182 protein-coding genes, 11 tRNA genes, 3 rRNA genes and 5 pseudogenes (1 of these 201 running past the window's edge) are annotated in these 230686 nt (G+C 61.6%); 92 read left to right on the top strand and 109 right to left on the bottom strand.

Annotated features, from left to right (window positions below; genetic code table 11):
- From J3P95_RS09775 to J3P95_RS09765, 3 genes are all read right to left on the bottom strand, one after another.
- On the bottom strand, nt 1-987 hold the 5' portion of the coding sequence (locus tag J3P95_RS09775) for a translocation/assembly module TamB domain-containing protein (RefSeq protein ID WP_434562514.1). 2688 nt of this gene lie to the left of the window's left edge; only the first 987 of its 3675 coding nucleotides appear in the window; the start codon lies at nt 985-987; the stop codon falls past the left edge of the window.
- Complete coding sequence (locus tag J3P95_RS09770) at nt 984-2711, bottom strand: autotransporter assembly complex protein TamA (protein ID WP_434562512.1); 1728 nt, start codon at nt 2709-2711, stop codon at nt 984-986. Before J3P95_RS09770 ends, J3P95_RS09775 begins: the two co-directional genes overlap by 4 nt.
- A 65-nt stretch (nt 2712-2776) precedes the next feature.
- Entirely contained in the window at nt 2777-3421 is a 645-nt protein-coding gene (locus tag J3P95_RS09765; RefSeq protein ID WP_434562510.1) for a GNAT family N-acetyltransferase, read from the bottom strand.
- A gap of 176 nt (nt 3422-3597) precedes the next feature.
- Here J3P95_RS09765 and xthA point away from each other — a divergent pair, with 176 nt between their 5' ends.
- From xthA to J3P95_RS09750, 3 genes are all read left to right on the top strand, one after another.
- On the top strand, nt 3598-4410 hold the full coding sequence (gene xthA, locus J3P95_RS09760) for an exodeoxyribonuclease III (RefSeq protein WP_434562508.1): 813 nt from the start codon (nt 3598-3600) through the stop codon (nt 4408-4410).
- A gap of 85 nt (nt 4411-4495) precedes the next feature.
- Nucleotides 4496-5830 (top strand): substrate-binding domain-containing protein, encoded by a 1335-nt coding sequence (locus J3P95_RS09755; RefSeq protein ID WP_434562506.1) that lies wholly within the window; start codon nt 4496-4498, stop codon nt 5828-5830.
- A 423-nt stretch (nt 5831-6253) separates the two neighbouring features.
- On the top strand, nt 6254-6559 hold the full coding sequence (locus tag J3P95_RS09750; protein ID WP_434563760.1) for a DUF6124 family protein: 306 nt from the start codon (nt 6254-6256) through the stop codon (nt 6557-6559).
- Between the two features lie 145 nt (nt 6560-6704).
- On the opposite strand, the gene J3P95_RS09745 is transcribed toward J3P95_RS09750, so the two are convergent.
- Together J3P95_RS09745 and J3P95_RS09740 are read right to left on the bottom strand one after the other, a co-directional pair.
- Entirely contained in the window at nt 6705-7943 is a 1239-nt protein-coding gene (locus J3P95_RS09745; RefSeq protein ID WP_434562504.1) for a M20/M25/M40 family metallo-hydrolase, read from the bottom strand.
- A 62-nt stretch (nt 7944-8005) separates the two neighbouring features.
- Entirely contained in the window at nt 8006-9082 is a 1077-nt protein-coding gene (locus J3P95_RS09740) for a diguanylate cyclase (protein WP_434562502.1), read from the bottom strand.
- Nucleotides 9083-9386: 304 nt separating this feature from the next.
- Here J3P95_RS09740 and J3P95_RS09735 point away from each other — a divergent pair, with 304 nt between their 5' ends.
- The 6 genes from J3P95_RS09735 (at nt 9387) to J3P95_RS09710 (ending at nt 16406) form a co-directional block, all read left to right on the top strand.
- Nucleotides 9387-10316 (top strand): alpha/beta fold hydrolase, encoded by a 930-nt coding sequence (locus J3P95_RS09735; protein WP_434562500.1) that lies wholly within the window; start codon nt 9387-9389, stop codon nt 10314-10316.
- A gap of 31 nt (nt 10317-10347) precedes the next feature.
- Nucleotides 10348-11847, top strand: coding sequence for a glycolate oxidase subunit GlcD (gene glcD / locus J3P95_RS09730; protein ID WP_434562498.1), 1500 nt, complete (start codon nt 10348-10350; stop codon nt 11845-11847).
- The gene (gene glcE / locus J3P95_RS09725; protein ID WP_434577655.1) at nt 11847-12905 is read left to right on the top strand and encodes a glycolate oxidase subunit GlcE; all 1059 of its coding nucleotides are present in this window, start codon (nt 11847-11849) and stop codon (nt 12903-12905) included. The genes glcD and glcE overlap by 1 nt, the downstream gene beginning before the upstream one ends.
- Nucleotides 12906-14126 (top strand): glycolate oxidase subunit GlcF, encoded by a 1221-nt coding sequence (gene glcF, locus J3P95_RS09720; RefSeq protein ID WP_434562494.1) that lies wholly within the window; start codon nt 12906-12908, stop codon nt 14124-14126.
- 88 nt (nt 14127-14214) lie between these two features.
- On the top strand, nt 14215-15591 hold the full coding sequence (hglS, locus tag J3P95_RS09715; RefSeq protein ID WP_434562492.1) for a 2-oxoadipate dioxygenase/decarboxylase HglS: 1377 nt from the start codon (nt 14215-14217) through the stop codon (nt 15589-15591).
- A gap of 296 nt (nt 15592-15887) precedes the next feature.
- Entirely contained in the window at nt 15888-16406 is a 519-nt protein-coding gene (locus J3P95_RS09710) for an Hcp family type VI secretion system effector (RefSeq protein WP_434562490.1), read from the top strand.
- Nucleotides 16407-16581: 175 nt separating this feature from the next.
- On the opposite strand, the gene J3P95_RS09705 is transcribed toward J3P95_RS09710, so the two are convergent.
- The 5 genes from J3P95_RS09705 to J3P95_RS09685 form a co-directional block, all read right to left on the bottom strand.
- Nucleotides 16582-16755: a hypothetical protein gene (locus tag J3P95_RS09705; RefSeq protein ID WP_434562488.1), complete on the bottom strand. Its 174-nt coding sequence runs from the start codon at nt 16753-16755 to the stop codon at nt 16582-16584.
- A 30-nt stretch (nt 16756-16785) separates the two neighbouring features.
- Nucleotides 16786-17028, bottom strand: a complete 243-nt coding sequence (locus J3P95_RS09700; protein ID WP_434562486.1) for a hypothetical protein — start codon at nt 17026-17028, stop codon at nt 16786-16788.
- Nucleotides 17029-17093: 65 nt separating this feature from the next.
- Nucleotides 17094-18164, bottom strand: a complete 1071-nt coding sequence (locus J3P95_RS09695) for a lipocalin-like domain-containing protein (RefSeq protein ID WP_434562484.1) — start codon at nt 18162-18164, stop codon at nt 17094-17096.
- Nucleotides 18154-20625, bottom strand: coding sequence for an ABC transporter permease (locus J3P95_RS09690; protein ID WP_434562482.1), 2472 nt, complete (start codon nt 20623-20625; stop codon nt 18154-18156). The genes J3P95_RS09695 and J3P95_RS09690 overlap by 11 nt, the downstream gene beginning before the upstream one ends.
- The gene (locus tag J3P95_RS09685) at nt 20622-21290 is read right to left on the bottom strand and encodes an ABC transporter ATP-binding protein (RefSeq protein ID WP_434562480.1); all 669 of its coding nucleotides are present in this window, start codon (nt 21288-21290) and stop codon (nt 20622-20624) included. The genes J3P95_RS09690 and J3P95_RS09685 overlap by 4 nt, the downstream gene beginning before the upstream one ends.
- A gap of 244 nt (nt 21291-21534) precedes the next feature.
- Between J3P95_RS09685 and J3P95_RS09680 the strand changes: the two genes are divergently transcribed.
- Nucleotides 21535-23454 carry an acyltransferase family protein gene (locus J3P95_RS09680; RefSeq protein ID WP_434577658.1) on the top strand — a complete coding sequence of 640 codons (1920 nt, stop codon included), beginning with the start codon at nt 21535-21537 and terminating at the stop codon, nt 23452-23454.
- An 8-nt stretch (nt 23455-23462) separates the two neighbouring features.
- On the opposite strand, the gene J3P95_RS09675 is transcribed toward J3P95_RS09680, so the two are convergent.
- Nucleotides 23463-25160: a sulfatase-like hydrolase/transferase gene (locus J3P95_RS09675; protein ID WP_434577659.1), complete on the bottom strand. Its 1698-nt coding sequence runs from the start codon at nt 25158-25160 to the stop codon at nt 23463-23465.
- Between the two features lie 377 nt (nt 25161-25537).
- Here J3P95_RS09675 and J3P95_RS09670 point away from each other — a divergent pair, with 377 nt between their 5' ends.
- The 16 genes from J3P95_RS09670 (at nt 25538) to J3P95_RS09595 (ending at nt 43513) form a co-directional block, all read left to right on the top strand.
- Entirely contained in the window at nt 25538-26902 is a 1365-nt protein-coding gene (locus tag J3P95_RS09670) for a UDP-glucose dehydrogenase family protein (RefSeq protein ID WP_434562474.1), read from the top strand.
- Nucleotides 26899-27954 (top strand): NAD-dependent epimerase, encoded by a 1056-nt coding sequence (locus tag J3P95_RS09665; RefSeq protein ID WP_434562472.1) that lies wholly within the window; start codon nt 26899-26901, stop codon nt 27952-27954. Before J3P95_RS09670 ends, J3P95_RS09665 begins: the two co-directional genes overlap by 4 nt.
- The gene (locus J3P95_RS09660; RefSeq protein ID WP_434562470.1) at nt 27951-28697 is read left to right on the top strand and encodes a sugar transferase; all 747 of its coding nucleotides are present in this window, start codon (nt 27951-27953) and stop codon (nt 28695-28697) included. Before J3P95_RS09665 ends, J3P95_RS09660 begins: the two co-directional genes overlap by 4 nt.
- On the top strand, nt 28698-29342 hold the full coding sequence (locus J3P95_RS09655; protein WP_186609517.1) for a CpsD/CapB family tyrosine-protein kinase: 645 nt from the start codon (nt 28698-28700) through the stop codon (nt 29340-29342). It begins immediately after the preceding gene.
- A 20-nt stretch (nt 29343-29362) separates the two neighbouring features.
- Nucleotides 29363-30385, top strand: a complete 1023-nt coding sequence (locus tag J3P95_RS09650) for a polysaccharide biosynthesis/export family protein (RefSeq protein ID WP_434562468.1) — start codon at nt 29363-29365, stop codon at nt 30383-30385.
- Nucleotides 30386-30402: 17 nt separating this feature from the next.
- Nucleotides 30403-31995 (top strand): GumC family protein, encoded by a 1593-nt coding sequence (locus J3P95_RS09645; RefSeq protein WP_434577662.1) that lies wholly within the window; start codon nt 30403-30405, stop codon nt 31993-31995.
- Nucleotides 31992-33095, top strand: a complete 1104-nt coding sequence (locus tag J3P95_RS09640; protein ID WP_434577664.1) for a glycosyltransferase family 4 protein — start codon at nt 31992-31994, stop codon at nt 33093-33095. Before J3P95_RS09645 ends, J3P95_RS09640 begins: the two co-directional genes overlap by 4 nt.
- Complete coding sequence (locus tag J3P95_RS09635) at nt 33092-34462, top strand: O-antigen ligase family protein (protein WP_434562462.1); 1371 nt, start codon at nt 33092-33094, stop codon at nt 34460-34462. Before J3P95_RS09640 ends, J3P95_RS09635 begins: the two co-directional genes overlap by 4 nt.
- Nucleotides 34459-35418, top strand: a complete 960-nt coding sequence (locus J3P95_RS09630; protein ID WP_434562460.1) for a glycosyltransferase — start codon at nt 34459-34461, stop codon at nt 35416-35418. Before J3P95_RS09635 ends, J3P95_RS09630 begins: the two co-directional genes overlap by 4 nt.
- On the top strand, nt 35411-36547 hold the full coding sequence (locus J3P95_RS09625) for a glycosyltransferase family 2 protein (RefSeq protein ID WP_434562458.1): 1137 nt from the start codon (nt 35411-35413) through the stop codon (nt 36545-36547). The genes J3P95_RS09630 and J3P95_RS09625 overlap by 8 nt, the downstream gene beginning before the upstream one ends.
- 12 nt (nt 36548-36559) lie before the next feature.
- A complete protein-coding gene (locus J3P95_RS09620) occupies nt 36560-37564 on the top strand; it encodes a polysaccharide deacetylase family protein (RefSeq protein ID WP_434577667.1) in 1005 nt (334 codons plus the stop codon).
- A complete protein-coding gene (locus J3P95_RS09615) occupies nt 37561-38865 on the top strand; it encodes an oligosaccharide flippase family protein (protein WP_434562454.1) in 1305 nt (434 codons plus the stop codon). The genes J3P95_RS09620 and J3P95_RS09615 overlap by 4 nt, the downstream gene beginning before the upstream one ends.
- Nucleotides 38866-38984: 119 nt before the next feature.
- Complete coding sequence (locus tag J3P95_RS09610; RefSeq protein ID WP_434577669.1) at nt 38985-40880, top strand: hypothetical protein; 1896 nt, start codon at nt 38985-38987, stop codon at nt 40878-40880.
- The gene (locus J3P95_RS09605; RefSeq protein ID WP_434562450.1) at nt 40877-41566 is read left to right on the top strand and encodes an N-acetyltransferase; all 690 of its coding nucleotides are present in this window, start codon (nt 40877-40879) and stop codon (nt 41564-41566) included. Before J3P95_RS09610 ends, J3P95_RS09605 begins: the two co-directional genes overlap by 4 nt.
- Nucleotides 41567-41571: 5 nt before the next feature.
- Entirely contained in the window at nt 41572-42747 is a 1176-nt protein-coding gene (locus J3P95_RS09600) for a GNAT family N-acetyltransferase (RefSeq protein WP_434577671.1), read from the top strand.
- Entirely contained in the window at nt 42719-43513 is a 795-nt protein-coding gene (locus tag J3P95_RS09595; RefSeq protein WP_434577673.1) for a ChbG/HpnK family deacetylase, read from the top strand. Before J3P95_RS09600 ends, J3P95_RS09595 begins: the two co-directional genes overlap by 29 nt.
- Nucleotides 43514-43661: 148 nt before the next feature.
- Here the strand turns inward: J3P95_RS09595 and J3P95_RS09590 are convergent, their stop codons facing one another.
- Nucleotides 43662-43889, bottom strand: a complete 228-nt coding sequence (locus tag J3P95_RS09590; RefSeq protein ID WP_434562444.1) for a hypothetical protein — start codon at nt 43887-43889, stop codon at nt 43662-43664.
- A 225-nt stretch (nt 43890-44114) separates the two neighbouring features.
- Between J3P95_RS09590 and J3P95_RS09585 the strand changes: the two genes are divergently transcribed.
- A complete protein-coding gene (locus tag J3P95_RS09585) occupies nt 44115-45056 on the top strand; it encodes an alpha/beta hydrolase (RefSeq protein WP_434577675.1) in 942 nt (313 codons plus the stop codon).
- 114 nt (nt 45057-45170) lie between these two features.
- Here J3P95_RS09585 and J3P95_RS09580 read toward each other — a convergent pair whose 3' ends face one another.
- The 6 genes from J3P95_RS09580 to J3P95_RS09555 are packed head-to-tail and all read right to left on the bottom strand — an operon-like array spanning nt 45171 to nt 51120.
- Nucleotides 45171-46913, bottom strand: coding sequence for an ABC transporter substrate-binding protein (locus tag J3P95_RS09580; protein WP_434562440.1), 1743 nt, complete (start codon nt 46911-46913; stop codon nt 45171-45173).
- A gap of 46 nt (nt 46914-46959) precedes the next feature.
- On the bottom strand, nt 46960-47232 hold the full coding sequence (locus J3P95_RS09575; protein WP_025212861.1) for a DUF2160 domain-containing protein: 273 nt from the start codon (nt 47230-47232) through the stop codon (nt 46960-46962).
- Between the two features lie 10 nt (nt 47233-47242).
- On the bottom strand, nt 47243-48043 hold the full coding sequence (locus tag J3P95_RS09570; protein ID WP_434562438.1) for a carbohydrate ABC transporter permease: 801 nt from the start codon (nt 48041-48043) through the stop codon (nt 47243-47245).
- 10 nt (nt 48044-48053) lie between these two features.
- On the bottom strand, nt 48054-48920 hold the full coding sequence (locus J3P95_RS09565; protein ID WP_186639844.1) for a carbohydrate ABC transporter permease: 867 nt from the start codon (nt 48918-48920) through the stop codon (nt 48054-48056).
- Nucleotides 48917-50026, bottom strand: coding sequence for an ABC transporter ATP-binding protein (locus J3P95_RS09560; protein WP_434562436.1), 1110 nt, complete (start codon nt 50024-50026; stop codon nt 48917-48919). Before J3P95_RS09560 ends, J3P95_RS09565 begins: the two co-directional genes overlap by 4 nt.
- Complete coding sequence (locus tag J3P95_RS09555; protein WP_434562434.1) at nt 50026-51120, bottom strand: ABC transporter ATP-binding protein; 1095 nt, start codon at nt 51118-51120, stop codon at nt 50026-50028. Before J3P95_RS09555 ends, J3P95_RS09560 begins: the two co-directional genes overlap by 1 nt.
- Nucleotides 51121-51437: 317 nt before the next feature.
- Here J3P95_RS09555 and J3P95_RS09550 point away from each other — a divergent pair, with 317 nt between their 5' ends.
- Nucleotides 51438-53288 (top strand): sigma-54-dependent Fis family transcriptional regulator, encoded by a 1851-nt coding sequence (locus J3P95_RS09550; protein ID WP_434577679.1) that lies wholly within the window; start codon nt 51438-51440, stop codon nt 53286-53288.
- A 46-nt stretch (nt 53289-53334) separates the two neighbouring features.
- Here J3P95_RS09550 and J3P95_RS09545 read toward each other — a convergent pair whose 3' ends face one another.
- Complete coding sequence (locus tag J3P95_RS09545) at nt 53335-53838, bottom strand: anti-virulence regulator CigR family protein (protein WP_434577680.1); 504 nt, start codon at nt 53836-53838, stop codon at nt 53335-53337.
- A 338-nt stretch (nt 53839-54176) separates the two neighbouring features.
- Here J3P95_RS09545 and J3P95_RS09540 point away from each other — a divergent pair, with 338 nt between their 5' ends.
- The 4 genes from J3P95_RS09540 to J3P95_RS09525 all read left to right on the top strand — a co-directional run bounded on the left by J3P95_RS09540 (nt 54177) and on the right by J3P95_RS09525 (nt 55648).
- Nucleotides 54177-54374, top strand: a complete 198-nt coding sequence (locus J3P95_RS09540) for a hypothetical protein (protein WP_434562428.1) — start codon at nt 54177-54179, stop codon at nt 54372-54374.
- A gap of 286 nt (nt 54375-54660) precedes the next feature.
- The gene (locus tag J3P95_RS09535; protein ID WP_186639854.1) at nt 54661-55089 is read left to right on the top strand and encodes a DUF2628 domain-containing protein; all 429 of its coding nucleotides are present in this window, start codon (nt 54661-54663) and stop codon (nt 55087-55089) included.
- Nucleotides 55090-55179: 90 nt separating this feature from the next.
- The gene (locus tag J3P95_RS09530) at nt 55180-55356 is read left to right on the top strand and encodes a DUF3606 domain-containing protein (protein ID WP_434562424.1); all 177 of its coding nucleotides are present in this window, start codon (nt 55180-55182) and stop codon (nt 55354-55356) included.
- Between the two features lie 157 nt (nt 55357-55513).
- Nucleotides 55514-55648 carry a hypothetical protein gene (locus tag J3P95_RS09525; RefSeq protein ID WP_434562422.1) on the top strand — a complete coding sequence of 45 codons (135 nt, stop codon included), beginning with the start codon at nt 55514-55516 and terminating at the stop codon, nt 55646-55648.
- Nucleotides 55649-55896: 248 nt separating this feature from the next.
- Here the strand turns inward: J3P95_RS09525 and J3P95_RS09520 are convergent, their stop codons facing one another.
- Complete coding sequence (locus J3P95_RS09520; RefSeq protein ID WP_434562420.1) at nt 55897-56100, bottom strand: hypothetical protein; 204 nt, start codon at nt 56098-56100, stop codon at nt 55897-55899.
- A gap of 90 nt (nt 56101-56190) precedes the next feature.
- Nucleotides 56191-57195 carry an NAD(P)/FAD-dependent oxidoreductase gene (locus J3P95_RS09515; RefSeq protein ID WP_434577683.1) on the bottom strand — a complete coding sequence of 335 codons (1005 nt, stop codon included), beginning with the start codon at nt 57193-57195 and terminating at the stop codon, nt 56191-56193.
- A gap of 218 nt (nt 57196-57413) precedes the next feature.
- On the opposite strand from J3P95_RS09515, the gene pip reads away from it, so the two are divergent.
- On the top strand, nt 57414-58394 hold the full coding sequence (gene pip / locus J3P95_RS09510) for a prolyl aminopeptidase (RefSeq protein WP_434577685.1): 981 nt from the start codon (nt 57414-57416) through the stop codon (nt 58392-58394).
- A gap of 40 nt (nt 58395-58434) precedes the next feature.
- Here pip and J3P95_RS09505 read toward each other — a convergent pair whose 3' ends face one another.
- Nucleotides 58435-58638 carry a hypothetical protein gene (locus J3P95_RS09505; protein WP_434562414.1) on the bottom strand — a complete coding sequence of 68 codons (204 nt, stop codon included), beginning with the start codon at nt 58636-58638 and terminating at the stop codon, nt 58435-58437.
- A gap of 143 nt (nt 58639-58781) precedes the next feature.
- A complete protein-coding gene (locus J3P95_RS09500; RefSeq protein WP_434562412.1) occupies nt 58782-59012 on the bottom strand; it encodes a hypothetical protein in 231 nt (76 codons plus the stop codon).
- 319 nt (nt 59013-59331) lie between these two features.
- Between J3P95_RS09500 and J3P95_RS09495 the strand changes: the two are divergent.
- The 3 genes and pseudogenes from J3P95_RS09495 to J3P95_RS09485 all read left to right on the top strand — a co-directional run.
- Nucleotides 59332-59511 (top strand): annotated as a pseudogene (locus tag J3P95_RS09495) (DJ-1/PfpI family protein); the annotation flags it as partial.
- Nucleotides 59512-59592: 81 nt separating this feature from the next.
- A complete protein-coding gene (locus J3P95_RS09490; RefSeq protein WP_434577687.1) occupies nt 59593-60117 on the top strand; it encodes a DUF2867 domain-containing protein in 525 nt (174 codons plus the stop codon).
- Between the two features lie 166 nt (nt 60118-60283).
- The gene (locus tag J3P95_RS09485; protein WP_434577689.1) at nt 60284-60592 is read left to right on the top strand and encodes an addiction module antidote protein; all 309 of its coding nucleotides are present in this window, start codon (nt 60284-60286) and stop codon (nt 60590-60592) included.
- A gap of 598 nt (nt 60593-61190) precedes the next feature.
- Here the strand turns inward: J3P95_RS09485 and J3P95_RS09480 are convergent.
- Nucleotides 61191-61568: a hypothetical protein gene (locus J3P95_RS09480; protein WP_434577691.1), complete on the bottom strand. Its 378-nt coding sequence runs from the start codon at nt 61566-61568 to the stop codon at nt 61191-61193.
- Nucleotides 61569-62016: 448 nt separating this feature from the next.
- Nucleotides 62017-62093, bottom strand: a tRNA-Val gene (locus J3P95_RS09475).
- Between the two features lie 185 nt (nt 62094-62278).
- Between J3P95_RS09475 and J3P95_RS09470 the strand changes: the two genes are divergently transcribed.
- Nucleotides 62279-63562, top strand: coding sequence for an NAD(P)/FAD-dependent oxidoreductase (locus J3P95_RS09470; protein ID WP_434562406.1), 1284 nt, complete (start codon nt 62279-62281; stop codon nt 63560-63562).
- Between the two features lie 192 nt (nt 63563-63754).
- Here the strand turns inward: J3P95_RS09470 and J3P95_RS09465 are convergent.
- From J3P95_RS09465 to leuC, 19 genes are all read right to left on the bottom strand, one after another.
- Nucleotides 63755-63831 (bottom strand) — tRNA-Asp (locus J3P95_RS09465).
- 89 nt (nt 63832-63920) lie between these two features.
- Nucleotides 63921-63997: transfer RNA gene (locus J3P95_RS09460), tRNA-Asp, on the bottom strand.
- A 58-nt stretch (nt 63998-64055) separates the two neighbouring features.
- Nucleotides 64056-64131 (bottom strand) — tRNA-Val (locus J3P95_RS09455).
- Nucleotides 64132-64301: 170 nt separating this feature from the next.
- Entirely contained in the window at nt 64302-65075 is a 774-nt protein-coding gene (locus J3P95_RS09450) for an SDR family oxidoreductase (RefSeq protein ID WP_434562404.1), read from the bottom strand.
- Nucleotides 65072-66283 carry an O-succinylhomoserine sulfhydrylase gene (locus J3P95_RS09445; protein ID WP_434562402.1) on the bottom strand — a complete coding sequence of 404 codons (1212 nt, stop codon included), beginning with the start codon at nt 66281-66283 and terminating at the stop codon, nt 65072-65074. The genes J3P95_RS09450 and J3P95_RS09445 overlap by 4 nt, the downstream gene beginning before the upstream one ends.
- 56 nt (nt 66284-66339) lie before the next feature.
- Nucleotides 66340-67845, bottom strand: a complete 1506-nt coding sequence (gene purF / locus J3P95_RS09440; protein WP_030142021.1) for an amidophosphoribosyltransferase — start codon at nt 67843-67845, stop codon at nt 66340-66342.
- Between the two features lie 41 nt (nt 67846-67886).
- Nucleotides 67887-68447 (bottom strand): CvpA family protein, encoded by a 561-nt coding sequence (locus tag J3P95_RS09435; RefSeq protein WP_003179770.1) that lies wholly within the window; start codon nt 68445-68447, stop codon nt 67887-67889.
- 90 nt (nt 68448-68537) lie between these two features.
- Entirely contained in the window at nt 68538-69212 is a 675-nt protein-coding gene (locus J3P95_RS09430; protein ID WP_434577694.1) for an SPOR domain-containing protein, read from the bottom strand.
- Nucleotides 69196-70503, bottom strand: a complete 1308-nt coding sequence (gene folC, locus J3P95_RS09425) for a bifunctional tetrahydrofolate synthase/dihydrofolate synthase (RefSeq protein ID WP_434562396.1) — start codon at nt 70501-70503, stop codon at nt 69196-69198. Before folC ends, J3P95_RS09430 begins: the two co-directional genes overlap by 17 nt.
- Nucleotides 70500-71420, bottom strand: coding sequence for an acetyl-CoA carboxylase, carboxyltransferase subunit beta (gene accD / locus J3P95_RS09420; RefSeq protein ID WP_186615503.1), 921 nt, complete (start codon nt 71418-71420; stop codon nt 70500-70502). Before accD ends, folC begins: the two co-directional genes overlap by 4 nt.
- A gap of 267 nt (nt 71421-71687) precedes the next feature.
- The gene (locus J3P95_RS09415; RefSeq protein WP_434577696.1) at nt 71688-72311 is read right to left on the bottom strand and encodes a phosphoribosylanthranilate isomerase; all 624 of its coding nucleotides are present in this window, start codon (nt 72309-72311) and stop codon (nt 71688-71690) included.
- A gap of 63 nt (nt 72312-72374) precedes the next feature.
- Nucleotides 72375-73199: a tRNA pseudouridine(38-40) synthase TruA gene (gene truA, locus J3P95_RS09410; RefSeq protein WP_434563758.1), complete on the bottom strand. Its 825-nt coding sequence runs from the start codon at nt 73197-73199 to the stop codon at nt 72375-72377.
- A gap of 180 nt (nt 73200-73379) precedes the next feature.
- Nucleotides 73380-75974: a FimV/HubP family polar landmark protein gene (locus J3P95_RS09405; RefSeq protein ID WP_434562390.1), complete on the bottom strand. Its 2595-nt coding sequence runs from the start codon at nt 75972-75974 to the stop codon at nt 73380-73382.
- A 210-nt stretch (nt 75975-76184) separates the two neighbouring features.
- Complete coding sequence (locus J3P95_RS09400) at nt 76185-77195, bottom strand: aspartate-semialdehyde dehydrogenase (protein WP_434562388.1); 1011 nt, start codon at nt 77193-77195, stop codon at nt 76185-76187.
- 143 nt (nt 77196-77338) lie between these two features.
- Nucleotides 77339-78451 carry an aspartate-semialdehyde dehydrogenase gene (gene asd / locus J3P95_RS09395; RefSeq protein WP_434562386.1) on the bottom strand — a complete coding sequence of 371 codons (1113 nt, stop codon included), beginning with the start codon at nt 78449-78451 and terminating at the stop codon, nt 77339-77341.
- A 54-nt stretch (nt 78452-78505) separates the two neighbouring features.
- Nucleotides 78506-79588 carry a 3-isopropylmalate dehydrogenase gene (gene leuB, locus J3P95_RS09390; protein ID WP_434562384.1) on the bottom strand — a complete coding sequence of 361 codons (1083 nt, stop codon included), beginning with the start codon at nt 79586-79588 and terminating at the stop codon, nt 78506-78508.
- Between the two features lie 54 nt (nt 79589-79642).
- A complete protein-coding gene (locus tag J3P95_RS09385) occupies nt 79643-80407 on the bottom strand; it encodes a class I SAM-dependent methyltransferase (RefSeq protein WP_434562382.1) in 765 nt (254 codons plus the stop codon).
- A 51-nt stretch (nt 80408-80458) separates the two neighbouring features.
- Entirely contained in the window at nt 80459-81103 is a 645-nt protein-coding gene (gene leuD / locus J3P95_RS09380; protein ID WP_212799752.1) for a 3-isopropylmalate dehydratase small subunit, read from the bottom strand.
- Between the two features lie 11 nt (nt 81104-81114).
- The gene (leuC, locus tag J3P95_RS09375; protein WP_434562380.1) at nt 81115-82533 is read right to left on the bottom strand and encodes a 3-isopropylmalate dehydratase large subunit; all 1419 of its coding nucleotides are present in this window, start codon (nt 82531-82533) and stop codon (nt 81115-81117) included.
- 157 nt (nt 82534-82690) lie between these two features.
- Between leuC and J3P95_RS09370 the strand changes: the two genes are divergently transcribed.
- Entirely contained in the window at nt 82691-83581 is an 891-nt protein-coding gene (locus J3P95_RS09370) for a LysR family transcriptional regulator (protein WP_434577699.1), read from the top strand.
- A 67-nt stretch (nt 83582-83648) separates the two neighbouring features.
- Complete coding sequence (locus J3P95_RS09365) at nt 83649-86927, top strand: PAS domain S-box protein (protein WP_434562376.1); 3279 nt, start codon at nt 83649-83651, stop codon at nt 86925-86927.
- A gap of 74 nt (nt 86928-87001) precedes the next feature.
- Here the strand turns inward: J3P95_RS09365 and J3P95_RS09360 are convergent, their stop codons facing one another.
- From J3P95_RS09360 to uvrB, 11 genes are all read right to left on the bottom strand, one after another.
- Nucleotides 87002-87454, bottom strand: a complete 453-nt coding sequence (locus J3P95_RS09360) for an Hsp20 family protein (protein WP_434577701.1) — start codon at nt 87452-87454, stop codon at nt 87002-87004.
- A gap of 119 nt (nt 87455-87573) precedes the next feature.
- Nucleotides 87574-88533 (bottom strand): tRNA dihydrouridine synthase, encoded by a 960-nt coding sequence (locus J3P95_RS09355; protein ID WP_434577702.1) that lies wholly within the window; start codon nt 88531-88533, stop codon nt 87574-87576.
- A 64-nt stretch (nt 88534-88597) separates the two neighbouring features.
- On the bottom strand, nt 88598-89032 hold the full coding sequence (locus tag J3P95_RS09350; RefSeq protein ID WP_434577704.1) for an acyl-CoA thioesterase: 435 nt from the start codon (nt 89030-89032) through the stop codon (nt 88598-88600).
- A 44-nt stretch (nt 89033-89076) separates the two neighbouring features.
- Entirely contained in the window at nt 89077-89910 is an 834-nt protein-coding gene (locus tag J3P95_RS09345; protein WP_434577706.1) for an alpha/beta fold hydrolase, read from the bottom strand.
- A gap of 27 nt (nt 89911-89937) precedes the next feature.
- A complete protein-coding gene (locus J3P95_RS09340; RefSeq protein WP_434562366.1) occupies nt 89938-90477 on the bottom strand; it encodes a TetR/AcrR family transcriptional regulator in 540 nt (179 codons plus the stop codon).
- A 179-nt stretch (nt 90478-90656) separates the two neighbouring features.
- A tRNA-Glu gene (locus J3P95_RS09335) sits at nt 90657-90732 on the bottom strand.
- A 76-nt stretch (nt 90733-90808) separates the two neighbouring features.
- Nucleotides 90809-90884, bottom strand: a tRNA-Ala gene (locus J3P95_RS09330).
- Between the two features lie 52 nt (nt 90885-90936).
- A tRNA-Glu gene (locus tag J3P95_RS09325) sits at nt 90937-91012 on the bottom strand.
- Nucleotides 91013-91091: 79 nt separating this feature from the next.
- Nucleotides 91092-91167, bottom strand: a tRNA-Ala gene (locus J3P95_RS09320).
- 146 nt (nt 91168-91313) lie between these two features.
- Nucleotides 91314-92795 carry a glutamate--tRNA ligase gene (gltX, locus tag J3P95_RS09315; RefSeq protein ID WP_434577708.1) on the bottom strand — a complete coding sequence of 494 codons (1482 nt, stop codon included), beginning with the start codon at nt 92793-92795 and terminating at the stop codon, nt 91314-91316.
- A 165-nt stretch (nt 92796-92960) separates the two neighbouring features.
- On the bottom strand, nt 92961-94976 hold the full coding sequence (gene uvrB, locus J3P95_RS09310; protein WP_434577710.1) for an excinuclease ABC subunit UvrB: 2016 nt from the start codon (nt 94974-94976) through the stop codon (nt 92961-92963).
- 331 nt (nt 94977-95307) lie between these two features.
- Between uvrB and J3P95_RS09305 the strand changes: the two genes are divergently transcribed.
- Nucleotides 95308-96504 (top strand): amino acid aminotransferase, encoded by a 1197-nt coding sequence (locus tag J3P95_RS09305; protein WP_434562360.1) that lies wholly within the window; start codon nt 95308-95310, stop codon nt 96502-96504.
- Between the two features lie 85 nt (nt 96505-96589).
- Here the strand turns inward: J3P95_RS09305 and J3P95_RS09300 are convergent, their stop codons facing one another.
- Nucleotides 96590-96817 carry a hypothetical protein gene (locus J3P95_RS09300; protein WP_434562358.1) on the bottom strand — a complete coding sequence of 76 codons (228 nt, stop codon included), beginning with the start codon at nt 96815-96817 and terminating at the stop codon, nt 96590-96592.
- A 236-nt stretch (nt 96818-97053) separates the two neighbouring features.
- Here J3P95_RS09300 and J3P95_RS09295 point away from each other — a divergent pair.
- The 3 genes from J3P95_RS09295 (at nt 97054) to J3P95_RS09285 (ending at nt 97842) form a co-directional block, all read left to right on the top strand.
- A tRNA-Asn gene (locus tag J3P95_RS09295) sits at nt 97054-97129 on the top strand.
- A gap of 247 nt (nt 97130-97376) precedes the next feature.
- A complete protein-coding gene (locus J3P95_RS09290; RefSeq protein WP_186614871.1) occupies nt 97377-97571 on the top strand; it encodes a hypothetical protein in 195 nt (64 codons plus the stop codon).
- A gap of 88 nt (nt 97572-97659) precedes the next feature.
- On the top strand, nt 97660-97842 hold the full coding sequence (locus tag J3P95_RS09285) for a hypothetical protein (RefSeq protein WP_434562356.1): 183 nt from the start codon (nt 97660-97662) through the stop codon (nt 97840-97842).
- Here the strand turns inward: J3P95_RS09285 and J3P95_RS09280 are convergent.
- Nucleotides 97839-98900, bottom strand: a complete 1062-nt coding sequence (locus J3P95_RS09280) for an AI-2E family transporter (RefSeq protein ID WP_434562354.1) — start codon at nt 98898-98900, stop codon at nt 97839-97841. The two genes, J3P95_RS09285 and J3P95_RS09280, sit on opposite strands and share 4 nt — an antisense overlap.
- A 145-nt stretch (nt 98901-99045) precedes the next feature.
- Here J3P95_RS09280 and J3P95_RS09275 point away from each other — a divergent pair.
- Nucleotides 99046-99216 (top strand): annotated as a pseudogene (locus J3P95_RS09275) (U32 family peptidase); the annotation flags it as partial.
- Nucleotides 99217-99449: 233 nt separating this feature from the next.
- Here the strand turns inward: J3P95_RS09275 and J3P95_RS09270 are convergent.
- The 7 genes and pseudogenes from J3P95_RS09270 to J3P95_RS09240 form a co-directional block, all read right to left on the bottom strand.
- A complete protein-coding gene (locus tag J3P95_RS09270; RefSeq protein WP_434626666.1) occupies nt 99450-100205 on the bottom strand; it encodes a methyl-accepting chemotaxis protein in 756 nt (251 codons plus the stop codon).
- A 102-nt stretch (nt 100206-100307) separates the two neighbouring features.
- Nucleotides 100308-101129, bottom strand: a pseudogene (locus J3P95_RS09265) (cache domain-containing protein); the annotation flags it as partial.
- A 168-nt stretch (nt 101130-101297) separates the two neighbouring features.
- Nucleotides 101298-102614 carry a Na+/H+ antiporter family protein gene (locus tag J3P95_RS09260; protein ID WP_434563756.1) on the bottom strand — a complete coding sequence of 439 codons (1317 nt, stop codon included), beginning with the start codon at nt 102612-102614 and terminating at the stop codon, nt 101298-101300.
- Between the two features lie 164 nt (nt 102615-102778).
- Nucleotides 102779-104092, bottom strand: a complete 1314-nt coding sequence (locus J3P95_RS09255) for an ATP-binding protein (protein WP_434562350.1) — start codon at nt 104090-104092, stop codon at nt 102779-102781.
- Nucleotides 104089-104757, bottom strand: a complete 669-nt coding sequence (locus J3P95_RS09250; protein WP_434562348.1) for a response regulator transcription factor — start codon at nt 104755-104757, stop codon at nt 104089-104091. Before J3P95_RS09250 ends, J3P95_RS09255 begins: the two co-directional genes overlap by 4 nt.
- Nucleotides 104757-105068: a PepSY domain-containing protein gene (locus J3P95_RS09245; protein WP_186614850.1), complete on the bottom strand. Its 312-nt coding sequence runs from the start codon at nt 105066-105068 to the stop codon at nt 104757-104759. The genes J3P95_RS09250 and J3P95_RS09245 overlap by 1 nt, the downstream gene beginning before the upstream one ends.
- Nucleotides 105068-105376, bottom strand: a complete 309-nt coding sequence (locus J3P95_RS09240) for a PepSY domain-containing protein (RefSeq protein WP_434562344.1) — start codon at nt 105374-105376, stop codon at nt 105068-105070. Before J3P95_RS09240 ends, J3P95_RS09245 begins: the two co-directional genes overlap by 1 nt.
- A 141-nt stretch (nt 105377-105517) precedes the next feature.
- On the opposite strand from J3P95_RS09240, the gene J3P95_RS09235 reads away from it, so the two are divergent.
- The 7 genes from J3P95_RS09235 to codA all read left to right on the top strand — a co-directional run bounded on the left by J3P95_RS09235 (nt 105518) and on the right by codA (nt 111385).
- Nucleotides 105518-106597, top strand: coding sequence for a patatin-like phospholipase family protein (locus J3P95_RS09235; protein WP_434562342.1), 1080 nt, complete (start codon nt 105518-105520; stop codon nt 106595-106597).
- Nucleotides 106598-106716: 119 nt separating this feature from the next.
- Entirely contained in the window at nt 106717-107004 is a 288-nt protein-coding gene (locus J3P95_RS09230) for a type II toxin-antitoxin system Phd/YefM family antitoxin (protein ID WP_434562340.1), read from the top strand.
- Nucleotides 106994-107281, top strand: coding sequence for a type II toxin-antitoxin system RelE family toxin (locus J3P95_RS09225; RefSeq protein ID WP_434562338.1), 288 nt, complete (start codon nt 106994-106996; stop codon nt 107279-107281). Before J3P95_RS09230 ends, J3P95_RS09225 begins: the two co-directional genes overlap by 11 nt.
- 108 nt (nt 107282-107389) lie before the next feature.
- On the top strand, nt 107390-107746 hold the full coding sequence (gene queD, locus J3P95_RS09220; protein ID WP_003203918.1) for a 6-carboxytetrahydropterin synthase QueD: 357 nt from the start codon (nt 107390-107392) through the stop codon (nt 107744-107746).
- Between the two features lie 92 nt (nt 107747-107838).
- Nucleotides 107839-108669 carry an alpha/beta fold hydrolase gene (locus J3P95_RS09215; RefSeq protein WP_434562336.1) on the top strand — a complete coding sequence of 277 codons (831 nt, stop codon included), beginning with the start codon at nt 107839-107841 and terminating at the stop codon, nt 108667-108669.
- Nucleotides 108670-108855: 186 nt separating this feature from the next.
- Nucleotides 108856-110127: a cytosine permease gene (gene codB / locus J3P95_RS09210; RefSeq protein WP_434577716.1), complete on the top strand. Its 1272-nt coding sequence runs from the start codon at nt 108856-108858 to the stop codon at nt 110125-110127.
- 10 nt (nt 110128-110137) lie between these two features.
- A complete protein-coding gene (gene codA / locus J3P95_RS09205) occupies nt 110138-111385 on the top strand; it encodes a cytosine deaminase (protein ID WP_434577718.1) in 1248 nt (415 codons plus the stop codon).
- A 58-nt stretch (nt 111386-111443) separates the two neighbouring features.
- Here codA and J3P95_RS09200 read toward each other — a convergent pair whose 3' ends face one another.
- Nucleotides 111444-112436, bottom strand: coding sequence for a diaminopimelate epimerase (locus J3P95_RS09200; RefSeq protein ID WP_434577719.1), 993 nt, complete (start codon nt 112434-112436; stop codon nt 111444-111446).
- Between the two features lie 181 nt (nt 112437-112617).
- On the opposite strand from J3P95_RS09200, the gene J3P95_RS09195 reads away from it, so the two are divergent.
- A complete protein-coding gene (locus tag J3P95_RS09195) occupies nt 112618-113769 on the top strand; it encodes an MFS transporter (RefSeq protein WP_434577721.1) in 1152 nt (383 codons plus the stop codon).
- 71 nt (nt 113770-113840) lie between these two features.
- On the opposite strand, the gene J3P95_RS09190 is transcribed toward J3P95_RS09195, so the two are convergent.
- The 10 genes from J3P95_RS09190 to J3P95_RS09145 all read right to left on the bottom strand — a co-directional run bounded on the left by J3P95_RS09190 (nt 113841) and on the right by J3P95_RS09145 (nt 125484).
- Entirely contained in the window at nt 113841-115016 is a 1176-nt protein-coding gene (locus J3P95_RS09190; RefSeq protein ID WP_434577723.1) for a hypothetical protein, read from the bottom strand.
- 10 nt (nt 115017-115026) lie between these two features.
- Complete coding sequence (locus J3P95_RS09185; protein ID WP_434562325.1) at nt 115027-115449, bottom strand: HPF/RaiA family ribosome-associated protein; 423 nt, start codon at nt 115447-115449, stop codon at nt 115027-115029.
- A gap of 180 nt (nt 115450-115629) precedes the next feature.
- Nucleotides 115630-116070, bottom strand: coding sequence for a carboxymuconolactone decarboxylase family protein (locus J3P95_RS09180; RefSeq protein WP_434562323.1), 441 nt, complete (start codon nt 116068-116070; stop codon nt 115630-115632).
- Nucleotides 116071-116206: 136 nt separating this feature from the next.
- Nucleotides 116207-117649, bottom strand: coding sequence for a mechanosensitive ion channel domain-containing protein (locus J3P95_RS09175; protein WP_434577725.1), 1443 nt, complete (start codon nt 117647-117649; stop codon nt 116207-116209).
- Nucleotides 117650-117745: 96 nt separating this feature from the next.
- A complete protein-coding gene (locus J3P95_RS09170) occupies nt 117746-118612 on the bottom strand; it encodes a pirin family protein (protein WP_434562319.1) in 867 nt (288 codons plus the stop codon).
- Nucleotides 118613-118726: 114 nt separating this feature from the next.
- Nucleotides 118727-119341: a response regulator gene (locus J3P95_RS09165; protein WP_434577727.1), complete on the bottom strand. Its 615-nt coding sequence runs from the start codon at nt 119339-119341 to the stop codon at nt 118727-118729.
- Between the two features lie 101 nt (nt 119342-119442).
- Nucleotides 119443-119889 (bottom strand): response regulator, encoded by a 447-nt coding sequence (locus J3P95_RS09160; RefSeq protein WP_434577729.1) that lies wholly within the window; start codon nt 119887-119889, stop codon nt 119443-119445.
- 154 nt (nt 119890-120043) lie between these two features.
- On the bottom strand, nt 120044-123322 hold the full coding sequence (locus J3P95_RS09155) for a transporter substrate-binding domain-containing protein (protein WP_434626497.1): 3279 nt from the start codon (nt 123320-123322) through the stop codon (nt 120044-120046).
- A 200-nt stretch (nt 123323-123522) separates the two neighbouring features.
- Entirely contained in the window at nt 123523-124857 is a 1335-nt protein-coding gene (locus tag J3P95_RS09150) for a lysine N(6)-hydroxylase/L-ornithine N(5)-oxygenase family protein (RefSeq protein ID WP_434562311.1), read from the bottom strand.
- Between the two features lie 144 nt (nt 124858-125001).
- Nucleotides 125002-125484: a sigma-70 family RNA polymerase sigma factor gene (locus J3P95_RS09145; RefSeq protein ID WP_434562309.1), complete on the bottom strand. Its 483-nt coding sequence runs from the start codon at nt 125482-125484 to the stop codon at nt 125002-125004.
- A 422-nt stretch (nt 125485-125906) separates the two neighbouring features.
- On the opposite strand from J3P95_RS09145, the gene J3P95_RS09140 reads away from it, so the two are divergent.
- The 4 genes and pseudogenes from J3P95_RS09140 to J3P95_RS09125 form a co-directional block, all read left to right on the top strand.
- Nucleotides 125907-127055, top strand: a complete 1149-nt coding sequence (locus J3P95_RS09140; RefSeq protein WP_434577734.1) for an efflux RND transporter periplasmic adaptor subunit — start codon at nt 125907-125909, stop codon at nt 127053-127055.
- Nucleotide 127056: 1 nt separating this feature from the next.
- Nucleotides 127057-129027, top strand: coding sequence for a MacB family efflux pump subunit (locus tag J3P95_RS09135; RefSeq protein ID WP_434577736.1), 1971 nt, complete (start codon nt 127057-127059; stop codon nt 129025-129027).
- A gap of 10 nt (nt 129028-129037) precedes the next feature.
- Entirely contained in the window at nt 129038-130438 is a 1401-nt protein-coding gene (locus J3P95_RS09130; RefSeq protein WP_434577738.1) for an efflux transporter outer membrane subunit, read from the top strand.
- A gap of 11 nt (nt 130439-130449) precedes the next feature.
- Nucleotides 130450-130647: pseudogene (locus J3P95_RS09125) on the top strand (DUF6124 family protein); the annotation flags it as partial.
- A gap of 165 nt (nt 130648-130812) precedes the next feature.
- Here J3P95_RS09125 and pvdP read toward each other — a convergent pair.
- Nucleotides 130813-132429 (bottom strand): pyoverdine maturation tyrosinase PvdP, encoded by a 1617-nt coding sequence (gene pvdP / locus J3P95_RS09120; RefSeq protein ID WP_434562301.1) that lies wholly within the window; start codon nt 132427-132429, stop codon nt 130813-130815.
- 204 nt (nt 132430-132633) lie between these two features.
- Here pvdP and pvdM point away from each other — a divergent pair, with 204 nt between their 5' ends.
- From pvdM to J3P95_RS09095, 5 genes are all read left to right on the top strand, one after another.
- Entirely contained in the window at nt 132634-134004 is a 1371-nt protein-coding gene (gene pvdM, locus J3P95_RS09115) for a pyoverdine-tailoring dipeptidase-like protein PvdM (RefSeq protein WP_434562299.1), read from the top strand.
- On the top strand, nt 134001-135281 hold the full coding sequence (pvdN, locus tag J3P95_RS09110; RefSeq protein WP_434577741.1) for a pyoverdine-tailoring periplasmic protein PvdN: 1281 nt from the start codon (nt 134001-134003) through the stop codon (nt 135279-135281). The genes pvdM and pvdN overlap by 4 nt, the downstream gene beginning before the upstream one ends.
- A 23-nt stretch (nt 135282-135304) precedes the next feature.
- Nucleotides 135305-136180: a dihydropyoverdine dehydrogenase gene (gene pvdO / locus J3P95_RS09105; protein WP_434577743.1), complete on the top strand. Its 876-nt coding sequence runs from the start codon at nt 135305-135307 to the stop codon at nt 136178-136180.
- Nucleotides 136181-136257: 77 nt separating this feature from the next.
- Entirely contained in the window at nt 136258-137916 is a 1659-nt protein-coding gene (locus J3P95_RS09100; protein ID WP_434562293.1) for a cyclic peptide export ABC transporter, read from the top strand.
- A gap of 37 nt (nt 137917-137953) precedes the next feature.
- Nucleotides 137954-142111, top strand: coding sequence for an amino acid adenylation domain-containing protein (locus J3P95_RS09095; RefSeq protein WP_434562291.1), 4158 nt, complete (start codon nt 137954-137956; stop codon nt 142109-142111).
- A 216-nt stretch (nt 142112-142327) separates the two neighbouring features.
- Here J3P95_RS09095 and J3P95_RS09090 read toward each other — a convergent pair whose 3' ends face one another.
- The 5 genes from J3P95_RS09090 to J3P95_RS09070 form a co-directional block, all read right to left on the bottom strand.
- Complete coding sequence (locus tag J3P95_RS09090) at nt 142328-144799, bottom strand: TonB-dependent siderophore receptor (RefSeq protein ID WP_434577745.1); 2472 nt, start codon at nt 144797-144799, stop codon at nt 142328-142330.
- Between the two features lie 359 nt (nt 144800-145158).
- The gene (locus tag J3P95_RS09085) at nt 145159-148377 is read right to left on the bottom strand and encodes a non-ribosomal peptide synthetase (protein ID WP_434577747.1); all 3219 of its coding nucleotides are present in this window, start codon (nt 148375-148377) and stop codon (nt 145159-145161) included.
- On the bottom strand, nt 148374-161861 hold the full coding sequence (locus J3P95_RS09080; protein WP_434577749.1) for a non-ribosomal peptide synthase/polyketide synthase: 13488 nt from the start codon (nt 161859-161861) through the stop codon (nt 148374-148376). Before J3P95_RS09080 ends, J3P95_RS09085 begins: the two co-directional genes overlap by 4 nt.
- Nucleotides 161861-174190, bottom strand: coding sequence for a non-ribosomal peptide synthase/polyketide synthase (locus J3P95_RS09075; RefSeq protein ID WP_434577751.1), 12330 nt, complete (start codon nt 174188-174190; stop codon nt 161861-161863). The genes J3P95_RS09080 and J3P95_RS09075 overlap by 1 nt, the downstream gene beginning before the upstream one ends.
- Before the next feature lie 151 nt (nt 174191-174341).
- Nucleotides 174342-175076, bottom strand: coding sequence for a thioesterase II family protein (locus J3P95_RS09070; RefSeq protein WP_434562281.1), 735 nt, complete (start codon nt 175074-175076; stop codon nt 174342-174344).
- A 134-nt stretch (nt 175077-175210) separates the two neighbouring features.
- On the opposite strand from J3P95_RS09070, the gene tam reads away from it, so the two are divergent.
- Both tam and J3P95_RS09060 read left to right on the top strand, forming a co-directional pair.
- Nucleotides 175211-175981, top strand: coding sequence for a trans-aconitate 2-methyltransferase (gene tam / locus J3P95_RS09065; RefSeq protein ID WP_434562279.1), 771 nt, complete (start codon nt 175211-175213; stop codon nt 175979-175981).
- 82 nt (nt 175982-176063) lie between these two features.
- The gene (locus tag J3P95_RS09060; protein WP_434562277.1) at nt 176064-177197 is read left to right on the top strand and encodes a cupin-like domain-containing protein; all 1134 of its coding nucleotides are present in this window, start codon (nt 176064-176066) and stop codon (nt 177195-177197) included.
- 30 nt (nt 177198-177227) lie between these two features.
- Here the strand turns inward: J3P95_RS09060 and J3P95_RS09055 are convergent, their stop codons facing one another.
- A complete protein-coding gene (locus J3P95_RS09055) occupies nt 177228-178400 on the bottom strand; it encodes an MFS transporter (RefSeq protein ID WP_434577753.1) in 1173 nt (390 codons plus the stop codon).
- Between the two features lie 157 nt (nt 178401-178557).
- On the opposite strand from J3P95_RS09055, the gene J3P95_RS09050 reads away from it, so the two are divergent.
- Nucleotides 178558-179358 carry an SDR family oxidoreductase gene (locus J3P95_RS09050; RefSeq protein WP_434577755.1) on the top strand — a complete coding sequence of 267 codons (801 nt, stop codon included), beginning with the start codon at nt 178558-178560 and terminating at the stop codon, nt 179356-179358.
- The gene (locus J3P95_RS09045) at nt 179351-181174 is read left to right on the top strand and encodes a glycoside hydrolase family 15 protein (protein WP_434577757.1); all 1824 of its coding nucleotides are present in this window, start codon (nt 179351-179353) and stop codon (nt 181172-181174) included. The genes J3P95_RS09050 and J3P95_RS09045 overlap by 8 nt, the downstream gene beginning before the upstream one ends.
- Before the next feature lie 149 nt (nt 181175-181323).
- Here J3P95_RS09045 and J3P95_RS09040 read toward each other — a convergent pair whose 3' ends face one another.
- The gene (locus J3P95_RS09040) at nt 181324-181695 is read right to left on the bottom strand and encodes a DUF6124 family protein (RefSeq protein ID WP_434577758.1); all 372 of its coding nucleotides are present in this window, start codon (nt 181693-181695) and stop codon (nt 181324-181326) included.
- A 575-nt stretch (nt 181696-182270) separates the two neighbouring features.
- Here J3P95_RS09040 and J3P95_RS09035 point away from each other — a divergent pair.
- Together J3P95_RS09035 and J3P95_RS09030 are read left to right on the top strand one after the other, a co-directional pair.
- Nucleotides 182271-182648, top strand: a pseudogene (locus J3P95_RS09035) (hypothetical protein).
- 28 nt (nt 182649-182676) lie between these two features.
- Nucleotides 182677-183579, top strand: coding sequence for an alpha/beta fold hydrolase (locus tag J3P95_RS09030; RefSeq protein WP_434577760.1), 903 nt, complete (start codon nt 182677-182679; stop codon nt 183577-183579).
- On the opposite strand, the gene J3P95_RS09025 is transcribed toward J3P95_RS09030, so the two are convergent.
- A complete protein-coding gene (locus J3P95_RS09025; RefSeq protein WP_434577761.1) occupies nt 183548-184540 on the bottom strand; it encodes a GlxA family transcriptional regulator in 993 nt (330 codons plus the stop codon). The two genes, J3P95_RS09030 and J3P95_RS09025, sit on opposite strands and share 32 nt — an antisense overlap.
- Nucleotides 184541-184639: 99 nt before the next feature.
- On the opposite strand from J3P95_RS09025, the gene inhA reads away from it, so the two are divergent.
- Nucleotides 184640-185332: an isonitrile hydratase gene (gene inhA / locus J3P95_RS09020; RefSeq protein ID WP_434577763.1), complete on the top strand. Its 693-nt coding sequence runs from the start codon at nt 184640-184642 to the stop codon at nt 185330-185332.
- Between the two features lie 26 nt (nt 185333-185358).
- Here inhA and J3P95_RS09015 read toward each other — a convergent pair whose 3' ends face one another.
- Nucleotides 185359-186096 carry an SDR family oxidoreductase gene (locus J3P95_RS09015; protein WP_434577765.1) on the bottom strand — a complete coding sequence of 246 codons (738 nt, stop codon included), beginning with the start codon at nt 186094-186096 and terminating at the stop codon, nt 185359-185361.
- A 198-nt stretch (nt 186097-186294) separates the two neighbouring features.
- On the opposite strand from J3P95_RS09015, the gene J3P95_RS09010 reads away from it, so the two are divergent.
- Nucleotides 186295-187242: an AraC family transcriptional regulator N-terminal domain-containing protein gene (locus tag J3P95_RS09010; RefSeq protein ID WP_434562257.1), complete on the top strand. Its 948-nt coding sequence runs from the start codon at nt 186295-186297 to the stop codon at nt 187240-187242.
- A 571-nt stretch (nt 187243-187813) separates the two neighbouring features.
- On the opposite strand, the gene J3P95_RS09005 is transcribed toward J3P95_RS09010, so the two are convergent.
- Entirely contained in the window at nt 187814-188272 is a 459-nt protein-coding gene (locus tag J3P95_RS09005; RefSeq protein ID WP_434577766.1) for an SRPBCC family protein, read from the bottom strand.
- Nucleotides 188273-188392: 120 nt separating this feature from the next.
- On the opposite strand from J3P95_RS09005, the gene J3P95_RS09000 reads away from it, so the two are divergent.
- Nucleotides 188393-188794 (top strand): lysozyme inhibitor LprI family protein, encoded by a 402-nt coding sequence (locus J3P95_RS09000; protein ID WP_434577768.1) that lies wholly within the window; start codon nt 188393-188395, stop codon nt 188792-188794.
- Between the two features lie 100 nt (nt 188795-188894).
- Here the strand turns inward: J3P95_RS09000 and rrf are convergent.
- From rrf to J3P95_RS08975, 5 genes are all read right to left on the bottom strand, one after another.
- Nucleotides 188895-189010 (bottom strand): 5S ribosomal RNA (rrf, locus tag J3P95_RS08995).
- A 161-nt stretch (nt 189011-189171) separates the two neighbouring features.
- Nucleotides 189172-192063: ribosomal RNA gene (locus tag J3P95_RS08990) — 23S ribosomal RNA — on the bottom strand.
- A 242-nt stretch (nt 192064-192305) separates the two neighbouring features.
- Nucleotides 192306-192381, bottom strand: a tRNA-Ala gene (locus J3P95_RS08985).
- A gap of 10 nt (nt 192382-192391) precedes the next feature.
- Nucleotides 192392-192468: transfer RNA gene (locus J3P95_RS08980), tRNA-Ile, on the bottom strand.
- Between the two features lie 123 nt (nt 192469-192591).
- Nucleotides 192592-194128: ribosomal RNA gene (locus tag J3P95_RS08975) — 16S ribosomal RNA — on the bottom strand.
- The 16S, 23S and 5S rRNA genes sit together here with 2 tRNA genes alongside, the layout of an rRNA operon.
- A 670-nt stretch (nt 194129-194798) precedes the next feature.
- Between J3P95_RS08975 and rhtA the strand changes: the two genes are divergently transcribed.
- Nucleotides 194799-195686 (top strand): threonine/homoserine exporter RhtA, encoded by an 888-nt coding sequence (rhtA, locus tag J3P95_RS08970; protein WP_434562251.1) that lies wholly within the window; start codon nt 194799-194801, stop codon nt 195684-195686.
- A 165-nt stretch (nt 195687-195851) separates the two neighbouring features.
- Nucleotides 195852-196133 (top strand): hypothetical protein, encoded by a 282-nt coding sequence (locus J3P95_RS08965; protein ID WP_186611432.1) that lies wholly within the window; start codon nt 195852-195854, stop codon nt 196131-196133.
- Between the two features lie 7 nt (nt 196134-196140).
- Here the strand turns inward: J3P95_RS08965 and J3P95_RS08960 are convergent, their stop codons facing one another.
- Nucleotides 196141-196710, bottom strand: coding sequence for a TetR/AcrR family transcriptional regulator (locus J3P95_RS08960; protein WP_434562249.1), 570 nt, complete (start codon nt 196708-196710; stop codon nt 196141-196143).
- A gap of 89 nt (nt 196711-196799) precedes the next feature.
- Here J3P95_RS08960 and J3P95_RS08955 point away from each other — a divergent pair, with 89 nt between their 5' ends.
- Together J3P95_RS08955 and J3P95_RS08950 are read left to right on the top strand one after the other, a co-directional pair.
- Entirely contained in the window at nt 196800-197528 is a 729-nt protein-coding gene (locus J3P95_RS08955; protein ID WP_434562247.1) for an SDR family oxidoreductase, read from the top strand.
- 34 nt (nt 197529-197562) lie between these two features.
- Nucleotides 197563-198153: a 2-hydroxychromene-2-carboxylate isomerase gene (locus tag J3P95_RS08950; protein WP_434562245.1), complete on the top strand. Its 591-nt coding sequence runs from the start codon at nt 197563-197565 to the stop codon at nt 198151-198153.
- A 10-nt stretch (nt 198154-198163) separates the two neighbouring features.
- Here the strand turns inward: J3P95_RS08950 and J3P95_RS08945 are convergent, their stop codons facing one another.
- The 5 genes from J3P95_RS08945 to J3P95_RS08925 all read right to left on the bottom strand — a co-directional run bounded on the left by J3P95_RS08945 (nt 198164) and on the right by J3P95_RS08925 (nt 202810).
- The gene (locus J3P95_RS08945) at nt 198164-199972 is read right to left on the bottom strand and encodes an aminopeptidase P family protein (protein WP_434577771.1); all 1809 of its coding nucleotides are present in this window, start codon (nt 199970-199972) and stop codon (nt 198164-198166) included.
- 49 nt (nt 199973-200021) lie between these two features.
- The gene (locus J3P95_RS08940; RefSeq protein ID WP_434577772.1) at nt 200022-201188 is read right to left on the bottom strand and encodes an aminotransferase class V-fold PLP-dependent enzyme; all 1167 of its coding nucleotides are present in this window, start codon (nt 201186-201188) and stop codon (nt 200022-200024) included.
- 160 nt (nt 201189-201348) lie between these two features.
- The gene (locus J3P95_RS08935) at nt 201349-201963 is read right to left on the bottom strand and encodes a LysE family translocator (RefSeq protein ID WP_434562239.1); all 615 of its coding nucleotides are present in this window, start codon (nt 201961-201963) and stop codon (nt 201349-201351) included.
- 98 nt (nt 201964-202061) lie between these two features.
- Nucleotides 202062-202328, bottom strand: a complete 267-nt coding sequence (locus tag J3P95_RS08930; protein WP_434562237.1) for a hypothetical protein — start codon at nt 202326-202328, stop codon at nt 202062-202064.
- A 68-nt stretch (nt 202329-202396) separates the two neighbouring features.
- On the bottom strand, nt 202397-202810 hold the full coding sequence (locus J3P95_RS08925; RefSeq protein ID WP_434562235.1) for an antibiotic biosynthesis monooxygenase: 414 nt from the start codon (nt 202808-202810) through the stop codon (nt 202397-202399).
- Nucleotides 202811-202902: 92 nt separating this feature from the next.
- On the opposite strand from J3P95_RS08925, the gene soxR reads away from it, so the two are divergent.
- The 10 genes from soxR (at nt 202903) to J3P95_RS08875 (ending at nt 210308) form a co-directional block, all read left to right on the top strand.
- Nucleotides 202903-203358, top strand: a complete 456-nt coding sequence (soxR, locus tag J3P95_RS08920; RefSeq protein WP_434581253.1) for a redox-sensitive transcriptional activator SoxR — start codon at nt 202903-202905, stop codon at nt 203356-203358.
- A 106-nt stretch (nt 203359-203464) separates the two neighbouring features.
- Nucleotides 203465-203926, top strand: coding sequence for a VOC family protein (locus J3P95_RS08915; RefSeq protein WP_434577774.1), 462 nt, complete (start codon nt 203465-203467; stop codon nt 203924-203926).
- 227 nt (nt 203927-204153) lie between these two features.
- Nucleotides 204154-205368 (top strand): PepSY-associated TM helix domain-containing protein, encoded by a 1215-nt coding sequence (locus J3P95_RS08910; RefSeq protein WP_434562231.1) that lies wholly within the window; start codon nt 204154-204156, stop codon nt 205366-205368.
- A complete protein-coding gene (locus tag J3P95_RS08905; RefSeq protein ID WP_434562229.1) occupies nt 205365-205907 on the top strand; it encodes a thiamine pyrophosphate-binding protein in 543 nt (180 codons plus the stop codon). The genes J3P95_RS08910 and J3P95_RS08905 overlap by 4 nt, the downstream gene beginning before the upstream one ends.
- A complete protein-coding gene (locus J3P95_RS08900; RefSeq protein ID WP_434577776.1) occupies nt 205904-206230 on the top strand; it encodes a hypothetical protein in 327 nt (108 codons plus the stop codon). The genes J3P95_RS08905 and J3P95_RS08900 overlap by 4 nt, the downstream gene beginning before the upstream one ends.
- The gene (locus tag J3P95_RS08895) at nt 206227-206802 is read left to right on the top strand and encodes a DUF6162 family protein (protein ID WP_434577778.1); all 576 of its coding nucleotides are present in this window, start codon (nt 206227-206229) and stop codon (nt 206800-206802) included. Before J3P95_RS08900 ends, J3P95_RS08895 begins: the two co-directional genes overlap by 4 nt.
- 34 nt (nt 206803-206836) lie before the next feature.
- Nucleotides 206837-207766 carry a metal ABC transporter substrate-binding protein gene (locus J3P95_RS08890; RefSeq protein ID WP_434562223.1) on the top strand — a complete coding sequence of 310 codons (930 nt, stop codon included), beginning with the start codon at nt 206837-206839 and terminating at the stop codon, nt 207764-207766.
- Nucleotides 207763-208518 (top strand): metal ABC transporter ATP-binding protein, encoded by a 756-nt coding sequence (locus tag J3P95_RS08885; RefSeq protein WP_434577780.1) that lies wholly within the window; start codon nt 207763-207765, stop codon nt 208516-208518. The genes J3P95_RS08890 and J3P95_RS08885 overlap by 4 nt, the downstream gene beginning before the upstream one ends.
- Entirely contained in the window at nt 208515-209414 is a 900-nt protein-coding gene (locus tag J3P95_RS08880) for a metal ABC transporter permease (protein WP_434562219.1), read from the top strand. The genes J3P95_RS08885 and J3P95_RS08880 overlap by 4 nt, the downstream gene beginning before the upstream one ends.
- Nucleotides 209415-210308, top strand: a complete 894-nt coding sequence (locus tag J3P95_RS08875; RefSeq protein ID WP_434562217.1) for a metal ABC transporter solute-binding protein, Zn/Mn family — start codon at nt 209415-209417, stop codon at nt 210306-210308.
- A 48-nt stretch (nt 210309-210356) separates the two neighbouring features.
- On the opposite strand, the gene prpF is transcribed toward J3P95_RS08875, so the two are convergent.
- The 5 genes from prpF to J3P95_RS08850 all read right to left on the bottom strand — a co-directional run bounded on the left by prpF (nt 210357) and on the right by J3P95_RS08850 (nt 217070).
- Complete coding sequence (prpF, locus tag J3P95_RS08870) at nt 210357-211550, bottom strand: 2-methylaconitate cis-trans isomerase PrpF (protein WP_434577782.1); 1194 nt, start codon at nt 211548-211550, stop codon at nt 210357-210359.
- A gap of 50 nt (nt 211551-211600) precedes the next feature.
- Nucleotides 211601-214192, bottom strand: coding sequence for a Fe/S-dependent 2-methylisocitrate dehydratase AcnD (gene acnD / locus J3P95_RS08865; protein WP_434577783.1), 2592 nt, complete (start codon nt 214190-214192; stop codon nt 211601-211603).
- 106 nt (nt 214193-214298) lie between these two features.
- On the bottom strand, nt 214299-215426 hold the full coding sequence (prpC, locus tag J3P95_RS08860; protein WP_434577785.1) for a bifunctional 2-methylcitrate synthase/citrate synthase: 1128 nt from the start codon (nt 215424-215426) through the stop codon (nt 214299-214301).
- A gap of 43 nt (nt 215427-215469) precedes the next feature.
- Nucleotides 215470-216360, bottom strand: a complete 891-nt coding sequence (prpB, locus tag J3P95_RS08855; RefSeq protein WP_434562209.1) for a methylisocitrate lyase — start codon at nt 216358-216360, stop codon at nt 215470-215472.
- A complete protein-coding gene (locus tag J3P95_RS08850) occupies nt 216357-217070 on the bottom strand; it encodes a GntR family transcriptional regulator (protein WP_434577787.1) in 714 nt (237 codons plus the stop codon). Before J3P95_RS08850 ends, prpB begins: the two co-directional genes overlap by 4 nt.
- Before the next feature lie 280 nt (nt 217071-217350).
- Between J3P95_RS08850 and J3P95_RS08845 the strand changes: the two genes are divergently transcribed.
- From J3P95_RS08845 to pabB, 4 genes are all read left to right on the top strand, one after another.
- Nucleotides 217351-217887 (top strand): ATP-dependent zinc protease family protein, encoded by a 537-nt coding sequence (locus J3P95_RS08845; RefSeq protein ID WP_186641643.1) that lies wholly within the window; start codon nt 217351-217353, stop codon nt 217885-217887.
- Nucleotides 217888-217892: 5 nt separating this feature from the next.
- A complete protein-coding gene (locus J3P95_RS08840) occupies nt 217893-219425 on the top strand; it encodes an inactive transglutaminase family protein (RefSeq protein ID WP_434577790.1) in 1533 nt (510 codons plus the stop codon).
- Nucleotides 219425-220411: an alpha-L-glutamate ligase-like protein gene (locus J3P95_RS08835; protein WP_434562203.1), complete on the top strand. Its 987-nt coding sequence runs from the start codon at nt 219425-219427 to the stop codon at nt 220409-220411. The genes J3P95_RS08840 and J3P95_RS08835 overlap by 1 nt, the downstream gene beginning before the upstream one ends.
- A 272-nt stretch (nt 220412-220683) precedes the next feature.
- Complete coding sequence (gene pabB, locus J3P95_RS08830; protein WP_434577792.1) at nt 220684-222027, top strand: aminodeoxychorismate synthase component I; 1344 nt, start codon at nt 220684-220686, stop codon at nt 222025-222027.
- A 52-nt stretch (nt 222028-222079) separates the two neighbouring features.
- On the opposite strand, the gene thrH is transcribed toward pabB, so the two are convergent.
- Nucleotides 222080-222697: a bifunctional phosphoserine phosphatase/homoserine phosphotransferase ThrH gene (gene thrH, locus J3P95_RS08825; RefSeq protein ID WP_434577794.1), complete on the bottom strand. Its 618-nt coding sequence runs from the start codon at nt 222695-222697 to the stop codon at nt 222080-222082.
- Between the two features lie 173 nt (nt 222698-222870).
- Here thrH and J3P95_RS08820 point away from each other — a divergent pair, with 173 nt between their 5' ends.
- From J3P95_RS08820 to J3P95_RS08810, 3 genes are all read left to right on the top strand, one after another.
- On the top strand, nt 222871-223614 hold the full coding sequence (locus J3P95_RS08820) for a phosphoadenylyl-sulfate reductase (protein ID WP_434562197.1): 744 nt from the start codon (nt 222871-222873) through the stop codon (nt 223612-223614).
- A 456-nt stretch (nt 223615-224070) separates the two neighbouring features.
- A complete protein-coding gene (locus J3P95_RS08815) occupies nt 224071-225600 on the top strand; it encodes an NCS1 family nucleobase:cation symporter-1 (protein ID WP_434577796.1) in 1530 nt (509 codons plus the stop codon).
- Between the two features lie 61 nt (nt 225601-225661).
- Nucleotides 225662-226390, top strand: a complete 729-nt coding sequence (locus J3P95_RS08810) for an aspartate/glutamate racemase family protein (protein WP_434562193.1) — start codon at nt 225662-225664, stop codon at nt 226388-226390.
- 9 nt (nt 226391-226399) lie between these two features.
- On the opposite strand, the gene J3P95_RS08805 is transcribed toward J3P95_RS08810, so the two are convergent.
- Complete coding sequence (locus tag J3P95_RS08805; protein ID WP_434577799.1) at nt 226400-227323, bottom strand: LysR family transcriptional regulator; 924 nt, start codon at nt 227321-227323, stop codon at nt 226400-226402.
- A gap of 125 nt (nt 227324-227448) precedes the next feature.
- Between J3P95_RS08805 and J3P95_RS08800 the strand changes: the two genes are divergently transcribed.
- Nucleotides 227449-228195 (top strand): 3-oxoacyl-ACP reductase family protein, encoded by a 747-nt coding sequence (locus J3P95_RS08800; protein ID WP_434562189.1) that lies wholly within the window; start codon nt 227449-227451, stop codon nt 228193-228195.
- Nucleotides 228196-228269: 74 nt separating this feature from the next.
- Here J3P95_RS08800 and J3P95_RS08795 read toward each other — a convergent pair whose 3' ends face one another.
- The 5 genes from J3P95_RS08795 to J3P95_RS08775 all read right to left on the bottom strand — a co-directional run bounded on the left by J3P95_RS08795 (nt 228270) and on the right by J3P95_RS08775 (nt 230611).
- Complete coding sequence (locus tag J3P95_RS08795; RefSeq protein WP_434562187.1) at nt 228270-228965, bottom strand: HAD-IA family hydrolase; 696 nt, start codon at nt 228963-228965, stop codon at nt 228270-228272.
- 218 nt (nt 228966-229183) lie between these two features.
- Complete coding sequence (locus tag J3P95_RS08790) at nt 229184-229552, bottom strand: hypothetical protein (RefSeq protein ID WP_434562185.1); 369 nt, start codon at nt 229550-229552, stop codon at nt 229184-229186.
- An 86-nt stretch (nt 229553-229638) separates the two neighbouring features.
- Nucleotides 229639-229845, bottom strand: a complete 207-nt coding sequence (locus J3P95_RS08785; protein ID WP_434562183.1) for a hypothetical protein — start codon at nt 229843-229845, stop codon at nt 229639-229641.
- 56 nt (nt 229846-229901) lie between these two features.
- Nucleotides 229902-230075, bottom strand: a complete 174-nt coding sequence (locus J3P95_RS08780) for a hypothetical protein (protein WP_186641627.1) — start codon at nt 230073-230075, stop codon at nt 229902-229904.
- Nucleotides 230076-230194: 119 nt separating this feature from the next.
- Nucleotides 230195-230611, bottom strand: a complete 417-nt coding sequence (locus J3P95_RS08775; protein WP_434577802.1) for a glycine zipper domain-containing protein — start codon at nt 230609-230611, stop codon at nt 230195-230197.
- Nucleotides 230612-230686 lie beyond the last annotated feature (75 nt).

Below are 230686 nucleotides of genomic sequence, written 5' to 3'. Positions count from 1 at the left end.
GTCCAATTGCCCGGAGAGCTTGACGCTTTGCTGCTCGCCGGCATCAAGATCCAGGCCGGCGATTTGTGCACCGTTGGCGTCCACCTTGCCTTGCAGCAGCAACGCCACCGGACCTTTCTCGGCCGGCAGGGTCGCTTTGCCGAGCAGTTGGTAGCCGTCTTCAAGATTGCCTTCGCCGGTCAGCTCCAGCTGATTGAGCACCAGCGTGTCTGGCAGATCGGCGCTGGCCTTGAATCCGTCGGCGGTGATGCGCACCTTCGCCGGCAGGTTGTCCGCCAGTGGTTGCAGCTCGCCGGCCAGATGGCCTTGCAGATAACCAAGGCTGTCGGCGCTGAGGACGAGGGTCTTGAGCAAATCGCCACTGACTTTCAGCTCCAGCGACCACGGCGTCGCGCCCGGTGCCGGCAAGGTCAACCGGCCAGCAGCGCTCAACGGCCAATCGCCACGCGGCTGCAACAGGCCGGACAGATTCAGGCTCAGTTCGTCGCGCTGCAATTGCAGCGAATCGATCTGCAAACCCTCGGCGGTCCAATGAGCCGCCAGATGCAGGCCCTTGAGCTGCTCGCTGCCGTTGAACGACAGACTGCCGATCTGCACGTCACCCAGTTCGATGGCGAGCGGCAAGTCCAAGTCCGGCAAGCTGATCGGACCACTGCTCGGCTCATCGGTGGAGGTAGGCAATTGCAAGGCGACCTGATCGGCCTTGAGCTGTTCGATGCACAGCGTCATGCGCAGCAGGCACAACGGCGACCAGGCCAATACCGGCCGATCCACCTCTACCCGGCTGGCGTCCTGCTGCCACAGCACGTGGTCGGCGCCCCACTGTCCGCCCAACCGCCCTTGGAAATTCTCCACCGTCAGCCCGGGTACCAGGCTGATAGCCCAGCGACTGCCGAACGCAGTGCCAAGCAAGATGCCCAGGGCCAGTACGACCGTCGCCAGCAACCCGGCCAGTGCCAGCAGCGTTATCTTCAAACCGCGCTTCACAGCTCAGGCCCCATGGAAAAGTGCAATCGAATGCCACCGTCGTCGTCCAGCGCATGGGCCAGGTCGAGGCGGATCGGGCCGACCGGTGACACCCAGCGCACGCCAATGCCCACGCCGGTCTTGAGGCTGGGCAGATCGAGACTGTTAAAAGAGTTGCCCTGGTCGACAAACGTTGCCACCCGCCATTTTTCCGCAACGGAATACTGATACTCGAGGCTGCCCGCCACCATGTAGCGGCCACCGATGCGATCACCCTCGGAGTTTTCCGGCGACAGGCTCTGGTAGTCGTAGCCCCGCACGCTCTGGTCGCCACCGGCGAAAAAGCGCAGCGACGGCGGAATGGACTTGTAGCCATTGGTGGCGCTGCCGCCGATCTGGGCCCGCGCCAGCAGGCGGTGCCTGTCGAACACAGTGGTCAGGCCCTTGACCATGGCGGTGCCATACAAAAGGTTATTGTCCGAGCCCAGCCCTTCCTTGGCGACCTTGGTGTCCAATTGCAGGCGGTAGCCGTTATGGGGGTCGATGCGGTTATCACTGCGCAGGTACGAATAGCTGACGCCTGGCATCAGCAGCGTGCTCAGGCCCGAATCGTCGCCAAGGCGATATTCCTCGCGCTGCCACTTGAGCGACACCACCCGCTGCCAACCGCTGGGCAACTTGCTGTGCCATTCCGGCCCCACGGTCAGTAATTTGCTGAGGGTGTCGGTGCCGGACAATTCTTCATATTGATAGCCGCCGGCGTAGCGCAGCTTGTCGGTCAGCGGCGGGTCCAGCGGCACGTCATACCACAGGCCGATATTCTGCCGGGGCGCCGACACTTCCGCTTCCCAGCCGTAGCTGTGGCCCTGGGGGTTGACCCAGTGCCGCGTCCAGTTGGCCTTGGCCCGAGGGCCGACGTCGGTGGAAAAACCCAAGCCCAGACCCATGGTCCGCGGCTTGCGAGTCTCGAGCTTGACCGCCACCGGGATCACGTTATCGGTCGCGGCGGTGGGCGCCGCATCCACGCGCACGCCCTCGAAATAACCGCTCGACTGCAGCGCCTGGTTGAGTTCGGCAATGAGTTCGGAATCGTAAGGCGCGCCGGCCTTGAACGGCACCATGCGCCGCAGCAGGTCTTCATCGAACGGCGTGTCGCCCTCGAAGCTGACCGGGCCGAGGGCATAACGCGGGCCGCTGTCGTAGATCAATTCGATATCGGCAATGCCGGCTTGTGGGTCCACGCGCAATGCCTGGCTGACGAATCGTCCACTGAAAAAACCATACCGCGAAGCCTGGTTCTGGATCGTCCGCTTGGCGTCTTCATAGCGTCCGTGATCGAGCACCGCGCCCGACTTCAGGCCCGCGTTGTCGGGCACGCGAAAAGCCTTGAGGGACGCCGCCGGGCCGTCGATGCGGATCGTGACGTTGCGCAGATGCACCGGCTCGCCGGGGTCGATGGTGAGGATCAGGCGCGGGGCCTTGCCAGCCTGCACCTCGCTGTCGATTTGCGGTTGGTAGTAGCCCAGCGCCTGGGCCGCTTTGCGCGCCTGCTCCTCGGCGCCGCGACTGAAGCGCAGCAATGCATCTTCGTCACGATCGCCCAGGCCACCGATATAACCTTCTATGTTGGCCTTGAGTGCGTCATTGGACGGATTGACCCGTACGTCCAATTCACTTTGGGCCAGCGCCGCGCAGCTGAGGGACAGCAACAGCGCGCCACTGGTCATTCGTCCTGGGAAATTCATGGCGCGGATGCTAACACGAGGTGGGGAGCCTGATAGAGCCGGACGATTCCCAAAAGTTCGTCCGATTATGCCGTCGCGCTCTGCAGAACCTGCGGGTTGGCATGAAAGAACACATGCTCGCGGATCGGTCCTACCGCCACTTCGCCGATTTCTTCATAACCCTGGCGTTTATAAAATTCCAGGTAGCGCTGGTTGCCGGTGTCCAGCACCACGCCTTGGGAATGCTCGTCCACCGCGCACCAGTTATGAACCGCCTCAAGCAACTGTTCGCCGTAGTGTTTGCCTTGGAACTGCGGATGAACCCCCAGCAGCGGCAAGACATGAACCGAGTCCGACGGCAGGCAGGCCAGCACGGCCGCGTGATATTCCAGGTAACGCCGAGTGCAGCGAAACCCCGTGCTCAAGACCATGCGCAGGCGCCAGGCCCAACTTTCGGTGATGCCCAGGCGCCGCTGTGGCGGGGCAATCAACGCGATGCCGATCAGGCGGTCATCGACCAACAGGCCGATCGCTGGAAGATCCTGGAGGAAATGCTGCTTGACCAGCTCACGCACGGTCGCCCTTACCCGCTGTTCGTAACCGGGGCGTTCGGATTCGAACAGGTAGCTGAAGGTTGGCTCATGGCGATAGGCCTGGTACAGCAAGGAACGCGCTTCGCGGGAATAGCCGCTGTCGAGCATGTGAATATCAGCGGTGGCGGTGTCAGGCATGGCGTTGGATCTCCTGGGCGGGGCTCGGTGAGGCCCAGCTCTTATTGAGTACGAACCCGATAGGGTTGCGATCGTTCCTACAAGCCAAGGACATTAGCAGCGCATTTGCCCTACTGCCACGCTGGCTCCGCTCCCACATGTCAGCTAGCATCGCAGTTTTGCCAGGACAGCCGACCATGAAGATCGTCTCCTTCAACATCAACGGCCTGCGCGCCCGCCCACATCAGCTGGCGGCACTGATCGACAAACACCAGCCGGACGTGATCGGGTTGCAGGAAACCAAGGTCCACGACGAACAATTTCCTTTGGCCGAGGTGCAGGCCCTCGGTTATCACGTGCACTACCACGGGCAAAAGGGCCATTACGGTGTTGCCCTGCTCTCGCGCCAGGCGCCGCTGACCTTGCACAAAGGCTTCGAGAACGACGATGAAGACGCCCAACGACGTTTCATCTGGGGCACCTTCGCCGACGCCAACGGCGTGCCGGTGACCATCATGAACGGTTATTTCCCACAAGGTGAAAGCCGCGACCATCCCACCAAATTCCCGGCCAAGGAGCGTTTCTACAACGATCTGCAGCAACTGCTGGAAACGCGCTTCAGCAACGACCAGCCGCTGGTGGTGATGGGCGACGTGAACATTTCCCCGGAAGACTGCGACATCGGCATCGGCCCGGACAACATGAAGCGCTGGCTGAAGACTGGCAAATGCAGCTTCCTGCCTGAAGAGCGCGAATGGATGGCCCGCCTGAAGAACTGGGGCCTGGTGGACAGCTTCCGCCATCTCAACCCGGACGTCACCGACCGCTTCAGCTGGTTCGACTACCGCAGCCGCGGTTTTGAAGACGAGCCCAAGCGCGGCCTGCGCATCGACCTGATCCTCGCCTCCCAAGGCCTGCTGCCACGGGTCAAGGATGCTGGCGTGGATTACGAGCTGCGGGGCATGGAAAAACCCTCGGACCATGCGCCGATCTGGTTGCAGTTGAGCTGAGCCGGGCGCGTCGCAACCCTGTCATGTTTCAGTCATCTGACTGACTTAATCTTCCGGCACTTCCCTCGCTTCAGAAGGTGCCGGCATGCGGCTGCACGTTGTGTTTTTCATGGGGCTCTGGCTGCCGTTGCTGGCATGGGCCGATCAGTTGCCCATTCCCCAACACGGCCCCGCCCTGCGCCTCCAGGGCTCCAATACCATCGGCGCGGCGCTGGGGCCAGCGCTGGTCAAGGGGCTAATGGAAACCCAAGGGCTGCTCAAGGTCAGTACCGAAATAACCGGCCGCGACAACGAGCAGCGAGTCGTTGGGCAAACCACCGATGGCCGGCGCGTGGAGATCGACATTGCGGCCCACGGCTCAAGTACCGGGTTCGCCGCGCTCAAGCAGGACAGCGCCGACCTGGCGGCCTCCTCAAGACCGATCAAGGACAGCGAGCTGAAAGACCTGGCGGCCCTCGGTGATCTGAAAAGTCCGATGGCCGAGCAGGTCATCGCCATAGACGGACTGGCGATTATTCTTCATCCCCAGAATCTGCTGCGTCAGCTCGACACCGTTCAACTGGCGCGTATTTTCAGCGGCGAGGCGAAGACCTGGGAAGCCGTGGGCGGCGTCGGCGGGCCGATTCATTTGTATGCGCGGGACGAGCAGTCCGGCACCTATGACACCTTCAAGGAGCTGGTGCTTAGCCGACAAGGCAAGAGGCTGGATCCTACGACCCAGCGCTTCGAGTCCAGCGAGCAGTTGTCGGACGCTGTCAGCCAGGACCCGCAAGGTATCGGTTTCATCGGTTTGCCCTACGTGCGCCAAGCCAAGCCTCTGGCGATCGTCGACGGCGACTCCCAGCCCATGTTGCCACTGAACAACCTGATCGCCACCGAGGACTACCCCTTGTCCCGACGCTTGTTCTTTTACATGCCGCCGCTACAAGCCAATCCATGGGCCGAGGCCCTGGTCGATTTCACCCAAAGTGAACAAGGCCAGGCCATCGTCGCGGCCAACGGCTTCATTGCCCAGACCGTCCACGCCATGTCCGTCACCCCGAATGCACTGATGCCGGAGGGTTACCAGGCCCTCAGCCGCCATGCCCAACGCCTGACGGTGAATTTTCGCTTCGAAGAAGGCAGCGCCAGCCTGGACAACAAGGCCCACCAAGACCTGGGGCGCGTGCTCGACTATATAAAGCAGCACGGCAAAGCCGACCGGCGCGTGACCCTGGTCGGTTTTGGCGACGCCAAGGACGATCCGGCGCGAGCGGACCTGCTGTCGAAACTGCGCGCCATGGCAGTGCGCCGGGAACTGGTCAAATATGGCGTGGCCCTGCGCGAGGTCCGCGGGTTCGGCGCGTTGATGCCGGTGGCGGCCAACAATGAAGACGAAGGACGGGTTCGCAATCGGCGGGTGGAGGTTTGGGTTTACTGAACGCCGTCCAAGGCGCGCAACGCAAATCCTGTGGCGAGGGAGCTTGCTCCCGCTGGGTGGCGCAGCCGCCCCAAGAATTTGGGTCAAGGCCAGAAACTTGGGCCTGCTGCGCAGTCCAGCGGGAGCAAGCTCCCTCGCCACAAAAGCCTGGATGTTTATCGCATCAACCACCGCGTAAGACCTAACCACCGCGTCTTGCGCCATTGCCTACAACTACGCCAGAATCCGCCGGCTTGTGCGCCTTGAGGGCGGGCTTTACTGTTGCTCGGTCGCTGAAGAATCAGCGATCGGGTTTGGTAGCCCGGGTAAAACTAAGGCGCACAGCTCCGCATGTTTTTTATGGCGGCTGTGCGTGGGGCGCCTTATGGCGCGCTGGGTTTGCCTTGGTACCCGGTCTACCAACCTGCGTATAGCCGCTACCCAATGTTTGGTAGCAAAGGGTTGCAGCTCCAATTACCAAGGAGTTCATCTATGTTCAAAGCGACCCCAAACCCACCGGGCGCCAATCCAAGCGCACTCTTCACCATCATCAACGGTGTCGACACCGAAGCCCTGCTCGCCAACCTCAGCGAAACCCTCGCTTCGGCCAACGCCATGGTCAGCGACCTGGCGTTCGACCTGGATGGTTCAAGGCGCCACATCGCCCTCGGCATCCTGCAACTGATCGAACTAAGCGCAATGCTGGCGAATCGAGCGCTGGATAACGTCGAAGCACGTCCGTCGGCATAAACGCTTACATCGTGGCGAGGGAGCTTGCTCCCGCTGGGTGGCGCAGCCGCCCCAAGAATTTGGTTCAAAACCAGAAACTTGGGCCTGCTACGCAGTCCAGCGGGAGCAAGCTCCCTCGCCACAAGAGCAACTGCGTCATGGCGTACTACCGCCCCGCCAACTCCATGATCATCCGCGACAACAAATAGATCCGCGGCACCACGCTCTCGACTTCGGCGTACTCCTCCGGTGTGTGGATGTTGCCGCCAACGATGCCAAAGCCATCCAGCGTCGGCGTGCCCACACCGGCGGAAAGGCTGGCGTCCGCCGCCCCGCCACTGCCTTCCTCGGTAAGTTTGCGCCCCAGTTCGCCATAGATGCCCTGGGCCATCGCCATCAACCGATCCGATTCCTTCGTCTGCGGCATCGGTGGCAAGCCGCGTTGCAGGCTGGTGGTCACTTCGGTGTCGGCGATCAGCTTGTCCTTGGAAACACGTGCCAGGTCTTTTTCGATACGGTCGAATTCTTCCGGCACCGCTGCCCGCACGTCGGCCTTGGCGGTGGCCTGGTCAGGAATCACGTTGGTCCGGTCGCCAGCCTTGAGCACAGTGAAGTTGATGGTGGTCTTCTTTTCCGCGTCGCCGAGCTTGCCCAGTTGCAGAATCTGGTGCGCCGCTTCCATCGCCGCATTGCGCCCCAGTTCCGGCGCGACTCCGGCGTGGGCCGCCTTGCCCTTGACCTCCACCAGCGCCGTCGCGCTGCCCTTGCGCCATACCACGAGGCCGTCAGCCGGACGACCCGGTTCAAGGTTGAGGGTCACATCATGGGCCTTGGCGGTTTTCTTGATCAGGTCGGTGGCGACGTCCGAGCCGGTCTCTTCGCTGGCGTCGAGCAGGAAGGTAATTTGCGCGTAGTTATTGAAGTCAAGGTTCTTCAGCACCTTCAAGGCATAAATCCCGGCGACGATGCCGCCCTTGTCGTCCATCACCCCCGGCCCGTAGGCCCTGCCATCCTTGATATGGAACGGGCGTTCGGCGGCGGAGCCCTCCTTGAACACCGTGTCCATGTGAGCCATCAGCAGGATCCTGGCCTTGCCGGTGCCCTTGAAGGTCGCCAGGACATGCTGGGTGCCATCCGAATTCGGCACCTTTTCGATAGTCGCGCCGAGCTTCTGCAACTCATCGATCGCAATGTCGCCGACTTGGGTCAAACCCGGCACATAGCCGGAACCGGAGTCGATATTGACCAGCCGTTCCAACAGTTTCAGGGCCTCGCCCTTGTACTGCTCGGCATCGGCCAGCACTTGCTGATGGGGCTGCGCGAAGGCAGCGGGGGCCAAGGCGCCAAGGGCCAGGCTCAGGCCGAGATTGATGGCCAGACGGGAGCAAAGAGCGGTAACGGTCATGAGTTCATCCTTGTTTCATCGGGGAAGTCATTTGGCACCCTACCCGAGAATATCCAAGGGCTCTAGACCGCCGACGCCTCCAACACCAGCCGATGCCGCTGAAAGACAACCCGGTTGCGCCCACCTGTCTTGGCCTCATAAAGCATCTGGTCAGCGTCGTTGAGCCACGCGGTCGCGTCGCCATACGCCGGGTTGAATGCCGCCAGGCCAATACTCAGGCTGACTTTTAACGTCGGATCCTGGTCGTAGCCAAGCGTTGCAAAACGTTCGCGCAAACCGTCCATGGCCTGAACGGCGTTGTGCAGGGTCAGGTCCGGCAGGATCACGCAAAATTCGTCGCCACCGTAACGCCCGATCACATCTGTGGCCCGCAGGTTTTGCCTGAGCAACTTGCCGAGCTGGCGCAGCACCACGTCGCCGGCGCCGTGGCCGTAGGTGTCGTTGATGGCTTTGAAATGATCGATGTCGATCAGCGCAATCGCGCCGTGGGTTGCGTCCGATGGATGACGCAGGTGCCGCTGGAACTCTTCGTTGAGTCGGTCCTTCCAGGCGCCATGGTTGAGCAAGCCGGTCAGGCTGTCGGTACGGCTCAGGGCCAATAGCTCACGCTTTTGCCGGCCCAGGGTGTGGGCCTGGCGAAAGCAGATCCAGCCCAGCGCCAGCGGATAAAGGCACAGCAGCGGCAGACAGGCGTAGAGCTGCGCCGGGCTGGTCATGGGCACGCTGGCCAACGGGAATATCAAGACGCCCAGCGCGATGCCGCTCACTTGGGCTGCGGCGCCGACCAGCAGGAAACGCAGGCCACCGATGGCGACATTGTTCATCGCCATCATCGCCAGCGTGACAGCCGTGGGCAGCGGATTGAATTGCATTGCGGCGACCCAGAAGCCGCCAAGGAAGGCGTCGATCAACAGATTGCGGTGTTCGGCGTGGTACGGCACCGCCGCACGGCGGGCCCACTGATAGGACACGTGTGGCCAGAGCAAGCCATTGAACAGCATGAAACCCCAAACCCAAGGCGCCGGATCGAGGGGATAAACGGCGGCGCTCACTACCAACAACCCGAGCGCCAGGCCGAGGATGCGCGACGTGTAAAGCCTCCTGGCCAGCGAGAGTCCCTTTCTTCCCGTTTTTTGCATAGAGGCCTCTGCACCGCAGGACTCCCGGGGCGCCGGGATGGGATAACCGGAGTCTATCAGGATGACGTCAAATAGCCATCACTGGATGAAGGGGTATTTATTCTTACGGACAAACGTGGCTCGCCGCGGATTTTGGCTATACATGAGAAAGGGAATTCACTGGCCGACACAGCGGGTATCAAAGCAGACGCGTCCCTGTCGTCGCTATATCCCAGGTTTCAGCTTCACTTATTTCACTTATATAGGCTGATCGGTCGCCGAGGCTGGCTGGTCAAACGCTAACGTGACCCATGGAGGGCAAGAGATGCTGGTGTTGTGTGTAGTCCTCGCCGTGTTTATCGCCTGGAGCTGGCTGACGTATCCAGGCATCGGCCACGTGCTGTATGACTTGGGCATGGCCCTGGAAGCACGCCTCTATCGATTGCGCAAGATCACCGTGCCCATCAGTGAAATGACGGTATCGACCTGGCAGGGTGGTCCCTATGAAGCGTCCGGCAGCATCCTGATGCTGCACGGCTACAGCGCTGACAAAAATCTCTGGCTGCGCTTTGCCCGGCATTTTGTCAGCCAATACCGGGTGGTGATTCCCGACCTGGCCGGCCATGGCGAAACCGGCTTCAAGGCCGGCGGAGGCTACGACATCCCCACCCAGGCCCGACGCGTGATCGAATTGCTCGACGCTTGTGGCCTGGACAAGGTCCACGTGATCGGCAATTCCATGGGGGGCTACCTCGCGGCATGGCTGGCGGCGACTTCGCCGGAACGGGTGTTGACCCTGGCGTTGATCGATCCGTCCGGCGTCACCGCTCCCGAGCCCAGCGACATGGAGCGTCACCTGGCGGCCGGGCACAATCCGTTCCTGGTCTATTCGCGGGATGATTTCGCGCCGTTCTACGCCATGACCATGGCCTCGCCCCCCTGGTTGCCCAGCGTGGTGCTGGCAGCGATCGCCCAGCGTTACGAACAGCGCCGGGAGGAACTGGCGGAAATCTTCGTTGACCTTCGCGCCAGCCCGCCGATGGAGCCACACCTGGCTGGCATCCGCGCGCCGTCGTTGCTGCTCTGGGGACGCAAGGACCGACTGATCGACGTCAGCAGCGTACCGGTCTGGAGCAAGGGCATTGCCGACCTTCGCGTGGAGATCTGGGACGGGGTCGGCCACATGCCGATGGTTGAACGACCAGGCAAAACCGCGGCGTTGTACCGGGATTTCTTGAAGGGATTGGGGCAGTGAGCACAACGCAAGATCTGAGGTATCGATCCAGATGAACATCCTCTACGACGAACACCTCGACGGCCCATTGCCCAAAGTGGACAAACAGGCCCTGCTGCACACCTTGCAGTCACGGATCCCGGACCTGGAAATCCTCCACCGCGACGAAGATCTCAGGCCCTACGAATGCGACGGACTGTCGGCCTATCGCGCCACGCCGATGCTGGTGGTATTGCCACGGCGAGTCGAGCAAGTACAGGCCCTGCTCAAGGTGTGCCACGTACAAAACGTCCCGGTGGTCGCCCGAGGGGCCGGAACCGGCTTGTCCGGTGGCGCCCTGCCCCTGGAAAGCGGCGTGCTGCTGGTGATGGCGCGCTTCAATCAGATCCTGCATATCGACCCCGATGCGCGCACCGCGCGACTTCAGCCAGGCGTACGCAACCTGGCGATTTCCCAGGCGGCGGCACCGTTCGGTCTGTACTACGCGCCGGATCCCTCGTCACAGATCGCCTGCTCCATCGGTGGCAATGTCGCGGAAAACGCCGGCGGCGTGCATTGCCTGAAGTACGGCCTGACGGTGCACAACCTCTTGAAGCTGGAAATCCTCACCATCGAAGGCGAACACCTGACCTTGGGCAGCGAAGCCCTGGACTCGCCGGGCCTGGACCTGCTGGCGTTGTTCACCGGTTCCGAAGGACTGCTGGGAATCATCACCGAGGTGACCGTCAAGTTGCTGCCCCGGCCCCAGGTCGCCAGGGTGTTAATGGCCAGTTTCGATTCGGTGGACAAGGCCGGGCGGGCAGTGGCGGATATCATCGGCGCCGGCATTATTCCCGGCGGCCTGGAGATGATGGACAACCTGGCGATCCGCGCCGCCGAGGATTTCATCCACGCCGGCTACCCGGTGGATGCCGACGCGATCCTGCTGTGCGAACTGGACGGGGTCGAGGCCGATGTCCAGGATGATTGCGAACGGGTGCGCCATGTCCTGCAACAGGCCGGGGCGACCGAGGTGCGCCAGGCTCGGGACGAAGCCGAGCGCCTGCGGTTCTGGGCCGGACGCAAGAATGCTTTTCCGGCGGTGGGCCGTCTGGCACCGGACTATTACTGCATGGACGGCACGATTCCCCGGCGTGCCCTGCCCGAAGTGCTACAGCGCATCGCCAGCCTGGGCGTCGAGTATGGTTTGCGGGTCGCCAACGTCTTCCATGCCGGCGATGGCAACATGCACCCGCTGATTCTTTTCGACGCCAACCAGCCGGGCGAACTGGAGCGCGCCGAAGCCTTGGGCGGGAAAATTCTCGAACTGTGCGTCCAGGTTGGCGGCAGCATCACGGGTGAGCACGGCGTCGGCCGGGAAAAAATCAACCAGATGTGCGCGCAGTTCAACAGCGACGAACTGAACCTGTTCCATGCCGTGAAAGCGGCGTTTGATCCCCTCGGCCTGCTCAACCCTGGCAAGAACATCCCCACCCTGCACCGCTGCGCTGAATTCGGCGCCATGCACATCCACGGCGGGCAGTTGCCGTTCCCTGAACTGGAGCGTTTCTGATGATCGGCGAAGTCGACCGTGACGCCAGCGACCTGCTCCTGGAGCAGGTCAACCGCGCCCGTTCCAATGCCACGCCGCTGCGCATCCAGGGCTCGAACAGCAAGGCTTTCCTGGGACACGACGTGGCTGGCGAAGTGCTCGATACCCGAGCGCATCGCGGTATTGTTGACTATGACCCCACCGAACTGGTCGTCACCGCCCGGGCCGGAACCCCGCTGCGCGAACTGCTCGCCGCCCTGGACGCAGCCGGGCAACGGCTGCCGTGCGAACCACCGGCATTCGGCGAGGATGCCACGGTGGGTGGCATGGTCGCCGCCGGGCTGTCGGGACCGCGCCGCCCCTGGGCCGGTTCGGTGCGCGACTATGTGCTGGGCACGCGCCTGATCAGCGGCCATGGCACGTTGTTGCGTTTTGGCGGTGAGGTGATGAAAAACGTCGCCGGCTACGATCTGTCGCGTCTGCTGACCGCCAGTTTCGGCTGCCTGGGGGTGATCACCGAAGTCTCGCTGAAAGTACTGCCAAAACCTCGCCACCACCTGAGCATTCGCCTGGAAATGGACAGCGCCGAAGCCCTGGAAAAATTCGCCGAGTGGGGCCGACAACCTTTGCCCCTCAGCGCGGCCAGCCACGAGGGCGGTTGTCTGAATTTGCGCCTGGAGGGCGGCGAAGGTTCAGTCAGCGCGGCGCATCAGCGCCTGGGCGGTGAAGTCGTTGACGATCAATACTGGACAGCGCTGAACGAACATCGCCTGCCGTTCTTCGATGAAGGTTTGCCGCTGTGGCGCCTGTCGTTGCCCAACCCTATCGGTCCCCTCGCCCTGCCCGGCGCGCAGCTGATCGATTGGGCGGGTGCGCAGCGCTGGCTGAAAACCGATGCCGACACGGTACAGACACTGGCGCGAGAGTTGGGCGGGCATGCCACCTGTTATTGTCCAGGTATCACCGACACGCCGTTCCAGCCGCTGGCCCCGGCGCTGCTGCGCTATCACCGTCAACTCAAGGCACAACTCGATCCCCAGGGTTTGTTCAATCCTGGCCGGATGTACGCGGAGTTCTAGATGCAGACTCGGTTCAGTGACGAAAGCAAGCGCCTGCCCCGTGCCGAGGAAGCCGAGCGGATCCTGCGCAGTTGCGTGCATTGCGGTTTCTGCAACGCCACCTGCCCGACCTATCAGTTGCTGGGGGATGAGCTGGACGGCCCGCGCGGACGCATCTACCTGATCAAACAGGTGCTCGAAGGCCAGCCTGCTACGGCGAGCACCCAACTGCACCTGGATCGTTGCCTGTCGTGCCGCAACTGCGAAACCACTTGCCCGTCCGGCGTCGATTATCACAATTTGCTGGACATCGGCCGCGCCGTGGTCGATGCGGCCGTGCCTCGTCCGCCCAGCCAACGCGCACTGCGCCTCGGCCTGCGGGGGTTGGCCGCCAGCCCCGAGCGGTTCAAGACGCTGCTGCGCCTGGGCGCAGTGTTCCGTGCGGTGTTGCCGGCAAACCTGGCCACCAAGTTGCCCCGGGCCTCGGCGCCGCATGGCGAACGCCCGGCGGTGCGCCACGCTCGCACTGTGCTGATGCTTGAAGGCTGCGTGCAGCCGGGCTTGTCACCCAACACCAACGCGGCCGCCGCACGGGTGCTGGATCGCCTCGGCATCAGCGTCATTGCCAGCGCAGAAGCCGGCTGCTGCGGCGCGCTGGACTATCATCTGGACGCCCAATCAACCGGACTGGACCGCGCCCGCCGCAACATCGACGCCTGGTGGCCGCACCTGCAAAACGGTGCCGAAGCGATCGTCCAGACCGCCAGCGGCTGTGGGGCATTCATCAAGGACTACGGGCATTTGCTGGAACACGATCACGCCTATGCCGCCAAAGCCCGTCAGGTCAGCGAGCGGGCATTGGACCTGGTGCAAGTGCTCGGCAACGAACCGCTGGAAGAAATCTGCGCCGCCAGGAGCCAGCGCATCGCCGTTCATTGTCCCTGTACCTTGCAGCACGCGCAGAAACTCGGCGGCACCGTTGAAGCCCTGCTCGCACGGCTGGGGTTCAACCTGACCGAGGTGCCCGACGGGCATTTGTGTTGCGGTTCGGCCGGCACCTATTCGCTGACCCAACCGACCCTGGCCCGACAGCTGCGGGACAACCGCCTGAACGCGCTGGAAAGCGGCCGTCCGGAGCTGATCGTCACCGCCAACGTCGGTTGCCAGAGTCACCTCGACAGCGCCGGTCGCACGCCGGTGCGGCATTGGATCGAGCTGGTGGATCAGTCCCTGGCAGAATGAAGTCCTGAAGATTCTTCGTTTGTCGGCGCTGGCGAAGGCTGCGATCTTTCGTCCAACTTTCCCACAGCCTTCGCCAGGAATTCTTACGATGAGCTTCGTCAGCCCCGACTTGATCCGCCAACGCTTCTCCAGGGCGATGTCCGACATGTACCGCGACGAGGTGCCGCTGTACGGCGCATTGATGAACCTGGTGGAGCACACCAACGCCCGGGTACTGGCAAACGACCCGTCACTGGCCGAACACCTGCGCAACACCGGCGAACTGCAGCGCCTGGACTTGGAACGCCACGGCGCCATTCGCGTTGGCACCGCCGCCGAACTGGCGACCCTGGGCCGCCTGTTCGCGGTCATGGGCATGCAACCGGTGGGCTATTACGATCTCACGCCCGCCGGCGTACCGGTGCATTCCACGGCGTTTCGCGCCGTGCATGAAACATCGCTGCAGATCAGCCCCTTCCGGGTGTTTACCTCGCTGTTGCGCCTGGAGCTGATCGAGAACACCGAGCTTCGAGCCTTTGCCGAGTCGGTGCTGGCTAAACGGCAAATCTTCACCCCCAGCGCCCTGCAGCTCATCGACCTCGCCGAACGCCAGGGTGGCCTGACCGAACCCCAGGCTGAGGACTTCGTCCTACAGGCCTTGGAAACCTTTCGTTGGCACCACAGCGCCACCGTCACCGCCGAACAGTATCGACAACTCAGCGCCCAGCACCGCCTGATCGCCGACGTGGTGGCGTTCAAGGGGCCCCATATCAATCATCTGACGCCGCGCACCCTGGACATCGACATTGTCCAGGAGCAGATGCCGGTGCATGGCATCACGCCCAAAGCCGTGGTCGAAGGACCGCCCCGTCGCCAGTGCCCGATCCTGCTGCGCCAGACCAGTTTCAAGGCGCTCGACGAGCCCGTCGCGTTCACCGACCAGCCTGCGTCCCAAGGCAGCCACAGCGCACGTTTTGGCGAGATCGAACAACGTGGCGCCGCCCTTACCCCCAAGGGCCGCGCGCTCTACGACCAATTGCTGAACGCCGCGCGCGACGCCCTCGGGGCGTTTCCCAACGAAGCCAATGCCGCACGCTACAACACGCTGATGGCTGAACACTTCATCCAGTTCCCGGATACCCACGATGAGCTGCGCCGGCAGGCACTGGCCTACTTTCGCTATTTCGTGACGCCGCTGGGGCTCGCCGCCAGAGGCACTATCGATCAGCCGGCCTCGCTGGAGCACCTGTTGGAGCAGCAATACCTGCGTGCCGAACCCTTGGTCTACGAGGATTTCTTGCCGGTCAGTGCCGCCGGCATTTTCCAGTCGAACCTGGGTGACACAGCCCAGAGCCACTACGCCGGACAATCCAATCGACACGCGTTCGAAGCCGCGCTGGGACAAGCGACTATCGACGAGTTGGGGTTGTATGCCGAGACGCAACAGCGTTCCATCGACGAATGCATGCTTGCCCTGAAAGCGTAGGAAACGGCCGAAGGACAAAGGCGTAAGAACTTGCGCATCGGGTTATCAAAACCCCTCGGATTTTGCCGTTTTGCCCAGGCAATAAGGCACCCGGTGCTGCGTGGGCAATGAATCGTCCCGCACGGCGCAGTCCGTTACGTATATTTTCAGGTTTTGGCTTGATGCCTGAACCATAAATTTACGTAGGCTTTTGATTTTCAGAACATTTTTATAAATGGCATAGCTCTTGATAACGCTCAGCCGCCTCGAGGCGATTCGCGCCCCGGGCTTCAGTTATCCAGGAAGGAGAGCATCCATTGGCTACCCCCGCTTACATGTCCATCGAAGGTACCAAACAAGGCCTGATCACCGCCGGCGCATTTACCGCCGACTCGGTGGGTAACACCTACCAGGAAGGCCATGAAGACCAAGTCATGGTGCAGGGTTTCCAGCACCAGGTCACCATCCCGCGCGACCCTCAGTCCGGCCAGCCAACCGGCCAGCGCATGCACAAGCCGTTGGTGATCACCAAGGTCTACGACAAAGCCTCGCCGCTGCTGCTCGCAGCCCTGACCAGCGGTGAGCGCCTGACCAAGGTTGAAATCCAGTGGTACCGCACCTCGGCGTCGGGCACCCAGGAACACTACTACACCACCACCCTGGAGGACGCGATCATCGTCGACATGAAAGACTACATGCTCAACTGCCAGGATCCGGGCAACAGCCACTTCACCCATCTGGAGGACGTCCACTTCACCTACCGCAAGATCACCTGGACCCACGAAGTCAGTGGCACCTCAGGCTCCGATGACTGGCGTTCCCCGGTCGCGGGCTAAGCCATGCAGGTGTTCGCCCAGTGCGACGGCCTCGGCATTCCATGCGCTGGTAAAGAGCCAGGCACTGGGCGAACGGGGACAATGATAGTGGAGCTTCCACGGTATTTCCCCGAGCGCCGCTTAAATAATTATTCACAATACGTGGCGAGCCAGCTTACTCGCTCACTGTAAAAACTTAATCGCGCCGCGCCGTTTTCTGCGCATCGGTTTCCTGCGCTTCGGCGTCACCTTGCTGCTGTTTGCGCTTGGCCGGGTCGTTGGGCCGCAGCGCGTCGTTGTCACGTTCCACTTCGCCGGGCAAGCCCGGGGCGTCGGGGTTGTGTTGCGTTTGATCGGGGCTGGACTTCATCGTGAACTCCTTGGGTTGTCAGCCTTGGAATCAGGCATCAGGGTCTGCCACTTCCTGCGCGACGTTGGCATCTGGCGAGCGTTGGTGGAGTTCCTCGGCTTTGATCTTGAGAGTTTGCCAACCTTCCAGATCTATCGCCCCTTGGCCAAACAGATCATCGGCCAGGCGCACCAGCTCGGTGAAATGAGCATCCGGCGACTGCTGGAAGTAAGCCTTGTCGTCGAACAGCCGCTGCCAGTCGGCCAGTGACGGAGGTTTGAGGTCATCGCTCATGACGGGCTCCCGCGAGGCATTCATAAGCTATGAGGGGCGACCTGCGCGGGGAGTTCCGGCGATTGTCAGTAGCCGGTCATTTCCAGATAGCCGTTGCCGCCATGGCTGCCGCTCAGTTGCACCGGCCCTTCCCAATAGGGAATGCGCAGGTCCATCCAGGCGTTGGGGTTCAGCGCCTGGGTGGTGATGTCGAGCTGTTTTCCGGGAATGCTGATGGACCAGCGCACCGGCATTGAACGGCCGGCGACCTCGACGGTGCCTTGTGGCGTGAGGCTGATTTCACCAGCGTTGAGGGTTGTCGCCTGGCCTTGGGCGTCAATCCACGTACCCGTGAGGTATGGCGCACCGTCCTTGTGCCGCATGCGGTAGAGCATGACGTGTTCGCCGGTGTCCAGGTGCAGGGAAAACCAGTCCCAGCCGGTCTGGTTCGCGGTCAGCGGCTGGCTGCTCCACTCACGGTCAAGCCAGGCCGGGCCGCTGACCGTATAGCGCTGGCCGTCGATTTCAAGTTCGCCGCTGGCCTGGAAAAACGGCTGGCTGTAGTAGTACGAAGCCTGGCCCTGCTCGGATTTCTGGCTGAAACCCTGCTCGCCCTGTAACACCAGCGTGCGGCTTGAGGTCAGCCGCAGGTCGTAGCGAAAGCGCGCGTCACCGGCCTTCAGTCGCATGTCCGCCAGCGGATCGGCCCCTGCGGCTTTCGTGCTGAACTGCCAGTCGTCGATCCAGGCATCGAAAGGCGTCGCCTGCACGCCGGCCTGCCCCACTCCGCCCCGGGCATAGCGCTCGGCGGCGTGATGCGTGGTGGCGGAAGTGACCGCGGCATGACCGAGCCAGATCGTCTGGTTGCGCCAGCCGCTGGCGGCGGGCGCGGCGTCCAGGGCGCTGCGAAACAGCGTCCATTGCACGCCAAAATCCCGACCCTGGGCGTCCTTCAGGTTGGCGGTCACGTACCACCACTCGATGCGAAACCCCTCATGAACGCCGTGGTCAGCCGGAAAACTGAAGACCCGCCCCGGCACCACCGGCGCGTAGGCGATGGCCGTATCCCCCAGCCCGGCGAAGCCTTTTTGTGTGGTTTGGGAGTCATCGCAGCCACTGAGCAGCGCCAACAGCAGCAGACCGACTCTAATTTTCATGAGCGAAGGTCCTCAACAAATCCGCCGGTTGCGTGCGGTACAGCGCATACAACGGCCAAGCCGACGCCAGCAGCGTGGCGAGCATGGCCAGGCCCAGCAGTTGCGCCAGTTGCAGCGGGAATATCCGCAAAGGCAGTCGCCAGCCAAACGCCTGGACGTTGATGACGGCGTCCAGGCACCAGGCCAGGGCGATGCCCAGCGGCAAGGCCAATACCAAGGTCAGCAATGCCAGCAGCCAGGTCTGGCCGAGGTTGAGCAGCATCAGTTGCCGCCGCGTTATGCCCAGCGCCCAGAGGGGCGCCAACTGGCTGAGACGGCTCTGGCTCTGGGTCAGCAGGCTGATGAACAGCGCCACCCCAGCCACCGCCAGGGTCAGGCTGTTCAGCGCGGCGGTGGCGGCAAAGGTGCGTTCGAATACCTGGGTCGACCAGCCCTTGAGCCGCGCCTGTTCGACAATGTGACTGTCGTCCAGATGGAATCGGGCCTGCAACGCTGCCAGTAACGAGGGGATCGCCGAGGGCTCGACGCGCAGGTTGAAACGATTCGGTGATAGCTCGGGCCAATGCGCCAACAGGTGTTCGGCGTTGACCAGCACATGTCCCTTGGGGTTGCCGTAGTCGGCGTAGATCCCCACGACGCGCGGCGACCAAGGCCCTTTCGGGGTCGGCAACGTTACGGCATCGCCGACCCGCACATTCAGGCGCCGGGCCAGCTGTTCACTGAGCATCAGCGTGTCGCCCCCGGCCAGTTGCGACCAAGGCTGATCGCCAACCGATTCGAGCAACGGCCAGTGCTGGCGATAGGTCGGATGATCAACCACCCCATACACATCGGTGGGCCAGCCCTGCAAAGCAATCGAGACCTGCCAGTTGGGCAACACGGCGCCAATGGCGGGCTGTTGCTTGAGCCAGGCGTGCAGCTCGCCCGCCTGGGCCGGGGTTTGCGGATTGATGTAAAGCTCGGCGCTCAAGCGTTGTTCGAGCCAATCGCTGAAGGTCTGCCGGAACCCCGAGGTCATGCTGCCCGCGCCGATGTTGGCGGCCAGCGCCAGCAGCAGCGCCATCAACGCCAGGCTCAATGTCGGCAACTGTTGGCGGCAATCAGCAAGAAACCATTGGCCCAGCACCGAACGGCTGCGGCGCAATAAAAGGTCCAGCGCACCATTGAGCAACACCGGTAGCGCCAGCGCCGCGCCGAGCAACAAAGCCGTCATCAGGACAAAACCGCTGCTGAGGCTGTCGCCCCAGAGCAGCGCCGAAAGCGCAATTAGCGCCGCCAACATTGCCACCCAACCCTGGCGCCGCAGCCAACGTGCATGGGCCTGGTGCCAGGCCTGGGGGTTGGCCAGGGCCAACAAGGGCAGGCGCGCCGCACGCAACAAACTGTCGGCGCCGGCCAGCAACGCACCGAACAGGCTCAGGCCAACGCCACTGAGCCACCACCCTAGGCTGAGACTCAATTGCCCGGCCACTTCGGCGCCGTACAAACCGCGCAGGCTGGCCGCGACATCCGGCAATAGCAGGCTCGCCAGCCAATAACCACTGAGCACTCCGGCGATCCCGCCGAGCAAGGCCAGCATGCCCAGCTCGAAGGCCAGGCCAGTGACCAGCATGCGTGCGCTGACGCCACAGGCGCGCAGGGTTCGCAGCAAACCGCGACGCTGTTCCAGGGCCAGGCCGACGGCGGCATGAACGATGAACAACCCCACCACGAACGACAGGAAACCGAGGGCGTCGAGATTGAGGTGAAAGCTTTCGGTCAGGCGCGACAGGTTGTTTTCTTCATCGGCGCGCTTGAACTGCAACCGCCCGTCGAACGCCTCAGGCAAGACCGCGTTGAAAGTGGCGGGCAGCAACAACCGTGATAATTGGTCCGTGAGCCCCAAGGCCTGTTGGGCATAACCGATGTCCATCAGCAGCATTCCCGGGGCCATGTCCGCCTGGACATGCAGCGGCGGCAGCAGTCGGCCCTCGACCGTCCGCGGGCGTTCGCCCTCGCTCAATCCCAACGCCCGCGAGGTTTGCGGCGCGATCCAGGTACGACCGGGGTCGTTGAAAAACGCCACCACGTCGCTCATCTCGCGTGCCTGCCCCGCCACCGCCGTACCGGGAGGCAGCGACACCGGGTCGATGCCCATCAGTTGCAAGCGCTGGTCCTCGTGGCCCTGGAGCGTCACTCGGGCCTGCAACACCGGCGACACCGGCCAGCCGTGGCGCCGCAGGTCGATAAACCATTGCTGGGTAAACGTACCGCCGCCGGGTGCGGTGAGGCTGGCCTGGGGTTCGCCGCCGATGAGCTGGCTGGCCCGGGCGTAGCTGTCGCGGGCCTGACTGTTCAGCGCCTGCACGCCGGTGAGCAGACTGGTGGCGAGCCAAAGCCCGGTCAAGACACTGAAAAATTGCACCGGGTGCCGGCGCCAATGGCTGAGCAAGGCCTTGAGGGTCTGGCGAAAGATCATCACTCCTGGGCCACCTGCGCCAGGCGTCCGCCTTGCAACACCACGCGATGGGCCAGGCGCGCGGCCACCCGCTGACTGTGCGTGACCATCAACAGACTGGTGGGAGTGCCGTCCAGCAGTTCCAACAACAGATGCAGCACCTCGTCGCTGGTGGCTTCGTCGAGGCTGCCGGTGGGCTCGTCGGCCAGCAGCAACGGCGGTCGGGAAGCCAGCGCCCGGCCCAACGCCACCCGCTGCTGCTGTCCGCCGGAAAGCTGCTCGGGATAGCGCCGCAACAGGTCTGCAAGGCCGAGCCGTTGCACCAGATGCGTTTGCCAGTCGGCATCGAAACGGCCGCAAAGACGCGCCTGGAATGCGAGGTTGTCCTCCACTGACAAACTGCTGATCAGGTTGAACTGCTGGAACACCAGGCCGATTTCCGTACGGCGCCAATTCGCCAATTGGTTTTCACTCATGCCATCGAGCTGATAATCGCCGCTGCGGATGCTGCCCCTATCCACTTTGTCCAGCCCGGCGACCAAATGCAGCAAGGTGCTTTTGCCGCTACCTGATTCGCCCATCAGCGCCAGGCTGCTGCCGGGCGCCAGCGTCAGGTCGACGCCTTGCAGCACGGGCAGGGAGCCTTGGGGTGTGGCGTAGCTTTTGAACACTTCGCGAACTTCAAGCATGGAAAGGCTCGTCGGATAAACGTAGGGCTCAGGATAGCGAATTTGCATGTCGTCAACACCGGAGCGTGACCCGCGCCCTTGCGCAACCGTTTGTCGCAGCCCAACCCATCTGCCCCGTCTCGCCTTGCAGTTCATCAGCTTTCTGCTATTGATCAATGACTAACACACGCCGTTTTTTAGCTGTCGGCGCAATCGTCATAAATATGACGACCTTGGATTGCCTCCTTCATGGACGATCGCCGACATGCCCCCTATCCAGTATCGCCTCGATATCGATGGTCTTCGCGCTGTTGCGGTGATCGCCGTGTTTGCCCACCACCTAAACGCCACCCTGCTGCCGGGCGGGTTCGTCGGGGTCGACATCTTTTTTGTCATTTCCGGATTTCTCATCACCTCCCAGGTGTTTGGCGAGATCAAGCAGAACATCTTTTCCATGAAGCGTTTTTATCAGCGGCGCATCAACCGCATCGTGCCTGCGTTGGCAACGGTACTGTTGGCAAGCGTGATTGCAGGGGGGTTCATTCTTTCCCCAGCCGACCTGACCCGGCTCAATATCAGCGCACTGTTCTCGCTGTTGGGCGCTTCGAATATCTATATCTGGATGAAGTATGGAAATTATTTCGCGGCGGACGCCGCAGAAGCCCCGCTGCTGCATACCTGGTCGCTGGGTATCGAAGAACAGTTCTACCTGCTCTGGCCGCTGCTGCTGCTGACGCTTTATCGATTGGCACCACGTTACCTGCTACCGATCCTCGGCATCGGCATTGTCGTAACGCTGGGCGTTTCGGAGTACGCCACGAAGCTCGTTCCCTCCGCCGCTTACTATTTGTTGCCCACACGATTTTTCGAGCTGCTGTTGGGTGCGGCGCTGGGCATTTATCTCTCTCAGCCTCGCTCGCTGGGCAGCACGGTGAGTCGAGCTTATGCCCTGGCGGGAGCTGGGCTGATTGTCTATTCCTTGCTGGCACTGAGCCCGGACGCGTCCTTTCCCGGCCTGAACGCCTTGATACCCTGCCTGGGCACGGCGCTGCTGATCCTGGCTGGCAGCGGCGATACCCGCTCCCGCCTGCTGACCAACCGACCCATGGTATTCATCGGCCTGATTTCATACTCGCTTTATCTATGGCATTGGCCGTTGATTGCTTACTTGAAGTACTTGGGCATCGACATGTCGCTACCGCTGGGCCTGAGTGTGGTGGCCACCGCGATTTTACTGTCCTGGTGCTCCTGGCGATTTGTCGAGATCCCGTTTCGGCGAACCGGAGCGCTGATGACATTTTCCCGCGTGCTCGCCCGCCGCTTCGTGATTCCGGCGCTGGGACTCACCGCGCTGGCAATCATGAGCCTGCAATGGCAAGGCTTCCCGCAGCGTTTCGTGCCGCAGGTGCGAACGCTTGAGGCAATGTCCCTGGCCGAACCGAACAAACTTCGTCACGGTTGCCATATGCCTAATGCGCGGTACAGCGCCGAGCCCGATCCACGTTGCCTGCTCGGTGCACGCAAGGCTCGGATCGACGGGGTGATGGTGGGTGATTCGTTCGCCAATCACTTCACCGGCATGGTCGACGTCCTGGCCGAACCTAACGGCATCGCACTGATGGACTACACGCTGGACGCCTGTCCGCCGATCTTCGGCCACGGCGCCAGGATGGCGCAAGCCTATGGGGCCCGTTGCGTGGCACGCAATGAGCGGGTGTTCGAACTGATCGAGCAGAACCGATACGCCTATGTCGTACTGGCCGGGGCCTGGCCCAGGGACGCGACGGTAGGCGACGTTATCGAAGCGAGCATCAGGCAAGTGGCGCATCACACAGGCCAGGTCATCGTCATCCTCAGCAACCAGAAGATCGACAAGGCTGCCACCTGCCCGGTACGGCGCTTGATGTTCCACCCCGCTCGCCAGTGCTCGGCCCCGCTGGAGACGATGACGGCCTATTGGACAGAAATACGCGCCAAGCTGCCCAACGTGCGCTTTATCGATCCCAATCAAGTGATATGCCCAGCCGGGTTGTGCAGCCCGATCGTCGACGGGCAACTGCTCTACCGGGATGACGCGCACTTGAACGATGTGGGCTCGCGCTTCATTGGCCGCGTGCTACGCGACCGGGGCTTTACGCTGCTGTACGACCCGTTGCCACCCAGGCCGATTGCCACGACACGGTAGGCTTCTCCTCAATGTCCCACTGCCACTTCGGCTGGGGCCGGCTTCGCGGTGACGATGTTGCTCAGGTCGATGTGCTTCCACGCAGGCTTGGCCCCCAGCCGTGCGTTGAAGCGGTAGTTGAAGGTGAAGTCGTCTTCAGTCGGTTGGCTGAGGGATTTTCCATAGCGGGCGACTATCCCCGCAGCGTCGTAGCCCATCAACTGCAGCAACGTCGGGAAAATGTTGTAGTGACTGGAGCGGTCCTTGTTCTGCGCCAAGGCGCCGGACCAATCCAGGCTGCGCAGTTGGCTGCCCTGGATCACTACCAGCGGCACCAACCCCTCCTCGTCCACCGGATCGCCACCGCAATGCGTATTGAGCCCGGGGTTGCCACGCTCATGAAGGTCCTGGCCATGGTCGGAGGTGTAGATCAACACAGCGCGGCTCAAATCGGCCTGTTGGAAGACTCGCCGGAAAAACTCGCCGACGTTCCACAGCAAGGTGTTCTGATAGGCGTTGCGATACAGCACCCAATCATCCTCCTCGCCGTTGAAACCGTCCCGTTTGCCGGTGTCGGCGACGTCCTCGAATTGTCCGCGCGGCAACGCTGGGCGGTAGCTCATGAAGTCATCAGGGTATTTGTCGTGAACCGGAAAATGCGCCCCGACCTTATTGACCACCACCAGTTCGGCGCGGTCATTGCCCAGCAGTTCCACCAGTTTGGCGGCAGCCACCATGTCACGGTCGCGCACCCGCGCCGCATCGAATTGGACAAACTCATCGATGTCCTGTTTTTCCAGCTCCGTCATCAAGTTCTGCAAGTGGCCACCGGTGCGCTGTGCATCGATATAGACGGTGCGCAACCCGGCATGGCGGGCGTACTGCCAGATTGACGGCTGGGTGCTGTTGATGCGCATGTAGTCGGCGCGCGTGCCGCCATAACGTAGGGTAACGTTGGTGTCGGCGCTGCAATTGGCGACGGACGCCGCATAGCCATAACTGAAAATATCCACGCCGGGCGGCGGCGTCTTGAGCCCGCTGGGCACACCAGACGGCGTGTTGATATCGAGGTAATTGCCGCCGATGCTTTCGTCGATGATCAGCACGATATCGTGGTTGATCAAAGAGGGTTGCCGGTCAAGGCTGACCGGCTCCCGAGGCCCCACGGTGTCGTGCAAGGCTTCGTAGACAAACAGGTTCAGGTAGGCCAGCGGCGTGTACATCACCGGCAAGCCGCGCGCGCCCTCGCCCGCCCTGGCGAACAGCACGCCACTGAGCAACAGCACCCCCAGCAAGGGCGCGGCGACCGGTACGAAAGCGGGTAACGGCAAACGACGCCGGGGCTTCAGGGCGACCCCCAGCAGCAGCAACAGACCACCGGCCACTGCGCTGACAATGACCTCGCGATATTGATAGGCCGCTTCCTCGATGAAGCCGCCCGAGTACACCAGCGAGACGAACTGGCTATAGGTCAGGTAGCTGTCGGTGACCCGGGTATACACCTCGAAGAACACCGCCGAGACAAACATCGCCATGGCAAACAGATGCCTCAACAATGCCTGGCGAATGTAAGCGGTCAACCACAGCGCAAGCACCAGCGCAACGAACATCGCACCAAACAGCACTGTCGCAAAGCCAAAACCCAACGCCGCCAGACGCTCAAGGTAATAGTCATGGCCCCTGAACAAGTACAGCACCAGCAGCAGTTCCTTGAGGTATCGGGTCATGTCTTTCTCGGCGCAATCGCGGCGTGAAACGAGGTTTGTTTTCTGCACACTAGCAGCGGGTTTCCAAAGCGCAAGAAAGACGATGAACGGTCGATACGTCAAAAAAAAGTTAGCCCAAAAGTGACAACTTTGACGCCCTTAAAATATGAAAATCTATGGATCTATACCGTTCATCGCTTACTTAAACGTCGACACAGCCCTTTAAAATCGGCGCTTTTCCAAGTCTGTCAATGACTTGATATCAAAAAGCCCCACGCCGTCGAGTTTGCCAACACTGACAACTGTCATTTTGCTGACACGCTTTTCTGAAGCTGCGCTATACCCCTCTAAACAGTTTCATCCGAGTTACATCAACCGGTTTACGAGGCGCGCCGAAAATGGACGTGAGCGTATTTGGTACGGGGTATGTTGGGCTGATCCAGGCGGCGGCACTGGCCGATGTCGGACACCGTGTTCTGTGCGTCGACATCGACCCGAACAAAATCCGGCAACTGCAGCAAGCCGTACCGCCGATCAGCGAGCCGGGGTTGTCCGGGTTGCTTGAAGACAACATCAAGGCCGGTCGGTTGTCGTTCAGCTGCCAGGCCAGCGATGCGGTCAATCATGGCGAGCTGATTTTCATCGCCGTCGGTACCCCCGCCGATGAAGACGGCTCGGCGGACCTGAGCCATGTGCTGGCCGTCACGCGGCAAATCGCCGACTTCATGGACAGCGACCGCACCTTGATCATCAAGTCGACGGTACCGGTGGGCACGGCCGATAAAGTCGCCGAATGCGCCCGCCAGGCGCTGGCCCGCCGAGGCCTGAAGCAGCTGAACGTGCGTGTGGTGTCCAACCCCGAGTTTCTCAAGGAAGGCAGCGCCCTGGCCGATTGCATGCGCCCGGACCGGATCATCGTCGGCACCGCCGATCCGCTGGCACGGGATCAGATGAGCGAGCTCTACGCGCCGTTCTGCCGCAACCACGAAAAACTGATGTTCATGGACAACCGCAGCGCGGAGCTGACCAAGTACGCTGCCAACGCCATGCTCGCCACGCGCATCAGTTTCATGAACGAACTGGCCAACCTCACCGAGCGCCTGGGCGCCGACATCGAAGCGGTGCGCAAGGGCATCGGCTCGGACCCACGCATCGGCTACCACTTCATTTATCCCGGCTGCGGCTTCGGCGGCTCGTGCTTCCCCAAGGACCTGCGCGCCTTGCTGCACACTGCCGAGCAAAGCGGCATGCCGTTGCGCCTGCTGCGCAGCGTCACCGAAGTGAACGACAGCCAGCGGCACATCCTCTTCGAGAAACTCGCCCAGCAGTTCCCGGACGGCTTGGCCGGCAAATCGATCGCCGTCTGGGGCCTGGCCTTCAAACCCAACACCGACGACATGCGCGAAGCTCCCAGCCGCTATCTGATGGAAGCGCTGTGGCGCGAAGGCGCACGTGTCCACGCCTACGATCCGGAGGCCATGTCCGAATGCCGGCGTCTCTATGGCTATCGCAAAGACCTGAACCTGTGCGCCACTCGCGACGACACACTGGAGGATGCCGACGCGCTGGTGATCTGCACCGAGTGGAAGAATTTTCGCGTGGTGGATTTCGACCTGCTCGCCAGCAAGCTGCGCGCGCGGGTGATCATCGACGGGCGCAACCTGTACAACCCGGAACACCTGGCTGCCGCCGGTTTGTTGTATCGCGGCATCGGCTTGCTGCACACGGTGCCCAGCGCCCCCGCCCAAGGGCCACGGGCATGAACATCCTGGTGACCGGCGCGGCCGGCTTCATCGGAGCCCATTGCGTGCTGCGACTGCTGCGCGACGGCCATGACGTGTGCGGCCTGGACAATTTCAACGATTACTACGACCCGCAGCTCAAACACGACCGCGTGGCGTGGGTAAAAGCCCAGGCCGGCGAGTTTCCCTTGGCGTGCATTGACCTTACCGACGCGGCGGCAATCGACGAATTGTTCCAATCCCATCGCCCGGACGTGGTGATTCACCTCGCCGCCCAGGCCGGCGTGCGCTATTCGCTGCAGAACCCCCACGCCTATGTCGACAGCAATCTCACCGGGTTCCTGAACATTCTGGAAAGTTGCCGCCGTCATCCGGTCAAGCACCTGATCTACGCCTCTTCCAGTTCGGTGTACGGCGCCAACCCGCGCACACCGTATTCGGTCCAGGACGGCGTGGATCATCCGCTGTCGCTGTACGCTGCGACCAAAAAAGCCAATGAGCTGATGGCCCACAGCTACAGCCACCTGTTCGGCATCCCGTGCACCGGCCTGCGTTTTTTCACCGTATACGGCCCCTGGGGCCGGCCGGACATGTCGCCGATCCAGTTCGCCAAAGCCATCGCCGAAGAACAGCTGCTGCAACTGTTCAATCATGGCGAGCACGAACGCGACTTCACCTACATCGACGACATCATCGAAAGCATCGCCCGGCTGCTCGAACGCGCGCCCTACCCGACCGTGCACTGGGATCGCGAACAACCGGACCCGGCCAGCAGCCTGGCGCCATGGCGCATCTACAACATCGGCGGGCAGCACCCGGTGGCGCTGCGCACCTACGTGGCGTTGCTGGAAAAGCACCTGGGTCGCGCCGCCCGGATCGAGCTGCTGCCCCTGCAACCGGGGGACGTGCTCAACACCTGCGCCGATGCCAGCGACCTGGCCCGGGCCACCGGCTTCCAGCCTTGTGTCGAACTGGAAGATGGGCTGGGACGCTTCGTTGACTGGTTCCTCGATTACTACCCACAACCCGCCCGCACGCTGGGTGCGGCAGAACTTCAGCGGAGGCGTCTATGACCCGACATGAGCAACAGATACCTATCAGCGGCTCCGGACGCGACAAGCGTGTCGACCCCGAGCATCGCAGACGCTTGGACGCGGCCATCCATCGCCAAGGGCGTGGCTGGTTGACCGGTCGCGATAGCGGTCGGCCCTGGACCGTCTCGCGCACCAACCGCGTGGTGGCGTGCCTGGGCGCATTGGCGATCCTGATGCTGCTCTGCCCGCTGTTGCTGGGCCTGGCACTGCTGGTGAAGTTTTCCAGCCCCGGGCCGGTGCTGTTCGTGCAAAAACGCACCGGTTACCGCGGTCGCGTCTTCGGCATGTACAAGTTCCGCACCATGGTCGCCGAAGCCGAGGCGTTGAAAGAGTCGCTGCGCCATCTCAACAAACACGGCGCCGATGCCATCGACTTCAAGATCGATAACGACCCGCGCATTACCCCCATCGGCCGGTTCCTGCGACGCAGCAGTCTCGACGAACTGCCGAACCTGATCAACGTGGTCACCGGCGACATGCGCCTGGTGGGCCCCCGGCCGACCTCGTTCAACGCCTACCGTTACAAGGACAGCCATCTCGTGCGCCTGAGCATCTACCCCGGCATGACCGGCCTGTGGCAGATCTCCGGGCGCAGCAATATCGACTTCGATCAGCGCGTGGAACTGGACCTCAGCTATATCGCCGAGCAGAGCCTGTTGCTGGATTTGAAGATCCTGATGATCACCCCCTTCAAAGTTTTCAGCGGCCACGGAGCGAGTTAAATGGACGGTTCGACGAATATCCTGACCATAGCCAGCCCGAGCGAGACCAACCTGACCTCGACCGTGCTCGACCCGGATCTGCGGATCCTTCTTCTGACAGCCGCCAATACCGGCACCGGCACCAGCACCAGCGCCATGGCACTGGCCGCGCAACTGGCGCAAATGAGCAGCGGGCGCGTGCTGCTGGTCGACGCCAGCCAATCGCCGCGCAACCTCACCCAGCAACTGTCGCTGCAAAAAGAGCGCGGCTTCAGCGACCTGCTCTTCAACAGCCTTACCCCGCCGTTGTTGCAAGACTGCGTGGTGCGGGTTTCCAGCCTGCCCTTCGACGTGCTGCCCAACGGCCGCCTGGGCCACAACGCCGAACGCCTGACACCCGAGCGACTGCGCCCACTGTTCAGGCAACTGGCGACGCAGTACCGCTTCGTGGTGATCGACGCCGACGCCGTGTATTCGGCCACCGACACCCTGGTCATCAGCACTCAGGCGGACGGCGTGGTGTTGGTGGTGCGCGGCGAGGACACCCGCTGGGAAGTGGCCCAGGCCGCGCGACAACGACTGGCCCAGGCCGGCGCGAAAGTGGTCGGCAGCGTGTTCAATCGCCGCAAGTACTTCATGCCCAAATGGCTCTACAACAACCTGTAAGCCTGCAAAAGGATGACGAGATGAACGCCAGAATGCTTGTCCTGCTGTTGCTGCCGCTTGCCGGTTGCTCCAGCACAACCGATACCCGCTCGATGCCGGTGCAGATCCTCACCGCCGCGCCGGCCAACGCCCAGGCCACCGACATGCCGAAGGTCGAACAGACCCTGCGGCCGCAAGATGTGCTGGATGTGATTTTTCACATCAGCACCACTTCCTCCCAGGCCTATCGCGTGCAGCCGGGCGACCAGGTGGCCTTGAACTTCACCGCCGCCAGCCAGCTCAACGGCACGCAGCAGGTGATGCCCGACGGCAGCATTGAACTGCCGGGCGCCAACACCTCGGTAAAGGTCGCCGGCCTGACCACCGACGAAGCCCGCCTGGCGGTGCAGCGGGCCTATGACCAGAAAATGCTGTTCCAGCCCAATCGCAACCAGTTGACCGTATTGGTGACCAGCCCGCTGGCCGGCGAAACGACACTCAGGAACACCTTGACCCACCCGAGCACCGGTATGAGCCGGGAAATCATCGTGGGCCGGGATGGCTACGCCAGCTTCCCGGAAATCGGCGCCGTGCCGTTGCAAGGCATGACCGTCACCCAGTTGGAAACCTTCCTCAACGAGCGCTATGCCCAACTGCCCGGCCACATGACCGTGGACGTGTTGCTCAAGTCCACCGCCGGCAACGAGATCTATGTCCTCGGTGAAGTGGCCCAACCTGGTTCCTACCCGATCCGCCGGCCGATCTCGGTCCTTGAAGCGCTGACCCTGGCCCGTGGCACCAACGTCAAGGCCAGGCTCGACTCGGTGGTGATCATGCGCCGCAACGGCAACCAGGTCGAAGCCCGTCACTACGACGTGGAAAAAGCCCTGAGCGGCGACGCCTCGCAGATCGCCTACCTGCAACCGGAGGACATGCTCTTCGTTCCCAAGACCAAGCTTGCCAGTGCCGGCGAATTGGCCAGGCAACTGGCTGACGTAGTGCTGTTCCAGGGCGTGGGGTTCAGCTTCGGCTACCGCGTCGACAACAAAGGCAGCGACAACTGAAACCCAGGTGACCGACCATGAACCCCAAGGAAAATTATCTGCATGAGTTTTTCAGGATCTTCTTCGCCAACAAGCAGTGGGTGAAGCGCGTCTTCCTGATTTTCGCGGTGATCGCCCTGGTATTGCCGTTGATGCTCAAGCAGAGCTTCGACATCACTGCCCAAGTGATCGTCCAATCGAAAAAACTCTCACAGGGCGACGCCACCACGTCGCTGAACCAGGAAAACGCCACCTTCATTCCACCGTCCCTGGCGGACATGGAAACCGAAAGCAATATCCTCCGCTCGCCGGCGTTGATTCGCGAGACCATCAAGACCCTGCGCGACCAAGGCGAATACACCCCAAGCCCTGGCGTCCTCGACAAATGGGTGAGCGAACCGCTCAAGCGCTACGTCACCCAGCCCTTGCGCGAATACGTGATCAACCCGCTGCGCGACGGCCTGGGGCTGGAGGTCGATCCGGTACGCGACACCCTGCTGGATACGCTGACCGACGAGGCCATCGAAAATCTCAAGATCGAGACCCTGCCCGGCTCCAACGTCATCTCCATCGTCTATAGCTTCGGCGACCCGGCCCAGGGCACCCGGTTCGTGGCACAACTGTTGGAGAACTACCTCACCGGCCGCCAGGCACTGCAATCGATCGAATTGCCCCAGGCCTTTTACGAACAGAAAAAAGTCCAATACCAGACGCGCCTTGACGGCCTGGAGGGCAACCGCCTGGGGCTGCTTGAAGGCGTCGGTTCCTCTGACCCCAAGGAAGAAATCACCTTCCGCCTGAACGCCATCAACACCGAAGAGCAGGCCTTGAACCTGTATCAGGATCGCCTGTTGCAAAGCCAACGTTGGCTCGACTACCTCAAGACCAGCCTGGCGGCGGCGAACAGCTCGCGGTTCAACGACTACACCTTCCCGTTCACCTTCACCACCACCGTGGACAACATCGCCTTCGAAGACCGTGAAATCAAACAACTGGGCGAGCAACTGACCAGCCAGGTCAGCCGTTACATGAACGACTTGGCGATCTTCCAGCCCAGCAGCGAACCGATGCTGCTGGCTCGCGAGCAGATCATGCGCACTCGCCAGCAATTTTTGAAAGTGGTGAGCAACCGCATCCAGGAACGCACCACCGACCTGGCGGTGGTCAGTTCAGTGATCAATCAGAAAGTCGAACGAATCGCCGCCTTCAAGGAGCGCATCCACCAGTTGCAGGAAACCCAGAGCAAGCTGCGGCAGATGGACACCGAGATCAACGCGCTGCATGCGGCGTTCTCCACCTATGCCCAGCGGTTCGCCGAAGCCAGCTCTGCTCGTTCGCTGGACAACGACCTGTCCAACGCGCGAGTACTGAGCCCGCCGTTCGAACCCACCGCCGCAGCGTTTCCCAAGCCGATGTTGATCATTGCATTCGGCCTGTTCAGCGGCTTGCTGCTGGCGATCGCCCTGGTCTATGTGCGCGAGTTCTTCGACCATCGCTTCAAGCATCCAGCGCAGATTGGCCAACAACTGGACCTGCCGGTGTTGCTGGTGATCAACGAGCAGTCGCCCGAGCAGCTCAACCCGCATCGCAACTGGAGCCTGCCCAGCCTTGTCCATTGGGTGAAAAATTGAACGCGCCGTTCGGCCCGTCCCACCGCAGCAGCCCCCTGTCGATCATTCATCTGCTCGACAGCGGTGGCTTCTACGGGGCCGAGCGGATGTTGCTCGATCATTGCCTGGCCACGCCCGGACAACACCAAGTGTTGTTCCTGGCGGCGCCGCCGACCTTGATCACGCGTTTCCGCCAGGCCGGGGTCGATTGCCGCCACTGCGCCAGTTGGGGCGAGCTGTTGCAGCACCTGCGGCAACGGCGCGCAGATCGGCCGCTGATCAATACGCACAACTTCAAGGGCCTGTTGTTCGGCTGGGCCGCGGCCACGTTGCTGCGCCTGCCGCTGGTGATTACCCAGCACGGCTTCACACCGCGCAGTCCCAAGCAGCGTTTCTACACCTGGCTGAGCCTGCAGCTGTGCCGCACCGCGCCGGTCAAGCGCGTAGTTTGCGTGGCCGAAAGCATTGCGGCACTGCATCGCCAGGCCAGCGTGAGGGCGGAAAAACTCGACGTGATTCCCAACGGCCTGCCAGCCAAGACGACGCCGCTGCCCCACCGCGACGACCGGCAGCGCTGGCGGGTCGGCTATGTGGGGCGCTTGAGCAGCGAGAAAGGTCCGGACTTGTTCCTGGACGCGATGATCCCGCTGTGCCAGCAGCATGCGGCGCTGCACGCGGTGATGCTCGGCGACGGCCCGGAACGCCAGCCCTTGCTCAAGCGCATCGCCGAGGCCGGGCTGCCCACGCGCATCGAATTGCCCGGTTACCAGACCGACATGAATGAATGGTGGAGCCGCCTCGATGTGCTGGTAATCAGCTCACGCACCGAAGGCACGCCGATGATCCTGCTCGAAGCCATGCAAGCCGGAGTGCCGGTGGTGGCGTTCGGCGTCGGCGGCATTCCCGATGTCTTGCAGGACCGCCACAACGGCCTGCTCGCCACGCCGGCCGACAGCGCGCAGCTGGCGCAGCAGATCGAAACGCTGTTCAGCGAACCGCCCCTGGCGCGGATCCTGGCCGATAACGCGCGCCGCACCCAAAGCGACCGCTACGACCTGCGTACGCTGGCCGAACGCTGGTCGCAGCTCTACATCCGCACGGCACGGGAGGCTCAGCCATGATTGTCCCGCTCTCGATCGTCAGTCTGCTGGGGCTGGTGTGCCTGGCATTGCTGGCCAGTCCATATCCGTTTCTCGCACCGGGTGCGGTGCTGGGGCTGGTCGGCGTCGCCGTGTTGTACCGCAAGCCCGGCTGGGGTTTGCTGGGCATAGCGGCGTTGGTACCGTTCGAAGGCCTGTTCAAGGACAACGCGTTTTCCGGCAGCAAGTTTTTTGGCGTGGCGCTGATCCTGATCCTGATGTTGCAACTGGCCTTGCACCAGATTCCAGCGGCTCGCCTGCGCAGCAATATCTGGAAGCCGCTGATCGGCTTCATGATGCTGTATGGCCTGAGCCTGTTGATCTCAGAAAACATGGACTTGTCCATGACCCATCTGCGAGAGCTGACGGTGGGGCTGATTCTTTTCGTGATCACCTTGCTGATCGGTCGCGAACTGAACCTGGACCTGTTCGCCCGAATGATGACCGTCAGCGTCGCTACCACCTGCGTGCTCGCGATGTTTTCGGCTAAATACCAGGACCAGGGCCGCGCCTCCGGCCTGCTGGAAGACCCTAACTCGTTTGCGCTGTTGATCGCTTTCACCGTGCCGCTGGCCCTGTTGCTGGTCCTGCGCAGCCCGAACCTGTTGCACCGGTTGTTCTGGGGAGGGGGTTTCATCCTCTTGCTCGGCGGCATGACCAAGACCGAATCGCGGTCCGGGCTGGTGGTTCTGTTGCTCAGTCTGGTGATCGGGTTGTATCACTATCGGGCGCAATTGCCGCGTATCCGTCCTCGGCACCTGGGGTTCGCCATGCTCGGGCTGGCGCTCCTGGTCCCGGCGACCATCGCCGTGATGCCCGCCGGTTACGTGGCGCGCATCCAATCGTTGAGCATCCTCAGTGCCGGCGCCAGCGCTCACAAGGACGAATCCCTGGGCCGCCGCGCCTCGTACATTCTCGTGGGCAGCCAGATGATCCGCGAGAACCCGATACTTGGTTCGGGCCCCGGGACGTTTCCCCTGCACTACGCCCCCACTGGCTACGCCAAGGCCTTCTCGGCCAATCGCAAATTGGGCGACCTGTATCGCCGGGCGCATAACACCTACCTGGAAATTTTCAGCGAGATCGGCGTTCCAGGCGGGTTGATGTTTGTCGGCATGATCGGCCTGGGCCTCTACAACCTGATGCGCGCGCGCCAACTCTGGCTCCAGCGCCGGGACTGGGCGCAAGCGGACTTGTTGACGCACCTGGGCATGAGTTTCCTGTCGCTGGCGTTGTTCCTGATGTTCCTCAGCGCACCGAATCACAAGTTGCTGTGGATCATGCTCGCCTTGACCAGCGTGTTGCGCTACGACGCCGAACAGGCCGCGCCAGCGGAGGCCCGCTCATGAGCCGCGTCAGTATCGTCATCCCGATGTACAACGAGGCCCGGCACATCGGCCGCACGCTGCTGGCAGCGCGGGAGGCCGCGTGCCAGGCGCAACTGGAATGCGAACTGATCGTGGTCGACAACGGCTCCGATGACCATGGCCCGCGCATCGCCAACGAGCTCGGCGCGCGGGTGCTGATCGTGCCCGGCGTACACATCGGCACCCTGCGCAACCGTGGCGCGGCGATCGCCAGCGGTGACTGGCTGGCGTTCATCGACGCCGACATGGAAATGCCCGCCGACTGGCTCAAGCTGTTGGTCGAAATGGAAGGCCGCCAGGGCGATGTGCTGGGCCTTGATTTGGACACGCCCGGACACGCGCCGTGGTTCGCGCGAGCCTGGCAGCGCCGCAGCCAGCGTCCCGGTTCACGCCCCTTGCATCGGGTGCAGTGGTTGCCCAGTGCCAACCTGCTGATGCGCCGCGCCTGGTTCGATCAGGTCGCAGGCTTCGACGAAACCCTGCGCACCGGCGAAGACAAGGATTTTTCCCTGCGCTTGCGCGAAGCCGGCGCGCAGTTGCTGTTGGTCAACGAAAGCGTGGCCCTGCACTGGGGCTACGAAGGCAGTTGGCGTGAATGGATGAGCAAGGAACTGTGGCGCCAGGGCAGTCACTGGCAGTTGCTGCGCAGCCACGGGCCGAGCCTGCGCCTGTTGCGTTTCCCCGCGTTGTCCATTGGCGCCTGGGGCCTGGATTTCCTGGCGCTGGTTGCCCTGCTCCAGGGCCAGGCGCGCCTGGGGTTGATGTTGCTGCTTATCGCCGCTTTGCCGGCCTTGGTCCTCAGCCTGCGCCAGAGCCAACGCGACCCGCGCCTGGCCTTGCAACTGTGGATCCTGCATGGGATGCGCCTGCACCTGACCGGCGCTGCGTTGCTGCTCAATCTATGTCAATGGAACGTCAGGAGACCTGCCCGTGGCTGAATTCATTTATTGGTCTTGCCTGTTGCTGCCCGTCTACGCCTACCTCGGCTATCCGCTGATGCTGAGCCTGCTGGCCCCGCTGTTCCCGATCCGGCGCTACGGCACGGCCTTGCCGATGAACGTCAGCATTGTCATCGCCGCCCACAACGAGGCGCGTCATATCGAAGAGAAACTGCGCACCTTGCTGGCCCAGGACTATCCGGCGCGCTCGCTACAAATCATCCTCGCCAGCGATGGCTCGACCGACGACACGGTGGCCTGCGCGCGCAAGGTCATCGACTCGCGCGTCACCGTGCTTGACCTGCCACGCCAAGGCAAGGCCGCCGCCCTTAATGCCGGTGTGGCCCACAGCAATGGCGAGATCCTGGTGTTTACCGATGCCGATAACCGGTGGGCCCACGACACCCTCGGTCATTTGTTGGCGCCGCTGGGCGATCCGGAAGTCGGCGCCTGCGCCGGGCATATGGAAATCCCCGTGCCGGGCAAGGGCCTGAGCCTGGGCGACAGCCTGTACCGCCATTACGAAGGCTGGCTGCGGCGGGTGGAAAGCCGCACCGGCTGCATGGTCTCGGCCGACGGCGCCCTGCTGGCGCTGCGCCGGACGCTGTACCAAGCGATTCCGGCGCAGGTCAACGATGACTTCTTTCTCAGCACCTGTGCGCCGGCGCTGGGCAAGTCCATCGTCTACGCGCCACGGGCCCGGGTGACCGATCAAGGCGTGGACGAAGCCGACAAGCAGTTTCGCCGTCGCCAACGGGTCACCGTCGGCGGGTTGCAGAGCCTGGCCCAGCGCCGGGAGCTGCTCAATCCGCTGCGCCATGGGCTCTACGCCATTGGGTTGATCAGCCACAAGTTGATCCGCCGCCTGGCGCCGGTGTTGCTCTTGCCGCTGCTGCTGAGCAATGCCTGGCTGTGGAACGAGCATGGGTTCTATCGCCTGAGCCTGGTGGCGCAACTGCTGGGCTACGCGATGGCGCTGATCGGCTTGATGGACGCGGGCCACCGATTGCCCCGGCCCTTTCGCCTGGCTGCGTTCGTGCTGGTCACGCTGGCGGGCATGAGCATCGGCCTGTGGCAGTTCCTGCGCGGCCAACGCTACAGCCAATGGAACCCCGAGCAGAATCGCTAAGGAGTACGGCCGATGTCGATCAAACACGTCTTCAAGCGCACCGGCGGCTGGCTATACCTGAACACTTCCCTGGGCCGCCACCCGTTGCGTGGCGCCGGCGTCATCCTGATGCTGCATCGAGTGCTGAACAACGACCGCGCCGCCGAGCTGCCCCATCGCAACGAGCTGTGCGTGGGACCTGATGCGTTCGAGCATTTGTTGATCTGGCTGCAACGGCATTTTGAATGCGTGCCCTTGATGAGCTTGTTGCTGGCCGACCCGGAAAGCGTCCCGAACCGCCCACGGGTGGCTCTGACGTTTGACGACGGCTGGCGCGATAACGCTATGAACGCCTTTCCCCTGCTGCGCCAGTACCAGGTGCCGGCGAGCATTTTTTTGTCCACTGATTTCGTCGGCAGCCGCCAGCACTTCTGGTGGGAAAGCATCGGCGAAACCCTCTGGGGCAGCCACGGCCAGGTGGCGCGGAACGCTCTGATCGAGCATTTGCACGACGTCGGCCGGCCGTTGCCGGTGCTGCTCGATGACATTGATGACGAGCGCCGCAGCCTGGCGCTGCTGCATTATCTGCAAAGCCTCAAGAGCCTCGACCCACGCCTCTTGAGCGACCTCACCGACGCTTGCCCACAAGGTTCCCAACCCCAGGCGCTGGACTGGACCCAAGTACGCATGCTCGAAGATTCCGGGCTGGTGCGCTTTGGCCCCCATGGCGCCAGCCACGCGATTCTGACCGGGCTGGATGACCAGCGCCTGCACGAAGAACTGACCCGCAGTTGGACGGCTCTGGAAAACGGCTGCGCTCAACCCTTGCCGGTGTATTGCTACCCCAACGGTGACAATGACGCTCGTGTGCGCGAGCAGGTGGCGGCCCATGGTTTTCCTTTTGCCCTGGGCACCGAGGCCGGACTGTATCGCCACGACGGCGATCCCTTGAACCTGCCGCGCTTCGGCGTCAGCCAGCGCAACGCCTGTCACCCGGAACTGCTGGCCTGGCGCATTCGTCGAGGGGCACGCCCATGAGCCGCGCTCATTACCTCAGGCACTTGGCGCTGAGCATGGGCACGCGCCTGGCGATGATCGGCCTGCGCCTGCTGCGCAACGTGCTGCTGGCGCGGATCCTCGGGCCCAGCGAACGCGGGCTGTTCGCGCTGCTCAGCACCCTGCCGGACCTGATCAGCGCCGCCACCAGCGGCGGGCTGAACAGTGCCGTCGGTTACCAGGCCGCGCAGCAACGGTCGATGGGTTTGCTGCTCAGTCAGGTGCTGGTCTTCGGCTGCCTGCTGGCCGGGTTGCTGACGTTGCTGGTGGTGGCGCTGGTACGCGAATTCGGCGGCGAACTGGATATCACCACGCAGCTGGGCCTGCTGGCATGGCTGCTGTTGTTGGCCGTACCGTTGACGGTGCTCAAGAGCGGCCTGCTGACCCTGCACAATGCCTCGGGCGGCGTGGGCGCGTTCAATGCCTTGCGGCTGATGGAATCCCTGGCGCCGCTGTTGCTGTTCGTGGCGTTGTTCTGGATGTGGAAAGACACCGCGCTGGAAGCGGCGCTGATCAGTTGGCTGGCAGGCCTGAGCCTGGTGGTGCTGGCCGGTTGGATGTGGTTGCGCCGCGATCACGCGTTCACCCTGCACTGGGATCGCGCCAGTCAGAACGAACTGCTGCGCTACGGCGCACGCAGCCATCCGGATTTGCTGTTCCAGCAAGTGATGCTGCGTTCGGACTTCCTGTTCATCGGTGCACTGTTGGGCAGCACCGCGTTGGGACATTACGCCATGGCCAGCGCCGCCGCCGAGCTGCTGCTGATCGTGCCGGAAGCGGTCACCACTCCGCTGATGAAACGCCTGCTGCAGCAAGACAGAGACATGCAGCGCCTGACCCCGCTGGCCTTGCGCCTGACCGCAACGGTGATGCTCGGCGCCTGCCTGGGCATGGCGTTGGTGGGCGAATGGCTGATCGTCACGCTGTTCGGCGCGGTCTATCAACCGGCCTATCCCGCCCTGCTGGCCTTGCTGCCGGGGCTGTTCGGACTCTGCTACGCAAGCATCCTGCGCCTCGACTTGCTAGGCAAGGATCGTCCCGGCAGCGTATCGCTGCTGATGGGCGCCGGGGCGCTGGCGAACCTGGCACTCAACCTGGTGTTCATTCCCCGCTATGGCATCGTCGGCGCTGCCGCCGCTTCGTCCATCGCCTATCTGGGTGTGACCGTTGCCATGCTGATGATGTATTGCCGTCTCAGCGGCGTGTTGCTGTGGCAGACGTTGATCATCCTGCCAAGCGATCTGCTGCCGATGCGTCAGATGCTCCTGGGGAAATCGGCATGAGTGCGGTTATCCGTCAAACCGCCATCGTGAGCAGGCTTGCGAGGGTGTCAGTCCACGGGTGGAAAACCGGCTTGTGCTTGTGCCTATGCAGCTTGGGCTGCCTGGCCCACGGCGCGTCCATGCAATGGACCGGTATCCGCGACGGCAGCCTGTACCTGCAAACCGACCGTGCGGATCGGGTGACCGTGCGCTGGGTGCCGGCCTGGCAGGCCGAGGCCAACACCGAACACTTGTACCTGCTCGACGGCCAAGGGCAACTCGTCGGTGAACGCCTGGTCGAGGCCGCTCAGGTGCGTGGCGAGCAGCAGTGGCCCTTGTTGCCGGGCGTCGCCAGTTATCGCCTGGAAATTCCCGGCTACAGTTTCCGTCGCTATGGGGTCGAACACGATGCCCGCACCCACGCCCTGTTCGCCCCGGCCAAAGTGCATTTCAGCGCCGAAGTCCACGACGGCGACGAGTTGTATTTCAAAGTGGCTGCTGGCGAGCAGGCAGTGCTGGCGGGCAAATTCCATAACGGCGTGCGCGCGTTGCAAGCCCGGCGCGTCGCCGATGGCAAACAGCTGCAACTGAACCTCAAGCCGTACCGCGCCTATTGGCATTTCGATCAAGTGGCGCTGCCGGCAGCCGACGTCGAACAGACCTGGCGCTTGCAGGTGCAAGGCAATGGCAAGCTGGCGTTCTGGCTGGACGGCACGGCCAACCTGTTCGCCCAAGACCCGGCGCACCTGCAACCGTTGCGCGAGGATCCCGGGCAAACCCACTTGAAGGTCCACGACGAGGTACTCGGCACGACCCCAAGATTGGGCATGTCCCTGCCCTACGTATTGCCGCCGCCGTCCAGCTACGCCGTGCTCGATGCACTCAAGCCCCGAGCCGCCACCTACTACAGCCTCGTCGATGTCACCGCGGCCAGGGCCGATCATGAAGATGCTTTCCGGCGCTTGTATCAGGACCGCTTCGGCATCGACCGGGACATCACCTTGTTGGCCGGCAGCCAGCGCCAGGCCGATCTGCGGGCCGATCGAACCAGCAACAGCGGCTTGCAAGCCTGGCTCAAATCGACTCGGGCCCTGGGTGGCAAAGGCATCCACTACCTCAGTTTCGCCGATGAACCGAACCTCAACTACCCGGACTTCGCCAGTTACCAGCAAGTGTTCGACAGCATGGTCGAGCAGGTCCGCGCCGACGACGCCAACGCACGCGCCGGGGTACGCATCGCCATACCGGCCAGTTCGCGGTTCACCAACGGTCCGCTGGCGGAAAACGCCGTGCAAAAACGCGGGATCGACTGGGCGCGGCGCCTGCTGGAAACGTCCGGCGATCAGATCGACGCCCTGGCCTGGCATGAATGGATGGTCCGCGACTTACTGGCCACCCGGACGTATCGCGACAGCGTCCGGCAGGCCGCCGATCTGGTGGGATTGGACCGCCAGGGCCGGCCGCGCAAGGCCTTGCTGCTGGACCAGACCAACATGTCCAGCGGCTCGAGCCTGAGCCCCTACGACCAGGAAACCCACTACGCCGCCCTGTGGTGGACGTCGGTGGCGATCAACGCCTCCGCCGACGGCTGGCTGGACATGCTCAACTGGTTCATGTCCGCCGACGAGCCGCAATACCCCAAGGGCATGGTGCGGATCCTGGGAACCCAGCGCTTCGAGATCAAGCCGGTGGGCCTGGCCCAGCAATTCATCCAGCAACACTGGCTCGACCAGGTTCTGCGCCTGGACAACGATGCGTTTGAAGTCGATGCGCTGGCCATGGCCACCGGGCCACAGCGCAGTCTGCTGGGCGTGAACAAAAGCACCCGCGCCCATCAAGTCAGCCTGGAGGGCGCGGCCTGCCCGCAACCCGGCGCGAGCCTGGTGTATTTCGGCCCCGACAACATCAGCCGCAACGTCCCGTTCGACTGCAAGGCCGGCCAAGTCGGTTTCCTGCTGCCAGGGGAAACCGTGTTCGCCCTGAGTTGGACTGCTTCCCTTCTCCCACAACCTGCCACCCGTCAGGAGGCTCCATGAACGTTCTGCAAAAATTGCGTGATCGCATTCAGAAAAAAGGCCTGCGCTCCCTCTTAAAGCTGCTGGTACGCCGCTTCGTGTTTTTCCATTCGCAACTGGTGTGGCTGGAACACGATGTGAAGATTCCATTGAGGTCGCATAACCTGAGGCCTTACCCACCGCTGCGCCGAGAGTTCATCACAGTCGCCAATGCCGACGCTTTTACCCGGCATTTCGGCGACCGTGTCGAAACCATGCGCGAGCTGGCGGCCGAGGGCTACACCGGCCTGATGTACCTGGACGACAAGGGCGACACCGTGGGTTTCGTCTGGGCCAGCATGCGGGACTATTTCGATCATCACTTCTATGGCTGCTGGTTCCCGATCAAGCCCGGCGAGTACTTTCAGTTCGGTGGCGAGATGATCCGCGCGTACTGGGGAACCCAACTGTCGGCGGATGTACAGATGGACATGTGGAAAATCATGGAAGACAAGGGTTGCAGCAAAATGGTCGATGTCTGCGACTTGCAGAACACCCCAGCGATCAAAATGCATATACGCATGGACTGCCAGGAACGCGGCCAGATCACCCACGTGTATTGCTTGTTCGGGCGCTGGCGGTTTTTCCGCGACACATTCTACAGCGGCTCGGTACTGGACGGCTTTCGTAAACCGGCCCCGCCGGTTGCATCGACTGCAACGGCCTGATGGCCATGGCGATCCGGTTCCAATGGTGTCGCTCCCTGGGCGCAGCGGATTTTCCTGCCACAGCTTATGAACAGCTGCGTACCCAAGTGACCGACGCGACACCCTTCAATACCCTGGCCTGGCTGCAAGCAGCGGAATTTGCCCTGCTACCCGACCAGCAACTGCACCTGCTGCTGGGTTGGCAAGAGCAGACCTTGTGCCTTTGCCTGCCGCTGGTATCGGGGCGCGAGCGGATCGGCGGGTTGCCGTTCCGGGTGCTGCGTCACTTGGGTTATCCGCTGGCCGACCGCATTGCTTTGCTGGCGCAATTGGACGCCGAAGGCATGGGCCAGGCATTGATGCAGATTCGTCAGCATTTGCCCCACGCCCTGCTGCAATTGAATGAAGTGACTGAGCCGGTCGGTGAGCAAAGCGTCCTCAGTGCCTGGATGGCGCTCAGTTCCACTGGGGAGCGGCGGCTCAGTTGTCGGGTGCCGGTGCACTTGATCAGCGACAGCGACCGCGAGGAAATTTCTGGCGATCCGCGCTACAAGTTACGCCGCGCACGCAAGCGGATCGCCGCCTGCGGTGCCGAGATTCGCCGGGTGACACCGGACGCCATCAGCATGGGGCAATTGTTGCGAGCCCTCGCCGATGTCGAGGCGGCCAGCTGGAAAGGCGAGGAAGGCGTTGGCATCTTCGCCGACCCGAGGCGCCGGCAATGGATGAACCACGCCTTTACCGCCCTCGCCGCCCAAGGCCAAGTGCGGGTGGTGATGCTGGAGCTCAACGGCGAGTGCATCAGCTATCGCCTCGGCCTGCTGGACCAAGGGCGCCTGTACGACTACAACCTGGCGTTCCTGCCGCAGCATGCCGACCTGGGCAGCGGCCGGGTACTGCTCGAAGAGTGGATTCGCTGGGGACTGGACGAGAACTGGCGCTGGATCGATGCATCACGGGTCAGCCTGGAGAATTCAAGTCATCAACTGCACGAACGCATGACCGGACAGCTGGAGCACTGGCGCTGGAGTTTCTATTCCTGGCAGCCCGACGGCTTGTTCCTTGGACTTGCCTTGCGGCTATGGAAAAGCCTGAAGCCTTGGCTGGGAAAGCGCCGGGCCAGACCGACCGCGACGACGGCATCGTCTCCCAACAAGCCTTCGGAGAATACGCATGCCTCGCCAAGTGATCGTCAACGCTGACGACTTCGGGCTTAGCTTCAGCGAAAACGAACTGATCCTGCGAGCCTTCGAAGCAGGCGTGATCAGCTCCGCTACGGCGATGGCCAACATGCCCGCTTTCGACCAGGCATGCGAGCTGGCCCTGCACCCTCTGCTTGAAGGGCGTATCGGCCTGCATTTCAACCTCAGCTATGGGTCGCCGCTAAGCCATTCAATCACCTCACGGGCGGCGTTCTGCGACGTCAGCGGCGAGTTCGACCTCAACTTGTCGCGTTATTGCTTGCGTCTGAGATCAAAAGATCTGGCGGCGGTGGAAGAAGAACTCCAGGCGCAGTGGCAACATTGCCTGGACCGCGGCCTGCGCCCCAGCCACCTGGATTCGCACCAGCACGTCCACAACATCTGGCCCATCGGAGAAGCAGTCGCACGCTTCGCCGCGCGTCAAGGCGTGCCAATGCGATTGGCCCGCAACCTCGGGCCGAACCTGACCACGCCCAAACGGATTTTCAAGACACTGCTCAACCGTCGCCTGCGTCGACTTTGCGGCGCAACAGCGGACTTCGTCTGCACCCCCGCCGACTTGCACCACGCGGCGCCACCGGGTCATGGCTCGCTTGAGGTGATCGTTCACCCACTGCATCTGGACGGCGATTTTGGCGACGCCAGCCTGGCTCCCGGTAAATCCCTGACCCACGTGCTGCACAGGCGTCTGGCGGGAGTGCCGAAGGTCGGGTATGGCGAGAGTGGGCGCGGGATCGAGCTGCTCGACCTGAGGGATATGCCGTGACAAGAGGCCGCTATGCGGCCCAGCGGGAGCAAGCTCCCTCGCCACGAGTTCACCTCAGCTCCCAGGGCATATCCTGGTCAGCGCGAACGCCGACCTCCTTGGCATTGACGTGCTCGTTCCAGCGTATCTGACGAATGGCGGCCGCCCTTTATCGGTCGAGCTTTTTCTCAACTTGCCGGACCTTGTCCTGCAGTTTTTCAGCGTCCTGCTCGTGGCTCTTGATCGACTTCGGCGTGATCGTTTTATCCACCTTGTCGGTCGCCGGATCGGGGCGCTGCACGTCGCGTTCCACCACCGGCACCGGCTCGCCGACGGCGTCCTTCGCGGGTGCAGCGTTGCCGACGGGTGTTTGCCCTTTGGAATGCTCAGGCGTCATGGCTTCGTCCTCGATATTGATACGTGTCGAGTTTTCGAGTCGGGCGAAACGGTGAGAGTTCGATCGGGTTACCTACCGTCTGGAGGCACAACGAGGCCCTCGTGGCGAGGGGATTAGTCCCCGCTGGGCTGCGCAGCAGTCGTAAGCACACCGTCCGAAATTCCAGCGTACCCTGGAAGGAATCTGCTAAAACGCAGCTTCTGCCCCAAGTAGCGAATCGCGTCGATGTCCTCATCTTTTCTCTCTCGCCTCAAGCAACGTTGGCTGGCCTGGTTTTTCATGGCTGCGCTGGTGGTCGGCCTGCCGGTGGGCTGCGCCGTGTTGCAGCACAAGGAGCGCGAATTGGTGTTTCGCATCGAGCCGGGGACCGCAAGCTGGTTCAGCGGGCTCCCCAGCGGGGTGCAGGAGTTCGATCTCAAGCCGAAAAGCTTCAAGGCCGGGGAAAATATCCATGGCTGGTGGTGGCCGGCCGAACGCAAGAATGCCCCGGCCATCCTGTACCTGCATGGTGTGCGGTGGAACCTGACCGGCCAGTTGTTTCGCATCCAGCAACTGAGGGCGCTGGGCTATTCGGTGCTGGCCATCGATTACCGCGGTTTCGGCAAGAGCCAGGGCGACCTGCCGTCGGAAGCCAGCGTCTATGAGGACGCGCGAATCGCTTGGGAGCGTCTCGAAGTGCTGCAACCGGACCCGGCGCTTCGGCTGATCTACGGCCACTCCCTGGGCGGCGCGGTCGCCGTCGACCTCGCGGCGCAACTGGGCCAGGAAGCCGCCAGCAATGGCAGCGTCGTGCCGGCCCGGGGCTTGGTCATCGAATCCACCTTCACGTCCCTTGGCGATGTCGCCACCGCGATGGCCAACACCTCCTTGCCGGTGCGCTGGTTGCTGTCGCAGAAGTTCGATTCCATCGACAAGATCGGCGAGATCAACATGCCGTTGCTGGTCGTCCACGGCGCCGCCGACCGCTATGTACCGCCGCGCTTCAGCGAGCAGTTGTTCAATGCCGCCCGCGAGCCCAAGCACCTGTTGCTGGTGCCGGGGGCCACCCACAACAACAGCATGAGCCTGGCGGGCCGGACTTATCGGCAGGCACTGGATACATTGATGAAAACCACAACGTCGCCTGTCGCAGGACGCGCTGGCGCCAGTCCGGCCAAGGCCGGTTGACGCCTGCTGCTCGTTCAAACATTTGTAGGAAAAAGCATCAGCTCCCCTGATATTCCGCTCGCGGGCAAAAAAAACGGCACCTTTCGGTGCCGTTCGTTTGTCACGCTTGAAGCATTACTTGCGTGCCGCCTCCCACGATTTCAACAGCTCGGTGTAGCTCACGGTTTCGCCTTTAGGCTTCTCGTTCGCCAGTTTCGGCTTCGGTGCACCCGGTTGGTCGAACCAGTATTGCGCGTCGCGCTCAGGGTTCATCTTAGGTGCGCAGGTGGCCTGGGCCTTGGAGCGTTCCAGACGGGTCATGATCGCGTCCTGATCCTTGGCCAGGCCGTCGAGGGCCTGTTGCGGAGTCTTCTCGCCGCTGGCAGCTTCGGCGATGTGGCTCCACCACAGTTGTGCCAGGCGTGGATAGTCCGGCACGTTGGTCCCGGTCGGCGACCATTGCACGCGGGCCGGGCTGCGATAGAACTCCACCAGGCCACCGAGTTTCGGCGCCAGGTCGGTCATCGCCTGGGAGTTGATGTCCGACTCACGAATCGGCGTCAGGCCAACGATGGTCTTCTTCAACGATACGGTCTTGGACGTCACGAACTGCGCATAGAGCCAGGCCGCGAGTTTCTGTTTCTCAGGCGTGGACTTCATGAACGTCCAGGACCCCACGTCCTGATAGCCCAGCTTCATGCCCTCTTCCCAATACGGACCGCGCGGCGAAGGCGCCATGCGCCATTTCGGCGTGCCATCGGCGTTCACCACCGGCAGGCCGGGCTTGGTCATGTCGGCGGTGAATGCGGTGTACCAGAAAATCTGCTGGGCAATGTTGCCCTGGGCCGGCACCGGTCCGGATTCGGAGAACGTCATGCCCGCCGCTTCCGGTGGCGCGTACTTCTTCATCCAGTCCACGTATTTGGTGGTGGCGAACACGGCCGCAGGGCCGTTGGTGTCGCCGCCGCGGGTCACGCTGGAACCGACCGGATGACAGTCTTCGACGCGAATGCCCCACTCGTCCACCGGCAAACCGTTGGGCAGGCCCTTGTCGCCACCGCCGGCCATGGAGAACCAGGCGTCGGTGAAGCGCCAGCCCAGGGATGGGTCTTTCTTGCCGTAGTCCATGTGGCCGTAGACGCGCTTGCCGTCGATCTCCTTGACGTCCTCGGAGAAGAACTTGGCGATGTCTTCATAAGCCGACCAGTTCACCGGTACACCCAGCTCGTAGCCGTATTTTTCCTTGAACTTGGCCTTCAGGTCCGCACGTTCGAACCAGTCGGCGCGGAACCAGTACAGGTTGGCGAACTGCTGGTCGGGCAGTTGATAGACCTTGCCGTCCGGCGCGGTGGTGAAGGAAATGCCGATGAAGTCCTTGAGATCCAGTGTCGGCGAGGTGAAATTCTTGCCTTCGTTGGCCATCAGGTCGGTGATCGACTCGGTCTTGCCGTAGCGAAAGTGCGTACCGATCAGGTCCGAGTCGTTGACCCAGCCGTCATAGATATTCTTGTCCGACTGCATCTGGGTCTGCAGCTTCTCCACCACGTCGCCTTCCTGGAGCAGGTCGTGGGTCAGCTGGATCCCGGTGATTTCGTTAAACGCCTTGGCCAGTACCTTGGATTCATATTCGTGAGTGGCGATGGTTTCCGACACCACGTTGATTTTCATCCCGCGAAACGGTTCGGCAGCCTTGATGAACCACTTGAGTTCTTCGAGCTGCTGCTCGGCTGTCAGGGTCGACGGCTTGAATTCACTCCCGATCCATTTTTTAGCGGCGTCTTCATAGGCGTCGGCCCAGGCCGCAGCGCTCAGCCCGCTGAGTGCCAGCATGGCTGCCAATGAAACGCTATGTCGCAGCTTATTGTTTTTATCGAACATAGAGACCTCCTGTTTGGGTTTAAGAGCTTTCGTCGAACCTTTGCGACTAGCCCCACCGCATCACTGCCAACAGCCACACCAAAGACAACGCGAACGCTATCCAGATGCTCCAGTCGGTAACGCCGATTACCAGCAGATGCAGGTAGGCGCTACCGAGAAGACCGATAAACAACCGATCACCACGGGTCGTGGCAATCGGCAGGAAACCACGTCGAGGGATACTCGGCGAACGCAGTTCCCACGTTGTCATGCCTGCCAGCAGCAAGGCGATGACCCCAAAGAATGCCGCCGTCGGGGCGGTCCAGTTCATCCATTCCATCATCGACTCCTCAGACCCGGCCCAGGGCAAAGCCCTTGGCCACGTGGTTGCGAACGAACCAGATCACCAGCATGCCCGGCAGGATGGTCAACACCCCCGCCGCCGCCAGCACACCCCAGTCGATACCGGACGCCGACACCGTGCGGGTCATGACCGCCGCGATCGGCTTGGCATTCACCGAGGTCAATGTCCGGGCCAGCAACAGCTCGACCCAGGAGAACATGAAGCAGAAAAATGCCGTGACACCAATGCCGGACCCGATCAACGGAATGAATATCTTGGTGAAGAACTTGGGGAAACTGTAGCCGTCAATGTAGGCGGTCTCGTCAATTTCTTTTGGCACCCCGGACATGAAGCCTTCGAGGATCCACACCGCCAGCGGCACGTTGAACAGGCAATGAGCCAGGGCCACGGCGATGTGGGTGTCGAACAGCCCAATTGATGAATACAGCTGGAAGAACGGCAGCAGGAACACCGCCGGTGGCGCCATGCGGTTGGTCAGCAGCCAGAAGAACAGGTGCTTGTCGCCAAGAAAGCGGTAGCGCGAGAACGCATAGGCCGCCGGCAGCGCGACCGCCAGGGAAATCACCGTGTTCAGGCTGACGTAGTACAGCGAGTTGAGGTAGCCGGTGTACCAGCTCGGGTCGGTGAAGATCACCTTGTAGTTTTGGAAGGTGAAATCCTGCGGCCACAGCGTCAGGCCGCCGAGGATTTCGGTGTTGCTCTTGAACGACATGTTCAGCAGCCAGTAGATGGGCACCAGCAGGAACAGGATGTAGATCAAAAGCGGAATCAGCTTTCTCTTGCTCATTGTGCGGGCCTCAACGGTTGGCGTCGGAGTGCGTCATGGCGGTATAGAACAGCCAGGACACCAACAGAATGATCAGGAAGTACACCAGGGAAAACGCCGCCGCCGGGCCCAGGTCGAATTGACCGATGGCCATCTGCGTCAGGGTCTGGCTGAGGAACGTCGTGGCGTTGCCCGGCCCGCCGCCGGTGAGTACGAACGGCTCGGTATAGATCATGAAGCTGTCCATGAATCGCAGCATCACGGCGATCAGCAGCACGCTTTTCATCTTCGGCAACTGAATGTGGCGGAACACCGCCCAGCTGGATGCACGATCGATCCGCGCCGCTTGATAGTAGACGTCTGGAATCGCCCGCAACCCCGAATAGCACAGCAGCGCCACCAGCGAAGTCCAGTGCCAGACGTCCATCACCAGCACCGTGACCCAGGCGTCCATGGTGTTGGCTGCGTAGTTGTAGTTGATGCCCATGGCGTTGAGCGTCGAACCCAGCAGGCCGATGTCAGCGCGGCCGAAAATCTGCCAGATGGTGCCCACCACGTTCCACGGGATCAGCAGCGGAATCGCCAGGATGATCAACACCAGGGACGACCATTTGCCCTTGGTCGGCATGGTCAGGGCGATGGCGATCCCCAGCGGGATCTCAATCAGCAGCACGCACGCCGAGTAGATGAACTGGCGCAGCAGTGAATCGTGCAGGCGTGGATCGAGCAGCACCTGCCGGTACCAGTCGGCGCCGACGAAGTAGCGGCTGGACTGGTCAAAAATGTCCTGCACCGAATAGTTGACCACGGTCATCATCGGGATCACGGCGCTGAAGGCCACCAGCAGAAATACCGGCAGCACCAGCCACCAGGCCTTGTTGTTCTGCACCTTGTTCATGGCTGCACCTCGCCTGCGGACTCAAGCAGATATTCATCGGCATAGACCATCAGCCATTGGGCCGGGAAACTGATGTACGCCGTACCTTCCGGCACCGGCTTGTCTTCGGCCAGGCGCACTTTCAGCGGTGCGCCATCGAGGTTCAGGGTCAGGATCTTGTAGGTACCCAGGTCTTCGACGTGCACGACCTCGGCTCGCATCGCGTCGTCGTAAGGACCGTCCCAGACATGGATGAATTCCGGACGGATACCGACCTTCAGGCTTTTGCCCTCGGCTTCGGCGACACGCCGTTGCAAAGTGTCCGAGAGCGGCAAGTGGGTCGAGGCAAAACCGACGCCGCCGGACTGCGCCGTGACCTCGATCAGGTTCATGCCGGGGCTGCCGATGAAATAGCCGACAAAGGTGTGGCTCGGGCGCTCGAACAAATCCCGGGGCGTGCCGAACTGGACGATCTGGCCGCCGTACATCACCGCGATCTTGTCGGCGAACGTCGAGGCTTCCAGCTGGTCGTGGGTGACGTAGACCATGGTGATGTTGAACTGCTCGTGGATCTGCTTGAGCTTGCGCCGCAATTTCCATTTCAGGTGCGGGTCGATCACCGTCAGCGGCTCGTCGAACAGGATCGCGGACACATCGTCACGCACCAGCCCGCGGCCCATGGAGACTTTCTGTTTTTCGTCGGCGGTGAGGTTGCGAGCCTTTTTATCCAGCAGACTCTGCAGGTCGAGGACCTCGGCGATTTCCTGCACCTTGGTGTGGATTCGCGCCTCGGCCATGCCCTGGTTGCGCAGCGGGAACGCCAAGTTGTCGAACACCGTCATGGTGTCGTACACCACGGGGAACTGGAACACCTGGGCGATGTTGCGGCGCTCCGGGGTCAGGTCGTTGACCACTTTACTGTCGAACATCACCTGCCCTTCGGAGGGGCTGAGCAAACCGGAGATGATGTTGAGCAAGGTCGACTTGCCGCAGCCAGAAGGCCCGAGCAGCGCGTAGGCACCGCCCTGTTCCCAGATATGGTTCATCTCGCGAATCGCGTAGTCTTCGGGGCCCGCCGGGGTGCTGGTGTAGCTGTGGGCGAGGTTCTGCAAACGAATTTCGGCCATCAGGCAACCCTCGCAATGCGCTGCCCGGGGGCTTGGACGAGCTTGCCCTGGGCATCGAAGACAAACAGTTTGTGGGTCGGAATATAGATGCGGATCGGTGCGTCGACGTCGTATTCGTGCACGCCGGGCAAATGCAGGACGAGCAGGAAGTGTTCGTTGCGCACGTGCAGGAACGTCTCCGAACCGCTGATCTCGGCCACCTCGACGGTCACCGCCAGCTCCAGGTCGTCATCGTTGCTCGGCACCAGGGAGATATGGCTGGGGCGCACGCCGAAACGGAACTCGCCCTCGCCCACCGGACGCAGGTCGACGTTCAGCGGGAAGTGCACGAAGTTGGCGAAGCTGACCTCATTGCCGGCAATGCGTCCCGGCATGAGGTTGATCGGTGGCTCGGAAAACAATTCGGCGGCCAGCACGGTTTGCGGCTGGTGATACACCGAGGACGACTTGCCGCTCTGGATCACCCGGCCTTCATGCAGGATCGTCGTGGTACCGCCCAGGGCCAACGCTTCGTTCGGCTCGGTGGTGGCGTAGACGGCGATGGTGTGGCGAGCCTGGAACAGCTCGCGCATTTCCTGGCGCAGTTCTTCACGCAGCTTGTAATCGAGGTTCACCAGCGGCTCGTCGAACAGGATCAGTTCGGCGTCCTTGACCAGCGCACGGGCCATGGCCGTGCGTTGCTGCTGGCCGCCGGACAGCTCCAGCGGATGACGCTTGAGGAATTTTTCGATCCGCAGCATCTTCGCGGTTTCCAGGACCTTGCCCTGGATAATCTCCTCGGACACACCGGCCTGGCGCAACGGCGAGGCGATGTTTTCGAAAACGGTCATGGTCGGGTAGTTGATGAACTGCTGATAGACCATCGATACATTGCGCAGCCGCACCGGCCGCTTGGTGACATCGACGCCGTTCATCAGGATGCGACCGCTGTCGGGCTTGTCCAGCCCAGCCATCAAGCGCATGAGGCTGGTCTTGCCGGACAGCGTGCGGCCCAGCAGGACGTTGAAGGATCCGGGTTCGAAACTCAGATTGGCATCGTCGATCCAGGTCTGGCCTTCGACGGTGCGACAGATGTGCTCAAGCTGTAATGACATGGCTCGGCCTTTTTATTATTTGGAGTCAAGCGACCCAGGTGCAAAAGCGAAAGCCGTGCCAGAAATCGCAAGCCCATGATTTTATTAGAATAGGTTTCTGTTAAACGGAAAATGGCATTCGCGGATGAACACAAGTGAACAATGAGGAATGAACAACTGAACAATGGGCAGGTTGACAATGAACAATTTTGAACAACACTGAATGAACGCTTTCGGTTAGCCTGGCCTCCAGTCGATGGAGGCGCGATTGCCCCAGCACATGGAGTCTGTGCGAGACTTGCCACAACAATAAAAAATCGCACCTACGAGAGTGCCCCATGGCCGCACCTGCTCCTGCCTTGACCCACGAGGCCATCATCCAAGCCTCCTGGTCCCGCTGCCGCGCCTTTGGCCTGAATCACCAGAGCGTGCCCGCGTTCGACCAACTGCCCGCCGAGGGCATCGCCCAGTTGCTGGAAAGCCAGCATTCATTGGTGCAGACCACGCACCAGGAAGTCCTGCCGTATTACGAGAACATCCTGAGCAATTCCAATTGCCTGATCATGCTGGCCGACAATCAGGGCCAGGTGCTGACGTCCTGGGGCACCCAGCGTTTCATCGAGCCGAAACTGGCCCATGGCTTCAGCGCCGGGGCGAGCTGGATGGAACGCTGCACGGGCACCAACGCCATCGGCACCGCATTGGCTTGCGAACAGGCTGTGCACATCGAACACGATGAACACTTCCTCAAGGCCAACCGCTTCATGACCGGCTCCGCGGCGCCGATCTTCGACGCCGAGCGCAAGGTCATCGCGGTGCTGGACGTCTCCAGCGACAGCTACCTGCCGCCATCCCACACCCTGGGCATGGTCAAGATGATGAGCCAGACCGTGGAGAACCGGCTGATCCTCAACCTGTTTCGCGGTGAGCACTTCCAACTGACCTTCAACACTGGACTGAACAACCTCGACAGCCAATGGGCCGGGTTGCTGATTTTCGATGAGAGCGGCCAGGTGCTTTCGGCCAACCGCCGCGCCGACAACCTGTTGGGCCTCAGCCTGTCGCGGGTGAGCATCGAAAGCCTGTTCAAGGTCTCGCTGATGGAATTGCTCAACCAGCCCGACGGCCTGCCGTTCGCCTTGCAGGCGTCCGGACGCAATCGATTCCAGTGCCTGCTCAGGCGGCCGAAGCAGGTTTTGATCAAGCCGCGCATCTTCACCGACCCGACGCCCTCGCCTACACACGCCCCTGCCAATACCGCCATCAGCCTCAACACCCTGCACTTGGGCGACAGCCGGGTAGAAAAAGCCGTGCGCCAGGCCGAGCGCTTGCTGGAAAAAGACATTCCGCTGTTGATCCACGGCGAGACCGGCGTCGGCAAGGAAGTCTTCGTCAAAGCCTTGCACCAGGCCAGTTCGCGCTGCAAGCAGGCGTTTATCGCGGTCAACTGCGCGGCGATTCCCGCCGAGCTGGTGGAATCGGAATTGTTCGGTTATGAAAAAGGCGCCTTCACCGGCGCCAACCAGAAGGGCAGCATCGGCCTGATCCGCAAGGCCGATCGTGGCACGCTGTTTCTCGACGAAATCGGCGACATGCCCCTGCCAACCCAGGCCCGCCTGTTGCGAGTATTGCAGGAGCGTTGCGTGCAACCGGTGGGCAGCGCCGAGCTGTTCCCGGTGGACATCCGCATCATTTCCGCCACCAACCGCTCGCTGCGTGAACAGGTGCAACTGGGGCGATTTCGCGAAGATTTGTACTACCGCATCGGCGGCCTGACCCTGGAACTGCCGCCGCTGCGCGAGCGCAGCGACAAGCAAGCACTGTTCCAACGCTTGTGGGAACACCACCGCGAACCGACCCAATGGGCCGGCCTGAGCCGCGAAGTCCTCGATCTGTTCGAGCGCCATCCTTGGCCGGGCAACCTGCGGCAAGTCAGCAGCGTGCTGCAAGTGGCCCTGGCGATGGCCGAGGAACAGCCGATCCGGCCGGAGCATCTGCCCGACGATTTCTTCGTTGACCTGGAAATGGAGCCGGTGGAAACACCGGAACCGCTGACCGTGGACCTGAACGATGCCGAGGACTTGAACCGCCAGTTGCAGGCAGTGGGCGGCAATATTTCACACCTGGCGCGACGGCTCGGGGTCAGCCGCAATACGCTGTACAAACGCCTGCGACAGCTTGAAAGCTGAGACGAAAGCAGCCTCCGAAGAGGCTGCGATTCGTTGGAACACCAAGTTAATCGAACGCACCGTTGAGCACTTCATAGATGATGCCGCTGGCGATCGCCACCAGGATCAAGTCGGTGCCGACCTGTTGCCACTCATAACCGTCATAGTGCGGCAAGCGTCCCAATAAACGTCCGTCGAGCTTCTTCGCGATGCCCGGTGGCAACGGCTTGCCGCGGGCGAGGTTTTTCTGGATGCCCGGCGGCAACGCCGGAGCAGGGTTCCAGTAATCCCGATAACCACCAATCACGCCAAGAATGCCGCCACGGTCGACGCTTGGACCGTTATGCCAATCGCCGCCACCGCCCTGGTTGCCCTTGCCTCCCTGGTTGCCCTTGTTGCCGGCATTACCTTGGCCACCCTTGTTGCCCTGCCCGCCCTTGCCTCCTTGCCCCTGACCTTGATCGAACTGAGCGTTTCCCTTGCCGTTACCCGGGTCCGCAACAACGATTCCGGGACCTGCGACCAAGGCAAAACAGGTCACTGCAGCAATCAACGAGCGTGATTTGAACATGGCAGTTCTCTCGAAAAGGGGATGTCCCCTGTAAAGATATGGAGACTCACAGTGATATTAGTTCCATATCACGCTGCGCGTCGGTTGCCTGCATCGTCAACGTACTTCATGCCCAAGGATGGGTTTGTATTATCAGTGACTTATTTCTGAGGCAAAGTTGAAACGTTGCCGGCCTGAACACCATCGTTTCATGCCGCTGGTCGTTTGGGGAAAGAGGCTTGCATAACGCCGCTGCCTCTGGCGCAAGGTTTGCACCGGAACGTCGTAGCAGCCCCAGGACGACGTCTTTCTGGCGCGGCAGCAAATTCTCATGCTTGGTCAGCCACTGGAGATGTACCGTGTCAACTCTCAATGAAATCGCAGCGAACCACGCGAGAATGGCAAAACTAAAGGAAGAGGAGTCGATGCGGCTGAACGCACTTGAAAGCCAGGTAGTTGGCAGTTTTGAAATGCCGTGCCCGCAAGCAAAGCAGGACATGCCGCTGCACTTTCTGACGATGACCCAAGACCATGTTTTTGCGGAGGCCATGCTCTGAGTGTTGACCTGAGTGCTGGATGAACCTGTCGCCCGTTGATGAACGGGCGATTCAGGATGAGCTGCCTTTTCCCGTTTCCGCCGTCTTCCTGAGCATTCCTTGCTCGCGCGCAGGACTATCGTGATGTCCATCACAGATCAGCTAGCCATTTAAACGACCGGTGCGGTATTTCTGTGCGCAAACGCTTATAAAGCGGGCAGCGCAACGCTTCGGGTTCAAGGCTAAAGACAGAAGCGCAGGACTCTCGGAAGAAATCCACTTTTCATGGAACATAAGGAACGGGAAAATGAGCAGCACTGAACAAGTACAAGGCACCGACAAATACAGCGCCAAATGGCAGGAACGCTTCGCCTTCTTTGACACCTATGGCGCGCCAAACGACCCGCGCTACAAGGAAGCCGTCAAGACGCTGCCAGACTTCAAGAAAAAGATACTGATCAATGCCAACGTCATTGCATTTTTCTTCGGGCCTATCTACCTGTTCGTTCTGGGCCTGTGGAAGAAAAACCTGGCCCTGCTCGGTATTTTCCTGGCAATCAACATCGTATTGAGCGTGATTTTCGCCATCGTCGGCATGGATTTCCCTCGACCTTTGAGCATGGGCCTGAACATTGCCATGTCGATGATGTACGCGCTCATGACCAACTACGCCTATTACTTGAAAGAAGTAAAAGGTGAGCAAGGCTGGAATCCGCTTAAAGGCATGCGCCTCTGACATCAGCCATAAAAATTGCGCAAACAGCCCCGCTTGATTGTCCATTGAGAGTCGCCTGGCGTTACCAGGCCTTCTCAAAGGAACTCGACAATGGCTGACAACTTGAGCAATCGCGGGCCCCAAGACCGGAGCCGCATCAGCACTTCCGAAGATTGGGAAATGAAATACTGGACAAAAGAGTTCGGCGTAACCGAAGACGAACTCAAGGCCGCGGTAAAAACCGTTGGACCGATGGCCGATGATGTTCGCCGTCACCTGAAGAAGTAATGAATAAGCCCCACGTGGCTGTGGGGCTTATTCTCGAAAAAAACAATCCCTGCCCCATCGGCTTAGTGCCTTAGATAAGCTCGTTAGAAAAAATGAATTACCCGTTGCGGCGTTCGGTCAACAATTATGAACGCAGTAATCTGACGAGGTAACAGCAATGACTATCGAAGCAGAGACACTCGTACAACTCACCGAAGCCCTTCAGGATCGCGGCATGGTACTGGTATCCGACGTGGCATTTATCCGCGCCCCGTACCGGCATGACCATCACTGGATCTGCGTGGTCCGGTAAAGGGCTTTGGTTGCTTGCATAAAGTGCATCAGCGGACGGCGCCGCTGCAGTCAGGAAGAACCCGGCGGTATCCCGTCCTTGTTGAAGTCTTTCAAACGCTCACGCTCCTGCTCCGTGGAATGGGCGGGGGTGTCGTCCTTGGGCGGTTCTTTTTTCTGTTCGTCAGTCATGGGCATATCCTCTTGGTGATAGGCATTCGGCAGGCCATGGCGTCGGCAGTTCAAACTCTTCACGTCTTCAACAGCCCGTTACAGTCCGTCCTCTTGAATGTCACCCACCCGCAGCTCGCGCACACCGCCTTCTGCAGTGAACCGGACGACGGCGCCCTTTCCTTGCGTCAAGGCAAGTACGTGATCAATCAACGCGTCATGACTGTCGGCCTGCAGGATCGGTTTGTAGCCATGGGACTTGTAGAGGGTCCAACGGTCGTTCTCGAATTCAATCCTGTACACGTCCACTGCCGAGCACTCCGATGATGTTGCCGATAGATACGCTAAGGCGATTGAGTGTTCCGGTTTGAAAGTGATCCTACCGATTGAGGTTCAAATCGAATCCAAAGGCGTTCTCTTGTCACGCGCGCGATCCCACAACCGCACTTCCAGGCTGTTATGCACCGCCGTTGCACAGACTGCCGCCTGGCCGGTAGCGACACTGATTTGCTTGAGCGAATCAACGACGTCTCCAACCGCGTACAAACCTTCGACGCAAGTCGCCTGATGCGCGTCGACGCATAGCGCACCCTGCTCGTCGGTTTCGGCGCCGAGCTGCACCGCCAGTTCGGAGCACACCTGCGAACCCAGTGAGGGGTACACAATGTCGAAGCAGAGGCTCTGGCCCTTGCAGGTTTTTACTTGGACCTGATCGTCGCTGGCCTCGATGTGCTCGACCCTATCGCCAATGAGGCGAATGCCGGCATGCTTCGCCACCGCAACGGCTTCTTCGCAGGCTTGGCTCTCGCCATAAACCAACACCGTCACCCGGTCGGTGAAGTTGCGCAAAAACAATCCGTGGCTGATTGCGCAGCTCGCTTCGCCATATACCGCGACGTTGTCGCCGTTGACTTCGTAGCCATCGCAAATCGCGCAGAGGCGGATCACCGATTGCGCAACCGCATCGTAGGGGCGCTCCATGTGGGGCAGCGTGTCGACGATTCCGGTCGCCAATACGACGCGGCGCGCAATCAGTTCCCGGCCGTTCAGTTGCGCGACAAAACCTGCGCGGTGCTTGATCAGGCGCTTCACCCTTCCCGATTCGATGATCGCGCCGTAGCGCAAGGCCTGCTCTCGCAGCCGGGTGAGCAAGTCCCTTCCAGAGATGCCCGGTGGGAATCCCGGATAATTATGGGACCGTGGAATGAGACTCGCGCGGCTGCGACCACCGTCGGCCACCAAGACCTGCCGATGGAAGCGACTCAAATACACGGCGGTGGTCAACCCGGCGGGGCCAGCGCCGATGATCAGACAATCAAGGTCGACGTGCCCAGCCTCGGTGGAGGCTGATTCTGGCCGAGCGAACAGCTCGTCATAGTCGTCGGGGGCTAAGGGCATCACCTGTTCCTCGTGCTTGCGGTGTCATTAGCAGTGACTCGAACTGAACGACAAAAGATTGCCTGGGCCGACAGACGGCCGTTTATGCCGTTTTATCAATGACTTGGCGCCCTTCCGTTTGTCCTGTGCGGCAGATCCGCGCGTGAACTTGCGGCTCGCGGCTCTTTTCGAAACTGAAAGAAACCTTGTCGAACAACGCGCACAGAAGGAGCCGCCCAATGGACGCCCCCCGAGAAATCACTTACAGCCAATTCCCACCCATCGAGCATCCTCGGCGCAGCGGCATGCTGCCCGTCGACGACCTGCATACGCTTTATTGGGAAGAGAGCGGCAACCCCGACGGTGTGCCGGTCGTGTACCTTCATGGGGGACCCGGAGAAGGTGCTCCGCCGACCAAACGGCAATTTTGGGACCCGGATCATTACCGCATCGTATTGTTCGATCAGCGCGGTTCCCTTCGCTCGACGCCCTTGGCGGAACTGCGCAACAACACCACCCAGGCACTCGTCAACGACATCGAGGCGTTACGGGAGCACCTGGGAATCGATCGATGGTTGATCACCGGTGGCTCGTGGGGCACCACCTTGGCATTGGCCTATGGCGAGGCGCATCCGCAACGCTGCCTTGGCTTCCTTCTGCGAGGGGTTTTCCTGGGCACGGGCGACGAAATCGACTGGTTCATCCTCGGCATGCGACGCTTTTTCCCCCGTGCCCACGAAGACTTCGTGAACTTCATTCCCGAAGCCGAACGGCACGACCTCTTGGAGGCCTACCTGGACCGCATGACCGGCGACGACGAGCAGCTCCGCATGGAAGCGATCCGCGGCTGGGTGCGCTATTCCGCCAGCTGTTCGTTATTACGCCACGACCCTGACGGCGTGGAAGAACAAGCTTCGGACGATCAGACCAGCATCGGCATGGGGTGCCTGGATGCCTGGTACTTCAAGAACAAACTGTTCCTGGAGGAAGATCAACTCATTCGCGACATCGAGGTCATCGCCCATCTGCCCTGTAGAATCATTCAGGGCGGGCACGACATGATCGCGACGCCGAACTCGGCCTTTCGCCTGCACAAGGCGTGGCCAGGCTCGGTACTGACGGTGGTCAACGATGCCGGGCACTCGCCTTCCGAGACGGGGATCATCAGTGCGCTGATTGAAGCGACGGAGCAGTTCAAGCAACGTGGGGAATTCAGTTAGGCGCTGACGGGACGCTATGAAGCCTGCACCAAGCCGGTCTTCAATGAAGCACTCTGCGACTTTCCCCGATCCTTATACGATCAAGCGCACGGTTCAACGCATCCAGCGCCTTTAAAAGCGCCTGCGCTTCAACTTCTCGGCCATCCCCCCACAGGCGCTCAGCCATTTTGTTGAGCGCCAGGATTGAACGCTCGATTTCGGCGGCAGTCGCTGCCGGTTTTTCATCGGGCTGTTTTTTTGGCATTGGGTGATCCTTCCTGAGGCATTGCCCGTCGCTCGGACAATACAAACCGGCATCTGAGTGATGATACTGGAGGGAGGGTCCGCATAGGCAATCTACGAAGCCTTGGCGATGGCATCGGGCGCGCTCGCTGCGAAGCGCCACGCTCAAGACCAGATGGCCGTCTCGGTATTGATCTCGGCAACAGATGTAGCGTTGAACTGCCGCTGGCGATGCAAATCATCGCGCATTTTCGGGTAATTGAAGTTCTTGGTTCCCAGCTCTTTCAAAACCAGACTAGAAATTTTGTACGTGCCGCAATCCGCGCAGTCGACGCGTTCACCGCCTTGATCTTCTTCGCACTGCTGCGCTTCCAGCCCGCATAGATAGCACTTCATACCCGATCTCCTGTTAGCCAATACTTAGGAGATCGCCTCGTCAGAGTAGAAGTTTCAATTTGTGGAACGACGGGCAGGGGGAGTTTACGGCGCTATATCATTGGCCCATCTCACAACCGTGCCCTGCTTCGTTTTTCCGCTTAGGGAAAAGGCGGATCCGCCGCGAAATCCGTAGGGATATTAAGAAAGGAATGCCAAGCATCCACAGCGTCATGATGACGCTGGGCGGCATCCTCCCAAAAAGGACCGGATACCTCTTTCATCGGCACTGGAATTGACCCATGCATTTCCCACCCTGACCCCTGCTCCGTGGATCAACCCCCTTGTTTGCCAGGGCAACGTTGCAACTGCTGGCGGATGCCTTTCGGCGCTTTATCTGGTGGGATGGTTGGTTGAATCCTGGTTCGATGCCGACAAGCGCCGTGCGACGTTGCTCCCTGTCCTGCCCGCTGGGCAGCAGGCGCTGTATGATGCGCTGATCGGGCTCAGTATCCGATAAGGAGAAGTTGCCGCCTCCCGACAAAAAACGCGACATGGCATGTCATCTAATTGGTAGTTAGAACTCAGGAAGAGATCCCCGATGCCCCGAGAAGTTGAGCTCATCAAGTCCGTGCCGGTCCCCTTGAGGTCCGGCGTCACTCACCTTTACACGTCGACGAACCTGGCAGACGCTTTTGCGATTCAGCTCCCTGCGGGCACCTCCAGCGACCCAGACTTGCTCGCGCGATTCATCCTTTCCCACCAGCCATCCTGGATCGGATGGCTCATGAAAGTCCGAGACACTGTCGTTGCCTGTTTTGGGCTCAAGACAGCCAGACATCTGGCGACACTTGCTCATCGGATTCAAATCTTCAAGGTCTACAGCACGAACCAGACTGAAATCGTGTTGGGAGAGGACGACAAGCACCTCGACTTCCGGATATCGATCCTCTGCTCTGAAGAGGCAGAGCCGGAAGGTACTCGCCAACTGGTTTTTTCAACCGTGGTCAAGTGCCACAACCGTCTGGGCCGGGCCTACATTTTCGTCATTGCCCCGTTTCACCGCTTGGTTGTTAAGGCGAGTCTGCGCCGTGCAGCACGCATTGGTTGGCCTTTGGCCGCCTGAGCCGCGACGCCGCAACCCCCGTAGCGAGGGAGCTCGCTCCCGCTGGGTGGCGAAGCCGCCCTAAAAAGGATGGCGCGGTTATACAGACAAACCGCAAAGACTGAGGACAAAAGACTGGGGACAGACCAAGGTTCTGAGCTAAGAAATTGGCAAAGGAGATTTGAACATGAGCCAACACCTGACGACATTTGACATGGCGGCACTGCTCGATAGCGACGAAGCAATCAATGAGTACCTTTCTCAGGTGCTGGCTGATGGTGATAGCGAGGAGTTTCTCCGAGCGATCGGCTATGTAGCCAAGGCCCGAGGCATGGCGCAGATCGCTAAGGACTCTGGCATGGGGCGAGAAAGTTTATATAAGGCGTTCGCACCCGGATCAAAACCGAGATTCGATACCGTACTCAAGGTTATTCATGCGCTAGGCATTGATCTTCATGCGCAGCCTGGGCATGCGGCTAATCATTCACCTGCCTGACGAACGGATTGCACAGCGGGGACAACCACGATTGTGAGCTCACTTATAATCGGACCGTCTCACAATCGTAGTCTGTCCCCGTTCTCCTTATGATCGAATCCGTTCGATGGAAGCTCTCAGCGAAGCAAAGCAAGATAAATCTGTCCCTTTTTCCTCCGCAGCTCGATTAACGCGAGCGCTGCTCCTTCATGTAAATTGAAAGGCAACGAAAAACCCGGCACGATGGCCGGGTTATCCGACGTCATGCTGTTCAGCAATCTACTTAGCACCACCATTCTCACGATTCGTCTGGGCGTCTTGGTCAGAACCCGGGTTGCCAGGAGGCGGGCTCCAGTCCTCCGGTCTCTCGCCAGTGCCCTGCTTCGGCTCAGACTTAGCTTGCTCCAGCCTGGATCCATGGCCTTCGCCTGCGTCGGGCGTCTTTTCATCTGGCCCGGAGTACGGCGCTTCGGGGCCGTTATTGTCATCCACCATGCTATGTCTCCTCTAATGCGCGGAATCTGCGCTATATAGCTGAGAGGCAGCGCTCTGAATGAAAGTGCTATGGCGTCGACGAGCGGACAATAAAAAGCCCGGCTTGATGGCCGGGCTGCTCTTGTTAGTTTTTGCAGACTTCCTGCGGAGGCGCAGCAGGCGTCAGCTTCTTGGGAATCACAATTGAAGTGCCAGGAAAAGCGGCGAGTTCAAAAACCGCGAACATGCAAACAAGCGGCTGCTGACCATCTTTGTTTGGTCTGCTACTCACCCCTGCCAAAACTTCGTAGTCCTTCCCTGGTCCCAGCGTGTAAACAAGCGCCTGGTCAGCGCAGGCCCAGTAAGAGTTGCCATTGCCACCAACGGTCGCGCCTAGGGTCGCCATTTGGAATGGCAGATCAGTCCTAACGCGATACTCGGTTACGACTTCTTTGTAAGCCCCTTCGCCCATCCGAATGGCAGGGACGTACTGAGCGAGAGTAGGGAAAACTCGTTGCGGCATGCCAAGGCTCGCCGACTTCTGGGGTACTGCGGATAGTTGATGTTCGCCGTCCCGTCCCGCCCGAAACGTCCGGCTTCAGCCATTTTATGCCGGGTAGCAGGAGCACAACTGCCGGTGATGCTATCGCCGAACACGTCGGAGTTCGTAATAACGCGAACACGCGCCATTCCCTCCGATTGAGCAGGCTCTTCGTATGGAACCGAAGGTATTCCAGAGCAACCAGCAAGTGCTAGAAAAGTTACGAAAGTGACGACTCGCATGACCATTTCCTTATGTACTCGACAACTCAACATCCGACACTACGGCGATTGGATACGTTGGGTTGGACGTCGAATGAGCGTTGTGAGGTGGGATGTAAAAGCTTTGGGAAAGCTTGGAACGCATCCAACAAAAAAGGGCCCACCTTTCGGTGAGCCCTTCTAGACCGCCCAGCAGAGCGGATTTTGTTTGGTAGGCGCGATTGGACTCGAACCAACGACCCCCACCATGTCAAGGTGGTGCTCTAACCAACTGAGCTACGTGCCTGCTGTGAGGCGGCATTCTACGGAATTCCGGAGGGGTGTCAATACCTTTTTTTTCACCTAACCCTATGAATATGCAAAATATTTAATTTCGGTAATCCACCGAAGATTCGGGGGGTGGCTGGCGGCAGATTTTTAACTCGGGTAGGATCGCTGCATTCGTAAAAAATATAAAACAGAGGTTCCAGAATGGCGAACACAGCCTACCCAGCGTCATATTACGCCGCTTCGGCCAATCCGGCGCCTTCGCGCCCTGCCCTGCAGGATGACGTCGAAACCGATGTGTGCGTGATCGGCGCCGGTTATACCGGCCTGTCGTCTGCACTGTTTTTGCTGGAGAACGGTTTCAAGGTCACCGTGCTTGAGGCGGCCAAGGTGGGCTTTGGCGCGTCGGGTCGCAACGGCGGGCAGATCGTTAACAGTTACAGCCGCGACATTGATGTGATCGAGCGCAGCGTCGGTCCGCAGCAGGCGCAGTTGCTGGGCGACATGGCGTTCGAGGGCGGGCGGATCATTCGCGAGCGGGTAGCGAAGTATCAGATTCAGTGTGATCTGAAGAACGGTGGTGTATTCGCCGCCCTCACCGCTAAACAGATGGGCCATCTGGAGTCGCAGAAGCGTTTATGGGAGCGTTTCGGTCATACCCAATTGGAACTGATGGATCAGCGACGTATTCGCGAGGTGGTGGCTTGCGATGAGTATGTGGGCGGCATGCTCGACATGAGCGGCGGGCATATTCATCCGCTCAACCTGGCCTTGGGCGAAGCAGCGGCGGTGGAGTCGCTGGGTGGGATCATTTATGAGCAGTCGCCGGCGGTGCGCATTGAGCGCGGCGCCAGTCCGGTGGTGCATACCCCGCAGGGCAAGGTCAGGGCCAAGTTCATTATCGTGGCGGGCAACGCTTACTTGGGCAACCTGGTGCCGGAGCTGGCGGCCAAGTCCATGCCGTGCGGCACGCAGGTAATCGCCACCGAGCCGCTGGGCGATGAACTGGCTCGCAGCCTATTGCCCCAGGATTATTGCGTGGAGGACTGCAACTACTTGCTCGATTACTACCGGCTGACCGGCGACAAGCGCCTTATCTTCGGTGGCGGCGTGGTGTATGGCGCGAGGGATCCGGCGAACATTGAGGCGATCATTCGGCCGAAGATGCTCAAGGCGTTCCCGCAGCTCAAGGATGTGAAGATCGACTACGCCTGGACCGGAAATTTCCTGCTGACGCTGTCGCGTCTTCCGCAGGTCGGGCGGCTGGGGGATAACATTTATTATTCCCAGGGCTGCAGCGGCCATGGCGTGACGTATACGCACTTGGCGGGCAAGGTCTTGGCCGAGGCGCTGCGTGGTCAGGCTGAGCGTTTTGATGCGTTTGCGGACCTGCCCCACTACCCTTTCCCAGGCGGTCAGTTGTTGCGTACGCCTTTTGCGGCGTTGGGGGCTTGGTATTACGGGTTGCGGGATAAGTTGGGGTTCTGAAGCGGCCAACAACAAGGGCTGCTTCGCAGCCCAGCGGGAGCAAGCTCCCTCGCCACGGGGCCTGTTCCAATCTTTCAAATTCCGAAAACAAAAAACCCCGGTCTTTCGACCAGGGTCCTTGCTATCGACTAGAAGATAACTTTGCAGCTTTCTTCTTAGCTTCAAGGCGTTCAGTGGGCCTCGAAGCAGATATGGCGCAGCGGACGGGACTCGAACCCGCGACCCCCGGCGTGACAGGCCGGTATTCTAACCGACTGAACTACCGCTGCGTATCGCTATGGACTTGCGTCCAGTTAACTCGTCTGATCTAAACCCTTGGGCTTAAATCTCGAACCAGGCGAACCTGCTTCGGAAAATATGGCGCAGCGGACGGGACTCGAACCCGCGACCCCCGGCGTGACAGGCCGGTATTCTAACCGACTGAACTACCGCTGCGCGTCGGTGGAGGCTTTTGACAGCTTCCATCTTGCTTTCGCAAGACTCTCAAGAAACATGGTGGGTGATGACGGGATCGAACCGCCGACATTCTGCTTGTAAGGCAGACGCTCTCCCGGCTGAGCTAATCACCCTTTGCTGCGTTGAGGCCGCGAAATTTACGCAGGTACCGAAGCTAAGTCAATAGCAGCGTTGGATTTTTTTCAAAAACAGTTTCAAGCGGCGAGCTTCAAGCGACAGGTCAAAAGCAGTGGAGCCGCACCACCCTGCTTGCAGCTCAAAACTTGCCGCTTGTAGCTGCTCTTCATTGATAAATCATCTTCTTGGACATGCCGCCGTCAACGATGAATTCTTGGCCCGTGACGAAACTGGCGTTGCGCGACAACAACCACGCCACCATCGCCGCCACGTCTTCTACCGTGCCTACCCTGCCCGCCGGATGCTGGGCATGATCGGCGTCGGTCAATGGCTCTGCGCGACGTTGTGATGGGTCCCGCGCATCGATCCAGCCAGGGCTGACCGCGTTGACGCGGATCTCCGGGCCCAGGCTGATCGCCAGGGCGTGGGTCAGCGCCAACAGACCGCCCTTGCTTGCGGCATAGGCCTCGGTGTCGGGCTCCGATTGCGCGGCGCGGGTCGAGGCCAGGTTGACGATGGCGCCGTTGTGGGCACGCAGGTAAGGCGCGCAATGCTTGGCCAGCAGCATCGGCCCGCCGAGGTTCACCGCCAGGACCCGGTTCCAGTGAGCCAGGTCCAGGCTTTCCAGGATGATGTTGTGCGGGTCGGCGATGGCCGCGTTGCACACCAGCGCGTCGAGCCGCCCGAACTGTCCGAGCACCTCGGCAATACCGGTGGCGACCTGCGCCTCGTCCGCCACATCCATCGTGACGAACCAGGCGTTGTCGCCCAGGGTTTTCGCTACCTTGGAACCACGCTCGCGGTCCAGATCGGTCAGCACCACTTGCCAGCCTTCACAGATCAGCCAAGCGGCAATGCCCAGGCCGATCCCCCGCGCGGCGCCCGTCACCAGGGCAACCCGGCCGTGAATACCGCTCGGCGGCGTTGCCAGCTCGATCACAGGGCCGCCAACCCGCGGGCCAGGTCGGCTTGCAGGTCCGCTACGTCTTCCAGGCCGACCGCAACGCGGATCAGGCTATCGCGAATGCCCGCCGCTTCACGCTCCTGTGGCGACAGGCGGCCATGGGACGTGGTGCTCGGGTGCGTGATGGTGGTCTTGCTGTCACCCAGGTTGGCGGTGATGGAAATCAATCGAGTGGCATCGATGAAGCGCCAGGCGCCCTCCTTGCCTCCCTTGACCTCGAAACTCACCACCGCGCCGAAACCGCGTTGCTGGCGCGCCGCCAAATCGTGTTGCGGATGGCTCTTGAGCCCGGCGTAATGGACTTTCTCGATGCCGTCCTGCTGCTCCAGCCACTCGGCCAGGAGCTGGGCGTTGGCGCAATGGGCTTTCATGCGCAGGCCGAGGGTTTCCAGGCCTTTGAGGAAGATCCAGGCGTTGAACGGGCTGAGGGTCGGCCCGGCAGTGCGCAGGAAACCCACCACTTCTTTCATCTGCTCGCCACGACCGGCGACAACGCCGCCCATGCAACGGCCCTGGCCGTCGATGAACTTGGTGGCCGAATGCACCACCACGTCCGCGCCCAATTTGAGCGGCTGTTGCAGCGCCGGGGTGCAGAAGCAATTGTCGACCACCAGCATGGCGCCCTTGGCGTGGGCGATTTCCGCCAGCGCGGCGATGTCGACCAGTTCGGCGAGCGGATTGGATGGCGATTCAACAAACAGCAGCTTGGTATTGGCCTTGACCGCGGCATCCCAAGCGGACAGGTCCGCCAGGGGTACGTAATCGACCTCCACGCCAAAGCGCTTGAAGTACTTCTCGAACAGGCTGATGGTCGAGCCAAAGACGCTGCGCGACACCAGTACATGATCGCCGGCGCTGCACAGGCTCATCACGACCGCCATGATCGCGGCCATGCCGGTGGCGGTGGCGACGGCTTGCTCGGCACCTTCCAGGGCGGCGATGCGCTCCTCGAAAGCCCGGACGGTGGGATTGGTATAACGCGAATAGACGTTGCCCGGCACCTCGCCAGCAAAGCGCGCCGCAGCATCGGCGGCGGTGCGGAAGACGTAGCTGGAGGTGAAGAACATCGGATCGCCATGCTCGGCTTCCGGTGTACGGTGTTGACCCGCGCGAACCGCCAGGGTATCGAACGCTACGCCTTCAAGGTCGCTGTCCAGCCGACCGGCATCCCAATCCTGACTCATGCTGTCACTCCTTAATCGGTTAAACGCAAACCGGCCCCTCAGGGCCGGTTCGTTAATCAGTTGTTGTACAGATCGATGATCGCGCTGACCGCCTGAGTCTTGGCCTTGGACGCATCGTTACGCGCGTTCTCGATCCGGTTCAGGTAGGCCTCGTCGATGTCGCCGGTGACGTACTTGCCGTCGAATACCGCGCAATCGAACTGCTCGATCTTGATCTTGCCGCCGCCGACCGCTTCGATCAGGTCCGGCAGGTCCTGGTAGATCAGCCAGTCGGCGCCGATCAGGTCGGCGACTTCCTGGGTCGTGCGGTTATGAGCGATCAGCTCATGGGCACTCGGCATGTCGATGCCGTAGACGTTCGGGTAGCGCACGGCCGGGGCCGCCGAGCAGAAATATACGTTCTTGGCACCCGCTTCGCGGGCCATCTGGATGATCTGCTTGCAGGTGGTGCCGCGCACGATGGAGTCGTCCACCAGCATCACGTTCTTGCCGCGGAATTCCAACTCGATCGCGTTGAGCTTCTGGCGTACGGATTTTTTCCGCGCAGCCTGGCCCGGCATGATGAAGGTACGGCCGATGTAGCGGTTCTTCACGAAGCCTTCGCGGAACTTCACGCCCAGGTGGTTCGCCAGCTCCAGGGCGGCGGTTCGGCTGGTGTCCGGGATCGGGATGACCACGTCGATGTCGTGGTCCGGACGCTCGCGCAGGATCTTGTCGGCCAGCTTCTCGCCCATGCGCAGGCGCGCCTTGTAGACCGAGATACCGTCGATGATCGAGTCCGGGCGCGCCAGGTAGACGTGCTCGAAGATGCACGGGGTCAGGCTCGGGTTGGTCGCGCACTGGCGGGTATACAGCTTGCCGTCTTCAGTGATGTAGACCGCTTCGCCCGGGGCCAGGTCGCGAATCAGGGTAAAGCCCAGCACGTCCAGGGACACGCTTTCGGAGGCGATCATGTACTCGACACCCTCGTCGGTATGACGCTGGCCGAATACGATCGGACGAATGCCGTGAGGGTCACGGAAACCGACAATGCCGTAGCCGGTGATCATCGCCACCACCGAGTAGCCACCGACACAACGGTTGTGCACGTCGGTCACGGCGGCGAACACGTCCTCTTCGGTCGGCTGCAGCTTGCCGCGCTGGGCCAGCTCGTGGGCGAACACGTTGAGCATCACTTCCGAGTCGGAACTGGTGTTGACGTGGCGCAAGTCAGATTCGTAGATCTCCTTGGCCAGTTGCTCGACATTGGTCAGGTTGCCGTTGTGCGCCAGGGTGATGCCGTACGGCGAGTTGACGTAGAACGGCTGGGCCTCGGCCGACGTCGAGCTGCCTGCTGTCGGATAACGCACATGCCCAATGCCCATGTGGCCAACCAGGCGCTGCATGTGGCGCTGATGGAACACGTCGCGCACCAGGCCATTGTCCTTGCGCAGGAACAACCGGCCGTCATGGCTGGTCACGATACCGGCAGCGTCCTGGCCGCGGTGCTGGAGCACGGTTAGCGCGTCATACAGCGCCTGATTGACGTTCGACTTACCGACGATACCGACGATGCCACACATGCGACGCAACCCCTACTTAATGGATCTGAACTGAACAACACTCACTGCGGCGTTTTGGCCATCGGCAAGAGGTGTTCCTTGAACGGTATTTCAGCGGGTACGCTGATACCGCTGGCAAGCCACTGACTGCTCCAACCCAGGATCAGGTTCTTGGACCAGTCTGCGACCAATAGAAATTGTGGCACGAGCCGGGACTCCTGCCACCACGTATCCTGTTGTACCGGCCCCAGGCTCAGCAGCCCGACGGCCACGACCACCAGCAACGCGCCACGCGCCGCGCCGAAGGCCATGCCCAGGAACCGGTCCGTCCCGGAAAGCCCGGTGACGCGAATCAGTTCGCCGATCAGATAATTGATCATTGCGCCCACCAGCAAGGTGGCGATAAACAAGATGGCACAGCCCGCGATCACGCGAGCCGATGGGGTTTCGATGTATCCGGCGAGGTACTGGGACAGCGAGCCACCAAACATCCAGGCTACGACTCCCGCGATGATCCAAGTCAGTAGCGAGAGGGCTTCCTTGACGAAGCCGCGGCTCAGACTGATCAATGCGGAGATGGCGACGATTGCAACGATCGCCCAGTCAACCCAGGTAAATGGCACGGTGCAGCCTACAGACGGATAAGGCGGCGCATTTTAGCAGAGCGCAGGGCTGTCGGTAAGCTGCATGGCTCAAATCAGCTAAATGGCCGTTCAACCGCGCTCTGGCTGGAAACGCACCACGAAACCCTTGAGGTTCTGCTGGCGATTGAGCAGGTCACGCAGGCGGTCGGCTTCGGCACGCTCGATCAGCGGGCCGACAAACACCCGGTTCTTGCCATCGGCGGAACGGATATACGCGTTATAGCCTTGGCTGCGCAGGTTTTTCTGCAGTTTTTCAGCGCTTTCGCGGCTGGTGAGGCTCGCCAGTTGCACTGACCAACTGACCGACAGGCCGTTGGCATCGACGCGACTTTGCGTGGTGTCCGGCTTGGTGGCGGGGGTGATCGGCTGGCTTGGCGGCGGCTTGACTGATGGTGTGGCCGGAACAGGTGTTGGCGCAACGACCGGCTTGCTCGGCGCCGACGGATCAGGCGCTACAGCAGCGGGGGCGGAGGCAGTCGGCGCGGAAGGCTCAGCGGATTGCCCGGCCAGTTCCTCGTCACTCGGAACAGGCTCTTGAGGCAATGCCTGCGGCTCGGGCACCGCCACCGGCTCGACCTGTACCGGCGGCACGGCGGGCGCCTGGGGCGCGGCGGGCGCATCAACCGTGACCTGGCGCTGCTCGTCCTGACGGGAAAACAGCATCGGCAGGAAAATCACTGCCAGGGCCACCAATACCAAGGCCCCGACCATGCGCTGCTTGTACGCTTTATCCAGCAATGCCATCTGCAGCTTCCTCCGTGGAGCGCCGGGCTAGCCATTGAAGGGCCTCGGCAACGCAAAAAAATGATCCGAACAGCAGGATCTCATCAGCGGCCGTCGCCAGGGCGCACTGCCCTTCCAACGCGTCAGCCACGCTGCCATGGGCATCAACCGAAGCGCCACGACGCTGCAGCGCTGCCTGCAACTCGCTTGCCGGACGCGAGCGCGGTGAATCCAGCGGCGCCACGGCCCAATGCTGGACACTAGCATTCAACGCGTCGACAACGCCATCCAAGTCCTTGTCCGACAGCAGCCCGAACACCGCCAAACGCTTGCCTGCCACCGACCGTCGCGCCAGGCGCTCGGCCAGGTACTGGGCCGCATGGGGGTTATGGCCGACATCCAGCAGCAGGTTGATGCGCTTGCCTTGCCAATCGAACGAGCGGCGGTCGAGACGACCGACGACGCGGGTTGCCTGCAACGCCTGCACAATCTGCCCGGCGTCCCAAGGCAAGCCCAACAACGAGTAAGCCTGGAGCGCCAGCGCGGCGTTTTCCATCGGCAGGTCGAGCAGCGGCAGATCGTGCAGCTCCACCGGGTTGCCCTTGGCATCGGTGCCGCGCCACTGCCAATGCTGCTCGGTCATCGCCAGGTCGAAATCCCGTCCGCGCAGGAAGAATGGGCAGCACAGCTCGCGAACCTTGTCCAGCAAAGGCTGCGGCGGATCGAGGTCGCCACAGAGCGCGGGCGCGCCCTGGCGGAAGATGCCGGCTTTTTCGAACGCCACGGATTCGCGGGTATCGCCCAGGTAATCGGCATGGTCCACGCCGATGCTGGTAACCAGCGCGACGTCCGCATTGACAAGGTTGACCGCGTCCAGCCGTCCGCCCAGGCCGACTTCCAGCACGACGGCATCCAGGCCGGCACGGGCGAACAACCAGAACGCTGCGAGGGTGCCCATCTCAAAATAGGTCAGGGAAATCTCGCCTCGCCCGGCTTCCACCGCCGCGAAGGCTTCGCACAGCTCGGCATCAGTGGCTTCGACGCCATTGACCATGACCCGTTCGTTATAGCGCAGCAGGTGCGGCGAGCTGTAGACCCCGACGCTCAGCCCCTGGGTACGCAGCAACGAAGCCACGAAGGCGCAGGTCGAGCCTTTGCCATTGGTGCCGGTGACCGTGATGACCCGGGGCGCCGGCTTGGCCAGTCCCATGCGGGACGCTACCGTTTGCGAGCGCTCCAGCCCCATGTCAATGGCCGATGGATGCAACTGCTCGAGGTAGGCAAGCCAGTCGCCCAGGGTACGTTGGGTCATAGGCCAGCAGGCGCCGGTGGAACCACAATCGGCTCGATCGGTGCGGCGACGAAGGTCGGCGTCGGCAGACCCATCAGTTGCGCCAGCAGGTTGCCCAGGCGCGGACGCAGCTCCTGGCGGTGGATGATCATGTCGATGGCGCCGTGTTCCAGCAGGAACTCACTGCGCTGGAAGCCTTCCGGCAGCTTCTCGCGCACGGTCTGCTCGATCACACGCGGGCCGGCAAAGCCGATCAGCGCCTTCGGCTCGCCGACGATGACATCGCCGAGCATAGCCAGGCTGGCAGAAACGCCGCCGTAGACCGGGTCGGTCAGCACCGAGATGAACGGAATGCCTTCTTCACGCAGACGCGCCAGCACCGCCGAGGTCTTGGCCATTTGCATCAGGGAAATCAGCGCTTCCTGCATCCGCGCACCGCCGGAAGCGGCGAAGCAGATCATTGGGCAGCGATTTTCCAGGGCATGGTTGGCAGCACGCACGAAGCGCTCGCCGACGATGGCACCCATCGAGCCGCCCATGAAGGAAAATTCGAAAGCCGAGACCACCACCGGCATGCCCAGCAGGGTGCCGCTCATGGATACCAAGGCGTCCTTTTCACCGGTCTGCTTCTGGGCAGCGGTCAGGCGATCCTTGTATTTCTTGCCGTCGCGGAATTTCAGGCGGTCGACTGGCTCCAGCTCGGCGCCCAGCTCCACGCGGCCTTCTGCGTCGAGGAAAATATCGATACGGGCACGCGCGCCAATGCGCATGTGGTGGTTGCACTTGGGGCAAACGTCCAGGGTCTTTTCCAGCTCGGGACGGTACAGCACCGCCTCGCAGGAAGGACATTTGTGCCACAGACCTTCAGGCACCGAGCTTTTCTTCACCTCGGAACGCATGATCGAAGGGATCAGTTTGTCTACCAACCAGTTGCTCATGCTTTCTTTCTCCAGTACCGGCGGCCCGAACGCTTTGGTTCGCGGCCCCGCGTATGCCCTTGAGCTCAAATTCATTGTGCGGCGAGGATTGAGAAACCACCGCGGTCAGCGCGAAACATGACCTGCGTCCAGCCCAACCATCCCCTGCCATCCCGGCAACCGCTCCACGGCGATTGCCCCTACGCTATCGGCCCACCCGGAGGCGGCGCCTGCCTGCTTTGTACAGTGCAGGTATGGACGGCGGCAGTCTGCCAGCCGTCACATTGACTACTGGCTGCCGCGAACTGCCGCCATGAATGCACGAATCTTCGCCGGATCCTTGATGCCCTTGGCCTGCTCCACCCCGCCACTGACGTCCACCGCATAGGGGCGAACCTGGGCGATGGCTGCGGCGACGTTCTCCGCCGTCAGGCCGCCGGCGAGGATGATCGGCTTGTCCAGGCCTTGCGGCACCAGCGACCAATCGAACGCTTCGCCGGTGCCGCCAGGAACGCCCTCCACATAGGTGTCCAGCAAGATACCGCTGGCACCAGCAAAAGCCGCGCAACTGCCCGCGATGTCGTCACCGGCCTTGACCCGCAACGCCTTGATATACGGGCGATGCCAACCTTCGCAATCGGCGGGTGTCTCGTCACCGTGAAACTGCAGCAGGGCCAGCGGCACCGCATCGAGTATCTCGCCCAGCTCGCAACGGCTGGCGTTGACGAACAGGCCAACCGGCGTGACGAACGGCGGCAGCGCCCGGATGATCGCCCTCGCCTGTTGCACCGTCACCGCTCGCGGGCTCTTGGCGTAGAACACCAGCCCGATGGCGTCCGCACCGGCCTCGACCGCTGCCAGCGCATCTTCGACGCGGGTTATTCCGCATATCTTGCTGCGAACGACCGGCATGGTGGGTAAAACCTCAGGCAAATCCGTGAAAGTCCCGGATGGTAACAAATGCAACGAAGGCCGTCAGCCGTCGAGTTCCGAGAACCCCGTGAGGAAATGTGGCCCGATGTAACGCTCCGGCAGCTCGAACTCATCGTGGTATTGCACCTGCACCAGATACAAGCCAAACGGGTGCGCGGTGACGCCACCGGAACGGCGGATGCGGCTTTCAAGCACTTCCTTGATCCATTCCACCGGCCGCTCACCCGCGCCAATGGTCATCAGCACCCCGGCGATATTGCGCACCATGTGGTGCAGGAAGGCGCTGGCACGGATGTCGAGCACGATCATTTTGCCGTGACGGGTCACGCGCAAATGATGCAGCTCCTTGATCGGCGACTTGGCCTGGCACTGGCCGGCGCGAAAGGCGCTGAAATCATGGACACCGACCAGGCACTGCGCGGCCTCGGCCATGCGCTCGACGTCCAGCGGACGGTGGTTCCAAGTGATCTCTTCGTTCAGGTGCGCCGGGCGGATCTGGTCGTTGTAGATCACATAGCGATAACGCCGGGCGATGGCCTTGAAGCGCGCATGGAAGTGTGCAGGCATGGCCTTGGCCCAACTGACGCTGACGTCGTGGGGCAAGTTGATGTTAGCGCCCATCACCCAGGCTTTCATCGAACGCTCGACCTGAGTGTCGAAATGCACCACCTGGCCGCAGGCATGCACGCCGGCATCGGTCCGGCCGGCGCAATGCAGCGACACGGGCGAGTCGGCGACTTTGGACAGCGCGTTTTCGAGGGTTTCCTGCACCGTCAGTACCCCGGAGGCCTGACGTTGCCAGCCGCGATAGCGCGAGCCTTTGTATTCAACGCCCAGGGCGATCCGGAAAAAGCCGTCGGCCGCCATTTCGGCGGCCGGGTTGTCTATGTTTGCCAAGGAATTACAGCCTGCTGAGATACGCAAAGGCGGGCATTATAAGCCCGGAGCGACGGGATGCCAGTGCAACCGCTGGTCCTTCGCCACGATGAATCGCACGCAAACAAAAACGGCAGCCTCATCGGCTGCCGTTGCTGGTCTACCGCTGGCTCACGCCAGGCGCGAGAGCATTTCCTGCGCTTCACTCTTCTGCGTGGCATCGCCTTCGTTGAGGACTTCGCCAAGGATATCCCGGGCGCCATCGTCGTCGCCCATGTCGATATAAGCCTGGGCCAGGTCGAGCTTGGTTGCCACTTCGTTGGTGCCGCTGAGGAAGTCGAAGTCTTCCGGTTCATCGCCAGCACTCGCCAAGGCGTCTTCGGCGGTGAAGGTTGGCTGGCTCAGGCTGTCGGACAGGCGATCCAACTCGGCGTTGACATCATCCAACTCCGACTCGAAAGCATCTTTCGGCCGGTCCTGGGCGTCCATTTCGTCGGCCAGGGACAGATCGAAATCCGCTGGCAGCTCAAGATCGTCGGACGGGGTGTCATCCAGGGCAGGCGTGTCGGCAACTGGCGTGTCCAAGCCCTTGAGATCGTCGTCCAGGTCCAGCAGGAAGTCTTCATCAGCCAAGGCTGGCGCCGGAGCATCGGCGCCCAGGTCCAGGTCGAAGTCCGACAGATCGTCGAGGCTTTCGTTAGCCTGATTGGCTTCGGTCTGCTGCTTGAGCAGCGCCTCGAAGTCCAAGTCGTCGTCGGCTGGAAATGCGTCCAGCTCGACAGCAGGCTCCGACACCGCAGGTGTCGGTGTCTCCAGATCGTCCAGGCTCAAGTCAAAGGCACTGTCGAGTTCTTCATTGGTCGCTGGCGTGTCTTCCAGCAGCGACTTGACGTATTGAGCATCCAGCTCGGCGGCGACTGCCGCAGCGGCCAAGCCTGCGCCGGCGGCAACCGCCATGGCCGGGAAACGGCTCTTGAGCTGTTCAACCTGGGCGTAGTTCTCGCCGTTGGCAACCAGTTGGCGCTCCTGGGCGACAAAGGCATCGCGGTCGCCTTGCTGGCCATAGACTTCCATCAATTTCAGCCGCAGGTCGCTGCGCTGGGGCTCGGCCTTGATGCCTTGCTCCAGCAGGTCAGCGGCCTGGTTCAAGCGACCGCGGTCGATGTGAGACTGGGCTTGGGGCAACACATCGTCATCGGAAGGCTCCGCGGCCGGTGCCACCAACGGTGCGGCGATTGGTGGCGTGACGATTACCGGCGCAACCAACGGAGCGGGCTTGGGTACGGGCGCCGGGGCTGGCTTGGGCTCGAGCTTTACGCTTGGCGGTGGAACGTCAATGCCCTCGAAGCTGCTCGGGGGCAGATCGAGCTCCGGGGAGAAGTCGGCCTCCTCCTCGAGGGCTCGGGCCATGCGCAGATGTTTCTCTGCTTCCTGCTGGGCCTTGCGGCGACGGGCGAGCAACAACAGCAGGAGCAAGAGGACCAACGCGCCACCGCCGATCAGCCCCAACAGGATCGGATTGGTCAGCAGGTCGTTGTACTTTTTCTCATCGGAAGCAGCAGGTGTCGGCTCGACCGGAGTGGCCGGCGGAGTCGCCTCTGGGGCGGCTTCGGGTGCTGGCGTTGCTGTCGGCGCTTGTGCCGACGGCCCAGGGGTCAACTCTGCCGACATCGTCGGAGTCGACTCGCCGGCCGGAGGAACCGCGACGCCCTCGCCCTGCATCTTGGCCAGTTGATTGTTCTTCAGCTCGATCAGGCGCTGCAGCTTGTCCAGCTGGCTTTGCAGATCGGCCATGCGGCTTTTCAGTTCTTCATTGTCGCGGCGGGCCGAATCGAGGCTCTCCTGCGTCACCGCAAGCTTGTCGCTCAGAACCTGGGCATCGCCAGCGGCCCCTTTGCCCTTGTTGCCGGCCTTCGCCGACTCGGCGGAAACCAGGCTCAGGTTATCGCGATCGGCCGCCTGGGCTGGGGCGCCTTCATTAGCGCCACGCTTGGTGGCATCCAACTGCTGTCGACCGTTACCTGCCACGCCCCGACGCCCTTGGCGCCAGGCGGCATTCTGCGCGGCCACTTCAGCGATGGCCTGGGGTTGTGGCAACGCGGTGCTTTGCACTGGGTCCGGCAGGCGCAGGACTTGGCCGGTCTTGAGCAGATTGATGTTGCCGTTGATGAATGCGTTCGGATTCAGCGCTTGAATCGCCAGCATGGTCTGCTGCACGGACCCGCCATTGCGCACCTTGGCGGCGATTTCCCACAGGGTGTCGCGCGGCGTGGTGGTGTATTGGGAGGGCTTGGTGGCGCCGGTGACTGGCGAAGAGACCACTTGGGACGGCTTGGCCCGGGCGGCATCGGCGGCCTGCGGCGAGAATTTGGACGGATCGATCAGCACACTGTAGTCGCGCAGCAAACGGCCATTGGGCCACATTACTTGAACGAGGAACTTGACCATGGGCTCGGTCATTGGCCGGCTGGACGTCACCCGCAGGACGCTCTTGCCGTTGGCGTTGATCACCGGGGTGAAGCTCAGGTCATTGAGAAACGCCTGGCGATCGATGCCGGCCTTGGCGAATTCTTCGGCCGGAGCCAGGCTTGGCACGACTTCGGCGGCCGTCAGCTGCTGGACATCGAGCAACTCGATCTCAGCCACAAGAGGTTGGTTCGGCGGCGACTTCAGGGTCAATTCCCCGAGCCCGAGCGCTTGCGCCATACCGGAGGACAGCGCCGAGGCGGCCGCTATTGCTAACACCAGTTTGCGAACTTGAACCATAGCCTCTTCCTTTGTTTGAACATTCCTCGGCCAGCGAGAAGGTGTTGATGCCGCTGCCGTAAGGCATTGCGCGCAGCCCCGAAGCGACGGCGCGCGCGATCGTTTCACTCATGCCCAGGAGAAGTCCCTGGGAGGGAGGTTCGCCTTCAGCATTCTGACCAAGCATAGCGCCCAGCTAGAACCATTCGACAAATTGTTGCCAAGTATCTTTTACAGCAGGTCTTTTATCAACAACTCAGCCACCTGCACCGCATTGAGCGCCGCCCCCTTGCGCACGTTATCTGACGTCAGCCACATATTTAGTTCCGCCGGGTCGTCGATACCGGCGCGCACGCGTCCGATATAAACCACGTCCTGCCCCACCGCATCCCCCACCGGGGTCGGGTAATCGCCTGCGTCTACCAGCTCGACGCCAGGGGCCGCTTCCAGAGCTGCGTTGATCTTCGCCAGGTCAACGGCACGGGCAGACTGCACGGTCACGCTAAAGCTATCGCCAAAAAACACCGGGGCTTGAATGCAAGTGACGGAAATCTTTAGCAAAGGTTGCTCCAACACCTGGCGCAACTCGCCCACCAGGCGCTTTTCCAGCGATGTGTGACCCTGTTCGTCGGGAGCACCGACCTGGGCCAGCAGGTTGAATGCCATCTGCCGGTCGAAAAATTTCGGCTCAAGTGGGCGAGCGTTGAGTAACTCGGCGGTCTGGCGCGCCAGCTCGCTCACCGCCGCGCGCCCTTGGGCGGACACGGCGAGGCTGGCGGTCAGGCTGATGCGTTCCATCTTCAGGCATTCGCGCAGCGGCGCCAATGCAACGGCCAACACCGTCGCCGAGGCGCTGGGGCTGCTGACCTGGATCGGCTTGCGCAGGCCAGCCAGCTTCTTCGGGTTGGCCTCCGGCACAATCTGCGGCGCCTGTTCTGGCGGCAACGCGCCGGACAGGTCTATCAGGGCACAACCGGCAGCCGTGGCACGCGGGGCAAAACTCAGGGTGACCGCCGGTCCGGCCGCGAAGAACGCCAGCTGGACTTTGCTGAAATCAAATTCATCGACCTCACGTACCCGCACGTTTTTGCCGCGAAACATCACCGAGCTTCCCGCCGATTCGCTGCTGGCCAGCAGGTGCAGGGTGCCAACCGGGAAATCCCGCTCTTCGAGAATCTGGACTAGGGTTTCGCCGACAGTACCGGTGGCGCCGATCACGGCAATATCAAAGGACTGGCTCATGGGTCTACCTCAGGTAACACGTGGGGAGCGGCACTTTACCGGGTGGCTGGCGGGCAAGCAATTGAGCGCAGGAAAACCGCTGCCGGCCCATAAAAAAACCCGCACCTCTCACAAGGCGCGGGTTCTTTCACGGCAGCAACCGATCAACGTTCGAGCAGGATCCGCAACATGCGACGCAACGGCTCGGCCGCGCCCCACAACAGTTGATCGCCAACGGTGAAGGCACCGACGAATTGCGACCCCATGTTCAGTTTGCGCAGACGCCCCACCGGCACGTTCAGGGTGCCGGTGACCTTGGTCGGGCTCAGCTCCTGCATGCTGGTTTCGCGATTGTTCGGCACCAGCTTGACCCAAGGGTTGTGCTGGCTGATCAGGCCTTCGATGTCGGCAATCGGCACGTCTTTGTTCAGCTTGATGGTCAGCGCCTGGCTGTGGCAACGCATGGCGCCGATGCGCACGCAGATGCCGTCCACCGGGATCGGGCTCTTGAAGCGACCGAGGATCTTGTTGGTTTCGGCCTGGGCCTTCCACTCTTCACGGCTCTGGCCGTTAGGCAGTTCCTTGTCGATCCAGGGGATCAGGCTGCCGGCCAGCGGTACGCCGAAATTCTCGGTCGGGTAGGCATCGCTGCGCATCGCCTCGGCGACCTTGCGGTCGATATCGAGGATGGCGCTGGCCGGGTTCGCCAGCTCATCGGCAACGGCGCCGTGAGTCACGCCCATTTGCTTGATCAGCTCTCGCATGTGCTGCGCGCCGCCACCGGACGCCGCTTGGTAGGTCATGGCGCTCATCCATTCCACCAGGCCGGCTTCGAACAGGCCGCCGAGGCCCATCAGCATCAGGCTGACGGTGCAGTTGCCGCCGATGTAGTTCCTGGTGCCCGCATCCAGCTGCTGGTCGATGACCTTGCGGTTGACCGGGTCGAGGATGATCACCGCGTCGTCCTGCATGCGCAGGCTGGAAGCGGCGTCGATCCAGTAACCCTGCCAGCCGGCTTCACGCAGCTTGGGGAACACTTCGCTGGTGTAGTCGCCGCCCTGGCAGGTCAGGATCACGTCGAGGGTCTTGAGCTCTTCGATGCTGTAGGCATCCTTGAGCACACCGGTGTCCTTGCCCACGGACGGGCCCTGGCCACCAACGTTGGAGGTGGTGAAAAACACCGGCTCAATGAGATCGAAATCCTGCTCTTCCAGCATTCGCTGCATGAGCACGGAACCGACCATGCCGCGCCAACCGATCAGACCTACACGTTTCATCGCAACTACACCTATACAAAAGTGGGCCACCGTCGAAGCGGTGGGCCCGAAAGATTACAGATTCCGCAGCGCGGCGACTACTGCATCGCCCATTTGCTGCGTACCGACTTTGGTACAACCCTGCGACCAGATATCACCTGTGCGCAAGCCCTGGTCCAGGACCACGCTGACGGCTTTTTCGATCGCGTCGGCGGCATCGTTCAAACTGAAGCTGTAGCGCAGCATCATCGACACCGACAGGATGGTCGCCAACGGGTTGGCGATGCCCTGCCCGGCGATGTCCGGCGCCGAACCATGGCACGGCTCGTACATGCCCTTGTTGTTGGCGTCCAGGGAGGCCGACGGCAGCATGCCGATGGAACCGGTAAGCATCGACGCTTCGTCGGACAGGATGTCGCCGAACAGGTTGTCGGTGACGATCACATCGAACTGCTTCGGCGCGCGCACCAGTTGCATGGCGGCGTTGTCGACGTACATGTGGCTCAGTTCGACATCCGGGTAATCCTTGGCCACCTGCTCGACCACTTCGCGCCACAGTTGGCTGGAAGCCAGCACATTGGCCTTGTCCACCGAGCAGAGCTTCTTGCCACGCACGCGAGCCATGTCGAAGCCAACCCGGGCGATGCGGCGGATTTCGCTTTCGCTGTACGGGAGGGTGTCGTAGGCCTGGCGCTCGCCGTTGTCCAGCTCACGGGTGCCACGCGGGGCGCCGAAGTAGATACCGCCGGTCAGCTCGCGGACGATTAGGATGTCCAGGCCCGAGACGATTTCCGGCTTCAGGCTCGAGGCATCGGCCAGTTGCGGGTAAAGGATCGCCGGCCGCAAATTGCCGAACAGGCCCAGTTGCGCACGAATCTTCAGCAGGCCGCGCTCAGGGCGGATGTCACGTTCGATCTTGTCCCATTTCGGGCCGCCCACGGCGCCCAGCAGCACGGCATCGGCAGCACGGGCACGGTCCAGGGTTTCGTCGGCCAGCGGCACACCGTGCTTGTCGATGGCCGCGCCGCCGATCACGTCGTGGCTGAGTTCGAAGCCCAGGCCGTACTTATCGTTCGCCAGCTCCAGGACCTTGACCGCCTCGGCCATGATTTCCGGGCCAATGCCATCACCTGGGAGAATCAGAATCTGCTTGCTCATGCTTTCCTCATTTGCTCTGTCGGGACACGCCTCTGGGCATGGCCGGAAAAAATGTTATCGCTCGGCCCACAGCACCAGCACATCCGTACTGAACGAACCATCGGCCTCAATCTGAAAATATTCACGCACTTCATCGCCCATCGAGCGCTGCAACTCAAGAATCGCCGCTCGCATCACTTCCGGAGTGCGCATGCGCTCGACCCACGATGGGTACTCCAGGCGCAAGCGCTGACGGGAGGTGCTACGGGTGTGCAGCCCCGCCTCGCTGACCTGGCGCAACCACTCGGCGGCCGAATAGTCGCGCACATGGCTGGTGTCGCGCAGCACTTCGACGCTTTGCAAGTAGGTATCGAACAGCGGCGTGCCCGGCGACAGGATGTCGATGAACGCCATCACCCCACCCGGCTTGAGCACCCGACGAACTTCCCGCAGCGCCAGGCCCAGGTCGCTCCAATGATGCGCTGAATAGCGGCTGAAGACGAAATCGAACTCGCCGGCGGCAAACGGCAAGCGCTCGGCGGCGCCACGTACCGTGCTGATATTGCCCAGGTCACGCTCCGCTGCCGCCGTGGCGACTACGTCGAGCATTTGCTGGGACAAATCATAAGCCACCACTTCACCGGCCAGCGGCGCCACGTGGAAACTCACATGGCCGGCGCCGCAGCCCAGATCCAGCACGCGGGCATCGCCGCGACCGGCCAACGCCGCCTGTAGCAGTGCGAATTCAGCACCCTGGGCGTGCACGGCACTGCTCAGATAGGCCGAGGCCTGTTCACCGAATTGCTTTTGTACAACCTGACTGTGGGCGGCGCTGGTCATGGGATGTCCTTATGGTTTCGTGTCGCTGGCGTCTTTACTCGTTACGCAAGATCAAGCATCGCGAAACAACCAAGGTTGGCTCGCCCGGTGCTTGGCCTCGAACGTGGCAATCGCCTCGCCGTCCTGCAAGGTCAGGCCGATGTCATCCAGGCCGTTGAGCAGGCAATGCTTGCGGAACGCGTCGATCTCGAAACCCAGCACCTTGCCGTCGGGACGGGTCACGGTCTGGGCGGCCAGGTCGACCTGTAGTTGATAGCCCGGATTGGCCTCGACCTGCTGGAACAGTTCATCCACGTCAGCGTCGCTGAGGATGATCGGCAGCAAGCCGTTCTTGAAGCTGTTGTTGAAGAAAATGTCGGCATAGCTCGGCGCGATGATGCTGCGAAAACCGTATTCTTCCAGGGCCCATGGCGCGTGCTCGCGGCTCGAACCGCAGCCGAAATTCTCGCGAGCCAGCAACACGCTGGCGCCTTGATAACGCTCGGCGTTGAGCACGAAATCCTTGTTCAACGGCCGCTTGGAGTTGTCCTGGTACGGCTGGCCGACATCCAGGTAGCGCCATTCGTCAAACAGGTTCGGACCGAAGCCGGTGCGCTTGATCGACTTCAGGAATTGCTTGGGGATGATCTGGTCGGTGTCGACGTTGGCACGATCCAAAGGCGCGACAAGACCGGTGTGCTGGGTAAAAGCTTTCATGCTGCGCTCCTTCAGATCAATTCGCGGACGTCGACGAAACGGCCGTTGACGGCCGCCGCCGCGGCCATCGCCGGGCTCACCAGGTGCGTGCGGCCACCGGCGCCTTGACGGCCTTCGAAGTTTCGGTTGGACGTCGAGGCGCAATGCTCGCCCGACTCCAGGCGATCCGGGTTCATCGCCAGGCACATCGAGCATCCCGGCTCGCGCCATTCGAAACCGGCCTCGAGGAAAATCTTGTCCAGCCCTTCCGCTTCGGCCTGGGCTTTCACCAGGCCGGAGCCCGGCACGACGATGGCCTGCTTGATGGTCGAGGCGACCTTGCGGCCCTTGGCGATCACCGCAGCGGCGCGCAGGTCTTCGATCCGCGAGTTGGTGCAAGAGCCGATGAACACGCGGTCCAGCTGAATGTCGGTGATCGCCTGGTTGGCGCTCAACCCCATGTATTTCAACGCACGGACGATGGAGTCACGCTTGACCAGGTCCATTTCCTTGGCCGGATCCGGTACGTTCTGGTCCACCGCCAAGACCATTTCCGGCGAAGTGCCCCAGCTGACTTGTGGCTTGATCTGCGTGGCGTCGAGCTCGACCACGGTATCGAACTGGGCATCGGCATCGGAGACCAAGTCTTTCCAGGCCTTGACAGCCATATCCCATTCCGCGCCTTTTGGCGAGAACGGACGGCCCTTGACGTATTCCACGGTTTTTTCATCGGCGGCCACCAGGCCCACGCGAGCACCGGCCTCGATGGACATGTTGCAGATGGTCATCCGGCCTTCCACCGACAAGTCACGGATCGCGCTGCCGGCGAACTCGATGGCGTGGCCATTGCCGCCGGCGGTGCCGATCTTGCCGATCACGGCCAGGACGATGTCCTTGGCGGTCACGCCGAACGGCAGCTTGCCCTCGACGCGCACCAGCATGTTTTTCATTTTCTTGGCGACCAGGCACTGGGTGGCGAGCACGTGCTCGACTTCGGAAGTACCGATGCCATGGGCCAGCGCACCGAAGGCACCGTGAGTCGAGGTATGCGAGTCGCCGCAGACCACGGTCATGCCCGGCAAGGTCGCGCCCTGCTCCGGGCCGATCACGTGGACGATGCCCTGGCGCACGTCGTTCATCTTGAATTCGACAATGCCGTATTCGTCGCAGTTGTCGTCGAGGGTCTGGACCTGCAGGCGCGAGACCTGGTCGGCAATGGCCTCGATGCCGCCCTTGCGCTCCGGGGTGGTCGGTACGTTGTGGTCCGGGGTGGCGATGTTGGCATCGATACGCCAAGGCTTGCGCCCGGCCAGGCGCAGGCCTTCGAAAGCTTGCGGCGAGGTCACTTCGTGAATGATGTGACGATCGATGTAGATCAGCGCCGAGCCATCGTCGCGCTGCTTGACCAAATGCGAATCCCAGAGCTTGTCGTAGAGCGTTTTGCCGGCCATCAGACGGTTTCCTCATCAGCTTGTTTCTATGCCCTGGGTCCTGAGCGGATCAATAACCCCTTGGCTTGTGAGGCTGATGGTAAGAGGCTACATTAAATAACTCAAATTCATATTTTTCATGCTTTGCATAACTAACTGGAATCCGACCAGAAACGCCATGGACCTTGCCAATCTCAATGCCTTTATTGCCATCGCCGAAACCGGCAGTTTCTCCGGCGCTGGCGAGCGCCTGCACCTGACCCAGCCGGCCATCAGCAAGCGCATCGCCGGGCTGGAACAGCAACTCAAGGTGCGCCTGTTCGACCGGCTGGGTCGGGAAGTCGGCCTGACCGAAGCCGGTCGGGCCCTGCTGCCACGGGCCTATCAGATCCTCAACGTGCTGGACGACACCCGCCGGGCCCTGACCAACCTGACCGGCGAAGTGACCGGCCGCCTGACGCTCGCCACCAGCCACCACATCGGCTTGCATCGACTGCCGCCGTTATTAAGGGAGTTCACCCGACGCTACCCACAGGTCGCGCTGGATATTCAGTTCCTGGACTCGGAAGTGGCCTACGAGGAAATCCTCCATGGTCGGGCGGAGCTGGCGGTCATCACCCTCGCCCCCGAACCTCACTCATTGGTGCGAGCGACGACGGTGTGGGACGACCCGCTGGATTTCGTGGTGGCGCCGGAACACGCATTGCTGGAAAACCGCGCGGTGAGCCTGGCGGACATCGCCCTGCATCCGGCGGTTTTCCCGGGCGGCAACACGTTCACCCATCACATTGTGCAACGACTGTTCGAAGCCCAGGGCCTGACACCGAACATCGCGATGAGCACGAATTACCTGGAAACCATAAAAATGATGGTCTCCATCGGCCTGGCCTGGAGCGTTTTGCCGCGCACCATGCTCGATGAACAGGTGGCGCGCGTGCCTTTGCCGGGCATACAGCTCAGTCGCCAGCTAGGCTATATCTTGCACACCGAACGGACGCTGTCGAACGCTGCACGGGCTTTCATGGCTCTATTGGATGCACAAGTCGATCTGCCAGGGACAAGGGCATAAGTTGTGCTACTCCTATAGGGCCGCGCCGCCTGTGCCTAACGCCCCACCTGCCAAGGCCCGCTAGAGAATGCCCAAACCCGCCGACCACCTCCCGCCCCTGCCACGCATCCAGGCCCTGGACCCGAAACGGTCCGAGCAAAGCTGGGACAGCGCGCCACAACTGCTGGCGGCCTTGAACGGTGCGCGCCTGGGGGCCTGGTCTTGGGACATCGATACCGGACAGATCAGTTGGTCGCGAGGCACCCAGGCGCTGTTCGGCTTCGATCCGCGCCAACCGTTACCAGCGGACGTTGACTACCTCGATCTGCTCTTGCCCGAAGACCGCGCCAAGGCCATGCGCGCCTTTCACGCGGCGGTGGCCGGTGCGCCACTGGAACAGGCGATGCATCACCGCATCGTCTGGCCCGATGGCAGCCTGCACTGGCTGGAAATCAGTGGCAGCGTGCTGCCCGACAAGCACGGCCGCCCGCGCATGATCGGCGTGATCCGTGAAATCACCCACCAGCGCGAACGAGAACAGGCGTTGCGCAGCTCGGAAAAACGCTTCGCCACGCTGTTTCATCTTTGCCCGAACATGGTCCTGCTGACCCGCCAGGAAGACGGGCTGATCAGCGAAGCCAACCAGTATTTCGAAAGCCTGTTCGGCTGGCCGGTGCATGATGTGATTGGCCGTACGACCCTGGAACTGGGCTTGTGGGTCGACCCCAGGCAACGGGCGAAGCTGGTGGAAGCGACCAAGGCCAAGGGCGAACTGGTGAGCATGGAGGTGGAGTTTCGGGCCAGCAACGGCCAGGTTCACAACGGCATTCTCAGCGCCCAGAAAGTCGAGCTCGAAGGCCAGCCATATCTGCTGAGCACCTTTCTCGACACCACCGAACGCAAGCTCGCCGAACAGGCCCTGAAGGACAGCCAGGAACGCCTGGACCTGGCCCTTGACTCGGCGCAATTGGGCACCTGGGACTGGCACATCCCCAGCGGCATGCTCTACGGCTCGGCGCGGGCCGCGCAGCTTCATGGCCTGGAGCCCATGGCATTTCATGAATCGTTCGATGCGTTTTTCGAGGGCGTGCCCACCGAAGAACGCAACAACATGCGCAACGCCTACCGCAGCCTGCGGGAAGGCCCGGCGGGCAACTATCAATTGACCTACCGCGTGCAGTTGCCGGACGGCAGCTCCCGCTATCTGGAGAGCCGCGCCCGCCTCTACCGCAACGACGACGGCAGCCCCTTGCGCATGGCCGGCACCCTGCTGGACATCACCGACCAGGTAGAGCGCGAACAGAGCCTGGCGGCCTCGGAGGAGAAGTTCGCCACCCTGTTCCAGGTCAGTCCCGACCCGATCTGCGTCACGCACCAGGACGACGGCAGGTTCCTGGAAATCAACTCCAGTTTCACCCAGACCTTTGGTTGGGCGGCCAATGATGTGCTCGGCCGTAGCGCCGAGGAGATCGGCCTGTGGGACGCCTCGGGCAGCAGCCTGCAACGCATCGAACGGGTGATCCGCGAGCAGTCGCTGAGCAACGTCGCCATGGTGGTCCATCACAAGAATGGGCAGCCGTTGACCTGTGTCATTTCCAGCCGACAGATCAACGTCGGCAACCAGCCCTGCATTGTCACCACCCTTCGGGACATTACCCAACAGCAACGCTCCGAAGCGGCGCTCAAGGCCAGCGAAGAGAAGTTCGCCAAGGCGTTCCACTCCAGCCCCGACGCCATCACCATCACCGAACTCGAAAGCGGCCGGTACCTGGAGGTCAACGACGGCTTCTGTCGCCTGACCGGCTACCGCGCCGACGAGGTGATTGGCCACACGGTCTATGAAGTCGGCATCTGGGCCGAGGAAAAACAGCGCGCGGCGTTGCTGGCTGAATTGCAGCTCAAGGGCCGCGTCCTGCATCAGGAAATGCTTGGACGCAACAAACGCGGGGAAACCCTTACGGTGGAAGTGTCGGTCGAGCCCATCACGCTCAACGAGACCGCATGCCTGTTGCTGACTGCCCGGGACGTAAGCCTGCTGCGTAACGCCGAAGCGCAGATCCGCCACCTGGCCTACCACGATCCGCTGACCAATCTGCCCAACCGGGCGCTGCTGCTGGATCGGTTGAGCCAGCAGATCGCCTTGCTCAAGCGCCATAACTTGCGCGGGGCCCTGCTGTTCCTCGACCTGGATCACTTCAAGCACATTAACGATTCGCTCGGTCATCCGGTCGGCGACACGGTGTTGAAAATCATCACCGCGCGCCTCGAAGCCAGCGTCCGCCTCGAGGACACCGTGGCGCGGCTGGGCGGTGATGAATTCGTCGTGCTGCTCAGCGGCCTGGAAGGTACGCGCGGCGCGGTCACCCAGCAGGTCCAGACCCTCGCCGATACCCTGCGTGAATTGCTCTCGGAACCCATGTTTCTCGACGGCCAACGGCTGCAAGTGACCCCGAGCATCGGCATGGCGTTGATTCCGGACCACGGCTCCACGCCTACCGACCTGCTCAAGCGCGCCGACATTGCCCTGTACCGCGCCAAGGACTCGGGCCGCAACACCTCGCAGATGTTCCACGCCACGATGCAAAAAGCCGCCAGCGAGCGGCTGCGCATGGAAACCGACCTGCGCCAGGCCCTGGCCCGTAACGAGTTCAGCGTGCATTTCCAACCGCAGGTCGACGCCCGCGACAACCGCATCGTTGGCGCCGAGGCCCTGGTGCGCTGGCATCACCCAGACCTGGGCGCGCAATCGCCCAACGAATTCATCAAGGTATTGGAGGACAGCGGCTTGATCCTGGAGGTAGGGACCTGGATCCTCGACGAAGCCTGCGACGGTTTCAAACAGCTGATCGCCAAGGGCAAGGTCGACCCGCAACGGTTCAAGCTGTGCGTGAACATCAGCCCTCGTCAGTTCCGCCAGAGCGACTTTGTCGAACGCATCGAAAACAGCCTCACCAGCCACGGCCTGCCCTATTGCATGCTGAAACTGGAAATCACCGAAGGCATCGTGATCCAAAACCTGGACGACACCATCGGCAAGATGCGCCGCCTCAAGAAAATGGGCGTGAGCTTCGCCATGGACGATTTCGGCACCGGTTATTCATCGTTGACCTATCTCAAGCGGCTGCCGGTGGACACGCTAAAAATCGACCAGTCCTTTGTACGCGATGCCACCAGCGACCCCAACGACGCCGAAATCATCCGCGCCATCGTCGCCATGGCCCGCAGCCTGAACCTGGAAATGATCGCCGAAGGGGTGGAGACGCTGGAGCAATTGCAGTTTTTGCAGGGGCTTGAATGCCATTTGTACCAAGGTTACCTGCACAGCCGACCGTTGCCGCTGGAGGCGTTCGAGCGGTTGTTGCCGTAGGTGTTGTCGCAAGCTTTTGTGGCATCCACAACAAAGAAGGGCGCCATTCGGCGCCCTTCTTCAACTGCGATGCATCAGTTTTCCAGTGCAGGTTTCTGCTGCGCACCGTTGATAGGAATGCGCTTGGCTTTCGCCTCTTCCGGTACCACGCGCAACAGGTCGATGCTCAACAGGCCGTTGCTCAAACCCGCAGACTTGATCTCGATATGATCCGCCAACCGGAAGGACAGCTTGAACGCACGCTGGGCGATGCCCTGGTGCAGGAAGGTCACGCTGTCGTTGCTGGCCTCGCGCTTGCCGCCGCTGATGGTCAGCACACCTTTTTCCACTTGCAGCTCGAGGTCCTCTTCGCGGAACCCGGCGGCGGCGACCACGATGCGGTATTCGTCATCGCCATGTTTTTCCACGTTGTAGGGTGGATAGCTGCTGCCTGGTTCGTTACGCAGCGCGGTTTCGAACAGGTCGTTGAAACGGTCGAAGCCCACCGAGGAACGGAACAGAGGGGCCAAGGAAAATGCAGTACTCATGATTCAAATCTCCTGAAAGTTCAGCAAGTTTTTTTGTCTCCGCGACCCGAATTCGGCATCGCGTAACCCTTATCTAGGGACCGCCAAAAACTTTTCAAGAGCTTTTTCTGAAATTTTTTTCAGGCCGCTTCGGTGCGTTTCACACCCAGCAAATGCCCCACTGCGTCCAGATCGGTTTCCCGGCGCAGGGCGGTAAATAGCTCAACCGCCTCGGGGTAATTGCGGGTCAGCATCGCCAGCCATTGCTTCAATCGACCGGGCGCCTGGCGTGGCGTCAGTTGTTCGACCACTTGCATCCAGAAGTCCTGGAGCATCGGTTGCAGTTCGGCCCAGGACATCTCGACCACTTCCTCACCGGCCCGGGCAGCGGCGATCTGCCGGGCCAGGTCGGGACGGGAAACGAGGCCGCGTCCGAGCATGATGTCTTCCACGCCACTGATTTCGCGGCAACGGCGCCAGTCTTCCACGCTCCAGATATCACCATTGGCGAACACCGGTACCTTGACCACTTCCTGGACGCGGGGGATCCACTCCCAATGCGCCGGGGGCTTGTAGCCATCGATCTTGGTCCGCGCATGCACGACGATGTGTGCCGCACCGCCTTCGGCCAGCGCCGTGGCGCAGACCAGCGCGCCGTCCGGGCTGTCGAAACCCAGGCGCATCTTGGCGGTGACGGGGATATGCCCGGGGACGGCACGACGTACATGCTCGACGATTTGGTTGAGCAGCTCCGGCTCCTTGAGCAGCACCGCACCGCCTCGGGATTTATTCACGGTCTTGGCCGGACAGCCAAAATTCAAGTCGATTACTTCAGAGCCCAGCTCGCAGGCCAGGGCGGCATTTTCCGCCAGGCACACCGGGTCGGAACCCAATAGCTGCACCCGCAGCGGTACGCCTGCCGCCGTTCGAGCGCCGGTCAACAATTCCGGGGCGAGCTTATGAAAGTAATCCGGTGTGAGCAGGCGGTCGTTGATACGGATGAACTCGGTGACGCACCAATCGATTCCGCCAACACGGGTCAGGACGTCCCGCAGGATGTTGTCGACCAACCCCTCCATGGGCGCCAGGGCAATTTGCATGAAAAACACACTCAACGAAAAAACGTGCGGCAGTTTAGCGGATTTCGCTTACCAAATCGGTAATTCAACAAGGGACAAGCGCGGGGCCATAGCCTTCGATGAACTCCGGCGGCATGCGCTTGGGGCGGCCGGTAGAGAGTTCGATGCAAACAAAAGTAGTCTGGGCGCGCAACAACGTCGCGTTATCACTGGGGCGGACCAGCTGGAAACGCCGAGACATTTTCAGCCGCTGGTCCCAATCGACGATCCAGGTCGCCAACTGCAACTCGTCGCCCTCGTAGGCCGCCGCCAGGTAATCGATTTCATGCCGCACCACCGCCATGGCCCGGTCCAGCCGCCGGTATTCCACCAAATCCAGGCCCAGGCGCTGGGAATGGCGCCAGGCGCAGCGTTCCAGCCAAGTGACGTACACCGCGTTATTGGCGTGGCCCAGCCCATCGATGTCTTCGGCACTCACTTGAAGATCAATGATGAACGGCGTTGCCCGATCCCAGCCCATGCCCGTCTCCTGTCAAATATGGATCGGGGCAGTGTAACGGAAGCTCAGGCCGATTGCCGCGCCTGCAGGCTGCGCCCGGCCAACAGTGATAACACACCATCAATGACACGGGGATCGGCCAGCACTCGCTGATGCCCACCCTGGGGCAAGCGCAGCAAGCGACTGTCGAACCAGGCTTCATGGATCAATTGCGACTCCTTGACCGAGACTGAGTTGTCGTCTTCGGCGTGGACAATCAACCCTGGAATATCCAGCTGGTATAGCGCCACATCCATCCTCGACGCCTGCATGCCCACGTCCTGTTCCACCTGGCGAATGAAGGCAGAACGTGCCCGGGGCGGCAAGCCCATCATCCGCGCGAATCCACGCAGGACGCCAAGAATACGCGCCGGCGCGGCGATGCTGACCAGCGTCTCGGTACGCAAGCCCAACTGCACTGCAAGCATGGCACTGGCGCCGCCCATGGAATGGCCGATCACCGCCTGCAACGGCGGCAGCTCGGCGGCGGCCTCAAGCATCGCCCTGGCGAACAGCAGGACATTGGCCTCGCGCCCCGGCGAACGTCCATGGGCCGGTCCATCCAGCGCCACCACGGTGTAGCCGGCGTCTACCAGCGCGGTGATCAGCGTCGCGAATTGAGTGGGCCGCCCTTCCCAGCCGTGCATCAGCAACACCGCCGGACCTTTGCCCCAGCGCAACGCAGACAGGCCGAAGCGCAAAGTGATGCGCTCGGACGAGGCCAGCAATGGCAGTTCCCAGTCCCGCGGTGGCAGGGCCCGAGGACTCATGAACACCTTGCGCATTTTTTTCGCTACCAGGCGCGGGGCTATCCGGCCAAGCGTGCCATTGACACCACGAATCCAGCTCAACCTGTCCATGCTCATCTCCAGGGCTTGCGCCTTAGCTCAGCGCACCGCCGACTTGGCAGCGCGCAGCAAACGATCCGATAACTCGCCCGGGCCCAACGCCCGGGCCAGGGCCAGGCCGCCGACCATCAAGGCGATGTCGGACAAAGCTTTGTCGGCTTCTTCCGGGCTGGCAGCCAATTGCGCGACCATCAGCTCGATGTGTTCATTGAGGACTTCACGAAACGCATCCGGCAGCCGCCCGAGCTCGCCGACCGACGCCGGGATCGGGCACGCTTGCTCGGTGGAATCGCGGTGCTTGCGCGACAGGTAGAACGCTGCAACCAACGCGCGCCGTTCCTCACCGGTCAGCTCGGCATCCATATCGGCGATCAAGCCACGGCGGCGACTGAGCAATTGCTTGAACGCCTCCAGCATCAAGGCATCCTTGCTTTCGAAATGGGCATAGAAACCACCCACCGTCAGCCCTGCCGCGCCCATCACCTCGCCCACGCTCGGCTCGGCCGGCCCGCGCTGGATCAGCGCATCGCTGGCGGCCTTGAGAATGCGTTCACGGGTTTGTGCCTTTTTATCGTTCATCGTTGCCTCCGAATATTACGATTGAAATATTATCCATGTAATAAATTTCTGCAAGCGGAATCTTTGACCGCTGGTCAGACATATTCGTTGAGGATGGGAAATTGGCTGAACGCCAGACAAACAAAAGGGCCATTCAAGAATTGAATGACCCTTATAAAATCCCGCAGAGCGGGTAATCGTGGCGTCCCCTAGGGGACTCGAACCCCTGTTACCGCCGTGAAAGGGCGGTGTCCTAGGCCACTAGACGAAGGGGACACAAACCTTCTGAACATGATCAGCGCTGAGGACTGATCGCTTCAAGGCCGGTGTGGCCAGACCTTGAAGTGTAAATTGGTGGAGCTAGACGGGATCGAACCGTCGACCTCTTGCATGCCATGCAAGCGCTCTCCCAGCTGAGCTATAGCCCCGGATTTTCGCCTCGCGGCGGAGCGACATCTTGCAACATCACTTCTGTAAAACTGGCGTCCCCTAGGGGACTCGAACCCCTGTTACCGCCGTGAAAGGGCGGTGTCCTAGGCCACTAGACGAAGGGGACGCAAACCCTTCTATACAACTGATCAACACTGAGTGCTGATCGCTTCAAGGCCGGTGTGGCCAGGCCTTGAAGTGTAAATTGGTGGAGCTAGACGGGATCGAACCGTCGACCTCTTGCATGCCATGCAAGCGCTCTCCCAGCTGAGCTATAGCCCCTCATCGCTGAGGACGGGGCGAATCTTAAGGGCGTATCGGAGAGCTGTCAAATTTATTTTCAAAGAAATTGAAAGTTTTTTGCCGGGATAACAATCACTTACCGACATACCCCGCAAAACCGGGGCATGTCCAGCCTCACCGACCGCTTAGGCGATCGCACCCAGCAGTTTTTCCCACTCCTTGTTCTCCTTCTTCGACACGCCACCGAGCAGATCGATGGCCTGGCGCAGGCGGAAACGCGTCAGGTCTGGCCCGAGGATTTCCATCGCGTCGAGCACCGAGACCGAGCTGGCCTGGCCGGTGATCGCAGCGAACATCAGCGGCATGGCATCGCGCAATTTCAATTCCAACGATTCGACCACGGCCTGGATGGTCGCGGTGATGCTGTCTTTCTCCCACTGCCGCAGGCTTTCGAGTTTCCACAGGATCAGTTGCATCAACTGGCGGACCTGATCGCCCGAGAGCTTCTTGGACTCGAACAGCTTCGCGTCCGGGGTCACGCCACCGGCGAAGAAAAAGCCGGCCAATGGCGCAATCTGGCTGAACGTCTCAACCCTGCCCTGCACATGAGGAGCGATCTTCATCATGTATTCAGGGTTGAACGCCCATTTCTGCACGCGAGCGGCGAACTCTTCCACCGGCAGGTCGCGCAGCCATTGGCCATTGAGCCAGGACAACTTCTCGACGTCGAAAATCGGCCCGCCCAGGGAGACGCGCGACAGGTCGAAATGTTCGACCATTTCCTGCAGCGAGAACTTCTCGCGCTCGTCCGGCATCGACCAGCCCATGCGCCCCAGGTAGTTGAGCATCGCCTCGGGCATGAAGCCCATGCGCTCGTAGAACGTCACCGAGGTCGGGTTCTTGCGCTTGGACAGCTTGCTCTTGTCCGGGTTACGCAGCAGCGGCATGTAGCACAGCTGCGGTTGCTCCCAGCCAAAGTACTCATAAAGCAGGATCAGTTTCGGCGCCGACGGCAGCCACTCTTCACCGCGCAAGACGTGGGTGATGCCCATCAGGTGATCGTCGACCACGTTGGCCAGGAAGTACGTCGGCAGGCCGTCGGTCTTCATCAGTACCTGCATGTCCATGCGATCCCATGGGATCTCGACATCGCCACGCAGCATGTCCGGCACCACGCAGACGCCTTCGCTCGGCACCTTCATGCGGATCACGTGAGGCTCGCCAGCGGCCAGGCGACGGTCGACTTCTTCCTTCGACAGCAGCAGCGCACGGCCGTCGTAGCGCGGGGTTTCACCGCGAGCCATTTGCTCGGCGCGCATCTGGTCCAGTTCTTCAGCGGTGCAGAAGCACGGGAAGGCGTGCCCCATGTCCACGAGTTGCTGGCAGTACTGCTGGTAGATCTCGCCACGTTCGCTCTGGCGATATGGACCGTGTGGACCGCCGACGTCCGGGCCTTCACTCCAGTCGATGCCGAGCCAGCGCAGGGCGTCGAAAATCTGCTTTTCGGACTCGCGGGTCGAACGCAACTGATCGGTGTCCTCGATCCGCAGGATGAACTCACCGCCGTGCTGCTTGGCAAAGCAATAGTTGAACAAGGCGATATAGGCGGTGCCGACATGGGGATCGCCAGTGGGCGACGGCGCGATGCGGGTACGGACGGTGGTCATGGCATGTCTCGGAAAGAATATAAAAGCGAAGATGAAACAGGGGGCGAATGGTAACAGGCGATGGCGGGCGGGCTCCAGTGAGAGCGGATATGAGTCGGTAACCGTCAAACCGGATGGCCCTGCCGCAAGCACGCTTGCGGCAGGGCCATCGAAGCCGTCGCCAACTCAGACAGTCAGCAAGCGCTCACGCAACTTGCCAATCTCATCGCGCAACTGCGCCGCCGCCTCGAACTCCAGGTCCCGGGCCAGTTGGTACATTTTTTCTTCCAGCTGCCGGATACGCTTGGCGATTTCGCCCGGTGAGCGCAGTTCGGCCTCGTAGCGCGCGCTTTCTTCGGCGGCCTTGGCCATGCCCTTGCGCTTCTTGCTGCGCGAGCCGGGCACGGTGGCGCCTTCCATGATATCGGCGACGTCCTTGAACACGCCCTTGGGCGTAATGCCGTTCGCGAGGTTGAAGGCGATCTGCTTGTCGCGGCGACGCTCGGTCTCGCCGATGGCCCGCTCCATGGAGCCGGTGATGCGATCGGCGTACAGAATTGCGCGACCGTTGAGGTTACGCGCGGCGCGACCGATGGTCTGGATCAACGAGCGCTCGGAACGCAGGAAACCCTCCTTGTCGGCATCGAGGATCGCCACCAGCGACACTTCCGGCATGTCCAAGCCTTCACGCAGCAGGTTGATGCCGACCAGCACGTCGAAAGTGCCCAGGCGCAGGTCGCGAATGATTTCGACCCGCTCCACCGTGTCGATGTCCGAGTGCAGGTAACGCACCCGCACGCCATGGTCGGCCAAGTAATCGGTGAGATCTTCGGACATGCGCTTGGTCAGCGTAGTAACCAGCACTCGCTCTTCCAGTGCCACGCGCTTGGTAATTTCCGAGAGCAGATCGTCGACCTGGGTCAGCGCCGGGCGCACTTCAATCTGCGGGTCGACCAGCCCGGTCGGCCGGACCAATTGCTCGATGACGCGGCCGGCATGCTCGGCTTCGTAGTTGCCGGGGGTGGCCGAGACGAAAATGGTCTGCGGGCTGACGCTTTCCCATTCGTCGAAGCGCATCGGCCGGTTATCCAGCGCCGACGGCAGGCGGAAACCGTATTCCACTAGGGTTTCCTTTCGCGAACGGTCGCCTTTGTACATCGCGCCGACCTGCGGCACGCTGACGTGGGATTCGTCGATGACCAACAAGGCATCGGCCGGCAGGTAGTCATACAACGTGGGCGGCGGCGCGCCCGCAGGACGGCCCGACAGGTAGCGCGAGTAGTTTTCGATACCGTTGCAGTAACCCAGTTCGAGGATCATTTCCAAGTCAAACCGGGTCCGCTGCTCCAGGCGCTGGGCTTCCACCAGCTTGTTGTTCGAACGCAGGTACTCCAGGCGCTCCTGCAACTCGACCTTGATCCCTTCGATAGCGTCCAGCAGGGTTTCGCGCGGTGTCACATAGTGGCTCTTGGGATAGAACGTGAAACGCGGCAGCTTGCGGATGACCTCGCCGGTCAGCGGGTCGAAGGCCGAGATGCTTTCCACCTCGTCATCGAACAGCTCGATGCGGATCGCTTCCAGGTCAGATTCCGCCGGGTAAATGTCGATCACGTCGCCGCGCACCCGAAACGTCGCCCGCGCGAAGTCCATGTCGTTGCGCGTGTATTGCAAGTCCGCCAGGCGACGCAGCAAGGCGCGCTGGTCGAGTTTGTCGCCGCGGTCCACGTGCAACACCATCTTCAGGTACGTTTCTGGACTGCCCAAGCCATAGATACACGACACCGTGGTGACAATGATCGCGTCCTTGCGCTCAAGCAACGCCTTGGTCGCCGATAGCCGCATCTGTTCGATGTGGTCGTTGATCGAGGCATCCTTCTCGATGAAGGTGTCCGAGGACGGCACGTAGGCCTCGGGCTGGTAGTAGTCGTAGTAGGAGACGAAATACTCCACCGCGTTATTCGGGAAAAATGCCTTGAACTCGCCATACAACTGCGCCGCCAGGGTCTTGTTCGGAGCGAGCACCAGGGTCGGGCGCTGCACCTGGGCGATCACGTTGGCAATACTGAACGTTTTGCCCGAGCCGGTCACACCCAGCAGCGTCTGGTGCGCCAGGCCGGCCTCGATGCCTTCGACCATCAGGCGGATGGCTTCCGGCTGATCGCCGGCCGGCTGGAATCGGGTAACTAGCTGGAATTCAGACATGACATAACCCCTGGGTTCACTCCTGTCGCCAGGCGACAGGAACGAGAAAGACCGAAACGACTGACGTCGATCGAGGAAAAAGCTGGAATGCATACAATGTGGAGGTGAATGCCTTCGCTTTCAAGACGAACGTCCTACACGCTTTGAAGACTTTGATGCGCAGAAGGGACTAACGGTCGAAAATAATCGAAAATACTTACGGTAAAGACCGAATAGCCTGTCGCCCTGCCCCGTGATGGCCTCTATACTAGCTCCCCGTTTGTGCACCGCTCTAGTGCATTCGGCTGGAGCGCGACACGTCCCCTCACTCTCCATTCAGAGCCGAGCAATAATGAGCCTGTTTTCTGCTGTCGAATTGGCACCACGCGACCCCATCCTGGGCCTCAACGAAGCTTTCAACGCCGACCCTCGTACCAATAAGGTCAACCTGGGCGTGGGTGTTTATTGCAACGAAGAGGGGCGTATTCCATTGCTGCGCGCCGTGGTTGAAGCCGAGACGACTCGCGTGGCTCAACACCTTGCCCGGGGTTACCTGCCGATCGATGGCATCGCCGCCTACGACCAGGCCGTCCAGACCCTGCTGTTTGGCAAGGACTCCCCGCTCATCGCTTCCGGTCGCATCATCACCACCCAAGCCGTGGGCGGCACCGGCGCATTGAAGATCGGTGCCGACTTTCTCAAGCAATTGCTGCCTGACGCAGTCGTGGCCATCAGCGATCCAAGTTGGGAAAACCACCGCGCACTCTTCGAAACCGCCGGCTTCGCGGTGCAGAACTACCGTTATTACGATGCCGCCACTCACGACGTGAATCGCAGCGGCCTGCTAGAAGACCTCACCGCCCTGCCCGATCGCTCGATCGTTGTGCTGCACGCCTGCTGCCACAACCCGACTGGCGTGGACCTGAGCCCGGAAGACTGGAAAAACGTGCTGGCCGTGGTCAAGGCCAAGAACCACGTGCCGTTCCTGGACATGGCCTACCAGGGCTTTGGCGAAGGCATCGACGAAGACGCCGCGGCCGTGCGCCTGTTTGCCGAGTCGGGACTGACCTTCTTTGCTTCCAGCTCGTTCTCCAAGTCGTTCTCGCTGTACGGCGAGCGCGTCGGCGCCCTGTCGATCGTCAGCGAATCGAAGGAAGAAAGTGCCCGCGTGCTGTCCCAGGTCAAGCGCGTGATCCGCACCAACTACTCCAACCCGCCGACCCACGGCGCCAGCATCGTCGCCGCCGTGCTCAATAGCCCTGATCTGCGGGCGCAGTGGGAAGCTGAACTGGCCGAAATGCGCCTGCGCATTCGCGGCATGCGTGACCAGATGGTCGACATGCTGGCCAAGGCCGCACCGCATCACGATTTCAGCTTCGTCGCACGCCAGAGCGGGATGTTCTCCTACTCCGGCCTGACCGTTGAACAAGTGACGCGCCTGCGCAGCGAGTTCGGCATCTATGCCTTGGACACCGGCCGCATCTGCGTGGCCGCGCTGAACCAGAACAACATCGATGCGGTGACCAAGGCCATCGTCCAGGTGATCTGACAGTTTCGGGCTGGATGAAAAAACGGGAAGCCATGGGCTTCCCTTTTTTTGGCCTGATGCTTTTGTGACCTGCTTCTCGCTGAGGCTACAGCTCCGTTGCCCGCTGGCTCGCCGCATCGTCGTAGATGACATACAACGACTCGGCCACCTGGCTCTTGATAGCCTTGGTGCTTTCCAGCCCCAGGACGAAACCCTCGGCCTTGCCACCGGCACGGTTCAGTTCCTCGGCGGTGCTGGCCTGGGTGATGGCGTCGTAGAGTTTCTCGGCGTGAGGTCCCACGCCCTTGGGCAAACTGATCTGGGCGATGCTCACAGGCACACCTCGGCGCGGTGGGCTGGGTGAGAGGGTAACAGGTGGTTCATGGTGCGTACCTTAAAGTCGGCGAATGGCCGGCAGCGCATCCTGCCACTTCCGGGCAACCATGGTAGCCCTCTCTCGCCATTGCAGTAACTGCCAATCGTTGATGGGTCCTTCGATAGGCGAAAGGAATGTGCCGCCGGGCAATAGATGCTTGACTTCTCTTTTCCAATCAGTAACATACGCGCCATTCCGCGATAGCTCAGTTGGTAGAGCAAGTGACTGTTAATCACTGGGTCCCTGGTTCGAGTCCAGGTCGTGGAGCCAGATAGCAACACAAAAAGCCCCTGGATCGAAAGGTCCAGGGGCTTTTTTGTGGGCGTTGTCTCGATGGAGTGGCCGCATACCGCCTGCCTGGGGTCGCTACCGGAACAATAGTTTGGCGCCAACAAGGCACTATGGTCTGAATCCTGCTTTCTTTTTCCAGAAAACCGAGCTGTCACCTGAGCGTCATGGCAGTGCCGCAAACTGCCGCTGTCCGCCGAACAGCTTTCATAACAACAAGGACGAAGCCATGCCAACCCAAAATCCCCATCGCATCGTTGGAATCTGCACCTCCAGCAAGGTGTACAACGCGCTGACCGAACTCAAGCACCTGGAAGGCCACCGCAGCGCCAAGTTCCTTTCCCTGCTAGCGGAAAACCTGGTCCGCAAGGGCGTGCTCAATGAGCAGGAAGTGGTGCACATGCTCGATCTGGTCGTCGATTGAGCGGCATCGATTCCTACTATTGAAGCGGTTGATTTTCTGTCATCCCGGTTGAGTCGTAAGGTAACCCCATCGATTGATGGAGGTTCCCATGCCCAAGGTTCAAATCATGTCTGTGATTGGCAGTGCCGTCCCCGCCCGGCTCAGGGAGCGTGGTCTGTTGGCTTGCTGGTATCTGGTGCAGGACGGCGTGACGATCAGCGGCCCGCTGACTTCGCTACCCGCCGCCCAGGCTTTGTCGCAACGTATCGGTCCTTATGTGCTGAATGCCTAAGGCAGCTGCACCCGCGGCTTGCCTTCGACGAACAAGGCCCAGCAGGACATGAACAATGCCGCAATCAGCGGCCCGATGACGAAGCCGTTCAACCCGAACACCGCCAAGCCGCCCAGGGTCGAGACCAGAACCATGTAGTCCGGCATCTTGGTGTCCTTGCCCACGAGGATCGGGCGCAGGAAATTGTCCACCAGGCCGATCACGAATACGCCGAACAACGTCAGCACCACGCCCTGCCAGATCGAACCCGCCAACAGGAAATACACCGCAACCGGAGCCCAGACGATGCCCGCCCCCACGGCCGGTAACAGCGACAGGAATGCCATCAGCACCGCCCAGGGCAGGACCGTCGGAATGCCGAGGATCCAGAAAATCAAGCCGCCCAAAGCGCCTTGGGTGATTGCTACCAGCAGGTTGCCCTTCACGGTCGCCCGGACGACCCGGTTGAATTTCAGCTGAAGACGGCGCTTCTGGTGCTCCGCCAGGGGAATGGCCGAACGGACCTTGCGCACCAGTTCAGGACCGTCGCGCAGGAAAAAGAACAACAGATAGAGCATGACGAAGAAGCTCACCAGGAACTGGAACGTGCCCTGGCCGAAACTGAACGCCTGGGTGGCGAAGAATTCACTGCCCTGCATCGCGCTCTTGACGATTTTGTCGCGCAGCCCACTCAAGTTGCCCAGGCCAAAACGGTCCAGCAAATGTTGAAAATAAGGCGGCAGCGCATCCTTGAAGCGGGCCAGATAATCGGCGACGTCCAGCTCGCCACTTTCCAGGCTCTTGTAGAGTGCCGCACCCTCCTGAACCAGCAAGGTACTGATGACGATCACCGGCAAGATAGCGATGAGCATGCAAAGGGTCAGGGTAACCAGCGTGGTGAGGTTACGCGGCCAATTGAGTTTCAGTTGCAGGCGCCGCTGCAGCGGCGCGAAGACGATGCCCAGGATCACCGCCCAGAAAACTGCACCATAGAACGGCAGCAGGATCCAGACGAAGGCGATGCTGACCAGGATCAGCAACAGCATCTGGGATTTGTCTTGGAGATTCTTGCGGTTCATTTGCTTTCCATGTCCTTGGCAGATAAACGTTAGTCAGCCAGGACTCGCCGGAGTGCCGTCGCGTCTGTTGCGCCGCACTGATCCAGATCAATACCGTCCGGCAGGCCTCGGCGTACCCTCGGCGCTTTTGCGATTCGACGCCACCATGCCCCTCGTAGCCTCCGAACTCCTCGCCCCTGCCGGCACCCTGAAAAACATGCGCTACGCCTTTGCCTACGGCGCCGACGCGGTATACGCCGGCCAGCCCCGCTATAGCCTGCGGGTGCGCAACAATGAATTCGACCATGCCAACCTGGCCCTGGGGATTGAAGAGGCCATCGACGTGGCGCCGGGGGATGGCCACGTGGTGTACGTGCCGATCCCGGATGCGGTGGATTTGCGGTTTGGGTTGTTGATGCGCGATGTGCGCCTCGGTGATGCAAGGTAATTGCGGCAGAAACTGCCGAAGGCTGCGATCCTTCTTTCCCGATAGGACCCGGTTGCCCGGGTGAAAACATCTGGATCGAGATCGAAAGATCGCAGCCTTCGGCAGCTCCCGCCGCACCGATGTCAGATCCGGAACTGCCCCACCAGTTTGCCCAAGCGCTGGCCCAGGTCGGCCAGGCTGCGGGAGGTCTGGGCGCTGAGTTGGGTTTCGTCGGCGACGCTGTCCACGGCCACGGCGATCTGATGCACGCTGCGGTTGATTTCCTCGGCCACCGCGGTCTGTTCTTCGGCGGCGCTGGCGATCTGGGCGTTCATCGAGTTGATGGTGCCGATCAGCTGCGCCATGGTGTCGAGGGAGGCGCCCGCCTCGTTGGCCCGCTCCGAGGTGCCATCGCCGGCCTCACTGGAACGACGCATCGCTTCCACCGCCGCATGCGTACCCGATTGCAGGCGGTCAATCATGCCCTGGATTTCCTGGGTGCTTTGCTGGGTTCGGCTGGCCAGGGCGCGGACTTCGTCGGCGACCACCGCAAAACCCCGGCCCGCCTCGCCGGCACGCGCGGCCTCGATAGCAGCGTTGAGCGCCAGCAGGTTGGTCTGCTCGGCGATCGAACGAATCACGCCAAGCACACTGACGATCGACGCCACGTCCTGCTGCAGGCTGTCCAAAGACACGCCGCTGCTGCGGATATCGTTCACCAGCGCATGAATTTGCTGGATGCTGCCGGCGACCACGCGTTTGGCAGACTGGCCTTCTTCGTCGGTCTGCTGGGCCGCGACGGCGGCGCCCTGGGCACTGCGGGCGACTTCCTGGGCAGCGGACGACATCTCGTTGATCGCCGTGGCGACCTGGTCGGTTTCGTGGCGCTGGCGCTCCATGGCCTGCTCGGAACGCTGGGCCTGCTCGGACACTTGCGTCACCAGCCCGGTCAGTTGCGAGGTCATGTCGGTAATCTGCCTTACCAGGCCGTGGATCTTGTCGACGAAGCGGTTGAACGAGCCGGCCAGTTGGCCCAGTTCGTCCTGGCTGGTGATGGTCAACCTCCGGGTCAGGTCGCCCTCGCCCGCTGCGATGTCATCGAGGTTGGCTTTCATCAAGTGCAGAGGACGCAGGATCGTATTGGCGAGCACCAGGCCCACCACCGCGATCACCAGCAACACCACGGCGGCGATCCCGACGATACTCAGGATCACGCCTTGCAGGCGATCGTGGACCTTGGCTTCCACCAGCGCCACCTGGGCTTCGATGCCGTCCAGGTTGACCGAACTGCCGACCGCCATGTCCCATTTGGACAGGTAGTCGGTGTAGCCGAGCTTGGGCACCAGGTCCTTGCTGCCGGGCAGCGGCGAGCTGTATTCCAGGTAATGCGTCCCGTCCTTGGCGACCTTCACCAGGTCACGGTTGACATAGACACCGTTCGGGTCGCGGTTGTCCTTGAAACTCTTGCCCACGCCATCGGGGCTGTTGGCCTTGAACAGGCGAATGGTCTCGGAGTCGTAGCCGAAGAAGTAGCCGTCCTTGCCATAGCTGATATTCGACAGCAGCTTGATTGCCTGGGCGCGCGCTTCGTTATCACCGGGTGCGGCGGCGTCGTAGAGCGGCTTGATGGCGGTAAGGCCGACCGCGACATAATTCTGCAGCGTAGCCTTGGCCTCGCTGAGGAGGCGTTCGCGGGTCTGCTGGACTTCTTTGCTGGCCTGTTCCTTCAAGATGAACGCAGTGGTTAGACTGATGATCACCGCGGACAGCAATACCGGCAGTATTGCCAGGGACAGGACTTTAGCCTTCAAGCTCAGGCGCATGCTGTTCACTCTTGTAAGTTTTATGGCGTGGTTAGACCTGTTAACGGCACTACGCGGGAAAACTGTAGGACAAGGTGAGACGGTACGCCGAGCGGGCGAGAAACCGGGACGCTGGGTTTGGAGGCTCCTTCGCGAGCCTGCTGGCGAAGGAGCGGACTGCGACGTGAGTTACAACACCATCGCCGCCACCCAACCGAACGCCAGCAGCGGCAGGTTGTAGTGGATGAAAGTCGGGACCACGGTGTCCCAGATGTGGTGATGCTGGCCGTCGATGTTCAGGCCGGAGGTCGGGCCGAGGGTCGAGTCCGACGCAGGCGAGCCGGCATCGCCCAAGGCACCGGCGGTGCCGACGATGCAGACGATCGCCAATGGGCTGAAGCCCAGCTGCAGGCACAACGGCACGAAAATCGTCGCCAGGATCGGCACGGTGGAGAACGATGAGCCGATGCCCATGGTCACCAGCAAGCCCACCAACAGCATCAGCAATGCCCCGACGCCCTTGTTGTGGCCGATCCAGGCCGCGGAGGTTTCCACCAGGCTCTGCACTTCGCCGGTGGCCTTCATCACTTCGGCGAACCCCGAGGCGGCGATCATGATGAAGCCGATCATCGCCATCATTTTCATGCCTTCGGTAAACAGGTCGTCCGTCTCGCGCCAGCGCACCACGCCCGATACCGAGAAAATCAGGAAGCCAGCCAAGGCGCCGATGATCATCGAGTCCAACAACAATTGAATGGCGAACGCCGCCGCAATTGCCAGACCCGCCACCATCAGGCTCAGCGGGTTGTAGCGCACGGCCACTTGCTCGGCCTTGGCAATTTTCTTCAGGTCGTAGACGCGTTTCTTCCGATACGTGATAAACGACAGCACCAGGCCAAACACCATGCCCAGCGCCGGGATGCCCATGGCGTGGGTGACGTTGATGCCACTGACGTCCACACCGCTGCGGGCGATATTGGCCAAGAGGATTTCGTTGAGGAAGATGTTGCCGAAGCCCACCGGCAGGAACATGTAGGGCGTGATCAGGCCGAAGGTCATGACGCAGGCCATCAATCGACGATCCAGTTGCAGCTTGGTCAGCACATAAAGCAGTGGCGGCACCAGCAGCGGAATGAAGGCGATGTGGATCGGCAGGATGTTCTGGGAAGCGACCGCAACGGTGCCCAGCAGGCCAATCAATACCCACTTGACGCCCGAACCGCCCGCGGCGTCCTGACGATCGACCATAGCCAGGGCTTTGTCGGCCAGGGCATGGGCCATGCCTGACTTGGCGATTGCCACCGCGAAAGCGCCGAGCAAGGCGTAGGACAACGCCACCGTCGCGCCGCCGCCAAGGCCGGCATTGAACGCCTTGAGTGTCGCCTCGATGCCCAGGCCGCCCATCAAGCCGCCCACCAGTGCGCCCACGATCAGCGCGATCACCACATGCACGCGGGACAGGCTGAGCACCAGCATGACGCCAACCGCGGCAATTACTGCATTTATCATCGTTACCTCAGAGCACAGCGATGGAAAGCCACCGGACAAAAAGGTCGCGACTTTGCAGCAAGCGGCGGCAAGCTGCAAGGGTCATGCGGCGGGTTTTGCATTCATTCCAGATGTCCCGTGTGCGGGCTTGCTTGTTCACACAAAGGCGCCCTGCACCCGGATCAACGCCGAGGCAGTTGGATCACGACCTTCAACCCGCCCCACTCGCTGTCGCCCAACGCCAGCGTGCCGCCCCAGGTATCAACGATGTCGCGCACGATGCCCAGTCCCAGGCCATGGCCGTCGGTCTGCTCATCCAGGCGCGTGCCGCGGCTGAAGACCTGGTCGCGGCGATCCTCGGGGATACCGGGACCGTCGTCTTCCACCAGCAGGCTAAAGCCCTCGGCCGTTTCGATCACGCTCAGGCGCACTTCGGCGTCGGCCCATTTGCAGGCGTTGTCCAGCAGATTGCCCAACAACTCCAGCAGGTCTTCGCGATCCCAAGGCAGGTGCAAGCCGGGCGGTGCGATGTAAGCCAGGTGCAGATGCTCGCCATGGATCATGTTCAGGGTCGCCAGCAGCCCCGGCAGTTCGGCGTCGCAATCCAGGTGCGCGCCGGGCAAGGCATCGCCGGACAGCCGGGCGCGGTTGAGTTCGCGGTTCAGGCGCTGGCGAACCTGCTCAAGTTGTTCCAGCAGCAGCTTGCGCAACTCGGGATACGGATCGAGCTTCTCGTTCGACGCCAGGCTTTGCAGCACCGCCAACGGCGTCTTCAAGGCATGGCCCAGGTTACCGAGGGCGTTGCGTGAACGCTTGAGGCTGTCCTCGGTATGGGCCAGCAAATGGTTGATCTGCGCCACCAGCGGCTCCAGTTCCCTGGGCACTTGTTCGTCGAGTTGCGAGCGCTGCCCGCGCTGCAATTGGGCAATCTGTTCCCGGGCCTTCTCTAAAGGACGCAGGGCGCGGTGCACGGTGAAGCGCTGCAACAACAGGATCAGCAGCAAACCCGCCAAGCCGAGGCCAACGCCAATCTGCTGCATCCGCAGGAAGCTGTCACGGACCGGCGTGTAGTCCTGGGCCACGCTGATGGAAATCGCCTGGCCCAGGCGCCGATAGTCGGTGCGCAGCACCAGCAGTTTCTGGCCCTCGGGCCCCAGCTGCAGATTGCTGTGCAGCCCCGGATGATCGAGCCGCGGCAGCTCCTGGTCCCATAGGGAGCGGGAGCGCCAATGCGTGTCGGCAAAATCGATGCGGAAGTAATGCCCGGAAAAGGGCCGAAGATAAGCCGGAGACAAACGTCGCTCGTCCAGTTGCAAACCTTGCGGACCCCGGACCAGCGCCACCAGCAGATTCTCGCTGTCGTTACGTAATCCCGCTTCCAGGTAGCGCTGCAAACCCAGTTCGAACAGCCACAGGCTGGTCTGCGCCAGGACCAGGCCGACCACGACCATCACGCCGATCAAGCCCAGGCTCAAGCGCCGCTGGATGGATCTCACTGCGCCTGCCCGCCGAACAGGTACCCCTGGCCGCGACGGGTTTCGATCACGCTGCGCCCCAATTTGCGCCGCAGGTGATTGACGTGGACCTCCAGCACATTGGAATCTCGCTCGGTCTCACCGTCGTACAAGTGCTCGGCGAGATGGCTTTTGGAAAGGATCTGCTCGGGGTGGAGCATGAAATAGCGCAACAAGCGAAACTCGGCGGCGGTCAGCTGGATTTCCGCGCCGTCACGAATCACGCACTGCCGGCCTTCGTCCAGGTGCAGCCCCGCCGCCTGGAGCGTCGGTTGGTTCGCCTGGCCGTGGGATCGACGCAACAGCGCCTGGATCCGCAGGTGCAGCTCCTCGGGATGGAACGGCTTGGTCAAGTAGTCATCGGCGCCGGCCTTGAGCCCTTCGATACGCTCCGCCCAGGATCCGCGGGCGGTGAGAATCAACACCGGGGCGGTCAAGCCTGCGGCACGCCATTGGGCCAGGACCTCAAGCCCGGGCACCCCTGGCAGGCCAAGGTCGAGGATAATCAGGTCATAGGGCTCGCTACTGCCCTGGTAAATCGCGTCGCGACCATCGGCGAGCCAATCGACGGCGTAGCCCTGTCGGGCAAGCCCGGCCATCAGTTCGTCGGCCAGGGGAACGTGATCCTCCACCAAAAGCAGGCGCATCAGTCTTCCTTATCTTTGAGTAAACGGCCGGTCGCGGCCTCCAGGTCCAATTCGCGCACAACGCCATCGGTGTCCAGCAACTCGACTTCATAAATGTAGACGCCGTTTTTTTCTTCCAGCTCGGCCTCCAACAGTTTCGCGCCCGGATGCCGGTCCAGCGCCTGCTGCAGCAGTTGCTCAAGCGGCAAGATCACGCCCTGCTGGCGCAATTGCAAGGCCTCGTCCTGATCCAGGTCCCGCGCCACGGCCAGCGAACAGAATGTCAGCAGCACCAGCGCCCAGCGGCCCCGGGTGCGTTGATTAAACTTCATTACGTATCCTGATGATTCTTGAGCACCTTGCCGGTGACGGCGTCGAGTTCCAGGTCCCACTCGATGCCCTTGGCATCCCGCAGGTCCACCTTGTAACGATACTTGCCATACTCTTCCTCCAGCTCGGTATCGGTCAGGGTGGCGCCAGGGTGTTCGGCCAGGGCGGCGGCGTTGAGTTTTTCGAAAGGCTGGATGGTACCAGCGTCCAACAGGTTTTGGGCTTCGGCGGCGCTGAGGTCTCGCGCTTGAGCCAGCCCGGTACTGATCACCAGAAGCGTCACGATGGAAAAGGCAGTCAGACGGTTCACGGGTTATCTCCTTCTTATAATCTTCACCGGACAACTGTATCGGCAGGAACTTAACTGAAACTGAATTGCCATCATTGGACCCAAGCCAAATCTGCGAGGTGTGTCGTTATAATCACCCGCTTGCCTGTATTCGAGATCGGTATGACCGCCATTCACATCAAGTACCCTGCCCTCACGCTCAAGGCCGGCCCTCGCGCCTTCCTGCGCATCCGTCAGGCCGGCCTCAAGCCCGCCGACGTCGGCATCCTTCCGGGCGCCGCCGGTGGTCCGAAGGCCTTGGGTATCCAGGGGCTTGACTTGGCATTGTTCGGCGAATGGCTGCCCGCCGCCCCGCGAGAGCGTTCGTTGATCGGCGCTTCGGTGGGTTCATGGCGCTTTGCTAGCGCCTGCCTGCCGGACGCTGCAGAAGGAATCCGTCGCCTGGGTAGCTTGTACAACGAACAGAGCTTTGCCAAAGGCGTGACCATGGCTGGGGTCAGCCAGAGTTCGCAACGCATGCTCGATGACTTGCTTGACGGTCGCGACCTGAGCATTCTCGACAACCCGCATTACCGGCTCAACATCATGGTGGTCAAGAGCCACGGCAGCCTGGCACTGGATCACCGCGCACGGCTGGGTCTGGGCCTGTCGTCGGTGATTGCCGACAACCTGCGCGGCCGGGCGCGGCTGTCCCGGCATTTCGAACGGCTGATCGTGCACGATCCCCGCCTGGCGCCACCGCTGCATCCGCTGACCGACTTCCCGTCGCGCTTCGTGCCGCTGGTGGCCGGCAACCTGCGCCAGGCGTTGCTGGCGTCGGGCTCGATCCCGATGGTGATGGAAGGCGTGCGCGACTTGCCTGGCGCCGGTGCCGGGACCTACCGCGATGGCGGGTTGTTGGATTACCACCTTGACCTGCCCTACAGCGGCGAGGACATCGTCCTGTATCCGCACTTTACCGATCGGGTCATCCCCGGCTGGTTCGACAAGGGCCTGCCGTGGCGTCGCGGCAACATCGAGCGCCTGCAGGACGTGTTGCTGCTGGCGCCGTCGCGCGAATACCTGTCCCGCCTGCCGTTCGGCAAACTGCCGGACCGCAACGACTTCAAGCGTTTCATGGGCGATGACGCGAGCCGCCGCAAATACTGGAGCACAGCGATGGACGAAAGCCGCCGGCTGGGCGACGAGTTCCTCGAGCTGACCGCCAATGGTGGATTGGGCGAACGTTTGCTGACCCTTTAGTCAGCACGCTCGCGCAACACAGAGGTACGTGGGCGCCTAGAGTCGGATGTTGCGATGAGCTGCGCTTGCCTGGACGACCCAAAAAAGACCAGAATAAAGTCCATTATAGGAGCCTACCCATGCAAATCGTCTTGGCTGATGTGGCCGTCAGCGTATCGGAACTGAAAAAAAATCCGTCCGCCGTCCTCAACGGTGCTAACGGTTCGCCAGTGGCCGTGTTGAACCATAATCGCGTGATGGGCTACATGGTGCCGGCAAGCGTCTACGAAGCAATGATCGAGCGCCTGGATGAGTTGGAGCTGGCCCAGGTGGTGAAGGCCCGGCTTGAGGCCAACGACACGCCCGTGCGCGTGTCGATGGACGATCTCATTGGCGAGGCTGAGGCTGCTATCGCCAATGGGCACTGATTATGCTGTCGAATGGAACCCGAAGGCACTCAAAGAGCTTAAGAAACTGGACGGTGTCGTCCGTTTACAGTTTTTGAAAAAACTTCAGGAACGGCAAGGGCACCCCCGCGTGCCGGGCGACGCCCTTCATGGAATGAAAGACTGCTACAAGATCAAATTGCGCGGCGCTGGCTATCGACTGGTATATCGCATCGAAGATGAGCGAATTGTCATTCTGGTCATAGCAGTCGGTAAGCGCGAGCGCAGCAGCGTCTACGATTCGGCCAAGACACGCTAAGACAGGTGCGTTTGCTGACCCTTTAGTCAGCACGCTCGCGCAACACCTGGATCAAACTGATAAACTGCGCCGCCTGCCTCGCGCCCGCCCATTCAAAGAGCCAAATCTGTGGAAATCTTCAAGGAATTTACATTCGAATCCGCCCACCGCCTGCCTCACGTGCCGGATGGCCACAAGTGCGGTCGCCTTCATGGTCACTCGTTCAAGGTGGCGATCCACCTCAGTGGCGACATCGATCCGCACACCGGCTGGATTCGCGACTTCTCGGAAATCAAGGCGATCTTCAAGCCGCTCTACGAGCGCCTGGACCACAACTACCTTAATGACATCCCAGGCCTGGAAAACCCCACCAGCGAAGTCTTGGCCAAGTGGATCTGGAACGAGTTGAAGCCGTTGCTGCCGGAACTCAGCGCCATTCGTATCCACGAGACCTGCACCAGCGGTTGCATCTATCACGGCGAGTAGACAAGTCCCCTCACACAGGTTGTTGTTGGCAGACTCACGTCAGGGTTTTGTGTCTATGCTTTCTGGCTCGAACATGCCAAGAGGACACAATCATGACCCACTGGCCGCTGGATCAAGTCTACAACTTCGACGGACATCCCATCCGCTACGCCGTCCAAGGCGACGGCCCGCCGCTGGTGTTTGTCCACGGCACACCATTCTCTTCTTATGTATGGCACCGGATCGCCCCGTTGTTCTTTGCCTCGCATAAAGTCCATTACTTCGACCTGCTGGGTTACGGCCAGTCCGCGCAACCTGACGCCGATGTGTCTCTCGGCGTGCAAAACCGCTTGTTCGAAAGGCTGCTTGAGCATTGGGACCTGGACTGTCCAGACGTAGTGGCCCATGACTTCGGTGGTGCCACCGCCCTGCGGGCGCATCTGCTCGATGGCAAGGACTACCGAAGCCTTACGCTGATCGACCCGGTGGCCTTATCGCCCTGGGGTTCACCTTTTGTCCAGCATGTGCGCCAACATGAAGCGGCGTTCAGCGGCTTGCCCGATTATATCCAGCGAGCCATCGTGCCGACGTATATCCGCGGCGCAATAAAACGAGACATCCCGGACGAAGAACTGGCGCCCTATGTACAGCCATGGCTCGGCGAGACCGGCCAGGCCGCGCTCTATCGGCAGATTGCGCAGATGGACGAGTGCTACACCGATCAGGTCCAGGACTTGTACCCGCAAGTGCGCTGCCCGACGCAAATACTCTGGGGCGAGGACGACCAATGGATCCCCATCGAGCGCGGCAGGGCGCTGCACACCATGATTCCGGGCGCGCAGTTTCACCCGGTGCCGAACGCCGGGCACTTGGTTCAGGAAGACGCGCCGGAAGCCATCGTCGCGGCGCTGTTGCGATTCTTATTGGTGCACGTTCAGACCTGAACGCATCGTTTCGTGGAAGCGGGCCTCTGAGCCGGACGGTCCGTGTTCCAACTTGAATCATCCCTGCTCCGCTTTTGCTCCTTGAACCCCACCGGATCCACAACTTGGCTATACATAACCGGCGATCGCTGGTTTGGCACGGCCGCTGCACGCTTGCGTTTTTCCTTTTTCCGCAAGGACCGCCACATGACTCAGAACGATCCGGGCAACGACTATCCTTTGAGCGAAGTGCCGATGCATGCGCGCAAGGGTTTGGCCTCCACGGCCATGGTGCTGTTGGGCTTCACCTTTTTCACCGCGACCATGTTTGCCGGAGGCAAGCTGGGCGTGGCGTTCGGTTTCGCCGAGATGCTCAGCGTCATCGTCATTGGCAACCTGCTGCTGGGCCTGTATGCCGCAGGCCTGGGTTACATCGCCTTCAGGAGCGGGCTCAATTCGGTGTTGATGGGGCGGTTCTGTTTCGGCGAGGTGGGCAGCAAGCTCAGCGACTTGATCCTGGGTTTCACTCAAATCGGCTGGTACGCCTGGGGCACGGCCACCGCGGCGGTGGTGCTGGGCAAGTATTTCGAACTGAGCCAGGGGACCGTGCTGGGGCTGATGGTGCTGTTCGGGCTGGGGTTCTGCGCCACGGCCTACATTGGCTATCGCGGGCTGGAAATACTGTCCTACATCGCCGTGCCGGCGATGATGTTGCTGCTGATGCTGTCCATGTGGGTAGCGACGGTTACGGTCGGCGGCCTTGATGGCCTGCTGGCGGTGGTACCCACGGGCAGCCTGGACTGGTCGACCGCGATCACGCTGGTGTTTGGCACCTTTGTCAGCGGTGCCACCCAGGCGACCAACTGGACACGTTTTTCCCGTTCGGCGAAGGCCGCGGTCCTGGCCAGCCTGATTGGCTTCTTTATCGGCAATGGCCTGATGGTCCTGATCGGTGCCTACGGAGCCATCGTCTATCAGCAGCCGGACGTGGTCGAAGTCCTGTTGTTGCAGGGTTTCGCCATGGCCGCAATGGCCATGTTGCTGCTCAACATCTGGAGCACCCAGGACAACACCATCTACAACTTCGCCGTGGCCGGCTGCAACCTGCTGCGCACCCGTCGCCGCAGGACGGTCACACTGGCCGGCGCGGTGATCGGCACGCTGCTCGCGCTACTGGGCATGTACGACATGCTGGTGCCTTATCTGATTCTGCTCGGCACGGTCATCCCGCCCATTGGCGGCGTGATCATGGCCGATTTCTTCTTCCGCTGGCGTGGTCGCTATCCTCGATTGGCCGAGGCGCAACTGCCGGCGTTCAATTGGCCAGGCTTATGTGCCTACGGCGTCGGCACCCTCGCGGCATTCAACTCGCCATGGATCGCGCCACTGGTAGGAATCGCCACCGGCGCGCTAACGTATGTGCTATTGATCGGCGTACTGGGTAGCCGCACCGCCACCGCGCCACTCCAAGACCTATAAGGATTGTCCGATGCACATCATCAACGCCCGCCTGCGCAACCGCGAAGGCTTGCATGAACTGCACCTGGAAAACGGCCTGATCGCCAACATCGCCCGCCAGACCGAGGCCCCCACCCTGGCGGCCGAAGACCTCGACGCGGGCGGCAACCTGGTGGTGCCGCCTTTCGTCGAACCCCACATCCACCTGGACGCCACCCTAACCGCCGGTGAACCGCGCTGGAACATGAGCGGCACGCTGTTCGAGGGCATCGAGTGCTGGGGCGAACGCAAGGCCACCATCACCGAGGAAGACACCAAGACCCGCGCCAAGAAAACCCTGCAGGCCCTCGCCGCCCATGGCATCCAGCATGTGCGCACCCACGTCGACGTGACCGATCCGGCGCTTACCGCGCTCAAGGCGATGTTGCAAGTGCGCGAGGAAAGTCGTCATCTGGTCGACATGCAGATCGTGGCTTTCCCCCAGGAAGGCATCGAGTCCTACCGCAACGGCCGCGAGCTGATGGAAGAAGCGATCCGCATGGGCGCCGACGTGGTGGGCGGCATTCCGCATTTCGAATACACCCGCGACCAGGGCGTCAGCTCGGTGAAATTCCTGATGGACCTGGCCGAGCGCACCGGCTGCCTGGTGGATGTGCATTGCGACGAAACCGACGACCCGCATTCGCGCTTCCTGGAAGTGCTCGCCGAAGAAGCCCGCAGCCGCGACATGGGCGCCAGGGTGACCGCCAGCCACACCACGGCCATGGGTTCCTACGACAATGCGTACTGCGCCAAACTGTTCCGCCTGCTGGGACATTCGGGCATCAGCTTCGTATCCTGCCCCACCGAAAGCATTCACCTGCAAGGGCGCTTCGACAACTTCCCCAAACGCCGCGGTGTCACCCGCGTCAATGAGCTGCTCGAAGCCGGGATGAACGTGTGCTTCGGCCAGGACTCCATCGTCGATCCGTGGTATCCACTGGGCAACGGCAATATCCTGCGAGTGCTCGAAGCCGGCCTGCATATCTGTCATATGCTCGGCTACCGCAACCTGCAAAGCGCGCTAGACCTGGTCACTGACAACAGCGCCAAGGCCATGGCCCTGGGCGAACGCTACGGGCTGGAACCCGGACGCCCGGCGAACCTGCTGATCCTCTCGGCTGACAGCGACTACGAAGTGATCCGCAGCCAAGGCCTGCCGATCTACTCGATCCGCAACGGCGAAGTGCTGATGAAACGGCAGATGCCGGTGGTGGAATTTGGCCCGCAGTTGGGCTGAAGGGTAAAATCGGCGAGCGGGAGCTCGCCAGTGAAAACGTCATTGGCGCGCTGATACGCTATGGCAGAAGCCGCGCCGTGCCGAACAGGCTGACCCGGACCAATTCACCCGCCTGTTCCTCCAGCAGGATGGGCGCAGTGCCGCCGGGCATCACGACGCGTACCGGCCCGGCCTTCACCCAGCCCACCCGCCAAGCAGCACTGGCCACGGCGCTGACGCTGGTGCCAGACGACGCGGTGGGACCTTCGCCCCGCTCGAACACCCGAGCGTCGATCCGTCCCTCGGCCGCGGGCGATGCCCACTGCAGGTTTACCCCCGCCCAACAAGGCATCCCCGTCCCGCCGGGCGCCGCATAGGCAATACGAGTCAGGTTTTGCGACAGCGGCTCGGCGCGCATCTGTGCAAGGCTTGGCAGCGCGGCCGCGTCATCCACCAAGGTCACGCAATGAGGATTGCCGATGCGCACGAACTGGCTGTAGCGCCAGGCCAGGTTCAATGCATGGAGCGATGGCACGCGACTCACGTCGCACTGGTTGAACGTCACGTTTTCCGTGCCGTCGGCATCGACGGCCAGGGGACCGAACGACGGTGCGCCCAAGTCCAGCCAGAAGCCTTGGACACCTTCGAACTCAGCGACACGAACCGATGTTTGCAGGGGTGAGCCACCGTCGTGTTTGTCGTGATGAACCTGTAGCACGCAGCCATCATCCTCCGGCAGCAACCCTCGTTCTTGCAGGGACAGGGAGAAAATCGTCAGGCCATTGCCGCTGCGCTCGGCCAGTGTGCCGTCGGTATTGACGATCAGCAGATCAAAGGGCGGCGCGTCCTGGAACGGGCCGACCAGCAGGCCGTCGCTACGATGGGCCTTGGCGTCCGGCGGCGCCTTTCCCGCTGCCCAACCGCAGAAGGCCTGCACGGCGGTGGTGCTCCAGGCTTCACGCGTTTGCGCGGCCTGGGCGGCAGACAGCGGCAAGTCAATGCCATGGGCACGGACCTGCCGCGGTGAAACCACGCCATAAATATTGCCGCGCGCATCATAAAATCGTGTCATGCACCTGATCCGGTCAATCAGCGAAAGGATCGCCACTTTATGCCGGCTGGGCCCACAGGGGCAAAGCTTGTGGTGGGTGCGAACATCGCGTCGGCACCTTGGGGTCGCAGCGAGGTCAGTGGATATGCAAGCATAGGCCCCCGCCTGCATCACCGCACCGCACGAAAGCCAAGGACGTTTCATGACCGCAATTACACCTCCTCCCACTTTTGTTCCCGGACGCCTGGAACAGATGTCCACCCGCATCGCCTATCTCATCGCCGGTATCGGCATCGCCGCCTGGGCGCCGTTGGTGCCTTACGCCAAGGTGCGGGCGAATCTGGATGAAGGCACCCTCGGGTTGCTGCTGCTGTGCCTTGGGGTCGGGTCGATCCTGGCGATGCCGATTTCCGGCGCGCTGGCGACGCGGTTCGGCTGCCGTCGGGTGCTCAGCGGCGGCACGATCCTGATCTGCCTGGCCTTGCCGTTGCTGGCAACGATGACCTCCCTGCCCTGGTTGGTGGCCGCGTTGTTCCTGTTTGGCGCCGGGCTCGGCACCGTGGACTCGACCGTGAACCTGCAGGCGGTGATCGTCGAGCGGGCCAGCGGCAAGACCATGATGTCGGGTTTCCACGGCATGTTCAGCCTCGGCGGGATCATCGGCGCGGCGGGTGTGAGCGCCTTGCTCGGCCTGGGTCTTTCGCCATTAGGGGCGACGCTGGTGGTCAACGCAGTGCTGCTGGTGGCGCTGTTCAAGGCTGCGCCGCACCTGTTGCCCTACGGCAGTGAAAGCTCGGGACCGGCGTTTGCCATCCCCCATGGCGTGGTGCTGTTTATCGGTATCCTGTGTTTCATCGTGTTCCTGGCCGAAGGCGCGGTGCTGGACTGGAGCGCGGTGTTCCTGACCGCCGAGCGCGGCGTGGACAGCGCCTACGCCGGGCTGGGTTATGCCGCATTCGCCTTGACCATGACGGTCGGCCGGCTGACGGGCGATTCGGTGGTGCATCGCCTGGGTGCCAAGCGCGTGATTATCTTCGGCGGGGCGATCGCAGCAGCGGGTTTCTTGTTGGCGACCGTCGCACCGATGTGGCAAGCAGCGCTATTGGGCTACGCATTGGTCGGTGCCGGATGCTCGAACATCGTGCCGGTGCTGTACACCGCCGTCGGCAAACAGACACTGATGCCCGAAGCCATCGCGGTGCCGGCCATTACCACCATCGGCTATGCCGGCATCCTCGCAGGGCCGGCACTGATCGGTTTTGTCGCCCATGCCAGCAGCCTGAGCATTGCGTTCGGTTTGATTGCGATGTCGCTGGTGGCGGTGGCGGTCAGCGGGAAAGTGTTGAAGGTCTGAAGCCTTGTAGATTCACCCGTGGCGAGGGAGCTTGCTCCCTCGCCACGGGATACATTGCAACGCCAGGGCGGCTAGAACCGACACACCGCCGCCGCTCCGCTATCGGTCGGCATGACATGCTCGGGCGGGACTACCACCACTTCGCCGCCTTGCCGGGTCACGGCCAGGATCAGTTCATCGAGCACATCCGGGGCTTGTTCGTCGCCGGTTTCGTCGATGATGAGCCTGCCCTTGTCCGGGTCGAGCTGACCGGGAACCTGCCGTTCGGCCTCTACCAGCAGCAACGCGACACGACTTTCCCAAGCGGCCTTGGCGATGTTGGCCAGGTTGTCCATCGCCCGTCCCTGCCCCACCGCGACGCCGTAACGATTCAGGCTGTCGACCACCCGGTCAGCGTGGCTGTGTGCCATGAGTTTCGAGCACTGGACCCGCAACTCTTCCAGGCCCAAGCGCGAAGGATCCCCTTCGATGCCCTGCGCCAGCACGTTCGAGTTATGGCTGACGGCACGGAACACCGCCTGGTTTTCCGGCAGGGCCACGACAATCATCGGCAGCCCCGAAGGTTGCGAATGGTATTGCAGGATGGCTTTGTCCACAGCGCGCAAGAACCGCTCGCGGTCCAGGTTGATTTCATCTTGCTTACCGCCACCGGCGGACTCATGCATCATCGGATCGCCGCGCTCGCTGCTGCGGCTGAAACCGTTGGGAAAGCCTTGCTGGTCTCCCGAGGTCAGGTCGTCGCCCAAGGCCTCGTTCTGATTACGCGGAACCTGTTCGGCCAACTCGACTTTTTCCAGCTGCTCGCTAGAGCCTTCGTACAACCAGACTTCATTACGGGTCAGGCACAGCACTTGATATCGCTCGGTTGACTGGACCAGCCGCAGCAGCGGCTTGAGGTAAGGATGGCTATTGGCGAAGGCGCATTGCGGCAAACGCTGGTTCACAGCGATGACTTTGAAATAGTCACGGGCGCCGAACACCGCGATGCCGTCGCGATTGGAGTTCCAGAACGCCTGGTCGTCCACCAGCGCATGAAAAGGCTCGAGCAACGGCGTGCAATCGAGGCCAGGGTGCTGGTTTTCCAGTTGGGTTTGCAGTTCGCGCACCAGGTTCTTGTAGCGAATCGGGTCCTGGCTGCGCTCCGGGAATGTGCGGTGTGTGGGCATATACAACGAAAGGCTCGGCTGTTCGTCGAACGCCAGGAGCTCGGCCAGCACTTGTCGGCTGAAGGGTTGATGAGCGGTCATGATTGTCTCCTTATTCTTTGCCACGAGCCTCTTGGTTTTCGAGGAAATCCTCCTCCAACATGGCGTCTACCATTTCCGGCGGAGCTTCATCCACAGGGGCAGTCACGCGCCCCATGGATTCGACGGCAGGGTTGAGTTTGCCGACCTGATGATCGAGCGCATGCAGCATTTTCTCGGCGGCGCCCTCCACCGCCAGCTCCAGGCTATCGGCCTTGTGGCTAACGGAGATGGCCGCAACGCCTTGCAGGCGCGCCTCGATCTGGCAGCGTTTGTCCGCGGCGCCGCCCTTCTGGGCGTTCTCGTCGCTGACGTGGATTTCGACGCGGGCCAGTTGATCTTCGAAACGCTGCAGCGCGTCCACCACCGTGCTGCCGACCCACTCCTGCAATCGGGCACTGCCTTCGATATGGTTGCTGTTGACTTGAACTTGCATGATCGACTCCTTTGCAAAAGACGGCTGACGCCGCCTGTTGTAGGTAGAAGAAGATCAAACGGGTGAAGTTCCCGGCGCGGGATGACTGGCCAATGCCTTGGCCAAACGCAGCGGCGATGGATAAAAAAAAGGGAGCGCTCCAGAGCGCTCCCGCAATTTTCCAGTGAACAATTGGGCGCCTTACATCTCGGGCATTTTCCGGAAGCCCACCGCCAGCCGGTTCCAGCCATTGATGGCGTTGATTGCCACGGTCAGGTCGACCATTTCCTTGGGCGTAAAGTGCTCGCTCAGCAATCCGTAGTCTGCGTCGGGAGCATGGGTGTCGCTCAAACGGGTCAGGGCTTCGGTCCAGGCCAGGGCGGCGCGTTCGCGGCCGGTAAAGAATGGCGCCTCGCGCCAGGCCGTCACGGCATACAGCCGACGTTCGGTCTCGCCGCTCTCGCGCGCGTCGGCGGTGTGCATGTCGATGCAGAAGGCGCAGCCGTTGATTTGCGAGGAACGCAGCCTGACCAGCTCCAGCAGCGACTTTTCCAGGCCCAGTTTCGAGACCGCGGTTTCCAGGGCCAGCATGGCTTTGTAGGCATCAGGGGAAGCGGCGTAGAAATCGATACGTGGTTGCATCTTGAACTCCTGGACAATTGAGGTGTGGCGCTACGTTAGTCCTGCACAGGCGCGGGACAAATAGCCAATTGTTGGGAAGTTCGGGTGGCCAATGGAGACCGGGATTTACCTATGGAATTGACCGCAAGCTTTTTTGTCAGACCCGACTGCGCAGCCATTGCAAAAAACGCTTCTTGGCGATCGGCTTGGGCACGTCGCGGGTCAGGTTCTGGGCGAGGTGGATGCGCACGTCCAGCAGGTTTTTCATCGCGTCGTTGATGTCGCGACGGGCATCCAGGCAGGGTCTGAGGTAACTGTTCTCGATGCGATAAAGTGTACAGAAGGTCTTGGCCGAGAAACTTGCCAGGGTGGCCTGGTCGGAGACAATTCCGGCTTCGCCAATCACCTCGCCCGGCCCCATGCGCGCGGCTTCGAATGGCTGGCCGTTGCGAATCAGGGTGACGCTGATCACGCCGGTTTCGATGATGAACAAATGGTCGCTGACCTCACCGGCGGGCAGGATCATGTCACCGGCGCGAAAGGTCTGCAACGTCATGTTCTGGCTGAAGGTATCCTTTTCATCCGGGCGCAGCGTAGAGAAAATGCTTGAGCTTTCCAACAGCGCCCGGGGACGCGATGCGCCCATCGAAGCGGTGCTTTCGCCGGTGGACAACAGGCTGACGCCCGACGCCTGCAAATGCCGAAACGCCAAGTCGAACAATTGATTGCGTACCTCGCGCTTCTGCCCCATTGAAGCCACGAACCCGCTGATCTCGTATTCCGCGCCAGCGCTTCCCGTGCTTTTCAGCGTCACGCAAGGCGCCGGGCTGGCGAGCAGCGCGCGGCAGCCGATCATTGCGCGCTCCAGCGCGTCGATGACCTTTTGCGGACGCGCGTGAGGACTGACCTGCAGGCTCACGGCCAAGCCATGCATATCGCTGGGCCGGCTGAAGTTGACGATCTTGGCCTTCGCCGCGAGTGAGTTGGGAATCACCGCCATACTGCCCTGGGAAGTCTGCAACCGTGTCGCCCGCCAATCGATGTCGGTGACCCGGCCTTCGGTGCCATCGATGGAAATCCAGTCATCGACTTGATAGGGCTTGGTGGTGTTGAGCACGATCCCGGAGAACACGTCGCTGAGCGTGCTCTGCAAGGCCAGGCCGACGATGATCGCCATCGCACCGGACGTCGCCAACACGCCCTTGACCGGCAAATCCAGCACGTAGGCCAGCGCCGCGATGACCGCGACCAGGAAGATCACCGCGCCGAGCAGATCCTGCAGCAATCGCCCGGTATGGCCGACCCGTTGCATCATGACCGCGCCGATCATGACCGTCAGGGTCCGCGCGGCGAACAGCCACCAGGCAATCTGCAAACCGGTCGCGGCCAAGTGCCGCGGCACATCGTCGACCCACTGCGCGGGTTCCATGGGATTGAGCCCTTCGCTGAACAGCAACATGCTGAACAACGAAAAAATCACCAGCCGCCCGCCGATTTTCCAATAGGTCCGATCAACACTGACCAGCCGCCACAACAGCAAGTCGAGCATAAGCAACGCCAGGGCGCTGAGCAGCGGGTGATCGGTGATCAGGGACAGCATCAGGGGACAGCTCCAGAAGGTCGTTGGCGGGAAGATTGGCACAGAATCAGCCGGCTGTAGAGATCGCCGAAAAACCTTGTAGGAGCGCGCGCTGCCTCAGCCGTCCATACCCCCGAAGCGCCCGGAATGAAAATCCTCGAAGGCTTGGTGGATTTCCTGCTCGCTGTTCATCACGAACGGACCATGACCGACGATGGGTTCATCGATCGGTTCGCCGCTGAGCAGCAGCAATACCGCGTCTGTGTCGGCGTGCAGGTTCAATTGATCACCAGCGTGCTCGAACAGGGCTAATTGCCCCGCCTCCACCCGCTCGCGGTCATTGGCCTGGACCGAGCCACGCAGCACGACCAGCGCGGTGCTGCGGCCTTCATGCAGGTCGAGCGTCAGGTCCTTGCCGGCATTCAGGCGGATATCCCAGACGTCGATGGGGGTGAAGGTTTTCGCCGGGCCTTGATGGCCCTGGAACGTACCAGCAATCAGCCGCAGGCTGCCGGCGGCGTCCTCCAGGACGATGTTCGGGATGTCCCCCTTGAGAAGGGTCTGGTAGCCGGCCGGGGCCATTTTGTCCTTGGCTGGCAGGTTGACCCACAACTGGACCATTTCCATGAAGCCGCCCTGCCGGGCAAACGCTTCGGAATGAAACTCTTCGTGAATGATCCCAGAGGCGGCGGTCATCCACTGCACATCTCCGGGGCCGATCTTGCCGCCGCTGCCGGTGGAGTCACGGTGTTCCAGCTCGCCCTGGTAGACAATGGTCACGGTCTCGAAACCGCGATGAGGATGCTGACCGACGCCACGACGTTCACGGGTGGGCGCAAACTCGGTGGGGGCCGCATGGTCCAGCAGGAGAAATGGGCTGATGTGCTTGCCCAGGTTGTCGTACGAAAATAGCGTGCGCACCGGGAAGCCGTCGCCGACCCAGTGCGGCCTTGGACTGGTGTAGAGGCCAATGATCTGTTTCAAGCTGCGTCTCCAAATCAGGTGTTGTGATTCGATGGACACAGCTTAAAACCCATACCGCTGGTGCACCAGACTGCAAAAATCGGTCTTAGCGTTCTATCTACAGAACAGTGATTTTCAAAGCTGATTGCGCTTGGCAAACTCCGACAGGCCCACCAGGGAATTCAACCCAAGCTTTTCCAACAGGCGGGTCTTGTAGGTGCTGACTGTCTTGGGGCTCAGGAACAACGCCTCGGCGATGTCCTTGCCTCGCATGCCCATCGCCAGCATCCGTAAAATGGAAAGCTCGCGCGTGGACAGCCTCTCCAGCGCTTGCTGCTCGGTTTGTTGTTGGAAATCCAGCCTGACGGCCATCTGGGGAAAATAGGAATAGCCGGACTTGATGGCGTGAATGGCCTTGATCAGCTCTTTCAGATCGCTTTTCTTGGTCACAAACCCCCTGGCCCCGGCCGAGGTACAGCGATTGCAGAAATGCGGGGCATCCTGGGAGGTGAACGCCAGCGCGGCACACTCCGGATACTGGCCAGTGATCCAGGCCAGCAAGTCCAGGCCATCGAAACCGTTCATCACCAGGTCCAGGATCACCAGGTCCGGAACGTTGTCCTTGATGCGCGTCCTGGCATCGGTCGTGCTGCTGACATCCGTAACCTCAGTGAATCCTTCGTTCTGGCAGACAAGCCGCAGCGCCCCTCGGATGACAGGGTGGTCATCAACAATCAGTACTTTTTTCAATACAGCTCCCCGAGTCAATGCAAACGGCGCCGACGCCATGACTGCACCGGACTGTTACACAGGTGATTGGTCGCGCCACCTGTCAGATCTGACAGTGCCGACTAACGGCGCACATCAGCCGCCGTGCCCCTGCCTGACGGCGCCTCCCAGGGTTGGGCCGACTCGCTGGCCTCGGGATCGACGCCCTTCATCAGGCGCCGCAGCGAAACAGCATCGGGTAACTGGGCGGTCATCATCTGCAAACAGGCTCGCCGACCGGCGGGCAACGTCCCCAGCGCAGGTTCCTGAGCGTTATAGATCAGCCCATGACGGACTTGCAGGTTATCGAGGCAGAACCCAGGCAGGTCCAGCGCGCGCTTTGCCAAACTGGCGTTGACGACAACCAGGTCGAACGGCTCGCAGCCATAGTCCACCAACGTCAGGAACTCGTGCACGTCACTCACCGGCGCAATGCGGAAATAGCCCAGATGATTGAAAAGGCGTTCCAGCTGCATTCGATGAAAATGCAATGGGTCGGCAATCATGATACGTAGTGCTTTATTTGGCATGGCAGGCATTCCAATGGCAACGCGACAGTTACGAACCGGCTTGGGAACGTTAAGTCGCGTCAGGCTAGAGGAAGGTTTTTAGCGACGCTGTAGGACGAATCCTAAAAACAGGCGGAAAAATCGCCAAACGACCTGCGGTTCCGGGAGCCACGGATCAGTCCTGATTGCCCGAAGAAGGATCAAACGCACCACTTTGCGCCCCGGTGACAAGGCCTGTGCTCGCCATGTGAGTTTCCAGCCGTTCGGCCAGGCGCTCCATCGCCTGGCGCAATAGGTCCACCGCGTCGCCGAGTGACGAGACGTCGCCCGCCCGACAGGCGCTTTCCAATGCCTCACAAGCCAAGATCAGGCGCTGTGCCTGGATGAGCCGGGCCCCGCCCTGGATCCGATGCGCCAGGTCGGACAACCCGGGCAAGTCGTGATGCGAAAACAATCGCTGCAACCGATCCTTGTCCAACGCAGTGCTATCGATCAGCGCTTGCATCAACTTGCTGAGTGAAATCCTGTCGCCGCCAGTCAGTTGTTCCAGGCTGGTCAAATCGAAGTCGTCAGTGGCCGCGGCCGGCTCCGCGGCGGAACCGGCCGTGATCGATACCAGGCAGGCATCCAGTTGCTTGAGGCTGATGGGTTTGAACAGGCAATCATCCATGCCCGCCGCAAGGCACCGGTCTCTTTCCTCGGGCTGGGCATTGGCCGTGAACCCGAGGATTTTCGTTGGCGACAAGCCTTGGACCCGCTCCTCGTTGCGAATGGCGCGCGCCAGTTCGTAGCCGCTCATCAGCGGCATGTTGCAGTCAGTGATGACCACATCGAAGTGCCCGGCGCGCCACACACGCAAACCTTGGGCGCCGTCTTCAGCTTCATGCGCAACATGACCCAGGTAATTGATCTGCTGGGACAACAACAAGCGGTTGGCCGGGTAGTCGTCAATCACCAGGACGTTGAGCACCTGGGCCGGCGCCACCGTCTCGTCCTTGACCGCAGGCGCTTGGGTCACGGCTTCGAGCAACGGCAACTCCAGCAGGATCTCGACCTGCGTGCCCTGCCCCGGCACGCTACTGAGCCGCAGGCTGCCTCCCATCATTTCGCACAAGGTGCGACTGATGACCAACCCCAACCCGGAACCGCCGCGAGCGGCTTCGGTATTGTCGCCAACTTGGGTAAACGGATTGAACAGGCGTCGCTGGTCCTGGGCGGATACTCCGGCGCCGGTGTCTTCGACCCGCAGGTGAATGTCCAGACGCTTGCCGTCACGCGTCGGTTCGGTTTTCAAGCTCAGGCGCACGCAGCCTTGATCGGTGAACTTGATGGCATTGCTCAGAACGTTCGAGACAATCTGCTTGAAGCGCAGCGGGTCAATCGACACGTCATGATTGCCTGCCGCATCCAGGTCCAGTTGCAGACGCAGCTGTTTCTGCCGGGCCAGGCCTTCGAACATTCTCGCTACCGACTCGGTCAGGGCCCGCAGGTTGGCCCGCTCGGGCACCAGCGACAGCCGTCCCGATTCGATGCGAGCGATGTCGAGGATGTCGCCGATCAAATCCAACAAGCCTTGGGCAGCACTCGACGCAACTTCGAGGGCGGGCCGGTCCATGACGCCCTGGTCGGCTTTTTTCAACGCCAGTTCCAACATGCCGATCACGGCGTTCATCGGCGTGCGGATTTCATGGCTCATGATCGCCAGGAACGTGGTCTTGGCCCGGTTGGCATCGTCGGCACTGGCCTTGGCCACGCGCAGTTGCTCCAGCAGCCGCCGCAGGTAGACAACCCAGCCCAACGTCAACAACAACAGCAGCGCGGCGATGGCAAACCCTTGGACGATGGTGGTGCGGTTGCGCAGCCAGTAGCTGTCGTCGATCACCACTTCACTGCGCCAACGGTTGGTCAGCTCATCCATCTCCTCAGGGGAAATACTCAGCAGCGCCTTGTCCAGGATTGAATACAGCTCCAGCGCGTCCCGGTTCGTTGCCAGGGCAACGCGCGCGGGCACCGTGCCCACGGTGCTGGTGACTTGCAGCGAGTCGCGATACTGGCGAGAAATCATATAGCGGGCGCTGATCAACGAATTGATCGCGCCATCCGCCGTGCCCGCAGCGACCATGGCCATGGCGTCGGCCGCGTTTTGCGCCAACACCAGTTGCACGCCGGGGAACTGCTCCAGCAGGTACTCACGCAGTACGTTGCCACGCACCAGTGCCAGTCGCTTGCCGGCCATCCGATCCACCGTCAGCGCGTCCCTGGCCTTGATGGGCACCACCAGCACGAACGGGTTCGTCAGGTACGGTCGGGTAAAACGCAACTCATCCTCAAGTTCGGCGCTGGGTATGGCGGTCGCCAGCACGTCGGCCTTGCCGCTGGCGATCAGGCCAATCAGTGCGTCCACCGAGTCGCCACGCTGGATGTCGAATTTCAGGCCGGTACGCAGGCTGATCCTGGCCAGCACATCGGCACCGATACCGCGCAGATGGCCCTGCTCGTCAAAAAAAGTCAGCGGCAGGAAATGTTCGCTGACCGCCACCTTGATCCGCGGATGTGCGTCGAGCCAGCGCTGTTCGTTGACACTGAAATGTACCGCTGGCTGACCCGCCACGCTCGCCCCGCCGGCGCTCCAGCGCCGCAGGATCCCCATGCGCTCGCCAACGGGAATGGCTTGCAAGCCGGCGTTGACGATGCGCAACAGCCGCGCATTGTCGCGACTGACCGCGAAGGCGAAGGGTTGCACTTCCATACGGGAAAAATCCACCAACTGGACGTTGTTCAGGTAGTTCTTGCTGATCAGGTAATGGGCGCTGATCGAATCTCCCAGGTAAACATCGGCCTGGCCAAACGCTACGGCGCCAATGGCGCTCAAGGTCGAGGGGAACAACTGCAAAGTGGCGTCCGGATAGAACGCCTCGACCTGGTCCGGTGGCAAGTAGTGATAAAGCATCGCTACCCGCTTGCCTGCCAGGTCCGTGGGCACATCCTCGCTGTCGTCGACGCGGGCCACCAGGGTGGGCAGGTCATCGGCGTAGGCTTGGGACATGACTAGCGCGGGATCGCTGGCCTCGAAGCCGTTGGCGGTGCCGAGTAGATCGATCTCCCCATCGCGCAACGCCTGGAGCGATGCGTCCCGTGACGCGTAACGCCGCACTTGGATCTCGACATGCAGCAGCTGCCCCAGCAACTCGGCGTAATCGGCCGTCAATCCCTCATAATCCCGGCCATTTGCGGTGAGACTGAACGGCGGATAATCCGGCGCCGAGGCCCCCAGCACCAATCTGCCCTTTTGCCGCAGCCAGCGCCGATCAGCCTCGTCCAGGGAGGCGGAATAGTCGCTCACGGTGGAACGCCCGAGCACGCGCAGCGACTCGGGTTCGGCACCCACCTGCGGCGCCACACATGCTAAGCCCAGCCATATCGCCGCCAGGCCTGTGCGCAGGAACAGCATCATTGGATCAGGGTTTCGCTTGGCGAAATCGGCCCGGAGCGCTACAGGCTAGCGACCGGCTGATAGGTTCGAACTGCCAAAGCGAGGGAACAGCGAACCGTCAACGTACCCGCTAGCCGAAACCAGTAGGCACGTTGAGAGTGTAGGAAATTTCTGAGGAATTTCCCGGCGAGCGTGGGATTGGGCTATTTCGTTGCCGAGCCCTACGCCGTGGCCAGCTTCAGGTCGCCCACCGAATGCCTCTGCCCGCGATGGTTGCCGTGTTCATAGAGAGAGCCGGCGATTTCATCGGCACGCACCGGCAGGATCGACAACAAGGTGTCGCTCAGGCCATGGCTGGCCTGGCAGAAACCCTGCATATAGATCGCGGCCTTGCAGCGCTCGTCGGTGATCAACTTGTAGTTGCGATCCACCTCGAAATCTCCCAGGTACGACGCCAGCGGCTCCAGCAAGGTGCGGTGCATCTGCCGCTCGTAACCGGTGGCGAGCACCACGGCGTCATAGCGGCGCACCGTCAGTTCACCGGTGGCGTTGTTGCGCACCGCCAGTTCCACGCCCGCGTCAGTGGCCGTGGCTTTCTCCACCGTAGTGAGGGTGCGGAACGCGTGGCGCGCCACGCCCGATACTTTCTGCCGGTAGAAAATCCCGTAGATGCGTTCGATCAGGTCGATGTCCACCACCGAATAATTGGTGTTGTGGTACTCGTTGACCAGGCGCTCGCGCTCGCTGTGGGGTTGCTGGAACACCAGGTCGGTGAATTCCGGCGAGAACACTTCGTTGACGAACGGGCTGTCGTCCGCCGGCTTGAGGGCCGAGCCGCGCAGGATCATGTCGACCTGCACCGACGGGAAGCTGTCGTTGAGGTCGATGAAGGCCTCCGCCGCGCTCTGCCCGCCGCCGATGATGGCGATGCTCATTGGCTGGCCGCTCACGCACGGTTGGGTCGCCATGCGCTCCAGGTATTGAGAATGGTGGAAGACCCGGGCGTCATTCTTGAAGCCTTTGAACGCTTCGGGAATACGCGGCGTGCCACCGGCACTGACCACCACCGAACGGGTGATGCGTACGAATTCCTCACCCTGGCCACTACGGGAAATCACCCGCAGCGCTTCGACTTGCTGGTTGTGCAGCACCGGTTCGATGCGCAGCACTTCTTCGCCGTAGCGGCTTTGCCCGGCAAACTGCGCCGCGACCCAACGCAGGTAGTCGTTGTACTCCATGCGGCACGGATAGAAGGTTCCCAGGTTGATGAAATCAACCAGGCGGCCATGGTGCTTGAGGTAATTGACGAACGAATACGGGCTGGTGGGATTGCGCAGGGTCACCAGGTCCTTGAGGAACGAGATCTGCAGCTCGCTCTGGGTCACCAGGGTGTTGCCATGCCAGCGATAGTCGGCCTGTTTGTCGAGGAACAGCACATCCAGCTCGCCCTGGACCGGGCCGCGCTCCTGGAGCGCAATGGCCAACGCCAGGTTCGAGGGGCCGAAGCCGATGCCGATCAAGTCGTGAACGTTGGGCGCAGCAATTGCCTGAGTCATGTCCAGTGTCCTCTGGAGAAGCCCCTCAACAGGGCGCGAAAGCCTGGGTGACTCGCCCGGCCCGCGTAAGGCCGTCAAGTCGTCTGTTGAGAGGAACGAGGACGGTGTGGGGAAATTTACCGCTGCGCGATCAGTGAAGGTGAATCAAGGCGCGTCCCACTGCCGCACGCGCACCCGACAGTGCTTCATCGCGTTGACGATGTGCTTCTCCACCAACGCCCGGGAAATGCCCAGGCGCTCGGCGATCTGCGCATGGGACAAGCCTTCGAGCTTGCGCAGCAGGAAGCTCTCGCGACACAGCAGTGGCAACTCGGCCAGGGCCCGTTGCAGCATGCCCAGGCGCTGGCCGTGGTCGAGGCTGGTATGCGGCGATGGGGTGAAGAAGCGTTCCTCGCTGTCCAGCACATCCAGGGATTCGACTTGGCGCAGGGTGTTGCGCCGATGCCCGTCGATCACCAGGTTCAACGCCGTGCGGTAGAGAAACGCCCGGGGTTGCTCGATGGGCGTATCACTGGCGCGCTCCAGTACCCGCACGTAGGCGTCATGCACCACATCCTCGGCCGCCTGGCGGTTGCCTAGCCTGGCGTTCAGGAAACACACCAGTTCGCGATAGTAGTTTTCCAACATGACTCCCGTGCGCAATGGCTGCGACAGCTATCCCTGTGCCACCCGACATGCCGGAAAAGGGCATGGCACGATAATGGCAAATTCAATCGCGTAATTTATAGTAATTCTCATATAGATTTAAAGCTTTGGTTTGTATCAAGGCGGGTTCGTTCATCTGATTGGGCGTCTAAAACCGCTTCTGTGGCGAGGGAGCTTGCTCCCGCTGGGGCGCGAAGCGGCCCCAAAACCTGAGTGCACAATTTTTAGGTGTTGCCTGCCTTGGGCCTGCTTCGCGGCCCAGCGGGAGCAAGCTCCCTCGCCACGGGGTTAGTGTCGTTCAACTGGCACCCGCTAAATTCCCGCCCGTAACGCTCGTCTACCAGAACAGCCCCCCGTCCCTGCTGCTCCTGCGACGGGCCCGATATCATTGGCCGGAACCCTGCATGAACCGTCCCCGCCTCACCCGACCCGCCTGGCTCCTGACCTTCGCCCTCTTGCCGGCCGTGGCTTTCGCTGCGTGGCAAGCGGTTGCGCCGAACCGTGCCCCCGTGGCCACCGCCTCCGTCACCCGTGGCGATATCGAAAACAGCGTCACTGCCCTGGGCACCTTGCAACCGCGGCGTTATGTCGACGTCGGCGCCCAGGCGTCCGGGCAGATCCAGAGGATTCACGTGGAAGCCGGCGACGAAGTGCGCGAAGGCCAACTGCTGGTAGAAATCGACCCGTCCACGCAAAAAGCCAAGCTCGACGCCGGGCGCTTTTCCATTGAGAACCTCAAGGCCCAGCTCCAGGAACAGCGCGCCCAGCACGACCTGGCGCAGCAGAAATTCCGCCGCCAGCAGCAACTCAAGGCCGGCGGCGCCACCCGCGAAGAAGACGTGCAGACCGCCTTGGCGCAAGTGCGGGCGACCCAGGCGCGCATCGACATGTTCCAGGCCCAGATCCGCCAGGCCCAGGCCAGCCTGCGCAGCGACGAGGCCGAGCTGGGCTACACGCGCATCTATGCGCCGATGAGCGGCACCGTCGTCGCCATCGGTGCCCGGGAAGGCCAGACCCTCAACGCCCAGCAGCAAACCCCATTGATCCTGCGCATCGCCCGGCTGTCGCCGATGACGGTCTGGGCCGAAGTCTCGGAAGCCGACATCGGCCACGTCAAGCCAGGCATGACCGCCTACTTCACCACCCTGTCCGGCGGCAGCCGCCGCTGGAGCAGCACCGTTCGCCAGGTCCTACCGGTGCCGCCACGCCCGCTGGAAGCCAGCCAGGGCGGCGGCCCTACCGGTGGCCGCAGCGGCAGCGAACGGGTGGTTCTCTACACCGTGTTGCTGGACGTCGACAACGCCGACCGCGCGCTGATGACCGACATGACCGCCCAGGTATTTTTCGTCGCCGCCCAAGCCAAGGACGTGCTGACCGTGCCCATCGCCGCCTTGCAGGACGCCGGTCAGGTACGGGTGCTGGCCGACAATGGCGACGTCCAGCCGCGCACTGTTCGCACCGGCGTCAGCGACCGCCTGCGCACGCAAATTATCGAGGGTCTGAACGAAGGCGACCGGGTGCTGATCGGACCGGCCAGCGGCAGCGGGGGCTGAAATGGATACGCCCCTGATCGAACTGCGGGACATTTGCAAGGCCTACGGCGGCGGCGACAGCCCACGGGTGGAAGTCTTGCGTGGCATCGACTTGTCGATCCATGCGGGGGAGTTCCTGGCGATTGTCGGGGCGTCCGGCTCCGGTAAATCGACGCTGATGAATATCCTCGGCTGCCTCGACCGTCCCACCCGTGGCGAGTATCTTTTCGCCGGCGAAGACGTCGCCGGCCTGGGCAGCGACGAACTCGCCTGGCTGCGGCGCGAAGCGTTTGGCTTTGTGTTCCAGGGCTACCACCTGATCCCCTCCGGCAGCGCCCAGGAGAACGTCGAGATGCCGGCCATCTACGCCGGCACCTCGGCCGCCGAGCGCCACGCCCGGGCCAGCGCCCTGCTCGAACGCCTCGGCTTGGCGAGCCGCACCGGCAACCGTCCCCACCAGCTGTCCGGCGGGCAGCAACAGCGGGTATCGATTGCCCGGGCCTTGATGAACGGCGGGCACATCATCCTCGCCGACGAACCCACCGGCGCGCTCGACAGCCAGAGCGGCATCGAGGTCATGGCGTTGCTCGACGAACTGGCGAGCCAGGGCCACGTGGTGATCCTGATCACCCACGATCGCGACGTGGCCGCGCGGGCCAAACGCATCATCGAAATCCGCGATGGGCTGATCATCAGCGACAGCGCCACCGCTTCGCCGAGCGTCCCACAAGCCAATCCGAACGCATTGCAAGCGGTGGACCTGCGCCAGCGCCTGAGCGCCGGCAGCGAGCACAACGGTGCCTGGAAAGGTGAGCTGATCGACGCGGTACAAGCGGCGTGGCGAGTGATGTGGATCAACCGCTTTCGCACCGCCCTGACCTTGCTCGGCATCGTCATCGGCGTGGCCTCGGTGGTGGTGATGCTGGCCGTGGGCGAAGGCAGCAAGCGCCAGGTCATGGCCCAGATGGGCGCCTTCGGCTCGAACATTATCTACCTCAACGGCACGGCACCCAATCCGCGCGCCACCAAGGGCATCATCAGCGAACACGACATTGCCGCCCTCGCCGCCCTGCCCGAAGTGCAGCGCATCATGCCGGTCAACGGCAACAACGCCAACGTGCGTTTCGGCAACCTCGACCACACCAGCTATGTGGGCGGCAACGACACCAACTTCCCGACCATTTTCAATTGGCCGGTGGCCCAGGGCAGTTACTTCAGCGAAGCCGACGAACGCAGCGCAGCAGCGGTAGCCGTGATCGGCTACAAGGTCCGGCAGAAGTTGCTCAAGGATGTCGTCGATCCCATCGGCCGTTACATCCTGATCGAAAACGTACCGTTCCAGGTCGTCGGCGTGCTGGCCGAAAAAGGCGCCAGCTCCGGCGACTCGGACGCCGACAATCGCATCGCGGTGCCCTATTCCGCCGCCAGCGTGCGCTTGTTCGGCACACGTCATCCGGAATACGTAGTGATCGCGGCGCGGGACGCCGGCAAGGTCAAGGAAGCCGAGGACGCCGTTTCCCGCACCCTGTTGCGCCTGCATGACGGCAAGCAGGATTTCGAGCTGACCAACAACGCCGCGATGATCCAGGCCGAGGCCCGCACCCAAGGCACGCTGTCGCTGATGCTCGGGGCCATTGCGGCGATTTCACTGCTGGTGGGCGGCATCGGCGTGATGAACATCATGCTCATGACGGTGCGCGAACGGACTCGGGAGATCGGCATCCGCATGGCCACCGGCGCCCGCCAGCGCGACATCCTGCGCCAGTTCCTGACTGAAGCGGTGATGCTCTCCGTGGTCGGTGGACTGGCTGGCATCGGCCTGGCCTTGCTGGTGGGCGGCGCATTGCTGCTGGGCAAGATCGCCGTGGCCTTCGAATGGCTGGCGGTGTTCGGCGCCTTCGGTTGCGCGCTGATCACTGGCGTCGTCTTCGGTTTCATGCCCGCCCGCAAGGCGGCTCGCCTCGACCCGGTCGCGGCCCTCACCAGTGAATGAACCCCACCCTATGAAAGCGCACCTGACCCTTCTGGCCGCCAGCCTGTTGCTGGCCGCCTGCGCCACTCCTGCGTCGGCACCGGACAGTGGCATCCAGCCGCCCCAGGCCTGGCAGAGCCTCGACACCCCTGGCAGCCGAGCGGATAACCAACAATGGTGGACGCATTTCGGCAGTCCGCAACTCGATCAATTGATCGAACAGGCACGCTTGGGTAGCTTCGACTTGGCCGCGGCCATGGCCCGGGTGCGCCAGGCCCAGGCGAGCGCGGTGATCGCCGGCGCGCCGTTGCTGCCCGCGGTCACGGCCGGGCTCAACGGCAATCGCCAGGAATTGTTGCGCGGCAAAGGCTACAGCCAACTGGACGTCGACCGGGACAACCGCACCATCGACTACTACGACGCCAACCTCAGCGCCAGCTATGAGCTGGATTTCTGGGGCGGCAAGCGGGCGGCCCGGGACAGTGCGCTGAGCACGCTGGCGGCCAGCCAGTTCGACCGCGCGACCGTGGAGTTGACCTTGCTCAGCGGCGTCGCCAACAGTTACACCCAAGCCTTATCGCTGCGCGAACAACAGCGGATCGCCGAACTGAACCTGACCAACGCACAAAACGTCTTGAAGCTGGTGCAAACCCGCTACGACGCCGGCAGCGCCACGGCCCTGGAGCTGTCCCAGCAAAAAAGCCTGGTGGCGACCCAACAACGCCGCGTGCCGCAAGTGCAACAACAAGCCCGCGAAGCGTTGATCACCCTCGCGGCGTTGCTGGGCCAACCGGTGCAGTCGCTCCAGCTCGACGATGAACCGTTCGACCGCTTGCACTGGCCCGCCATCAATGCTGGCGTGCCCAGCGAGCTGCTGCGCCGCCGCCCCGACATCGCCGCCGCCGAAGCACGCCTCGCCGCCGCTCAGGCCGATATCACCGTGGCCCGCGCCGCCATGCTGCCCTCGGTCACCCTGGGCCTGAGCTTGGCCACTGGCGCCGACATCGCCGATCAATTGCTGCGCAATAACGTCTACAACCTCGGCGCCGGCCTGACCGCACCGATCTTCAACAACGGCCGCCTGCGGGCCGAACGGGACAGGGCCAGCGCCCGGCAAGAAGAATTGCTGGAAACCTATCGCGCAGCGATCGTGAACGGCTTCGCCGACGTCGAAAAAGCCCTGAACAGCATCAACGGATTGGATCAACAACGGCAATGGCAGACCGAAGAACTGCACCAGGCCCAGACCGCCTTCGACATCGCCCAAAGCCGCTACCAGGCCGGCGCCGAAGACCTGCTCACCGTATTGGAAACCCAACGCACGCTCTACGCCGCCCAGGACATGAATGTGCAATTGCGATTGGCGCGGGTGCAGGCGAGCGTGGCGTTGTACAAGGCGTTGGGTGGGGGTTGGCGGGTGGCGCCGATCTAAAGCCGAGCATCACCGTGGCGGAAGGAGCGGACATGGAATGCCTGTTGGCCAACCTCAGCGAAACCCTCGCCTCGGTCAACGTTATGGCCAGCGAATTGGCATTTGATTTGGAAGGCTCGCGACGGAGTTTCGCGCTGGCAATCCAGCAGATGATCGAACTCGGTGAGCTATTGGCCAACCGCGCCCTGGACATCGCCGCGCCGCGCTAGAACCTCCTCAATATAAAACGATACCCGTGGCGAGGGAGCTTGCTCCCGCTCGGTTGCGCAGCGACCGCAAGATTCTGGGGCCGCTACGCAGCCCAGCGGGAGCAAGCTCCCTCGCCACAAAAGCCGTCACCACAGAGCCCAGGCTCGGTCAGTCCAAGCCAGGGTTCATACCGGCTTGGACTTGAAATTACGCGCATACCACGGCCGTTGCGGCACGCGGCGGAACAGCTGCGCCAGCTTGTCGTCATCGCTGCCAAACGTAATGCGCAACGCCAGCTTCATGGTTTCCGGGTCCATCTCTACCGAGCGTCCTCCCTGCAACCCCGGCGTGGTGCTGCAACCGTGGGTGTCCGGTCCCAGCCAGGGATCGGCGATTTCCACCCAGCGACCGGGCGCGAACCAGGGCACGCCGTTGACCTCGAGCCGGCTCACTTCGCCCGGATGGAAACGCTCGTGGGCGCGATACCAATCTTCGAGGCGATCGTCGATCCAACCGTGGAAAGCCCAGAAAACCGGACTTACGTGGGAAGAAAACGGGTCACCGAGAAAGTCGTTTTCCGGCTCGAACCAACGCTGGGCGAAGTCCGCCGGATCGCGGGCGAACGGCACCGGGTGCCCGTTGGACGGGTCACGCGGCACCGAGGCCCAGCGCATGTGCAGCCAGTCGTGCAGGCCCAGTTCCACTTCCGAACCGAACTGGCCCAAGGTCAATTTCGACAGGTAGCGCGGGTCACGATAGCGCGATTCCCAGACCTGGAAATTACTGTGATAGGTCTCGGCGGTCTTGATGTCGCTGACCCACTGGGCGTACTGCTCATCACCACGGGCCAGCCAGGTCGGCGGCAGCGCCGTGCCATCGACGTTGTCGAAATACCGGGCAAACCCGAGGCGATCACGTTCCAGCTCCGGTTGCGGCAACGGAAAGCGTGGCCACGCCGGTAGCGGTTGGAACGAACGGGCCGTGCCCAGCATGTGCCGGTGCATGAAAAAGAAGTCCACGCCCGAGCCATTGCGGTCCTTACGCTTGCCGCGAGCGTCACGTTCCTGACCTCTCGGGCCGGGCTGCCAGCCGATGCCACGCAAGGCATCACGCTTGTCTTCGTCCAGGGTGTGCCATTTGTCCCGCGAGGCATGCCAGAGCTGATGGAACAGCCGGTGCTCGGGCGACACCAGCCAGGCCAGCAACGCCGGGCTCAGCGGTATGCGTTCCCGGGCTTCGGGGAAACGCTGCTTGACCGCAACAAACTGATGGTCGAGTTCGGGCGACGCCAACGGACGATCCAGGCGCAACACCCGCCCGCTGAGCGTGGCCGTGCCGGCATTGCCAAAGCCGGCCCAGACTTCGTCCAGGGTCATGATGAATTCGTAATCCGGCGCGTCATGCTCGGCGCCGATCAATCGCCAGCTCAGCTGCTTCGGATCGCTGCCGGCCAGGTCGCCCAATACGCGGTAGCGCGGTTCGTCCCCGGCGCGCAGGCGCTCGGCGGTGTCGAGGCAACCCACCAAGCCACGGCCCTTGTGGGCAATGTCGAGAAACACCTGCAGGCCATCGTCCGGCAGCCCGTCGAGCCCGGCATCGCGTCCGGTAAAACGGATCGTCCAGATGCCGCGCAGCGTGTTGGCACGGCGTTGACCCGCCACGTCCGCCACCTCGAACGAAGCCTCGCCGGGCGTGATGGTCGGGTCCGGCCGGGTCAGTTCACGGTGCCCGTAATACACCGCAGGCACGGCGGCACCGGTCAGCGCCAGGCCTGCCATGAACCATCGTCGAGAAATCGTCATTGCCTTACCTGTGTTCACCCTGGGGCGGGCTTTATCCAAGCTAGAACGTTGGCTGAGCGGACAAATTTAAGGCAAGAGAACAGCTCGGCTGCTGACGATGGCGATGATGCAGGCGCCTAAATTTCCCGCCCGACCGCTCGTTCCCCCCAGATAGCAAAGGCCCTCGAGCCTGTTCTTCCAAGGCGAACCAGACTGAGATCGGCAATGACAACACCACGTTCGAAAAAGGCTCTGTTCATCGGCGTGCCCCTGGCCCTGGCGCTGGTCGTCGGTGGCGGGCTCGCGGCCTGGGACCATTGGTGGCGGGACAATCCCGGCTACCCGGTCAAAGTGATGAAAGAGGCCAGGGAGTTGCACGAACGCCTGCTGTCCTTCGACAGCCACATCACCGTGCCGCTGGATTTCGGCACCGCCGGCAATGAAGCCGACAAGGACGGCAGCGGCCAGTTCGACCTGGTGAAAGCCAATCGTGGCCACTTGTCTGGCGCAGCCCTGACCATCTTCGGCTGGCCCGAGCTTTGGAACGGCCCCAACGCCCCGCACAAGCCCACCGCCGGCTTCGTCGAGGAGGCGCGCAACCAGCAGGAAGTGCGCTACAAAATCATCACCGGCATGGTCCGGGACTTTCCCAACCAGGTCGCCATCGCCTACACCCCGGATGACTTCCGGCGCCTGCACGGCGAAGGCAAGTTCGCGATCTTCATCAGCATGCTCAACGCCTATCCACTGGGCAACGACCTGAACCTGCTCGACCTCTGGACGGCGCGGGGCATGCGCATGTTCGGCTTCAGCTACATCGGCAATAACGATTGGGCCGACTCTTCGCGGCCGCTGCCGTTCTTCAATGATTCGCCGGACGCCCTCGGCGGTCTCTCCGACATCGGCAAGCAAGCGGTGAAACGCCTGAACGACCTGGGGGTGATCATCGACGTGTCGCAGATGTCGACCCCGGCCCTGGAGCAAGTCGCGCAACTGAGCCGTACGCCGTTGGTGGCCTCCCATTCCGCGCCACGGGCGATGGTCGACATCCCGCGCAACCTCAGCGACAAGGAAATGCAGCTGATCAAGGCCAGCGGCGGCGTGGTGCAAATTGTCGGTTTTTCCCAATACCTGCGCCCGCTGACGCAAAAGACTCAGGACAAACTCAACGCCCTGCGCGAGCGCTTCGGCCTGCCGCCGCTGCCCAATCTGGCGATGGCGCTGATGCCGGGCGACCCGATCATTGCCGCATGGCCGGAACAGAAGTTCGGCGAATACGCCGGCCAGCTCTACGGCATCCTCGAAGACGAACCCAAGGCCAGCCTCAAGGACCTGGGCGATGCCATCGACTACACCGTGCGCAAGATCGGCATCGACCACGTCGGCATCAGCTCGGACTTCAACGAAGGCGGCGGCGTGAAAGGCTGGGAGAACGTCGGCGACATCCGCAACGTCACCGCCGAATTGCTGACACGTGGCTACTCCGAGGCCGACATCGCCAAGCTGTGGGGCGGCAACTTCCTGCGGGTCTGGGATCAGGTCCAGAAAGCCGCCCGCCCCGCCATCGCCTCGACCCAGAAGGTCGGCCAGCCATGAACGAACGCCGCACGTTTCTCAAGCAGGCCGGGATTCTCGCCGCTGGCTTGCCGTTAGCCGCCAGCCTGCCATCCACAGTCGTGGCCGATCCACTGCCGCCGCTGTCTCAGGACAAATGGGCGCAGTTGCGCTCGTTGTTCAACCAGGATCCGGACTACCTGCACTTCTCCAACTTCCTGATCACCACCCACCCGCGCCCCGTGCGCGAGGCTATCGAACGGCACCGTGCCGCGCTGGATAAAAACCCGGGGCTGTTGATGGACTGGGACTTGGGCGTCACTCAAGAGCGTGAGGAAAACGTACGGACCTGGGCCGGTCGCTACCTGCAAGCGACCCCGAAACAGATCGCCCTGACCGGCAGCACCACCGAAGGCCTGGCGATGATTTACGGCGGCGTCCATGTACGGCCCGATCAGGAAATCCTCACCACCGCCCATGAACACTACGCCACCCACACCATTCTCGATTTGCGCAAGCAACGGGACGGCACCCGGGTGCGCAAGATCAAGCTGTTCGACAACGCCCACGACGCCAGCCATGAACAGATCCTCACGGCCATCGACCGCAACATTCGCCCCGAAACCCGCGTACTGGGCATGACCTGGGTACATTCGGGCAGCGGCGTGAAGCTGCCGATCGACAAGATCGGCGCCCTGGTGGACAAGCACAACCAGGGCCGCAGCGATGAACAGCGAATCATTCATGTGGTGGACGGCGTGCACGGTTTCGGCGTCGAGGACCTGAATTTTCCGGCGATGAATTGCGATTTCTTCATCGCCGGCACCCACAAATGGATGTTCGGTCCGCGCGGTACCGGCCTGGTGTGTAGCCGCAGCGAAGAGCTCAGGTACGTCACGCCGATCATCCCGACCTTCTCCGAGGCCACGGCGTTTTCCACCACCATGACGCCTGGCGGTTACCACGCCTTCGAACATCGCTGGGCGGCGGACGAGGCCTTCAAGTTGCACCTGCAACTGGGCAAGGCCGAGGTGCAGGCGCGCATTCACGCCCTCAACGGCTACCTGAAAAAACAACTGCTGGCACTGCCGCAAATCGAACTGGTCACGCCGCTGAGCCCCGAACTGTCGGCGGGGTTCACCTTCTTCCGTGTCAAGAAGCGCAAGAGCGACGAAATCGCCGCCTACCTGATGCAGAACCGCGTGATCGCCGACGCCGTGCACCGCGACGCGGGGCCGGTGGTGCGCACCGCGCCGGGGCTGCTCAACAGCGAAGCCGAGATCGATCGCTTCATGACCTTGCTGGGCAAGACACTCTGAACCTGACTTATCGAGAGAGACGGATGAACAGTTTTTCGTTGAAGCTACTCCCGACACTGGCCCTCGCCGCCCTGCTGCCCTCCGGCGCCCAGGCCGCGCAACCGGGCCAGGTTTTTCGCGACTGCAAGGACTGCCCGGAAATGGTCGTGCTGCCCACCGGCACCTTCCAGATGGGCACCCCGGACGACGAAGTGGGACGCGAGCCCGACGAGGGGCCGATGCATCCGGTGACGTTCGCCAAGCCGCTGGCGATCAGCCGCTTCCAAGTGCTTGAAGGCGAGTGGTTCGCCTTCCTTCAAGACAGCGGCTACGTGATGCCCGATGGCGATAAGCGTCCCGGTCGCGCCTGCAAGGCCGGCGTCCCGGATTATCAGGGCAGCGACCCGCGCAAGCAGTACACCGACCGGCACCCGGCGGTGTGCATGGACTTCGCCGAGGCCAATGCCTACGTGGCCTGGCTGTCGAAAAAGACCGGCAAGCAATACCGATTGGTCAGCGAATCCCTGCGCGAGTACGCAGCACGCGGCGGCAGCTCCGGCCCGTTCCCCTTCCCCTTCGATGAAGGCAAGGACTACAGCATCGCTCAGCACGCCAACACCTATGGCGCGGCCGACGGCTACAACTTCACCGCCCCGGCCGGCAGCTTCGCGCCCAACGCCTTCGGCGTGTACGACATGCACGGCAACATCTACGAATGGACCGCCGACTGCTTCAACGAGAACTACGCCGGCGCCCCAAGCGATGGCCGCGCCGCGCTGACAGGCAACTGCAAGATACGGCGCATTCGTGGCAACGATTGGGGCGAAGCGCCGGTGTTTTCCCGTTCGGGCAACCGCAATGCGGTGTATGTCGACGCACGCGGCGATTGGCTGGGGTTCCGGGTCGCCCGGGATATGTAAGCCGTGCCTACCCGCCTAGCGCCACTTAGCCCGTGTCTTTAACCATTGCCATCACCGGCCCAGAAAAGGGAACTCCCATGATCTCGAACTCCCGCGGTGCCCTGCGTGAAGTGCTCAGCCTGCTCAAGCCGTTCCGGCTCATTGTCGTGGCGTCGATCCTGCTCGGCATGCTGGGCGGACTGAGCATCACCGCCCTGCTGGCAACCATCAACGACGCCTTGAACGCCGATGCCGGGCCGACGCCGCAGGTGTTGGCAACCTTCGCCGGCCTGTGCGTGGCGGCGCTGCTGACGTCAATTCTGTCGGACATCGGCACCAACCACGTCGGCCAGAACATCATCGCCAGCCTGCGCAAATCCCTCGGCCAGAAAGTCCTGCTGGCGCCCATCGAGCAGATCGAGCGATTCCGCAGTCATCGGCTCATCCCGATACTGACCCACGACGTCAACATGGTCAGCAACTTCGCGTTTTCCTTTGCGCCACTGGCCATCGCCTTCACCGTCACGCTTGGTTGCCTGGGCTACCTGGCCTACCTGTCATTGCCGATGTTTGCGCTGTTGCTGGTCGCGCTGGTGATCGGCACTGTCATCCAATACGTGGCGCGGGCCCGTGGCATCCGGGGGTTCGAAGCGGCCCGCGAGGCCGAAGACGCCTTGCAAAAGCACTACAGCGCAATCGCCGCCGGCGCCAAGGAATTGCGCATTCATCGCCCACGCCGCCAGCGCATGTTCAGCCAGCGTATCGAAGCCACCGCCGACCAGATCTGCGACACCAACATCCGCTCGGTCAACACTTTCGTGATCGCCAAGACCTTCGGCTCGATGCTGTTTTTCGTGGTCATCGGCTTGGTCCTGGCCTTGCAATCGCTGTGGTTGGGCACTGACAAAGCGGTGCTCAGCGGCTTTGTGCTGGTGTTGTTGTACATGAAGGGGCCGCTGGAATACCTGGTGATGACCCTGCCGGTGATCAGCCGCGCCAACATTGCCTTCAAGCGCATCGCCGAACTGGCCGAGCAGTTTTCCTCGCCGGAGCCGCACCTGTTGCTCAACGACAAGGGCGTCCCCAAGCCGACGCTCCAGCAGCTTGAATTGCGTGACGTGCATTACGCCTTCCCAGCGGTCGATGGCAGCCAGGCCTTCGCCCTCGGACCGGTCAACCTCTCCATCGCCCAGGGCGAGATTGTGTTCATCGTCGGCGAGAACGGCGGAGGCAAGACCACGTTGATCAAATTGCTGCTGGGGCTTTATTCGCCCCAGGGCGGCGAGATCCTCCTGGACGGCAAGCCGGTACTGGCTGCCGGCCGCGACGATTACCGCCAATTGTTCACGACGATTTTCGCCGACTACTACCTGTTCGATGAACTGGTGCAAGGCGATCAACAGGTGCCTGAAGACGCCAACCGCTACCTGCAGCGCCTGGAGATCGCCCATAAGGTCAGCATTCACGACGGCGTGTTCAGCACCACCGATCTTTCCACCGGACAGCGCAAGCGCCTGGCACTGCTCAACGCCTGGTTGGAAGAGCGCCCGGTATTGGTCTTCGACGAATGGGCCGCCGACCAGGACCCGGTGTTCCGGCGGGTTTTCTACACCGAGCTGCTGCCGGAGCTGAAGGCCCTGGGCAAAACCATCATCGTCATTTCCCACGATGATCGTTACTTCGACATCGCCGACCAACTGGTCCGGATGCAGGCCGGCCAGGTCATCAGTGAAAAGACCCCGGCAGCCTTCGCCTGAACCTGCCGACGCAATGTTTGTTGACCGCGAGAACACCATGAACGAACTGCTAGACGATGATCTGCTGGCACTGCTGCTCGACGAGGCCGCTGATGACATGCACGCCCGGTCCAACCGCCGCAGGCTGGACCGCGCGCCCTTGTCTTTCGCCCAGCAACGCCTGTGGCTGGAGCAACAGCGGGATCCGCTCCGATCTGCCTACAACCTGCCACGTGCCCTGCGCCTGACCGGCGAAATGAATGCCGACGCCTTGGAACAGGCATTGAACCGCGTCATCGACCGGCACGACATCCTGCGCACCGCATTCACTGAAATCGACGGTGCCGTCACCCAGGTAATCGAGCGTAACGCCCGCCTGCCCCTGCACCGGGAGGACCTCGCCGCGCTCGATCAGCCGGCACGGGACCAGGCGCTTTCACAGCGCATCGAACAGCACGCCCGGCAACCGTTCGATCTGACCCAGGCGCCACTGATGCGGGCAACGTTGCTCAGGCTGGGCAGTGATGAGCATGTGTTGTTGCTCAACATGCACCACATCGTTTCCGATGCCTGGTCCAACACGATCCTGATGCAGGACATGACCCAGGCCTATGCCCAGGCCTTGCGGGGCGATCCGTCACCGCTGCCGTCGTTGCCCCTGCAATATGCCGACTACGCGACCTGGCAGCGCGGCGACTATGTGCGCAGCCCAGCCTGCCAGCGCAGTGGCGCCTATTGGAGCGACTACCTCGGCCATGACTTGCCGGCATTGGAACTGCCTCATGACGTTGCGCGCACCGCGAATCAGCAACACATGGCCGGACGCGTGCAGGCGTCTCTCACCCCGGCGATGGTCCAGGCCTTGGATACGTTCTGTCAGCGAGAGGGGCTTACGCCTTTTGTCGTGGCGCTGGCGGCCTGGCAATTGTTATTGGCTCGGTACAGCAACCAGAACGATTTCACCGTCGGCGTTCCCAACGCCAACCGCAACAGCCACGAAAGCCAGGAGCTGGTGGGTTTTTTCGTCAGCAGCCAGGTGTATCGGGCGCGGATCGACTCGACCCGCGGCGCGCGGGATTTCCTCAGGGACCTGCGCGCCCAGTCGCTCGCCGCGCTGGAACATGCCGACTATCCGCTGGAGCTGATCCTGGATCAGCTGCAACGTCCCGGTGCACAGGGCGCCGGTGCGCTGTTCCAGGTCTTGTTCAACTGGCGCACGGGCTCGTCCTCACCGTCGGCGCCAGGCTTGGGTCAACTGGCGCTGGAGTTTTTGAATACCGGTGACAACCAGGCCAAGTTCGACCTGTCGCTGGACGTCGATTATTCCCAGCAACAGGTGCTGGCAACGTTCGAATACAGCCGAGACCTGTACCGCGCAGAAACCATCGAGCGCATGGCTGAGCACTGGCAGAACCTGTTGCGAGGCCTGATCGAGACGCCCGGATGCGCCCTTGGCGAACTGCAATTGTTGAGCGCCGACGAACACCAAAAAACCCTGGCCGACTGGAACCGCCAGCCGAGCCAACTGCGCAGCGAACAGTGCCTGCACCGGTTGATCGAAACCCACGCCGCCAGCACCGGCGACGCCATCGCGCTGACCTTTGAAGAGCAGCACATCAGCTACGCCGAGCTCAACCGACAGGCCAACCGATTGGCCCATCGGCTGATCGAACAAGGCGTCGGGCCAGACGTACTGGTCGGCATTGCCGTCGAGCGAACACCGCAGATGATCATTGGCCTGCTGGCGATTCTCAAGGCCGGTGGCGCGTACGTGCCGCTGGACCCGGCGTACCCGGCCGACCGCCTGGCCTACATGATCCAGGACAGTGGTGTCACGCTAGTCCTGACCCTGGCTCACTTGCGCGATTCACTGGCGCTGCCCGCTGGCGTGACGTGCCTGCTGCTGGATCCGCTCGATACCGACAATGCCTACCCGGAGCACAATCCGAATGTGCCGATGGATCCGGATAACCTCGCGTATGTCATCTACACCTCGGGCTCGACCGGCAAGCCCAAGGGCGCATTGCTCGCGCACCACAACGTCAGCCGACTGTTCCAGGCCACCGAGCACTGGTTCAATTTCGATCACCGGGACGTGTGGTGCCTGTTTCATTCCTACGCCTTCGACTTTTCCGTGTGGGAGATTTTCGGCGCCCTGCTGCACGGTGGACGGCTGGTCATCGTGCCCCACGCCGTGAGCCGTTCGCCGCAAGATTTTTATGCCCTGCTCTGCCAGGAAAACGTCACGGTGCTCAACCAGACGCCCTCGGCCTTCAGGTCGCTGTTGCAGGTCGCCTGCGCGCCTCGGCAGCCTCTCGTCCACCGGCTGCGGCAGGTGATCTTCGGCGGCGAAGCAATCGATGTGCAGAGCCTGCGCCCCTGGTTCGAACGTTTCGGCGACCAGGCGCCACGGTTGATCAATATGTATGGCATCACCGAAACGACGGTGCATGTCACCTGGCGTCCGCTGACGATGAACGATTTGCACAGCGAGGCCGCCAGCCCTATCGGCGAGCCCATCATCGACCTGTCCTGGTATTTGCTCGATGCGCATCTGAATCCGGTCGCCAAGGGCTGCACCGGCGAGTTGCATGTCGGCCGAGCCGGCCTGGCCCGTGGTTATCATCAGCGCGCCGACCTCACCGCCAGCCGCTTCATCCCCGATCCGTTCGACCCGCTGCCGGGTGGCCGCCTGTATCGCACCGGAGACCTGGCGCGCTACCGCAGCGACGGCAGCATCGAATACATCGGGCGCCTGGACCATCAAGTCAAGATCCGCGGCTTCCGCATCGAACTGGGGGAAATCCAGGCGCGCCTGCAAACATTGCCAGCGGTTCAGGATTGCGTGGTGCTGACCCATGAAGGCGCGGGCGGCTTGCAACTGATCGCCTACGTGATCGCAGCGCAACCGTCCACCGCCGAGCTGCGCGATGAACTGTTGGTCGCGCTCAAGGCGCAGTTGCCAGACTACATGGTGCCCAGCCACCTGCTGTTCATCGATCGCTTGCCGCTCAACGCCAATGGCAAGCTCGACCGCAAGGCCCTGCCGGAACCTGGTGCCCATCTTTGGCGTTCGCATTACCTGGCGCCGCGCACTCAGTTGGAAGAAGCCCTGGCGCAGCTCTGGCAACAATCCCTCAAGGTCGAGCGCGTAGGCATCGACGACAGTTTCTTTGAGCTTGGCGGGCATTCGATCCTGGCAATCGAACTGATCGCCAACCTCAAGGCACAGCTCAATATCACGGTGCGCCTGCAAGAACTGCTGGCCAACCCGACCGTCGCCAAACTGGCGCTGTTCATCTCGCACAAACACCGCGAACAAACACAATGCCTGGTCGCCTTGAACAACGCCCCCGTCAGCGCCCCGCAGCTGTTTTGCCTGCACCCCAGCGGGGGCATTGTGTTCTGCTACCAGCCATTGGCGCGCAAACTGCAAAACCGCGCGCGCACCTTCGGCGTCATGCACCGCGGCTTCAGCGAACCCCATGCAGGCCCCGAGGCATGGCACGAAATGATCGCCGACTACAGCCGGGAAATCCTCGCGACCCAACCACAGGGCCCGTATAACTTGATGGGCTGGTCCTTGGGTGGAACGATTGCGCTGGACATCGCGGCGACGCTGGAAAGCCAGGGTTACACGGTGGGTTTCCTGGGGCTGGTGGACAGCACGATTCCGGAACAGCTGTATCCCGTGACGTTGCAACGTCATCGGGAATTGCTTGCGCAGGAAAAAACCGACCCGGCTTCGCAGGATCTGCATGAGGCCATTGAGTATTTCGACCTGCTGTTTCCTGCCCTTACGGAACGTACCGCGACCTATCGACGGGAACACCCTGACAGCTCGGTCAAGGCCTTCCATGAGTGGGCCGCCGGCCAGATCGAGCCTGAGCGAGGCGACTTGCTGTCGATCGTGCAGAGCGTCAAGGAAGAGGTCATGAACGCCCAGGCGTTCTCGGTGCATGATCGGTTGCTGGAGGCCTTTGAGGGGTTCACTTTCAAGCCGGTACGGGTAAGGCCGAGCTGCTGGTGGACCCAGGCGGAGAAGACGCCGGAGGAACTGGCGTTTTGCGAGGCGTTGGTCAGGGAACATAGCTTGACTGGCGAGTTACAGTGCTCGGTGCATTCGCCGTTGCGCCATCGGGGCATGATCTTTGATGAGGGGTTGCTGGATTCGTTGGTCGAGGTGTTTTTGGCCGGCACGGCACAACAGCCATAGCACCGCAAAGAAGAACAGCACATAACCCGTGGCGAGGGAGCTTGCTCCCGCTGGGGTGCGCAGCAGCCCTTTTTGTGAGCGCTTCGCACTCAAGCGGGAGCAAGCTCCCTCGCCACAGGGTTTTGCGTTCTCCCGGCAACTTGCTGGACGGGCTGACTAACCCCATAAAAAAACCGACCCGCACATGGCGGGTCGGTTTTTTTGTTCTCGCGATGATCAGAACTGCGGCGTGTACTTCACGGTGAACATCAAGTTACGCGGATCACCAAAGTTATTGTTGCCATTGAGCTGGTTGTAAGCCGGCGTGATGTAGGTCTTGTCGAACAGGTTGTTGGCATTGAGCGCCAGATCGATTTCCGACGTCAACTTGTAGCCGACACGGGCGTTCCATACGGTGTAACCTGGGATTTCACGATCATAGTCGTAAACCAGTGTGTGACTTTGGGTGGTGAAGCCCAAGCCGGTGCTGACACGGCTCCAGTCGCCGGTGAACTGGTAGTTGCCCCACACGCGCAGCATGTGTTTTGGCGTCCAGGTGCTGAAGACTTTGCCTTCGTTACTGGCGGTGTCTTTCAGGTACTTGGTGGTGTTGTAGGTGTAGCCGGCGAACAACTGCAAGTTGTCTACCACTTCACCGCTGATTTCAGCCTCGATACCCTGGCTGCGCACGGTCCCAGAGGCACTGGAGCAGTTCAAGTCAGTACAGCCTGGAATTCTGACGGCACGGTTTTCATGATCGTAGCGGAAGACAGCCAACGAAGTGTTGACCCGACCATCCATCAACTCACCCTTGAGGCCGACCTCATAGTTGGTACCAACGATGGGCTTGAGCACCGAACCGCTAGGATCTAGGTTGGTCTGGGGCTGAAATACATCCGTATAGCTGGCGTACACCGCCCATTCGCGGCTCAGGTCATAGACGATGCCGGCATAGGGCGTGACCACCCCGGTTTCGGTTGCGGTGCTTGGGTCGACGCGTGTGATACCGGCTGAGTTTTGGATTTTCGATTTGTAGCTGAAGTCATACCAACTGACCCGCGAGCCCAGGATCAGCGTCAGATCGTCCACCGGCTTGACGCGCCAGGTGCCGTACAGGCCTTTTTGACGGATGTCATACTTGCTGAGGACGCCCCGGCCAGTCGGGCTGTTGATCAAGCTGTCATAGCTGATGTCCGGGCGGTCGTTGTCCAGATCGAAGATCGTGTCGCTGCTGGCGTTGAAAGTCCGGGCGTATTTGTCATCCGTTTCCAACTGGGAGAAGTTACCGCCGAGCATGACTTCCTGCTCCATCGACAGGGCTTCGAATTTGCCGACCAGATTCATGTCCAGCCCCACTTTGGTGGACTGGAAATCAGTCAAGAAGTCGGCATATTGCACACCGGTGCCATCGGGATTGAGACCGACAAGGGCATTTTGCGTCCGCTGATTCTTCGCCTGGTTGTCTTCGCTCATATACACGCCCCCCACCTTGAATGCCCAATCCTCATTGAAGCGATGCTCCAAATCGGCGTAGTAGGTGGTGACGTCGATTTCCGATCGGTTCCAGCGCGCGCCGGTGTAGGTCGAGCGCGACACGTCCGGCATCGAGCCGTCGGCGTAGCGTGGCAGGCCGCGGATGTTGCCGCGCGATTCACCGTTGGATTGGCTGACCGCGAAACCCAGGGTGGTGTCTTCGCTCAGGTCGATGTCCAGCGCGCCGTACAGCGAGTGGGTCTTGCTCCAGGCATGGTCGACGAATGAATTGCTCTGGTCTTCGTCGGCGACGAAGCGCCCGCGAATGTTGCCGGCCTCGTTCAGCGGGCCACCAGCGTCCAGTTGCAGGCCGTAGTGATCCCACGAGCCGGCCTTGCCGGTCAGGGTCACGGTCGGGGTGCTCTGGCCGCGCTTGCGCACCAAATTGACGGCACCACCTGGGCTGCCGGTGCCTTGCAGCAGGCCCGAGGCGCCACGGAGGATTTCCAGGCGGTCGAAGAAGATCAAGTCCTGGGTCGCCCAGTTGCCCAGCGAGTAGGTGTTGCGCGGGATCGGCACGCCGTCGTACTGCCAGTCATCGATCTGGAAACCGCGCGACGACAGGATCATGCCCTGGCCGACGCCCTGCAGGCCGACGATGCCGGTGGTCTGGTTGACGGCGTCCTTGAGGTTGACCAGGTTCTGGTCATCCATCTGCTTGCGCGTCATCACGGTGATCGACTGGGGAATTTCCTTGAGGGTGTGGGTGCCCTTGCCGATGGTCACGGCGTTGCTGGTATAGGACTGGCTGCCTTCGGTCGTCGCCTCCAGTTCCGCGGCTTTTACCGTGGTCGCGCCCAGTTCCAGGGTTCCGGCGGCGGAACCCTTTGTCAGCATCAACGTGTTGCCCTCGAAACTGTGGCGCACGCCGGTGCCCTTGAGCAATTCGGCGATGGCCGCCTGCGGGCTCATCCTGCCGCTGACGCGGTTGCTCCTCAGGCCGGCCAGTTCGTCGGCGTTGTAGATCACTTGTTGGTTGGTCTGCTTGCCGAACGCTTGCAGCGCCTGCGGCAGCGGTTGTGCCGGGATGTCGAGGCTGACGTCTTCAGCCATCACCTGGGCGCTAAATGGCAGAACGCAGACCAGACCCAGCCCCGTCAACATCCGGCGCGAACGCAGGCCGCGGGACATGACAAGTGCCTTGAACAACGGTTTCAACTCATGAATTGCCGACATCGCGCTCTCTATTATTGGTAAAGGTGAAAAGTCCATGGGGCCAAAGGGCCTGCCGCTCGCCAGCACGGGTGAACCCGCACCGTCGATTGCCTGAGGCAATGCATCGGTGCGTGGCCGACCGGCCCCTCCCCGGGCACGGTCGTCCGGCTGGACGACGGCTAAATTTTTTCCTGGACACAACCGGCGCCTGGGCTGCCCTGCCCGAGCCGATTTGCCCGCATACCTTAGTAAGACGCAGCACTTGGGAAAAACCGGAATGAGTTTATTTATCATTCGCGCATAAACTTAAAAAAAAGCCGACGCTCGCGGGCGTCGGCCTGTTGTTGGATTAGATGTTGGGTGAGATGTTGACTGAGATGTCAGCTACCCTGCGCAGCCTTGGCGGCTTGCAGTTGCCGAGCCTGTTCGGTCAGGCGGGCCTTTTCCTCGGGGCTCATCGCGTCCATGCGCAGGCGCACCTGGGCGATTTTTTCCAGCTGCCCCGGAGCGCTCTCCTCCGCCCGCAACGCCATGGCGAGCGACGCCACGGTCGGATGATCGAAGACCAGTCCCGGATGGATGTCGCACTGCAACAACTTGCGAATGCCGGCCACCAACTTGATCACCAGCAACGAATGCCCGCCGGCGGCGAAGAAGTCGCGGTCGATGCCCAGCCGTTCAAGCCCCAGCAGCTGCGCCATGCGCGCGGAGAGCAATTGCTCCAGCGCATCACGTGGCGCGAGGTCTTCGTCGTTGCTCGGCGCGATCATCAGTTGCTGCAACGCCTTGCGGTCGATCTTGCCGTTGGCCAGGCGCGGGAAACGTTCGATCACTTGCAGATGCTGCGGCACCATCACGCCGGGCAGCCGGGCGATCAGTTCGGCACGCGCGGCGTCCAGCACGCCCGAAGACAGCCCTTGCCGGGCCACGACGAACGCCAACAATCCCTGCTCGGCCGACGCGGCCGGCAGCACCAGCGCTTCGGCAACTTGCGGCACGCGCAGCAGTTCGGCCTCGATTTCCGCCAGTTCGATACGGAACCCGCGCACCTTGACCTGCTGATCACGGCGACCGTGCAACTGGACAGCGCCGTCGGCGCGATAACGCGCCAGATCGCCCGTTCGGTAAAGGCGTTGCGCCGGGTCGAACGGGCTCTGGATAAACGCTTGCCCGTGCGCCTCGGCATTCAGGTAGCCCCGGCACAATTGCGCGCCGCCCAGGTACAACTCGCCCAACATGCCCACCGGCGCCAGGCGCCGATCAGCGTCGAGGATGTAAACCTGATTGTTGCCCAGCACGTGGGTCAGCGCCGAGCAATCATCGGCAGCGCCGTCCAGTGACAACGGATGAATCATCACCCCGACCGTGGCTTCGGTCGGACCATAGTGGTTGAACACCCGGCAATCGCTGCGCAAACGTTCGATGCGCTCGACCAACGTCGGCGCAATCGGCTCGCCGCCGAGCACCAGCGTGCGTGGCAGTGTGGCGTGCTCACTGTCGAGCAGCGCCGCGAGGTGCGACGGGACGATTTTCAGGCAGTCGATCTGTTGCTGTTGCATGAATCTGCCAAACAACTCGCCGTCCTGCATCTGCTCATCAGTGGCGACGTGCAGGGTCGCGCCGTTGAACAACGCACCGAACAGCGCCGTGTTGCCCAGATCCGCCGCCACGGTGGAACTGAACGCGACGCTGCTGCACTGCCCAAGCCCCAACGTCCGGCTGGCCTGGGCGGTGTAGTTGAGCAGTTGCCGATGTTCGATCACTACGCCCTTGGGCACGCCGGTGGAGCCAGAGGTAAACAGCACGTAGGCGATGTCGTTGCCCTTGGTCATGAGCGCCGGCAACGGCGCGCTCGACAAGTCGAGCCCCCCCACCGTCAGCGCGGTGTATGGCTGCTCCTGCCAGTCAGGCACATGTAGCGCATCAGTCAGCACCACAGCGGCGCCGGCCTGCTCCAGCATCAACGCCTGACGGGCCTGGGGCCACTGAATATCCAGTGGCAGATACGCCGCCCCGATGCGCCAGCTCGCCAGCATCGCAATCACCAGGTCCACCGAGCGCGGCAAGGCCAGCGCGACAATCGAACCCTCGCCCAAGCCTTGGTTCACCAGGCCCTGGGCGATGCGCTCGACTTGGCTATTCAACTGGCCGTAGCTGAGGGATCGATGGGCGTCGGTCAGGGCAATCGCTTCCGGCGTCTCAAGCGCCAGATCAGCGATACGCTGCGGCAGGTAGCGCTGATCGACCAGCGCCTGCATCGTCGGGTTGATTGCCCGTAAGCGCTGTTCCTCTTCAGGCCCGAGCAAGTTGAGCTGCGCCAGCGGTGTTTGCGCAGCCGCGAGGATCGAAGCCAACAGCACGTCGAATTGTTCCAGCACGGTGATGGCCGCCGCCGACGAATAACGCGAGGCGGCGTAATGCAGGTTCACCGAATCAAGCTGCTGGGCGTCGTCCAATTGAACGTGCAGCAGCACCTCGAATCCGTCGGCCCGCGCGGATAGAGACTCAGCCGCCCAGGCCAAACCGCCGCTGCTGCTGGTAATCGGCGCCCGGCCTACCGTAAAGCCATAGGCCGGATACGCCGCGTCTGGCGCCAGCTCCGTCGCCCAGTATTCCTGCCAGGTGCGATGTGCTTCGAGGCGTGCCGCCAGCTCCACCAGCCACTCGCTGAACGGCGCGGTGGCCGGCAGCGGAACGCAAAGCGGCAGGTTTTTTTCGAACACGCCAATGGCATTGGCGAAGTACTCGTAGTCGCCTCGGCTGTCGTGGCGCACGCCGACCAGCGCCTGTTCGAGGCCGCTCAGGCGCCCCAGCAATACCCACCAGGCGCCTTGCAGCAACGTCGCCAGCGGTTGGCCGAGTTGGTCGGCCAAGCGTTGCAAGGCGTCGCGCCGGGCCGGTTCCAAGCTCAGCGATACCTGCGCATTAGCTGTCCCGCTGGCGGTGCTGCGTGCGGCCAGCCACGGTGTGTCGATATCCGCCTGCAAGCCTTGCAGGTGTTGCTGCCAATAAGTCCGCGCAGTGGCGGCGTCTTCATCGAGCACCACTTCGCTGCGCCATTCCAGATACTGGGCGAACTCGCCCGGCGCTTCGTCTTCCGACGCCTGGCCCGCGTACGCTTGCCGTACCTGTTCCAGCAACAGGCTCATCGATCGGGCATCGGAACTGTAACGAGCGATGCCCAGCAGCAATTGCCATTGCCGTGGCGCCAGGCGATACAGCACGGCCTGGACACTGGCCGATTCGCCCAGCACAAAAGCGCGACCGAGGGTTTCGTCAATCTGCGCCCGGACTTCATCGGCGCGCTGCTCGCTGGCCTGTACCGTCAGCGGGAAGCGCCCGGCATCGGCGGCGGCTTGACGCAGTCCGTGGAAACCGCCGACCTTGGCCAGGCCCGCCAGCACCATGGGTTGCTGCGCCACCACCGTATCGAAAGCGACCTGCAATCGCTGCGAATCGAGATCGCCGTCAATGACCACACTGAACCAGCGCAAGGCCTCGCCGCAGGTCACCGTGCCCGTCAGCCATTCAACTTCCCGTTGTTGCTCGGGCGTCAGGGCGAAACCCGGATCCTGCGCGTCCATCATCACCTCGTTCATGCTCCGGTTTCCTCGGTATTGAATGCGCCCCGCGGGGTTTGCCCAAAGGCAGGTCGTTGCAGGCTGGCATGGTCATACATGTCGCCCATGGCGACGACGATCTTGCGCGGCCCCTCGAACGGGTCGCGGGCGTGGGCCACGAGCATGTTGTCCAGCAGGATCACATCGCCCTTCTGCCAGTCGAAACGCACCGCGCAGGCCTCGTACAACTCGCCGATACGCGCCATCACCTCGTCTTCAATCGGTGTGCCGTCGCCGTAATACACGTGACGAGGCATGCGCTCCAGGCCGTACATCGACAACAGGTCCTGGCGCACGTCCGGCTCCAGCCAGTAGACGTGGTGCAGCTGCACCTGGTTGAAGAACGATTTCTCCCCGGTGATCGGGTGCGTGATGATCGCCGGCCCCGGCGTGCGGGTTTGCAGCTCATCGTTATCGAGCCAGCGCCATTGAATGCCACCGGCCCGGCAGCGCGTCTCCACTTCAGAACGATCCTCGGTCTTGAAGAAGTGCTGCCACGACACGTCGAGCTTGTCGGTGAAGGTGCGCACGTACAGCAGCCCCTTGTCCTCAAATTTTTCGCGAAGGTCTGCAGGAAGCTTTTCGTACATCAAGCGGCAGTCCACCACTGGCGTCGCACCGCCTACGGGCGCGGCTTGCTCGCAATAGAACATCTGCTTGCGCGGCCAGCGGTCCTGGTGGGAGCTCTCGTTGTGGAACAGGATCATCTTGCGTTCCGGGTACGGCGTGGAACGGTAGGTGTTCTTGCCTCCCTCCTTCTTGGGAAGATCGCCATACTGGCCGTACAGTCCCGGTTGTATCGCTTCGGCGAAGGCTTCAAAGCCCTGGATGCCGTCCAGCGCGAAACCGCGGAACAGGATGCCGGCGTGTTCGGCCAGCTTCTGCTCGATCAATGGCCGGTTCTGCTGGATCCACTCGATGACGTCCAAGTGTGGCTCGCCAGGCTCCATCATCAGCGGGAAGCGCTGTGGCGCGGCCACCAGCGATTCGCGCACCAACGCCGGTCGAGGCCGGGCAGCCGGAGTCGTCGCGCGCTTGAGAAACTTGCCCAGTTTGTCGGCCTTGGGCCCCGGGACTTTGGCAGGCATGGCGGCTGTCGCCACGTTGTCGACTGGCATGCTGATAGCTCCCAATTGAATGTCCTGATCAGCGACGATCTGTTCCAACAGGGCCGTCCAGGCCTGGATCAGGTACTGGATGCGCTCATGTCCGAACAAGCCTGTGGCGAATTGCCAATTACCGCGCAATTGCCCTTCTCCTTCGTCAACGAACAACGCCATGTCGAATTTAGAATGGGTCTGCAGCGCCGGCAGGAACTCGACGCTCAAGCCCGCCATGGCGCGGCTGCGCACCGGCACGTTGTTCATCACGAACAACACCTGCAGCAGCGGGCTCATGCCTTTGTGCCGCGGGACGCCCGAGGCCTCGACGATCTGGTCGAACGGCAGGTCCTGATGCTCCAGCGCGCCGAGCAGGTCGTCCTGGGTCTGCGCGAGGAATCGGCCGAAAGTGGCGTCGGCGACGAAGCGCGAACGCAGCGGCAGGACGTTGACGAAGAAACCGATCAGGCGCTCCAGCTCGGGCTGTTCGCGCCCGGCCACGTCGGCACCGACCACCAGATCCTGCGTAGCGCAGAGTCGATGCAACAACACCTGGAACGACGCCAGCAACGTGCTGTACAGCGTAACACCGGCCGCGCTGGATACTCGCCGCAACGCGGCGCTGAGCCCGGCAGAAAGCTCGAACTGCAACGCATCGCCTTCATAGGACGCCGTCGGGCCACGAGGATTGTCCAGCGGCAGGTCGAGACGACCGTTGTAGCCGTCGAGCCGGTCTTTCCAGTAATCGGCCTGGCGCGCCAGCACGCCTTGTTCCTCCAGCGCTTGCTGCCACAAGGCGAAGTCGTGGTATTGGACCTCCAACGGCGCCAGCGGCATCGGTTCGTTGCGCGAGGACGCCTCGTAGACCTGCACCAGCTCATTGATCAACAGCCCCATCGACCAGCCGTCGGAGATGATGTGGTGCATGGCGTACAACAACACATGCTCGGTCGGGCCCAGGCGCAGGATCCGTCCGCGCAGCAGCGGCGCCTGTTCCAGATCAATCGGTGTACGCGCATTGTCCAGCGTCGCCTGGGCGACGTGTTCCTGCTGGGCACCGGGCGAGAGGTCGGACAGATCGGTCAGCGGGAAATCCAGTTGGACCTCATCGACGATCAGTGCCACCGGGTCGCCTTCGTCGTCCTGGACGTAGGCGGTGCGCAGCACGGCGTGACGGCGTGTCACTTCGGCGAAGCTGCTCATCAGCCGCTCGACCGACAACTCGCCACACAGCCGCAACGCCATGGGCATGCCATACGCCGATGTGCCGCCGGCCAGCTGCTCGGCGATCCACAACCGCCGTTGCACCAGCGACAGCGGCGCCGATTGCCGTGGGCCATGGGCCTTGAGCCGGACCTGGCTGGAGTCGCCCGCCCGCACCGAACCCTCGTCGCCAGCGCTCATCACTGCCGCCAACGCCTTGAGTTGCGGGTGATCGAACAGGTCGCGCAGGCTCAATGGATAAGTCGTCAGCTTGCGTAACCGGGAGATGGCCTGGGTCGCCAGCAACGAATGACCGCCGCGCTCGAAGAAATGGTCGTTGCGACCGACTCGCTCCACTTCCAGCACCGCTTGCCAGATGTCGGCGATGCGTTGCTCGAGTTCGCTGGCCGGTGCCGCGTAATCGCTTTGCTGCACCCCGCTCTCGATGCCCGGCAACGCCTTGCGGTCGAGCTTGCCGTTGGGCGTCAGCGGCAGTTGATCGAGGAACAGCCAGTGCGCCGGGATCATGTAGTCGGGCACGCTTGTCTTGAGATTGGCCTTGAGCTGATCACGCAGGGTGCTGGCGTCCGCCTCCTGAGCCGAAGCGACCACGTAGGCCACCAGTTGCTGGCCGCCCGCGCCGTCCTGAGCGAGCACCGCCACTTCCCGCACCGCCGATTGTTGTAGCAACCGCGCCTCGATTTCCCCCAGCTCGATGCGCAAGCCACGGATCTTCACTTGATGGTCGAGGCGGCCCTGGTATTGGAGCACGCCATCGGCGCGATAACGGCACAGGTCACCGGTGCGGTACAGGCGTTCGCCGGTCGTGGAAAACGGATTGGGTACATATTTTTCCGCCGTCATCGCCGCCCGCCCAAGGTAACCCCGGGTGATGCCCGCGCCGCTCAGGTACAGCTCCGCCGAGACACCTTGAGGAACGGGTTGCAGGTTCGCATCCAGCAGGTAGCTGGCGGTGTGCTTGAGCGGGCGACCGATGTTCGCCGTGCCGCCGGCGGTGCGGCGGGTCCAGGTCGAATAGGTGGTGTCTTCCGAAGGGCCGTAAAGGTCGTAGACGTGCTCGATGGTTGGCTGTTGGTACAGCGTCTCCACCAGGCTTTGCTTCAGCGGCTCTCCGGCCAGGTTGATGATGCGCACGCCCGGCGGAATCCCGCCGCTGCGTTGCAACGCAGCGATGGCCGAGGGCACGCTGTTGATCAGCCGTACTCGATCGCGGGCCGGCAGCTGCGGCAGTTCCAGGGCGTTGCGGGCGATGATCAACGAGCCGCCGTTGGCGAGCGTGACGAACAGCTCCCACACCGACAGGTCGAAGCACACCGAGGTGGAAGCGAGTACGCCTTGGATGTCGTCGCGGCGGTAGACCGATTTCGACCAGTCGATCAGCGCAAGCACATTGCGATGGGCAATGGCTACGCCTTTGGGTTTGCCGGTGGAGCCGGAGGTGTAGATCACATAAGCAAGATTGTCGGGTTTAACGCTGCTCTGTGGTGCGTCCAATGGATAGCGTGAAAGGTCGAGCTGATCGAGCATCAGCACTTCAGTCTCGGCCGGAACCGTCAACGTCGCCGCCACTGCCTGCTCGGTCAACAGCACCCGCGCACGGCTGTCATCGAGCATGTAGGCCACGCGTTCGGCCGGATAATCGGGGTCGAGCGGCACGTAGGCACCACCGGCCTTGAGCACCGCCAACAAGGCGATCAGCAAATGCTCGGAACGCGGCATCGCCACGCCCACCCGCACTTCCGGGCCCACGCCCAGCTCGATGAGCTTGTGGGCCAGGCGATTGGCGCGGCCGTCGAGTTCGCTGTAGCTCAGGCGGGTGTAGGCGAAGGTGACCGCCAATGCGTCCGGGGTGGATTCCGCTTGGCGAGCGATCAACTGGTGAACGCAAACGTCCTGCTCGAACGGCGCATCGACTGGATTCCAATCATGGGTCAGGCGCTGATGCTCATCGAACTCCAGCATCGACAGTTCACCCAGGCAGCGCTCGCCATTGGCCGTCATCTGCCCAAGCAACTGCGCCAGATGCGCCGCCAACCGCTCAACCGTATCCGGAGCAAAGCTCGCCAATTGATAACTCATGTGCACCGACAACTGCCGCTCCAACCCCACCAGCAACGTCAGCGGGTAGTTGGTCTGCTCCTGGGTGATTGGCGAGCCGAAGCGCAAACCGTCCGGCGCGCCTTGCTCCAGAGCCTGGGCAATCGGATAGTTCTCGAACACCAGCAAGCTGTCGAACAGCGCGTCGCCGCCCTGCCCGGCCCAGCGTTGGATGTCCAGCAATGCGCTGTGTTCGAACTCGCGCAGCGCCAGGTTTTGTTCCTGCACCGCTTGCAGCCAGCTGTCCAGCGACTGCTCGGCCCGCGGGCTGGCGATCACCGGCAAGGTGTTGATGAACAGGCCGATCTGCTGCTCGATGCCGGGCAAATCCGCCGGACGCCCGGCCACCGTCGCGCCAAACGCCACGGTGGCCTTGCCGGTGTAGCGCTGCAACAGCAGCAGCCATGCCGCTTGCACCAGCGTGTTGACGGTGACTTTCGAGGCTCGGGCGAAAGCTTCCAGGCGGCGGGTCAACGCTTCGTCCAGCACTTGGACGTGATCGCCGTAGCCAGCGCTCGTTTCGGTCGGTTTAGCAACGGCATCGGCCAGCCGCGTCGGTGCTTCCAGGCATTGCAGCGCAGGCTTCCAAAACGCTTCGCTGGCTGCTGCGTCCTGGCGTTGCAGCCAGGCGATGTAGTCGCGATACCGACCGCCAGACACGGCAACTGACTGGCCGCTGTAGCGCTGTAATACTTCGCCGAGCAACTGCGAATTGCTCCAGCCATCCATGAGGATATGGTGGCTGGTGTAGATCAAGTGATAGTGATCCTGGGCCACGCGCACTACCGCCAACCGCAGCAACGGCGCTGCCTCCAGGACGAAACCTTGTTGCCGCTGGGCGGCTGCGAGAGCGTCCAGATACTCAGGCAAATCAGCCTGTGAGCGTCCGTCATGCAGCTGCAAAACGAGGTCCACGCGCTTGTGCACCACTTGCAACGCCCGCTTGAAATCACCCTCCCAGACAAAACCGCTGCGCAGCACATCATGGGCATCCGTTGCCGCTTGCCAAGCCTGGCGGAAGCGCTCGACGTCGAGCCCTTCGACATCGACGCGCATCTGGTTGATGTAGTGGCCGGCCTGTTGCTCTAGCAACGTATGGAACAACATGCCCTGCTGCATCGGCGACAGCGGATAGATGTCCTCCACCTCTCGCGCCACCAGCGGCAAGGCGTCTAGCTGCGACTGGTGCAATCCGGCCAGGGGGAAGTCCGACGGCGTGAAGCCGCGGTGCTGCGGTTCGCAGCAGTGGTCGATCAACGCTTGCAACTCTCGACGATATTCCACGGCCAACGCCTGGATCGTCGCCTCGTCGAACATCTGCGAGCTGAACGTCCAGTCGATGCTCAACTCGCCCGCATAGACGCTGCCATTGAGGCTCAACCAGTTATCCAGCGGCGCCAACGGACTCTGCGCCGCGCCCGCCGATTCGCTGGCGGGAACAAACAGCCCATCGCCGTCATCGGCAAAATCGCTGTCGAACTGGCCCAGATAATTGAACGTGATGCGCGGTACCGGCAGCGCTGCGAGGGTGCGACGCGTCGGTTCATCGCCCAGGTAACGCAACACGCCGAAGCCGAGCCCTTTGTCGGGGATCGCCCGCAGTTGCTCCTTGATCGCCTTGATCGAGCCTTCGGCAGTTGCCGTCGGGGTGAGGCGCACCGGAAACAGGCTGGTGAACCAGCCAACGCTGCGGCTCAGGTCCAACTCATCGAACAGCGCCTCGCGGCCATGGCCCTCCAGTTGAATCAAGGTCGATTCCTGGGAGGTCCAGCGGCCGATCACCCGGGCCAGTGCGGTCAGCAGCAGGTCATTGACCTGGGTGCGGTAAGCCGCCGGCGCCTGTTGCAGCAATCGCCGGGTCTGGTCTTTGCCCAGCCGCGTCTGGACCTGCACCCCACGGCATCTTTGCAAATCGCCCTGCGGACGGTCGCAAGGCAAGTCGTGGCAAGCACCTTCCAGTTGTCCCTGCCAATACGCCATCTGGGCCTGCAACGCCGCGCTGCCGGCATACACCTGCAACCGTTGCGCCCAGGTCTGCGTGGCCGTGGTCTTGGCTGGCAGCGTCGGCGCCTGGCCGGCCTGCAACTGGTCATAGGCCTGATGCAGGTCTTCCAGCAGAATGCGCCAGGACACGCCGTCCACCACCAGGTGGTGAATCACCAATAACAACCGTTGGCTGCCGTCGGCCAGGCTCGCCAGCACGCCGCGCATCAGCGCGCCATTTTGCAGTTCGAGGCTGCGCTGGGCGTGTTCGGCCAACGCTTCGAGGGCCGACGCATCGGCCACCTCGGCGGTCCACAACAGCGGCGAACGCTGCCAAAGCGCCTGCTGCTCGGCCAGGGTGCCATGGCGAGCGCTCCAGACGCCGTCCTTGCAGGCGAAGCCCAGGCGCAACGCGTCGTGATGCGCAACCAAGGTTTGCAACGCTTGCTCCAGATGCCCGGCGTGTACGGGTCGCAAGCCCTTGAGCAACACCGACTGGTTCCAGTGATGAGGCTCGGTCATGGCCAGTTCGAAAAACCACTGCTGGAACGGCAACAGCAGCGTCTGCCCGGTGACCGGGCCTTGGTCAACGACAGGCCCGCCGTGTCCCGTCGTCGCGACGCTGGCCAGGCCCTGGATGGTCTGGTGCAGGAACAAGTCCTTGGGACTGATATGGATCCCGGCCTGACGGGCGCGGCTCACCACCTGAATTGAAATGATCGAATCGCCGCCCAGCTCGAAGAAGTTGTCGGTCACCCCTACGCGCTCGCGCCCGAGCACGTTTTGCCAGATCACGGCCAACGTTTGTTCCACGGCGGTAACCGCTGCAACGTAGCCCTTGGGGCTCGCGCTTGGATCAGCCTTGGGCAGCGCCTTGCGCTCAAGCTTGCCGTTTGGGCTGACCGGCATTTTTTCCAGCCACACCCAGTGTTGCGGCACCATGTAGTCGGGCAAGGATTGGCTCAGATGTTCCCTCAAGCGAGCTTGCAGCGCGTGGCGAACGGCGTCGTCGGCGGCCAGCAACTCGGCGCGCGTCGGGACCACGTAAGCCACCAGTAGCGTGCCGTCCTGGGCCAGGACCACGGTTTCGCGCACCGCATCGTGCTCGGCCAGGCGCGCGTCGATTTCGCCCAGTTCGATGCGCAGTCCGCGGATCTTCACCTGATGGTCCATTCGCCCGGCGTATTCGATCACGCCATCGGCGCGGTAGTGCGCCAGGTCGCCGGTGCGATACAAGCGCTGGCCATGGCCGAACGGCCCGGTGACGAAGCGCTCGGCGGTCAACGCCGCGCGCCGATGGTAGCCCCGCGCCAGCCCCTCGCCCGCCAGGTACAGCTCGCCGATCACGCCCACCGGCACCGGCGACAATTCGTCGTCGAGGATGTAGGTGCCGAGGTTGGCGATCGGCTGGCCGATCGGCACGCTGTCGCGGCCCTCTTCGACACAGGTCCAATGGGTGACGTCGATGGCCGCCTCGGTCGGACCGTAGAGGTTGTACAGGCCGGCGTTCGGCAGTTTGGCAAAGACCTGTTGCTGGGCATCCACCGGCAGCGCTTCACCACTGCAAACGATCCGCTTGAGGCTGGTGCATTGCGCCACGCGCGGATCTTGCAGGAATGCCTGGAGCATCGACGGCACGAAGTGCAGCGTGGTGATGCGCTGCGCGGTAATCAGCTCGATCAGTTGCGTCGGGTCACGATGGGCACCCGGCGCAGCCACCACCAGCGTAGAGCCGGTCAGCATCGGCCAGAAGAATTCCCACACCGAGACGTCGAAGCTGAACGGTGTTTTTTGCAGGACGCTGTCCGAGGCATCGAGGCCGTATGCCTGCTGCATCCAGCACAACCGATTGACCAGCGCGCCATGGCGATTACCGGCGCCCTTGGGCTTGCCGGTGGAGCCGGAGGTATAGATGACATACGCCAGGTTTTCGGCATGGACTTGCACATTCGGATTGTGCTCGCGGGTCGCGTATAGCCCATCGTCAGGCAGGTCCAGCACCAGGCAGCGCAGCCCGTCCGGAATCGGCAACGATTCCAGCAGAGGCTGCTGGGTCAGCAGCAAACCGATGCCGCTGTCTTCGAACATATAGGCCAGGCGGTCCAGTGGATACTCAGGGTCCAACGGCACGTAGGCGCCGCCAGCCTTGAGAATCGCCAACAGCCCCAGCACCATTTCCACCGAACGCTCCACGGCGATGCCCACCAGCACATCGGGACCGACACCCTGGTCGATCAAGCGGTGAGCCAACCGGTTGGCACGAGCGTTGAGTTCGCTGTAGCTCAGGCGTTGTTCGCCAAACACCAGTGCCGGCGCGTCCGGAGTCCGGCGCACCTGTTCCTCGATCAGCGCCTGGACGCTGTGGTCGAGAGGGTAATATTGCGCCGTCGCGTTCCAGTCGACGAGCATGTGCCGGCGCTCTTCATCGTCCAACAGCGACCATTGCGCCACGGGGCGATGCAGGTCTTGCACCATGCTCTGCAACACGTTGAGCCAATGCCGGGCCATGCGTTCGATGGTCGCCGGCTCGAACAGGTCCGTGGCGTAGGTCAAGGCTGCGTGCAAGCCCTGCGAGCTGTCGGTGGTGTCCAGGCTCAAGTCGAATTGCGCGGTGCGCTGCGCCCAGCCGACGGGTTCGACGCGAAGACCCGGCAAGGCGTCGACGAAGGCCGAGTCGGCTTCGTTGCGGTGGTTGAACATCGCCTGGAACAGCGGGCTGTGACTCAGGTTGCGTTGCGGCTGCAAGGCATCGACCAATTGCTCGAAGGGCAGGTCCTGGTGCATCTGCGCGGCCAAGGCCGTCTGCTTGAGCTGTTGCAACAATGCGGCACCGCTCAGGTCACTGTGAAACTCGCTGCGCAGGACCTGGGTGTTGACGAAAAATCCGATCAGCCGCTCGGTTTCCAGCCGCTGGCGGTTGGCGATCGGCACCCCGACACGGATATCGGCTTGACCACTGTAGCGATGCAGCAACGTTTGGAAAGCGCCGAGCAACAGCACGAACAGCGTGACGTTTTCTCGCCGGGCCAGGGCCTTGAGGTCATCGCTCAAGGCGCGGTCCAGCACAATCGGCAGACGGGCGCCCCGCTGGCTTTGCTGCGCAGGGCGCGGGTGGTCGGTGGGCAATTCTAGCAACGGCTGTTCGCCGCCCAGTTGCGCGGTCCAGTAGGCCAGTTGGCGATCCTGTTCACCGGCCGCCATCCATTGCCGCTGCCAGACCGCGTAGTCGGCGTATTGCACCGCCAGCGGCGGCAGTTGCGCGCTGTGGCCCTGAGCGAACGCCGAGTACAGGCCCATCAGGTCATCAACCATCACCTGCAAGGACCAACCGTCCGAGACGATGTGGTGCAGCGTCAGTACCAGGACGTGATCCTGTTCGGTCACCTCCAGCAACGCCACGCGCAGCAGCGCATCGCTCAGCAGATCGAACGGACGTTGCGTCTGCTGCTCGAGGAAAACCTCGATAGCGGCCTCATCGTTCCCCTCCAGGCACTGCTCAATGAAATCAACCCGGCCCTGCCCACGAATGACTTGGCAGGTGCGTCCATCCTCTTCGACGAACACGGTGCGCAAGCTTTCATGACGTTCCAGCAACGCCGCAAAACTCTCGCGCAGCGCGACTTTATCCAGCGTGCCGCGCATCCGCAGCGCAGTCGGGATGTTGTAGGCGGCGCTGTCCGGATCCATTTTCCAGAGGAACCATTGGCGCTCCTGGGCAAACGACAACGGCAGCGGCGCGTCACGCGACACCGGCACCATGACCGGCGTTTGTTCGCCGGGCGTTGTATCGAAGGCCGCGACGAACGCTTGCAACGTGCTGTGCTCGAACAAGCTGCGCAGCGGCACCTCGATGCCCAGCGCCCGACGGACTCGTGAGACCACCTGGGTGACCAGCAGCGAGTGCCCGCCCAGCTCGAAGAAGTTGTCTTCCAGCCCCACGCGCTCAAGCTTGAGCACGTCCTGCCAGATCGTCGCCACTTGCTGCTCGACCTGGCTACGCGGCGCCACGTAGGTCTGCTGCAAATCGCTGGCCTCGGGCGCCGGCAAGGCCTTGCGATCGATCTTGCCATTGGGTGTCAGCGGCAGCTGCGCAAGAAACAGCAGGTGTGCCGGGACCATGTATTCCGGCAGCTGCGCCTTGAGCGCGGTCTTGAGCGCGGCGCGCAATGGCGCGTTCGCCTCCGGCACTTCGCCGGTCGCAGGGACGACATACGCCACGAGCTGCGCACCGGTCGGGCCTTCGTGGGCGACCACCACGGTTTCGCGCACGCTGTCCTGGGCCAGCAGCGCGGCTTCGATCTCGCCGAGCTCGATACGCAGGCCGCGGATCTTCACCTGATGGTCGAGGCGGCCGAGGTATTCGACCACGCCTTCGGCGCGATAACGGCTCAGGTCGCCGGTGCGGTACAGCCGCTCGCCCGAGGTGGAAAACGGGTCCGGCACGAAGCGTTCGGCGGTCAGCGCCGGGCGCTGGAAATAGCCACGGGCGAGGCCGACGCCACCGATGAACAGCTCACCCGGCGCGCCAGGGGGATTGAGGCTCAGGTCGCTGTCGACGATGTACAGTGCAGTGTTGTCCAGCGGTTTGCCGAGGAACGGACGGTCGCACTCAAGGCTCAGCGGATGCACGGCCGACCAGATCGTGGTTTCGGTTGGACCGTAGAGGTTCCAGACCTTCGGCGAAAGCGCTAGCAGACGCTGGGCCAACTCCAGCGGCAATGCTTCGCCGCCGCACAGGAAAGTACGACCGGCGAGCACCCAAGCCTGCTCATGATCGAGCAGCATGCGCCAGCTCGACGGCGTGGCTTGCAGCACGCTGACGTCGTGCTGTTCGATCAGCGCCAACACCGCTTGCGGATCCTGATGGACGTTTTGGCCGGTCAGCACCACGCTGGCCCCGACCGACAATGGCCCGTAGATTTCCAGGCCGAAAATATCGAAGGAGAACGTCGTCAGCGACAGCATGCGGTCGCCGGCCGCGAGGCCTGGCTGGGCGATCATGCTGCTAATGAAATTGCTCAGCGCGCCGTGGCGCACCATGACGCCCTTGGGCTTGCCGGTGGAGCCGGAGGTGTAGATGACGTAAGCCAGGTGCTCGCCGGTCAGCGCTACGGCCGGAGAGGTTTGGGCGGCGTCTTGCAGCGCGGCGTCCGGCTGATCCAGCAACACGGTCCGGAGCGTCGCCGGGATCGGCAATCGATACTCCAAACGGGCCTGGGTCAACAACAAACCGATGCCGCTGTCCTCGATCATGTAGGCCAGGCGATCCTCCGGATACGCCGGGTCCAACGGCACGTAGGCGCCGCCGGCCTTGAGGATCGCCAACAGGCCGACAATCATTTCGGCGCTGCGCTCCACCGCGATGCCCACCAATTGGCCTGGCGTCACGCCCAGCTCGATCAAGCGGTGAGCCAGTTGGTTGGCACGTGCGTCCAGTTGCCCGTAGCTCAGGGCGTGTTCGTCGACAGCCAGCGCCAGTGCCTCGGGATTCAGACGGGCCTGTTCAGCGATGCGCTGGTGTACGCACACGGCCTCGGCACTATGGTCGGCCACGCGCAGCCATTGTTGTTGCGTGAGGCGCTGTTGCGCCGGGCCGAGCAGCGGCAGTTCGCCGATGCGCTGGTGTGGCGCGTCGACGATGCCTCGCAACAGGTTTTGCCAGTGCTCGGCCAGGCGTTCGATCGTCAGGGGGTCGAAGAGGTCGGTGGCGTAAGTCAGCTCCGCCGCAATGCCCTGCTCGGTTTCATAGGTGCCGAGGGTCAAGTCGAACTGGGCGGTGCGCCCTTCCCATAGCAAATCTTCGACGCGCAGTTGCGGCAGGTGCATCTGCCGGCTTCGATTGGCGCCGGCGTTCTGGTGGTTGAACATGACTTGGAAAATCGGGCTGTGGCTGAGGCTGCGCTCCGGTTGCAGCGCCTCGATCAGTTGCTCGAATGGCAAGTCTTGATGGGCCTGGGCGGCCATGGCCGACTGCTTGACTTGGGCAAGCAAGCGATCGAATGGCAGCTGTCCGTCGACGTGGGCATTGAGCACTTGGGTGTTGACGAAAAAGCCGATCAGCCCTTCGGTCTCGACCCGGTTGCGGTTGGCGGTCGGCACGCCCACGCGAATCTGCGGCTGGCCGCTGTAGCGGTGCAGCAACGCTTGGAACGAGGCCAGCAAGACCATGAACAGGCTCGCGCCTTCGCGCTGGGCCAGTTGCTTGAGCGCTGCACCGAGTGGCGGCGGCAGGTCCAAGTCCAAGCGCGCGCCACGAAAGCTCTGCACGGGTGGGCGCGGATGATCGAGCGGCAGCTCAAGCACCGGCTGCTCGTCACCTAGGGTCTGGAGCCAATAGGCCAACTGACGCTCGCGCTCGCCGGCCTCCAGCCAATGGCGCTGCCAGATAGCGTAGTCGGCGTACTGCACCGGCAGCTCCGGCAAGGCCAGCGGTTGGTTGGCGGTGTCGGCGGCGTAGTGCCGCACCAGTTCATCCACCAGCACTTGCATCGACCAGCCATCGGCGATGATGTGGTGCTGGATCAGCGCCAACACATGGTCGTCTTCAGCGATTTTCAACAGCGAAATCCGCAGCAGCGGTCCCTGGCGCAGATCGAATGGGCGCGCTGTTTCACCTTCGACGAAGGCCTTGATGACGGGGTCCTGGCTGGCCAGCGAACCGGCGGGTAATTGCTGGACCGCGATGCGCAGCGGCATGTGCGGATGGATGATCTGCACAGCCTGCTCGCCATGCTCGCTGAAGGTGGTGCGCAAGCTTTCGTGGCGCTCGACCAAGGCGTTGAAGCTGCGCTCCAGGGCCGGCACGTCCAACTGCCCTTTCAGGCGAAGGGTCGTGGGGATGTGATAAGCCGAGCTGTGGGGGTCCATCTGCCACAGGAACCACTGGCGCTCCTGGGCATAGGACAGCGGGATGTGTTCGAACCCGGAACGCACCTCGGGGATCGGCAGGTTGGCCGGCGAGACGCCCTCTTGGAGCATCTTTTCCAGATACAGCCTGCGTTTGTCCAGCGGCAGAGTGATAAAGCGCTTGGCAATCCTCAAAGCAACACTCTTGTCCATCAGACTTCCTCCATTTCATCAAGCAGGGCTTCCAGCTTGTTCAGTTTCTGTTCATTGATTGGCCGGTCGCCGCTGTCGAGTAACGCGACGAAATCCTTCAGGACCGGGTGCTGGAATAACAGTTGCGGGGTCAGGCTCACCCCCAGTTCGAGGGCCATGCGCGAGACGGCGGTGACCGCCAGCAACGAGTGGCCGCCCAGCTCGAAGAAGTGATCGTGCAAGCCCACGCGCTCGACGGTGAGCACCTGGGCCCAGATCGCCGCGACTTGCTGTTCGAGTTCGCTGACAGGCGCTTCGTAGCTGCTTTGCGAACGTGCGCTCTCTATGCTCGGCAACGCCTTGCGGTCGAGCTTGCCATTGGGGGTCAGCGGCAGTTGTTCGAGGAACAGCCAGTGCGCCGGGATCATGTAGTCGGGCACGCTTGTCTTGAGATTGGCTTTGAGCTGATCTCGCAGGGTGCTGGCGTCCGCCTCCTGAGCCGAAGCGACCACGTAGGCCACCAGTTGCTGGCCGCCCGCGCCGTCCTGAGCGAGCACCGCCACTTCCCGCACCGCCGCTTGTTGCAGCAGCCGCGCCTCGATTTCCCCCAGCTCGATACGCAAGCCACGGATCTTCACCTGATGGTCGATCCGGCCCTGATATTCGAGCACGCCATCGGCGCGATAGCGGCACAGGTCACCGGTGCGGTACAGGCGTTCGCCGGTTATCGAGAACGGATTCGGCACGTACTTTTCGGCGGTCATCGCCGCGCGCCCGAGGTAACCCCGGGTGATGCCCGCGCCGCTCAGGTACAGCTCCGCCGAGACGCCTTGGGGCACCGGTTGCAGGTTCGCGTCCAGCAGGTAGCTGGCGGTGTGCTTGAGCGGGCGACCGATGTTCGCCGTGCCGCCGGCGGTGCGGCGGGTCCAGGTCGAATAGGTGGTGTCCTCGGAAGGACCATAAAGGTCATAGACGTGCTCTATGGTTGGCTGTTGGTACAGCGTCTCCACCAGGCTTTGCTTCAGCGGCTCGCCGGCCAGGTTGATGATGCGCACGCTCGGCGGAATCTCGCCGTTGCGTTGCAACGCAGCGATGGCCGAGGGCACGCTGTTGATCAGCCGGACTTGATCGCGGGCCGGCAGCTGCGGCAGTTCCAGGGCGTTGCGGGCGATGATCAACGAGCCGCCGTTGGCGAGCGTGACAAACAGCTCCCACACCGACAAGTCGAAGCACACCGAGGTGGAAGCGAGTACGCCTTGGATGTCGTCGCGGCGGTAGACCGATTTCGACCAGTCGATCAGCGCCAACACGTTGCGATGGGCGATGGCCACGCCTTTGGGTTTGCCGGTGGAGCCGGAGGTGTAGATCACATAAGCAAGATTGTCGGGTTTAACGCTGCTCTGTGGTGCGTCCAATGGATAGCGTGAAAGGTCGAGCTGATCGAGCATCAGCACTTCAGTCTCGGCCGGAACCGTCAACGTCGCCGCCACTGCCTGCTCGGTCAACAGCACCCGCGCACGGCTGTCATCGAGCATGTAGGCCACGCGTTCGGCCGGGTAATCGGGGTCGAGCGGCACATAGGCGCCACCGGCCTTGAGCACCGCCAGCAAGGCGATCAACAACTGTTCGGAACGCGGCATCGCCACGCCCACTCGCACTTCCGGGCCGACGCCCAGCTCGATGAGCTTGTGGGCCAGGCGATTGGCGCGGCCGTCGAGTTCGCTGTAGCTCAGGCGCGTGCTGGCGAAGGTGACGGCCAATGCGTCAGGAGTGGATTGCGCCTGGCGGGCGATCAGTTGATGAACACAAACGTCCTGTTCGAACGGCGCATCGACTGGATTCCAATCATGGGTCAGGCGCTGATGCTCATCGAATTCCAGCATCGACAGTTCACCCAGGCAGCGCTCGCCATTGGCCGTCATCTGCCCAAGCAACTGCGCCAGATGCGCCGCCAACCGCTCAACCGTATCCGGAGCAAAGCTCGCCAATTGATAACTCATGTGCACCGACAACTGCCGCTCCAACCCCACCAACAGCGTCAACGGGTAGTTGGTCTGCTCCTGGGTAATGGGCGAGCCGAAGCGCAAACCGTCCGGCGCGCCCTGCTCCAGAGCCTGGGCGATCGGGTAGTTCTCGAACACCAGCAGGCTGTCGAACAGCGCGTCGCCGCCCTGCCCGGCCCAGCGTTGGATGTCCAGCAATGCGCTGTGTTCGAACTCGCGCAGCGCCAGGTTTTGTCCCTGCACCGCTTGCAGCCAGCTGTCCAGCGTCTGCTCGGCCCGCGGGCTGGCGATCACCGGCAAGGTGTTGATGAACAGGCCGATCTGCTGCTCGATGCCGGGCAAATCCGCCGGACGCCCGGCCACCGTCGCGCCAAACGCCACGGTGGCCTTGCCGGTGTAGCGCTGCAACAGCAGCAGCCATGCCGCTTGCACCAGCGTGTTGACGGTGACTTTCGAGGCTCGGGCGAAAGCTTCCAGGCGGCGGGTCGACGCTTCATCCAACACCTGCACGTGATCGCCGTAGCCGGTGCCCAGTTCGGCCGGTTTGACGACCGCATCGGCCAGCCGCGTCGGGGCTTCCAGGCGTTGCAGCGCAGGTTTCCAGAACGCTTCGCTGGCTGCTGCATCCTGGCGTTGCAGCCAGGCGATGTAGTCGCGATAACGACCGCCAGACGCCGCGACAGATTGACCGTTGTAGCGTTGCAGCACCTCGCCGAGCAGCTGCGAATTGCTCCAGCCATCCATAAGGATGTGGTGGTGGCTGTAGATCAGGTGATAACGCTGCTCGTCGAGGCGCACGATCATCAGGCGTATCAGGGCTGGCGCGCTCAGGTCCAGTTGCTGGCGCTCGGCATCGGCGAGGGTCTGCAAGGCCTGGTCGGGCTGCGGGTCGCCGCGCAAGTCATGCACGCTGTAAGGCAGCTCCAGATACCTGCTGACGACTTGCACCGGCGCCGACAGGTCGCCCTGCCAGACGAAGCGCGTGCGCAATATGTCATGGGCGTCCACGGCAGCCTGCCAGGCCTGGCGGAAACGCTGCGGATCCAGCCCTTCGACATCCAGGCGCAACTGGTTGCTGTAGTCGCCGCTGGCGTCGCCGTACACGCCATGGAACAACATGCCCTGCTGCATCGGCGACAGCGGATAGAGGTCGACAATCTGCGCTGTCGGCATTGGCAGCCCGTCCAATTGCTGCTGATCCAGGCTCGCCAGCGGGAAGTCCGACGGCGTCACACCGTTGTGTCCGCCCTGGCAGCAATGCTCGATCAGCCGCTGCAATTGGTCCGCATATTCATCGGCCAAGGCCTGGATGGTGGCCTCGTTGAACTGCTCGCGGCTGAAGGTCCAGCCCAGGTTCAGCTCGCCATTGAACACCTGGCCGTTCAAGGCCAACACGTTGGACAGTGGCGCTTCGGCGTCCAGCTCATCGCCAGCAGCTTCGTCGGCCGGCACGAACAAGGCGCCGTCGGCTTCGTCAAAGCTGGCGTCGAACTGCCCCAGGTAGTTGAAGGTCAGGCTTGGCGTCGGCAGTCGGGCCAGGAGCGCCCGCGTGGCGTCATCCGCCAGGTGGGCCAGGGCACCAAAGCCCAGGCCCTTGTCGGGAATCGCCCGCAGTTGTTCCTTGATCTGTTTCAGGCAATCGCCAAGGTCCGCCCGTGGCGTGAGCCTGGCCGGGTACAGGCTGGTGAACCAGCCAACGGTGCGGGTCAGGTCGACATCGTCGAACAGGGCTTCGCGACCATGGCCTTCGAGCTGGATCAGCACGCTGTCGGCACCGGTCCAACGCACCATGACCCGCGCCAAGGCAGTCAGCAGCAAATCATTGACTTGGGTGCGATAGGCCTTGGGCGCGTCTTGCAGCAGTTGTCGGGTCAACGCGGCGTCGAGTCGCGTACGCACAGTCATCGCCAGGCGGTTCTGCTGCCCGCCGTGTGGATTATCCATCGGCAACCGCGCATCGACGCCCTCGAGCTGGGCTTGCCAGAAGGTCAATTCCTGCTGCAGCGAGTTGCTGCGCGCATAACCTTGCAGCCGCTCGGCCCAGGCCTGCGCCGAATGGGTCTTGAGCGGCAGCTGCAAGGCTGCGCCACTGGCTAACTGGCGGTAAGCGCTTTGCAGATCCTCGAACAGGATTCGCCACGACACGCCGTCGATCACCAGGTGATGGACCGCCAGCAACAGCCGTTGGCTGCCATCGGCCAGCGTCGCCAAGACCGCACGCAGCAGCGGCCCGTCTTGCAGACTCAGGCTGCGCTGGGCCTCGTTGGCTATGCTCTGCAAGGCCTGTGCATCAGGCGCGTCCACGGCCCAGAGCAATTCGTCGCGATGGCTGGCCGGCGCACGGTAGCGCGCCGTCCAACCCTCGCCCCGCTCGGTGAAGCTCAAACGCAGGCCATCGTGATGCAGCACCAGCGCGTTTAATGCCTGATCAAGCACTCGCGCCTCCAGGCGCTCGGTCGGCTTGAGCATCACCGCCTGGTTCCAGTGATGACGCTGCGCGATCGTTTGTTCGAAGAACAAGCGTTGCACCGGCAACAGCGCCAGCTCACCGGTAACCGGGCCCTGATCGATGACTTGGGCGGCTTCGCCCAGGCGGGCAACGGTCGCCAGCATTTCCAGGGTTTGATGCTGGAAGAGATCCTTCGGCGTGAAATGAATCCCGGCCTGGCGGGCGCGACTGACCACCTGGATCGAGACGATGGAATCGCCGCCCAGTTCGAAGAAGTTGTCCCGCAGGCCGACGCGTTCAAGCTTGAGCACGTCCTGCCAGATCGACGCCAGTTGCTGCTCCAACGCGCTGCGCGGCGCCAGGTAGCTTTGCTGCAATTGGCTGGCGTCAGGCTTGGGCAGGTTCTTGCGGTCGAGTTTGCCGTTGGGGGTCAGCGGCAGGCGTTCGAGCAGCAGCAGATAAGCCGGGACCATGTGCGCCGGCAATGTCGCCTTGAGCTGTTCGCGCAGGTGCTCGGCGAAATCTCCACGCGCAGCTTCTGCAGCCACGACGTAGGCCACCAAGCGCTTGCCGCTGCCGGCAGCGCCCTCCTGGGCCACGACCACCGCTTCGCGCACGCCGTCGAGGGCTTGTAGGCTGGCTTCGATTTCCCCCAGCTCGATGCGGAAACCGCGGATCTTCACTTGGTTGTCGATACGGTCCAGGTAATCGAAAGTGCCGTCGACGCGCTGGCGCACCAGGTCGCCGGTGCGGTACAGCAGACCGCCGGCGCTGAACGGGTCAGCAACGAAGCGCTCGGCGGTCAGGCCCGGACGGTTCAGGTAACCGCGGGCCAGCCCAGTGCCGCCCAGGTACAGCTCACCGGCCATGCCTTGGGGCAGCAGGTTCAGATCGGCGTCGAGCACGTAGGCACTGCGGTCGCCGATGCGGCTACCAATCGGCGCGTACGCGGCGCCACACGCCACCTCGCGGCCGGCTTTCCAGATCAGCGGCGTGACCACGGTTTCGGTCGGGCCGTAGCCGTTGATGATGAAATCCGGATCGAGGGCGCGCTTGACTCGTTCAAAACTGGCGCTAGGCACGGCATCGCCGCCGAAGCAGTAAATGCGCACCTTCGGTGGGTTGCCCTCGCGCTCGGCGTGTTCGGCCAGTTGTTGCAGGTACACCGGCGGGAACGCCACCACCGTCACACCGTGCTCGCGCATGGCGTTGTAGGTTTGCTCCGGGGTCCACAGGCTGTCGTCGCGAATCAGCAGCGACGCGCCGTGGGTCAGGCTGGTGAGCCAACGTTCATGGGCACCGTCGAAAGCGAACGACATGAAATGGAACTCGCAATCGCTGTCGCGCATTTCATAGCGCTCGCCGATGGCCTGGCAGTGCATCGCCAGCGGACCGTGGGCCACGCTCACGCCCTTGGGGTTGCCGGTGGAACCTGAGGTGTAGATGACGTAGGCGAGGTTTTGCGGATCGAGTGAGACCTGCGGCGCGCCGGCCGGCAGCTCGCGCAGATCGACACGATCGAGCTCCAGCAGCGGCAACGATTCGTCCACGGGCAACTGCGCCGATACCGACGTGTCACTGATCAGCAAGGCCAGGCCGGCGTCTTCCATCAGGTACGCCAGGCGCTCTCGCGGATAGCTGATATCCAGCGGCACGTAGGCGCCGCCGGCCTTGAGCACCGCCAACAGCGCGACGATCACCCCTTCGCTGCGCGGCAGGGCCACGCCGACGCGGGTTTCAGGACCAACACCACGGGCGATCAAGGCGTGGGCCAGTTGATTCGCGCGCTGGTCTATCTCGCCGTAGCTGAAGTGCCGGCCGTTGAAAATCACTGCCGTGCGCTGCGGGCGCTCGGTCGCCAACGCGGCGATCCGCTGATGCACGGCGATGTCCACCGGATACGGCTGCGGGCGGTTGTTGGCCTGTTGCCGCGCCTGTTGCGCGCTGCTCGCCAGGGCGATTTCACCCAGCCTGCGTTCGGCACCCTGGCTGAATTGTTCAAGTAGATGCAGCAGATGAGCGCTGATCTGGTTGATGACCTCGTCGGCGAACTGTCGACGCTCGTAGCTGTAGTGCAGCGCCAGTTGTTCACCGAGGGTGACCGCCACGCTCAGGGCATAGTGGGTCTGCTCAAGATTGGCCACCTTGCCAAAGGTGACGTCGCTACCGGTGCCTTGCTGCAAGGCCTGGGCAATCGGGTAGTTCTCGAATACCAGGATGTTGTCGAAAAGCGCCTCGCCGCCCTGCCCGGCCCAACGCTGGATGTCCGCCAGCGGCGTGTGTTCGAAATCCCGCAGGCTCAGGTTCTGCGCCTGTACCGCTTGCAGCCATTGGCTGACCGTCTGGTCGGGACGTGGCGTGCCGATCACCGGCAAGGTGTTGATGAACAACCCGACCTGCTGCTCGATGCCGGGCAAGTCCGCCGGCCGCCCGGCAACGGTCGCGCCAAACGCCACGGTCGGGTGCCCGGTATAGCGTTGCAGCAATAGCAGCCAGGCCGCTTGCACCAGCGTGTTGACGGTGACTTTTTGCTCGCGGGCAAACGCTTCCAGCGCCTGTGTGCGTGGCGCGTCGAGCGTGTGGAAACGATCGCCGTGGCCGCCCTGGCTGTCAGTGTCCAACGCTGCGCGGGCGAGTCGGGTCGGCTCTTGTAGCGCGGCCAGTTGCTCGCGCCAGAAGCCCTCGCTGAGCTTCCCGTCCTGGCGTTGCAGCCAACCGATGTAATCGCGATAACGGCCGACGATGCTGGCGGGCGGGCGTCCGTTGTAGCGCTGCATGATCTCGCCGAGCAGCTGCGAATTGCTCCAGCCATCCATCAGGATGTGATGATGGGTGTAGATCAGATGCCAGTACTCGGCGCCGGTCCGCACCAGCACCAGGCGCAACAGCGGCGCCTGGCCAAGATCGAAACCTTGCGCGCGTTCGTCATCGGCCAGCGCCGCCAGGGCCTGGGCCTGGTCGCCACGCTCGCGCCAGTCCAGCACGGTGAAGGGCAACTGCACCTGCTTGTGGACGATCTGCAGCGGCTGCTCCCATTCGCCCTGCCAGACGAAACCACTGCGCAGGATATCCTGCGCCGCGACGGTAGCTTGCCACGCCGCGCGGAAGCGCTCGGCGTCAAGGCCTTGCACGTCCACCCGCAGTTGGTTGACGTATTCGCCGGCGGCCTGTTCGTAGAGCGTGTGGAATAACAAGCCCTGCTGCATCGGCGACAGCGGATAAATGTCATCGAGCTGGCCGGCCGGCGTCGGCAGCTGGTCGAGCTGCGCCTGGCTGATCTGCGCCAGGGGGAAATCCGACGGCGTGGCTTGCGGCATCGCAGGGTTGGCGCAATGCTCGATCAGCGCCTTGAGTTCGATGGCGTATTGGTCGACCAGTCGTTGCACCGTCGCGCTGTCGAACATCTCACGGCTGAAACCCCAGCTCATCGCCAGCTCCCCGCCGTACACCTGGCCTTCCACGGTCAGCCAGTTGGCCAGCGGAGCCGTTGGGTCCTGGGCGACGCCACTGCCTTCGCTGGACGGCACGAACAGCGCCGACTCATCGAACTGTCGGTCGAACTGGCCCAGGTAGTTGAACGTAATGCGCGCTGGCGCCAGGCCTGCCCATTCGGCTCGCACCGAAGGCGTCGCCAAATAACGCAGCACGCCATAGCCCAGGCCTTTGTCCGGGACGCCGCGCAGTTGTTCCTTGATCGCCTTGATCGAACCGTCGAGGTCGTCGGTGACGGTGAGCTTCACCGGGAACAGGCTGGTCAGCCAACCGACCGTTCGAGTTAGGTCGATGTCGTCGAACAGGTCTTCACGGCCGTGGCCTTCCAGTTCGACCAGCGTGCCGGGCTGCCCGCTCCAGTGGCTGATGGTGCGGGCCAGCGCAGTCAGCAGCAGGTCGTTGACCTGCGTGCGATAGGCCGCGGGCGTCTGTTGCAGCAATTGCCGGGTCAGCTCGGCGTCCAGGCGCCATTCGATCTTGGCGCCGTGAACATTCTGCAGGCTGCCCTGCGGGCGCTCGCAAGGCAGATCCCGCGCCCCGTGATGCTGGGCTTTCCAGTAAGCCAACTGACCGTCGAAGCGCGACGTTTCGGCGCTCAGCCGCGCTGTCCAGCACTTGAACGCGCTGGTCTTGGCTGGCAGCGCCACGCCGCCGCCCGCCGCCAGCTGCTCGTAGGCTTGCTGCAGGTCTTCCAGCAGCACGCGCCACGACACGCCATCCACCACCAGGTGATGGATGATCAGCGCCAACCGCTGGCTACCGTCGGCCAGGTTCACCAGCATGGCGCGCAACAGCGGCCCGTCTTGCAGGTCCAGGCTGCGCTGCGCCTCGTCGCACCATGCATTCAAGTCTTCGACGGACCGGGCATCGCGATGCCATACCTCGGCGCCTTGCACCAGCGGCCCATGACGCTGCTGCCAACCGTCGGCACCTTCGACAAAGCGCAGGCGCAAGGCGTCGTGATGATTGATGAGGCAGGTCAGCGCCGCGTCGAGCCAGTGCGCATTCAGCGGCTCCCGGGCAGTCAGCAACAGCGACTGGTTCCAGCGTTCGCGAGCCTGCATCGCCTGGGTGAAAAACTGCTGCTGGATCGGCCCGAGCACGGCGTCGCCAGTGACCGCCCCTTGATCCACGGTACTGTGATTGTCGTGGCTGGCCACCAACGCCAGGCTGCGCACCGTCTGGTACTGGAACAGATCACGGGGCTGAATGCGGATACCGGCCTGTCGCGCACGACTGACCACTTGGATGGAGATGATCGAGTCGCCGCCCAGCTCGAAGAAGTTGTCTTCGAGCCCCACGCGCGCCACCCCGAGAACGTCCTGCCATATCTCGGCCAGGGCGGTTTGCAGCGCATCCTGTGGTGCGACAAAGGCCTGTTGAGGCGCGGCGTCTGGTTGTGGCAGGGCCTTGCGATCCAGTTTACCGTTGGCGGTGACCGGCAACTTATGCAACGGCATCAGGTACGTCGGCACCATGTATTCCGGCAAGTTGCCCAGCAACCAGGCCTTGAGGTCCTGCTGCCACGTCTCGTGGGGGTCGCCGTCTTGCAGCACCAGGTAACCCACCAGATGCTTGCCGTCCTGCACCAGCACCACGGCCTCGCGCACGAGCGGGTGCTGCATGAGGCGGGTTTCGATTTCGCCCAGCTCGATGCGCAGGCCGCGCAGCTTGACCTGATGGTCGAGGCGACCGAGGTATTCGATCACCCCGTCGGCGCGCTGGCGCACTTGGTCGCCGGTGCGGTACAGACGCGCACCGTCATGGAACGGGCACGGCACAAAACGCTCCGCCGTCAGCCCCGGGCGTTGGTGATAATTGCGCGCCAGCCCGGCCCCGCCCAGGTACAACTCGCCCGGCACACCCCACGGCACCGGCGACAGCTGGGCGTCGAGCACGTGGGTGCGCAGGTTGGCGATGGGCTGGCCGATCGGCACGCATTCGGCACCTTCGTCGACGCAGGTCCAATGGGTCACGTCGATGGCCGCTTCGGTCGGGCCGTACAGGTTGTAGAGGGAGGCGTTCGGCAGTTTCGCAAACACTTGGTGCTGGGCGTCCAGCGCCAGCGCCTCACCGCTGCAGACGATGCGCTTCAAGCCTTCGCAGCTTTCCACGCCTGGCTCGTGGATGAACGCCTGCAGCATCGACGGCACGAAATGCAGCGTGCTGATGCCGTGACGGTTGATGGTCTCGATCAGTTCTTGCGGGTCGCGGTGCGCACCCGGCGCGGCCACTACCAGGCGCGCACCGGTCATCAGTGGCCAGAAAAATTCCCACACCGACACGTCGAAGCTGAACGGGGTTTTCTGCAACACCGCATCGCTGCCATCCAGGCCGTAGGCTTGCTGCATCCAGCACAAGCGATTGACCAGGGCGGCGTGACTGTTGCCCGCGCCCTTGGGCTTGCCGGTGGAACCGGAGGTGTAGATCACATAGGCCAGGTTCAGCGGATTGACGCTGATGCCGGGGCGATGCTCGCTGTAGCCGTCGAGCCAATCGGCCGGCTGATCGAGGGTGATCACCTCGACGCCATCGGTCGACAGCCCCGCCGCCAACGAGCGCTGGGTCAGCAACAAGGCGATGCCGCTGTCCTCGATCATGTAGTCCAGGCGATCCTGCGGATACTCAGGGTCCAGCGGCACGTAGGCGCCGCCGGCCTTGTGGATCGCCAGCAGGCCAACGACCATTTCCATCGAGCGCTCGACGCAGACGCCCACCAGGCTGTCCGGCCGCACACCGCGCTCACGCAGCAGATGAGCCAGTCGGTTGGCGCGAGCATCGAGCTCGGCGTAGGTCAGGCTTTGTTCGCCACAAACCAGCGCCGGTGCATCCGGGGTGCGTGCCACCTGGGCTTCAATCAGTTGATGCATGCACAGGTCGGTCGGGTAGCGCTGGACGGTGGCATTCCAACCGTGGACCAGGCTGCTGTACTCATCAGTATCGAGCAACGGCAGCTCGCCGATGCGCTGCGACGGATCGGCAATCATTGCTGTGAGCAGGCGCAGCCAATGCCGTGCCATGCGCTCGATGGTCGGCGCTTCAAACAGGTCATTGGCAAAGGTCAGCGCAGCGTGCAGCGTGCCGGCCTTCTCGAAGGTGTCCAGGGTCAGGTCGAATTGCGTGGTGCGGGCCTGCCACTCGATCATGCCCAATTCCAGCCCGGATGCCGTGCGGATCCTGGTGACATCCGCCACCTGCGGCTGATGGTTGTACATCACCTGGAACAGCGGCGTATGGCTGAGGCTGCGCTCCAGCTTCAGGGCTTCGACCAGGCGCTCGAACGGCAGGTCCTGATGAGCCTGGGCACCCAGCGCGGTCTCCTTGACACGGCGCAACAACTGGTCGACCCGGGTCTGGCCATCCAGCTCAGTGCGCAGCACTTGGGTGTTGACGAAGAAGCCGATCAGGCCTTCGATTTCGTCACGGTTACGGTTGGCGATCGGCACACCGACGCGGATATCCGACTGGCCGCTGTAGCGATGCAGCAGCACATTGAACGCACTGAGCAACAGCACGAACAGCGTGACGCCATGCTGCTGGGCGGTGCTGCGCAGTTGCTCCGCCAACGCGGCGTCGATGGCGAAGTCATACCGGCTGCCACGATAGGTCGGCATCGCCGGGCGCGAATGGTCGGTCGGCAGCTCCAGCACCGGATGTTCATCACCCAATTGCGCCTGCCAGTACGCCAGCTGCCGCGCCTGCTCACCGGCCTCCAGCCAGCGGCGCTGCCACAGTGCGTAATCGCTGTACTGGATCGGCAGGTCAACCAACTGCGGCTCCAAGCCCGCTTCATGGGCGTCGTAGCAGCGGATGAATTCATCGATCAGCACGTTCATCGACCAGCCATCGGAGACGATGTGGTGCAAGGTCAGCAGCAACACGTGTTCCTGCTCATCGAGCTTGAGCAACTCGACTCGCAGCAAGGGGCCGTTCGACAAATCGAAGGGCCGCATCGATTGCGCTTCCGCCGCCTGGCGTACCGCCTGCTCGCGCTCGCCTGCGAGCAAATTGCCGAGATCTTGCTGCTCGATCACCAGTGGCGCAATGGCCGGAACCTGCAGGAGGCTGTCGTCGGCCTGGCGCTGGAACACCGTGCGCAGGGTTTCGTGGCGGGCCACCAGGCTGGCGAAGGCTTGCTCCAGCGCTGGCAGGCTCAGCGTGCCCTTGAGTCGGACCGCACCGGGCAAATTGTAGGCGCCGCTTTGCGGGTCCAGTTGCCAGAGGAACCACATACGCTGCTGGGCGTAAGACAGGGCCTGGCGGTCGTCAGCCTCGACGCCTTGGGGAATAGGGAAACGGCTGAACTCCACGCCCTCCTTGTCCAGCGCTGCCAGGAACATCTGGCGCTTGTCCAAGGGCAACCCGATAAACCGGCGAGCAAGTTTCAAGGCGTCTTCAGCATTCATTTCTGGGTATCCGGAATCAGTGGGCACAAGGCACAAAGGCATGTCGTCCCTATGAAACGAATGCAAACCGGAAAAATTAGCGATTGGGAATTTGTGTCAGGAAGGAACAAACCCGTGGCGAGGGCGCTTGCTGACTCGCCACGGAAGGGATTCAGGCGCTGATCGCCAACCCGTGCCGCCGATGATGCACGCTCAACTGATCCTTGATCAGCCGCAGCACCTTGGCCTCGTGCTCGTGGATGAAAAAGTGTCCGCCGGCGAGCATGTCCACCGAGAAACTGCCACGGGTTTCCCGGCTCCAACCGATCAACTGTTCGGTGGTGGCTTTGTCGGCGGTGCCACCGAGCACGTGCACCGGACAACTGAGCGGTGGTCGAAGCCGTGGCTGGTAACGCCCGCACAGCAGGAAATCGGCACGCAGTACGGGTAGCGTCAGGGACATCAGCTCTTCGTTGGCCAGCACCTCTTCGCTGGTGCCGTTGAGGGTGCGCAATTGGTCGATCAATTCAGCGTCGGTTTTCGCTTCGGCGAAGCCGCGATCATAATCGGCACGCATCGTGGGCGCCGCTGTACCCGAGGCGAACAGTGCGACCGGCTCGGGGCAGCCCAGTTCCCGCAAGGCATGGGCGATTTCGCAAGCCAGCAACGCGCCCAGGCTGTGACCGAACAAGGCATAGGGCGCTTGCAACGTGGGCAACACCTCTCGCGCCAACTGCATCGCCAACGGGCCCATCTCAGTGTGCAGCGGCTCGCCGAAACGCGCACCGCGCCCCGGCAGCTCCACCGGCTGCACCTGCAGCCATTGCGGCACCTTGCGCCGCCAACGGCTGTAAACCATCGCGCTGGCGCCGGAATACGGCAGGCACAGGAGAGTCAATTGGGTCACTGCGGTTTTCTCCGATCGTTTGTATAAAAGGAATAACGAGGCCGGGTCGTGAAGAATTAGTCAGCGGCCTCCTCGCCCGGATGCGCCTTATACTGCACGCCCAATGGCTTTGGTCTGCCCTCAAGGAGAACACAATGAGCTGGTCCGCCCAACAATATGTCGCTTTTGAACAGGAACGCACCCGCCCAGCCCGCGATCTGCTGGCGGCCATCGCGCCTGTGCAGGCGCGCGAGGTGATCGACCTGGGCTGCGGCCCCGGAAATTCCACCGAACTGCTGGTGGACCGGTTCCCCGGCGCCACGGTGCGTGGCCTGGACAGCTCAGCCGACATGATCGAAGCCGCCCGCAAGCGCCTGCCCGGCGTGACATTCGCCACTGCCGATATCGGACGATGGCATGAAGGCGGTCCCTTTGACCTGATCTTCGCCAACGCCGTGCTGCAATGGCTGCCCGACCACGCCACGCTGTTGCCGTCGCTGGTGGACAAGCTCGCGCCGGGTGGCAGCCTGGCGATCCAGATGCCCGACAACTTGCACCAGCCCTCCCATCGCTTGATGAGCGACATCGCCGCCAACAGTCCCTGGGCCAGCCAACTGGCCGGCGCGGCGGACACGCGCACGGAAGTGGCCGACGCCTGCACCTATTATTCGATTCTCAAAGCCCATTGCAGCCGCGTCGATGTCTGGCGCACCACCTATCACCACCCGTTGGCCGACGGTGCCTCGGGCGTCGTGGAATGGTTCAAGGGCAGCGGCTTGCGGCCGTTCCTCGAGCCGTTGGATGAGGCGCAGCGCGAGGAATACCTTCGCCAATATCTCGCGGCCATCGAGCAGGCTTATCCCGCCTTGGACGATGGCTCGGTCCTGTTGCCGTTTCCAAGGTTGTTCATCGTCGCGACGCGCTAGGGGGCCGGTCAGCAGCGAGGGCTAAATTTAGCTCGTGGGCCCTCGTTACCTGCTAGGACCGAAACCCACAAGAGTGACTGCCGTGGACCTGCAAACCATCCTGGGCAAACTGTTCGCCAACGCCGGCGCCGTTGGTATCGAAGGCGTTTTCCAATTCGTGTTCGGCCCGCACCAGGCGTACTGGTCCGAGGTCAAGGCCAGCAGCCGCACCCAGGCCGGCCGACACGCCAGCCCGGACGTCACCATCGAAGTCGCGGAAAAAGACTTTCTCGGGATCATGGCCGGCATGGCTAACGTCGAGGAACTGTTTGCCAGCGGTCGCCTGAAGATCGGCGGCAATATGGGCCTGGCGACGTTGCTGCCGCAGATCATCGACCATGCCCGTCACGGCGCCCGCGCGGTGGAAAAGGTCGACATGAACAAGCGCTACCCCACGCCGTCGCGCTTGAGCGAAGCCCTCACCGCCAGCCTGCCAACCCAACGCAGCGTGGAACGCCGGCCACGCAGCGAACTGTCGGTGCAGGAGTTCCAGGCACGTTACCTGCCCCACGGCATCCCGCTGGTCATCAGCGACGCGTTGCAGGACTGGCCGTTGTTCAAGCTCAGCCGGGAGGAATCCCTGGTGCACTTTGCCGAGTTGCAAGGCATTACCCGTCATGGCGATTACGTGAAGAAGACCTTCTCCACGGAGCGGGATTTCCGCTCAACGTCCATGGTCGACTTCATTGCCTCCCTCGACAGCCCGGCGGTCAAAACCGCCGACGGCGAACCACCGGCCTACATGGGCAACAACATCCTGCCGGCGCAACTGCTGGAGCAGATCAAATACCCGCCCTACTTCGACCCTTCACTGTTCATCCCGCCGCGCATCTGGATCGGTCCCAAGGGCACCCTCACGCCGTTGCACCGCGACGATACCGACAACTTGTTCGCCCAGGTCTGGGGCCAGAAAACCTTCACCCTCGCCGCGCCCCATCACCGCGAAGCCCTGGGCACTTGGTCGACCGCGCCCCAGGGTGGGCTCGATGGTTGTGACTTCAACCCGGACGCGCCGGACTATGATCGCTTCCCTCGCGCCCGGGACGTGACGTTCCTGCGGGTGCCGCTGGAGGCTGGCGACCTGTTGTTTTTGCCGGAGGGCTGGTTCCACCAGGTGGAGTCGGTGTCCACATCGCTGTCGGTGAACTTCTGGGTGAATTCGGGGCGGGGTTGGTGACGGTTGAACATATTCCCTGTGGCAAGGGATTTACGTTTGCTGCCGATAACTCTGCACCGCAGCCCCCAGCACCACCGCCCCGGCAGCGATTGCCAACCAGAAACCACTGCGCGCGCCAAACGTATCCACCAGCCAACCCGAACCCGCCGCGCCGATCGCCACGCCGATACTCAGGCCCGTCACCAGCCAGGTCAGGCCCTCGGTGAGCCGGGCCGGTGGCACGATGCGCTCGACCAAGGCCATGGCGACGATTAGCGTCGGCGCGAAGAACAAACCGGCGACAAACACCGCCAGCGACAACCCGAGGATATTGCTCGCCAGCAACAGCGGCAGCGTCGTCAGCGCAGTCGCCACCCCGCCGTACAAGAACAACCGCGGCAACGGCACTTTCGAGCGCAGCGCCCCGAACGCCAAGCCGGCCAGGCAGGAGCCGATGGCGTAGACCGACAGCACGATGCTCGCCGCCGCCGGTTGCCCCTGATGTTGGGCGAACGCCACGCTGACCACGTCCACCACCCCGACGATGACGCCCATGGCGACCATCAGTAACAGCAGCAGAAGCACGTCGCTGGAACCGATGATCGAGCCCTGGTGATGCGCCTGGTGCGGATGCACCGGCGGCTCGGTGCTGCGTTGCAGGACAAACGCTGTCACGCCGATCGCCAGCAGCGCCACCGAGGCCAGGGGCCCCGCCTCCGGGAACGCCACCACGCAGAGCCCCACCGACAGCGGCGGCCCGACAATGAAACAGACCTCGTCCAGCACCGACTCCAGCGCATAGGCAGTGCGCAGTTGCGGCTGGCCGCGATAGACCTTGGTCCAGCGCGCCCGCACCATCGCCGACATGCTCGGCATGCAGCCAGCGAGCGCGGCGAACAGGAACAGCGTCCAATGGGGCGCCTGCAATCGCGTGCACAGCAGCAACAGCAACAACGCCCCGCCACCGATCAGCGCCGCCAATGGCAAGACCCGTCCCTGGCCGAAACGGTCCACCAACCGCGACACCTGTGGCGCGCAGAACGCCGTCGCCAAGGCGAACGTCGCCGCCACCGCGCCGGCCAATCCATAACCGCCTTTGAGCTGCGCAAGCATGGTGATCACGCCGATGCCCGTCATCGAGATCGGCATGCGCGCGATCATCCCCGCCAGCACGAAGCCGCGGCTGCCAGGGGCGGTGAACAGTTCGCGATAGGGGTTTGCCATGAATGTCGCCTCAACAAGGGCCTGCAACTTGCCATAAAGGCCCGTGCCGGGGAAGCGTGAAACTGTGGGGGAAATGTGAAGACCGTCGCCCGCAAATGAACTCTCCGGGCCTGCCGCCAGTCAGCAAGTAATGCCCTCAGTTCAAGGTGCTAATCCCATGCAGATTTCCCTCGCCCGACAAGTGGCTTTGGTCACCGGCGCCAGCTCCGGCATTGGCGCCGGCTCGGCCAAGGCATTGGCGGCGGCCGGTGCCACCGTGGTACTCAACTATCATTCCAGCGCCGGCCCGGCCGAAGACCTGGCCCGTGAAATCAACGACAGCGGTGGCCGCGCCATCGCCATCGGTGCCGATGTGTCGAAGGAACAGGACGTCGAGCGACTGTTCGCCGAGACCCTGGACGCCTTCGGCACGCTGGACATTCTGGTGGCCAACTCCGGCCTGCAAAAAGACGCCGCCGCCGTCGATATGAGCCTGGACGACTGGAACACGGTGATCGGCGTCAACCTCACCGGCCAATTCCTCTGCGCCCGCGCCGCCCTGCGGATCTTCAACCGCCAGGGCATTCGCCAAGGCGTGTCCCGGGCTGCCGGCAAGATCATCCACATGAGTTCGGTGCATCAGCGCATCCCTTGGGCCGGCCACGTCAATTACGCGGCTTCCAAGGGCGGCATCGACCAGCTCATGCAGACCCTGGCCCAGGAGACCAGCCACCAGCGAATCCGCATCAACAGCATCGCCCCTGGCGCGATTCGCACGGCCATCAACCGTGAGGCCATGGAAGGTGAAAAAGAACAGCAACTGTTGGAGCTGATTCCCTACGGCCGGGTCGGCGATGTCGACGATGTCGCCAATGCGGTGGTCTGGCTGGCGTCGGACCTGTCCGATTATGTGGTGGGCACCACGTTGTTCATCGACGGCGGGATGAGCCTTTATCCGGGGTTCCGTGGCAATGGCTGATCATGACGAACCGCAAAGTCCCATCGAAAACCACGGCATCATTGGCGACATGCGCACGGCTGCGTTGGTCAACGATCGGGGCAGCGTGGATTTTTTCTGCTGGCCGGAGTTCGACAGCCCGTCGATCTTCTGTTCGCTGTTGGACACTCCCGAAGCGGGCATCTTCCAACTCGCTCCGGACCTGCAGGATGCCCGCCGCCAGCAAATCTACCTGCCCGACACCAATGTGTTGCAAACCCGTTGGCTGAGCGACGGCGTGGTGGTGGAGATCACCGACCTGCTGCCCATCGGCGATAGCGAGGACGATTTGCCCGTGTTGATGCGCAGGGTGCGCATGACTGTCGGCAGCGCGACTTTCCGCATGCGTTGCGCGGTGCGCCATGATTATTCCCGCGCGGCGACCACCGCGCGCTGGGACGGCGACCACGCTATCTTCGAGGCCCCTCAACAGCCGAGCCTGCGTTTGTGCGCCGATCAGGCCATGACATTGGACGGCCAGGCCGCGGCAGCCGAATTCACCCTGGAGCAAGGCCAGACCGCCGAGTTCCTGCTGGGCGGCATCGACGATGCGCGTCTGGTGGACGACACCAGCGCCCTGTGCCTGGAGCGAACCCTGGCGTTCTGGCGCGGCTGGATCAGCCAATCGAACTACCGTGGACGCTGGCGGGAGATGGTCAATCGCTCCGCGCTGGCGCTGAAACTACTGACCTCGCGCAAGCAGGGCGCCATCATCGCGGCCGCCACCTTCGGCCTGCCGGAAAGCCGCGGCGGTGAGCGCAACTGGGACTACCGCTACACCTGGATCCGCGACGCCTCGTTCACCGTCTATGCGTTCATGCGCCTGGGTTTTATCGACGAGGCCAACGCCTACATGCGCTGGCTGCGCGGCCGCGTCAGCGACTGCCGCGACCAACCGGCCAAGCTCAATATCCTTTACGGCCTGGATGGCCGGCTCGAACTGCCGGAAACCGAATTGACCCATCTGAGCGGCTACGGCAACGCTCGGCCGGTGCGCATCGGCAACCTGGCCTACCAGCAGGTGCAGCTGGATATTTTCGGTGAGCTGATGGACGCGGTGTATCTGGTCAACAAATACGGCGAAGCCATCTCCCATCAAGGCTGGAAGCACACCGTTGATGTGGTCGATCAGGTCTGCGAAATCTGGCGGGACACGGACGTGGGCATCTGGGAGATGCGCGGCGACAAGCAACACTTTCTCCATTCGCGGCTGATGTGTTGGGTCGCGGTGGACCGCGCCATTCGCCTGGCGAGCAAACGTTCCCTGCCCGCCCCGTTCTCACGGTGGGACGAGACTCGCCAGGCCATCTATGAAGACATCTGGACGAATTTCTGGAACGACGAACACCAGCATTTCGTCCAGCGCCTGGGCAGCACCGCGCTCGACGGTTCGATGTTGCTGATGCCGCTGGTGCGCTTCGTCAGCGCCCGCGACCCGCGCTGGCTGTCGACGCTGGACGCCATCGAAAAGGACCTGGTGCGCGACGGCATGGTGTACCGCTATCGCAACGACGACAGCCCCATTGATGGCCTCAGCGGTACCGAGGGTTCGTTCGTCGCTTGCTCATTCTGGTACGTCGAATGCTTGGCCCGCGCCGGCCGCGTGGAGAAAGCCCAGCTGGAGTTCGAGCAACTGCTGCGCTATGCCAATCCGCTGGGGCTGTATGCCGAGGAATTCGACAGCCATGGCTACCATCTCGGCAACCTGCCCCAGGCGTTGAGCCATTTGGCGCTGATCAGCGCGGCGAGCTTTTTGGACCGCAAGTTGAGTGGGGAGAAAAATCACTGGCAGCCTTGAGCGGTGCTCAACACTTCGGACTTCGTGGCGAGGGAGCTTGCTCCCGCTGGGTTGCGCAGCGACCCCAAGTTTCCCGGATTGAAAAGCGACGACTGCTGCGCAGCCGAGCGGGAGCAAGCTCCCTCGCCACGGGTTGGACGGTGTTTCGACTACCGAGTTGGCTCCGCCAGTTCGATGTCATTCAGGGCACGGTTGACCAGTAAGGTGCCCAGCTCGATCAACTGCTGAAGCCCCAACGCCACATGCCGCCGTGAGCCTTCCAGGTCGAATGCCAGGTCACTGGCCATCGCATTGGCCGAAGCCAGGGTTTCGCTGAGGGTGGTCAGCAGGGATTCGGTGTTGAGACCGGGCACCACGGAAAAGACCTGGCCTTGCTGGGTGTCGGGCTTGGCTGGGGTGTCGGGCGATAAGTGAATGCGTAACGCGCGATCAGCCGCTTCGCGGTGCTCTTGCGAGTCGAACCGGGTGTAGGCGGAGAGGTTTTCGGCTTTTTTGGGGGGATTGGGGGTGATCTTGACCATTGTGAAACTCCTGACTTGATAGGAACTCACCCACCTCGTGACCAAACGAGGGTGGTGGGCTATACGCAGGTTGGTCAACCGGGAAGTCAGGCACCCGGCGCACTCGAGAGCGCCCCGCGCACAGCCCGCCGCAAAGCATACCGGCAAAAGAGCCAAGATGCAGAGTTGCACGTGTGCGCCTGACTTCGAACGGGTGACCAAAGCCCGGTCGCTGATTTTGCAGCGACGGACAAAGCCTATCCCCGGCGCTTCCGAACCACCAACCGCCACGACTCGTCGGAAAATTCCGCTTCATCACAATTTTTGTAGGAATACGTAACTCCTGTGGCGAGGGAGCTTGCTCCCGCTGGGTTGCGCAGCGACCCCAAAATTTCCGGATTGAAAAGCGACGACTGCTGCGCAGCCGAGCGGGAGCAAGCTCCCTCGCCACGGGTGTCCGGTGTTTTTCTCAAAAAAGCTGGCGCAATCGCACTCAGTCCATGTCCTCAAGTTGCCAGCACCGCAAACCCCTCCTAAGATCGATGCACTCACGGGTGCAGCGGAGCTGCCCGATAAACCCGATTCAAGGATCCGATATGACGCACATCAGACGCCCCATCACCACCGCGCCTCGAACAGGCTTGAACCGAGAAGAACTGTGGAACGACCAGGACAAAGGTTTGATCAAATGCTGGGAAATCGGCCGCGATCGAGCGGCGAGATTTCCTGAACTGGCACACCGTTGCCTGGCCGGTGAATTGCCGGTGCTGGGTTGGAAAGGCGGCGTCAGCCGCAGCCTGAAGAAGAACGCAAAATTCGGTTGCCTCAAGTACCTGGCCCAATGGCAGGGCCTGCGCGGCGAGGACTTGGACATCGATCTGACCTAGGAACGGACCTTGACCTGTTCCAGCACGAACATGGTCGTGACCTTCACCCCGGACCGCGCCAAATACGTGAACCAGGAACCCGCCTGACCACAACCGAGCGATGCCGGAGGCCAACATGACAGCTGCACCCCAGGTGAATTTTGCGGTGACGCCACTGCTGCGCATCGCCTATGAGGAACACGGCCCCGCCAGCGGTGAGCCAGTGCTCCTGCTGCACGGTTTTCCCTACGACCCACGAGCCTTTGACGAGGTTGCGCCGGGCCTGGCCCAACGCGGTTATCGAGTCGTCGTGCCGTACCTGCGCGGCTACGGCCCAACCCGGTTCAACAACCCCGCTATCGCCCGCTCCGGCCAGCAAGCGGCACTGGCCCAGGACCTGCTGGACCTGATGCAAGCGCTCGATATCCCCCAAGCGGCGCTGTGCGGCTATGACTGGGGTGGCCGCGCCGCCTGCATCGTCGCCGCCCTGTGGCCCGAACGCGTGCGCTGCCTGGTCACGGGAGACGGCTATAACTTGCAGGACATTCCTCATTCGACCCTCCCGCTGGGTCCCGAAGACGAATATCGCCTGTGGTACCAGTATTACTTTCACACCGCCCGGGGCGTCGAAGGCCTGAGGCAGAACCGGCGTGAATTGTGCCAATTGCTTTGGCGCCTGTGGTCGCCGACCTGGCAACGCGGCGCCGAGCTGTATCCGCTCACCGCCCCTTCATTCGATAACCCGGATTTTGTCGAGGTGGTGATTCATTCCTACCGCCATCGTTTCGGGTACGCGCCGGGGGACCCGACCCTTGACTGGATGGAAGAAAAGCTGGCGGCGCAACCCGTCATCAGTGTGCCGAGCATTTCCCTGTGCGGGGCCAATGACGGCGTGGGTCCGCCGTCCGAACACGACGACGATGCGGGGCATTTCACCGGGCATTATGAACGTCGCGTGTTGGCCGGCGTCGGCCACAATATTCCCCAGGAGGCGCCCGAAGCCACGCTCAAGGCACTGCTGGATCTGCTTGAGGGCTGATCGCGAAACGCCCGCGATAGGCCTGAGGGGTTACGTCCATCGCGCGCATGAAGCTTCGACGCAGGGTCTCCTCGCTGCCGAACCCACACTGCACCGCTACGCGTTTGATCGGCACGGTGCTGTCGGTTAGCAGGCGCCGAGCGGTTTCCACGCGAATCAGCTCTACGGCACGGGCCGGGGTCTGGCCGGTCTCGGTGCGGTAGTGGCGTACAAAGCTGCGCTCACTCATGCCGACCTTGGCAGCCAGGCTCGATAAGCCCAGGTCTTGGATGAGATTTTCGGCAATCCAGGCATGCAACTCATCGAAGCGACCGCCCTGCTTCTGTAGCGCCAACGTGGCGCTGAACTGCGATTGCCCGCCGGGGCGCTTGAGAAACACCACCAAATGCCGCGCAACCTCCAGGGCCACCGCTCGGCCCAAGTCTTCTTCGACCAGCGCCAACGCCAGGTCGATCCCGGCGGTGACCCCGGCGGAGGTCCACACCGGACCGTCGTTGATAAAAATTGGATTGGGTTCGACCTGTAGTTTTGGATGTTGCCGGGCCAGTTGTTCACAGCGGGTCCAGTGAGTCGCCACCCGGCGTCCGTCCAGCCATCCACTGGCCGCCAGCAGAAACGCCCCAGTGCACACCGACGCCACCCTGCGCGAACGCAGCCCTTGTGCCTTGACCCAAGCCACCAAGGCTGGATCCTCGGCGGCTTCGTACACGCCCCAACCGCCGGCGATCAGCAGCGTGTCGCTGGCTTCGCTGGGCAGCGGCTCGGCCATCAGCGCCAACCCCGCCGACGACATCACCGCCCCACCTCCGGCGGCAATGACAGTCGGCGCGTACGGCACCGGCAGGCCTTGCCCACGGAGCAGATCGTTGGCCGATGCGAACACCTGCAAAGGCCCGGTGACATCAAGCACTTGCACGTTGGCGAAGGCCAGCACATGAACGGTTTTCGGCTGATTGGGCATATTGGCGTGATTCGAGGGCTTATTGGCGAATAAGCCAAAGACTACGGACCTAAACTAAAACCGTCCACCCCTCGGGCACTATTCAAAGGAGAAAGCGACATGACCTTGCAGATCGGTTTTCTGTTATTCCCTCAGGTCCAGCAGCTGGATCTCACCGGCCCGTACGACGTGCTGGCCTCGTTGCCGGATGTGAAAATCCACCTGATCTGGAAAGACCTGGCGCCCGTCACCTCCAGCACCGGACTGGTCCTGCTGCCAACCACCACATACGAAGAGTGCCCGAAACTCGACGTCATCTGCGTCCCCGGCGGCAGCGGCGTCGGCCCGTTGATGGAAGATGAGCAGACCCTGACGTTCATCAAGCGCCAGGCGGCCCACGCCAAGTACATCACTTCGGTGTGCACCGGTTCGCTGGTACTCGGCGCGGCGGGACTGTTGCGTGGCAAACGTGCCACCACCCACTGGGCCTTCCACAATTTGTTGCAGCCCTTGGGAGCGACGCCGGTCAACGATCGCGTGGTCCGCGACGGCAACCTGTTCACCGGCGGCGGTATCACCGCAGGAATCGATTTTGCCTTGACCCTGGCAGCAGAGCTGTTCGACCAGGACACCGCCGAGCTGGTCCAACTGCAGCTTGAATACGCTCCCGCTCCACCGTTCGCCGCAGGCTCCCCGGACAGCGCACCGACTCAGGTGCTCGAAGAGGCCCACCGGCGCTCGGCGGAGTCGTTCCGGGTGCGCTCGCAGATCACCCAGCGCGCTGCGGCGCGGTTGGAATCGGAAGGAAATTAAGCAGGCACTCCAATAAAGTGCCTGGCTTAGAACGGGCTGGCCGTCGGCCGCACCACCAGTTCGCTGACATCCACGTCCGCCGGTTGCTCGATCGCGTAGGCAATGGCCCGGGCGATGGCCTCGGCGGGAATGGCAATCTTGCGGAACTCGCGCATCTCGGCGCGTCCGCCTTCGTCGGAAATGCTTTCGGCCAGTTCCGACTCGGTCACGCCAGGTGAAATCACCGTCACGCGAACATCGCCACCGACCTCCTGGCGCAGGCCCTCGGAAATCGCCCGCACAGCAAATTTCGTCGCGCAATACACAGCGGCCGTGGGGCTGACGGTGTAGGCACCGATGGAAGCAATGTTGATGAACTGGCCGCTGCGTTGGCGCTGCATCAGCGGCAAACCGGCGGCGATGCCATGAAGCACGCCACGAATGTTGACGTCGATCATGCGATCCCATTCCTCGACTTTCAGCGCCTCGAGCTTGGAGAGCGGCATCACCCCGGCGTTGTTGACGATGACATCAACCCGTCCGAATCTTTCGACAGCGAAATCGATCAGGCTCTGGACGTCGTCACGACGGGTCACGTCCACGGCTCGGCAGGCGGCCTGCTGGCCAGCGCCTTGAAGTTCCTGCACCAGCGCTTGCAAGCGGTCCACGCGCCGAGCGCCAAGCACAACAGAAGCACCCCGGGCGGCCAGCAACCGCGCCGCCGCCTCGCCAATCCCGCTGCTTGCGCCAGTGATGACCACTACTTTGTTTTGACTATCGGACATGATGATTTCCTCGTCTGGATACGTTGGCCCCGGAGGGAGCGTTTTGACAGGTCCAGATTAAGAGGCCTTCCGACGCTTGGGTTAGCCGGATTCTCCTGCGCACTTGCACGATCCTGTAACGATAACGCCTCTGGTCGTCGCGGTTGCAATCGGCTTTACTAGCGCGATCCATTGAATTGGGCAGGGAGATTGATCGGCATGTCGGTATCCACCTCCATCACCATCACGCCTGATAACGGCGTAGACCTGCGTCGCGCCGAACTGGCGAACTTGATGAAGCGCTTCGCGCCGGAATATGGTGTTCACTCCACGGCTATAGAGGCGTTGCACCTGATCCGGAGCGACCATCCCACCGAAGCCTTGCACGTCGTGCATAAGCCTGGGCTGTGCGTCATTGTTCAAGGGCGCAAGGAGGTCACGCTCGCGGACGAACGCTACGTTTATGATCCGCTTAACTACCTGGTGGTCTCGGTGACGCTACCGTTGGCCGGCCAGGTGATCGAGGCCAGCCCCGATCAACCGTACCTGTGCATCCGCCTGGACATCGACCCGGCACAAATCTGCCGGCTGATCGCCGACGCCAGCCCAATCGGCGTGCCAACCGAGAGAGCCGATCGCGGATTGTTTCTCGACCGAATCGATGAGCCCCTGCTCGACGCAATGTTGCGCTTGCTGCGGCTGCTGGACAGTCCGGACGACATTGCGACCCTCGCTCCGTTGGCCCAGCAGGAAATTTTTTATCGATTGCTGCGGGGTTCCCAAGGCCGACGGCTGCATGAGATTGCCATTCCTGACACCCAGACACACCGCATCAGCCGCGCCATCGAGTGGCTCAACACGCATTATGCCGAGCCGCTGAGCATCGAAAGCCTGGCGCAGATGATCAATCTCAGCGCCTCGGCACTGCATCATCGTTTCAAAGCCGTGACCGCCATGAGCCCGCTGCAATATCAAAAACAGTTACGCCTGCAGGAAGCCCGGCGACTTTTACTGGCGGAGAACAGCGACGTTTCGTCAATCGGCTACAAGATGGGCTATGAAAGCCCTTCGCAGTTCAGCCGTGAATACAGCCGTCTATTCGGCGCCTCGCCGAGCAAGGACATCGCCCGCCTGCGTGCCATGGCGTTGCAAGCCAGCAGCGCCTGATCCTGCACGCAAACAGGATCAGGCAAACGCAGGGCAGTTTCCAACTAACGACCGCACCCGACTCCCCCCTCTGAACCCTTGCAGCAGGACAAGCATGAGGACCTACTTTCTTCAAGACAAAAAAAAACCCGCCTAGGCGGGTTTTTTGAGGACCAGTTCGACTCCTGTCTGGCATTCCATGCCTGGCCCCGTCATCCGTGACCCCGAACACTCCCTGTGCTCAGTGGGTAAACATAGATTAGCCTCGTCACCTTGATGCGCAAAGACGACAACGCAGCATCGCGGCGTAAGCGTTTGGCTATACAACGCCTCTTGATCTTTTAAAGGACGAAAAAAAACCCGCCTAAGCGGGTTTTTCCAAGACCATTACGACTCCCTGTCGATAGCAATCCTTGCAAGGCCGATCTTCCCTGATCCTGAGCACTCCCTGTGCTTCAGTGGATGAGTTCAGATTACGCCTCGGATCCAAAGTGAAATAGAGGACATAGCTACCACCGAGCGTAAGACATTCGCCATACACCACCTTCCGGAAACCCCTAGTCCCGTCAGGTATCGATACCTGGGTAGCCACTCATGACTTGTTCAGAAACTCTTCAATGTTCGCCATTTGCTCATCCCAGCCGCGACTGTCCATGCGGAAGGCCTTGAGTCGGCGCGCCTCGGGAATCTTTTTGAAACCCGACTCCACCACCTTCAGCAAGGTCCCTCCATTCATGTCTTCAAGTTCGAACTGCACTTGGGTTTCAGACTCCTGGGAATAATCGGTTTGCGGATCGACGGCGTAAGGATGCCAGCGAAATGAGAACACCCGCTCGGGCTCGACGCGTTCCACCGCCACATCCCAGACAAGATGCTCATACCCCGAATAGGTGATCTGCCCCTGGGTGCGCTCACCCGCAACAAACCGTTTGCCCACGAGGTTTACACCAAACCATTGGCCGAAGGTCTCAGCATTGGCCAGAGCGCGCCAGACTTGTGAGCGCGGCGCCTTAAGTAGGATCTTTCTTTCGATACGATCGGATAAATGCATGGATCACCTCCTGTGTTCAACAGTAGGCCTGTAAGACCGCAAGGCCAACCGGAAAGTTGTATCGATGCGTTGTTTGGGTACACTCCTCCGGCAGTTTTACCCCTCAAGGAGAGATAGATAATGTCCAGCCGCTTGCTTCTGCCCATGATCCCGCTGTTGTTCATCGCCACAGTCCACGCTGAAGATTGCACCGACGCCACGAGCCAAGGTGACCTGAACCAGTGCTCGGCCCAAGAGAACAAGGCCGCCGACAAGGAGCTGAACAGCTTGTACAAGCAAATCACAGCGCGCCTGAAGGACAATGCCGAAGCCAAGCAACTGCTGGTCAAGGCGCAACGTGCCTGGATGGGCTTTCGTGACGCTGAGTGCAGCTTTTCTGCGTCCGGCGTTAAAGGCGGTAGCGCCTATCCAATGATCCACAATGAGTGTATTACAGCCGTTACGAAGGCGCGTATCGAGACGCTCAAGACTTATCTGAAATGCAAGGAGGGCGATTTGAGCTGCCCGGTGCCTGAGGCTTGATTGAGGGACGCTGAAGAGGATGATCGTTAGGTCATCCTATTTTTTTGACACAAAAACAAAACCCCTACCTGCATCAGCAGATAGGGGTTTCGGAATTTAATCTTGACGATGACCTACTCTCACATGGGGAAACCCCACACTACCATCGGCGATGCATCGTTTCACTGCTGAGTTCGGGATGGGATCAGGTGGTTCCAATGCTCTATGGTCGTCAAGAAATTCGGGTACTGAGTCGTGGCCGGCTGGCCTCGCTTCAGCAAATTGGGTATGTGATAGCTTCGGTGTTTTTGTGAGATTCGAACTTTCGGTTCGTTTCGTCTTCACACACCGCAATCTGGCGCCCTGCGAGCAGGATCAGCAAATTGCTTGGGTGTTATATGGTCAAGCCTCACGGGCAATTAGTACAGGTTAGCTCAACGCCTCACAGCGCTTACACACCCTGCCTATCAACGTCGTAGTCTTCGACGGCCCTTCAGGGGACTCAAGGTCCCAGTGAGATCTCATCTTGAGGCAAGTTTCCCGCTTAGATGCTTTCAGCGGTTATCTTTCCCGAACATAGCTACCCGGCAATGCCACTGGCGTGACAACCGGAACACCAGAGGTTCGTCCACTCCGGTCCTCTCGTACTAGGAGCAGCCCCTCTCAAATCTCAAACGTCCACGGCAGATAGGGACCGAACTGTCTCACGACGTTCTAAACCCAGCTCGCGTACCACTTTAAATGGCGAACAGCCATACCCTTGGGACCGGCTTCAGCCCCAGGATGTGATGAGCCGACATCGAGGTGCCAAACACCGCCGTCGATATGAACTCTTGGGCGGTATCAGCCTGTTATCCCCGGAGTACCTTTTATCCGTTGAGCGATGGCCCTTCCATACAGAACCACCGGATCACTAAGACCTACTTTCGTACCTGCTCGACGTGTCTGTCTCGCAGTCAAGCGCGCTTTTGCCTTTATACTCTACGACCGATTTCCGACCGGTCTGAGCGCACCTTCGTACTCCTCCGTTACTCTTTAGGAGGAGACCGCCCCAGTCAAACTACCCACCATACACTGTCCTCGATCCGGATAACGGACCTGAGTTAGAACCTCAAAGTTGCCAGGGTGGTATTTCAAGGTTGGCTCCACGCGAACTGGCGTCCACGCTTCAAAGCCTCCCACCTATCCTACACAAGCAAATTCAAAGTCCAGTGCAAAGCTATAGTAAAGGTTCACGGGGTCTTTCCGTCTAGCCGCGGATACACTGCATCTTCACAGCGATTTCAATTTCACTGAGTCTCGGGTGGAGACAGCGCCGCCATCGTTACGCCATTCGTGCAGGTCGGAACTTACCCGACAAGGAATTTCGCTACCTTAGGACCGTTATAGTTACGGCCGCCGTTTACCGGGGCTTCGATCAAGAGCTTCGCGTTAGCTAACCCCATCAATTAACCTTCCGGCACCGGGCAGGCGTCACACCCTATACGTCCACTTTCGTGTTTGCAGAGTGCTGTGTTTTTAATAAACAGTCGCAGCGGCCTGGTATCTTCGACCGGCGTGGGCTTACGCAGCAAGTGCTTGACCCTCACCGGCGCACCTTCTCCCGAAGTTACGGTGCCATTTTGCCTAGTTCCTTCACCCGAGTTCTCTCAAGCGCCTTGGTATTCTCTACCCAACCACCTGTGTCGGTTTGGGGTACGGTTCCTGGTTACCTGAAGCTTAGAAGCTTTTCTTGGAAGCATGGCATCAACCACTTCGTCACCCAAAGGGTAACTCGTCATCAGCTCTCGGCCTTAAGATCCCGGATTTACCTAAGATCTCAGCCTACCACCTTAAACTTGGACAACCAACGCCAAGCTGGCCTAGCCTTCTCCGTCCCTCCATCGCAATAACCAGAAGTACAGGAATATTAACCTGTTTTCCATCGACTACGCTTTTCAGCCTCGCCTTAGGGACCGACTAACCCTGCGTCGATTAACGTTGCGCAGGAAACCTTGGTCTTTCGGCGTGGGTGTTTTTCACACCCATTGTCGTTACTCATGTCAGCATTCGCACTTCTGATACCTCCAGCAAGCTTCTCAACTCACCTTCACAGGCTTACAGAACGCTCCTCTACCGCATCACTTGCGTGATACCCGTAGCTTCGGTGTATGGTTTGAGCCCCGTTACATCTTCCGCGCAGGCCGACTCGACTAGTGAGCTATTACGCTTTCTTTAAAGGGTGGCTGCTTCTAAGCCAACCTCCTAGCTGTCTAAGCCTTCCCACATCGTTTCCCACTTAACCATAACTTTGGGACCTTAGCTGACGGTCTGGGTTGTTTCCCTTTTCACGACGGACGTTAGCACCCGCCGTGTGTCTCCCATGCTCGGCACTTGTAGGTATTCGGAGTTTGCATCGGTTTGGTAAGTCGGGATGACCCCCTAGCCGAAACAGTGCTCTACCCCCTACAGTGATACATGAGGCGCTACCTAAATAGCTTTCGAGGAGAACCAGCTATCTCCGAGCTTGATTAGCCTTTCACTCCGATCCACAGGTCATCCGCTAACTTTTCAACGGTAGTCGGTTCGGTCCTCCAGTTAGTGTTACCCAACCTTCAACCTGCCCATGGATAGATCGCCCGGTTTCGGGTCTATTCCCAGCGACTAGACGCCCTATTAAGACTCGCTTTCGCTACGCCTCCCCTATTCGGTTAAGCTCGCCACTGAAAATAAGTCGCTGACCCATTATACAAAAGGTACGCAGTCACCCAACAAAGTGGGCTCCCACTGCTTGTACGCATACGGTTTCAGGATCTATTTCACTCCCCTCTCCGGGGTTCTTTTCGCCTTTCCCTCACGGTACTAGTTCACTATCGGTCAGTCAGTAGTATTTAGCCTTGGAGGATGGTCCCCCCATATTCAGACAAAGTTTCTCGTGCTCCGTCCTACTCGATTTCACTTCTAAGATCCTTTCGCGTACAGGGCTATCACCCACTATGGCCGCACTTTCCAGAGCGTTCCGCTAAAATCAAAGAAGCTTAAGGGCTAGTCCCCGTTCGCTCGCCACTACTAAGGGAATCTCGGTTGATTTCTTTTCCTCAGGGTACTTAGATGTTTCAGTTCCCCTGGTTCGCCTCTTGCACCTATGTATTCAGTACAAGATAACCATCTTATGATGGCTGGGTTCCCCCATTCAGACATCTCCGGATCACAGTCTGTTTGCCGACTCCCCGAAGCTTTTCGCAGGCTACCACGTCTTTCATCGCCTCTGACTGCCAAGGCATCCACCGTATGCGCTTCTTCACTTGACCATATAACCCCAAGCAATCTGGTTATACTGTGAAGACGACATTCGCCGAAAATTCGAATTCCTCAACTAAGAGAACTCACAAATTTTACCTTAGCCTGATCCGTTACCAGTGAAAGTAACGTCCAGTCTATCTTTCTATCACATACCCAAATTTTTAAAGAACGATCTAATCAAAAGACTAGAAATCAACATTCACCATCACGTCGATGGAATGCTCATTTCTAAGCTTTCAGAAGCAGTTTATGGTGGAGCCAAGCGGGATCGAACCGCTGACCTCCTGCGTGCAAGGCAGGCGCTCTCCCAGCTGAGCTATGGCCCCATTACAAAATTGGTGGGTCTGGGCAGATTCGAACTGCCGACCTCACCCTTATCAGGGGTGCGCTCTAACCAACTGAGCTACAGACCCAATTTCGAGCTTGTAACTGTTAGCTGTGAGCTATCAGCTTGGAGCTTAAAGCTGCTTCTATCGTCTTCTTCAATGAATCAAGCAATTCGTGTGGGAGCTCATGGAGCAGCTGCGGTCGTCGATTAAGGAGGTGATCCAGCCGCAGGTTCCCCTACGGCTACCTTGTTACGACTTCACCCCAGTCATGAATCACACCGTGGTAACCGTCCTCCCGAAGGTTAGACTAGCTACTTCTGGTGCAACCCACTCCCATGGTGTGACGGGCGGTGTGTACAAGGCCCGGGAACGTATTCACCGCGACATTCTGATTCGCGATTACTAGCGATTCCGACTTCACGCAGTCGAGTTGCAGACTGCGATCCGGACTACGATCGGTTTTGTGGGATTAGCTCCACCTCGCGGCTTGGCAACCCTCTGTACCGACCATTGTAGCACGTGTGTAGCCCAGGCCGTAAGGGCCATGATGACTTGACGTCATCCCCACCTTCCTCCGGTTTGTCACCGGCAGTCTCCTTAGAGTGCCCACCATAACGTGCTGGTAACTAAGGACAAGGGTTGCGCTCGTTACGGGACTTAACCCAACATCTCACGACACGAGCTGACGACAGCCATGCAGCACCTGTCTCAATGTTCCCGAAGGCACCAATCCATCTCTGGAAAGTTCATTGGATGTCAAGGCCTGGTAAGGTTCTTCGCGTTGCTTCGAATTAAACCACATGCTCCACCGCTTGTGCGGGCCCCCGTCAATTCATTTGAGTTTTAACCTTGCGGCCGTACTCCCCAGGCGGTCAACTTAATGCGTTAGCTGCGCCACTAAGAGCTCAAGGCTCCCAACGGCTAGTTGACATCGTTTACGGCGTGGACTACCAGGGTATCTAATCCTGTTTGCTCCCCACGCTTTCGCACCTCAGTGTCAGTATCAGTCCAGGTGGTCGCCTTCGCCACTGGTGTTCCTTCCTATATCTACGCATTTCACCGCTACACAGGAAATTCCACCACCCTCTACCATACTCTAGCTCGACAGTTTTGAATGCAGTTCCCAGGTTGAGCCCGGGGATTTCACATCCAACTTAACGAACCACCTACGCGCGCTTTACGCCCAGTAATTCCGATTAACGCTTGCACCCTCTGTATTACCGCGGCTGCTGGCACAGAGTTAGCCGGTGCTTATTCTGTCGGTAACGTCAAGACACCAACGTATTAGGTTAATGCCCTTCCTCCCAACTTAAAGTGCTTTACAATCCGAAGACCTTCTTCACACACGCGGCATGGCTGGATCAGGCTTTCGCCCATTGTCCAATATTCCCCACTGCTGCCTCCCGTAGGAGTCTGGACCGTGTCTCAGTTCCAGTGTGACTGATCATCCTCTCAGACCAGTTACGGATCGTCGCCTTGGTGAGCCATTACCCCACCAACTAGCTAATCCGACCTAGGCTCATCTGATAGCGCAAGGCCCGAAGGTCCCCTGCTTTCTCCCGTAGGACGTATGCGGTATTAGCGTCCGTTTCCGAGCGTTATCCCCCACTACCAGGCAGATTCCTAGGCATTACTCACCCGTCCGCCGCTCTCAAGAGGTGCAAGCACCTCTCTACCGCTCGACTTGCATGTGTTAGGCCTGCCGCCAGCGTTCAATCTGAGCCATGATCAAACTCTTCAGTTCAAACATCTTTGGGTTTTGAGAAAACCCTAAACTTGGCTCAGCAATCGTTGGTTACATCTTTGATTTCTCGCGGAGTAACTTGTGATGCTGATAATCTGTTGACTAGCAGTCTGACTCCACAAGCACCCACACGAATTGCTTGATTCAGTTGTTAAAGAGCGGTTGGCTGAGCCTTTCGTCTCAACCGAGGCGCGCATTCTACAGCGCCTTGTGTATCTGTCAAGCGGTTATTTTTAGAAGTTTTCAAAGTTTCCTTATCAACTTCAACCACTTGCGCTTCCGATCTCTCGTTAGCGGGAGGCGAATTCTACAGCGTTAGTCGCTGCTGTCAACACCTCTTTTTCTCCGCTTTCGACCGAGAAGATCGAACCGCCGATAGAGCCAAACAACGCCGCCCTACCCGCTCCTTCCGTGCCTCGATGAACTGAAGCACGCTTACATCGAAACCTACTTAACTCGTTGAAACTCAAGGAGTTTTCCGTTTCGACTGCGCCGGAAGTGGGGCGAATTATAGACACCCAGGATTTGCCGTCAACCCTTTATTTCGCTTTCCCAGCTTTCCGGACCGAAATGGGCCCCAATCCGTCTTATATATAGACGGTATCGCTTGAAATGCGCACTATATTGCGCAAACCGGTCTTTCCCGCCTTTTCTTGGATGACACCCTGTAATGACTTCTCCCAATCGCAGCCTGGTAGCTACCCTATATCCGGTTGCCCTGCTTCTCGTCGCCATGGCATCCATCCAGTCTGGAGCCTCCCTCGCCAAAAGCATGTTCCCGGTTGTAGGCGCCCAAGGCACCACTACGCTGCGACTCATTTTTGCCAGCCTCATCATGTTGCTGCTGCTACGACCCTGGCGAGCCAAACTCACCGCCCAGTCCCTGCGCACCGTGGTCATCTACGGATTGGCCCTGGGCGGTATGAATTTCCTCTTCTATATGTCGCTTCGCACGGTTCCACTGGGCATTGCCGTGGCACTGGAGTTTACCGGCCCCTTGGCCGTAGCCATCTACGCCTCTCGCCGAGCAATTGATTTCCTGTGGATTGCCCTGGCAGTGATTGGACTGCTGTTACTCATACCAACCGGCGCTGCCAGCGCCAGCATCGATCTGACCGGAGCCAGCTATGCCCTGGGAGCAGGCGTGTGTTGGGCGCTGTACATTCTGTTTGGCCAGAAGGCGGGAGCAGATAACGGCGTGCAGACCGCTGCATTGGGCGTCATGATCGCCGCCTTGTTTGTAGCCCCTATCGGCATTGTCCATGCCGGGGCCGCGCTACTTACGCCAAGCCTTATCCCGGTCGCCATTGCAGTCGCGATACTCTCCACTGCGCTGCCTTATACCTTGGAGATGATTTCCCTGACCCGGATCCCCGCGCGTACGTTCGGAACCCTTATGAGCGTCGAGCCCGCGGTCGGTGCGTTGTCGGGCCTGTTATTCCTCCAAGAGTATCTGTCCCTGGCCCAGTGGACCGCCATCACGTGCATTATCCTCGCGTCGATCGGCGCGACGCTGACCATGGGCGATACCGCAAAGCCCGCCGTTGCGGCAGATTGAGCAGTTTTTTACATAGCTCTGGTATTTACTGGCCATTTAGGCCATGTTTAGCCCCGTAACCTAATGTCAGACATGGATTTTTCATACAGGACGTCATGACCGCTTCAAGCAAAAGCGAACGCAGCCGTACGTAGACAGAAGATCCACGACGGCATAAGGACGGGAATGAAAAGAATTTTGATATTGATCGCCGTACTTGCGGTTGCGGGCTGCGCGGCGACATCGAAAACGGAAATCAAACGCGGTAAAAAAGGCTTGCACATCAATTGCTCTGGCCTGACGTCATCTTGGGACCAGTGTGCTGCTACCGCCGCCAATTCATGCGCCCCAAAAAACTACAAGGTCATCGCCAAGTCGGGCGACGCCGTCGAGGAACCGGGGGATTATCCCTTCGGACTCAACCCCGCCGGTTACACCAGCCGCAGCATGATCGTCATCTGCAAATAAGCGCAGGTCAATCGAACGGCCGCTCGGCTATTTGGCGGCTGATTTCATCATGGCTGGACTTGAGGACATCGCGCTGCACTTCGGGTGTCGCCAGCATTCGCGCGACGACCAACGCTCCCACGCATTGCGACAGGATCGCCCACGCAAGGCTGCCGCTTCCCAGTATTTGCGCCCAACTTTCGTGCAAACGGCAGATCCACGCTTGTGCCGCTTCACGAACCTCCAGATCCGAACGCGCAATCTCCGGTCCCAGTACCGGCAAGGCGCACCCTGCTTCGGGTTGCTCGACGTGGCTCATGCTCAGGTACTGCTTGAGACAACGCTGCAGTTTCGCTGAGTCCATCACCCCGTCGCCGCTCAATCGGTCCAGGCTGTGGGCGAGCTCTCGCTCGATAATGACCTTGAAAAGCTCGTCCTTGGATGAGAAGTGACTGTAGAACGCACCGCCGCTCAATCCGATCGCTTTCATAAGGCCATCAACCCCTACCGTCGAAAAACCCGACTTCTTGGCTGACATGGCGCTGCTAACGAGCAGCTTTTCGCGGGTTTCTATCTTGTGATTGACTGAATAACGCATCGTCCTGCCTCTTGGTACTCGCCTTGACGTCCACCAAACCTTAGCATAACGTTCGTTTAGCTAACGATCGTTTATCTATAGGACTGACCATGAATAACAAGAAGATCGTACTGGTTGTTGGTGCGGGCGATGCCACCGGCGGCGCTATAGCCAGGCGTTTCGCCCAGGAAGGTTTCGTCGCATGTGTGACGCGTCGCAGCGCCGACAAACTCGAACCGTTGGTCAACGACATTCGAGCCCAAGGCGGCGAAGCCCACGGATTCGCTTGCGATGCGCGCAAGGAAGACGACGTCATTGCATTGATCGAGCAAATCGAGACTCAACTCGGCCCGATCGAAGCCTTTGTATTTAATATCGGCGCCAACGTGCCGTGCAGCATCCTGGAAGAGACAGCGCGCAAGTATTTCAAGATCTGGGAGATGGCATGTTTCTCAGGTTTTCTCAACGCGCGGGAAGTGGCCAGGCGCATGGTCAAGCGCCAGCGCGGAACGATTCTGTTCACCGGGGCCACGGCGGGATTGCGCGGCGCATCTGGGTTCGCCGCGTTTGCCGGGGCGAAGCACGGCATACGCGCGCTGGCCCAGAGTATGGCGCGTGAACTGGGGCCGATGAATATCCACGTGGCTCATGTGGTGGTCGACGGCGCCATCGACACTGATTTCATCCGCAATAACTTCCCGGAAAAATACGCAACCAAGGATGAGGACGGCATCCTCGACCCCGGGCACATTGCTGAAAATTATTGGTATCTGCACTCCCAGCCTCGCGATGCCTGGACCTTCGAACTGGACCTGCGCCCCTGGAGCGAACGCTGGTAGACCCCCTTCCTGTACCAATAAGAGAGCAACGCTCATGAATAAATCTGTGGAATTTTTCTTCGATCTCGGCAGCCCGACCACCTATCTGGCCTACACCCAGCTACCCGCGCTTTGCGCACAAACCGCCAGCAAACTGATTTACCGTCCGATGCTCCTCGGTGGCATATTCAAGGCAACGGGCAACGCATCGCCGGTGACCGTGCCAGCCAAAGGACCTTACCTGTTCAAGGATCTGAATCGCTTTGCCAAACGTTACGGCGTGGATTTCAAGCTCAACCCCTATTTCCCGATCAACACGTTGCTGCTGATGCGCGCCGTGACTGGCATGCAGTTGCGCCAGCCCGAGCGTTTCGAGGCTTTTGTTGATTGTCTGTTCCGAGCATTGTGGGTCGATGCCCGCAACCTGAACGATCCGGCAACCGTGGCGGCGGTCCTGAGCGAGGGCGGTTTTGATTCTGATCATGTGCTGGCCTTGACCGCAGATGAGCAGATCAAGGAAGCGCTCAAGACAGCCACAGAAGAAGCTGTTAGACGTGGGGTGTTCGGCGCCCCGAGCATGTTCGTGGGCGCGGAACTGTTTTTTGGCCAGGATCGGCTGGACTTCGTCCGTGAAGCCCTCGGCTGATCCCTTCGCCTCAGATCGCCGCAGTCCGCGTGTCCAGCCATTGCAGCGCAGCGCCATTGAGCAGCGGACTCAAGCGACGCTGAACCTCGCCATGGTAGGCGTTGAGCCAGTCCTTTTCATCCTGGGTCAGCAACGACGGCTCCAGGCAACGGGTGTCGATCGGGCACAGCGTCAGGGTTTCGAATGCGAGGAACTCGCCGAACTCGCTGCTGCCCGCCTCACGATTCAACACCAGGTTCTCGATGCGAACACCCCAGCGGCCCGGGCGATAAGTACCCGGCTCGATGGAGGTGATCATGCCCGGCTGCATGGCGGTCTGGGGCGCGGCAGCGGCCTGATAGGCAATGACCTGCGGCCCTTCGTGAACGTTAAGGAAATAACCGACGCCGTGGCCCGTGCCATGACCGTAATCCACCTGCTCAGCCCAGACCGGCGCCCGGGCGATGGCATCCAGCAGAGGCGACAGAATGCCCTTGGGGAATTTGGCCCTGGACAAGGCAATCACGCCTTTGAGCACGCGAGTGCAGTCACGCTTCTGCTCCGACGTCGGTGTCCCGACCGGCACCATGCGGGTGATATCGGTGGTACCGCCAAGGTACTGGCCGCCCGAATCGATCAACAGCAAGCCATCACCTTCAATGACCGCGTGCGCTTCTTCCGTGGCGTGGTAGTGAGGCATCGCGCCATTGGCATTGAACGCTGCGATGGTGTTGAAGCTCAAGGAGACGAACTCCGGCCGGCGCTTGCGCGCTGCGGTCAGGTGCTCATCGATGGTCAGTTCGGTGATGCGCTCATGGCCCCAGGCACTTTCCAGCCAGGCAAAAAATTCGCAGAGTGCCGCTCCGTCCTGCTCCATGGCTCGACGGATGTGCTCGGCATCGGCCGGGCTTTTGCGCGATTTGGCCAGCGTCGTGGGGTTGAGCCCTTCGACGAGTTTCACGCCGCTGTCCAGATTGCCGAGCAAGCCGACCGTGACCCGTGCCGGATCGACCTGCAGGCTCGCGCCGCTCGGCACTTCACGCAACGCAGCCGCCGCTTCGCTGTAGTCGCGCAGTGTTACGCCGTCCTGCTCGAGAGCGGAACGCAGCGCAGCGTCGACCTTGTTCAAGTCCACGAACAGCGTCGCCTGTTGCTGGCTGATCAGGGCAAAGGAAACGAACACCGGATTGAACGACACATCCGCGCCGCGCAGGTTGAACAGCCAGGCGATGTCGTCCAGGGTGGCGATGAAATGCCAGTCCGCAGCACGCTCCTTGAGCGATTCGCGCAACTGGGCAATTTTCTCGACACGGCCGATCGTGGCTTGCGGCGGCAAATGGGCGTAGACCGGTTGATCAGGCAGGCTCGGACGATCGGTCCAGGCTTGGGCAAGCAGATCGATGTCGGTACGCAACCGTGCGCCACGCTCCTGCAACTTGCTGCTCAGGGTTCGCGCCGATGCCACCGCCATGACCGCCCCATCGACCGCCACCACGCCTGCTTCAGGCGTGTTTTCGGCCAGCCAGTCCAGCGGACCGGGCTGTCCGGGGATGAGCTTGACCAGATCGATGCCGCTGCCTTCCAGTTCCCTGGTGGCTTGTTCCCAGTAACGACTGTCCGCCCAGACTCCGGCGAAATCCGTGGTCACAATCAATGTACCGACCGAGCCATGGAACCCGGACAACCATTGGCGCCCTTGCCAGTAACCCGGCAGATACTCCGAAAGATGCGGGTCGGCGGAAGGCACCAACAGCGCATGGATGCCCTCCTGGCTCATCAATTGGCGAATTCGGGCCAGGCGCTGGAGAACCTGTCCCGGGGTCGAAAGCTGGGTACTCATCATCACTCCTGCTAATCAATTTTATTGTTCGATGCCGAATACGTTCGGCTCAGGGGGTTGTCGCCCAGAAAGCCGGCGCGGTAGCGCAGGCTGCCTTGATCAATCGCACCGCCTCATCAATATCCTGTTCGCTGGTAAAGCGACCCAGGCTCAAACGAATGGTCCGCCCGGCCGCACGCGCATCGTGCCCAAGGGCGAGCAACACGTGGGATGGGGTGTTTTGCGCCGAGTTGCAAGCCGAGGTCGCGGAAAATGCCATCGATGCTCCCAGCGTCGTCGGGTTGAACTCACCTTCGTTGAACGTCAGGCTCACCGTATGGAGAATGCGGCGGTTGGCACTGCCATTCATACACACACCGGGCAAGGCCAGCAAAGGCTCAAGCAAACGATTGCGCAACCGGGCGATGTCAGCAAGTTCTTCATCAAAGGATTGCGCCGCCAGCTCGAATGCCGCGCCCATCGCGGCAATCTGGTGGGTGGCCAGGGTCCCGGAGCGCAAGCCACCTTCATGACCGCCGCCATGGATCTGGGCCGATAGCCGCGAGCGTGCGCGATCACCGACGTAAAGTGCGCCGATCCCCTTGGGACCGTAGACCTTGTGCGCGGAAAAAGACATCAGGTCCACCGGCCATCGGGCCAGGTCGATGCTCACCTTTCCCGCGCCCTGGGCCGCGTCCATATGAAACAACGCGCCATGCTCCCGAACGATTTCGCCGATGGCAACGGCATCATTGAGGGTGCCCAACTCATTGTTCACCAGCATCAGCGACACCAGGAATGTGTCGTCACGCAACGCCTCGTGAACCGCTTGCGGGCTGATCAGCCCATCGGCGCCCGGCGCCAGCCAGGTCACCGCGACGCCACCTTCCTCGAGCTGCCTGACGGTGTCGAGAACCGCCTTGTGTTCGATCAGGCTGGTGATGACATGGCCAGCGCGCGCACCGCGCAGTTGGGTCACGCCCTTGATGGCCAGGTTGTTGGATTCGGTGGCGCCGGACGTCCAGACGATTTGCCCGGGCTGAGCCCCAACCAAGTGGGCCACCTGCTGGCGCGCCTGTTCCACGGAACGCCGGGCCTCCTGTCCGAAGGCGTGGGAACTGGAGGCCGGATTGCCAAAATTACCGTCAAACCCCAGGCACTGGACCATGACCTGGATAACTCGCTCATCCACCGGCGTGGTGGCGGCATAATCGAAATACAAAGGACGCTTATTCATAAGAAACTCGCAGAGCCTGCTCCGGGATCAGGATGCCCTCGTTGGGTTCGAGACAAGCTATACCTGATCAAGACCTTAAAGAAGTCGGACTTCGTTTAAAAGTGCGTAGGAACGCTCCTGGAGAAGCGAGCTTAGCAGGCATCGCGTCGAAGCTCAGCCCTCAGCTCACGCTTTCGAGCAACAACGGATACAGCGATGCGACCAGCAGCAGCGCCATGCCCCAGTTGAACAGGCGCAGCCATCGACGATCACGCAACAAGTTGCGCAACAGGCTGCCGCAAACCACCCACAAGCTGACACTTGGCAGATTGATGAGGGCAAACACCGTCGCGATCACCACCACGTTGAAAAAGTAGCCTTGCAGAGGCGTGTAAGTACTGATGGCACCGATGGCCATGATCCAGGCCTTGGGATTGACCCATTGGAACGCCGCCGCGCCCCAATAGCTGATCGGCTTATTGTCGCCGGTTCCACTGTCAGAGACGGGACCGGAATGAGCGATCTTCCACGCCAGGTACATCAGATACGCCGCGCCGACGTAGCGCAGCACGGTGTAGAGCAACGGGTATGCCTGGAACACCGCGCCCAGGCCAAGGCCCACCGCCAACACCAGGGAAAAGAACCCGCAGGTGATGCCCAGCATGTGAGGGATGGTGCGGTTGAAACCGAAATTGACACCCGAGGCCAGCAACATGGTGTTGTTGGGGCCTGGCGTGATCGAGGTCACGAGGGCAAACAGGGCGAAGCCCAGCAGCAGGTCAAGCGAGAGGGTCATGGCAGGTCAATCCGTCGGGGCAGTCAGCTAGTGACCCTACCCCACGTCCCGGCGCAAACCCATGGACAGTTAGGCAAAACTTCGAGCGGTACAGTCCCTCAGCTTGGCCGGCCAGGCAATTGGACGGTCTGCTCGGCATTCATTTCGCCACGCTCATCAAAGCCGACATTCTTCTGCGAAGGTCCAAGCAGCTCGGCTTTCTTCGCGTGGTATTCGTCAAACGAAAGGCCGCGGCGATTCAAGGCTTCAAGGGCCAGCTCGCGAGATTCCTCGGCGGTGTAGGGACGCAACTCCGGGGACGACGAAGCGCAACCGCTCAATACGGTGGCAGTCAACAGCAGCAAAACAGCAAGGATACGATTCATGGCGGGAGTCCGATGTTCTGAAGTTGGGCGATGAACAAAGGCTACCCGCCGACCCGGCACGGCAGAAATCAACGGTTTTGATAGTGGGTATCGCCCTCTCGGATTTCTCGTTGCGCTTGGCTGAACCACCGGCACTGCAGCGCGTTATCCAGGCTGCGCTCGATGTCGTGCAGTATCTGGAACGAGCCGAACGTCACCGCTTTGGCCCGATGCGCCTGAATCAACTGCCAGAAATTTTCCTCGCCGTTTTCGAAACGTCGAAACGCCGCTTCACCGGCTTCGCGGGTTTGCCATTGCAAATAATTGAGCACCCGCCGGCCGTCCTCGCTGGCCTGGATACTGGCACTGAGGAAGCCCTGGTGGTCACGGGCCAGACGCTCGGTCTGCTTCGTCAGGGCGGTCACCAGCGCCTGCAGCGACTGCGGTTCGATATCGAATTCGATCAGTTGCGTGAAGCTGCGGTTATTACTTGAAGATTGCATGAAAGGTCCCCCGTCCACGTAAGGCGAATCTTGCGATCCGAAGTCCTGCAGGGTAAAACCTCTACTTAAGTCAAGGTCAAGCGGTGATTCAGTTGTCAACGCCTCTCAATATTCACAAGCAACTCACCGTCGGCCAAGTCGCCGCCCGCAGCGGTGTGGCGGTCACGGCGCTACATTTTTATGAATCCAAGGGCCTGATCAAAAGCACGCGCAACCCGGGCAATCAGCGTCGCTACCCTCGCGAAGTCCTGCGGCGCGTGGCGCTCATCAAGGTCGCCCAGCGCCTGGGTATTCCTCTGGCGGAAATTGGCGAGGCATTGAAGACCCTTCCGGACAACCGCGCGCCAACGGCCGCCGACTGGGAGGCGTTGTCGGCGCAGTGGAGCCGGGACCTGGATGAACGCATCAATCAACTGGTTGCGCTGCGCGACCGGCTCAACGGCTGTATCGGCTGCGGTTGCCTATCGATGGAGAATTGCCCGCTGCGCAATCATGGTGATGTATTAGGCAAGCGTGGACCTGGGGCGCATTTGCTGGACGAACTTTGAGGCGTTCGTCGGGACATGAGCCCGGCCGCGATGGCCGGCCTATAGTGGATGGGCGCAAATCGACGAAGACTTTCTTCGCCTCCCTTCACAACTAAGGAGAAATGTCATGGGCGTCAAAGCCATTCCCGAAGGTTTCCATGGCATCACGCCCTACCTGGGCATTCAAAAAGCCGCCGAAGCCATCGATTTCTATAAAAAAGCCTTCAACGCCACGGAGGTGATGCGCCTGGCCATGCCCGATGGGGGTATCGGACATGCCGAGCTGCGAATCAACGGTTATCCGATCATGCTCGGCACGCCTTGCGATCAGGGCCCACTGAGCAACCCGGACCGATCGCCATCGGTGGGGCTGCATTTATATGTCGAAGACGTGGACAGTGCCTTTGCCCGAGCGATTGAAGCCGGAGGCACGGTGATTTCCGAGGTCAAGGATCAATTTTATGGTGATCGCACCGGGACCCTGAAAGATCCCTATGGGCATCTGTGGTTCCTGGCGACGCACAAGGAGGATCTGAGCCAGGAACAGATCGAGCAGCGAGCCGAAGAGATGTTCCAACAGCAGGGCTGACTCGCCCAAGGTCTTTTTGGCGAGGGAACCTGTTTCCTCGCCAAAAAGACCTGAATCGTAAACGCGAAACATTTTCTTTCATCTTCCCTTTCGGGATTTCGGCTGCTCATTCGTCTTAATTAGATGCAGCAGGCCGCGTCGGCAAAAGCCACGGCCTGTTTTCCCAAGGTTCATGGGGTTACGAAGCCCGTGACACAGAACCTTTCATCGAATCAAGACGCTCAATCATGTCCAAGAAATCCCGTTCAAAACTGTGGTTCCTGGTTCATAGCTGGCTGGCGCTGCCCATCTGGTTCTTCGTGCTGATAGTCTGCGTCACCGGCACCCTGGCGGTGGTCAGCCAGGAGATTGTCTGGCTGGTCAACCCTGAAATGCGCGCCAGCGAACCCTCGGACGATGCCCCGCTGCTCAGCTACGACCAGGTGATTGCCGCCATCAAGCAGGCCCAACCGCAGACCCAAGTGCAAAGCATCGTGCGTCCGGACGAATCGCATTTCGCCCTGGAGGCCAAGGTCACCTACCCCGACGGCCGCCCTGACACCGTCTACGTAAACCCCTACAGCGGCGTCATCCAGGGATCGGCCCCGGCGTTCAACTTCAAGGCCTTTACACGTGCACTGCATGGCTGGTGGCTGGTGCCATTCACCAACGGTTACAGTTGGGGCTGGTACCTGGTGTCTTTCCTCGGTCTGCCGCTGCTCGCGTCCCTGGTGACCGGGCTGGTGGTCTACAAGCGTTTCTGGAAGGGTTTCTTCCGTCCGACCCTGCGTATCCGCCACGGCGCCCGTATTTTCTGGGGCGACTTCCATCGGCTCAGCGGCATCTGGTCGATCTGGTTCATTGCGGTCATTTCCGTCACAGGTGTCTGGTTCCTGATCGAGGCTTCGCTCGCCGACAACGGGATTTCCATCTCCAGTGCACCGGTCGTCCCGGTAGTGGCCCGCGAAAGCGTTCCGCTCTCGGCCAATGGCATGCCGCCGCCACAGCTGAACCTGGATCGCGCCATCGAGATCGCCCAGCAGCGAATCCCAGGGCTGGAGGCGAGCTTCGTCAGCCTGCCCTTCAACGCCTACAGCCATTTGGAAATCGGCGGTCGCGGCTGGTATCCGCTGATGTTCCAGACCGCGACTATCAATCCCTATAACGGTGACGTGGATGCCTCGCGCTTGTTATCGGACCGTACGGCGCTGGAGTTCGTCACCGAATCGATGCGCCCGTTGCACACCGGGGACTTCGGCGGACTGTGGATCAAGCTTATCTGGTTCTTCTTTGGTCTGGTCCTGAGCCTGATGGTCCTCAGTGGCCTGTTGATCTGGACCAAACGCACCGCCCTGGCCACCGCCAACGCCTTCAAGCGCGGCCAGAAACCCGCACCACAGGCCTTGGCCGCGCCTTTATTGCAGCCGTCCCTGCACCGTGACTCGCCGGAGGGCAACCTGTGAACCCGTCCACCACGACAACATCACCCTCACGCCTGGGCCAGTTCTGGCACAAATGGCGTTTCCACCTCAACGTGTTGTTGCTGTTGATTCCCCTGGGTTTCATGCCTAAGTATTTTTCAGAAGCGGCTCTGTTCCGAGGAGACGGAGGGCTTGGCGAGCGTGAAGTCGGCGAGGTCCAGGTCGGGCCGTGGAGCCTGCGCCTGGCGGAGTTTCGCAACGAAGCGCCTCGCACCCAAGGGCCCGCCGGCCCGATGAAACACTTCAACGCCGCCCTCTGCCAGCGCTGCATCAGCCAGGTCAAAGCCACCTACTTGCGCATCGGAAAACCGCGCAGCCTGCGGGCTGCCGGGGTGATTTTCTTCGGCTCGCCGTATCGCATGGGCGCCTTGCTGCCAGTGCCGAAGAAGACCCAGCCAGACGCCGAACTGTGGATCACCCTTGAGGGCTGGGACGGTTCGATGCATCAAGCTTCCATTCCCCTGAGCCAAGCCTCACCGGCCACCGTCGCCTGGTTGCAAACCCAAGGAGCCCGACCATGACCCTACGCGCCGTTCTCAACAGCCTGGCGCTGCTGCTGTGCGCAGGTTTCGCCACCAGCGCGCAGGCCCACAACCCGATGTGCGAATGTAAAGCCATCGATGCCGAACAGATCCAATGCACCGGCGGTTTTTCCGACGGCAGCGGTGCCCCAGGGGTGACGCTGGACGTGATTGGCTACGACGAAACCATCCTGGTCCCGGGCAAGCTCGGCGCCGACTCGACCCTGACCTTCAAAAAGCCGAACGCCGAATTCTACGTGCTCTTCGACGCAGGTCCCGGCCACGTAGTGGAAATCGACCAAGCCGACATCGAGGCCCCATGAGCGCACCTGTTACCCAAGTCATCCGCCCCGCCGGTGCCGGACATGAAACCCTTTACGTGTTGCTGCTGTGCCTGATCATCGTACTGGGCGCCGGCTCGGTCGTGGCTTGGCACGGGGAAACCCAGGACGTCGCGCACCTGGAGACCTATCAACTGGATGCTCGCCGCGACCTCAGCGCCGCCGAGCAAGGCATCTATGCCGACCTGCGGGTGACGCTGGATGAGATCCGCCTTCTGCGCGAAAGCGAGCCAGCCCTCCCCGGCCCGCAAGCCTTGGCCGACGAAGGCTTTGCGCCGTTCGCCCACGACGCCAGTTCCGTCAGTCGAGGCGACCACGCCTGGCAGCTGTTGAACGAACAGGCCTACTTCGGCGCAAGCACCAAACCGTCGGTCTCGGGCTCCTTTCTGATGCGCATCAGCGAAGCGTCCGACGCAGCCCCGGACATCTGGCTTAACCGCAACAACTCTCCGACGGCCCCCACGGCACTGGACGACGCCGCCCTGTCCGCCGCCGGCTGGCAACAGATCGTCGCGCAATTCGATGCCGGCGTAACCCGCCAGCACCGGCACTGACCCCACGTTTTTTTCGAGAGAAGACCGTTTGCCCATGCCTATTGCATTTCAACGCCGCCCCTTGCTGCGCCTGCTATTGATCGGCCTGCTCGCTTGCCTGGTCGCCCCACTGGCGAGCGCCGAAACATCCAAGCGCCTGCGCATCGGCATCACCTTGCACCCTTATTACAGCTACGTGGCCAACATCGTCGGCGACAAGGCCGAAGTGGTGCCGTTGATCCCGGCAGGTTTCAACCCTCACGCCTATGAACCCCGCGCGCAAGACATCAAGCGCATCGGCGGCCTGGACGTGATCGTGCTCAACGGCGTCGGCCACGACGATTTCGCCGACCGCATGATCGCCGCCAGCGAAACCCCGGGCGTCAAGGTCATAGAAGCCAACGAAAACGTACCCTTGCTGGCCGCCACGGGCACCGCCGCACGAGGCGCGGGCAAAGTCGTAAACCCACACACTTTCCTGTCCATCAGCGCGTCCATCGCCCAGGTCAACAATATCGCCCGGGAATTGGGCAAGCTCGACCCGGACAATGCCAAGGCCTATACGCAGAATGCCCGCGCCTATGGCAAGCGCCTGCGGCAGATGCGTGCCGCCGCCCTGGCCAAGCTGACCCAGGCGCCGAATGCCGAACTGCGGGTCGCCACGGTGCACGCCGCCTACGACTACCTGTTGCGCGAATTCGGTCTGGAAGTCACCGCCGTGGTCGAGCCCGCCCACGGCATCGAGCCCAGCCCCAGCCAACTGAAAAAGACCATCGACCAACTGCGTGAGTTGGACGTGAAAGTGATCTTCTCGGAGATGGACTTCCCGTCCACCTACGTCGACACCATCCAGCGTGAATCGGGGGTGAAGCTGTACCCGCTCTCGCACATCTCGTACGGCGACTACAGCGCCGAGAAGTACGAAAAGGAAATGACCGGCAACCTCGACACGGTAGTCCGAGCGATCCAGGAGTCCGGCGCATGACCGTCCAGGAAACCCTTATCCAGCCACACGCCGGACCATTGATCGAGTTCGCCGACGTGGGTCTCAACCTGGGTCGCACCACGATTCTCGACAGCGTGGCATTCCAAGTGCAACCGGGCAGCATCCATGCGCTGGTCGGCCCCAATGGTGGTGGCAAGAGTTCGCTGATCAAGACTTTGCTCGGGCAGATGCCGCATCAGGGCCGCTTGAGCCTGCGATGGCCGAGCGAGCCTGGGGTGATCGGCTACGTGCCCCAGGCATTGGAATTCGACCGGGGCCTGCCCATGACCGTGGATGATTTCATGGCGGCGATGTGTCAGCGACGGCCAGCCTTTCTCGGCCTGAGCAAACACTACGCTGGCGCCATCGGCCAGGCGCTGGAGCGGGTCGGAATGCAGGACAAGCGCAAGCGGCGCATGGGCGCGTTGTCAGGCGGCGAGCGCCAGCGGGTGTTGTTGGCCCAGGGGTTGATTCCTTCACCGCAATTGCTGGTGCTGGATGAACCGATGTCGGCGCTGGACGAAGCAGGCATCCAGGTGTTTGAAAAATTGCTACAAGACTGGCGCCTTGCCGGAATCACGGTGCTGTGGATCGAACACGACCTGGAAGCCGTCGGGCGCCTGGCTGACCGCGTCACCGGCCTGAATCGCCGCGTTCTGTTCGATGGCCCGCCGCGCCAGACCCTGACACCGGAACGCCTGCTGACGCTGTTTTCCACCCATCCACGCACGAACGGGAGCGCCGCCGGATGAGTTACGAAGCCTTTCGCTTGATGATCCAGGGCTGGGCCTCGTCCGGTTATCTGCCCGAGGCGCTCGCCTATGGATTCGTAGTCAATGCCTTGCTGGCCGGGCTATTGATCGGGCCGGTGCTGGGCGGCCTTGGCACGCTGGTAGTGGTCAAGCGCTTCGCGTTTTTCTCCGAGGCGGTGGGCCATGCGGCGCTGACTGGCGTGGCCATTGGTATCTTGCTCGGCGAACCCTACACCGGGCCCTACGGCAGCCTGTTCGGCTACTGCCTGCTGTTCGGCATCTTGCTCAATTACTTGCGCAACCGCACGGGCCTGGCGCCGGACACCTTGATCGGCGTTTTCCTTTCGGTGTCCCTGGCCCTGGGCGCCAGCCTGCTGTTGATCCTGGCGGGCAAGATCAATGTGCACATCCTGGAAAACGTGTTGTTCGGCTCGGTGCTGACGGTCAATGGCAACGACCTCGTGGTGCTGGCGGTGGTCGGCTCGCTGGTGATGGCCCTGGCGCTGCCGCTGTACAACCGAATCATGCTCGCCAGTTTCAATCCGCAATTGGCGGCGGTACGCGGGGTCGCAGTCAAGACCCTGGACTATCTATTCGTGGTGCTGGTGACCCTGATCACCGTGGCAGCGGTGAAGGTCATCGGCGCCATTCTGGTCGGTGCGCTGCTGGTGATTCCGGCCGCGGCCGCGCGTCTGCTCAGCCAATCGTTGAAAGGCTTTTTCTGGTGCTCGGTTTTGATTGCGACCGTCAGCACGTTGTGCGGGATCCTGGCGCCGATTGTCTTCGACCTGCCGATCCCATCCGGTGCCGCGATCATTCTGGTGGCCGGTATCGCATTCGCCCTTGCCGCCATCGCCCGAGGGGTTGTCCCCCAACTGAAAGGGAATCTTGGATAAATGTTTTTTTCATTACGACAACTGGCCTTGGCCTTCACCTTGTGCGGCGTCGTCGCCACCTCGTCATTTGCTGACGAAAAGGTCCGTCTGCTTGCCTCGCTGCCGATCACCTACGGCTTGAGCGACGCCTTGCTCAAGGGCACCGATGTCAGCCTGGACCGGGCCGCGCCGGACAATCTACCCGGTACCCGGCAAAGCGCATATTTCAGCGGGCGTGGCGCCGCGGCACTGGGCAAACTCGCCGGTGAGGCTGACGCGGTGATCGGCCTGCGCTCGCTGTGGCCGGACGATCCGCTGTATCCGATGGCCCGGCGCAGCAATATCCACATTGTCGAGGTCGACGCGGCGCGCCCGGTGGACGGCGCCCTGCCCGGTATCGCCGTGCAACCGGGCATGGCCGATGGCCTGGCGAGCCAGCCGTGGATGGCCAGCCATAACCTTGGCCGGATGGCCGATGTGATCGCCGCCGACCTGGTGCGCCTGGCCCCGACGGCCAAGTCGAAGATCAACGCCAACCTCGCGACGCTCAAGCAACGCTTGCTCAAGCTCAGCGCCGACAGCGAAAAAAGGCTCGCCGGGGCTGACAACTTGAGTGTGGTAAGCCTGAGCGAGCATTTTGGCTACTTGATCAGCGGGTTGAATCTGGATGGGATCAGCACCGATGCCCGGCCCGATGCCGACTGGACACCCGACGCCCTGAAGCAGCTGGCCGCCACGTTGAAAGACAACGACGTCGCGCTGGTCCTGCATCACCGAGAGCCGTCGCAAGCATTGAAAGCGGCCATTGTAGAAGGCGGTAGCCAACTGTTGGTGTTGAGTACCGACGGCGCCGATCCGGTGGCGGAGCTGGAAGGTAACGTGGCCTTGGTCGTCGCCGCGTTGACGAAGGACTGACGGCAACAACGCAATCAGCCGAGGAAGCGAGCTCCCGCAAAGATTGATTCAGGTCAGGACATCCCCTGGCACCCGCACAAACCCTTCCATCAGCACCCGCGCGCTGCGGCTCATGATGGCTTTTTTCACGGTCCATTCGCCGCCGACCTGGCTGGCCTCGGCGCCGACGCGCAGGGTGCCGGACGGGTGCCCGAAGCGTACGGCGGTGCGTTCGGTGCCGCCGGCCGCCAGGTTCACCAGAGTGCCGGAAATGGCGGCGGCGGTGCCGATGGCAACGGCGGCGGTGCCCATCATCGCGTGGTGCAGCTTGCCCATGGACAGTGCCCGCACCAGCAAGTCGACGTCGCCGGCCGCCACGGCTTTTCCGCTGGATGAAACGTAGTCCGCCGGCGAGGCGACAAACGCTACCTTAGGCGTGTGTTGGCGCTGGGCGGCCTCGTCCAGATGCTTGATCAGCCCCATGCGCAAGGCACCGTAAGCGCGGATTGTCTCGAACATCGCCAGGGCTTTCGGATCGCCATTGATCGCACCCTGCAGCTCAGTGCCGGTGTAACCGACGTCGCGGGCATTGATGAAAATAGTCGGGATGCCTGCGTTGATCAGGGTCGCCTTGAGTGTCCCGACGCCCGGCACCTCCAAGTCGTCCACCAGATTGCCGGTGGGAAACATCGAGCCGCCACCGCCCTCCTCCTCGGCTGCCGGGTCCATGAATTCCAGCTGCACTTCGGCCGCTGGAAAGGTCACGCCGTCGAGTTCAAAGTCACCGGTTTCCTGCACCGCGCCGTTGGTAATCGGCACATGAGCGATGATGGTCTTGCCGATGTTGGCCTGCCAGATCCGCACCACGGCGGTACCGTTTTGCGGGATGCGACTGGTCTCCAGCAAACCACTGCTGATGGCGAATGAACCGACCGCCGCCGACAGGTTCCCGCAATTGCCGCTCCAATCCACGAACGGTTTATCGATGGACACCTGGCCGAACAGGTAATCGACATCGTGGTCGGCCCGGGTGCTCTTGCACAGGATCACGGTCTTGCTGGTGCTGGACGTGGCGCCGCCCATGCCATCGATCTGCTTCTCGTACGGGTCGGGGCTGCCGATCACCCGTAGCAACAAGGCATCCCGGACCGGACCCGGGACCCGGGCCGCTTCGGGCAGATCTTGCAGGCTGAAGAAAACACCTTTGCTGGTGCCGCCACGCATGTAGGTCGCGGGGATCTTGATTTGCGGCGAGTGAGCCATGTGCTCTAACTCCTGAAAAAAGGCGGCCAGATACTGGCCACCCAAACGATTTAAACGGCAACCGCCGATTCAAGGAAATCCTGGGCAAAGCGTTGCAGCACGCCCCCGGCTTCGTAGATCGACACTTCTTCGGCCGTGTCGAGACGGCAGGTCACCGGCACTTCGACGCGCTCGCCGTTCCTGCGAGTGATAACCAAGGTCAGCGTCGCTCGCGGGGTGCGCTCGCCGATCACGTCATAAATTTCGCTGCCGTCGATGCCCAGGGTCTTGCGGTCCGTGCCGGGCTGGAATTCCAGCGGTAATACACCCATGCCCACCAGGTTGGTGCGGTGGATGCGTTCGAAACCTTCGGCGGCGATCGCCTCGACACCGGCCAGGCGCACGCCCTTGGCCGCCCAGTCCCGCGACGAACCCTGGCCATAATCGGCACCGGCAATGATGATCAACGGCTGCTTGCGTTCCATGTAGGTTTCAATCGCTTCCCACATGCGCATGACCTGGCCTTCCGGCTCGACCCGGGCCAGGGAGCCCTGCTTGACCTTGCCGTTCTCCTGGACCATTTCGTTGAACAGTTTCGGGTTGGCAAAGGTGGCGCGCTGCGCGGTCAGGTGGTCGCCACGGTGAGTCGCGTAGGAGTTGAAGTCTTCTTCCGGCAAGCCCATTTTCGCCAGGTATTCGCCGGCGGCACTGTTCAGCATGATGGCGTTGGACGGCGACAGGTGATCGGTGGTGATGTTGTCCGGCAACACCGCCAGCGGACGCATGCCCTTGAGCGGTCGCGCGCCGGCCAGTGCGCCTTCCCAATACGGCGGACGACGGATGTAGGTGCTTTGTGGGCGCCAGTCGTACAGCGGCGTGACTTTAGGCCCGGTGTCTTCCTGGATGGCGAACATCGGGATGTACACCTGGCGGAACTGCTCCGGTTTTACCGATGCCTTGACCACCGCGTCGATTTCTTCGTCGCTCGGCCAGATGTCCTTGAGACGGATCTCGCGGCCGTCGACCATGCCCAGCACATCCTTCTCGATGTCGAAGCGGATGGTCCCGGCGATGGCGTAAGCCACCACCAGCGGCGGCGAAGCGAGGAACGCCTGCTTGGCGTACGGGTGGATGCGCCCGTCGAAGTTGCGGTTGCCCGACAGCACCGCGGTGGCGTACAGGTCGCGGTCGATGATTTCCTGTTGGATCAGCGGGTCCAGCGCGCCGGACATGCCGTTGCAGGTGGTGCAGGCAAACGCAACGACGCCGAAGCCCAGCTTCTCGAGTTCGGTCGTCAGGCCGGCTTCATCCAGGTACAGCGCCACGGTTTTCGAACCCGGCGCCAGGGACGACTTGACCCACGGCTTGCGGGCCAGGCCCAGGCGGTTGGCGTTGCGTGCCAGCAGGCCGGCGGCGATCACGTTGCGCGGGTTGCTGGTGTTGGTGCAACTGGTGATGGCAGCGATGATCACCGCGCCGTCGGGCATCTGCCCGGGCACATCGTCCCACTGGCCGGAAATGCCTTTGGCAGCCAGGTCCGATACCGCGACGCGGGCGTGGGGGTTGCTGGGACCTGCCATGTTGCGCACCACCGACGACAGGTCGAAGGTCAGGCCGCGCTCGTATTGCGCGCCCTTGAGGCCATCCGCCCACAGGCCCACGTGCTTGGCATAGGTTTCCACCAACTGCACCTGGGTGTCTTCGCGGCCGGTGAGCTTCAAGTAATCGATCGTCTGCTGATCGATATGGAACATCGCCGCCGTGGCGCCGTATTCGGGGGCCATGTTGGAGATCGTCGCGCGGTCGCCCAAGGTCAGGGCACTGGCGCCTTCGCCGAAAAACTCCAGCCAGGCACCGACGACTTTTTGCTTGCGCAGGAATTCGGTCAGTGCCAGCACCATGTCGGTGGCGGTGATGCCCGGCTGCAGTTTGCCGGTCAGCTCGACACCGATGATTTCCGGCAGACGCATCCATGAGGCGCGACCGAGCATGACACTTTCGGCTTCCAGGCCGCCGACGCCGATGGCGATCACGCCCAGGGCATCGACGTGGGGCGTGTGGCTGTCGGTGCCGACGCAGGTGTCGGGGAACGCCACGCCGTCACGCTGTTGGATCACCGGCGACATTTTTTCCAGGTTGATCTGGTGCATGATCCCGTTGCCCGGCGGAATCACGTCGACGTTCTTGAAGGCTTTCTTGGTCCAGTTGATGAAGTGAAAGCGGTCTTCGTTGCGCCGGTCTTCGATGGCACGGTTCTTCGCGAACGCCTGGGGATCGGACCCGCCGCTCTCCACCGCCAGCGAATGGTCGACGATCAGTTGGGTCGGCACCACCGGATTGACCTGCGCCGGATCGCCGCCTTGCAAGGCGATGGCATCGCGCAGGCCAGCAAGGTCCACCAGGGCGGTCTGGCCAAGAATGTCATGACACACCACCCGCGCCGGGAACCACGGGAAATCCAAGTCGCGCTTGCGCTCGATCAGTTGCAGCAGCGACTCGCGCAGCGTGGCCGGATCGCAGCGGCGCACGAGGTTTTCCGCCAGCACGCGTGAGGTGTATGGCAGGCCGTCATAGGCGCCGGGGCGGATGGCCTCCACGGCAGCGCGAACGTCGAAATAATCCAGCGAAGTGCCGGGCAGCGATTTGCGAAATTCTGTGTTCATCGTCAGGACTCGGGTCACGGTGGTTTCAGAAAGGCGCTTGCCACGACCAGGATCGTTCCTACGCAGAGCTTGGGAACGATCCTGGTAATCGCGTGAGCCCTCCCGCTCAGCGTTGTTCGATTGGCACGAACTTGCGCTGTTCGACGCCGGTGTATTCGGCGCTCGGTCGGATGATGCGGTTGTTGGCGCGTTGTTCGAACACGTGGGCGGCCCAGCCGGTCAGGCGCGAGCAAACGAAGATCGGCGTAAACAGCTTGGTCGGGATGCCCATGAAGTGGTACGCCGAGGCATGGTAGAAGTCGGCATTGGGGAACAGCTTCTTCTGCTCCCACATGGTCTTGTCAATGGCTTCGGACACTGGGAACAGCACCGTGTCGCCCACTTCGTCGGCGAGTTTTTTCGACCAGCCCTTGATCACCTCGTTGCGCGGGTCGTTGTCCTTATAGATCGCGTGGCCGAAGCCCATGATCTTATCCTTGCGCGCCAGCATGCCGAGAGTGCCTTCGATGGCCTCCTGGGGCGAGCTGAAGCGCTCGATCATTGCCATCGCCGCTTCGTTGGCGCCACCGTGCAACGGGCCGCGCAACGAGCCGATGGCAGCGGTGATGCAGGAGAACAGGTCCGACAGTGTGGAAGCGCAGACCCGGGCGGTGAAGGTCGAGGCGTTGAATTCGTGCTCGGCGTAGAGGATCAGCGATACGTTTATGACCTTGACGTGCAACTCGCTCGGCTTTTTGCCGTGCAACAGCTGCAGGAAGTGGCCGCCGATAGAGGCTTCGTCGGTCACACACTCGATGCGCTGGCCTTCGTGACTGAAGCGGTACCAGTAGCACATGATCGCCGGGAATGCGCCCAACAGGCGATCGGTCTTGTCGTGCTGCTCGGAAAAGTCGTTCTCTGGTTCAAGATTGCCCAGGAACGAGCAGCCAGTGCGCATCACATCCATCGGATGGGCGTCGGCAGGAATGCGCTCTAGCACTTCTTTCAACGCCTGGGGCAAGTCGCGCAATTGGCTGAGCTTGCGTGTGTAGGCGTCGAGTTGCGCCTGGGTCGGCAGTTCGCCGTACAGCAGCAGGTAAGCCACTTCTTCAAATTGTGCATCAGCCGCCAGGTCGCGAACGTCGTAGCCGCGATAGGTCAGGCCGGCACCCGACTGGCCTACGGTGGACAATGCGGTTTGCCCGGCCACCTGGCCACGGAGCCCGGCGCCACTGAGTACTTTTGCTTCGGCCATTAGTGCTATCTCCATTTTCTTGAATTTGTCGGGGAGCCGCGCCTTACTTCTTCGCCGCGAACAACGCATCGAGCTTCTGCTCGAACGTGTGGTAGTCGATGCGATCGTAAAGCTCCATACGGGTCTGCATGGTGTCGATGACATTCTGTTGCGTGCCGTCGCGGCGGATCGCGGTGTAGACATTCTCGGCGGCCTTGTTCATCGCGCGGAACGCCGACAGCGGATACAGCACCAGGGACACGTCGGCCCCGGCGAGTTGCTCGGTGGTGTACAGCGGGGTTGCGCCGAACTCGGTGATGTTGGCCAGGATCGGCGCTTTCACGCGGCTGGCGAACAGCTTGTACATGTCCAATTCGGTGATGGCTTCGGGAAAAATCATGTCGGCACCGGCCTCGATGCACGCGGCCGCACGGTCCAGGGCCGATTCCAAGCCTTCCACCGCCAGGGCATCGGTCCGCGCCATGATCACGAAACTGTCGTCGGTGCGGGCATCGACGGCGGCCTTGATGCGGTCGACCATCTCCTGCTGCGAGACGATTTCCTTGTTTGGACGATGGCCGCAACGCTTGGCGCCGACCTGATCTTCGATATGAATCGCCGCCGCGCCGAACTTGATCATCGATTTGACCGTACGGGCGACGTTGAACGCCGAGGAACCAAACCCGGTGTCGACGTCCACCAGTAGCGGCAGATCGCAGACGTCGGTGATACGGCGCACATCGGTCAGCACGTCATCCAGGCCGGTAATCCCCAGGTCGGGCACGCCAAGGGAGCCGGCCGCCACGCCGCCGCCCGAAAGGTAGATTGCCTTGAAGCCGGCGCGCTTGGCCAGCAACGCATGGTTGGCGTTGATGGTGCCGACCACTTGCAATGGATGCTCGGCGGCGACCGCATCGCGAAAACGCTGGCCTGGCGTGCTCTTGCTGGAACTCATGACTCACCTCGTTGAGTGGCGGCGCTGTCCTGGAAATGGCGCGCGATATTGCGTTTGGAAGCGCCGATGTGCCGGCGCATCAATAACTCAGCCAGTTCGCCATCACGGTCGGCGATGGCGTCGAGAATCCGGTGATGCTCGGCAAAGGCTTGGCGCGGACGGTTTGGCGTGGTGGAAAACTGGATGCGATACATGCGCACCAGTTGGTACAACTCGCCGCAGAGCATTTGCGTCAGGGTGCGGTTGCCGCTGCCCTGGATGATCCGGTAATGAAAGTCGAAATCACCTTCCTGCTGGTAGTAACCGACACCGGCCTGGAACGCCGCATCGCGCTCGTGGGTTTCCAGCACACGGCGCAGTTCGTCGATTTCTTCCAGAGTCATGCGCTCGGCCGCCAGACGGCAGGCCATGCCTTCGAGGGATTCACGGATTTCGTAGAGTTCCAGCAGTTCGGCATGGCTCAGCGACACCACCCGCGCCCCAACATGCGGGATGCGCACCAGCAGGCGCTGGCCTTCCAGGCGATGGATCGCCTCGCGTAGCGGCCCGCGGCTGATTCCGTAGGTCCGGGCCAGCTCGGGCTCGGAGATCTTGCTGCCGGGGGCGATTTCGCCTTTGACGATGGCGGCCTGGATACGCCGGAAGACGTTCTCGGACAGGGTTTCCGTGTCGTCCGGGGCAACCGTCGGTGTTTCGAGCTGATCGAGCATATTGTCGACACCTTACAAATCAATACGGCAAAAACTACCCGCTCAATCTATAAACGTCAAAGTAAAATTATGGATTGTCGACAATCGCCTAATAAACGCTCCTGAGATAACCACCGTTCAGAAGCATCGTAGCCCCCGGCCAGCGGTGGCGTCAGAAAACCACCGTGCTAGAATGCCGCCGCAATTGCCGCTCTCCCTATATATAGAGAAGGCAACCTAGGAGCTTGTGCAGTAATGCCAGGGCCTGAACCGATAAACGGAACGCTGCGCACCAGGATCTATGACACTCAAGCCCTTATCTGCTGCTTTCTATTTCATGTGCCTGCCGGGGCTTGCCGCGGCGGGTGAAAAAACCGTGTACGGCCTCAACGAATATGCAGCGCTGCAAGGCATCGACCTGGAGGTCGCCGCCAAGCTCGACACCGGCGCCAAGACCGCATCCCTCAGCGCCAGGGACATCAAGCGTTTCAAGCGCAATGGCGAATCCTGGGTGCGTTTCTACCTGGCCATCGACGCGGCCCATTCTCACCCCATCGAACGCCCGCTGGCCCGAGTCAGCAAGATCAAGCGTCGCGCCGGTGACTACGACCCGGAAGAAGGCAAGAAATACACGGCCCGGCCGGTCATTGAACTGGACATCTGCATGGGCTCCGCCCTGCGCAGCATTGAAGTGAACCTGACCGACCGCAGCGCCTTCCAATACCCGTTGCTGATCGGCTCCGAAGCGCTCAAGCGTTTCGATGCGCTGGTCGACCCCAGTCTTAAATACGCTGCCGGCAAACCCGCCTGCGCCAATGCCGCTCATACCGCAGAGTAATTCCAATGCGCTCCCTTACCCTCCATCTGAAAATGCTGATCGCCATCCTGGTGGTGCTGGGCCTGTCGGTGACGGCCTATCAGATTTTCGTGCTCGGCATCCCGGTCACCGAAGACGCCACCGACGACTTGTGGAACATCGACGCCAAGGTCGAATTCGTGCCCAACGCCAAGGATCCGGTGAAAATCCAGATGTTCGTGCCGCCCTTGAGCCGCGACTATGTGAGCCTCAATGAGAGTTTCATTTCCAACAATTACGGCGTGGCGGTGAACCGGGTCGACGGCAACCGCAAGGTGACGTGGTCGGCCCGTCGCGCCAAAGGCAACCAGACCCTGTATTACCGCCTGGTGCTGACCAAGCGCTACAGCGCCGAGAAAACCAAGGTCAAGGGCCCGACTTTCCGTGACAGCATCGCCGTCGAGGGCCCGGAAAAACTGGCCGCCGAAGCATTGCTGGCGCCGATCCGCCAGCATTCGGCGGATGTCGAGACGTTTATCAGCGAAGCCATCAAGCGGGTCAACAACCTCAACGATGACAACGTCAAGCTGCTGCTGGCCGGCGATCCTTCGTCGAGCAATAAAGCCAAAATCGTCGAGTTGGTGCTGTCCATCGCCCACGTGCCGGTGGAAAAAGTCCATACCATCCGCCTGGTCGCCGACCAGCCGCAGACGCCTGAACTGTGGCTACGCAGTTTCAACGGCACCGACTGGCTGTACTTCAACCCCGACTCCGGCGAGCAAGGCCTGCCGACCGACCGCCTGCTGTGGTGGACCGGCGACGAGAACCTGATCACCGTCGATGGCGGCAAGAAAGCCGCCGTCACCTTCAGCATGAACAACAGCGAAATGAACGCCATTCGCCTGGCCAAGCTGACGGACGAGAACACCGACGCCAACTTCCTCGAGTACTCGCTCTACGGATTGCCGCTGCAAACCCAGCAGACGTTCATGATCATGGTGATGATCCCGATTGGCGTGCTGGTGATCCTGGTGTTGCGTAACCTGATCGGCCTGCAGACCCTCGGGACGTTCACCCCGGTGCTGATCGCCTTGGCCTTCCGCGAAACCCAGCTGGGCTTCGGCATCATCCTGTTCACGGTGATTACCACCCTGGGCCTGTCGCTGCGCTCCTATTTGGAGCACCTCAAGCTGCAGATGCTGCCAAGGCTCTCGGTGGTGCTGACGTTCGTGGTGGTGCTGATCGCCGCGATCAGCCTGTTCAGCCACAAGTTGGGCCTGGAGCGCGGCTTGTCGGTGGCGCTGTTCCCGATGGTGATCCTGACCATGACCATCGAACGCCTGTCCATCACCTGGGAAGAACGCGGCGCCGGCCACGCGATGAAAGTCGCCATCGGCACGCTGTTCGCCGCGTCGCTGGCGCACCTGATCATGAGCGTGCCGGAGCTGGTGTACTTCGTGTTCACCTTCCCGGCGATCCTGCTAATCCTGGTGGGCTTCATGCTGGCCATGGGTCGTTATCGTGGTTATCGCCTGACCGAGCTGGTGCGGTTCAAGGCCTTCGTCAAGGCTGACTCCTGATGTTCGGCCTGTGGAAAACCTGGAAGGCCCTGGAAGCCCGGGGCATCATGGGCATCAATCGGCGTAACGCCGACTACGTGCTCAAGTACAACAAGCGCAGCCTGTATCCCATCGTCGATGACAAGATCATCACCAAGGAGCGGGCAATCATTGCCGGTATTCACGTACCGGAGTTGTATGGAGTGATTTCCACCGAGAAGGAAATCGACAAGCTCGACGAAATCATCGGGGGGCGTACCGATTTCGTGATCAAGCCGGCCCAGGGCGCCGGGGGCGACGGCATCATAGTGATCGCCGACCGCTTCGAGGGTCGCTATCGAACCGTGTCTGGCAAAATCATCAGCCACGAAGAAATCGAGCACCACATCTCCAGCATCCTTACGGGTCTGTACTCCCTTGGCGGACACCGTGACCGCGCACTGATCGAATACCGTGTGACCCCAGACCAGATCTTCAAGAGCATCAGCTACGAAGGCGTGCCGGACATCCGTATCATCGTGCTGATGGGCTATCCGGTGATGGCCATGTTGCGACTGCCGACCCGCCAGTCCGGCGGCAAGGCCAACCTGCACCAGGGCGCCATTGGCGTCGGCGTTGACCTCGCCACGGGCCTGACCCTGCGCGGAACCTGGCTGAACAACATCATCACTAAACACCCCGACACCACCAACGCAGTGGACGGCGTGCAACTGCCCTATTGGGACGGTTTCATGAAACTGGCCGCCGGTTGCTATGAACTTTGCGGGCTGGGCTACATCGGTGTCGACATGGTCCTGGACCAGGAAAAAGGCCCGTTGATCCTGGAACTGAACGCCCGGCCGGGCCTGAACATCCAGATTGCCAACGACTGCGGCCTGACCTTGCGCACCCATGCCGTTGAAGCACGCCTGGAAGAACTCAAGGCCCGGGGTGTTATCGAAACCGTGGAAGAACGCGTGGCGTTTGCCCAGGAGTTGTTTGGGCATATTCCGCCGGTTGAGGGTTGAAGCTGAGGATGAAAACCGAAGCTGAAGGTTGAACCCTGTGGCGAGGGAGCTTGCTCCCGCTGGGTTGCGCAGCAACCCCAAAGCCCAGCACCTCGGTGTATCAGAATGATCGCGCTCAACTGCCCAGGGGGCCGCAGCCCAGCGGGAGCAAGCTCCCTCGCCACGGGTCTCATTGAAACTTCAGACCTGTTCAATACCGACATCCCTCTAGGAGCAAATCCTACAGGGGATTACAATCGCCCCCCCGCCTGAACGGCTGATCTGCCCCGCCCATGCCAACCTGCTCCGTACACTCGCTGCCCTATCGCGCCGATCCCGCCGAATACTTTGCGGCGATCCGCCATGCCCCAGGCAGCGTGCTGCTCGACAGCGGCCGACCGAGTGCCGAACGCGGTCGTTATGACCTGCTCAGCGCCTGGCCATTGGAGCAACTGATGGTATTGCCGGAGGAACGTGGCGGTGATTTCCTGCACCGCCTTCGGCTCCATCTGACGCAACTGGGCCGCGCAGACCTACCGGCCCAGGTCCAATTGCCCTTCGCCGGCGGCTTGATCGGTTACATGAGTTACGACTTCGGCCGACACCTTGAAGTCCTGCCGTCCCACGCCAAGGACGACCTGCAATTGCCTGACGCGCGTTTTGGCCTGTACGACTGGGCGCTGATCACCGATCACCAGGTCCGCACTAGCCAACTCGTCTTCCATCCCCACTGCAGCGAAAGCGAACGCCAGCAACTGATCGAATTGTTCGCCCGTCCAAACCCGCCGCCCGTCACTGCGTTCAACCTTCAAGGCCCGATGACGCCCGACCTCAGCGCCGAGGACTATCGGCAAGCATTCGAGCGTATCCAGGCCTATATCCAGGCCGGCGATTGTTATCAAGTCAACTTTGCCCAACGTTTTCGCGCCCCCTGCCAAGGCGATGCCTGGGTCGCTTATCAGGCGCTGCGGGCGGCTTGCCCGACGCCGTTCTCCGGTTTCCAGAGCCTGCCGGGCGGCGGTGCGGTGCTGAGCCTGTCGCCGGAACGTTTCGTCAAGGTCAGCGAACGCCACGTCGAAACCCGGCCGATCAAGGGCACCCGGCCTCGCGGCACCACGCCTGGGGAAGATGCCGCCCACGCCGCCGAGCTGCTGGCCAGCCCGAAAGACCGGGCGGAAAACCTGATGATCGTCGACCTGCTGCGCAACGACCTGGGCCGCACGTGCCGCGTTGGCTCGGTGCGGGTGCCGGAGTTGTTCAGCCTGGAAAGCTACCCGAATGTGCATCACTTGGTCAGCAGCGTGACCGGCGAGCTGGATGCTGACAGGGATGCCCTGGACTTGATCGCCGGCAGCTTCCCCGGCGGTTCGATCACCGGCGCGCCGAAAATTCGCGCCATGCAGATCATCGACGAACTCGAACCGACCCGACGCGGGCTTTATTGCGGCTCGTTGCTGTACCTGGACGTGCGCGGGGAAATGGACAGCTCCATTGCCATCCGCAGCTTGCTGGTCAAGGATGGGCAGGTCTGTTGCTGGGGAGGCGGCGGGATTGTCGCGGACTCGGAGTGGGAGGCGGAGTATCAGGAGTCGATGACCAAGGTCCGGGTCCTGCTCGAAACCCTGCAGGAACTCTAGGACTCCAGTGATCGCTCCTACGCTCCCGTAGGAACGATCAACCCGCTCAGGTCTACAGACTCAAGGGCCGATTCGAAGCCTCGATGAACGCCTGCTTCAACTCGGCAAAGGTATGCACCGCCGGGAACTGCGGGAATTCGCGGATCACATTGTCAGGCGCATGGAACAGAATCCCCGCGTCGGCTTCACCCAGCATCGTGGTGTCGTTGTAGGAATCCCCCGCCGCAATTACACGGTAGTACAGGCTCTTGAAGGCCAGGACCGACTGCCGTTTCGGATCCTTCTGACGCAACTGATAGCCAGTCACCCGCCCGTGGTCGTCAGTGATCAGCCGATGGCAGAGCAGCGTTGGAAAGCCCAGCTGACGCATCAACGGCTGGGAGAATTCATAGAATGTGTCCGAGAGAATCACCACCTGGAAGCGCTCGCGCAGCCAATCGACGAATTCGATGGCACCGTCCAGTGGTTTGAGGGTGGCGATCACTTCCTGGATATCGGAGAGCTTGAGGCCATGGTCGTCGAGGATGCGCAATCGCTGCTTCATCAGCACGTCGTAATCGGGAATGTCCCGAGTGGTTGCCCTGAGGGATTCAATCCCGGTTTTTTCAGCGAAGGCGATCCAGATCTCCGGGACCAACACACCTTCCAGGTCGAGACAGGCAATTTCCACAAGACACTCCCATTTTTTGCTGTTTATCGGTTGAGCGAACCAAAGGACTGCCGACTCTAGCCATTTGCCGAGACCTGCGCAACGCACAGGAGCGCGCCAGCCCGGGCAGCTTTTTGTTACCATCAGCCCCATATAGAGCGCCCAGCGCCACCGACCTGTAGGAAACCGCCCTGATGAGCCCAACGTTTGACGTCGTGGAACTCGCCACGACCTATGCCAACAAGTCCCCGCAGGACATCCTCAAGCTGGCCTTCGCCGAATTTGGCGACGACCTGTGGATATCCTTCAGTGGCGCCGAAGACGTGGTGCTGGTGGACATGGCCTGGAAGCTGAACAAGAACGTCAAGGTGTTCAGCCTCGACACCGGTCGCCTGCATCCGGAGACCTATCGTTTCATCGATCAGGTGCGCGAGCACTACAAGATCGAGATCGAGCTGGTCTCGCCGGACTACACGAAACTTGAACCCTTCGTGAAGGAAAAAGGCTTGTTCAGCTTCTATAAGGATGGCCACGGCGAGTGCTGCGGGATTCGCAAAATCGAACCGTTGCGGCGCAAACTGGCCGATGTCCGCGCCTGGGCCACCGGCCAGCGCCGCGACCAGAGCCCCGGCACCCGCAGCCAGGTGGCGGTGCTGGAAATCGATACCGCGTTTTCTACCCCGGAACGCACGCTGTACAAGTTCAACCCTTTGTCGCAAATGACCAGCGAAGAAGTCTGGGGCTATATCCGCATGCTGGAGCTGCCCTACAACAGCCTGCACGAGCGCGGCTTCATCAGCATCGGCTGCGAACCCTGCACCCGTCCGGTCCTGCCGAACCAGCACGAGCGCGAAGGCCGCTGGTGGTGGGAAGAAGCCACGCAGAAAGAATGCGGGTTGCATGCCGGCAACATCATCGCCAAGTCCAAGGTGGTCTGATAGCACGCAGTTTCCTGTACACAAAAATGTCACCACAAGTGGCATTTTTGTGTGCATTGATTCCATCACTGCGCTAAAAAGTTACAACTTGCTTCGATTCCTTACTCCGTCTCGACTCTCCCTTCCCTGCCTCTTTTGTAAAATTACCTGTTTGAATGGTCAGTTTTTACCTGCGCTATTTCAAATACTTATCTTTAATCAATAACAAAATGAAATTAGCAAGCTACGGGTTAGATTCAAGGCTGGCATAAATCTGGCTTGAGGTGGAAGACGTTTTGTATACAACTAACAACAAAACGTACACACACTTTAGATCCGCCAGCCTGAAGCGCCCTATCCCGTACAGGCTGCAGATGCCCCGTAATCAATGATTGCTCACCCCGCCGCGACGAAGATCTGCCGAGCCCCGCGCTCATGCACAGTCATCGCGGCCCTGAGAATCAGGAGCCTGCCGGAATGCGTACAAGTCTCTCTAATAACATCGCGCTGGATCTGCCCTCCCCAACTACTGCCTTTGATGACCCAACCGCAGCCCTTCCCACGTTGAGCCCCAGGCTACACAACAAGGATCTCGCACCGACCAAGGCCGAGGGCCGACGCTGGGGCCGCTATAGCATCTTTGCCCTGTGGACGAACGACGTGCATAACATCGCCAATTATTCGTTCGCCATAGGCCTGTATGCGTTGGGCCTGGGCGCTTGGCAAATCCTCCTCTCGCTGGGGATCGGCGCAGCGTTGGTGTATGGCTTCATGAATCTATCCGGCTACATGGGCCAGAAGACCGGCGTGCCGTTTCCTGTCATCAGTCGGATCAGTTTCGGCATTCATGGCGCGCAGATTCCTGCACTGATCAGGGCAGTCATTGCCATCGCCTGGTTCGGTATCCAGACGTACCTAGCGTCCGTGGTGTTCCGCGTGTTGTTGACCGCCATCCACCCAGGCTTCGCCGAGTACGATCACAACTCGATCCTCGGGCTGTCGAGCCTCGGCTGGGTGTGTTTCGTGGCGATATGGTTCGTGCAATTGGTGATCCTGGCCTACGGCATGGAAATGGTTCGCCGTTATGAAGGCTTTGCCGGCCCCGTCATCCTGGTGACGGTCGCGGCGCTGGCCGGATGGATGTACTTCCAGGCCGATGCCACCATCGCATGGTCGATCCGTGAACCGCTGACCGGCGGCGAGATGTGGCGCAACATATTCGCCGGTGGTGCCCTGTGGCTGGCGATATACGGAACCTTGATCCTGAATTTTTGCGATTTCGCCCGTTCCTCACCGTGCCGTCGGACGATTATTGTCGGAAATTTCTGGGGCCTGCCGGTCAATATTCTGGTGTTCGCTGTCATCACCATCCTGCTATGCGGTGCGCAGTTCCAGATCAATGGCCAGATCATCGAGAGCCCAACCCAGGTTATCGCCTCGATCCCCAACACCTTTTTCCTGGTGCTCGGTTGCGTGGCTTTCCTGATCGTCACCGTAGCGGTGAACATCATGGCCAACTTCGTCGCCCCGGCCTTCGTGCTCAGTAACCTGGCGCCCAAATACCTGACCTTTCGCCGCGCCGGGCTGATCAGCGCCGCCATAGCCGTGCTGATCCTGCCGTGGAACCTGTACAACAGCCCGTTGGTGATCGTGTATTTCCTGTCCGGCCTCGGCGCCCTGCTCGGGCCGCTGTACGGCGTGATCATGGTCGACTACTGGCTGCTGCGAAAAGGCCGCATCAACGTGCCACAACTGTACAGCGAGGACCCAAATGGTGCGTATTTCTACAGCAACGGCGTGAACCTGCGGGCAGTGGCGGCGTTCATTCCCGCGGCGCTGATCGCGATTATCCTGGCGCTGGTGCCCGGTTTCGACAGCGTCTCAGCGTTTTCCTGGCTGATTGGCGCCTCGATTGCAGGGTTGTTATACCTGATCATCGCCAAGCGCCAGCCGTACTACGAGGACGTCAGTGGCGAATCCATCGCCGTGGATAACGTCAGCCATTGATCCATGACCAGCGGCCCGTCAGGTGCTGGCCGCTTATTTATGTGTTTAAAAGGGACAGCTCATGCGAATTCTTGTGGTCAACGTCAACACCACCGAGTCCATCACCCAGGCCATCGCCCGGCAAGCCCAGGCAGTGGCCGCGCCAGGCACCGAAATCATCGGGCTTACGCCGCATTTCGGAGCCGACTCCATCGAAGGCAACTTTGAAAGCTATCTGGCAGCGATCGCCGTGATGGACCGGGTGATGTCTTACGACCAGCCGTTCGATGCGGTCATCCAAGCCGGTTATGGCGAACATGGCCGCGAAGGTTTGCAGGAGCTGCTCAACGTGCCGGTGGTGGACATCACCGATGCCGGCGCGAGCACCGCGATGTTCCTCGGTCATGCCTATTCGGTTGTCACTACCTTGGACCGCACGGTACCGCTGATCGAGGACCGCCTCAAACTCTCAGGACTGTTCGACCGCTGCGCCTCGGTGCGGGCCAGTGGCCTGGCAGTGCTGGAACTTGAGCAGGATCCACAACGGGCACTCGAAGCCATCGTGCATCAGGCCGAACTGGCGGTCAGCCAGGACAAGGCCGAGGTCATCTGCCTGGGTTGCGGCGGCATGGCCGGGCTCGATGAACAGATCCGCCAGCGCACTGGCGTGCCGGTGGTCGATGGGGTAACCGCAGCAGTGACCATCGCCGAATCACTGGTGCGATTAGGGTTGTCGACATCAAAAGTACGCACCTATGCGACGCCTCGGCCGAAGACCATCATTGGCTGGCCGGGTCGGTTTGGGCGATGAGTTCAAACTTCAGACCGCGCTGAACCGCTGCGCAAGCCCCTGCTCGGCAAACTGTTCGATAATGAAATCCACAAACGCCCGGGTCTTGCCCGGCAGCAGTTTGTGCTCGGCGTAATAAATGGAGATGTTGCCGTCATCGACATACCAGTCTGGCAGGACTCGCTGCAACCCCCCGGACTCCAGGAAAGGAATGGCGATAGGCATGCTCACCAGCCCAATCCCCAACCCTTGGGCGGCGGCCGCGCAGTCGGCTTCCGAGTCACTCATGGTCATGCGCGCCCTGAGCATCAGCGGGCTATGTTCCCGGTTGCGATGGGTCAGTTGCCAGGAGCGGACACGCCCGGTCTGTGGCGAACGAATCAGGATGCCTTGATGGTGCGCCAGGTCTTGCGGCTCAGTAATCGCAGCATGACTCTGTAGATAATCTTCGGACGCGACCAGCACCCGATGAGCCACCGCCAGTTTGCGCGCCACCACGCCTTGAGGCAGCTCGAACCCACCCCCGATGGCCGCGTCGAAGCCCTGCCCGATCAGGTCCACCTGGCGGTTGTCGAAATGCCAGTCCGGGTTGATCGCCGGGTACCGCCGCAGGAATTCCCCCAGCAACGGCACGACAAACAATCGTCCGAACGCCGTGCCCATGCTCACTTTCAGCGTACCGGCTGGCTGCCCACCGGCGCTGGCCAGGTTGGCGACGGCGTTCTGGATCGTATTAAAACTGCTGCCCACTTCCCGCAGGAACAACTGGCCGGCCTCGGTCAGTGTCAGGCTGCGAGTGCTGCGCTGGAACAGCCGCACGCCCAGGCGCGCTTCAAGCTTGGCGACGCTTTTGCCCACCGCCGCCGGGGTCAGGCTCAAGCGTCGCGCCGCCTCGGCAAAACTGCCGACCTCGGCGCTGCGGACAAAGCATTCGATACTGCTGAAAGTCTCCATGGCGCTCACTATAAACTTTTGGTTTACACAGACTATATCAAAGGAGGTCTACACAGCCGATCGCCGACTCTTGATACTCGCCCCATCAACCGTGGCACCTCGCCTCGGCACCTTTGGAGACCTTCATGAGCAATCAGACACTGAACGGTAAAGTCGCCTTGATCCAAGGCGGTTCCCGCGGCATCGGCGCCGCCATCGTCAAGCGCCTCGCTGCGCAAGGCGCTGCAGTCGCCTTCACGTACGTCAGTTCCGCCGCCAAGTCCGAAGAACTGCAGAACAGCATCATCGCCACCGGTGGCAAAGCCTTGGCGATCAAGGCTGACAGCGCTGACGCCGACGCCATCCGCAGCGCCGTCGATGCGACTGTGGACGCTTTTGGCCGGCTGGACATTCTGGTCAACAACGCTGGCATCCTGGCAATGGCACCGCTGGACGAGTTCAAGCTTGAAGACTTCGACCAGACCCTGGCCATCAACGTGCGCAGCGTGTTTATTGCTACCCAGGCAGCCGCTCGACACATGACCGAAGGCGGTCGAGTCATCAACATCGGCAGCACCAACGCCGACCGCATGCCCTTCGCCGGTGGCGCGACTTATGCCATGAGCAAATCCGCGCTGGTGGGCCTGACCAAGGGCCTGGCCCGCGACCTCGGCCCCCGCGGCATTACTGTCAACAACGTGCAACCCGGCCCGGTGGACACTGACATGAACCCAGCAGACAGCGACTTCGCGTCCAGCCTGATGGACCTCATGGCTATAGGGCGTTACGGCACGGTGGAAGAAATCGCCAGCTTCGTCGCCTATCTGGCGGGCCCGGAAGCGGCCTACATCACCGGGGCCAGCCTGACCATCGACGGCGGCTTTGGCGCCTGATCCCAAGGCGCACAAAAACGCCGGTCATGGTTGAGCCATGACCGGCGTTTTTTGCGTTGCCTCGCAGTGTGTCGTCAGGCCCATTCCATCTCTGGCAAACCGCACAGGCTTGGCTGGAACAGCTTGAGCGAGCGAATGATCCCGTCGGCATGGGCATACTTCTCGTCAGCCATGGCCGAGTCGGGGATTGCGATAGCGGTCATGCCCGCAGCTTTGGCCGCCGTCACGCCGAACGGCGAGTCCTCGAAGACCAGGCAATCTTTCGGCGCAACGCCGAGGCGACGGGCCGCGGTGAGGAAGATATCCGGCGCCGGTTTGGCCGCGCCCACTTCCGGATCATCCGCCGTCACGATGAAATCGAACAGCGCGAACCAGTCCCGGTGCAGCGTGGTTTTCAGCTCGAACGACTGGCGCGCCGAACTGGTTCCTACCGCAATGGGCACGTCATGGGCCTTCAAGTGGCGCACCAACTCTTCAGCGCCGGGCATCGCCAGGGCATGAGGAAAACGTTCGCGCATCAGCGGTTCGCGAATGACCAGGAATTCTTCCGGAGTGATCGGCAGCTCCAGCGCCTGGACCACATAACGAGCCAGGTCACCCGCGCCGCGCCCGATGATGTTCTGCTTGTGGCTCCAGTCGAACGTACGCCCGTAGCGCTCGGCAATGATGGACGTAACCTCTGTATAGATGCCTTCGGTGTCCAACAGCAGGCCATCCATGTCGAAAATCACAGCCTTGATCGGGCCAAAATTTTTCAGCGGTGCATTCATCGCATCTGATCCGTTATCAACACAACATTCCAGGGATGGCTCAGGTGCGGCCAGCGCAACGTGTTCGCCTTAAAGGATTCAGCAGAATAACGAGGCGCGCAGGATGCAAGCAATGGGAAATTTTCGTAACGAGGTGGCGAGGGATGAGCTGCTACTTGACCGGTCAGCGACGGGCTCCCTCGCCACGAACACAGGGGTGATCGACAGTGGGTTGTGCCTTAGCCGCCAGACGCACCCGAACCGGAGCCTGATCCGCCGCCGCTTGAGCTGCCACCGCTGCTGCTACCGGTTCCACTGCTTGAGCCGGAAGATCCGCCGCCCATCGTGCTGCCACCGCTGGTCGAGCCACTGCCGGTTCCCGGACTGGTGCTGCTGCCGCTGGCATCGCCACCGTTCCCTCCGCCCACTGAACCCGGCGGAAGAGCGTTGCCATTGGTCTCGGTGGTGGAACCGGCATCCATCTGGGTAGAAGGCGGCATTCCCCCCTTATCTACGGGTGCGTCGTTCGAGGACTGGGCAAACACCGCCACTGAACTGGCCGAAAGAATTCCGGCAAGCACCAAAGCCGTCATATTTGACTTCATCATGGTAAGTCTCCTTTTCAGATAACTACCTGATGTCTGGCAACCACCTCCGGCCGATGGTGCCGCAAAATCGACGGGCGGATGGGCAATCAGCTTGGCTTGCCGGAAGCATCGTCACCGGCAATGTCCGGGTCGTCCGGAGTCGCCTCGACATCCGGGTCATCGCTTGGTACTTGCTCTACACCGGCCTCCTCGTCGTCAGGTGGACGCTGATCGCGGCTCAGGGAGTCGGTTGGCGATGGCAGCGGGTATTCCGGGGTTTCATCGTCGTCTGGGACAGGCGAGTCGGCAGTCATGGCAAATCTCCTGGTCAGCAGTTTTACGAGGACATCGGTGCTGCGCTTGGGCAGCTTCAATCGTAGGATTCATCTTCGTGCTCAGTATCTTCATCCTCGATCAGCGGAACCTGAGCGTCGTCCATCAGCGAACCTGGATCTTCATTGCCCGGGTCATTCACGCCCGGATCGTTGATGAACGGAACGCCCGAGGGGCCTTTTTCTTCCTTGCCTTCGGTTTCCGGCGTCATGGCAGACCTCACTATTGCAAGTGTGTATGCGTTCGAGGCGGTGGTCGGGCAAACGTTCCGGGAAATACCCAATAAGAAAAAACCCGGCACTAGGCCGGGTCTCTTCATCAAGCGTCCGCTCAGCGGTGTTTTTTCTTGTGCTTGTGCTTGTGCTTCTTGCCACCGGAATGGCCATCGTTATCGTTGGACAGGTTGCTGCCCAACGCTCCGCCAGCCGCACCACCGACGCCCGCGCCAATGGTCGACCCGGTAGAACCGCCCAGGCGGTTGCCCACAATCGAACCGCCGGCCGAACCCAGGCCACCGCCAATGGCCGCTTCCGTACGGCTGCCCTTTCGAGCCCCCACCGCGCTGCCGGCTGCGCCACCGACACCGGCGCCAATCGCAGCGCCCGTGCTGCCGCCCATCTGCTGGCCGACCACGTTACCCAAGACACCGCCAAGACCACCGCCGACCGCAGCGGTACCGTCGCCAGCGGCCATTGCGCCCTGAGCGACTACAAGCCCCAGCACCAAGGTGGACAAAGTCAAACGCATGATAAAAACCTCAAGAATGCCGCATCGGGGAGAGATAGCCGGTGCGCGCGGGCGCGAGTGTACGCCAAACCGCGT

The organism is Pseudomonas sp. Z5-35, assembly GCF_051131945.1.
Lineage (GTDB): Bacteria > Pseudomonadota > Gammaproteobacteria > Pseudomonadales > Pseudomonadaceae > Aquipseudomonas > Aquipseudomonas marvdashtae.
The sequence above is the reverse complement of the archived record's forward strand: the minus strand, read 5'-3'. Positions and strand labels throughout refer to the sequence as shown.

Coding starts and splice junctions, on each gene's coding strand:
- J3P95_RS09770 (WP_434562512.1), bottom strand. CDS start 2,711: ATGAATTTCCCAGGACGAATGACCAGTGGCGCGCTGTTGCTGTCCCTC.
- J3P95_RS09765 (WP_434562510.1), bottom strand. CDS start 3,421: ATGCCTGACACCGCCACCGCTGATATTCACATGCTCGACAGCGGCTAT.
- xthA (WP_434562508.1), top strand. CDS start 3,598: ATGAAGATCGTCTCCTTCAACATCAACGGCCTGCGCGCCCGCCCACAT.
- J3P95_RS09755 (WP_434562506.1), top strand. CDS start 4,496: ATGCGGCTGCACGTTGTGTTTTTCATGGGGCTCTGGCTGCCGTTGCTG.
- J3P95_RS09750 (WP_434563760.1), top strand. CDS start 6,254: ATGTTTGGTAGCAAAGGGTTGCAGCTCCAATTACCAAGGAGTTCATCT.
- J3P95_RS09745 (WP_434562504.1), bottom strand. CDS start 7,943: ATGACCGTTACCGCTCTTTGCTCCCGTCTGGCCATCAATCTCGGCCTG.
- J3P95_RS09740 (WP_434562502.1), bottom strand. CDS start 9,082: ATGCAAAAAACGGGAAGAAAGGGACTCTCGCTGGCCAGGAGGCTTTAC.
- J3P95_RS09735 (WP_434562500.1), top strand. CDS start 9,387: ATGCTGGTGTTGTGTGTAGTCCTCGCCGTGTTTATCGCCTGGAGCTGG.
- glcD (WP_434562498.1), top strand. CDS start 10,348: ATGAACATCCTCTACGACGAACACCTCGACGGCCCATTGCCCAAAGTG.
- glcE (WP_434577655.1), top strand. CDS start 11,847: ATGATCGGCGAAGTCGACCGTGACGCCAGCGACCTGCTCCTGGAGCAG.
- glcF (WP_434562494.1), top strand. CDS start 12,906: ATGCAGACTCGGTTCAGTGACGAAAGCAAGCGCCTGCCCCGTGCCGAG.
- hglS (WP_434562492.1), top strand. CDS start 14,215: ATGAGCTTCGTCAGCCCCGACTTGATCCGCCAACGCTTCTCCAGGGCG.
- J3P95_RS09705 (WP_434562488.1), bottom strand. CDS start 16,755: ATGAAGTCCAGCCCCGATCAAACGCAACACAACCCCGACGCCCCGGGC.
- J3P95_RS09700 (WP_434562486.1), bottom strand. CDS start 17,028: ATGAGCGATGACCTCAAACCTCCGTCACTGGCCGACTGGCAGCGGCTG.
- J3P95_RS09695 (WP_434562484.1), bottom strand. CDS start 18,164: ATGAAAATTAGAGTCGGTCTGCTGCTGTTGGCGCTGCTCAGTGGCTGC.
- J3P95_RS09685 (WP_434562480.1), bottom strand. CDS start 21,290: ATGCTTGAAGTTCGCGAAGTGTTCAAAAGCTACGCCACACCCCAAGGC.
- J3P95_RS09680 (WP_434577658.1), top strand. CDS start 21,535: ATGCCCCCTATCCAGTATCGCCTCGATATCGATGGTCTTCGCGCTGTT.
- J3P95_RS09675 (WP_434577659.1), bottom strand. CDS start 25,160: ATGACCCGATACCTCAAGGAACTGCTGCTGGTGCTGTACTTGTTCAGG.
- J3P95_RS09670 (WP_434562474.1), top strand. CDS start 25,538: ATGGACGTGAGCGTATTTGGTACGGGGTATGTTGGGCTGATCCAGGCG.
- J3P95_RS09665 (WP_434562472.1), top strand. CDS start 26,899: ATGAACATCCTGGTGACCGGCGCGGCCGGCTTCATCGGAGCCCATTGC.
- J3P95_RS09660 (WP_434562470.1), top strand. CDS start 27,951: ATGACCCGACATGAGCAACAGATACCTATCAGCGGCTCCGGACGCGAC.
- J3P95_RS09655 (WP_186609517.1), top strand. CDS start 28,698: ATGGACGGTTCGACGAATATCCTGACCATAGCCAGCCCGAGCGAGACC.
- J3P95_RS09650 (WP_434562468.1), top strand. CDS start 29,363: ATGAACGCCAGAATGCTTGTCCTGCTGTTGCTGCCGCTTGCCGGTTGC.
- J3P95_RS09645 (WP_434577662.1), top strand. CDS start 30,403: ATGAACCCCAAGGAAAATTATCTGCATGAGTTTTTCAGGATCTTCTTC.
- J3P95_RS09635 (WP_434562462.1), top strand. CDS start 33,092: ATGATTGTCCCGCTCTCGATCGTCAGTCTGCTGGGGCTGGTGTGCCTG.
- J3P95_RS09630 (WP_434562460.1), top strand. CDS start 34,459: ATGAGCCGCGTCAGTATCGTCATCCCGATGTACAACGAGGCCCGGCAC.
- J3P95_RS09620 (WP_434577667.1), top strand. CDS start 36,560: ATGTCGATCAAACACGTCTTCAAGCGCACCGGCGGCTGGCTATACCTG.
- J3P95_RS09615 (WP_434562454.1), top strand. CDS start 37,561: ATGAGCCGCGCTCATTACCTCAGGCACTTGGCGCTGAGCATGGGCACG.
- J3P95_RS09610 (WP_434577669.1), top strand. CDS start 38,985: ATGCAATGGACCGGTATCCGCGACGGCAGCCTGTACCTGCAAACCGAC.
- J3P95_RS09605 (WP_434562450.1), top strand. CDS start 40,877: ATGAACGTTCTGCAAAAATTGCGTGATCGCATTCAGAAAAAAGGCCTG.
- J3P95_RS09600 (WP_434577671.1), top strand. CDS start 41,572: ATGGCGATCCGGTTCCAATGGTGTCGCTCCCTGGGCGCAGCGGATTTT.
- J3P95_RS09595 (WP_434577673.1), top strand. CDS start 42,719: ATGCCTCGCCAAGTGATCGTCAACGCTGACGACTTCGGGCTTAGCTTC.
- J3P95_RS09590 (WP_434562444.1), bottom strand. CDS start 43,889: ATGACGCCTGAGCATTCCAAAGGGCAAACACCCGTCGGCAACGCTGCA.
- J3P95_RS09585 (WP_434577675.1), top strand. CDS start 44,115: ATGTCCTCATCTTTTCTCTCTCGCCTCAAGCAACGTTGGCTGGCCTGG.
- J3P95_RS09580 (WP_434562440.1), bottom strand. CDS start 46,913: ATGTTCGATAAAAACAATAAGCTGCGACATAGCGTTTCATTGGCAGCC.
- J3P95_RS09575 (WP_025212861.1), bottom strand. CDS start 47,232: ATGGAATGGATGAACTGGACCGCCCCGACGGCGGCATTCTTTGGGGTC.
- J3P95_RS09570 (WP_434562438.1), bottom strand. CDS start 48,043: ATGAGCAAGAGAAAGCTGATTCCGCTTTTGATCTACATCCTGTTCCTG.
- J3P95_RS09565 (WP_186639844.1), bottom strand. CDS start 48,920: ATGAACAAGGTGCAGAACAACAAGGCCTGGTGGCTGGTGCTGCCGGTA.
- J3P95_RS09560 (WP_434562436.1), bottom strand. CDS start 50,026: ATGGCCGAAATTCGTTTGCAGAACCTCGCCCACAGCTACACCAGCACC.
- J3P95_RS09555 (WP_434562434.1), bottom strand. CDS start 51,120: ATGTCATTACAGCTTGAGCACATCTGTCGCACCGTCGAAGGCCAGACC.
- J3P95_RS09550 (WP_434577679.1), top strand. CDS start 51,438: ATGGCCGCACCTGCTCCTGCCTTGACCCACGAGGCCATCATCCAAGCC.
- J3P95_RS09545 (WP_434577680.1), bottom strand. CDS start 53,838: ATGTTCAAATCACGCTCGTTGATTGCTGCAGTGACCTGTTTTGCCTTG.
- J3P95_RS09535 (WP_186639854.1), top strand. CDS start 54,661: ATGAGCAGCACTGAACAAGTACAAGGCACCGACAAATACAGCGCCAAA.
- J3P95_RS09530 (WP_434562424.1), top strand. CDS start 55,180: ATGGCTGACAACTTGAGCAATCGCGGGCCCCAAGACCGGAGCCGCATC.
- J3P95_RS09525 (WP_434562422.1), top strand. CDS start 55,514: ATGACTATCGAAGCAGAGACACTCGTACAACTCACCGAAGCCCTTCAG.
- J3P95_RS09515 (WP_434577683.1), bottom strand. CDS start 57,195: ATGCCCTTAGCCCCCGACGACTATGACGAGCTGTTCGCTCGGCCAGAA.
- pip (WP_434577685.1), top strand. CDS start 57,414: ATGGACGCCCCCCGAGAAATCACTTACAGCCAATTCCCACCCATCGAG.
- J3P95_RS09505 (WP_434562414.1), bottom strand. CDS start 58,638: ATGCCAAAAAAACAGCCCGATGAAAAACCGGCAGCGACTGCCGCCGAA.
- J3P95_RS09500 (WP_434562412.1), bottom strand. CDS start 59,012: ATGAAGTGCTATCTATGCGGGCTGGAAGCGCAGCAGTGCGAAGAAGAT.
- J3P95_RS09490 (WP_434577687.1), top strand. CDS start 59,593: ATGCCCCGAGAAGTTGAGCTCATCAAGTCCGTGCCGGTCCCCTTGAGG.
- J3P95_RS09485 (WP_434577689.1), top strand. CDS start 60,284: ATGAGCCAACACCTGACGACATTTGACATGGCGGCACTGCTCGATAGC.
- J3P95_RS09480 (WP_434577691.1), bottom strand. CDS start 61,568: ATGCCGCAACGAGTTTTCCCTACTCTCGCTCAGTACGTCCCTGCCATT.
- J3P95_RS09470 (WP_434562406.1), top strand. CDS start 62,279: ATGGCGAACACAGCCTACCCAGCGTCATATTACGCCGCTTCGGCCAAT.
- J3P95_RS09445 (WP_434562402.1), bottom strand. CDS start 66,283: ATGAGTCAGGATTGGGATGCCGGTCGGCTGGACAGCGACCTTGAAGGC.
- purF (WP_030142021.1), bottom strand. CDS start 67,845: ATGTGTGGCATCGTCGGTATCGTCGGTAAGTCGAACGTCAATCAGGCG.
- J3P95_RS09430 (WP_434577694.1), bottom strand. CDS start 69,212: ATGGCATTGCTGGATAAAGCGTACAAGCAGCGCATGGTCGGGGCCTTG.
- folC (WP_434562396.1), bottom strand. CDS start 70,503: ATGACCCAACGTACCCTGGGCGACTGGCTTGCCTACCTCGAGCAGTTG.
- accD (WP_186615503.1), bottom strand. CDS start 71,420: ATGAGCAACTGGTTGGTAGACAAACTGATCCCTTCGATCATGCGTTCC.
- J3P95_RS09415 (WP_434577696.1), bottom strand. CDS start 72,311: ATGCCGGTCGTTCGCAGCAAGATATGCGGAATAACCCGCGTCGAAGAT.
- truA (WP_434563758.1), bottom strand. CDS start 73,199: ATGGCGGCCGACGGCTTTTTCCGGATCGCCCTGGGCGTTGAATACAAA.
- J3P95_RS09405 (WP_434562390.1), bottom strand. CDS start 75,974: ATGGTTCAAGTTCGCAAACTGGTGTTAGCAATAGCGGCCGCCTCGGCG.
- J3P95_RS09400 (WP_434562388.1), bottom strand. CDS start 77,195: ATGAGCCAGTCCTTTGATATTGCCGTGATCGGCGCCACCGGTACTGTC.
- asd (WP_434562386.1), bottom strand. CDS start 78,451: ATGAAACGTGTAGGTCTGATCGGTTGGCGCGGCATGGTCGGTTCCGTG.
- leuB (WP_434562384.1), bottom strand. CDS start 79,588: ATGAGCAAGCAGATTCTGATTCTCCCAGGTGATGGCATTGGCCCGGAA.
- J3P95_RS09385 (WP_434562382.1), bottom strand. CDS start 80,407: ATGACCAGCGCCGCCCACAGTCAGGTTGTACAAAAGCAATTCGGTGAA.
- leuD (WP_212799752.1), bottom strand. CDS start 81,103: ATGAAAGCTTTTACCCAGCACACCGGTCTTGTCGCGCCTTTGGATCGT.
- leuC (WP_434562380.1), bottom strand. CDS start 82,533: ATGGCCGGCAAAACGCTCTACGACAAGCTCTGGGATTCGCATTTGGTC.
- J3P95_RS09370 (WP_434577699.1), top strand. CDS start 82,691: ATGGACCTTGCCAATCTCAATGCCTTTATTGCCATCGCCGAAACCGGC.
- J3P95_RS09365 (WP_434562376.1), top strand. CDS start 83,649: ATGCCCAAACCCGCCGACCACCTCCCGCCCCTGCCACGCATCCAGGCC.
- J3P95_RS09360 (WP_434577701.1), bottom strand. CDS start 87,454: ATGAGTACTGCATTTTCCTTGGCCCCTCTGTTCCGTTCCTCGGTGGGC.
- J3P95_RS09355 (WP_434577702.1), bottom strand. CDS start 88,533: ATGCAAATTGCCCTGGCGCCCATGGAGGGGTTGGTCGACAACATCCTG.
- J3P95_RS09350 (WP_434577704.1), bottom strand. CDS start 89,032: ATGGGCTGGGATCGGGCAACGCCGTTCATCATTGATCTTCAAGTGAGT.
- J3P95_RS09345 (WP_434577706.1), bottom strand. CDS start 89,910: ATGGACAGGTTGAGCTGGATTCGTGGTGTCAATGGCACGCTTGGCCGG.
- J3P95_RS09340 (WP_434562366.1), bottom strand. CDS start 90,477: ATGAACGATAAAAAGGCACAAACCCGTGAACGCATTCTCAAGGCCGCC.
- gltX (WP_434577708.1), bottom strand. CDS start 92,795: ATGACCACCGTCCGTACCCGCATCGCGCCGTCGCCCACTGGCGATCCC.
- uvrB (WP_434577710.1), bottom strand. CDS start 94,976: ATGTCTGAATTCCAGCTAGTTACCCGATTCCAGCCGGCCGGCGATCAG.
- J3P95_RS09305 (WP_434562360.1), top strand. CDS start 95,308: ATGAGCCTGTTTTCTGCTGTCGAATTGGCACCACGCGACCCCATCCTG.
- J3P95_RS09290 (WP_186614871.1), top strand. CDS start 97,377: ATGCCAACCCAAAATCCCCATCGCATCGTTGGAATCTGCACCTCCAGC.
- J3P95_RS09285 (WP_434562356.1), top strand. CDS start 97,660: ATGCCCAAGGTTCAAATCATGTCTGTGATTGGCAGTGCCGTCCCCGCC.
- J3P95_RS09280 (WP_434562354.1), bottom strand. CDS start 98,900: ATGAACCGCAAGAATCTCCAAGACAAATCCCAGATGCTGTTGCTGATC.
- J3P95_RS09270 (WP_434626666.1), bottom strand. CDS start 100,205: ATGGAGCGCCAGCGCCACGAAACCGACCAGGTCGCCACGGCGATCAAC.
- J3P95_RS09250 (WP_434562348.1), bottom strand. CDS start 104,757: ATGCGCCTGCTTTTGGTGGAGGATCACGTTCCCCTGGCCGACGAACTG.
- J3P95_RS09245 (WP_186614850.1), bottom strand. CDS start 105,068: ATGAAGTTTAATCAACGCACCCGGGGCCGCTGGGCGCTGGTGCTGCTG.
- J3P95_RS09235 (WP_434562342.1), top strand. CDS start 105,518: ATGACCGCCATTCACATCAAGTACCCTGCCCTCACGCTCAAGGCCGGC.
- J3P95_RS09230 (WP_434562340.1), top strand. CDS start 106,717: ATGCAAATCGTCTTGGCTGATGTGGCCGTCAGCGTATCGGAACTGAAA.
- J3P95_RS09225 (WP_434562338.1), top strand. CDS start 106,994: ATGGGCACTGATTATGCTGTCGAATGGAACCCGAAGGCACTCAAAGAG.
- J3P95_RS09215 (WP_434562336.1), top strand. CDS start 107,839: ATGACCCACTGGCCGCTGGATCAAGTCTACAACTTCGACGGACATCCC.
- codB (WP_434577716.1), top strand. CDS start 108,856: ATGACTCAGAACGATCCGGGCAACGACTATCCTTTGAGCGAAGTGCCG.
- codA (WP_434577718.1), top strand. CDS start 110,138: ATGCACATCATCAACGCCCGCCTGCGCAACCGCGAAGGCTTGCATGAA.
- J3P95_RS09200 (WP_434577719.1), bottom strand. CDS start 112,436: ATGACACGATTTTATGATGCGCGCGGCAATATTTATGGCGTGGTTTCA.
- J3P95_RS09195 (WP_434577721.1), top strand. CDS start 112,618: ATGACCGCAATTACACCTCCTCCCACTTTTGTTCCCGGACGCCTGGAA.
- J3P95_RS09190 (WP_434577723.1), bottom strand. CDS start 115,016: ATGACCGCTCATCAACCCTTCAGCCGACAAGTGCTGGCCGAGCTCCTG.
- J3P95_RS09185 (WP_434562325.1), bottom strand. CDS start 115,449: ATGCAAGTTCAAGTCAACAGCAACCATATCGAAGGCAGTGCCCGATTG.
- J3P95_RS09180 (WP_434562323.1), bottom strand. CDS start 116,070: ATGCAACCACGTATCGATTTCTACGCCGCTTCCCCTGATGCCTACAAA.
- J3P95_RS09175 (WP_434577725.1), bottom strand. CDS start 117,649: ATGCTGTCCCTGATCACCGATCACCCGCTGCTCAGCGCCCTGGCGTTG.
- J3P95_RS09160 (WP_434577729.1), bottom strand. CDS start 119,889: ATGCCAAATAAAGCACTACGTATCATGATTGCCGACCCATTGCATTTT.
- J3P95_RS09155 (WP_434626497.1), bottom strand. CDS start 123,322: ATGATGCTGTTCCTGCGCACAGGCCTGGCGGCGATATGGCTGGGCTTA.
- J3P95_RS09150 (WP_434562311.1), bottom strand. CDS start 124,857: ATGACTCAGGCAATTGCTGCGCCCAACGTTCACGACTTGATCGGCATC.
- J3P95_RS09145 (WP_434562309.1), bottom strand. CDS start 125,484: ATGTTGGAAAACTACTATCGCGAACTGGTGTGTTTCCTGAACGCCAGG.
- J3P95_RS09140 (WP_434577734.1), top strand. CDS start 125,907: ATGAACCGTCCCCGCCTCACCCGACCCGCCTGGCTCCTGACCTTCGCC.
- J3P95_RS09135 (WP_434577736.1), top strand. CDS start 127,057: ATGGATACGCCCCTGATCGAACTGCGGGACATTTGCAAGGCCTACGGC.
- J3P95_RS09130 (WP_434577738.1), top strand. CDS start 129,038: ATGAAAGCGCACCTGACCCTTCTGGCCGCCAGCCTGTTGCTGGCCGCC.
- pvdP (WP_434562301.1), bottom strand. CDS start 132,429: ATGACGATTTCTCGACGATGGTTCATGGCAGGCCTGGCGCTGACCGGT.
- pvdM (WP_434562299.1), top strand. CDS start 132,634: ATGACAACACCACGTTCGAAAAAGGCTCTGTTCATCGGCGTGCCCCTG.
- pvdN (WP_434577741.1), top strand. CDS start 134,001: ATGAACGAACGCCGCACGTTTCTCAAGCAGGCCGGGATTCTCGCCGCT.
- pvdO (WP_434577743.1), top strand. CDS start 135,305: ATGAACAGTTTTTCGTTGAAGCTACTCCCGACACTGGCCCTCGCCGCC.
- J3P95_RS09100 (WP_434562293.1), top strand. CDS start 136,258: ATGATCTCGAACTCCCGCGGTGCCCTGCGTGAAGTGCTCAGCCTGCTC.
- J3P95_RS09095 (WP_434562291.1), top strand. CDS start 137,954: ATGAACGAACTGCTAGACGATGATCTGCTGGCACTGCTGCTCGACGAG.
- J3P95_RS09090 (WP_434577745.1), bottom strand. CDS start 144,799: ATGTCGGCAATTCATGAGTTGAAACCGTTGTTCAAGGCACTTGTCATG.
- J3P95_RS09085 (WP_434577747.1), bottom strand. CDS start 148,377: ATGAACGAGGTGATGATGGACGCGCAGGATCCGGGTTTCGCCCTGACG.
- J3P95_RS09080 (WP_434577749.1), bottom strand. CDS start 161,861: ATGGACAAGAGTGTTGCTTTGAGGATTGCCAAGCGCTTTATCACTCTG.
- J3P95_RS09075 (WP_434577751.1), bottom strand. CDS start 174,190: ATGAATGCTGAAGACGCCTTGAAACTTGCTCGCCGGTTTATCGGGTTG.
- tam (WP_434562279.1), top strand. CDS start 175,211: ATGAGCTGGTCCGCCCAACAATATGTCGCTTTTGAACAGGAACGCACC.
- J3P95_RS09055 (WP_434577753.1), bottom strand. CDS start 178,400: ATGGCAAACCCCTATCGCGAACTGTTCACCGCCCCTGGCAGCCGCGGC.
- J3P95_RS09050 (WP_434577755.1), top strand. CDS start 178,558: ATGCAGATTTCCCTCGCCCGACAAGTGGCTTTGGTCACCGGCGCCAGC.
- J3P95_RS09045 (WP_434577757.1), top strand. CDS start 179,351: ATGGCTGATCATGACGAACCGCAAAGTCCCATCGAAAACCACGGCATC.
- J3P95_RS09040 (WP_434577758.1), bottom strand. CDS start 181,695: ATGGTCAAGATCACCCCCAATCCCCCCAAAAAAGCCGAAAACCTCTCC.
- J3P95_RS09030 (WP_434577760.1), top strand. CDS start 182,677: ATGACAGCTGCACCCCAGGTGAATTTTGCGGTGACGCCACTGCTGCGC.
- J3P95_RS09025 (WP_434577761.1), bottom strand. CDS start 184,540: ATGCCCAATCAGCCGAAAACCGTTCATGTGCTGGCCTTCGCCAACGTG.
- inhA (WP_434577763.1), top strand. CDS start 184,640: ATGACCTTGCAGATCGGTTTTCTGTTATTCCCTCAGGTCCAGCAGCTG.
- J3P95_RS09015 (WP_434577765.1), bottom strand. CDS start 186,096: ATGTCCGATAGTCAAAACAAAGTAGTGGTCATCACTGGCGCAAGCAGC.
- J3P95_RS09010 (WP_434562257.1), top strand. CDS start 186,295: ATGTCGGTATCCACCTCCATCACCATCACGCCTGATAACGGCGTAGAC.
- J3P95_RS09005 (WP_434577766.1), bottom strand. CDS start 188,272: ATGCATTTATCCGATCGTATCGAAAGAAAGATCCTACTTAAGGCGCCG.
- J3P95_RS09000 (WP_434577768.1), top strand. CDS start 188,393: ATGTCCAGCCGCTTGCTTCTGCCCATGATCCCGCTGTTGTTCATCGCC.
- rhtA (WP_434562251.1), top strand. CDS start 194,799: ATGACTTCTCCCAATCGCAGCCTGGTAGCTACCCTATATCCGGTTGCC.
- J3P95_RS08965 (WP_186611432.1), top strand. CDS start 195,852: ATGAAAAGAATTTTGATATTGATCGCCGTACTTGCGGTTGCGGGCTGC.
- J3P95_RS08960 (WP_434562249.1), bottom strand. CDS start 196,710: ATGCGTTATTCAGTCAATCACAAGATAGAAACCCGCGAAAAGCTGCTC.
- J3P95_RS08955 (WP_434562247.1), top strand. CDS start 196,800: ATGAATAACAAGAAGATCGTACTGGTTGTTGGTGCGGGCGATGCCACC.
- J3P95_RS08950 (WP_434562245.1), top strand. CDS start 197,563: ATGAATAAATCTGTGGAATTTTTCTTCGATCTCGGCAGCCCGACCACC.
- J3P95_RS08945 (WP_434577771.1), bottom strand. CDS start 199,972: ATGAGTACCCAGCTTTCGACCCCGGGACAGGTTCTCCAGCGCCTGGCC.
- J3P95_RS08940 (WP_434577772.1), bottom strand. CDS start 201,188: ATGAATAAGCGTCCTTTGTATTTCGATTATGCCGCCACCACGCCGGTG.
- J3P95_RS08935 (WP_434562239.1), bottom strand. CDS start 201,963: ATGACCCTCTCGCTTGACCTGCTGCTGGGCTTCGCCCTGTTTGCCCTC.
- J3P95_RS08930 (WP_434562237.1), bottom strand. CDS start 202,328: ATGAATCGTATCCTTGCTGTTTTGCTGCTGTTGACTGCCACCGTATTG.
- J3P95_RS08925 (WP_434562235.1), bottom strand. CDS start 202,810: ATGCAATCTTCAAGTAATAACCGCAGCTTCACGCAACTGATCGAATTC.
- J3P95_RS08915 (WP_434577774.1), top strand. CDS start 203,465: ATGGGCGTCAAAGCCATTCCCGAAGGTTTCCATGGCATCACGCCCTAC.
- J3P95_RS08910 (WP_434562231.1), top strand. CDS start 204,154: ATGTCCAAGAAATCCCGTTCAAAACTGTGGTTCCTGGTTCATAGCTGG.
- J3P95_RS08900 (WP_434577776.1), top strand. CDS start 205,904: ATGACCCTACGCGCCGTTCTCAACAGCCTGGCGCTGCTGCTGTGCGCA.
- J3P95_RS08895 (WP_434577778.1), top strand. CDS start 206,227: ATGAGCGCACCTGTTACCCAAGTCATCCGCCCCGCCGGTGCCGGACAT.
- J3P95_RS08890 (WP_434562223.1), top strand. CDS start 206,837: ATGCCTATTGCATTTCAACGCCGCCCCTTGCTGCGCCTGCTATTGATC.
- J3P95_RS08885 (WP_434577780.1), top strand. CDS start 207,763: ATGACCGTCCAGGAAACCCTTATCCAGCCACACGCCGGACCATTGATC.
- J3P95_RS08880 (WP_434562219.1), top strand. CDS start 208,515: ATGAGTTACGAAGCCTTTCGCTTGATGATCCAGGGCTGGGCCTCGTCC.
- J3P95_RS08875 (WP_434562217.1), top strand. CDS start 209,415: ATGTTTTTTTCATTACGACAACTGGCCTTGGCCTTCACCTTGTGCGGC.
- prpF (WP_434577782.1), bottom strand. CDS start 211,550: ATGGCTCACTCGCCGCAAATCAAGATCCCCGCGACCTACATGCGTGGC.
- acnD (WP_434577783.1), bottom strand. CDS start 214,192: ATGAACACAGAATTTCGCAAATCGCTGCCCGGCACTTCGCTGGATTAT.
- prpC (WP_434577785.1), bottom strand. CDS start 215,426: ATGGCCGAAGCAAAAGTACTCAGTGGCGCCGGGCTCCGTGGCCAGGTG.
- prpB (WP_434562209.1), bottom strand. CDS start 216,360: ATGAGTTCCAGCAAGAGCACGCCAGGCCAGCGTTTTCGCGATGCGGTC.
- J3P95_RS08850 (WP_434577787.1), bottom strand. CDS start 217,070: ATGCTCGATCAGCTCGAAACACCGACGGTTGCCCCGGACGACACGGAA.
- J3P95_RS08845 (WP_186641643.1), top strand. CDS start 217,351: ATGACACTCAAGCCCTTATCTGCTGCTTTCTATTTCATGTGCCTGCCG.
- J3P95_RS08840 (WP_434577790.1), top strand. CDS start 217,893: ATGCGCTCCCTTACCCTCCATCTGAAAATGCTGATCGCCATCCTGGTG.
- J3P95_RS08835 (WP_434562203.1), top strand. CDS start 219,425: ATGTTCGGCCTGTGGAAAACCTGGAAGGCCCTGGAAGCCCGGGGCATC.
- pabB (WP_434577792.1), top strand. CDS start 220,684: ATGCCAACCTGCTCCGTACACTCGCTGCCCTATCGCGCCGATCCCGCC.
- J3P95_RS08820 (WP_434562197.1), top strand. CDS start 222,871: ATGAGCCCAACGTTTGACGTCGTGGAACTCGCCACGACCTATGCCAAC.
- J3P95_RS08815 (WP_434577796.1), top strand. CDS start 224,071: ATGCGTACAAGTCTCTCTAATAACATCGCGCTGGATCTGCCCTCCCCA.
- J3P95_RS08810 (WP_434562193.1), top strand. CDS start 225,662: ATGCGAATTCTTGTGGTCAACGTCAACACCACCGAGTCCATCACCCAG.
- J3P95_RS08805 (WP_434577799.1), bottom strand. CDS start 227,323: ATGGAGACTTTCAGCAGTATCGAATGCTTTGTCCGCAGCGCCGAGGTC.
- J3P95_RS08800 (WP_434562189.1), top strand. CDS start 227,449: ATGAGCAATCAGACACTGAACGGTAAAGTCGCCTTGATCCAAGGCGGT.
- J3P95_RS08795 (WP_434562187.1), bottom strand. CDS start 228,965: ATGAATGCACCGCTGAAAAATTTTGGCCCGATCAAGGCTGTGATTTTC.
- J3P95_RS08790 (WP_434562185.1), bottom strand. CDS start 229,552: ATGATGAAGTCAAATATGACGGCTTTGGTGCTTGCCGGAATTCTTTCG.
- J3P95_RS08785 (WP_434562183.1), bottom strand. CDS start 229,845: ATGACTGCCGACTCGCCTGTCCCAGACGACGATGAAACCCCGGAATAC.
- J3P95_RS08780 (WP_186641627.1), bottom strand. CDS start 230,075: ATGACGCCGGAAACCGAAGGCAAGGAAGAAAAAGGCCCCTCGGGCGTT.
- J3P95_RS08775 (WP_434577802.1), bottom strand. CDS start 230,611: ATGCGTTTGACTTTGTCCACCTTGGTGCTGGGGCTTGTAGTCGCTCAG.